The sequence below is a fragment of the Microvirga subterranea genome (genome assembly GCF_003350535.1).
GTDB classification, from domain to species: domain Bacteria; phylum Pseudomonadota; class Alphaproteobacteria; order Rhizobiales; family Beijerinckiaceae; genus Microvirga; species Microvirga subterranea.
Map to the genome: position 1 here is coordinate 836213 of NZ_QQBB01000001.1, position 164671 is coordinate 1000883.

Consider the following 164671-nt stretch of genomic DNA (forward strand, 5'->3'; position numbering starts at 1 on the left):
GAACGGCAATCTCTCCAAGAAGATCACCGTCGACGTCAAAGGCGAGATGCTGGAGCTGAAGAACACCATCAACACCATGGTGGATCAGCTCAACTCCTTCGCATCCGAGGTGACCCGCGTCGCCAAGGAGGTGGGAACGGAAGGCAAGCTCGGGGGTCAGGCTCGCGTGGAAGGAGTGTCGGGCCTGTGGCGCGACCTGACCGACAACGTGAACCAGCTCGCCGCGAACCTGACCAACCAGGTTCGCGCGATCGCCGAGGTGGCGACCGCGGTGACCCGCGGCGACCTGACCCGGTCGATCACGGCCGAGGCCCTGGGCGAGCTCGCGGCGCTCAAGGACAACATCAACGAGATGATCCGCAATCTGCGCGACACGACGCAGAAGAATGCGGAGCAGGACTGGCTCAAGACCAACCTCGCCAAGTTCACCCGCATGCTCCAGGGCGAGCGGGACCTGGGCATGGTGTCGAACCTCATCCTGTCGGAGATCGCCCCGCTGGTGAACGCGCAGCGCGGCGTGTTCTACACGGTCAATGGCGAAGGCGGCGAACCTGCCCTGGAGCTGACGGCATCCTATGCCTTCACCGAGCGCAAGAGCCTCGCCAACCGGTTCCGGCTGCGCGAGGGCCTCGTCGGGCAGGTGGCCTACGAGAAGAAGCGCATTCTCCTGACCCAGGTGCCTGGCGACTACATTCCGATCAGCTCGGCCCTCGGCGAGGCGCCGCCGCTCAACGTCATCGTCCTGCCGGTCCTGTTCGAGCAGGAGGTGAAGGCGGTGATCGAGCTCGCCTCCTTCAGCCGCTTCAGCGAGACGCACCAGTCCTTCCTCGACCAGCTCACCGAGTCGATCGGCATCGTGCTCAACACGATCGCGGCCAACATGCGCACGGAAGGCCTCCTCAAGCAGTCGCAGCTCCTCACCACCGAGCTGCAGAGCCAGCAGGAGGAGCTGAAGAAGACCAACGACCGCCTCGAGCAGCAGGCCGCGACCCTGCGCCAGTCCGAGGAGCTGCTGCGCCAGCAGCAGGATGCCCTGCGCCAGACCAACGAGGAGCTGGAGGAGAAGGCACGCCTTCTCGAGATCCAGAAGAAGGAGGTCGAGACCAAGAACCTCGAGGTCTCGCACGCCAAGTCGGCCCTGGAGGACAAGGCCGAGCAGCTCTCGCTGACCTCGCGCTACAAGTCCCAGTTCCTGGCCAACATGAGCCACGAGCTGCGCACGCCGCTCAACAGCCTCCTGATCCTGTCCAAGCTGCTGACGGAAAACCCGGACGGCAACCTCACGGAGAAGCAGCGGGAGTTCGCCAAGACCATCCATGCCGCCGGCTCGGATCTCCTGGCCCTCATCAACGACATTCTCGACCTGTCGAAGATCGAGTCCGGGACGGTCAGCCTCGAGCTTACCAACGTGGGCTTCCAGGAGCTTGCCGACAACATGGAGCGCACCTTCCGGCAGGTGGCGATCGAGCATGACATCGACTTCAACATCGTCCTCGATCCCAAGCTGCCCGCAACGGTCCGCACGGATTCGAAGCGGCTGCAGCAGGTCCTGCGCAACCTCCTGTCGAATGCCTTCAAGTTCACGGAAGAGGGCAGCGTCACGCTGAAGGTCGGCTCGGCCGAGGGTTCGCCCCTGCGGTCCGGGAGCGACTGGATCTCCCTGTCGGTCACGGATACGGGCATCGGCATTCCCGAGGACAAGCAGCGCATCATCTTCGAGGCGTTCCAGCAGGCGGACGGAACCACGAGCCGCCGCTACGGAGGAACGGGCCTCGGCCTTGCCATCAGCCGCGAGATCGCGCGCCTCCTCGGCGGCGAGATCGTCCTGACGAGCGAGCCCGGCAAGGGATCGACCTTCACGTTGTTCATGCCGCTCCAGGCGCCGGTCGGGACCGATGTCGAGACCCGCGCCGGCAGCCTGGACGGCGGGTTCAACCGGCCGGCGATGCCGAGCGCCCTTGCGTCCTTCTCCGACGACCGTCATGCCATCACGCAGGGCGATCACGTGGTGCTCATCATCGAGGACGACGCGATGTTCGCATCCGTCCTCCTGGAGCTTGCGCGCGAGCAGGGCATCAAGGGCCTGATCGCCAACGACGGCGCCACCGCGCTCGCCTTGGCCCACCGCTACAAGCCGCATGCGATCACCCTCGATATCGGCCTGCCCGACATGGACGGATGGGCGCTGCTCGACCTGCTCAAGCACGATCCGCGCACGCGTCACGTGCCGATCCACGTGATCTCCGTGGACGATCAGAAGAAGCGCGGCCTGCGCGCAGGCGCCTTCGGGTTCCTCGAAAAGCCCGTGGACCGGGACGCCCTCATGAAGGCGCTCGCCCGCACCCGGGACTTCATCGACCGGCCCGTGAAGAACCTGCTCCTGGTCGAGGACGATTCCAACCAGCGCATGAGCATGGTGGAGCTGCTGAAGGACGGGGACGTGGAGGTCACGGACATCGGCACCGCCAAGGCGGCGCTCGAGGCCGTCGAGGCGAGGCGGTTCGACTGCGCCATCATCGATCTCGGGTTGCCCGACATGCCGGGGGCCGAGCTGATCGAGCGCATCCGGAGCATCCGGGAGAGCGACGAGCTTCCGGTCATCGTCTACACGGGAATGGAACTCTCGAGGGCGGAGGAGAGCCGTCTCGAGAGCATCGCCTCGACGATCATCGTCAAGGGAACGGGGGCTCCCGAGAAGCTCTTGAGCGAGACCACCCTGTTCCTCCACAAGGCGATCGCGAATGGAGGAGACGGTGACGAGCCGCAGCCTATCAAGCTCGAGCGTCCGAGCGAAGTGTCGCTTCAGGGACGCAAGGTGCTTATTGTCGATGACGACGTACGCAATATCTTCTCCCTCACGAGCGCGTTGGAGCAGCATGGGATGAACGTCGTCTTCGCCGAGAACGGCCGCGAAGGCATCGACATGCTGAAGAACACGCCCGATGTGGACGTCATGCTGGTCGATATCATGATGCCGGAGATGGACGGGTTCGAGACGATGCGCGAAATCCGGAAGCTGCCGGAATACAAGAGCCTGCCGCTCATCGCCGTGACCGCCAAGGCCATGAAGGGCGACCGCGAGAAGTGCCTGGAGGCGGGAGCGACGGACTACGTGTCCAAGCCCGTCGACATGGACCAGCTCCTGGCCGTCCTGCGGATCCAGCTTTCGGGCAGCACCTACACATCCGGCAGGCCCGGGGCTGCGATGGATGGGCTTCGTCTATGACGATATCTTTCGGCCAAGACGACCCGACGCCCTGGGCTGAGGGCAAGCCTTCCTATGCGGTCCCCCGGCCCGTCACGGCCAAGATCCTCGTGGTCGACGACGATCCGCGCAATCTGCTGGCCGTCCGGGAGATGCTGCAGGCGCCCGAGGTCGAGATCGTCACCGCCGAGTCCGGCAAGGATGCGCTCCGGCACGTCCTGAAGGACGACTTCGCGGTGATCCTGCTCGACGTGCAGATGCCGGGCATCGACGGCTACGAGGTCGCCGGGATGATCCGGTCGCGCGCCCGCTCTTCGCGGGTGCCGATCCTGTTCCTGACGGCCTTCAACAAGGACGACCTGCACATCTTCCGCGGCTACAGCGCCGGCGCCGTCGACTATGTGTTCAAGCCCATCGAGCCGCTGATCCTGAAGTCGAAGGTCGACATCTTCGTGGATCTCCACCGCAAGACGGAGGAGATCCGCCGGCAGGCCGAGGAAGAGCGCCGTCTCCTGCTGGAGAACCTCCAAGTGCGCAGCGAGAAGCTCAAGACCGAGCAGATGCTGCGGCGCCGGGAGGAGCACCAGTCGATCGTGCTCAAATCCCTGCCGATCGCCCTGTTTACGGCCTCCCTCCAGGAGGACCACCGGCGGCTGCATTTCACCAACGACAGCATCACGGCGATCACGGGCTTCGACAAGCAGGCCTTTCTGGAGCGCGAGGACTTCTGGTCCTCGCACGTCCACGAGGATGACCGGGAGCGCGTCCTCGGGCAGCTGCGCGACCTGAAGGACCTGGGCTCCGTCTCTCTGGAGTACCGCTGGCGTTGCGCCGACGGCAGCGACCGGCACTTTCTGGACCACACGGTGGTGATCCGCGACGACGAGGACAAGCCGCGCGAGATCTTCGGGATGTGGTTCGACATCACCGAGCGCAAGCAGCTGGAGCAGGACCTGCTCCACGCCAGCAAGCTCGAAGCCGTCGGCCGCCTCACCGGCGGCATCGCGCACGACTTCAACAACATGCTGAGCGTCGTGATCGGCAATCTCGACCTGCTCCAGAAGTCGCTGAAGGGCAACGAGCGCGCCCAGAAGCGGGTGAAGATGGCTCTGGAGGGCGCGCAGCGCTGCGCGGACCTGACCCATCGCCTGCTCGCCTTCTCGCGTCGCCAGCCGCTTCAGGCCACGACGATCGACGTGGGTGCGGTCATGTCGGGGCTCCTGGAGCTGATGCACCGGACGCTTGGCGAGAACATCCGCATCGAGCTGACCGGCCTCGACGAGATCTGGCCGATCCATGTGGACCGGGCCCAGCTCGAGGCGGCCCTGCTCAATCTCGCGGTGAATGCGCGCGACGCCATGCCCAACGGCGGCGAGCTGAAGATCCATCTTGAGAACAGGACGGTCGACGGGCCGGTGCAGACCGGCGACTACGTGGTGATTTCCGTGGCCGATACCGGCATCGGCATGCCGCCGCACGTTCTCGAGCGCGTCTTCGAGCCGTTCTTCACCACCAAGGAGAGCGGCAAGGGAACGGGCCTCGGCCTCAGCATGGTGTACGGCTTCGTGCAGCAGTCGAACGGCCAGATCGAGGTCGACAGCACGCCGAACGAGGGCACGACCATCCGCCTGTTCTTCCCGCGCTCGCAGAACGAGGTCACGACGGGGCGCAGCGACATCCAGCCGGACGACATGGAGGCGTTCGGCAAGGGCGAGGCCGTCCTCGTGGTCGAGGACAACTCCGACGTGCGGCAGGTCGCGGTCTCGACCCTCAAGTCGCTCGGTTTCACCGTGACCGAAACCGAGACGGCGGATGCGGCCGCGGACCTCCTCAAGAACAGCTGCGACTTCAAGCTCGTGCTCAGCGACGTCCGCATGCCCGGCAAGCTGAACGGCGCCGATCTCGCCGGGCTGATCCGGAAGAAATACCCGGATGTCCGGGTGCTCCTGACCACCGGCTATGTGGAGGACGCGGAGCTGATCGAGGAGATCGATCTCCTCTACAAGCCCTACCGTGCCGCCGACCTGGCCCACAAGATACAGTCCATGGCGCCTCACGCCGCGCCTGCGTCCCCCTGACCGGGGCGCAGGTCTCTCCGTCCTGCCCACGGAGGCGGGCTTACTTTCCCGGCCCCACCGGTATAGGAACGCCGGGACTTACGGTGGATCAGGACGACGTGCACGAGACAGGTTCCTTTGGCGTTTATGGCAGCCCGCCGGCCGAGTTGGCGGCCGTTCCGGAGGGCGCGATCCAGTTCTCCCCTCTCGTTCCAGGGGCCTCGGCCCTGGAGGCGCAGGGGGAGGCGACTCTTTCCGGCATGGTGCTCCTGGCGCCGCCCGGAACCATCGAACGCCGCTATACGGTGGCGCTTGCCCTGAAGGCGCTCGCGCCTGGCGGAGCCCTGACCGTCCTGGCTCCCAAGGACAAGGGCGGGTCGCGACTGCGCAAGGAGCTGGCGGCCTTCGGCTGCTCGGTTTCGGAGGACGCGCGGCGGCACTACCGCATCTGCACCTGCGCGCGGCCCGAGGCTCCCACGGGGATCGAGACCGCCCTCGACGAGGGCCGGCCGCGCTTCGTCCAGGAGTTCGGGCTCTGGACGCAGCCGGGCGTGTTCAGCTGGAACCGGATCGACCCCGGCAGCGCGCTCCTCGCCCGGCATCTTCCGGGTCTTTCGGGACGCGGCGCGGATCTCGGCTGCGGCATCGGCTTTCTGGCGATCGGCATCCTGGCGTCATCGAAGGTCGAGCACCTGACCCTGGTGGATGTCGACGGGCGTGCGGTCGAGATGGCCCGGCGCAATATCGAGGACCGGCGCGCGAGCGTCCTGTGGGCCGATGTGCGGAGCCTGGATGTCGCGCAGCTCGGGCGTCTCGATTTCGTGGTCATGAACCCGCCCTTCCATGACGGCGGCGCCGAGGACCAGAGCCTCGGACAAGGCTTCATCCGCAAGGCCGCGGAGGCGCTGCGCCCGGGCGGCCTGTGCTGGCTCGTGGCCAACCGGCACCTGCCTTACGAGGCCGTGCTGAAAGCGGCTTTCAAGCGGGTCGCGCTCAAGGCGGAAGCGGAGGGCTACAAGATCTACGAGGCCCAGAAATGAGCAAAGGCTCCCAGACCCTGAGGCTCGACAGGCTCCTGTCCAATCTCGGCTACGGCTCGCGCCGCGAGGTGCAGCAGATGGCCTGGGGCGGCCTCATCACCCTCGACGGCGCCGCGATCGAGGATGCGGACGAGCGCATCAAGGTGACGCCGGACCTGCCGCAGCGGATGCGCGTGAACGGCAAGCCCCTCGACCCGCCGCCGGGCCTGACGCTGATGCTGCACAAGCCGCTTGGCACGACGTGCTCGCACAAGGAGGCCGGGCCCCTCGTGTACGATCTGCTGCCGCAGCGCTGGCGGCGGCGCGACCCTGCGATCTCGACCATCGGCCGCCTCGACAAGGAAACCTCCGGCCTGCTGCTCATGACCGACGATGGCACGCTTCTGCACCGGATCATCTCGCCGCGCGCCAACGTGTCGAAGCGCTACCACGTCACCCTGGCGCGCCCCTTGCGCGGCGACGAGGCCGAGATCTTCGCATCGGGCACGCTGATGCTGGAGGGCGAGGACAAGCCGCTCCTGCCGGTCGGGATGGAGGCGCTGTCGAGCACGAGCGCCTACGTCACGCTGACGGAAGGACGCTACCACCAGGTCCGCCGCATGTTCGCGGCGGTGGGCAACCACGTCGAGGCGCTGCACCGCGACCGGGTCGGGAATCTGGCATTGCCCGAGGATCTCGAGCCTGGGCAATACCGCATCATGAACGAGGCCGACATCGCCCTCGTCCTGCCGCCGAAATAGGAGGCCGCACTTGCCTCAGGCCACCATCCACTCGTGCGCCGGGTCGTTGTGGAACTTCCAGATCCGCTTCGGTCCCGCCATCACGTTGAGGTAGTAGAGCTCGTAGCCGTGCGGCGCGCCGACCGGGTGATACCCTTTCGGCACCAGCACCACGTCGCCGTCGCTCGCGGCCAGCGTCTCGTCGAGGGAGCGGTCGTCCGTGTAGACCCGCTGCAGCGCGAAGCCCGAAGGCGGGTTCAGGCGGTGGTAGTAGGTTTCTTCCAGCAGCGACTCGTTCGGCAGAGCATCCCGGTCGTGCTTGTGCGGCGGATAGCTCGACCAGTGGCCCGAGGGCGTGATGACCTCGACCACCAGCAGGCTCTCGGCCGGTTCCGTCTCGGGCAGAATGTTGCGCACGTGGCGCGTGTTCGTGCCCTTGCCGCGCGTCTCCTGTCCCACCTGGTCCGGACGGATCACCCGCGCCGGCAGCTTGCCTTCCGCCGGCGCCGTGCAGACGGCGATCTCGCAGTCCGTCTCCGCATGGAGCGACCAGTTCGACCGCGCCGGCGCATAGAGCGACCACGGGTCGGGCTCGAACGGGGAGGAGCGCCCGCCGATCACGCCGAAATCCTCAGCCCCCGCCGCCACGCGGGCCTTGCCGGACAGTATGACGATGCAGGCCTCGCGGCCGCCCGTCTCCTGGCGCAGGCTCCGGCCGGCTTCGAGCCGGTAGACCTCGAAGCCCACATAGGTCCATCCGGCGGAGGCCGGCGTGATGGAATGGATGCGGCCATCGGCATTCGGGTTCGACGGCTTGACGAGGAGTTTCGACATCGGCGGCTCTCCTTATCGCAGTCCGGCTTCCTTCAGGAAGCGGGTGAGGTTGGCATAGCCCATCTTGGCATAAGTGAGCGGATGAGCCTTCTTGGGATCCTGCTCGGCCTCGATCACCACCCAGCCGCTGTAGCCCGGCAGTTCCTTGAACACGGAGACGAAATCCACCATGCCGTCGCCCGGCACGGTGTAGACGCCCTCGATGACGGAATCGAGGAAGCTCCAGCCTTCGGCCTTCGACTTCTCCATTACGTCCTTTCGCACGTCCTTGGTGTGCACGTGGCTGATGCGGTTGCGGTAGCGGCGCGCGAGATCCGCCGGGTCCGCGCCGCCCCAGGTGGCGTGGCCCGTGTCGAGCAGCAGATGCGCGGGTTCGCCCGTGGCGTTCATGAAGGCGTCGATGTCGGCCTCCGACTCCACGATGGTGCCCATGTGGTGGTGATAGACGAGGCGCACGCCCTCCTTGAGGGTCTGCTCGGCGACCTGCGTGACGCGGCGGCCGTATTCGGCCCAGTCGCCGCTCTTCATCACCGGGCGCTGCGACAGCGGCTTCGAGCGGTCGCCGTGGATGGCGTTCGAGGTCTCGGCGAAGACGAGCACGTTGGAGCCCATCGCCTTGAGCAGGTCGAGATGCGGACGCAGCGCCTTCATTTCGGCCTCGGCATCGCGCTTCAGCAGCTCGGCCGAGTACCAGCCCGACACGCAGGCCATCCCGAAGGGCGCGAGCGCCTTTTTGAGGGCCTCCGGCTCGCGCGGGAACTTGTTGCCCAGCTCCATGCCCTCGAAACCGGCCTCCTTGGCCTCGGCGAGGCAGACCTCCAGCGGCGTCTCGCCGCCGAGTTCCGGCATGTCGTCGTTGGACCAGCCGATGGGATTGGCCCCGATGCGGATCGTCATGTTCTCGTCTCTCTTCCTTGGTCAGTCGCCGACACGCTGTGACGCGATGGCATTTTCATAGTTCTTGCGGGCCGTGTTCACTTCGGTCCGTGTGGACACTTCCGGCACCGCCACATCCCACCAATGGCCGCCCGCGTCGGTCGACGCCAGCGGATCCGTGTCGATGACGATCACGGTGCTGCGCTGGGCGGACCGCGCCTTCCTCAGCGCGTCCTCCAGCTCGCCGATGCCCTTCACCTTCACGGCCTCGGCCCCGAGGCTCGCCGCATGGGCCGCGAAGTCGATGTCCGGCAGGGTCACGTGGTTGGTGTGCTGCAGGAGGTTGTTGAAGCTCTCGCCGCCGGTCGCGCGCTGCAGGCGGTTGATGCAGCCGAAGCCCCGGTTGTCGAGGAGCACCACGGTCAGCTTCTGGCCGAGCATCACCGAGGTGGCGAGCTCGGAGTTCATCATGAGGTACGAGCCGTCTCCCACCATCACGATGACCTCGCGGGAGGGATCGGCCATCTTCACGCCGACGCCACCGGCGATCTCGTAGCCCATGCAGGAATAGCCGTATTCCATGTGGTAGCCGAGGGCCGCGCTCGCCTTCCAGTGCTTGTGCAGCTCGCCCGGCAGGCCGCCCGCGGCGCAGACCACCACGTCGGTGGGCGAGGCGGTGCGCTGCACTGCCCCGATCACCTGCGCGTCGGACGGGAGTTCCGCATTGGTCGGGTCCGTATAGCGGGCGGCGGTGTCGAACCAGCGCGCCTTCTCGTCGCGGGCCTTCGCGGTCCAGCCCTCCGGCGCCTTCCAGCCTTCGAGCGCCCGGCTCAGTTCCTCCAGTCCGACACGTGCATCGGCCACCAGCGGCTGCGCATTGTGCTTCGCGGCGTCGAAGCCCTGGACGTTCAGGCCGACGATGCGCCTGTTCGGGTCCTTGAACAGGGCCCAGGAGCCGGTGGTGAAATCCTGAAGCCGGGTACCGACTGCGATCACCACGTCGGCTTCTTCCGCGAGCGCATTCGCGGCGCCCGTGCCGGTGACGCCGACGGAGCCGAGGCAGGCCGCGTGGTCGTGGGCTAGGCTCGACTTGCCGGCCTGCGTCTCGCCGACCGCGATGCCGTGCTTCTCGGCGAAGGCCGCAAGGGCCTTCTCGGCACCCGAGTAGAGCACGCCGCCTCCCGCAACGATGAAGGGCTTCTTGGCCTTGCGGATGAGGTCGGCCGCGGCCGCAAGCTCGTTTTCGTCGGGCCGGATGCGGCGGGTCGTCCAGACCTTCTCGGCAAAGAAGCTCTCCGGGTAGTCATAGGCCTCGGCCTGCGTATCCTGGCAGAGCGCCAGGGTGACGGGGCCGCAATCGGCCGGATCCGTCAGTACGCTCATGGCGCGCTGGAGCGCCGGGATGATCTGCTCGGGACGGGAGATGCGGTCGAAATAGCGGGAGACCGGCCTGAAACAGTCGTTCGCCGACACGGTGCCGTCGGAGAAGCTCTCGATCTGCTGCAGCACCGGGTCGGGAATGCGGTTGGCGAAGACGTCGCCCGGCAGGAGCAGGACCGGCAGGCGGTTGACGTGGGCGACGGCGGCGGCCGTCACCATGTTGGTGGCGCCGGGGCCGATCGAAGTGGTGCAGGCCATCATGCGCCGCCGGCGCGAGGCCTTGGCGAAGGCGACCGCCGCGTGGGCCATGCCCTGCTCGTTGTGCGCCCGGTAGGTCGGCAGCCGGTCGCGCACCCCGTGTAGCGCCTCGCCCATGCCGGCCACGTTGCCGTGGCCGAAGATGGCCCAGACGCCGCCAAAGAGCGGGAGGACCTGCCCGTCGATCTCGGTTTTCTGCGCGGCCAGGAAGCGGGCGACCGCCTGGGCCATGGTGAGACGGATCGTGCTCATGCGTGCTCCATTCGAAGGGCGGCGTCGGCATGGGGCGGACGCAGCTTTTTGAGAGGTTCCGGCAGGCATTCCAGCATCCAGGCAGCGAGCGCCGCGCGGTGCCGGTGCAGCACGAGGCCCGCCGCGATGATGCCGATGCCGATGAAGGACAGAACGAACGGGAACAGGAAGGAATCGTTGAAGACCCGGATCGCTAGGTCGCCGAGATAGATCGAGACGCCGAGCGCGCCGAACAGCGCGAAGGCGCGCCGCACCAGGAAGACCGAGAGCAGGACGAGCGCCACGTTGATGAGGCAGTAGAAGGCTTTGGCCAACGCGCTGTCGCTGTGCGAGAGCGTAAGCGCGCCCCAGAACGCCATGAGGCCTGCAAGGTACAGCCAGAAGGCGACGTCCCGGTCCTCGTTGCGGCGGATGTCGACGAACCAGGCGACGCCGATCATCACGAGGCCGAAGACCATCGAGACGGCGCGCCGCGCGGCCCAGTTCTCGGACCAGCTCATCTCGCGCCCGTGCAGCAGCCAGGGCGTCAGGTCCATGGACATGAACCAGAGCGCGAGCGACACCACCGCGACGATGAACGGGACAGGATAGAATCGCAGGGCGATCAGGCCGACCGCGACGGTGGCGATCTCCATCGGCAGCCAGCTGCTCTTCACCCACACGAAGAAGTCCCGGTAGCGGCCCGGATCGCCGCCGTCGCCCCACAGGCCGAACTCCTCCTGGATGCCGTAGACCGCGAGCGGCACCATGGCGACCGCGACCGCGATCATCAGGCCGCCGGGCGTGCGCAGGGAGCCGTCGTTCCAGAGGCGGCGCCCGGCCATGAGGAAGAGAGCGCCGTAGATGAGCGCCGTGATGGTGAGCGCCTTGCCGCCCAGGGCCTCGAAGGCCAGGGTCGAGAACAGGCCCATGGCGCTCATGACGATGAGCGTGCCCGCATACCAGAGGAGGTGGACGAGATCGAATCGGACCTTCTCCGACTTAGGCATCGTCGGGGCTGTCGCCGTCGAGGCCTTCCGGGCCCTCAGGACCGCCAGAAGGCCGTCGAGCTGGTCTGGCGTGAGCGCGACGGCGCCCCCGGCTGCTTTGATGTCATCCTCGGTGAAGGACATGGCGACCTCGCTGCTCGATCAGGCAGCCTTCGCACGTCCGGCCACGCGCTGCCAAGCGTCGACGAGACGCTGGAAGCGTGAGGCCATGTCGCCGATGGCCGCCTCGTCCGAGATCTCGCCCTTCAGCCAGCGGCGCGCCGCGTCGTTGAAGATGGTGCGGCCGACTGCGAAGCCCTTCACCTGGGGCTCGCTGGCGGCGGCCGCGAAGGCGGCCTCCAGCTCGTCCTCCGGCGCTTCGAGCCCGAGCAGGACGATGCCGCGGCAATAGGGGTCGTTGCGGGTGATGACCTCCCCGATGGCGCGCCAGGCCGCGGTGTCGCGCTGGGGTTCGAGCTTCCACCAGTCCGGCTTGATGCCGAGGTCGTAGAGGCGCTGCAGCACGGCCGGGATCGTGTCGGGCTTCAGCGGGCCGTTCTTGCCGGCGATGATCTCGACCAGGAGCTCGCGGCTGATGCGGCGCGCGGCGTCGTGGAGGCGCAGCAGCTCGCGCTCCTGGCGCTCCTTCAGGTCGGCCGGATCGTCCGGATGGTAGAAGCAGAGGCACTTGATCGTGTGTCCGACCGGCCATTCGATGAGCTGGGCTCCCAGGCTGCCGCCGTTCTCGAAATCAAGCGGGCGCGAACCCGGCAACTCCACCGGGCGGCCGATCCAGAACGGGTGGTCGGCGGCGCGGAACAGGGCCTCGCGGCCATAGGTGCCGTCGATCAGCATGCCGAAGCCAGGCCGCCCGTCCGCCACCCGGGCCGTCGCCTGGACGGCCAGCACCTTGAACTCGGGAATGCGGTCGACCGAGGCGCCGACCTCCTTCGCCATGGTCTCGAGCTGCATGCGATGGTCGATGGCGAGCGCCATGAGGGTGTCGGGGGTGGGACGGCGGGTGGTCGCCCAATGGACGTGGTTGATGTCCTGGTCGAAGCGCAGGGCCTTGTGGAGGCTGCCATGCTTCAGGAAGTATTGCAGCTCCGTGAAGGTCGGGATCTCAGGCGAGCAGAGGAGCCGCGAGACCGCGAAGGCGCCGCTCGCATTGGCATAGGCGCAGCAGGTCTCCAGCGCCTCGTCCTTCAGCCAGCCGCGCAGGAAGCCGGACATGAACGCGTCGCCGGCGCCGAGCACGTTGTAGACCTCGACCGGGAAGCCCGGCCCCTTCACGCCGTCGTCGAGGGAGGCCGGGATCTCGCCCGGGAACACCACGCAGCCCATGGGGCCGCGCTTGCACACGATGGTGGCCGTCGAGACGGCGCGGATCGCCTGGATAGCCGCGAGCGTGTCCTCGGAGCCGCCGGCGATGTGAAGCTCCTCCTCGGTGCCTACGATGAGGTCGCAGTCGGCCAGGATCGGCTTCAGGTGCTCGGTCACCGCATCGGAGCGGACATAGCGCGAGTCGCCGGCCCCGTGGCCGAGGAGGCCCCAGAGGTTCGGGCGATAGTCCACGTCGAACACGACTTTCCGGCCGTTCGCCTTGGCGATGCGGATGGCCTTGCGCTGCGCGGCTGCGGTGTTCTCGCGGGAAAAATGCGTGCCGGTGACCACGATCGCGCCGGCCGACGCGATGAAGGCCTCGTCGATGTCGTCCTCGCAGAGCGCCATGTCGGCGCAGTTGTCCCGGTAGAAGATCAGCGGGAAGGAATCCTCGTCGCGCACGCCGAGGATTACCAGGGCGGTGAGGCGCTGCGGATCGGTCACGATGCCGTCCGTCGCCACGCCCTCGCGCTCCATCTGCTCGCGGATGAACCGGCCCATGGCCTCGTCGCCGACGCGGGTCACGAGGCCGGACTTCAGCCCGAGCCGCGCGGTTCCGATCGCGATGTTCGACGGACAGCCGCCGACGGCCTTGGAGAAGGAAGCCATGTCCTCGAGGCGCCCGCCGACCTGCTGGCCGTAGAGGTCGACCGAGGCGCGGCCGATGGTGATGACATCCAGGGTCGGCTTCATGCTATCCCTCCCGCTCCCGAAGACGGTTCTTCAACCGTGTTCTGGCCATTTTGCGGCTCTTGCAGCTATGGAATGTTTATTCTATTAGCAGTTTGAGCTGGAACATCAATTCCAAATTTGCCTATGAGCCGGCAAAAGATCCCGGGGGAAACATGATCAGGATTGCCGTATTGGGAGCAGGCCGCATCGGCCGCATTCACGGACGCAACGCCGCCGACCACGCCGACGCCCGGCTCGTGGCCGTGGCCGATCCGCATGCGCCCTCCGCCCAGGAGCTGGCCGCCGCGACGGGTGCGGATGTCGCCTCCCTCGACTCCATCGTCGAGCGGTCGGACGTCGATGCCATCCTGGTCTGCACACCGACCACGACCCACGCGGATCTCATCGAGCGCGGCGCGCGCGCCGGCAAGGCGGTGTTCTGCGAGAAGCCGGTCGATCTCTCCAGCGCCCGGATCCAGACCTGCCTGGCCAATGTCGAGAAGGCCGGCACGCCGCTCATGATCGGCTTCAACCGCCGCTTTGACCCGAACTTCGCGAGCCTGCGCCGCCGCCTGGCGGACGGCGAGGTCGGCGAGGTCGAGATCGTCACGATTCTGTCGCGCGATCCCGGCCCGCCGCCGGTGAGCTACATCGCCACCTCGGGCGGGCTTTTCCGCGACATGATGATCCACGACCTCGACATGGCACGCTTCCTGCTCCTCGGCGACGAGCCGGTGGAGGTGCACGCGGTCGGCTCGTCCCTGGTCGATCCGGCCATCGGGCAGGCGGGCGACGTGGACACGGCGGCCGTCATGCTCAAGACCGCCAAGGGCCGTATCGTCCAGATCTCCAACTCCCGCAGGGCCACCTACGGCTACGACCAGCGCATCGAGGTCCACGGCTCGAAGGGCATGATCCGCGCCGGCAACATCCACCGCACCACCGTCGAGGTGGCGACGGGCGCAGGCATCACGGCCGACCCGGTCCAGGACTTCTTCCTGGAGCGCTATGCCGACGCCTACCGGGCCGAGCTCGACGCCTTCCTGAAGGCCGTGAAGGCCGGCACCGCCTGCGACCCGACCGGCTACGACGGCCTCATGGCCCAGCGCCTCGCCGATGCGGCGACGGAATCGGCGCAGTCGGGCAAGCCCGTGAAGCTCTAAGGTTTGGTCACACAGGCAATATGGAGGCCGGGCATGTCCCGGCCTTTTTGTTGCGGCTCAGGCCTCCGCCCGTCGCTCGGCGGTACCGACGGCGAGCGCCATGGCGAGCGCGAAGGAGGCCGACAGGGACCGGAAGGCGCCGAAATCGGCCTCGGCCACCTCGAGCCACACATCCGCGCTCGTGACCAGGGGGCTGAAGGCCGAGTCGGTGATCGCCACCACGGGAATGTTCTTGCGCGCCGCCGCCGCGGCAAGATCCGCCGTCACGGGCGAGTAGGGCGTGAAGCTGATGGCGAGCACCGCGTCCCGCTCCGTGGCGGTCGCGAGCTGCTCCGGCCCGAGTTGGGCGATGTGGTCGATCAGGATCGCCCGCACCCCGAGCTTGCCGAACGCGTAGGCGAAATAGGCCGAGACCGGGAAGACCCGGCGGGCGCCCAAGAGATAGATCGTGTCGGCTTTCGCCAGCGTCTCGATGGCACGGGAGAACTCCTCCGGGCGCACCGACTCGCGCATGCGGTCGAGGGAGATCGCCGCCGCATCCGTGAAGCCTTCGAGCAGGGAGGCCGAATGGACGTGCGCTCCCTCCGAATCGCGCAGCACCCGCAGGCGCTCCCGGTAGTCGGGAAAGCGCTCGCGCAGGCGGTCGCGGAAGATCTGCTGCAGGTGGGAGAAGCCGTCATAGCCGAGGCTCTTGGCGAAGCGCACCAGGGTGGAGGGCTGGACGCCCGCATGCTCGGCGATACCGGCCACGGTCCCGAACGCCACTTCCTCGGGGTGGTCCAGCGCGAAGGCCGCGAGTTGCTTCAGCCGCTTGGGCATCGTGTCGCGGCGGGCGAGCAGGAGAGCCCTCAGGCTCTCGAAATCCTCCGGGATCGCATCCGTGACTGATGCTGAACGCTCCTCCATCGCCCGTCGGTTCTCCCCTTGCCGCACCTGACCTGACGGGAACTTGACACCGATCCCCAAGAAATGGAATAAAAATTCTAAAGATAACCACAAAACGCTCGATCATTCCGTTTTCGAGTGGTCGGGCCGGCAGAGGAAACGCCTTGGGACAAAGGATTCGCGGCCCGAATCACCTTGCCTCCTTCTCTGCCGAACTCCATCGCGCGGCCCCTTCGGCCGCAGCGTTCGTCGCAGCCGGGCGTCCGGGGCGATGCTCGAGTGCAGACAAACTGGGAGGAAACAGATGAAGTCGCTCGTAACACGTCTGGCTGCCGCGGCAGCCCTCACCCTGGCAGCCGTGGCTCCGGCCGCCGCGCAGCAGAATACCCGCATCATCGTGGTCAGCCACGGCCAGGCCAACGACCCGTTCTGGTCGGTGGTGAAGAACGGCGTGGCGGCAGGCGGCCAGGACATGAAGGTCCAGGTCGACTACCGGGCGCCCGAAACCTTCGACATGGTCGCCATGGGCCAGCTCATCGACGCGGCCGTCAACCAGAAGCCGGCCGGCCTGATCGTGTCGATTCCCGACGCCTCGGCGCTCGGCCCGTCGATCCAGAAGGCGGTGGCCGCCGGCATCCCGGTGATCTCCATGAACTCCGGCTCCGACGTGTCGAAGAAGCTCGGCGCGCTGCTCCATGTCGGGCAGGACGAGGTCGAGGCCGGGCGCATCGCCGGCGCCAAGCTCAAGGAGATGGGCGGCAAGGTCGGCCTGTGCGTGAACCAGGAGGTCGGCAACGTATCGCTCGACCTGCGCTGCAAGGGCTTCACGGAAGGGTTCGGCGGCAAGGTGACGGTCCTGCCGGTCACGAACGACCCGGCGGATGTGCGCGCCAAGGTGAAGGCGGCGGTCGCGGCCGATACCGCCATCGACACGATCCTGGCGCTCGGCGCCGGCACGGCGGGCGAGCCCTCGGTCGCGGCCGTGAAGGATGCCGGCAAGACGGGTGCGATCAAGGTCGCCACCTTCGACATGTCGGCCGGCTTCCTCAAGTCGGTGGCGAGCGGCGAGGCAGTGTTCGCCATCGACCAGCAGCAGTTCCTGCAGGGCTACCTCCCCGTGGTGTTCCTGGCCAACTACGCCAAGTACGGGCTCATGCCCGGCGGCGACGTCGCTTCGGGCCCGAACCTGGTCACGAAAGAAAAGGCCGCCCAGGTGATCGACCTGTCCGCCAAGGGCATTCGCTGATCGTTGCCGGAGCCCGCGGCCGACCGGGTCGCGGGCTCCTCTATTTTCCAGGCATTCATGAGGGAAGGCTCCCATGGCGGACACGACCCAGCCGACCGCAGATCTGTCTCCGGCGCCAGCCGTCAAGAAGATTCAGGACGAGCGTCTGCGCGAGGTCTCCTTCCTGACCAAGATCATGCGGCGCCCCGAGCTCGGCGCCCTGGCCGGGCTGGTCCTGGTCGCGATCTTCTTCTTCTCCACCGCCGACGCCTCGATGTTCACGCTGGCGGGCATCATGAACATCCTGTCGCCCGCCTCGCAGCTCGGCATCCTCGCCATCGCGGCGGCCCTGCTGATGATCGGCGGCGAGTTCGATCTCTCCATCGGCTCCATGGTGGCCTTCACGGGCCTCGTCTTCGGCGCGTTCATCACGCTGAGCGGCTGGCCGCTGCTGCTCGCCATTGCCGGAACCCTCGCGGTGGCGGCGGTGCTCGGCGGCCTGAACGGCCAGATGGTGATCCGCACGCGGCTCCCCTCGTTCATCGTCACGCTCGCGTTCCTCTTCATCCTGCGCGGGCTCTCCCTCGTCGGACTGAAGTGGGCGACCGGCGGATCGACCCAGATGCGCGGCATCGGCGACCAGGCGGGCGAAGGCATCGTCCGCGAGCTCTTCTCGGGCGTCGCCTTCGAGGGCGTGTTCTCGTGGCTTGCGGCGCACGACGTCATCGCCAAGTTCCCGAACGGCCAGCCGACCGTGACGGGGGTCCCGGTCTCCATCGTCTGGTTCGTCGGCTTCGCGCTCCTTGCCACCTGGCTTCTCCTGCGCACCCGCGCCGGCAACTGGATTTTTGCTGCGGGCGGCGACGCCAACGCGGCGCGCAACTCCGGCGTGCCGGTCGACCGGGTGAAGACCGCGCTCTTCATGCTCACCGCCTGCGCGGCAGCCCTGGTAGCGGTCCTCACGGTGCTCGATGCCGGCTCGACCGACGCGCGGCGCGGCTTCCAGAAGGAGTTCGAGGCCATCATCGCGGCGGTCATCGGCGGCTGCCTGCTCACCGGCGGCTACGGCTCCGCCATCGGGGCGTTCTTCGGCGCCATCATCTTCGGCATGGTGTCGATCGGCCTCACCTACACGCGCTTCGACTCGGACTGGTTCCAGGTGTTCCTCGGCGCCATGCTGCTGCTCGCGGTGCTGTTCAACAACTTCATCCGCCGCAAGGTGACGGGGGAGCGCTGACATGGACACGGCATCGAATGCTCCTCTCATTGACATCCGCAACGTCGTGAAGCATTTCGGCTCGGTGATCGCCCTCTCCGGCGTGTCGCTGACCGTCAACCGCGGCGAGGTGATGTGCCTGCTCGGCGACAACGGCGCCGGCAAGTCGACCTTGATCAAGACCCTGTCGGGCGTTCACCGCCCGACCAGCGGCGAGTTCCTGGTCGACGGGCGGAACGTGACTTTCTTAAGCCCGCGCGACGCGCTGGATGCCGGTATCGCGACGGTCTACCAGGACCTCGCCATGATCCCGCTCATGTCGGTGACGCGCAACTTCTTCATGGGGCGCGAGCCCGTGAAGGGCGTATGGCCGTTCCGTTTCGTGGATTTCGACCATTGCGACGCGGTCACCCGCGAGGAGATGCACAAGATAGGCATCGACGTGCGCGATCCGCACCAGGCGGTCGGCACGCTCTCGGGCGGCGAGCGGCAATGCGTGGCCATCGCGCGCGCGGTCTATTTCGGCGCCAAGGTGCTGATCCTCGACGAGCCGACCTCGGCGCTGGGCGTCGCCCAGACCTCGATGGTGCTGAAATACATCCACCAGGTCCGCCAGAAGGGCCTCGGCGTCATCTTCATTACCCACAACGTGCGCCACGCCTATGCGGTCGGCGACCGCTTCACCGTGCTCAACCGCGGCAAGACGCTCGGCACGTACAAAAAATCCGAGATCGAGATCGAGGCGTTGCAGAACCTCATGGCCGGCGGCAAGGAATTGCAGGCGGTGTCCGAGGAGCTGGGCGGGATGGTCTAAGGGGAAAGCAGGACATGACACCTCTCGGCGTCGGCCTCATCGGCACGGGCTACATGGGCAAGTGCCATGCGCTGGCCTGGAACTCCGTCGCGCCGGTCTTCGGCGACGTGGAGCGTCCGCGTCTCGCGGTGCTGGCGGAGGCCTCGCAGGAGCTGGCGGAGAAAAAGGCGCGGGAGCTCGGCTTCGAGCAGGCGACGGGGGACTGGCGCTCCCTCGTGACGGATCCGGCGGTCGACGTGGTGTCGATCACGACGCCGAACGCCTTCCATCCCGACATGGCGATTGCGGCCCTGGAGGCCGGTAAGCACGTCTGGTGCGAGAAGCCGATGGCCACGAAGCTTACTGACGCGGAGCGGATGCTCGCCGCCGCCCGGGCTTCCGGCAAGGTCGCGGCTTTGGGCTACAACTACATCCAGAACCCGGTCGTCCGCCTGATCCGTCGCCTCCTCGACGAGGGGCGGATCGGCGAGGTCAATCATGTCCGCCTCGAGATGGACGAGGACTTCATGGCCGACCCGGAGGAGCTGTTCTACTGGAAGAGCGAGGCGACCTCCGGACACGGCGCGCTCGACGATTTCGGCGTCCACGCCTTGAGCCTGGTCTGGACGCTCTTCGGCGGCGTCAGGCGCGTCTGCAGCCACATGGCGAAGCCCTACGCGGACCGTCCGCTGCGTGAAGGCGGGCGTCGCGCTGTCGAGACCTACGACATCGCCACCACGCTGATCGAGCTGGAGAATGGCGCGTCGGGCGTGATCGCCTTGAACCGCTCCGCCTGGGGTCGCAAGGGCCGCATCTTCGTGCAACTCTTCGGCTCCAAGGGCACCGTCGTGTACGACCAGGAGCGCATGAACGAGGTGCAGCTCTACACGACGGACGGTCCGAAGGAGATTCAGGGCTTCCGCACCATTCTCACGGCGCCGCACCACCCACCCTATGACAAGTTCATCCCGGCCCCAGGCCACGGCCTAGGCTTCAACGAGCTGAAGATCATCGAGTGCCGCCAGCTCATCGGACGCATCCGGGGCGAGGCCGCAACGCTGATCGAGTTCGAGGACGGCATCCGCATCGAGCGCACGGTCGACGCCATCGCGCGCAGCGCCCATGCAGGGCAGTGGGTGGACGTGGCGACGGATCAGGGGAAACGGGCGGCTTAGGAGCCCACCCTCGTCATTCCGACACGATGATGTTTATAGGTTCCGGGCTCCGCTTTGCGGCCCCGGAATGACAGCGTGGTTTTACGCCGCGTGCTGCTTCAGCACCTCGAGGAACGCCTCTGCGTAGCGGTCGAGCTTGGCCTGGCCGACACCATGGATCTCGCCGAAGGCGCGGATCGTGGTGGGCCGTTTCGCGGCCATGTCGAACAGGCTGCGGTCCGAGAAGATCACGTAGGCGGGCACGCCCTCCTCCTTGGCGAGGCGGGTGCGCAGGACCTTGAGGTCGAGCAGCAGCGGATCGTCGCCCGGCACGACGGATTCCGCCTCCATCCGCGAGCGGCGGCGGCGGCGCTCGCTCGGCTTCATCAGCACGTCGGAGCGCAGCTCGATCCGCTCCTGGCCTTTGAGGACCGCCACTCCCTTGTCGGTGATGGTCCAGCGCCCGTATTCGGCGAGTTCCAGGCCGACCAGCCCCGCCGCATAGATCTGCCGCAGGAGGGAGCGCCATTCGGTCTTGGAGCGGTCGCTGCCGACCCCGAAGGTCTTGAGCTTGTCGTGGCCGAAGCGGCCGATCGAATCGGTGCGCTCGCCGACCAGGATGCTGATGAGATGCTCCGTGCCGAAGCGCTCGCCGGTGCGCACGATGGCCGAGAGGAGCTTTTGGGCCTCGATGGTGCCGTCGAACGACATGACGCCGTCGATGCACAGGTCGCAGTTGCCGCAGGGCTCCGTCGTCTCGCCGAAATAGGCCAGCAGGGTCTGGCGGCGGCAGCGCGGCGCCTCGCAGAGCGCCACCAGCGCATTGAGCCGCTGGCGCTCGACCCGCTTCTGCTCGTCGGGCGCGTCGCTGTCCTCGATCTGCATGCGGCGCAGGCGCATGTCGTCGAGGCCGTAGAGGGTGAGCGTGTCGGCGGGCGCCCCGTCGCGGCCGGCGCGGCCGATCTCCTGGTAATAGGCCTCGATGGATTTCGGCAGGGCCGCATGGGCCACGAAGCGTACGTCCGGCTTGTCGATCCCCATGCCGAAGGCCACCGTCGCCACCATCACGACCCCGTCCTCCTGCAGGAAGATGTCCTGGTTCTTGGCCCGGTCTCCCTGCGGCATGCCCGCATGGTAGGGCAGCGCCCGGTAACCGGCCTGGTTCAGGGAGTCCGACAGCTTTTCCGTCGCGTCGCGCGACGAGCAGTAGACGATGCCGCTCTCGTGCCGGTGCTTGTCGAGGAACGAGAAGAGCTGGCGTCTCGAATGCTCCTTGGCCTGCATGGCGAGGCGCAGATTCGGCCGGTCGAAGCCGTGAATGAAGATGCGCGGCTCGCTCTCGAAGAGCCGGTGCATGATGTCGCCGCGCGTCGCCACGTCGGCGGTGGCCGTGAGCGCGATGGTCTGCACGCCGCCGAGGCGTCGGCGAACCTCGCCGAGGAGCGCGTATTCGGGCCGGAAATCGTGTCCCCATTGCGAGACGCAATGCGCCTCGTCGATGGCGAGCAGGTTCACGCCCGCCCGCGCGAGCCATTCGGTCGCGCCCGTGTTGGCGAGGCGTTCCGGCGAGGCGTAGAGCAGGCGCATGCGCCCGTCGCGGATCGAATCGGTGACGCGCCGGTTCTCGGCCTGATCGTTGGCGGAGTTGAGGCTCCCGGCCTCGACGCCGAAATGGCGCAGGGCCTCCACCTGGTCGCGCATGAGGGCGATGAGCGGCGAGACCACGACGGTCAGCCCGTTCCGCACGAGCGTCGGCAGCTGGTAGCACAGGGACTTGCCGGCGCCGGTCGGCATGACGGCGAGCACGTCCTCCCCGGCCAGGACGGCGCGCACGATCTCCTCCTGTCCCTCGCGGAAGGAGGAGAAGCCGAAGACGTCGTGGAGAATCTGGAGCGGGTTGGTCACGGCTGCCGTGTGGCCGACGCGGGACTCCGCGTCAATGCGGCATCGGGAATCCCGAGATAGGACAGCACGCCTCTGGCGGCCGCGACCCCGGTCGCGAAGGTCGCCTGGAGCAGGTACCCGCCGGTCGGCGCCTCCCAGTCCAGCATCTCGCCGGCCACGAAGGTCCCGGGCAGGCGGCGCAGCATCAGGTGCTCGTCGGTTTCGTCGAACGCGATGCCGCCGGCGCTGGAAATGGCGCGCTCGAGGGATTTCACGCCCGTGAGGGTGAGGGGAGCGGCCTTGATGAGGCGGGCGAGGTCGCCCGCATCCGCGGGCAGCGCGGCGGATGATTCGCGCAACAGGGCGATGCCGACCGGCGACAGCCCGGCCGCCTTGCGCAGGAAGGTGGAGGCCGACTGCCCTTTTCGCGGCGCGTCGAGCCGCTTCGCCAGAGCCTCCGCCGAAAGGTCCGGGCGCAGATCGACGAGGAGGGTTGCCCGGCCGTCGCGTTCGATGGCGTCGCGGAGGCGGGCCGACAGGGCATAGACCGCGCCACCCTCGATGCCGTCCGTCGTGACGACGGCCTCGCCGCGGACGGTCATGCCATCGAAGGTCAGGGCGATTCGCTTGAGGGGCTCGCCCGCGAATCGGGCGCGCATCACGTCCGACCAGGGGACCACGAAGCCCATGTTGCTCGGCCGCAAAGGAGAGACGCCGATTCCGCGTCCTGCGAGAGCCGCCGTCCAGGTCCCGTCGGAGCCGAGCCGCGGCCAGCTCGCGCCGCCGAGGGCCAGCACCGTCGCGTCCGGCTTCTCCTGAACCGTCTTCCCGTCCGGACCGCTGAAGACCAGGTAGCCCTCCTCGTCCCAGCCCTGCCAGCGGTGCCGGAGCCGGAATGTCACGCCAAGCTGCCCGAGCCGGGCGAGCCAGGCCCGCAGGAGGGGAGAGGCCTTGAAGGCCTTCGGAAACACCCGCCCGCTCGACCCCACGAAGGTCTCCTGGCCGAGGCCTTCGCACCAGGCGCGCAGGTCCTCGGGCCGGAAGGCCTTGAGAGCGGGCAGGAGCTGCGGCCGGGCCTCCGCATAGCGCTGTGTGAAGCGCTCGAAATCCTCGCTGTGGGTGAGATTGAGCCCACCCCGGCCGGCCATGAGGAACTTGCGTCCGAGCGAGGGCATCTGGTCATAGACCGTGACGGTGATGCCGGCCTGCCCGAGGACCTCCGCCGCCATCAGCCCGGCAGGGCCGCCGCCGATGACGGCGACGCGGGGAGGGGAGGAGGGCAGGGACATGCGATCAGCTGACGCGGAAGACAGGAGGGTTCTGGACCCTCGGCCGGCGGCGTGGCATGCAGCGGCTTCGGGCGGACATGGGTCTTGCACATGACTGCCACGGAGGTTTTTTTCAAGGGGAGCGGCGATGAACGCCGCCTCAAGGGGAAATCGATGAAGAAGGCCATCTCCTTCTGCGTCCTGGCCGGCCTGGCGCTGGCTGGATGCGCCGGCGACATCGCCCTCACCGAGAACCACAAGGTTCTTTCGACCTCGACCAGCGACGCCGCGCAAGCGGCGGCCCTGATCTCGGCCTACCGCACCTCCCGGGGCTTGAGCCCCGTGACGGTCGATTCGCGCCTGAACGAGGCGGCAGCGTACCAGGCCCGGGTCGTGGCGGCGGCCGGCAAGCTCAGCCACGGCAGCTTCAGCAGCCGCATGGACAAGTTCGGCATCGCCGGCTACGCGGCCGAGAACCTGTCCGCGGGCTCCTCGTCGGTCGATGGTGCCGTCAACCGCTGGAAGGCCTCGCCCGGCCACAACGAGAACCTGCTCATGCCGCAGGCCCGCCGGATCGGCCTTGCGCGCGCCGACGCCCAGGGCGGCTACGGACGGTACTGGGCGCTCGTCCTCGGCCAGTAAGGGCCCACGGCACAAAGGAGAAGGCTGCGCGTTACCGAGGAGGTTCCTCTCTTCGCGCACTCCATGACCCATCAACAAATGCTCGCCTTCGCCATCGTCGCCGGGATGATGGCGCTCTTCGTGTGGGGCCGGTTCCGCTACGACGTCGTGGCGGCCCTGTCGCTCCTCGTCGCCGTGGTGGTCGGCATCGTGCCGGCCGACAAGGCGTTCTCCGGCTTCAGCGACGACATCGTCATCATCGTGGCGAGCGCGCTCCTCGTGAGCGCCGCCGTCTCCAAGTCTGGGGTGCTCGAAGCGGGCCTGAACCGGATCGCCCCTTACCTGCGCACCACCCAGATCCAGATCGTGGTGCTCGTCGGCGTGGTGACGGTGCTGTCCTCGTTCGTGAAGAACATCGGGGCGCTCGCGATGATGATCCCGGTGGCGTTCCAGATCGCGCGGCGCACCAACACCTCGCCGTCCGCATTCCTCATGCCGATGGCCTTCGGGTCGCTGCTCGGCGGCATCGTGACCCTCGTGGGCACCTCGCCCAACATCATCGTGTCACGGGTGCGGGGCGAGCTGCTCGGCGAGCCCTTCGGGATGTTCGACTTTACACCGGTCGGCGCCGGCATCGCGCTCGCGGGCGTCGTGTTCCTGGCTTTCGGCTACCGGCTCCTGCCTCAGGGCCGCAAGGGGGCGGCATCCCTCGACGAGGCTCTCAACATCAAGAACTACGTGACCGAGGCCCGCGTGACGCCGGAATCTGAGATCGCCGGGCAGACGGTGGCGGACCTGCGCCGCATGGCCAACGACGAGGTGAAGGTCGCGGCGATCATCCGCAACGAGACCCGCAGCTCCAGCCCCCTGCCGGACGCCACGATCCGCGAGAACGACCTGCTCATGCTCGAAGGCGAGCCGGACGCCCTGGAAAGCGCGGTGGCGCGGGCCGGCCTGAAGCTCTCCCGCGAGCACCGCCAGCCCGAGATGGACGAGGCGACGGACGAGATCGGCGTGATCGAGGCGGTGATCGGGCCCAATTCCGTCCTGACGGGCATCTCGGCCGAGCGCATCGCCCTGTTCGAGCGCTTTCACGTCAACCTGATCGCGGTCAGCCGCAGTGGGCAGCGCTTCACGGAGCGCCTGCGCACGATCAATCTTCGCCCCGGCGACGTGATCGTGCTCCAGGGCAACCTGAAGAAGCTGCCGGATACCCTCAAGGAACTCGGCTGCCTGCCGCTCGCAGAGCGCGACATCCGCCTGGGGAGCGCGCGGCGCAGCCTCCTGCCCATCGCCATCCTGGCCGCCGCCATGGTGCTCGTGGCCTTCAACATCCTGCCCGTCGCCATCGCGTTCTTCGGGGCGGGGGTTCTGCTGGTGCTGTTCGGCTCGCTGAATCTGCGCGAGGCCTACGAGACCATCGACTGGCCGATCATCGTGATGCTCGGGGCGCTGATCCCCGTCAGCGAGGCGATCCGCACCACCGGCGGCACGGACCTGATCGCCGGGTGGCTCTCGTCGGCCGCCAACATGCTGCCGCCGACCGGCGCGCTCGTGCTCATCATGGTGGCCGCCATGGCGGTGACGCCGTTCCTCAACAATGCCGCCACCGTACTCGTGATGGCGCCTATCGCGGCGAGCTTCGCGACGCAGCTCGGCTTCAGGCCTGACCCTTTCCTGATGGCGGTGGCCATCGGCGCGGCCTGCGACTTCCTCACCCCCATCGGACACCAGTGCAACACCCTGGTGATGGGGCCGGGCGGATACCGGTTCGGCGATTACTGGCGGCTCGGCCTGCCGCTCTCGATCATCGTCGTCGTGGTCGGCATCCCGCTCATCATGGTGTTCTGGCCGCTCCGGTGAGGAACGGACCGGTGGCGCCTCCGTTGACCCCTCGAGTCCCATAACAGGAGTGATGTCATGACCCGAGGCCCCGGCCCGTACGATCCGCAGCCGAGTCCCCCGAGCCCGCCCTCCAATCCGGTTCCTCCCGGCCACACGCCGACGGAGGTTCCGGTCCGCGAGCCCACCGAGATCCCGGCGACCGATCCGGACCGTGCCCCGGACACGCCCCTGACGCCGCCGCAGCCCGGCGGCCAGCCCGGGCCGATCGCCTGATGTCAGAAACGGAAAAAGCCCGGGACCCCGGGCTTTTTTATGCTTGAACGCGCCGCAGGACTAACGCAGGGCGGCGGTGAGCAGCAGGGTCGTGCCGACCGCCGAGGACGCGACGGCGACGAGCATCGCCCAGCAATGGAGCCGGTCGCGCTCCTCCTGGTTCAGGAGGGGGCGGATCCGCGATTCCGAGCGCCCGAAGATGAAGCTGTGGTTGCGCGCGGGCCTCGGCGGTGTCGGCATGATGCAGAAGCCGGCCTTTCCGGTGGACCGGTACCGCTCCTCGCGGGAGGGGCCGGTCAGGTACGAGCGGTCGTCGGAGGGATGCGGGCCCATGGCGGTCACGGCGTCTTGTGAAAATGTCATGGAGCCAGACTGGAACCGAAGCCGTGAACGCGGAGTAAAACCGCGCCGGAAGCCGGTTTTGTCGTAAATCAATCCTTTCAGAAGTGGCCTGCGAGCCGGAAGACCCGTTGCGCCGCAAGGGCTTGAGGGCTCTCCCGGCGGCTTTGGCGTGCGGCACAGAAAACGGGTCGAAGCCGCGGGTCGACTGTGCCATAGGGTTTCCAGGGCTCGGGACCACGCGCAATGACATCGACTATCCACAAGACAATGACGGCCTCCGACTGGGCGCTGCTCACCATCCTGTCCGTCGTCTGGGGCGGATCGTTCCTGTTCATCGGCGTCGCCGTGAAGGAGCTGCCGCCCCTCACGATCGTCGCCCTCAGGGTGGCCATGGGGGCGCTGGCCCTGAGGCTGATCCTCGTCGTCATGGGCGTGCCGATGCCGCGGGAGCGCGAGGCCTGGGTCGCGTTTCTCGGGATGGGGATCCTCAACAACGTGATCCCCTTCACGCTCATCGTCTGGGGGCAGAAGCACATCGCCAGCGGTCTCGCGTCGATCCTGAACGCCACGACGCCGCTCTTCACCGTGATCGTCGCGCATTACCTGACGGCGGACGAACGCCTGACCCGGCAGCGATTCGCCGGCGTGGTCGTCGGGTTCCTGGGCGTCGCCGTGATGATCGGCGGGGCCGCCCTCCAGTCCTGGAACCTCGCCGTCCCGGCCCAGCTCGCCGTGCTGGCGGCCGCGGTGTCCTATGCGTTCTCGGGGGTCTACGGCCGGCGGTTCAAGGCTATGGGCATTCCGCCGCTCGCCACCGCGGCCGGCCAGGTCACGGCCTCGAGCGCCGTCCTCCTGCCGCTCGCCCTCCTGGTCGACCACCCGTGGGCGCTGCCGCTGCCGAGCACGGGTACGGTCGCGTCCATGCTCGGGCTGGCGCTGCTCTCGACCGCCTTCGCCTACACCCTGTTCTTCCGCCTGCTCGGGCGGGCCGGGGCCACGAATGTCGGCCTCGTGACCTTCCTGATCCCGGTCAGCGCCATCCTGCTCGGCGTGCTGGTGCTGGGAGAGACCCTCGAGCCCCGGCACATGGCCGGCATGGCGCTGATCGGCGCGGGCCTGATCCTGATCGACGGGCGCCTCGTGGCGCGGATCGCCCGGGCGTTCAGTTCGCGGAAGCCGGCGCTGCGCGGAAGCGATTGAACATCATGTCGGGCGCGCTGGTGTTGTGGCGGGACGGGATCAGCCGGCCCATCCACACATCCGTGGCCCTGGCCTTGCCGAAGCCCATGATCGGCTCCTCGCGCCAGGCGCGGGCGTTCTCCTCCCGGGCGGCGATGCGGGCCACGTCGGCGTTGAATTCGGTCACGTACATGGAGCGCAGGGCCGCGAAGGGCTTGCCCGCGATGGCCCGGTCGAAGGCGACCTCCAGGTTCAGGCGCTCCTCCGTGAGATCCTTCACGGCCACCGTGGCCTTGCCGCCCGCCGTGAAGGCCAGCGTGAAGGTCATGGAAGCGGGGTCGAACGCGACCTCCTTCAGGTCCACGATCGGCCTCTGCTCCATGGTCACCGGGCCGACCAGGAACGAGGAGCCGTAGGCGCTCCAGCCCAGATGGGCCGGCGGCAGGGGCTTGATCCGCCAGTAGCCGTCGGCGGGGTAGAGAACGAGCACCTCGTCCTCGCGGCCCTGCCGGCGCTTCAGGATCTGCATCATGTGGATGTTCTTCTCCGCCCGGTCGCCGATCCGCACCGTCACGTCGCTCGGGCGCCAGAAATGGGTGTAGGAGAGGCCCGTCACCCGCAGCTCGGGGCTCTCGTAGAGATTGCTCATGGTCGGGTGGGGATGGTTCGAGGTCTCGGCCGAGATGTCCTCGCAGGCGGTCCAGTCCGGCTCCCAGCTGTCCTGGCGCATGTGGCCCACATAGACCGGGTGGGCGGCCTCGATCCGGAAGGTGCGGACCTCGGGCGAGGCGAAATTAATGGAGACGTTGTCCTTTTCGGCGCAGAGCACGGGTTCGCTCGTGTTCGTCACGTCGACCGCCAGGCCGTCGAGGGTGGCGGCGGCGGCGCCGGTGGCGAGGGTGAGGGCGGCGAGGAGAGCCAGGCGGGGCAGGAGCATGCGGACCATCGTGCGTTCGACCGGGAGGAGGCCTGGGCGGGAGCCGGCCGCCGGTACAGATACTCTCCAAGCGTCACCGGGTCGAGCGCCCAGGCGGCGCCCTGCGGCCGCCTGTTGATGAAGCATGGCAGGCATCCCATCTCTGTCATTAGGGTTCGTCCCCTGCCTGTGATAAGGTGCCGGACGTCCGCAAGCTTGACGTGAGGCGCGGAGCGCCTCTGCACGGAACCGATTTCCTGAAAAGAGACGGGTTCGCCTGAGTTCGATTGATGATGCGCCTTGTTCTGAGCCTGTCCGACGATCCCGCCACCACCTCGGTCGAGCGGGCCGTCATGGAGTTCCGCAGCGCCCGCCCGGTCGTGATCGACGGAGCGGAGGCGAGCGCGCTCGTGGTCGGCATCGAGGATCTGGATGAGGCCATGGCGGCCCAGCTCGAAGCGGTCGCCGGCGGCCACGCCCATCTCGTCCTGCCGCCGGCCCGGCTGCGCCGCCTCGGCCTCGAGCGGGACAAGCCCGCAATCGTCGCCCTCCCGGCGGTCGACCGGAAGCGGATCGAGACCCTGGCCCTCAAGGTCGACGGCCGCATCGACGCGCCCGTCCGGCCCGCCGATTCCCTCGACGAGGAGGCGCTGGAGCTCGCCCGCCTATCCCTGGTCCTTCCTGCGGTGGTCGTGGTCCCGCTCGCCTCCGGCATCGAGATCGATCCGTCGCTGACGCGGGTCTCGGGCGCCGCGATCCGGGACTACCGTCGCGCCAAGGCCCGCGACCTGAAGATCGTCAGCCGCGCCCCGGTGCCCCTGGAAGGCGCCCCGAACAGCGAGTTCGTGGTCTTCCGCGGCGGCGAGGGCCTGCGCGACCAGGTGGCCGTGATCGTCGGCAATCCCGACCTGTCGAAGCCCGTGACCGTGCGGCTGCATTCCGCCTGCCTGACGGGCGATCTCTTCGGCAGCCTCAAATGCGATTGCGGCGACCAGCTGCGCCGGACCGTGAGCTTCATGGCCAAGAACGAGGGCGGCATCCTGCTCTATCTCGACCAGGAGGGCCGCGGGAACGGCATCGCCAACAAGATCCGGGCCTACAAGCTCCAGGCGCAGGGCTACGACACCTACGACGCCGACGAGGTTCTGGGATTCGATGCGGACCAGCGCGGCTTCGACTTCGCGGCCGGCATGCTGCGCCAGCTCGGAGTGACGGCGGTGCGGGTCATGACCAACAACCCGGAAAAGCTCGCCGCCCTTCGCAAGGCCGGTCTCGACGTGATCTCCGACCACCGGGTGCTCGGACGCCCGACGCCGGAGAACGTCAGCTACCTGGCCTCCAAGCGCGACCGGGCCGGCCACTTCATCGACATCGAAGGCCTGCTGGCCTCGTCCATGAAAGACTAGCGGAAAAGAGACGCTCAGCCGTTCGAGACTTCGTGCGTCTTAAGTCCAGTATTGCCGCGCTCTTCGACAGATCTAGTTTCCTCGGAGCGGCCCGACCGGTTCGGCCTGACCGCGCCAGGGCTGGCCTCGGCCGGCGAGTTCAGGGGAAACGCTCATGTGGAGTCAGGTCTACAATCCGTTCGGGAGCGCCGTGCTCTCGACCATCGTGGCCGCCTTGCCGATCGTCTGCCTGCTGGGGCTCATCGCCTTCGCCAGGATGCAGGCCCATCTTGCGGCCATCATCACGCTCGTCCTGTCGCTGGTCATCGCCATCTTCGCCTTCGGGATGCCGGGCGGCATGGCGCTCGAAGCCGCGGGCCTCGGGGCCCTCACCGGCCTCTTTCCCATCGGCTGGATCATCATCAACGTCATCTTCCTCTACCGGCTGACGGTCGAGAACGGCTCGTTCAAGGTCCTGCAGGATTCCATCGCCGGGATCACGGCCGACCGGCGCCTGCAGCTCCTGCTCGTCGCCTTCGCGTTCGGGGCCTTCTTCGAGGGAGCGGCAGGCTTCGGCACCCCCGTCGCCGTCACGGGCGCCATCCTGATCGGCCTCGGCTTCTCGCCGCTCGCCGCCTCCGGCCTGTCGCTCATCGCCAACACGGCGCCCGTGGCCTACGGGGCGCTGGGCACGCCGATCGTGACCCTCGGGGCCGTGACCAACCTCGACCCGATCGCGCTCGGCGCCATGGCCGGGCGGCAGCTGCCGTTCTTCTCCCTCATCGTGCCGTTCTGGCTCATCTGGGCCTTCGCGGGCTTCCGCGGCATGGCGCAGATCTGGCCGGCCGTTCTGGTCTGCGGCGTGGCCTTCGCGGTCCCGCAGTTCCTGGTCTCGAACTTTCACGGGCCCTGGCTCGTGGACGTGGTCGCCTCGCTGGTGTCCATGGGCTGCCTGGTGGCCTTCCTGAGGGTCTGGCGTCCGGCCGAGATCTGGACCAGCCCGGCGCTGCGCAACCATCCCGAATCGGCCGGCGCCGTCGGACGTCCCGCCTCCCTCGGCGCGGCCTCGACGGCCGAGACGATCGGGCACCACCACAGCCCGGGCGAGCTCTTCCGCGCGTGGCTGCCCTGGATCATCCTGTGCGCCTTCGTGTTCGTGTGGGGCACGCAGACCTTCAAGGACATCGTCAACCCGCTGTTCTTCCCAAAATGGACCTTCGAGGGCCTGCACAACATGGTGCAGAAGGTACCGCCGGTGGTGCCGAAGCCTACGCCCGAGGCCGCGGTCTACGGCTTCAACATCCTCACCATGACGGGCACCGGCATCCTGCTCGCGGCCATCGTGTCGGGACTGGCGATGAAGTACTCGCCCCTGCGGCTGATCCGAGCCTATGGCGAGACCCTGTGGGTGGTGCGCTATTCCCTCATCACCATCGCGGCCATGCTCGCGCTGGGCACGCTCACCCGCTATTCGGGCGTCGACGCCACCCTCGGCCTCGCCTTCGCGCAGACGGGCTTCCTCTACCCGTTCTTCGCGGCCCTTCTCGGCTGGCTCGGCGTCGCCCTGACCGGGTCGGACACGGCCTCGAACGTGCTCTTCGGCAACCTGCAGAAGATCACCGCGGGGCAGCTCGGCCTGTCCGAGATCCTCATGGCGGCCTCGAACTCGACCGGCGGCGTGATGGGCAAGATGATCGACGCGCAGTCCATCGTGGTCGCCTCGACGGCCACGAACTGGTTCGGGCACGAGGGCGAGATCCTGCGCTTCGTGTTCTGGCATTCGATCGCGCTCGCGGCGCTCGTCGGCGGCCTGGTGATGCTCCAGGCCTACGTCTACCCGTTCACCGCGATGGTGGTGCACTGACCGACGGGTAGAGGGACGAAGAGTTCGTCGCCGCCGGAGAGGATCCGGCGGCGACGTCTTTTCAAGGTTCAGCGGGCCGGCATGCCGGATTCGATGATCTTCGCCCAGAGCGACACGCCGTAGGGCGCCGCCTCGTCGTTGAAGTCGTAGGCCGGGTGGTGGACGCCCGCCGTGTCGCCGTTGCCGACGAAGATGTAGGCGCCCGGGCGCTGCTCCAGCATGTAGGAAAAGTCCTCGGCGCCCATGAGCGGCGCGACGGTCGTGTCGACCCCGCTCTCGCCCGCGACCGCCTTCGCGACCTCGGTCATGAAGGTGGTCTTGGCCGGGTCGTTCATGGTGACCGGGTAGCCGCGGCTGTAATCCACCTCGGCCGTCGCCCCGAAGGCGGTGCAGACGCTTTCCGTGATGGCCCGGATGCGCGTCTCCGCCAGGTCGCGGACCTCCGGCGACAGGGTGCGCACCGTGCCGAGCAGCGTCACTTTCTGCGGGATCACGTTGAAGGTGTCGCCCGCCTTCACGGAGCAGACCGACACGACGACGGAGTCGAGCGGGTCGGCGTTGCGGGACGCGACCGTCTGCAGGGCCGTGATCACGTGAGCCGACACCACGACCGGGTCGATGCAGTCGTGCGGACGGGCTGCATGGCCGCCCTTGCCCTCGATGACGATGGAGAAGCGGTCGGCCGCCGCCATCATCGGGCCGGGCCGGATCGCGAAATGGCCGACCGGGATGCCCGGCATGTTGTGCATGCCGTAGACCTCCTGTACGCCGAAGCGCTCCATCAGGCCGTCCTTCACCATGGCGTCGCCGCCGCCGCCGCCTTCCTCGGCCGGCTGGAAGATCATGATCGCGGTGCCGTCGAAGTTGCGGGTCTCGGCGAGGTACTTGGCGGCGCCGAGCAGCATGGCGGTGTGGCCGTCATGGCCGCAAGCATGCATCTTGCCCGGGACCTTGGACTTGTAGGGAACGTCGGTCGCCTCCTCGATCGGCAGGGCGTCCATGTCGGCCCGCAGGCCGATCACGCGGCCCGAATTGTTCGTCCGACCCCTGATGACGCCCACGACGCCGGTCTGGCCCAGTCCGGTCACCACCTCGTCGCAGCCGAACTCCTTCAGCTTCTCGGCCACGATGCCGGCCGTCCGGTGGACGTCGAAGAGGATCTCGGGGTTCTCGTGGAAGTCTCGGCGCCAGGTGGCGATCTCGTCGGCGAGATCGGCAACACGATTGATGATCGGCATAAGAAACCTTCGGGTGTTGATGGTCGGCAGCGGTTGAAAGCATCGGACCCGGAAGTGGACTTGCGCTTCCGGGACCCAGCCGATGCCCCGGTCTTTCAGCGGCGCATCGTCAGGTGCGGAAAGCCGGATCCGCCTGTCACGGACGTGGACCTCCGGTTCCGCACGATGCGCTAGCGAAGCAGACCGGGTGCCGCTCCGTCAACCTCAAGAAGGAGGGCGGGGGCCGGAGCCGGAAGCCGGCTCAGCGAATCGACCGGAAGACGGCCTTCGGGCGCTTGGTGCGGAACTGCCCCCGCTCGATCGTCACGAAGATCAGCACCACGACGATCAGCAGCGTGAACCACCAGACCTGCGCGGTGCTGATTCCCAGGCACCCGAGCGCGAAGGCGGTGGCGAAGGCCGCCATGATCCCGGGTCCCAGCATCGGGCGGTGTCCGCCCGCTCCGAGAACCGACCGGTAGAGCATGAACGCCCCGGAGGCGGCGCCCACGATTCCGAGCTCGTACCAGACCTCGAACAGGATGCCGAAGGGCGCGGCCGGGGGAACCAGGCCGCTGATGCGGCCGCGAAGGGAGGTCTCGAGCCCGTGGCCGGTGATCAGCCGGACGGGATCGTGAAGGATCACGGCGCGCCATGCCTCGAAGCCCGCCACCAGCGGGGCCTTCGGGCCGAGGACGCTTTCGGCCAGGGGCTTCAGGACGAACGGGATGGCGGGCGCCAGGAGCAGGAGCCCGGCGATCGCGAGGGCCGTAAGCCGCGAGCCGGCGGCGGGGCTGAGCGCCGTCAGGGCGAAGACCAGCCCCCCGGCGGCGAGGCCCTGGAGCGCCAGGGCGTCGTTGGCGAAGAGAGTGCCCAGGGCTACGATCAGGGCGAGGACGACCGCCTCGAGATTGCGCCCGCGGGAATGCAGCCAGGTGACCGCCGGCCAGAGCATCAGCACCAGCACGATCATGCCGCGCTCCAGGCTCAGCTCCTCCTCGATCGAGCCGCCGGTTCCCTTGAGGGCCATGGTCGTGCCGATCAGGGCCGCGAGGCCGACGCCCACCGGGAGGATGTAGAGGTTGGCCGACCGCATCCGGTCCGGGAGCGCGAGATATCCAGCCAATCCCATCACGGCCATGGCGGTGATGTTCAGAAGGCGCTCCGAGGCTTCCGTAAGGTAGGGCGTCCACACCAGGGACAGGGCGATCCAGAGCACCAGGACGCTGCCGGCCACGCCGCCGGGCGACGCCAGGATGGCGCTAAGCCGCTGCCCCACATTCCTGGCCCCGCCGTCGAGCACGGCGGCGATCACCAGGAGGGCAACCGCCACGGGCGCAAGCGCCACCACGGCGCGGCGGGCGAACAGGGCGCTCATCGGGATCGCGAAGAACAGGATCGCGAAACCGACGCGCCGCAGGACGGCCGCGGCATCGGCGGAGGGATTGGCCAGGGCGGACGTGGAGCGGACCATGTAGGAGGGGCAATCCTGGGTTGAATGCGCTTGAACCTGGAGAGTAATGGACCGCCGGGCTAAAAGCTGTAGGTGTCTTGCAACACTCCCCGTCCCTTCGCGACTGCGAAAAGCCGGCCCGAACGAGGATCCTGTCCTGCCCGACGCTCCAAAGCACCTCCTCCTGGTCGGTGGCGGACACGCCCATGTGATCGTCCTGGAGGCCTTCGCGCGCCGGCCCGAGCCCGGATTGCGCCTCACCCTCGTGGCGAAGGACCGGTTCTCCCCCTATTCGGGCATGCTGCCGGGCCATTTGGCGGGCCTCTACGGCCGAGAGGAAATGCACATCGACCTGGAGCGGCTGGCCCGGCGATGCGGCGCGGCGCTGATCGAGGGCGAGGCGTCGAGGATTGAGCCCGACGCAAGGCAGGTCTGCCTCGGGAGCGGAGAGGTCCTGGCCTACGACGTTCTGTCGATCGACATCGGCATCGTTCCGGACCTGACCGGGATCGAAGGGGCCGACGAGCATGCCCTGGCGGTCAAGCCCATCGGCGACCTGCTGCCGAAATGGGACCGGCTCCTGGCGGATGCCGAGCGTGGGCAAGGGCCGCGCCGGCTCGCCATCGTCGGAGGCGGCATTGCGGGAATCTGCCTGGCCTTCGCGGCCGCTTCCCGGCTGCGTCACACGGGAGCCTCGATCACGCTGATCGGCGCCGGACCGTCGCCCGAAATCAATGCCGGCATGGCGCGCCGCGTCGGGCACGCCCTGAAGCGCCACGGAATCGCGCTGCTGTCGGGCGAGCCCGTGGTCGCAATCCACCGGCACGGCGTCACTCTTGCCAACGGCGACAGCGTCGCGGCGGACGCGGTTCTGGTCTCGACCCATGCGGCCCCGCCGCGCGTGCTGCATGAGGCGGCCCTGGAAAAGGACGGGCGCGGGTTCCTGGCCATCGGGCCGACCCTTCAGGTCCTCGGCTGGGGAAATGTCTTCGCCGCGGGCGATTGCGCCACGATGGAGGCCCATCCCCGGCCCAAGGCGGGCGTCTTCGCGGTGCGCCAGGGGCCTGTGCTCGCCCGCAACCTGCGGCGGGCGCTGCGGGGCGAGCCGCTGGAGGCCTACGTCCCGCAGCGCGACCACCTGATCCTGATCGGCACCGGCGACGGCAGCGCCATCGGCGGCCGCGGCCGATGGCTTTCCTTCGAGGGACGCTGGGCGTGGCGGCTGAAGGACTGGCTCGACCGCCGCTTCATGCGCCGGTTCCGGTGATCAGGTTTTGGTCTGCCCGCGGATGAAGTTGATGATGCCGGAGAAATCGTCGCCCTCGTGTCCGGCCGCCGCGAAGAGCGAATAGAGCTGCGCGGCCTCAGCGCCGAGCGGCGTGGTCGCGCCGGACGAGAGCGCCGCTTCCTGGGCGAGGCGCAGGTCCTTGAGCATCAGGGCGGCCGCGAAGCCTGGCTTGTAGCCGTTGTTGGCCGGGGAGGCCGGCACCGGGCCGGGCACCGGGCAGTAGGTGGTGAGCGACCAGCACTGGCCGGAGGCCGTGGAGGCCACGTCGAACAGGGCTTGATGGGAGAGCCCGAGCTTCTCGGCGAGCACGAAGGCCTCCGCCACGCCGATCATCGAGATGCCGAGGATCATGTTGTTGCAGATCTTCGCCGCCTGGCCGGCGCCCGCATCGCCGCAATGGACAACCTTCTTGCCCATCTGCGACAGGATCGGCTCGGCGCGGGCGAAGGCCTCCGGCGCGCCGCCGGCCATGAAGGTCAGGGTCGCGGCCTTGGCGCCGCCGACGCCGCCCGAGACCGGCGCGTCGAGGGATTGCAGGTTGCCGCCCTGCTCCTGGGCAAGGGAATGGGCCCTGCGGGCGCTGTCCACGTCGATGGTAGAGCAGTCGATCAGGAGCGTGCCGGGCTTTACGGCAGACACGATGCCGGTCCAGACCGACAGCACGTGCTTGCCGGCCGGCAGCATGGTGATGACGACGTCCGCGTCGCGCACGGCCTCGCCCGCGGAGCCCGCGATGCTGGCGCCGTCCGCCCGCGCCTGGTCGCAGGAGGCGGGCGAGAGGTCGAAGCCGACGACCTGGTGGCCGGCCTTGACGAGGTTCGCCGCCATGGGGCCGCCCATGTGGCCGAGGCCGATGAACGCGATGGTGGTCATGGGTTAATCCTCCCGGTCCGTATGTTTTGACGATGTGAGCAGCCAGGCCGCGCCGGCCGCCATGATACATGCGCTGCCGGCATGCAGCAGCAGGTGCCCCGGCGAGTCGAACCCGCGTTCCATCCCGACGATGATCACGTCGCCGACCGGGATGAGAACCGTAATGGCCAGGATCGCGCCGACGGCGCGCGCCGTCGAGAGGCGCGACAGGGCGAAGAGGTAGAAGCCGAGCGCGAGGTCGCGCAGGCCGATGGCCGACACGTAGGACAGCTCCGCATCCTCGGACGGGCGGATGCCGAACAGGGCGGCGCCCGCCCGCGGCAGGAACACGAAGAGGATCCCGAGCAGGACGAAGACGCCCGAGAGCGCGAGGACGAGCCAGGTGCGCGGCTCGCTCACGTCCATTCCACGCCTCTCGCCCGCCTGCGTCATGACCGCCGCGCCGCCACGAGCGCCCCGAGGAGCGCGAAGCCGTAGAACCACAGCATCAGCGATCCGAACACCTTGTCGAGCCCCGGGTTCAGGTCCGGGAAGAACACCGCGAAATGCGAGCCGACCGCCGCCATGGCGAGCATGCCCGGAACGGCCGCGAGCGCCACCGCGCTGACGGCGGCCTTGCCGGGCGCGCGCAGCACGCGGGGGGTCATGAGCCCGAAGAGCAGGCCGAGGGCCGCGCCGCCCGCGAAGTTGAGCTGGAACGGCCGCCGGCCTTCCAGGAAGAACAGGTGGCCGGCGAACGCGAAGAGCGCGAAGATCGCGGCCGCGAGGCTAAAACCCAGGCCGAGCGACCGCAGGATCATCGGTTGCCTCGTCCGACGAGGCTGCGCGCCACGATCAGGCGCATGACCTCGTTGGTGCCTTCCAGGATCTGGTGGACGCGGAGGTCCCGCACGATCTTCTCGATTCCGTAATCGGCCAGATAGCCGTAGCCGCCGTGGAGCTGGAGCGCCTCGTTGGCGATCTCGAAGCCCCGGTCCGTTGCGACGCGCTTCGCCATGGCGCAGAGCTTGGTGGCTTCGAGGTCCTTGGCGTCGAGCGCGGATGCAGCGCGCCACAGAAAGGTGCGGGCCGCCTCCAGTTCGGTCGCCATGTCGGCGAGGCGGAACTGGATCGCCTGGAAGTCCGAGATGCGCTTGCCGAAGGCCCTGCGGTCGGCCGTGTAGGCGAGCGCCTTGTCGAGGGCGGCTTGAGCGCCGCCGAGCGAACAGGCGCCGATGTTGAGCCGTCCGCCGTCGAGGCCCGACATCGCGATCTTGAAGCCCATGCCCTCGTCCGAGAGCCGGTTGGCGACGGGCACGCGCACGTCCTCGAAGATCACGGCGGCGGTCGGCTGGGCGTTCCAGCCCATCTTCTTCTCCTGCGCCCCGAACGAGACGCCCGGCCTATCCTTCTCGATCACCAGGGTCGAGATGCCGGACGGCCCTTCCTCGCCCGTGCGCACCATGGTCACGTAGATATCCGAGGTGCCGGCGCCCGAGATGAACTGCTTCACGCCGTTGACCACGTAATGGTCGCCGTCGCGCACGGCCTTGGTCTTGAGCGCCGCCGCGTCCGAGCCGGAGCCCGGCTCCGTCAGGCAGTAGCTGCCGATCAGGTCCATGGTGCAAAGACCCGGCAGGAAGCGGCTCCGCTGCTCCTCCGACCCGTAGCGGTCGATCATCCAGGCGACCATGTTGTGGATGGACAGATACGCGGAGATCGCCGGGCAACCGGTGGCGAGCGCCTCGAAGATCAGCGCCGCATCGAGGCGCGTCATGCCCGATCCGCCGACATCGTCGCGGGTGTAGATCGCCGCCATGCCGAGGGAAGCGGCCTCGCGCATCACGTCGACGGGAAAATGCTTCTTCTCGTCCCATTCGAGCGCGTGGGGAGCGAGGTTGTCCGCCGCGAAGGCGAGAGCCATGTCGCGGACGGCGATTTGGTCTTCGGTGAGGGAGAACTGCTTCATGGGGGTCCGGCACGGTTAGAGGGATGGCCGCCTACGCATCGTTCGATCAGCAAGGAAGAACGCGAACATGTCCTTCCTCACCATAAGATAGAAGCCATTTATCACGTGTCACCAGAACGAGTCCCTCGGCCCGAGCCGTGGCGGCAATAATCCGGTCGGCCGGATCCGTCGGTGGCGTGCCTGGCAGAAACGCCGATGCGATCAGCGTCCGCGGAGGCATCGGCGCCAAACGCATGCCGGGGAGCGCAAGCGCTGCGTCGAACCACGCGTCGGGCGCCATGCTCAGCGCGATCCTGCCCTTGCGTACCAGCGTTCCGATCTCCCAGGCCGTGATAGGCGAGATCAGGATCTCGTCATTCTGCGCAGCCTCGTCGACCGCTTGGCGGCAAGGTTGCGAGACGTCCTCTCCGTTGGCGATCCAGAGCACGGCGCAGGTGTCGAGGAGAAGCGCCGCCACTCAGAGGATCCCGCGTTCCGCGGCCCACGCTTCGCCGGTCGGGGAGGTGATGTCGAACCCGACGTTGATGCGCACCGTCCCCTTCAGTCCCCCGAAAGGAGATTTCGGCGGCTTGGACGTCTCAGATGAGCGTCCACTTTCGTCGGCGCTGACCTTGCGAAAGACAAGCTCTTCCTTTTCCAGGTCGACCTGCTCCGTCCGCCATCCGGCGCTCAGCCAAGCTTGGGTCATGACGTGGTTCTGAGCGTTGTTCGACCACAGCGCCCGGTGCCGGCGCGAAGAAGGCGGAAGATGGAACCCGAGAATGCGCTCGATCTCCCTGAAGCTGGTACGCCATACCGGCGTCGGCAGCCGCGCGAGATGATCCTTCAAAGGCTCGTACTTGGACACCATAGCCTCCCGACCGGGTTAGTAACTATAGTTATACATAGTTACTAACCCGTCAAGGAGAGTTACTTCATCGTCGGAATGGAGAATTCCGCGCCTTCCTTGATGCCGGACGGCCAGCGGGACGTGACCGTCTTGGTCTTGGTGTAGAACCGGACCGCGTCGGGACCATGCTGGTTCAGGTCGCCGAAGCCGGAGGCCTTCCAGCCGCCGAAGGTGTAGTAGGCGAGCGGCACCGGGATCGGCACGTTGATGCCGACCATGCCGACATTCACCTGGGAGGCGAAGTCGCGGGCGGCGTCGCCGTCGCGGGTGTAGATCGCGACGCCGTTGCCGTATTCGTGCTCGGAGGGCAGGCGCAGAGCGTCGTTGTAGTCCTTGGCGCGCACCACCGAGAGGACGGGACCGAAGATCTCCTCCTTGTAGATGCGCATGGTGGGCTGCACCTCGTCGAAGAGGCAGCCGCCCATGTAGAAGCCGTTCTCGTAGCCCTGCATCTTGAAGTTACGGCCGTCCACCACGAGCTTCGCGCCCTCCTGGACGCCGAGGTCGACGTAGCCGCGCACCTTGTCGAGATGCGCCTTGGTGACGAGCGGGCCGTAATCGGCCGAGAGGTCGGTGGAGGGGCCGACCTTCAAGCTCTCGACTCGTGGGACCAGCTTGTCCATGAGGGCGTCGGCCGTGGCCTTGCCGACCGGCACCGCGACGGAGACCGCCATGCAGCGCTCGCCGGCCGAGCCGTAGCCGGCGCCGATGAGCGCGTCGACCGCCTGGTCCATGTCCGCGTCGGGCATGATGATCATGTGGTTCTTGGCGCCGCCGAAGCAGTGCGCGCGCTTTCCGTGTGCGGTGGCGCGGGAATAGACGTACTGGGCGATCGGCGAGGAGCCCACGAAGCCGACGGCCTTCACGTCCGGATCGTCGAGGATCGCGTCCACCACTTCCTTGTCGCCGTTGACGACGTTGAGGATGCCCGCCGGCAGGCCCGCCTCGATCATCAGCTCGGCGAGGCGCATCGGCACGCCGGGATCACGCTCGGAAGGCTTGAGGATGAAGGCGTTGCCGCAGGCGATGGCGGGGGCGAACTTCCACATGGGGATCATGGCCGGGAAGTTGAACGGCGTGATGCCGGCAACGACCCCGAGCGGCTGGCGGATCGAGTACATGTCGATGCCGGGGCCTGCGCCTTCCGTGAACTCGCCTTTGAGGAGATGCGGGATGCCGCAGGCGAACTCGACCACCTCGACGCCGCGCTGGATGTCGCCCTTGGCGTCCGGAATGGTCTTGCCGTGCTCGCGGGCGAGGAGCTCGGCGAGCGAATCCATCTCCTTGGCGATGAGTTCGAGGAACTTCATCATCACGCGGGCGCGGCGCTGCGGGTTCGTGGCGGCCCATGCGGGCTGGGCAGCCTTGGCGTTCTCCACCGCCTCGCGCAGCTCGCCCTTGGAGGCGAGCGCGACCTTGGCGATGACCTCGCCGGTCATCGGCTGGAACACGTCGGCCGTGCGGCCCGACTTGCCGGGGACCTGCTTGCCGCCGATGAAATGTCCGATCTCGCGCATGGCGTCTTTCCTCCTCAAGGGGTGTTCTGATGCGGCCTGTTCTATCATTGTCGAAAACGCACGGCTATGGGTGAAACTGAAGCCGCATTGTGCGAAAATGCCAATACGGTCTTTGGGGATCTTCAACGCGTGAACGCATTCGACTGGGACGACCTGCGCTTTTTCCTGGCGGTGGCCCGCGCCGGCCGCCTCACGGTCGCGGCCCGTCGCCTCGAGGCGGATCATACCACGGTTTCGCGCCGCATCTCGGCTCTCGAACAGGCCCTTCAGACCAAGCTCTTCGAGCGCGGGCCGCAGGGCTATGCCCTCACCGAGGCGGGCGAGCGGCTCCTCGGCCTGGCGGAGAGCATGGAGAGCCAGGCGCTCGCGGTGGCGAGCGAGGTGGGAGGCTCCGACCTCGCGCTCTCCGGCACGGTCCGGATCGGCGCGCCGGACGGGTTCGGGACCTACTTTCTCGCGCCCGAACTCGGGGCGCTCGCCGAGCGGCACCCGGACCTCACGCTCCAGATCGTCGCCCTGCCTCGCACCTTCTCGCTGTCGAAGCGCGAGGCCGACATCGCCATCACCCTGGAGCAGCCGACGGAGGGGCGGCTGGTCTCGCGCAAGCTCACGGACTACCGGCTGAGGCTCTACGCTTCGATGGCCTATCTCGACCGCCACGGGCCGATCGGGGAGCCCGCGGACCTCGCCGGCAAGACCCTCGTCACTTACGTGCCCGATCTCGTCTACAGCCCCGTGCTCGACTATTTCACCGGCCTCGAGAAATACACCTCCCGCCGCTACGAATGCGCCAGCGTGGTCGCCCAGGTCGAGGCCGTGCGGGCGGGCATCGGGGTCGGGGTGCTGCACGACTACGCCATCCGGCAATTCCCGGAGCTTCGGGTCGTGACGCCGTCCCTGTCCTTCACGCGCACCTACTGGCTCGTGATGCACGCGGAGGTGCGAAGCCTCCGCCGCGTCGAGGAGGTGCATTCCTTCATCCTGAGCCGCGTGAAGGCGAAGCGTGGCCTTTTTCTGTAACGCCGGCGTGGTCTTCACCTCGCCCAAGAGAGGCGCTAAGGCTCTTTCCAGCCATTCACGGAGTTTTCCATGCCCTCCAAGCTCGACCAGTTGCGCGCCATGACGGTCGTGGTCGCCGATACCGGCGATCTCGACGCCGTGCGCCGCCTGAAGCCCCAGGACTGCACCACCAACCCGACGCTGCTGCTCAAGGCCGTCGAAGCCCCGGCCTATGCCCATCTCCTCGACGAGGCCCTGACCTGGGGCCGCGCTCAGGGCGGATCGCGCGAGGGCGTCGTGGCGGCGATCTGCGACCGGCTCGCGGTGGCCTTCGGGGCGGAACTCGCCGGCATCGTGCCGGGCCGGGTCTCGACCGAGGTCGACGCGGACCTGTCCTTCGACACGCAGGCGACCGTCGCGAAGGCGCGGGCGATCATCAAGGCCTACGAGGAGCGCGGCGTCGGGCGCGACCGCATCCTGATCAAGATCGCCTCCACCTGGGAGGGCATCCGCGCGGCGGAGGTCCTCCAGAAGGAGGGCATCGACTGCAACCTGACGCTTCTCTTCAGCCAAGCCCAGGCCCAGGCCTGCGCGGAAGCCGGCGTGTTCCTCATCTCGCCCTTCGTTGGACGCATCCTCGACTGGCACGTGAAGGCGGGCGGCGGTCCCTACACGGGCGAGACCGATCCGGGCGTGCTGTCCGTGCGCAGCATCTACGCGTCCTACAAGGCGCAAGGGATCAAGACCGTCGTGATGGGCGCCTCCTTCCGCAACGTTGGCGAGATCGAGGCGCTGGCCGGCTGCGACCGGCTCACCATCTCGCCCGCGCTCCTCGACGAGCTCGCCAAGGCTGAGGGCGAGCTGCCGCGCAAGCTGTCGGCCGACGCCGTCGCGAAGGTTCCGGCGCCGCCGCGCATGGACGAGAAGACCTTCCGCTTCGCCCTCAACGAGGACGCGATGGCGACCGAGAAGCTCGCCGAGGGCATCCGCCAGTTCGTGAAGGATCTGCGCAGCCTGCGCACCCTCGTGGCCCAGCGACTGGAGAGCAAGGAGGCGGCCTAAATCCGCCTCCCTGCCGTGACATCGGAGAAGCCGGCTCAGCGATTGTCGTGCCGGCTTCGCACCGCCAGAAGCCCCATGCGCGTGATGCGGTAGGGACCTCCGTTCGAGGACGCGATCAGGCCCTTCTGCCGAAGCGCCTTGAACAGGTCGAGCGTGCAGAGGGACATGAGCCATCCCTCGCGGGTGAGGCATTCGATTTCGGAAATGCGGCCGTTCTCGTCCCTGTAGTGACGAATGAGACCGCCCTGCGCGAGCACGTGCAGCACGCGCTGGCCATTGCGTGAAACGTTCACGGGAAAAACCCAAAGCTTTGTGATGTGTCGAAGAGAAGCGCGCACGCGCGCGCATTCGGCCGATCGATCAGCCGATGCCCGCCTTCAGGTGGCGGGCCCTACCGGGTCTCGGTCTCTCCGCGCATAAAAGCTCCAGGTGGAAACGGCCCCGTTATAGGGGCCGTTTCGTCAGGACGTCAATGATCAGCGGCTCGCCAGCGCCTTCTCGCGGATCTGCGAGAGCGACATGGCGGGCGTGATCGCCTCCGGGTCGAGCAGGCAGTGCAGGATCGCGGGTTTGCCGGAGGTGAGCGCGCGCTCCAGCGCCGGCGCGAACTCCTCCGTGCGCTCCACCCGCTCGCCGTAGCCGCCGAAGGCCTTGGCATAGGCGGCGAAGTCCGGGTTCTTCAGCATCGTGGCCGAGACGCGGCCGGGATATTCGCGCTCCTGGTGCATGCGGATCGTGCCGTACATGCCGTTGTCGAGCAGGATCACCAGAATGGGCAGGTCGTACTGCACGGCGGTGGCGAATTCCTGCCCGTTCATGAGGAAGTCGCCGTCGCCCGCGAACACCACCACGGGCGCCTCCGGACGGATGCGCTTGGCGCCGACCGCCGCCGGCACGCCGTAACCCATGGACCCGGAGGTCGGGGCGAGCTGCGTGCCGTAGTGCCGGAAGGGCCAGAAGCGGTGCACCCAGGTGGCGAAGTTGCCGGCACCGTTGCAGAAGATCGTGTCCGTGGGAAGCGTCTCGCGCAGATGCGCCATCACCTCGCCCATCTGGAACGCGCCCGCATGGCGGATCGCCGTCGGGTCGCTCCAGGCGAGATAGGATTCGTGCGCGGCCTTGGTGCCGTCGCTCCAGGGAAGCGACGCCGGCGGGTGAACGCCCTCCAACGCCGCCGTGAAGGCGACCGGCGAGGCGTTGATGGCAAGGTGCGGCGCGTAGACCCGTCCAAGCTCGCTCGGGTCGGGATGCACGTGCACCAGCTTCTGCCGGACGTTCGGAATGTCGAGCAGGGTGTAGCCCTGGCTCGGGATCTCGGACAGGCGCCCGCCGACCATGAGGATGAGGTCCGCGTCTTTGATGCGCGCGAGAAGCTTCGGGTTCACCCCGAGGCCGAGGTCGCCGATATAGGACGGGTGATCGGCCGGAAACAGCATCTGGCGCCGGAACGTGCAGGCGACCGGCAGCTCGAAGCGCTCGGCGAAGCGCACGAAGCGCTGCACGGCGGTCTCGGACCAGCGGCTGCCGCCCAGCAGCACGACCGGGCGCTCGGCCCCGTGCAGGAGCTTCTGCAGCTCGGCCATCTGGTTCAGGCCGGGATGGGTCTCGACCGTCTGGTAGCGCGGCGCATCGGCCACATCCGCCATCTCGGTCAGCACGTCCTCGGGCAGGGCGATGACGACCGGACCCGGTCGGCCGGACGTCGCGACGTGGAAGGCGCGGGAGACGATTTCGGGGAAGCGCGCCGGATCGTCCACCTCCGTGGCCCATTTGGCGAGCGGCCCGAAGGCGGCGCGGTAGTCGAGCTCCTGGAAGGCCTCGCGCTCGCGCATGCCGCGCTCGATCTGGCCGACGAACAGGATCATCGGGGTCGAGTCCTGCTTGGCGATGTGGATGCCGGGCGAGGCGTTGGTGGCGCCGGGGCCGCGGGTCACGAAGCAGATGCCGGGGCGGCCGGTGAGCTTGCCGTAGGCCTCCGCCATCATGGCCGCGCCGCCTTCCTGGCGGCAGACCGTGACCTTGATGTCCGCGTCGTGGAGCGCATCGAGCGCCGCCAGATAGCTCTCGCCCGGAACGCAGAAGATGTGATCGACCCCGTGCAGGGTCAGTTGATCGACAAGGATCTGGCCGCCGGTGCGGGAGGGCGCTGTCATGGAAGGCTCGCGATGCTGGACGTTGGTAAGAGAAGGGCGGAGAACCCTTCGGTGCTCCGCCCTGGCGTTTAGGTGTTTGCCGATCAGGCGTCGACGTCGAACTTGACGCCCTGGGCGAGCGGAAGCGTCTTGCCGTAGTTGATCGTGTTGGTGGCGCGGCGCATGTAGGCCTTCCAGGAATCCGAGCCCGCCTCGCGGCCGCCGCCCGTCTCCTTCTCGCCGCCGAACGCGCCGCCGATCTCGGCGCCCGAGGGGCCGATGTTCACGTTGGCGATGCCGCAATCCGAGCCCGCCACCGAGATGAAGCTCTCGGCCTCGCGCATGTCGAGGGTGAAGATCGACGAGGACAGGCCGGCGCCGACCGCGTTGTGCTGCTCGAGCACCTGGTCGAAGTCGGTATAGCGCATCACGTAGAGGATCGGCGCGAAGGTCTCGCGCAGCACCGGGCCGGTCTGCTCCGGCATCTCCACCAGGGCCGGGCGGGCGTAGTAGCCCTCGGCGCAGGCGCCGTCCGTGTAGCGGCCGCCGCCATGGACGATGCCGCCGGCGGCGCGCGCCTCGTCGAGCGCCCGCTCCATGCCGTCGAAAGCGGACTTGTCGATCAGCGGGCCGACGAGCACGCCCTCGGCGCGCGGATCGCCGATCTTCACGCCCGAATAGACCTTCTTCAGGCGCGGCACGAGCTGGTCGTAGACGCTGTCATGCACGAAGAGGCGGCGCAGCGTGGTGCAGCGCTGGCCCGCCGTGCCCATGGCGGCGAACGCGATGCCGCGCAGCGCCAGGTCGAGGTCGGCGGAAGGCGCCACGATGGCGGCGTTGTTGCCGCCGAGCTCGAGGATCGCGCGGGCGAAGCGCGCCGCGAGCTTCGGGCCGACCTGCCGGCCCATGGCGGTCGAGCCGGTGGCGGAGAGAACCGGCACGCGGTGGTCCTCGACCAGGATCTCGCCGATCTCGCGGCCGCCGAGCAGCACCTCGGACAGGCCTTCCGGCACGCCGCCGAAGCGCTTGGCGGCGCGCTCGACGATGGCCTGGGTGGCGAGCGCCGTCAGCAGGGTCTTCTCGGAGGGCTTCCACACCACGGAGTCGCCGCACACGAAGGCGAGCGCCGCGTTCCAGGACCACACGGCCACCGGGAAGTTGAAGGCCGAGATCACGCCGCAGACGCCGAGCGGATGCCAGGTCTCCATCATGCGGTGGTCGGCGCGCTCGGTCGCGATGGTGAGGCCGTAGAGCTGGCGGGAGAGGCCGACCGCGAAGTCGCAGATGTCGATCATCTCCTGCACCTCGCCGAGGCCCTCGGAGGTGACCTTGCCGGCTTCGAGCGTCACGAGGCGGCCGAGATCGTCCTTGGCGGCGCGCAGCTCCTCGCCGATCAGGCGCACGAACTCGCCGCGCTTGGGCGCCGGCAGCTTGCGCCAGGCCTTGAAGGCGGCGTCGGCCCGGCCGATGGCGGCCTTGGCCTCCTCCGGGGTGGTCTCGCGGATGTGCACGATGGTCTCGCCGGTGATCGGCGAGGTGGCCGGACGGCCGGCCGGGGCGAAGACCTGGTCGGGAACGCCCAGGCGGGACAGGATGGCGCGCGCTTCCTCCGCGACGGTCGCGGGTGCGGCGGGAACGGACTTGAGGGCGGCTTGATCGCGGGCGGACATGTCAATCTCCCATCGGGATGCGGGTTCGGGCTCTCATTTCTCGAGCCCGCCACCCTCGCGTGTCGTTGAACGGAACGGACGGTGGCCTTCTTGCCACCGTCTTAAGGCATGTCCATGAAATATGGGAACTGCTTTTCCCGAATAGGATCATGCAAAATCGGAACGATGCCCGACGGGCTCCCGCTTCCGGCGAAGCGGGAGCCTAGTCCGAAACGTCATGCGACGGCGACGAGCTTCTTCGCTGCGGTGCCGTCCTCGCCTTCCAGGAGCTCGCCCGCGTAGACGCGGCCGAAGCGGTTGGCCAGGAACGTGTCGAGGTCGATCTCCTCCTGGCGGACGAAGCCCTTCTTCGGCAGCTTGCCCGCGACCAGCAGGTCGAGCATGGCGCAGATGCCGGCCGCGGTGGTCACCTGGATGGCGGTGCGCTGGACGCCGGCAACCTTCTGGCCGTAGACCTTGCGGGCATAGGTTTCCTGCACGTGCCGTCCGCCGCGCTCGCCCGTCACGGTCACGAACACGATGACCATGTCCTGCATGGTGGCCGGCACGGCGTTCTCCAGGATGTCCTTCAGGACCTCGCGGCGGTTGCGCAGCTGGAGGTCGTTGAGCAGAACGCGCATGAGGGCGCAGTGGCCCGGATAGCGGATCGTCTTGTAGTTCAGGCTCCGGACCTGGCCTTCGAGGGTCTCGCACAGGGTACCGAGGCCGCCCGAGGTGTTGAAGGCCTCGTAGCGGGTGCCGTCGAGGGAGAACTCCTCGAGCTCCTCCATGGCCGGCACCTCACGCAGCTTGCCGTCGACGACGGCCTCGCAGCGCTCGATGTACTCGTTGATGACGCCGTCCGTGCTCCAGGTGAGGTTGTAGGAGAGGGCGTTCGACGGGTACTGCGGCAGGGCGCCGACGCGCAGGCGCACGGTGTCGAGCTTGTCGAACCGGCGGGCGATGTCGTGGGCGACGATCGAGATGAAGCCCGGCGCGAGGCCGCATTGCGGGATGAAGGCCGTGGCGGCGCCCTCGGCCAGCTCCTTCACCATCTTGGTGGTGGCGACGTCCTCGGTCAGGTCGAAATAGTGCACGTTGGCGAGGCGCGCGGCCTGGGCCACGTGGCCGGTCAGGTGGTAGGGCGCGGCGCTCAGCACGGCGTCATGGCCCTTGAGGGCGTTCTGGAGCGCGACCGCATCGTTGAAGTCGAGCTGAACCGTCTTGATCCCGTCCCGCGCCACGGCCGAAAGAGCCTCGGCCGAGCCGTCAGCCACCGTCACGGCGTAGTCGCCGGTCTCGTGAAGCATGTCGGCGATGGTGGAGCCGATCTTGCCGGCGCCGATGACGAGAATCGAATGCATATGGATCTCCCTGTTGATGAGGAGAGAAAAAGGCAGGCGCGTGCAGAACGCCATAGACAGGTTGACGGAAAGCCCATTAGGTTTCGGCGAAATGCCGTGCTGACTGGTCATAGTGATGCTCGACCCCACCGACCGTGCCCTTGTTACGCTCCTGCGAGAGAATGCCCGCATCGGCCACGCGGAAGCCGCCCGGCGCCTGAACCTGTCGCGGACGACCGTCCAGGCCCGGGTCGAGAGTCTGGAGCGGCGGGGCGTCATCGTCGGCTACACCGTTCGCCTCGCCGAGGAGGTCAGCCGCCGCATGGTGCGCGCGCACGTCACCATCGTGGTGGCCCCCAAGGCGTCGGGCGGGGTGGCGTCGGCGCTCCAGCGCATGCCAGAATTGCGCGCGCTTCACTCCGTCGCGGGTGTATTCGATCTGCTGGCGGTGGTAGAGGCCGAGGACGTTCCCTCCCTCGACGCCGCCATCGACCGGATCGGCGCGCTCGAAGGCGTGGAGCGCACCCAGTCCTCCATCATCCTCTCAACGAAGTTCGAACGATGACGTCCACAGCTTCCCTCCAGGCCGATGTCGTGATCGTCGGCGGCGCCGTCATGGGCTCGTCGACGGCCTATCACCTTTTGTCCCATCCGGGCTTCAAGGGGCGGGTCATCGTGGTCGAGAAGGACCCGACCTACCAGCTCTCCGCCTCGGCGCTCTCGGCCGCCTCCATCCGGCAGCAATATTCCAGCGCCGTGAACATCCGCATCTCCCTTTATGGAATCCAGTTCCTGCGCAACATCGGCGAGCACCTCGCGGTCGACGGGGAGCGGCCGGCCATCGACCTGAAGGAGGGCGGCTATCTCTACTGCGCGACGGAGGCCGGCGCGCCGGTGTTGAGGGAGAACCAGGCGCTCCAGGCGGCGGAGGGCGCCGACATCCTGCTCCTCGACCCGCCGGCCCTGAAGGAGCGCTTCCCCTGGCTCAACGTGGAGGACCTCGCGGTCGGCACCTGGGGCCGGTCCGGCGAGGGCTGGTTCGACGGCTGGGGCCTGCTCCAGGCCTTCCGCAAGAAGGCGCGCTCGCTCGGGGCCGAATACGTGAAGGGCGAGGTGGCGGAGGTCGAGCGGGACGGGTCCAAGATCGTGGCCGTGCGCCTCAAGGACGGCACCCGCATCGCCTGCGGGACGCTCGTGAACTGCGCCGGGTCCGGCGGGCGGGCGCTCGCGGCAAAAGCGGGGCTCGAGATCCCGGTCCAGGCGAAGCGCCGCTACGTCTTCACCTTCAGCTGCCGCGGGCCGGTCGACAACTGCCCGCTCCTCATCGACACCTCCGGGGCCTACGTGCGCCCGGAAGGGGAGGGCAACTTCATCTGCGGCGCCTCGCCGGAGGCCGACATCGATCCCGACTGGCACGACGAGGATCCGGCAAGCCAGGAGATCGACCACGCGTTCTTCGAGGAGTTCATCTGGCCGTCGCTCGCCCATCGGGTTCCGGCTTTCGAGGCGATCAGGCCCGGCCGCGCCTGGTCGGGGCCCTACGACATGTGCCTCCTCGACCACAACGCCATCATCGGTCCCGCGGGCGGGATCGAGAACTTCCTTCTCTGCAACGGCTTCTCCGGCCATGGCCTTCAGCAGGCGCCCGCCATCGGCCGCGGCCTCTCCGAGCTGATCGTGGACGGAGGCTACCGGACCCTCGACCTGTCGGAGCTCGGCTACGAGCGTGTCGTCGCCAACCGGCCGCTCATCGAACGCAACGTGATCTGAGGCTTCAGGCTGATTCCACGTCAGTGGAATCGGCTCTTCTTCTTCGGCATGCCGCATTTTCTGTCGGCGAACCGGTTCAGCTTCGCCGGAAAATGCTCTGGGCTTCAATCCCTGCCGTAGATCCGGACCCGGCTGCCCTGGTTGAGGTGGCGCTGGAAGGGGCCGGATCGCGGCGCCGGCGGCGCCGACGCTGCATTCAGCTCGTTGACGCCGGGGCGGTCGGCTCGCTCCGTGTCGCGGCGGTCGCCGGTGGCCGTCGTGTTCCCGGCTCCGAGGTCGGCGGTTCCGAGCTCGTCGGTGGCGTTCGTCAGGGTGCCCATCCCGGGGAGAGCATCGGCGTTCGTCATGCCGGCCGTGGCGCCGGCGGTCAGCCCGGCGCCGAGCGGCGCGCCGGCATCGGCTCCGGAGGATCGATCCCCGACGGCCTCCCGCGTCTCGCTGTCGAGATCGAGCGGGTTGAACATCTCGAGGACCCGCACGGCCTCGTCGAGCCTGTCCCGGTCGACGCGCGCGGCGATGAGCGCGCAACCCTGTCGCAATTTCCTCTCGAACAGGTGCAGGTCGGATTGCGGCAGGTCCAGGCCGCCGATCTCGGCGCGGGCATCGTCGGAGGGAGTCAGGCTGCGGAACCCCGAGATCGAGGAGACCTCGCGGGCCTCCGAGAAGCCGATCGCGGTGATGTGAGACTGCGCGATGCCCATCTCCATGAGGGCCTGAAGGGCCTGATGAGCCTGGGAGTGATCCTGGAACAGGGCCGTGACGATGCGGGGCATGGGAACGCTTTCCGTTTGGGTATACCCATTCAACGAATGGTCGCTCCGGCCTGTTCCCCGGCGGACGTTAAGCCTGCTGAAGGAAAGGGCTTCCATTTTGGAGCCGGCTATGCTTGTCATGATTTTGTCATGGAAATGTCATCCGGCCTTTACGGAGGGGTGATGAACGACAAGAACATCCCTAGTGGGATGACTATGGGAGAGATCGGTTATGAAGAATAAGTCCTTCCTCGCCGCCCTGGCCGTCGGCCTTGCGACGAGCACGTCCGCGTTCGCGCAGACGGAAATTCAGTGGTGGCACGCCATGACGGGCGCCAACAACGACGTCGTGAACCGGCTGGCCGAGGAGTTCAACGCCTCCCAGAAGGATTACAAGGTCGTCGTGAGCTACAAGGGCCAGTATGCCGACACCCTGAACGCCGGCATCGCCGCGTTCCGCGCGGGCAACGCCCCCCACATCCTCCAAGTCTTCGAAGTTGGCACGGCCACCATGATGGGCGCCCGCGGCGCCATCAAGCCCGTCCACGAGATGATGAAGGAAGCCGGCGAGAAGTTCGACCCGCAGGCCTACCTGCCGGCGATCACCGGCTACTACTCGACGGCCAAGGGCGAGATGCTCTCGTTCCCGTTCAACTCCTCCTCGATGGTCATGTGGATCAACAAGGACGAACTGAAGAAGGCCGGCGTCAACGAGATCCCGAAGACCTGGCCTCAGGTGTTCGACGCCGCCAAGAAGCTGAAGGCCGCCGGCCACAACACCTGCGGCTTCTCGAACGCCTGGGCGAGCTGGGCGAACGTCGAGCAGTTCTCGGCCTGGCACAACGTGCCGATGGCCACGAAGGCCAATGGCCTCGACGGCTTCGACACGGAGATGAAGTTCAATTCTCCGCTGCACGTGAAGCACCTGCAGAACCTCATCGACCTGCAGAAGGACAAGACCTACGACTATTCGGGCCGCGACAGCCGCTCCGAGGGCCGCTTCACCTCGGGTGAATGCGCGATCTTCCTGACCTCGTCGGGCTTCTACGGCAACGTGAAGGCGAACGCCAAGTTCGACTACACCTCGGTGCCGATGCCGTACTATCCGGACGTTCAGGGCGCTCCCCAGAACTCCATCATCGGCGGCGCCTCGCTCTGGGTCATGGGCGGCAAGTCGGCCGACGAGTACAAGGGCGTCGCCAAGTTCTTCACGTTCCTGTCCGACACGGATCGCCAGGCCAAGCTCCACCAGGAGTCGGGCTACCTGCCGATCACCAAGGCAGCCTACGAGAAGACCAAGGCGTCCGGCTTCTACGAGAAGAACCCGGTTCTCCAGACCCCTCTGATCGAGCTCACCAACAAGGAGCCGACCGAGAACTCCCGCGGCCTGCGCTTCGGCAACATGGTGCAGATCCGCGACGTGATCTCGGAGGAGATCGAGTCCGCCCTCGCAGGCCAGAAGCCCGCCAAGGACGCGCTTGACGCCGCCGTGAACCGCAGCAATCAGATCCTGCGTCAGTTCGAGCGCTCCGTCAGCCGCTAAAACCTGCTAAGCACACGCGTCATCCCGGGCGGTCTCCGACCGCCCGGGATGATCTTATCACGAGCCTGCGGAACGGCGTCGCCGCTCCGGGCCGGCCTGTCCTAGGGTGACCTGAACGCGATGGAAAAACGCGCCCTCTTCTCAAGCAAGATCCTGCCGTATGCGCTGCTCCTGCCGCAGCTCGCGATCACGATCATTTTCTTTTACTGGCCAGCCTCCCAGGCCGTTTGGCAATCCTTCCTCATGGAGGACGCCTTCGGGCTCACCAGCGAGTTCGTCGGGTTCGAGAACTACCGCGCCCTGTTCGCGCAGCCCGAATATTACCGGGCGATGGTGACGACGGCGGTCTTCTCCACGGCCGTCGCGCTCCTGTCCCTGTCCTGCGCCCTCCTGCTCGCCACCCAGGCCGACAAGCAGCTGCGGTTCGCCCACGGCTACAAGACGCTCCTGATCTGGCCCTATGCGGTGGCCCCGGCCATCGCGGGCGTGCTGTGGATCTTCATGTTCCATCCGACGCTCGGCACCCTGGCCCGTCCCATCAAGGGGCTGGGCATCGACTGGAACCCGATGCTCAACGCCAACCATGCCATGATCCTGCTGGTGCTCTCCGCCACCTGGAAGCAGATCAGCTACAACTTCCTGTTCTTCCTCGCGGGGCTGCAGTCGATTCCCAAGAGCGTGATCGAGGCCGCCGCCATCGACGGCTCGGGCCCGGTGCGGCGCTTCTGGACGATCATCTTCCCGCTGCTCTCGCCCACCACCTTCTTCCTCATCGTGGTCAACATCGTCTACGTGTTCTTCGACACGTTCGGCATCATCGACGCGGTGACGGGCGGCGGACCGGCCGGGCAGACCACGACCCTCGTCTACAAGGTCTACGCGGACGGCCGCCTCGGCGGCGATCTCGGCGGCTCGGCCGCCCAGTCGGTGATCCTCATGGTCATCGTGATCGCGCTCACCGCCATCCAGTTCAAATACGTCGAGCGCAAGGTGCAGTACTGATGGTCGAGAACCGCCCCTACAGAAACTTCCTGGCCTATCTGGTGCTGACGATCGGCATTGTGATCGTCGCCTTCCCGGTCTACCTGGCGATCCTCGCCTCGACCTTCGACGCCGGCACCATCGCCAACGGCAACATGCCCCTGCTGCCCGGCGACCAGGCGGTCACGAACTACACCCGGACCATCTTCGAAGGCGCGTCGCGCACCTCGCGCGAGCCCGTCGGCGGCATGATGCTGAACTCCTTCATCATGGCCATGGGCATCGCGGTCGGGAAGATCCTGATCTCGATCCTGTCCGCCTTCGCGGTGGTGTATTTCAACTTCCCGTTCCGCAAGACGGCGTTCTGGGTGATCTTCATCACCCTGATGCTGCCGGTCGAAGTGCGCATCTATCCGACCTACAAGATCGTGGCGGATCTCGGCCTCCTCGACACCTATACGGGCCTCGTCCTGCCGCTGATCGCGTCGGCGACCGGCACGCTGCTCTTCCGCCAGTTCTTCATGACGATCCCGGACGAGCTCCTGGAGGCCTCGAAGATCGATGGCGCGGGCGCGTTCCGGTTCTTCAAGGACACGCTCATCCCGCTGTCGATCACCACCATCGCGGCCCTGTTCGTGATCCAGTTCATCTACGGCTGGAACCAGTATCTCTGGCCGCTCCTGATCACCACCAAGAGCTCGATGCAGACCATTGTGATCGGCATCAAGAAGATGATCACCACGCAGGACGCCCTGACGGAGTGGCAGATCGCCATGACGACGGCCGTGCTCGCCATGATCCCGCCGGTGCTGGTGGTGATCTTCATGCAGCGGCTCTTCGTGAAGGGGCTCGTCGAAACCGAGAAGTGATGCGCAGATCCTGCGCATCGTCCACCCCGCAGCGGGTGGGCACGTCATGATTGAAGAACATCCCGCCTGGCGCCTTGAGCGGCCGGGCCGAAGCGAAGGGTTGAAGACTATGGCAGGCGTTACGCTCGATACGGTGCGGAAGGTCTATACGGGCAATGTCGAGGCCGTGAAGGGCGTGTCCCTCGGCATCAAGGACGGTTCGTTCTGCGTGCTCGTCGGACCGTCGGGCTGCGGAAAATCCACGCTGCTGCGCATGATCGCTGGTCTCGAGACCATCTCGGGCGGCGCCGTGAAGATCGGCGACCGGGTCGTGAACGAGGTCGAGCCCGCCGACCGCGACATCGCGATGGTGTTCCAGAACTACGCGCTCTATCCGCACATGAGCGTCTACGACAACATGGCCTACGGTCTGAAGAACCGCGGCACGCCCAAGGACGAGATCGAGAAGCGCGTGAAGGAGGCGGCCCGCATCCTGGCGATCGAGCCGTTCCTCGCCCGCAAGCCGCGCCAGCTCTCCGGCGGCCAGCGCCAGCGCGTGGCCATGGGGCGCGCCATCGTGCGCAAGCCGCAGGTCTTCCTGTTCGACGAGCCCCTCTCGAACCTCGACGCCAAGCTGCGTGTGCAGATGCGCGTCGAGATCAAGCGCCTCCAGCGGGCGCTCGGCGTGACGTCGATCTACGTGACGCACGACCAGGTCGAGGCCATGACGCTCTCCGACCAGCTCGTGGTGATGTCGGGCGGCCAGATCGAGCAGGTCGGCACCCCGGCGGAGGTCTATCGCCGTCCCGAGACCCGGTTCGTGGCGACCTTCATCGGCTCCCCGCCCATGAACATCCTCCCCGGTAAGGTCGAGGGCCCCGGCCGCGTCTCCGTCGGCGGCCAGACCATTTCCGTCACCGACATGCGCGACGGGCTCGCCCCGGGCTCGGCCATCGAGGTCGGCCTGCGTCCGGAGGACGTCCAGGCGGGCGCCGCCGGCAGCAGCAGCCTGACGATGGACGTGGATTTCGTCGAGGAGCTCGGCGCGACCCAGCTGTTCCACGGCAAGGTCGCCGGCACGGAGTTCGTGGTCCAGGCCTCGACCGGCCAGATCCCGGCCGACAGCCGCACCCTGACGCTCTCCATCGATCCGACCAACGTCCACCTCTTCGACCCGCAGACGACGAAGCGCCTCGGCCGCGCGTAAGCACTGCGGCAGCTCCTCCGCGTCCTATGGGCATTCAGGCCGGCGCGTCGGAGCCGGGCTCGGAACCCAGTACCGCTGACAGTCAAAGGAAAAGGCGCTGCAAGCATCGCAGCGCCTTTTCGCTTGCGTAGGGTTGACAGGTTCCAGGCTCCGCTGCCCGGCCCCGACTGACGAGCAGAGACGATGTTCCTCATTTGTTCTTGACTGCCGCGTCAAGCTTGGCTATATCGTTGCCGTTCGCTCTCGCGAGGGACGCGCCCGAGGCGTCGGTCGAGGAGAGCGGATGCGGCTGTGATCGTCGGCGGCTTCGCACCCCGCGGGCGGCACGGCTCCGAGCGGGAGACGAGGCAGGCGGGTCTGTTCGGGCAGGGCCGTCTTCATCCTCTCCTCAGCCTCGCCCGCGCCGCAGGCCTGACACGCCGGCGGAGCTGCGCGAACGAGCGCCCTAAGGTGCATGGGGACTGCTGTGGGGTCCCGGATCATGCGCCGGAGCGCGAGGCCGGAGCCGGGACAAGCCGCGCGCGGGATGCGGTTGCGCTTCCCGTCCGGGCGGCTCCCGCCCCGAACTCTTCGCGCTCCGCTTCGGACCGCGAGGCCCAACGCGTCCCGCGCTTCCCTCGTCTCAACGAGAGTGCCAGGACCAGACGAACAGCCCTTCGCGCCCGAAACGGCGTGGAGCCCATCACCCGTGGGCGCCCGTCGCGGCGCGGCGGTTGCGCCCCGCACGAAGCCCCATTATCCCTTGAGCGACAGCGAGGAACAGCGATGACGGTCAAGCTCGACGGGGAAAGTCTCGGTATCCAGGACGTGGTGCGCGTGGCGCGCCCGAACGCTCACGGCCGGTTCGCGGAGGCCATGCTGGCGCCGGAGGCGCGCGAGCGCATCGCCGCCACGCGGGCCTATATCGACAAGACCTGGATGCATGACGACGCGCCGCTCATGTATGCCTTCAACACCGGCGTCGGCCTGTTCAAGGACCAGCGCGTCCTCATCGCCGACATGGCAGCCTACCAGAGCAAGACGGTCTATGCCCACGCCACCGGTATCGGTGAGCCGTTCGCCGAGGACGTGACGCGCGCCATGATGCTGCTGCGCGCCAACGCCTTCGCGTCGAACTATTCCGGGCCGCGCGTCGAGCTGGTCGAACGGCTGATCAATTTCCTCAATGCAGGCCTGCATCCGGTCATCCCACAGAAGGGGTCGGTCGGCGCCTCCGGCGATCTTGCGCCGCTCGCCCACATGGCCGGCGCGGTCTGCGGCTTCGCCGAGGCCCACATGGTCTACGAGGGCCGCCTGATGCCCGCGCGCGAAGCGATCGCGAAGGCAGGCTTCAGCCCCGATTTCGAGCTCGGCGCCAAGGACGCCTCCGCCCTGATCAACGGCTCGACCACGTCGCTGGCCCTCGGCTCCCTCGCCACCTTCGACGCGCGCCGCCTGCTCAAACACGCCGACATCGCCATGTGCCTGTCGCTCGAGGCCATGCGCGGCGAGCTTGCGGCCTTCGATCCGCGCGTTCACCGGGCGCGTCCGCATCCCGGACAGGCCAAGGTCGCGCGCAACCTCCTGCGGATTCTCGACGGTACGAAGCGCTGCTCGCAAGCCGCGCGCGACGTGGTGTTTCCGGACGAGCCGCGCCAGCCCGGCACGCCCGCGAGCCCGCGCGTGCAGGACGTGTATTCCCTGCGCTGCACGCCGCAGGTTCACGGACCGGCCGTCGAGGCGATCGAATACGTGGAGCGCATCATCGGCACGGAGATGAATTCCGCCACCGACAACCCGCTCATCTTCGACGACGGCAACGGCGGCTACGTGTCGATCTCCGGCGGTCACTTCCACGGGCAGTACGTGGCGCAGGCCATGGACGTGCTCGCCATCGCCATGGCGGATCTCGGCTCCATCTCGGAGCGGCGCTTGGCTCGCCTCATCGATCCGACCATGTCCTACGGGCTGCCGCGCAACCTGCTCGCCGGCAAGCGCGGGCTCAACACGGGCTTCGCCACCGTGCAGTGCTCCATGTCGGCGCTGGTGATGGAAAACCGCGGGCTCGCCACGCCGGGCTCCGTCGATTCGATTCCGGGCAAGTCAAACGCGGAGGACCACGTGTCCAACTCCACCTGGTGCGGCCGCAAGGCGCGCACGATCGTGGAGAACGTGGAGCAGATCGTGGCGGGCGAATTGCTGATGGCCGCGCAGGCTCTCACGCTCGTGGATCCGGTCGCGAAGGACTACCCGCTCGGCAAGGGCTCGCAGGCCGCCATCGAGGCCATCCGCGCGGTCATTCCACCGGCCCTTGACGGCGACCGCTGGTACGCCACGGAAATGCGCCAAGCGCTCGATCTCGTGCGCTCCGGCGCCGTGGTCGAGGCGGTGGAGAGCGCCGTCGGCGCGCTGGAGTGACGACAAAGAAAAAGGCCCGGACAAGCCGGGCCTTAGCTGTCATCGGAGCCGATCAGCGGCAGCGGCGCACGTTGCGCACGACGACGGAGCCGTTCGGGCGGTAGACGCGTTCGGTCACCATGCGGCAGCGGTTGTTCCAGCCTGTCGGCCTCACGCCGCAGCGGCGCTCGGTGCGGTACACCACGCGGCCGTTCGGGCGCACGGTGCGGACACGACGGGTCACGCAGGCGACGTCCTCCACGAGGGACGGAGCTGCGATCGGGCCGCCGTTGAAACGGGCCTGTGCTTCCGGAGCGGCGAAGAAGCCTGCACCAAGGGCGAGGGCGAATGCGGGGAGGACGATGGCGCGCATGATCCATTCCTTCGTTATTGTAACAGGACAAACGACAACGACGAGGCTATGCCTTGGTTCCTGCTGCTGAGACCAAAATCATGCCCGCTTCCGTCATCATCAGGCCCGTTCAAGCCGAAGATTGTGTCGAATTGGTTAACTCGAACCTCGCGAGCATCGCGCTGCACGAGCCGTGGGTCTATCCGTGCCGCGACGAAGTCGGCTTCCATGCCTATCTCAAGAATTGCGGCACCGAGCGCGCGGTCGGCCTCGTGGCGCGCGAGAGAAGCAGCGGGCGCATCGCCGGCATCGTGAACATCAGCGAGATCGTGCGCGGGTTTTTCCAGAGCGCCTATCTCGGCTATTACGGCGCCGTCGGCATGAGCGGCCGCGGGCTGATGAGCGAAGCGGTCGCGCTTGCCGTAACGCATGCCTTCAAGGACCTCGGCCTCCACCGTCTCGAAGCCAACATCCAGCCCGGCAACACACCGTCCCGCGCGCTCGTGGAGCGTCTCGGATTTCGTCAGGAAGGATATTCGCCGCGTTATCTCAAGATCGGCGGGGAATGGCGGGACCACGAGCGCTGGGCGATCCTCAGCGAGGACTGGCCGGCGCGGAGTTAGCAGGCCTTCAACTTTTTCTGAAGAAAATACCGGCTGCGGCCTGTCGGGAAATCGGCCAGCTCGCCGAAGCGCGCATAGCCGAGCCGCTCGTAGAGAAACAGCGCATCGGGGTTGAGCGTATCGAGCCATGCGGAATGGCAGCCGCGGCGCAGCGCCTCCTCCTCGGCCATGGCGATGATGCGGCGCGCGATGCCTTGTCCGCGCAGGTGCTCGGGCACGAAGATCAGCTCGATCGTCAGCCATTCCAAGCCGGTGCGGCCCCAGAGCCCGCCGATGATGGCCCCGTCCGCGTCGTCGCGAATGACGACCGCGACATTCTCCACCTGGAGGCCAGGGAAGAGCACGGTGCTGTTGAAGTCGCGCAGGCCGTCGAGAATGTCCGCCCGGATTCCGGGATCCGGGCTGGTGACGAGAGCAAGGCTGTGGGTCATGCGACGATCGTCTTCACCGTTTCAAGCAAGGCGCGCGCGGCCGCATCGGCATCCTCGACCGTGATCGACTCCGCCGGATTGTGGCTGATGCCGCCCTTGCAGCGCACGAAGAGCATCGCGACGGGACACAACGCCGCCATCGCGACCGCGTCGTGTCCCGCGCCGGAGGCCAGGTGCAGCGGTTCGACCCCGATGCTGCCGATCGCCTGCTCGAGGCGCAGCATCAGGTCCTTGTCCATCGGCGTCGCGGGCGAGTCCATGAACGGCTCGATCGTGAAGCCGACACCGCGGCGCTGCGCGGCCGCTTCGCATTCGCTGAGGATGTCCTGCACCATCGCATGCCGCACCGCATCGTCGGGCGAGCGCGCGTCGAGGGTGAAATCCACCCGTGCCGGAATGACGTTGATGGCGCCCGGCTGCACCTGCGCGACGCCCACCGTCGCGACCGTGTCGCTGCGCTTCGCGCCGGCGCGCTCGACGATGCCGATCATCTCGGCCACCGCCGCAAGCGCATCCCGGCGCATGCTCATCGGCACGGTGCCCGCATGGCCCGCTTCGCCCGTCACGACGGCGCGGGCGCGGGTGATGCCGTTGATGGCCGACACGATTCCGACCGGCAGGTCCTTCGCCTCCAGCAGCGGACCTTGCTCGATGTGGACTTCGAGATAGCCGCGGTAGCGCGCCGGATTGCGCGCGATGCCGGCGATGCCCTCAGGGCTGCCGCCGAATCGCGTCAGCGCCTCGCGCAATGTCACGCCGTCCTGGTCGCGTCCGTCGAGCCAGGCCGGGTCGTACCGGCCCGAGAGCGCATAAGACGTCGAGAGATTGGTCGGGAAGCGCGCGTTCTCCTCGTCCCCGAAAGCCAGAACCTCGATCGGGCAGGCGGGCACGACGCCCTCGGCCCGTAGGGCCTCGACCACGACGATGCCGAGCACGACGCCGAGTGTGCCGTCGAAGCGTCCGGCATCCACGACCGTGTCGATGTGGGACCCGATGACGAGCGCGGGGGCGTCGGGATCGGCGCCCTCCAGGCGCCCGACGACCGAACCGAGCGGATCGATGTGGCTGTCGAGCCCGGCCTCGCGCATGAACCGGAGCGTCGTCTCGGCGGCCTCGCGATGGGCCGCGGAGAGATAGAGGCGGGTGAGGCGTCCGGGCTCGTCGCTGTGTTTGCCGAGAGCGTCGAGCAGCGCCATCGCGCGCCGGCCGAGGGAAAGATCTGAGGGCATGGTCATGCCCCGAACATTTTCAGGAAGCGGCCCGTTCCGCAAGGGGGAGACGGGCCGCTCCGGGACCGATCAGGCCGCGACGCCGAGCTTCTTCTGAAGGCTCGTGGAGGAGGTCGTGTATTGGAACAGGAGCTTCTTCTCCGGATACACGTAGCGGTGCACTTTCTGGGCCGCGAGCGCGCCCTCGTGGAAGCCCGAGAGGATGAGCTTGAGCTTGCCCGGATAGGTGTTGATGTCGCCGATGGCGAAGATGCCCGGAACGTTGGTCTCGAATTTCTCGGTGTCGACGGGAATCAGGTTCTCGTGCAGGTTCAGGCCCCACTCGGCGATGGGCCCGAGCTTCATGGTCAGGCCAAAGAACGGCAGCATCACGTCGCAATCGACCTCGAAGGTAGAGCCGTCGTCCTTGCGGATCACCGCGCCTTCGAGCACCGGCGCCTCGCCCTTGAGGGAGGCGACCTGGCCGAGATGCAGGTCCATGTCGCCGGAGGCCACGAGGGAGCGCATCTTCTCGACCGTGTGCGGCGCGGCCCGGAAGGCGTCGCGGCGGTGGAGCAGCGTCAGACGCTTGGCGATGGGCTGCAGGTTCACGGTCCAGTCGAGGGCGGAATCGCCGCCGCCGACGATCAGAACCTTCTTGTCGCGGAACATCTGCATGTGGCGCACGGCGTAGAACACGCCCGTGCCCTCATAGGCCTCGATGTTCTCGATCGGCGGCTTCTTGGGCTGGAACGAGCCGCCGCCCGCCGCGATGATGAGCGACTTGCAGATGAAGGTGGTCTCGTTCTCGGAGGTCTTCACCCGGAAGCGCGGAGCCTCGGGCGTGCCGATCGATTCGACGCTTTCCACCATCTCGTTCAGGTGGAAGGTCGGGTGGAACGGCTCGATCTGCGCCATCAGATTGTCGACGAGGCCCTGGCCCGTCACCATCGGGAAGCCCGGAATGTCGTAGATCGGCTTCTCGGGGTAGAGCTCGGCGCACTGGCCGCCGACCTTCGGCAGGATGTCGACCACGTGACATTTGATGTCGAGGAGGCCCAGCTCGAAGACGGCGAACAGGCCCACGGGTCCTGCTCCGATGATGACGACGTCGGTCTCGATATTGTCGGTCATGAACTGGCTCCTTCGCAGGGTCCCGAAAAGCACGGTCTCCGGCGTTTGGCAATGCGGCAGGCTTGACGAATCAGGTCCCCGTCGGGGCGAGGGTGACCTCCAGGCCGTCGAGCTCGGGGGTCCAGAGGATCTGGCAGGAGAGGCGGGAGTTCGGCTGTGTCACCACCGTGTCGAGCTGGTCCTCCTCCTCCTCGGTGGCCGGATAGAGCTTGGGGATCCATTCCTCGGCCACGAAGACATGGCAGGTGGCGCATTCGCAGGCCCCGCCGCACAGGCCCTCGATGGGCAGGCCCCAATCCCGGATGATCTCCATGACCCGCCAGCCCTCGATGGCCTCGAGGGTGTGGCGCTGGCCTTCGCGATCGGTCACATGGATGACGCCCATGAAGCGGGACTTCCCCTAAAAGCGCTTGAATGCTGGAGAACGGCGCAGGACGCGCCGGACCGGGTGCATATCGGTCGTTTGGCCCGATCCGTCAATGTCTTGGGCTCCGCTTGGGCGATTTGCCCTAAACCCCCAGGGTCTCGGCCCGCAGGGCCGCATCGGCCATCAGGGCCTGCATGGAGCCCTGGAAGCGGATCTCGCCCCGCTCGATCACGCAGGCGCGGTCGCTGATCCCCGCCGCGAAGGCCCAGTTCTGCTCAGACAGGAGCACGGCGACCCCCTCCGCCTTCATGGCCCGGACCGCCTCGGCCATCATCTGGACGATGACGGGGGCGATCCCCTCCGACGGCTCGTCGAGCAGGATCGCCTCCGGATTGCCCATGAGGGTGCGGGCGATGGAGAGCATCTGCTGCTCGCCGCCCGACATCTGGTTGCCGCGCCGCCCCTGCATCTCGGCGAGGTTCGGGAACAGCCGGAAGAGCCGCTCCGGTGTCCAGGGGGAGAGGCCCGCCCGCGCCTCGCGGCGCCCGACCTCCAGGTTTTCCTCGACCGTGAGATCCGTGAAGATGCGCCGGTCCTCGGGCACATAGCCGAGCCCCAATCGGGCGATGCGGTAGGTGGGCAGGCCGACAATGGATCGGCCCTTGAAGGCGAGCCGCTCGGCCGAGGCCGGCACGAGCCCCATGATCGCCTTGAGGGTCGTGGTCTTGCCGGCCCCGTTGCGGCCCACCAGGGCCATCACCTCGCCGGGATGGAGCTCGAACGAGAGACCGAACAGGACCCGCGCCCGGCCATAGGCGGCCGACAGGTTGCGAACCTCGAGCAGGGGAGCGCTCATGCGGGGCTCCTTGCCGCCGGCGGATCGAGCGCATGCTCGTCGCCGAGATAGGCCTGCCGGACACGGGCATCCTGGCGGATCGCGTCGGGCGCGCCTGCGGCGATGATCTCGCCGCGCAGAAGCACCAGCACCCGGTCCGCATGGCCGAAGACCACGTCCATGTCGTGCTCGGTGAACAGCACGCCGATGGATCGCGAGGCGGCGATCGAAGCGGTGAGGTCCATGAGGGCGGCGCGCTCCCGCGGCGCCATGCCGGCGGTGGGCTCGTCCATGAGAAGGAGCTTCGGCTGGCCTGCGAGCGCGATGGCGAGCTCGACGCGCTTCACGTCGCCATAGGCGAGCGCCGAGCAGGCGCGGTCGGCCGCATCCTGCATGCCCACGAGGCCAAGGAGCGCCAGGGCCTCGTCGCGATGCCGGACCCGGACGGGTCCCGACAGCTCCTGGGTCTCCCTCCGGCCGCTGATGAGCGCCATCTGGACGTTCTCGGCCACCGTCATGGACAGGAAGGTCTGGGCCACCTGGAAGGTGCGGCCGACGCCTTGGCGGAAGCGCCTCTGGGGCGAGGCCGACGTGATGTCCCGGCCGTCGAGGAGCACCTGGCCCCGGTCGGGCCGGAGCTGCCCGCCGATCATGTTGAAGACGGTCGACTTGCCGGCGCCGTTCGGGCCGATCAGGGCGAGCATCTCGCCGCGCTCCAGGGTGAAGCCGACGTCGCGCGCCGCCACCACGGCGCCGAAGGATTTTCCGAGATTGCGGACCGCCAGCAGGCTCATGCGCGTGCCTCCCGCCATGCCGCGACCGTGCCGACGAGGCCGCGCGGGAAGATCAGCACCATGGCGATGATGCTCAGGCCTAGGATCAGGCGCCAGTGGGAGGTCAGCGGCATGACCTGGTCGCGCAGGGCGTGGAGCACGCCCGCCCCGACGAGCGGCCCGGTGATGGTCTGGATGCCCCCGAGGAGCAGCATGGTGAGCGCGTCGACCGAGGTCGGGATGCCGAGCAGACTCGGATCGACCGAGCCGCGGGAGAAGGCATAGATCCCGCCCGCGAGGCCGGCGGTCGCTCCGGACAGGATGAAAGCGCGCCAGCGCAGCCGGCGCACGTTGAGGCCGATGGCCTCGGCGCGTGCTTCCGAATCGCGGGCGGCGCGAAGCGCATAGCCGAAGGGCGCGTCGATCACGATGCGCACGAGCAGGATGGCGAGCGCGGTCAGTCCCAGCGCCAGCAGGTAATAGCGCGTCTGGCCGCCGGCCCAGTCGGAGGGCCAGACGCCGACGATGCCGTTGTCGCCTCCCGTGACGTCGACCCACTGGAAGGCCACCGCATAGATGATCTGCGCGGCCGCGAGCGTCATCATGGCGAGATAGATGCCGGAGAGGCGCACCACGAAGGCGCCGATTAACGCGGCGCCGAACGCCGCCAGCACGATGGCGAGGGGCAGCGCCGCCTCCATCGGGGCCGACAGCAATTTGACGCCGAGCGCCGCCCCGTAGGCTCCGAGGCCGAAGAAGGCCGCATGACCGAAGCTGACGATGCCGCCGACCCCGATGAGAAGCTGCAGGCTGAAGGCGAAGAGGGCAAAGATCAGGATCTCGGTCGCGACCTTCAGGAGGTAGGGATCGGCCACAAGGGGCAGGCAGGCCAGAAGCACCAGCACGACCAGCGCAGCGACCTTGTGCCAGGGCTGCGGCGTCCGGCTCGCGATGCCGACCGCATGGGTGCCGCCGACGATCTCGGGCCGCCCGAAGAACCCGTTCGGCCGGATCGCCAGCACGACGGCCATCAGGAGGAAGACGACCACGAGGGTCCCCTTCGGGAAGACCAGAATGCCGAAGGCCTGCAGCTGGCCGATGATGAGCGCCGCCAGGAAGGCGCCGGGCACGCTGCCCATGCCGCCGACCACGGTGACGACGAAGCTCTCGGCGATGACCGACAGGTCCATGCCCGTGTTGGCGGCGACGCGGGGGATCTGGAGAGCGCCGCCCAGCCCTGCCAGGAAGGCCCCGAGAAACAGCGTCCCGGTGAAGAGCACGGCCTGGTTCACGCCGAGCGACGCGACCATCTCCCGATCCTGCGTGGCGGCACGCACCAGCACGCCGAACCGGGTCTTGCGCAGCAGAAGCCAGACGAGCCCGAGAACGAGGGGCCCGGCGGCGATGAGGACGAGTTCATAGGACGGAAAACGGCGGCCGAGAATCTCGACGGGCGCGCGCAATCCCGGCGCGCGCGGGCCGAGGATGTCCTGCGGGCCGAAGACCTGCACCACCGCATCCTGGATCACCAGCACCACCCCGAAGGTAGCGAGCAGCTGGAACAGCTCGGGCGCACCGTAGATGCGCCGCAGCAGCAGGACCTCGATGAGAACGCCGATGAGGCCGACCACGAAGGCGGAGGCCAGGATGCCGGCCCAGAAGGTCACCGGGCCGAAATAGAACTGAAGCAGCCACGGCACCAGGGTGGCGGCCGTGTAGGCGCCGATCATGTAGAGCGAGCCGTGCGCGAAGTTCACGATCCGGGTGACGCCGAAGACGAGCGTCAGGCCGCAGGCGGTGATGAAGAGCGACGAGGCGCTGGCGAGCCCGTTAAGGGCCTGGATGACGATGAACGAAGGGTCCATGGCTCGTCAGCCTCCCAACGCGGGAAGCGAGGGGCGGGCCGGTCGCTCCAAGGCCTTAGTCCTTCCGTACGGCTTTGACCTCGGCTTCGGTCGGCATGAACGAGGTGCCGTCGAAATATTTCCAGTCGGTCATGCCGCCGGTCGCGCCCTTCAGCGCCAGCTTGCCGACCCAGGCGCCCATGGTCGCCTGATGGTCGATGCCGCGCATGGAGACGGGACCGATGACGGTGTCGAACTTCGCGTCCGTCAGCGCTTTGATGAGGGCATCAGTATCCGTGGAGCCGGCGCGCTCGATCGTGTCGCGGATCATGTAGAGCACCATGTAGCCGAGGAGCGAGCCGAGGCGCGGCGTGTCTTTGAACTTGGCCCGGTAGGCGTCGACGAAGGCCTTGTGCTTGGGATCGGTGATCTCGTCCCAGGGATAGCCGGTCACGATCCAGCCCTCGGGCACCTCGTCCTTCAGGGGCAGGAGCCATTCGGGCTCGCCGGTGAGCAGCGACAGGACCGTCTTGTCCTCGAACAGGCCGCGGGTGTTGCCCTCGCGGACGAACTGGGTGAGGTCGGGACCGAAGAGCACGTTGAAGATGCCGTCGGGCTTGGCCTGCTCCAGGGCCGAGACGGTCGCGCCGGCCTCGATCTTGCCGAGCGCCGGATACTGCTCGGCCACGACCTCCGCGCCCGGCACCCGCTCCTTGATGAGGCGCTTGAACACCTCCGCGGCCGACTGGCCGTATTCGTAGTTCGGCGCCACGATGGCCCAGCGCTTGGCGCCGGAGGCCTTGGCCTGATCCACCAGCATGCCGACCTGCATGGTGTTGTTGGGGCGGATGCGGAAGGTGTAGCGGTTGCCCTGCGCCATGGTGATGGCATCGGTCAGGGGCTCGGCGGCGATGTAGACGATCTTCTTCTGGTTGGCGAAATCCGCCATGGCCACGCCCACATTCGACAGGAACGAGCCGAAGAGCAGAACCGCGCCCTCACGGGTCACCAGCTCCTCGGCCACGCGGGTGGCGTCACCCGTGGTGGCGCCGTCCTCGCGGGAGACGATCTCGATCTTGCGGCCGAGAACCCCGCCCTTGGCATTGATCTCGTCGAGGGCCAGCTGCCAGCCGTTGCGGTAGGGCACGGTGAAGGCCGCCTGCCTGGCATAGGAGTTCAGCTCGCCGATCTTGATCGGGGCATTGCCGGCCGGCTGCGCATGAACCGATGGTGTTCCGAGTGCGAGCGCTGCTCCAAAAGCCAGCCAGCAGATCGTCGAAATTTTCGCCATCACCCATACCCTTCGTGGGAACCCTGCCAGGATTTAGGGCCAATCCTGACCCGAAGGAAGCCTTAATGCTCAGCCGGTCCGGATTTCCCGCCTTGCCGCCTTCGGGAGGGGGTGCCAAAGTGCATGCCTCCCTTCCTCAACGACCGAAATCCCATGCTGCTCGATGCCGATCCCGCCCGCGCCTTCATGCCTTATCCGGCCGTCATCGTTCCGCATCGCGAGGGAGGGCCGCTGTCGGGACTGACCTTCGCGGCCAAGGACCTGTTCGATGTGGCCGGCTACCCGACCAGCAGCGGCTCGCCCCACATGCTCGCCATGTCGGGCATCAAGACCAGGACGGCGCCGACCGTGCAGAAGCTGCTCGACGCCGGCGCGCGCCTCGTGGGCAAGACGATCACGGACGAGCTCGCCTTCTCGATGAGCGGCAAGAACGCCCATTTCGGCACGCCGGTGAACGGCGGCGCACCCAACCGCATTCCGGGCGGCTCCTCCTCGGGCTCCGCGTCGGCGGTCTCCAACGGGTTGTGCGATTTCGCGCTCGGCACGGATACGGGCGGCTCCGTGCGCGCGCCCGCCAGCCATTGCGGGCTGTTCGGCATCCGTCCGACCCATGGGCGCGTGAGCCTCGAGGGCTGCCACGATCTCGCCCCGTCCTTCGACACCTGCGGCTACTTCACCCGCGAAGGCGCCACCTTCCTGCGCGTCGGCGAGGTCCTGCTCGGGCCGGATAAGACGCCGCTTCCGGATCGTCCTCGAACCCTCCTGGCGAAGGATGCCTTCGGGCTTCTCGACCGGGCGGTGTTGGAATCCCTCGCGCCGGCTGTCCGCCAGGTCGAGGCTATCCTGGGCCGGGCGGAGGAGCGCAAGGTGGCCGAGGACGGGTTCACGGCTCTCTACTGGGCCATGCGCTACATCCAGAGCCGCGAGGCCTGGACGGTCGACGGGCCGATGATCGAGCGCTACCGGCCGCCGCTGGGGCCCGGCGTCGCCGATCGATTCGAGTTCTCCCGGCAGGTGACGGATCAGCAGGTGACCGAGGCGCTCGCGATCCGCAGCGTCTTCCGGGAGCGGTTCAGCACCCTGCTGGGACGCGACGGCGTGCTGATCCTGCCGTCCATGCCGGACGTGGCGCCGCTGCTCACGGACAGCGAGGAGGCGCTCAACGACTACCGCAACAATGCCTTGAGGATGCTCTGCCTCTCGGTCCTGTCGGGTCTGCCGCAGGTCTCGATCCCGCTCGCCTCCCGCCTCGGCGCACCGTTCGGGCTGTCCCTGATGGGGCCTGCCGGTTCGGACCTGAGCCTCGTGGCGCTCGCGGCACGGATCGCCGAGCAGGGCAGGGCCGGTTGAACCGGCACCGTCCCGCGGAGTTACCGCAGGGCGAGACCAGTGAGGGGAGCATCGATGGGGAGCCGCGCATGACCAGTCCGGTCGTTCATCCGAACACGCCGCACGTCGCGGTTCCCAGCGCCTGCATGGTGGGCGAGGGGGCCCTGTGGGACCACCGCACCGGCACGGTGTTCTGGGTCGACATCAAGAACCCGGGCATCTGGCGCTATCACCCGCAGACGCAGCAGCATTCGCGCCTCGACGCGCCGGAGCGGGTCGGCTTCGTAGCCCTGACCCCGGATCCAGACATGGTGGTCGCAGGCTTCAAGTCGGGCCTCGTGCGCCTCGACCTGCGCGACGGCTCCTCCGAGCCCATCGTGTCGCCCGAGCTCGACAACCCGGCCAACCGCATCAACGACGGGCATGTGGGGCCCGACGGGGCGCTCTATTTCGGCACCATGCACGACGACGAGGAGCACCCGACCGGCTCCTTCTGGCGCTGGGACGGGAAGGAGCTGATCCAGTTCCACGAGGGCTTCATCGTCACCAACGGGCCGGCGATCAGCCCGGACGGGCGCACGCTCTACGCCACCGACACGATCGGCGGCACGATCTATGCGCTCGACCTGGACCAGGGCCGCCTCGGCGAGGCGCGCCGCTTCATCCAGTTCGACAAGGGCTGGGGCCACCCGGACGGGATGGCGGTGGATGCCGAGGGACATCTGTGGGTGTGCCATTGGGGCGGATCCCGCATCACGCGTTTCGGCCCTGACGGCTCCATCGAGCGGATCGTGCCCGTGCCGACCGCGCAGGTAACGAAATGCACCTTCGGCGGCCCGGATCTCACGACGCTCTACATCACGACGGCGGCGATCGGTCATGACCCCCACATCGATCCGATGGCGGGCCACCTCTTCGTCGTCGACGCCGGCATACGGGGCATCAGGGCCAACATCTTCGAGGGCTAGGTCATGACCATCGGGCGTTTCGGTTCGGTCGACGGCAACGACGTTCTGGAGGCGACGCTCACGGGACCCGGCGGGATGGAGATGCGCGTCCTGACCTGGGGAGCGGTGGTCCGGGACCTCGTGGTGCCGTCGGCGAACGGCCCGCAGCGGGTCGTGCTCGGGCTCAATTCCATCGAGGACTACATCGCCCACTCGCCGTATTTCGGCGCCATCGTCGGGCGCTACGCCAACCGGATCGACCATGCGCGCTTCACCCTCGACGGCGAGACCTTCAGGCTCGACGCCAACGAGGGCAGGAACCAGCTCCATGGCGGCTCCCGCGGCTTCGGAACCCGGCTGTGGACCATCGTCGACCGGCAGCCGTCCAGCGTCACGCTTGCTCTCGTGTCCGAGGACGGGGACATGGGCTATCCGGGGCGTCTGATCGCCACCTGCACCTATTCCCTGGAAGAGCCCTCCACGGTGCGGATCGTGCTCGAGGCGACCTGCGACCGGCCGACGCCCGTCAATCTCACCACCCACGGCTACTTCAACCTGGACGGCGGTCCGGACATCTCCTCGCATCACCTGATGATCCGGGCCGACTACATCACTCCCACGGCGCCGGATCTCATTCCGACCGGGGAAATCAGGCGCGTCGAGAACACGGATTACGACTTCACCACCCTTCGGCCGATCGGCGCCGCCCAACTGATGCAGCACCGTACGACCTACGACATCAACTACGTCCTGAAGGAGGGGGACGACGAGTTGACGCACGCGGCCACCCTCGCGTCCCGCAGGAGCGGCCTCGCGATGGAGCTCTGGACGACGGAGCCCGGGGTCCAATTCTATGACGGACACCTGCTGAACGTGCCCGTGCCGGGCTTAGGCGGCGCCCATTACGGCCCCCATGCGGGCCTCTGCCTGGAGCCGCAGCGCTTTCCCGACGGCCCCAATAAGGCCCATTTTCCCGCGTGTATCTTGGAACCTGGAACCGTGTCCCGGCAGGTGAGCGAGCTGCGATTCACGCGTTCCTGAGGAACCTGCGCCCAGCTGGGCCGTTGATGAAGTGGCGTTGCGTCTCGTTAAAAACCAAACAAGAACAGGGAGACCGCCATGCCGGTGCTCGATGCCAAAGCCCTGAAGACCGACCCCGAAGGGGCGGCTTTCCTGCTGAGCGTCCTGCGCCGCAGTCCCGCTCCCATGACGAAGCCTGCGCCCAGGCCGAACGCCATGCAGGCACGCCCCGGCAAGCCCGCCGAGGGGCCCGTGCCGGCGAGCCCCTCGACCGTGTCCGTCTAGATCGTCCTTAGGCCGCCGGCGTCGCCGACAGGCCCCTCTTGGCAAGCAGCGCCTCGGGCGTCGGCAGGCGGCCGCGGAAGGCCGTGTAGGCCTCGGCCGGATCGCGCAGGTTGCCGGCCGAATAGATGAACCGCTTCAGCTTGTCGGCGGTCGTCCGGTCGAAGGCGTCGCCCGTCTCCTCGAAGGCGTTGAAGGCGTCCGCGTCGAGCACCTCGGACCAGAGATAGCTGTAATAGCCCGACGAATAGCCGTCGCCCGAGAATACGTGCGTGAAGTGCGGCGTGCGGTGCCGCATGATGATCTCGCGCGGCATGCCGATCTTTTTCAGGGATTCCTTCTCGAACGCGGCAGCGTCGAGATCCTTCGGATCGGTCAGGCGGTGGAGGTCGATGTCCACGAAGGCGGAGGCCAGGTACTCGACCGTCGCGAAGCCCTGGTTGAAGTTGCGCGCCGCCATGAGGCGCTGGAGAAGCTCCTCCGGAATCGGCTCGCCGGTCCGGTAGTGGGTCGCGTAGCGGCGCAGGATGTCCGGCTGCGACAGCCAGTGCTCGTAGAGCTGGGACGGCAGCTCCACGAAATCGGTCGAGACGCTCGTGCCCGCGAGCAGCGGATAGGTCACGTTCGAGAGCAGCCCGTGCAGCGCGTGACCGAATTCATGGAAGAGCGTGCGGGCATCGTCGAAGCTCAGGAGCGAGGGTTCGCCCGGTCCGCCCTTCGCGAAGTTCATCACGTTGACGATGATCGGGCGCACGTCGCCCGTGAGCCTTTCCTGCGAGCGGAACGCGCTCATCCAGGCGCCGCTGCGCTTCGAGCTGCGCGCGAAGTAATCGCCGATGAAGATGCCGACGAAAGCCCCGTCGGAGCCGGTCACGCGCCAGGCCCGGATGTCCGGGTGGTAGCGCGGGAAGTCCTTGATCTCCTCGAAGCTCAGGCCGAAGAGCCGGTGCGCCGTGTCGAAGGCCGCATCGATGATCCGGTCGAGCTGGAAGTACGGCTTGATCGTCGCCTCATCCAGGTTGTGCTGCCGGTTTCGGACCTGCTCCGCGTAGTAGCGCCAGTCCCACGGCTCGATCTCGATGTTGTCGCCCTGCGCCTGGGCCTGCGCCTGCAGGTCGTCGCGCTCTTCCTGGGCCCTCCGGCGCGCCGGCGTCCAGACCTCGTTGAGGAGGTCAAGGACGGCCTCCGGCGTCTTGGCCATCGTGTCGGCGAGCTTGAACTCCGCGAAGGTCTCGTAGCCCAGGAGCTTCGCCCGTTCGGCCCGAAGCGCCACCATCTCGGCAATGAGGGCCTTGTTGTCGGTCGCGCCGCCCGCGTCGCCGCGCGCCGCCCAGGCCTTGAAGGCCTGCTCGCGCAGGTCGCGACGGCTCGAGAACTGGAGGAACGGCTCGATGCTGGAGCGCGACAGCGTGATGACGTGCTTGCCGTTCAGGCCCGCATCCTCGGCGGCCTGCGCGGCCGCCTCGACCAGGAAGGGCGGAAGGCCGGCGAGATCGGCTTCGCCGTCGAGGACGAGCCGGTAGGATTTCTCGTCGGCCAGGACGTTCTGCGAGAACTGGGTGCCCAGCGACGCCAGCCGTTCGGTGATCGCCGCGAGGCGCTTCTTCTCCTCGGGCCCGAGGCGTGCGCCCGCACGCACGAAGATCGTGTGGTAGCGGTCGAGCACCCGCGCCTGCTCGGCATCGAGGCCGAGCGTCTCGCGCCGACGGTGGAGTTCGTCGACGCGCCGGAACAGCGTCTCGTTCATGAAGATGCTGTTGCGGTGCTTGGCGAGCACCGGGGCCATCTCACGCTCGATGGCCTGGATGGCGTCGTTCGTATGGGATCCCGAGAGGTTGAAGAACACGCCGCCGACCCGCTTCAGGGCCTGCCCGCTGCGCTCCATCGCCTCGACCGTGTTGGCGAAGGTCGGTGCGTCCGTTGCGTCCGCGATGGCCGCGATCTCCGCCTGCTGCTCGGCAAGCGCCGTGTCGAAGGCCGGACGGAAATGGTCGGGCGCGATGCTCTCGAACGGAGGGAGCCCATGAGGGCCCGTCCAGGGACGAAGGAGAGGGTTGTCCGCGGGGGTCGAAGCAGGTGCCGTCATGGTCTCTCGGTGTCCTCACTCGTTCGGGCGATCATTCTTAGCGGCCTCATCCGTTCATCGGAAGAGCCGTCGAGCCGTCGGCCTGGCCGGAGCCGAGGTGGCGCTGAAGGAAGGCGAGCGAGCGCCGGGTGGCATCCCGCTCGGCCTCGCCGCGGAACCCGTGGGCCTGCTCCGGATAGATCTTCACCTCGTGCGGCACGTTCTGCTGCCGCAGAAGCGCTTCGATCGCATAGGCGTTCGAAACGGGAACGATCGGGTCCATGCCGCCGTGCAGCACCAGAGTCGGCGGAAGCCGCGCGTCCTTCGCAATCGCGCCCTGGGGAAGCGGACCGAAGTAGTTCACCAGCGCCCTGATGCGTGGCTCCGCGCTCGACACGGCTAATCCTAAAGCCGCGCCGAGCGAGATGCCGACGATGCCGATGCGCTTCGGATCGGCCCCGTCATGGCCTGACGCCCACGCGAGCGCGTCGTGGACCGTCTCCATCCAGGGCTGGAAGTTCTGGAACAGGGTGCTGAAGGAGGCGCGCCTCTCGCCGGTCCGGTCGAGGTAGTGGACGAGGTGGACCTGATAGCCCGCCCTCGCGACGCTTCGGGCCCCCTCGCGGTACTGCCCATGGCCGCCCAGCCCGTCGGCCCCGTGCAGCATGAGCACGGCCGGGCGGGGTGCGGAGCCGCCCTCCTGGAAAGTCTCGACGGCAATGGCCCTGCCGCCGCTCCTGAAGCTCTGGCGCTGTTCCATGAGAGGCATAAGGCTCGGCTTTCCTTCCTGGGCGTGGATGGAGGGGGAGGCGGCGAGAGCCGCCCCGATGAGGAGGTTTCGTCTGGAAATCGACATGGGCGGAATGCGGATGAGACTGCTGAAAACCTTAAGATGGGGGCGGGCTCACGTTCTCCGAGACGGCAAAAGGTCCCAGGAATCGGCTTCTCCTTACGGCCAAGGATCGATCCGCGGCCTTTGACGTTGTCGTGGAGGCCGACCGGAGTCCCGCGGCCGGAGAGACATGTTCATGCCCGTTGCCCCGACGCCCGTGCCGCCCCCAGAGACCGAGGTCCAGCCCCCGGGCGTCCCAGGCATCAGCGGCTTGATGACCCTGGCGGTCGGGGTGGTGGTCCTGGCCGCCCTGTATATCGGCCAGGACGTGTTCCTGCCCGTCGTGCTCGCCATCCTGCTGGCCTTCGTGCTCGCGCCCTTCGTGGAGCTCCTGAGGCGCTGGCGTCTCGGGAGGGTGCCGTCGGTCATCATCGCGGTTCTCGTCACCCTCGGGATCATCGGAGGCCTGGGGACCGTAATCGGCTACCAGCTCGCTGGGCTGGCCACCGATCTGCCCCGCTACCAGACCACCATCCGCGAGAAGGTCGGCTCGCTCCGCTCAGGAACCATCGGCCATCTGCCGTCCCTGTGGAAGCAGTTCAACACCGCCGTGAAGGAGGAGCCGAAGGAGAATCCCGAAACGCCGCCTCCGGCTCAGGCTCCGTCGTCGGCTGCTCCAGCGCCGGCGCCCGTTCCCGAACCCGGCCCGCTCCCGGTCGAGGTGCACGAGCGCGAACCGACGCCGCTCGAGATCGCACGCAACATCGCGGTGCCTCTGCTCCACCCGCTGGCGACCACCGGCATCGTCTTCGTGGTCCTGATCTTCATCCTCCTGCAGCGGGAGGACCTGCGCGACCGCATGATCCGGCTGTTCGGCTCGACCGACCTGCACCGCACCACGGCCGCCATGGACGACGCGGCGCGGCGGCTCAGCCGCTACTTCCTCACCCAGCTGGCGCTCAATTCGGGCTTCGGCGTCTTCATCGGCGTCGGGCTGTGGCTGATCGGCGTGCCGAGCCCGGTCCTGTGGGGCGTCTTCACGGCCCTGATGCGGTTCGTGCCCTATATCGGCTCGTTCCTGGCGGCGGCCTTCCCGATCATGCTCGCCGCCGCCGTCGATCCCGGCTGGTCGATGGTCCTCATGACCATCGCGCTCTTCCTGATCAGCGAGCCACTGATGGGACACGTGGTCGAGCCCCTCGTCTATGGCCAGAGCACCGGCCTCTCGCCGTTCTCGGTCGTGATCTCAGCCATCTTCTGGACCTGGCTCTGGGGGCCTGTGGGCCTTCTCATCGCCACGCCGCTGACCCTCTGCCTCGTGGTGCTCGGCCGGCACGTGGAACGGCTCGAGTTCCTGGACGTGCTGCTGGGCGACCGGCCGGCGCTCACGCCCGCCGAGAACCTCTACCAGCGCATGCTGGCGGGCGATCCCGACGAGGCGCTCGAATCCGCGGAGCTCCTGCTCAAGGAGCGCTCGCTCACCTCCTATTACGACGAGGTCGCCCTCAGGGGCCTTCAGCTCGCCGCCAACGACGCGAACCGGGGCGTGCTCACGGGCCATCAGCTCGAGCAGGTGAAGACCGTGGCGCAGGCCCTGGTGCACGACCTCTCGGCCCATGACGACGTCGAACCGGAGCCGAAGGAGACCGAAGCCGAGCCCGTGGCGTCACCCGAGAACGCCAAGCCCGACATCAAGGAGCCTGCGGTCGAGCCGAAGCCGCGGGAGGACTTGATCCCGGATTCCTGGGCGGCCCCCGGCGCGGTCCTGTGCATCGCCGGACGCGGGCTCCTCGACGATGCCGCCGCCGACATGCTGGCTCAGCTCCTGGGCAAGCACGGGCTCGGCACCCGCACCGTTCCGCACGCCGAGGTGTCGCGGACGGCGATCGCCAACCTCGACGCGACGGGCGTGCAGATGGTGTGCGTCTGCTATCTCGAGATCGGCGGCACCCCGGCGCATCTGCGCTTCCTCCTGAGGCGGCTGCGCAAGCAGGTTCCGAACGTGCCGATCCTGGTGGGCCTGTGGCCCTCCGACGACAAGGTGCTGCAGGACGAGGCGCTTCGCGGCACGATCGGCGCGGACTACTACGTCGTGTCCCTGCGCGAAGGCGTGAGATGCTGCCTCAAGGTCGCGACCAGCGCAGAGGAGAGGTCGGACGCGGTCCGCTCGGCCAAGGCCAACCAGCAGGCCGACAAGAGCATGGCGTCCGGCGAGCGTCTGCCTCTGCCGGCTTGAATGAAAAAAGAGCCGGCTCCGACAGCGTGAAACCGGCTCTCTTCCGATTTTCGGACCGCGATATGCGGAATGCGCGGCCCGATGCTCAGGCGGCGGTTTCCTTGAGGAAGTTCTCGGCGTAGTGGCAGGCCACATACCGGCCGTCGAGCAGCCGCGGCTGCGGACGCTCGACCTTGCAGCGCTCCGTCACGTAGGGGCAGCGCGTCGAGAACACGCACCCTTTCGGCGGGTTGAGCGGCGAGGGCAGCTCGCCCTTCAGCACGATGCGCTTGCGCTTCACGCCGGAGATGCCGGGCGTCGAGGACAGGAGCGCCTGCGTGTAGGGATGCAGCGGACGCGCATAGATGCGCTCCTTCGGCCCCTGCTCGACCGCATGTCCGAGATACATCACGAGCACGTCGTGGGCGATGTGACGGACCACGCCGAGGTCGTGCGAGATGAACAGATAGGCGAGCCCCATCTCGGATTGCAGGTCCTGCAGGAGGTTGAGCACCTGCGCCTGGATCGACACGTCGAGGGCCGAGACCGGCTCGTCCGCCACCACGAGCTTGGGCGACAGCATCAGGGCGCGCGCGATGGCGATGCGCTGGCGCTGGCCGCCGGAGAACATGTGCGGGTAGCGGTTGTAGTACTCCGGCCGCAGGCCCACCTTCGCCATCATGGCCCTGGCCCGCTCGGTCCGCTCGGACGAGGACAGGTCGGTGTTGATGGCGAGCGGCTCCTCGAGGATCGTCCCGACCTTCTTGCGCGGATTGAGGGAGCCGTAGGGGTTCTGGAAGACGAGCTGCACCATGCGGCGCAGATCCGTCTTCCGGTTCGACGGCGGATTGACGGCGTCGACGCCGTCGAGGGTCAGGGACCCTTCCGTCGGCTTCTCGATCAGCGTCACCATGCGGGCGAGCGTGGACTTGCCGCAGCCGGATTCGCCGACCACCGCGAGGGTCTTTCCCGGCTCGACCGAGAACGACACGCCGCCCACGGCCTGCAGGCGGCCAGGCTCCTTGAACAGCCCGCGCTTCACCTCGTAGACGCGCTTCAGGCCCTTGGCTTCAACGATGGGGGCGCTCACGATGCGGCCTCCGCTCCGACAGGATGATCAGCTTGGATTTCGGCGTTCCGGTTCGGGTCGCCGAGCGGGTAGTGGCAGCGGATCTTTCCGCCGGCCCAGGGCCGCAGCTCTGGCCGCACGTTGCGCGAATGCTCGGTCGCATAGGCGCAGCGCGGGCTGAACAGGCAGCCCTTCGGGCGGTCGTAGAGGCCCGGCACGACGCCTGGGATGGTGGCGAGGCGCGTGCTGCCCTCGCTGCGTTCCGGCAGGGCGGCGAGCAGCGCCGCCGTATAGGGATGCTGCGGCGAGGCGAAGAGGTCGCCGGCGGAGCGCTCCTCCATGATCTGCCCGGCATACATCACCATGACCCGCCGTGCCGTCTCGGCCACGACGCCCATGTTGTGGGTGATCATGACGAGCGCCATGTTGCGCTCCTTCTGGAGCGTCATCAGCAGGTCGAGGATCTGGGCCTGGATCGTCACGTCGAGCGCGGTGGTCGGCTCGTCGGCGATGAGGAGCTTCGGGTTGCAGGCGATCGCCATGGCGATCATCACGCGCTGGTTCATGCCGCCCGAAAGCTGGTGCGGGAAAGCCGAGAGGCGGCTTTCCGCGGACGGGATGCCGACCTGCTCCAGGAGCTCGATCGACCGGCGGCGCGCGGCCTTGCGGTCCATGCCCTCATGCAGGCGCAGGGTTTCGGCGAGCTGGAAGCCGATCGTGAACGAGGGGTTGAGGCTCGTCGTCGGCTCCTGGAAGATCATCGCGACGTCCTTGCCGGTGAGCTGGCGCCGCTCCTTCTCCGACATGGTCAGCAGGTCCCGTCCGTTGAAGGCGAGTCGGTCGGCCTTTACGCGTCCCGGAAACGGGATCAGGCCCATGACGGCGAGCATGGTGACGCTCTTGCCGGAGCCGGACTCGCCGACGACGCCGAGAACCTCGCCCTCGTCGAGGGAAAGACTCACGCCGTCGACGGCGCGCATGATGCCGCCCTGGGTCGGAAATTCGACCGAGAGGTTTTCAATTTCGAGAAGGGCCATGGTTTTAGCGCTTCAGTTTGGGATCGAGGGCGTCGCGCAGACCATCCCCGAGGAGATTGAAGGCAAGCACCGTGACGAGGATCGCCAGACCCGGGAAGGTCACGACCCACCAGGCACGGAGCACGAACTCACGGGCGTCGGCCAGCATGGTGCCCCATTCGGGCGACGGCGGCTGCGCGCCGAGGCCGAGGAACCCGAGCGCCGCCGCGTCCAGGATGGCGGTCGAGATGCCGAGCGAGGCCTGCACGATGAGAGGCGCCGTGCAGTTGGGCAGCACCTCCTTGAACATCAGCCGCGTCGTGCCGGCGCCGCTGACGCGGGCCGCCATCACGTAGTCCTTGGACGTCTCGGTGATCACGGCGGCGCGCGCAAGGCGCACGTAATGCGGCAAAATCACCAGGGCGACCGCCAACATGGAGTTCATCAGGCCGGGGCCGAGCACCGCGACGATCACGATGGCGAGCAGCAGGCTCGGCAGCGTCAGGATGATGTCCATCAGGCGCATGATGAAGATCTCGGTCAGGCCGCGGAAGAAGCCCGCCACGAGACCGAGGACCGTGCCGACCACGATCGAGATCGTCACCACCATGATGCCGATGAGCAGCGACAGACGCGCGCCGTAGATCAGGCGCGAGAGGATGTCGCGGCCGATCGGATCGGTGCCGAGCGGATAGGCGAGCGATCCGCCCTCCTGCCAGAACGGCGGCTTCAGGGCGATCGACGTGTCGGTGACGTAGGGCGAGTGCGGCGCCAGCACGTCGGCCAGCAGCGCCACCAGCACCACCGCGATGATGATGACGAGACCCGCCACGGCGCCGTGATTGGCGCTGAAATAGCCCCAGAACTCGCGCAAGGGGTGGGGAGGGGTGGCCGTCGGCGCGGCGACGGCGGGAGCTTCCATGGTTTCAGCGGTCATCGGTTGTGCCTGATGCGCGGATTGATGAGGCCATAGGTGAGGTCGACGAGCAGGTTCACGCCCATGACGACGACGCCGAGGAGGAGCGCGCCGCCCTGGAGGACGGGATAGTCGCGCCGGAAGATGGCGTCGATGAGCCATTTGCCGACACCGGGCCAGGAAAAGATCGTCTCGGTCAGGATCGCGCCGGTGAACAGCACGCCGATCTGGAGGCCGATGACGGTGACGACGGGGATCAGGGCGTTGCGCAGGGCATGCAGCGCGACGACCCGGAACCGGGAGAGGCCCTTGGCCTTGGCGGTGCGGATGTAGTCCTCGCCCAGGACCTCGAGCATCGCCGAGCGGGTCATGCGGGCGATGACGGCGAGCGGCACGGTGCCGAGCACGATCGTGGGCAGGATCAGGTGCTTGACGGCCGACCAGAAGGCGCCTTCCTCGTCCGACAGCAGGGTGTCGATCAGCAGGAATCCGGTGACCGGCTCGATGTAGTAGAGCACGTCGATGCGGCCCGAGACGGGGGTCAGGTCGAGCTGCACCGAGAAGACCAGGATGAGGATCAGGCCCCACCAGAAGATGGGCATGGAATAGCCCGTGAGGGATATGCCCATCACCCCATGGTCGAAGATGGAATTTCGTCGGATGGCCGCGAGGATCCCGGCCGGAAGCCCGATCAGGAGGGCGAACAGGATCGCGCACAGCGCCAGCTCGATGGTGGCCGGGAACAGCGCGCTGAACTCGCTCAGGACCGGCTCCTGCGTGATCATGGACTTGCCGAGATCGCCCTGCAGCACGCGGCCGAGATAGATGCCGTATTGAACGAGGACCGGCTTGTCGAAGCCGTATTCCTTGCGCAGCTGCTCGTGGCGGGCGGGATCGATGCCGCGCTCGCCCGCGAGGGTTTCGATCGGGTCGCCTGGGACGAGCCGGATGAGGAAGAAGGCGAGCAGCGTGATCCCGATGAAGGTCGGGATGACGAGGCTGACGCGGGTGAGGATGAAGCGGAGCATCGGTTCAATGTAAAAAGGCGGAGCGGCGCCAAGGCCGCTCCGCCACGGGTTGGGTGTTGAGGCTTACTTGCCCTTGAGGTCCACGCCGTAGAAGGTGTGGCGGCCGAACGGCGAGAGCTTGAAGTCCACGACTTCCTTGCGGACCGGCTTCAGCTGAACCGCGTGAGCCACGGTGAACCAGGGAGCCTGCTCCTTGAAGATCACCTGAGCCTGCTCGTAGAGCTTCGTGCGCTCGGCCTGGTCGGTCGTGACCTTCGCCTTCGTCACGAGATCGTCGAAGGGCTTGTAGCACCACTTGGCGATGTTCGAGCCCGAGGCCGACTGCGCCGAGGCGCAACCGAGCAGGGTGTGCAGGAAGTTGTCCGGGTCGCCGTTGTCGCCCGTCCAGCCCAGCTGCGCCATCTGGTGCTCGCCGGCCTGGGCCCGCTTGCGGTACTCGCCCCACTCGAAGCTCTTGATCTCGGCCTTCACGCCGATCTTGGCGAGGTCGGCCTGCATGAGCTCGGCGATGCGACGCGCATTCGGGTTGTAGGGACGCTGGACCGGCATGGCCCAGAGGTCGGTCTCGAGGCCGTTCGGATAACCGGCTTCCGCAAGAAGCTTCTTGGCGGCGTCCGGGTTGTACTCGTCTTCCTTCACGGAGTCGTTGTACGACCACATGGACGGCGGGATCGGGTTCTTGGCCGGGACGCCGCTGCCGAGGAACACCGCGTCGACGATGGCCTTCTTGTTCATGGCCATGTTGAAGGCCTTGCGGACGCGCACGTCGTCGAAGGGCTTCTTGGTGGTCTGGTAGGCGAGGTAGCCGATGTTCAGGCCGGGCTGCTCGAGGATCTGGACGTTCGTGTCCTTCTTCATCGCCTCGAGGTCAGCCGGGTTCGGATACGGCATGACGTGGCATTCGCCCTTCTGGAGCTTCGCCCAGCGCACGGAGGCGTCCGGGGTGATCGAGAACACCAGGTCGTCGAGCTTCGCCTTGCCGGCCCAGTACTCGGGGAAGGCCTTGTAGCGGATGATGGCGTCCTTCTGGTACTGGACCAGGGAGAACGGGCCCGTGCCGATCGGCTCTTGGTCGATCTTCTCGGGGGTGCCGGCCTTGAGCATCGCGTCGGCGTATTCCTTGGACTGCACGCTCGCCCACATCATGGCGAGGTTCGCCAGGAACGGCGCTTCGGGCTGGTTCAGTGTCACGCGGACGGTGGAGTCGTCGACCTTCTCGACCGACTTCAGGAGCTTGGGCATGCCCATGTCGCTGAAGTAGGAGTGGTTCGGGCTGGTGACCTTGAAGTACGGATTGTCTTCCTTCCACTGACGCTCGAACATGAACACGATGTCGTCGGCGTTCATGTTGCGGGTGGGCTTGAAGTTCTTGTTGGAGTGCCACTTCACGTTCTTGCGGAGGTGGAAGGTGTAGACCGTGCCGTCAGCGGAGACGTCCCACTTCTCGGCGAGGCTCGGGTTCACCTTGGTGCCGCCGCGCTCGAACTCGACGATGCGGTTGTAGATCTGCTCGCTGGCGTCGAACGACGTGCCGGTGGTGTTGACGCCGGGGTAGAAGTTCTCCGGGCTGCCCTCGGAGCAGTAGACGAGGGTTTTGGCCGCCAGCGGGGCCGCTGCCAGGAAAGCCGGAACGCAGATGGCTGCGAAAAGGGCTGATTTCTTCATCGATAGGTCCTCTGAGACGGCTACTCGTGGCCGTTCTGTGACGGAGTTAAGGTGCGAAGCCTCAATAATGTCAATCTGTCCCGACGACGATCCGAAAGTTTTCGAAAAAATATACCATTTCATGCTTACCGCGCAGGACGCGGCCGCCGCCCGGCGCATAACTTTTCCGCGATTATGGCTGCGGTGCGAAAAAGGGCAGGCGTCCCGAGGAGCGTCAGGACGCTTCCCTATCGGCAAGAGAAATTTCTTGCAACCGAGCAGGCCGCCTCTCTGACCCTACGGCGCTTCGGCGCTCCCGACCGCTACCGGGGCGCGTCCGCTGAATCGGCCCTGCGCGCAGCCTCGGCCACCTTGGCGCCGAGATCGGCCCGGGTGAAAGGCTTGTGCAGAACGGGGTAGTCCTCGGGCATCCGCTCCGGATCCGCGTATCCCGTCACGAGAAGGATGCCGACCTCCGGATGCAGCTTTCTCGCCTTCACGGCGAGCTCGAGGCCGGTCATGCCCGGCATCGCGAAGTCCGCGATGAGGAGATCGAGCTGTTCGTCCGTCTTCAAAATTTCGAGAGCGGAGGCGCCGTCGGCGGCTTCGACCACGCGATGGCCCATCTCGTTCAGATAGGCGGCCGTGACGGTCCGGACTTCCGCGTCGTCGTCGACGAGCAGGACGCGCATCTTTTCGGAGGGCATGTCCGACGAGACTTTTCGGTCCGGGGTGGAGGACTCGTCCGTCGCCGTCCTGGACAGATAGAGTTCGACCGTCGTGCCCACGCCGACCGTGCTGTTGATGGTGACGGTTCCGCCCGATTGCTGCGCGAGCCCGTAGACCATGGACAGGCCGAGCCCGGTCCCCTTGCCGACTTCCTTCGTGGTGAAGAAGGGCTCGAGCACCCGGCTCAGGATCTCCGGCGACATGCCGGCGCCCGTATCCGCGACCGAGATCACCACGTAATCGCCGCGGCCCAGATCCGTAACCTGACCCTCCTCGACGGTTTCGTTGCGGGTCGAGAGGGTCAGCACGCCGTTCTCGGCCATGGCGTCGCGGGCATTGATGCACAGGTTGAGGATCGCCAGCTCGAGCTGGTCCGGATCGACCATCGCCATCCATAGCCGCTCCGCCAGTTCGCGCTCGATGCGGATGAAGCCGCCGAGGGTGCGGGTCAGCAGGTCGTTCATGTCCCGGATGACCTGATTGACGTCGACGGCCTGGAGCCTGAGGTCCCTTTGCCGGCTGAAGCTCAGGAGGCGCTGCGTGAGCGACGCGCCGCGCTCTGCCGCATAAGTTGCGTTCTGCAGGAGCCGCGTCAGGCGCGGATCGTCCGGCGCCCGGCGGGAGGCGAGGTCGAGGCTTCCCAGAACGGCCATCAGCAGGTTGTTGAAGTCATGCGCGACGCCGCCGGCCAGCGTTCCGAGCGCCTGCATCTTGTCGGCCTGGCGCAGGCGCATCTCCATCACCTTGCGCTCGGTGATGTCGCGCTCGATCGTCGCGACGTTCGTCACCGCGCCCGATTCGTCGAGAATGGGGATGTGGTTCACGAGGAACCATTGCGTCGCACCGTCCGCGGAGCGGCGTTCCTCGGTGCTCTCGCACGGCCTGCGCTCGGCGATGGCCTGACGCACCGATTGCTCGATCAGGGCGGCGCGGTCGGAGGCGACGAACTCGCTCTCCTTTCGGCCGAGGCACGCATCGGGCGCGACGTTGAGGCTCCTGGCCTTGCTGGCATTCAGGCGTACGAACCGGCCGTCCGGATCCTTGAACGAGATCTGGTCCCCCATGCTTTCCATCAGGCCGCGCAGGAGGGCGCGCTCCGTCTCCAGCTCACGCGAGAGGGTGTGCCGCTCATAAGCCGAGGCGACCATGCTGGAGAGGGCGGCCGGATCCCAGGGCTTCGGAACGTAGGCCATGATCCGGCCCTTGTTCACGGCGCCGATCACCGCCTTCATGTCGGCGTAGCCCGTCAGGAGGATCGCCTCCGCGTCGCTGTGGCGGCGCGCCTTCGCCAGGAACTCGTCTCCGGCCATTTCGGGCATGCGCTGATCGGAGATGATGATCGCGATGTCCGGCTCTTTCGCAATGATGTCCAGCGCCTTCAGGGGCGAGGTGGTCGAAAGGACGCGATAATCGTTCTCGAACAGGTCCTCGAGCGCGACGAGGATATCCGGCTCGTCGTCGACGACGAGGATCGTCCCGGTCCTTCCATGGAACTCGCTCGACAAGGTCATCCGATATTCTGCCTAGGGATTGTAATGGTGAAGCTCGTGCCTCCCGAAGGGCTGGAATCCACGGTGATCGTCCCCTTGTGGGCTTGGACTACGCTATAGGCAATGGCGAGCCCAAGTCCAGTTCCGGCACCGACCGGCTTGGTCGTGAAGAACGGCTCGAAGATGCGCTCGCGCAGCTCCGAAGGGATTCCAGGCCCCGTGTCGCTGATCCTGATGGTATAGGTTGTCTCGTCGCTGGATGTTTCAATGTCGATGGCGCCGGTTCCGCTGATGGCGTCCGCCGCATTGCCGATGATGTTCATCACCACTTGGTTCAGCAGGGCCGGCGAGCAGTAGAGGTCCGGCACCGCCTCGTAGCGCCGCCGCACGTCGATCCGGGTGCCGAGCTTGTGGCCCAGGAGAGCCACGACGGTTTCGATGGAATCCCTGACGTTGACCGTCTGGAAGTCGCCCTCGTCCAGCCGCGAGAAGCGCCGGAGGTTCAGGACCAGTTCCTGGATGCGTCCCAGGCCCAGCTTCATGGCCCCGACCCGCTCGATGCATTTGGCGACCGGCCGCTCGAGGCCCGCATCCGGCGGAAGTTTCGCGGCCACGTCGTTGAGCAACCTCTCGACCGTGCCCTGATGGGCCAGGATGAACGCGAGCGGATTGTTGATCTCGTGCGCGATGCCCGCGACGAGTTCGCCGAGGGAGGCCATCTTGGCGGCCTGGACGAGCTTAGACTGCGTGTCCTTCAGGCGGCGGTTCGCCTCTTCCAGCTCCTGGTTCGCTTTGGCGAGGGCCTCCGCCGAGGCGGCCTCCGCCCTGGCGCGCTCGAAGGCGAGCTCCCGCTCCCGGAGCTCGGCCTCGATGCGCCAGTTCTCGTCCTGCAGCAGCTTGCGCCGCACGAGGGCGCGGACGCGGATCCGCATGACGTCGGCGTCCGCCGTGGTCGGCACGATGTCGTCCGCCCCGGCCGCGAAGGCCTTGGCCAGCACGTCTCCCCCATCCTCGTTGCCGAGGCCCACGATCGAAAAGCCGGAGACCTCCATGCCCGGCAGGGGGGCGAGGCCGCGGTAGGAGTTGAGCTGCCGGCAGAGCTCCAGCCCGTCGAAGCGCGGGCTGAGGATGTTGACGAGAACGCAGTCCCAGGCCGTGTCCGGCGACCCGATCAGGCTGATCGCCTCCGCGGGCTCGGCCGCGAGCGAGACCGCATAGCCTTCCCGCGAAAGCAGGTCGTGCAGGTAGGTCCGGCGGGTCTGGCTGTCGTCGACGACCAGGATGCAGGCCCGGCGGAAGGTGCTGAAGCTCGGGGCCTCGTGGCCCTCCGTGGTCTCCCCGACAGGGGTCGACCGCCGGCGCAGCAGCGCCCTGATCCGCAGGATGATGAGCTCCCGCTCGGCGGATTTGGAAATGTACGCGTCGGCGCCACTCTCCAGGCCCTGCCGCTCGACGGCCCGCTCCCGCGCCTCCGTCAGCATGATGACCGGGATGGCCCGGGTGCGCACGTTCAGGCGCATCTGGCGGGTCAGCTCGTCGCCGTTCATGCCCGGGAGGTGGAAATCCGCGATGACGAGGTCCGGCAGCCTCTCGTTCAGGCTGTCCAGGGCGGCTTCGGCGGTCGCGCGCCAGGTGACCTCGAATCCGTTTGTCTCCAGCATGTGCCGAAGCTGAAGGGCCTGGGTCTCGGAATCCTCGACCAGGAGGATGTCGGCGGTGGGCGCGCCGCCGGGACCGACGCTCATTCGCCGTCTCCCCGCGTCAGGCGCAGGAGCCGGGGTGCTATCAGGTCGAGAGGCAGGCTGAGGCGCACGCCTCCCAGCCGCACGGCGGCGGCCGGCATGCCGTAGACGACCGCGGTGCTTTCGTCTTCGGCGACGGTGTAACCCCCGGCCTGACGCAGTTCGACCAGTCCTTGCGCCCCGTCCTCGCCCATGCCCGTCAGGATCACGCCGACGCCGCGCGAACCGGCCGACCTGGCCATGGACTGGAACAGGAGGGTGGCGGACGGCCTCTGGCTCGCCAGCGGCGGAGCGGCGCTGATCTGGAGCGTCCCGACCGGAGACAGCAGGAGATGGCGGTCGCCGGGCGCCACGTAGACCCGCCCGGCGACGGGGATCTCCTGGTCGCGGGCGACCCGGACATCGAGAGGCATGAGTCCGTTGAGCCAGGAGGCGAAGCCCTCCATGAAGGGCGCGCCCATGTGCTGCACGAGCAGGATCGGAAGCGGAAATTCGGCCGGAAGCCCGCCGAGGATTTTCGCCAGGGCAGGGGGGCCGCCGGTCGAGGCGGCGATTCCGAGGATCGTCGGGCGCGAGGGGCTGCGATCGAGCTCGGGCCGCGACGCCGGAACCGAGGTCGAGGCGGCCTGCGGACGCCACGCGAAGGAGCGCTGCCGGACCACGGGGACCTGGCTCATGATGTAGAGCTGGGTGCAGATCGTCTCGGCGATGCCGTCGAAGCCGGCGCTCGTCAGGCCGACGGGCTTCTCCACGACCGTCAGGGCGCCGGCCCTGAGCGCGTTCATCGAAATCTTGAGGGATTCGTCCTCGATGCTGCCGGCGATCACCACGATCGGCGTCGGATGTTCCGACATGATCCGGCGCGTCGCCTCAAGGCCGTCCATGCCGGGCAGGCGGATGTCCATCGAGATGACGTCGGGCTGCACGCGCCCGATCTCCTGCAGGGCCTCCTCGGCGGATCCGACCGCCGCCGCCACCACGAGACGCGGGTCGCGCGCGATGATGTGGACGAGGAGTTGGCGGACCACGAGGGAGTCCTCGACCACCATCACCCGAACGGGTACCTGCGGGGATGTGCTCATAGCAGCTGCCCGATGGTTGCCAGCAGTTCGCGCTGGTCGAACTTCTGCTTGGTGATGTAGGCGCTGGCCCCGAGATCGAGGCCGCGGCGCACGTCCTCCGGATCGGCCCGCGACGTCATGAGGATGACCGGGGTGGACGCGATCCGCGGATCGGTCTTGACCGCCTGAAGGAGTCCGAAGCCGTCCATGCGCGGCATTTCCACGTCGGCGATCACGAGATCCACCATCGCTTCGCCGGATCTCAGCACGTTGAGGGCGTCGATGCCGTCGACGCTGAGCAGCACGCGATAGCCCTGAGCCTCGAGAATGCTCTTTTCGAGGGTTCTGGTGGTGATGGAATCGTCCACCACGAGAATGGTCGTCGCTCCCCGCTGGTCCGTTGCTGCGGGAGCCAGCCCAAGGCCGCCTGCCGCGAGATGGCTCTCGTTCTTCACCCAGTGCTCGATGAGGAGGTCCGGGCTGAGCACGAGGGCCGGCATCTCGTCCTCGAGCAGGACGGTGCCGGAGACCATGTCGCCCAGCCCGACGGCGTCGACGTCGCTGACCAGCATCGCGCGGACGTCGTGGAAGGCATTGACGGCGAGGGCGCAGTGGCGCGCGCCATGTCGGACGAGAACGGCTTTCACGTTGCCGGCCTCGATGGGGATCTGGGCATGGGGGGATCCTGTCAGGGCTGCGATGGCGATAACAGGAACAACAACGTCTTCCCCCCCGATCTCGATCCGCACGGTGGGGCGCCCCTCCACACTTTCGAGCGCGGCGGCCGGCAGGCGGAGAAGCCGGGCGACCGCATGGGACGGCAGGCCGTACATGCGGTCCTCGGCCTCGACCAACAGCAGGGACTGGCGGGCGGCCGTGAAGGGCACGTTCAGGAGGATCTCGGTGCCCCAGGGAAACCGCGGGCGCATGAGGACCGATCCGTGCAGCCTGCGGGCGGCTTCTGCCACGACCGACAGGCCGATTCCCCGGCCGGACAGGCGGTCGACCTCTCCGGCGGTCGAGAACCCGGGCACGAAGACGAGCGACAGCAGCTGATCCATCATGGGCGCCATGGCGCCCTCGGCGCGCGGCGCCAGAAGACCGCGCTCGACGGCGACCCGCTCGATCCGCGCGAGATCCGGTCCCCGGCCGTCGTCGCGGACGCTGACGACGAGGCGCCCGCCGCGCGATGCCAGCTCGAGGACGATCTCGCCGCGTTCGGGCTTGCCCTTCGCGGACCGTTCCGCGGCGGGCTCCACCCCATGGCTCAGCGCATTGCGCAGGAGGTGCATGACCGGGTCCTTCAGGGCCTGCAGCACCTGGCGATCGACCTGGAGGTCGAGGCCGATGGTGCGCACGTGCACATCGCGGCCTTCCTCCCGTGCGATCTCGCGCACCATGTGGCCGAAGCCCCCGAAGACGGTCTCGGCCGCGATGAGCGAAACCCGCTCGACATCGTCGCGCAGCCGGCGCGCAGCCTGGTCGATGGACCATGCGGACTGCGTGCGGTTCCTGGCGAGGGCGGAGAGACGCCGGAACAGCGCCTTGAGGTCCTGGTCGAAGTCGCGCAGGCGCGGCACGGCCGTGTTCACGGACGGTCTCAGGCCGTCGGCCTTCCCACGTCCGGCGGTCGACGAGAGGATCTGGCCCTGGAGCGTGTCCCAGCTGCGTCGGAGGCCGCGGACGTCGATCTCGATCCGCCGGAGCGCCTCGTTCAGGGACTCGCCGGCCTGAAGTTCGGCAAGGAGCTGGTACATGGAGCCGGAGAGCTGCTCCATCTGCTCGGATGCGACGCGCAGATATGTTCCAGAGCCCGATTCGGCGGGCGCCGCAGCTTCGGTCTTGGCCGTCCGTGCGGGGCCGCTCTCGGCTTGCGAAGGCGCAGGAGGGCTTGCAGGAGCGACAGGAGGCGTCGGCGGCTTCCGCTCCTGAGCGGCGGTCCCTGTCGCGGGAGCGCCGGGCGGCGACAGCGCCTCGGCGACGAGATCCTCGATGGTGTCGAGGTTCGCCATGGCTTCGGCGGTCGTGGCGTCGTCGAGGGACTGCTGGCCGTCGAGCACGCGGGCGAAGAGCGCCTCCAGCCGGTGCGCTACCTCCTCGACGGCCGGAAGGTCCACCGCCCGCGCGGCGCCCTTGAGGCTGTGGGCACGGCGGAACACGTCCGCCATGTCGATCGTGCTCCGGTCCGCGTTGTCGAGGGCGGCCCGGATCGCCTGGAGGTGCTCCCGGTGCTCGATCTCGAAGGCGGCCTGCAGTTGCTTGCGGATGTCGGTCACGATGCGCGGTTCCCCGATCCTGTGCGGATCACACCCGGTAGCGCTCGACGAGGCCGAGGAGCTGCTGGGAAAGATCGGACAGGTTCGCGGCCGCCATGTCGAGCTGGCGGGTGCCCGCGGCCGTCTGCTGGCTGGCCTGACGGATGTTCTGGAGCGCGCCCATCACCTGCTCGATTCCGAGCTGCTGCTGGTTCGTCGAGGCGACGATCTGCTGGAAGGTCTGGACGCTCTCCTGCACGCGGCTCGAGATCTCCGTGATGGTCTGCGTGGTCGTGTCCGTGCGCTCCTTGCCGGCGGCGACGCGCTTCACGGCTTCCTCCGTCAGCATGACGGAGGCGTTGATGCCGCGCTGGATGTCGCCGAGGATCGACCGCACCTGGTTGGTCGCGTCCTTGGCCTGGTCGGCGAGGATCTTCATCTCCGAGGCCACGACCGCGAAGCTGCGGCCGTTCTCGCCGGCGGCGGCCGCCTCGATGGCGGCATTGAGCGCCAGGAGGTGGGTGCGCTCGGAGATGTCGTTCACCGACGCGATGATCTCGCCTACGGCCTGCGTCTTCTCGCTCAGGGCCACGATGTTCTCGGCGACCGTCTCCGCCTGCTCGCGGATGGCGTCCATGGCGCGGGCCGTCTCCTCGACGGCCTGGAGTCCGGAAAGGCTGGTCTGGGCGGTGGCCTGGGCGGAGGCGATGACCTCCTGGGCCCGCTTGCCGATCTGCGCGCCCGCATGGGTGATCTCGTCCACGGTGGCGGCCGTCTCCTGCACCGCCGCGAGCTGCTCCTCGACGCTGGCTGCCTGCTCCTGGGTCGAGGCGCGGATCTCGGCCGCCGCCGCGTTGAGGTTTTCCGTGGCCTCGCGGCTCTGGCGGGCCAGTTGCCTCAGGCCGTCGACCATGCTGTTGAGGGTGCCTCCGAGCCGGCCGATCTCGTCCTTGCCGACCGTGGCGGTCTGGCCCGCGAGATCGCCGCGTCCGACACGCTCCACGAATTCCATGAAGGCGCCCAGCGGATTGGCGATGGAGGATCGCAGCGCGTAGGTGATCAGGATGCTGAGGAGGGCCACGCCCGCGAGGGCGATCATGATCGACACCCGGCTCTGCTCGTAGACCTCGCCCACGCGGCGCTGGCCGACATTGATGACGTCGTTGAGGACGCCGCGGGTATCGTCGAGCGCCTTGTTCCAGGCGCTCCGAGCCGTGCCCAGGGCGCTCTGGGCCGCAAGAACGCCCGGAACATCGTTGTTCTGCATCGCCGCGAACTGACGTTCCGTCGCCGCCCTGATCTGGCGCAGCTCACCGCCGGCGGCTGCCAGGAAATCGGCCGTGCGGCGCCAGGCTTCGGCTCTTTCGCCGCTGACGGACCGGGACGCGTAGCCGCTGGTCGCCGAGATGGCCTGGGCCAGGGCGGAGTCGGCCGCGGCCGCCAGACGCCCCCACTCTGTCACCTGCTGCTCGAACGAGCTCTGCTGCTGACCCAGCGAGCGCAGGAGGAAGCGCGACACGGCCTCCTCCCGAGCCGCCCGCATCCGGTTCTGCTGCTCGCCGAGCATCTCGACCTGACGCATCGTCTGCAGGTCCCGCGAGACGATCGTCTCGGTGGTCTGGCGGACGTCTTCGAGCTGCCCGATGGTGTAGAGGCCGAGCCCGACCATCAGGGCAACAATGACGGCGAAGCCAAGAAGGATGCGGTTTGCGATCGAGACCGTCACGTTAGACTCCGGATGCGGGGGAAGGGGTCAGGAAGGGACGAAGGAGGCGGTCGATGTCGAGCAGAGATAGGACTCGATCCTGATCCGCAAAGCCGAGCTCCGACTTCGCGTAGCCGACCACCGCCTCCATGCGGAATTCTCGGGCGTCCTCGGCCGTCAGAGGAAGCACATCCTCGACTCCGAGGGCGCGGTCGACGCGCAGAGCGACGCGCGGCTGCTCCCGCCGCAACAGGACCACATGCTGGTTCTCGGCCTCGACGTCGGACGCGGCGGAGGCCTGACCGACCGCGGCGCCGAGGTCGACGACGCTGACGAGGTGCCCGCTGCGACCGAGAACCCCAACGAGCCCTGCGGGCCCCCCGGGAACCGGCATCGGGATACGGAAGGCAAGAACCTCGGCGACCCCCTCGAGCGGAAGGCCGTAATATTCGGGGCCGACGCTGCAGACCAGGACCCGTACGGTCGCGGCCGCCTCTTCCGCTTTGCCCGACCGGCGGGCGAGGCGCTCGGTTCTTTCATCGAGGAGGTGACGCGCCCGCTCCTCGGCGGACATGATCGTGGACCGGGTGATCTGCCTGAGCTTGCGCCGGCGGGACATCGTCACGCCCTCCGCCCGGCAGGATCGGCGGCCTGGAGATGGACGCGCACGAGCTGGCGCAGATCGCCGGCCGTCAGGCCGTCGCCTTCCGGAAGCGGATGGCCGTCCGGCATCGTGCCGGCGATGCGGGCCGCGTTCGCCAAGGTGCGGCGTCCGGGGGCGGAGCGCCCATCGGCCAGGAGCAGCAGTCCAAGGTGGTAATGAGCCATGGCGAAGCTCTTATCCAGATAAAGGCAGCGACGGAAGGCCTTCTCTGCTTCGGGCGGGCGTCCGAGGGCCTGCGAAATCAGTCCGTGGTAAAAGTGGAGGGCGGCGTTCAGGGGCTCCTGGCGCAGCGCCTCCAGGCAGATGGCGTCGGCTCCCGTGAGGTCTCCGGCATCGGCCCTGCGGCGGACGTCCGCGAGCAGCGAGGGCCACGCGCCGGATGGCCTTGCCGGCGGTCTGGCGGGCGTGACGGGGGACGATGGGGCGGGCTTCTGCTCCGAGCGGTCCTTGACCGTCGAGGGTCGAGCCTGGGGCGGCAGCTTCGGCTGCCAAGCCGGCGCCTCCTGCACCGCCGCGGCTTCGATCGGGATGGGCGCAGGCTGCGCCACGCCTTCACGTCGGCGATAGGCGACGGTGCCGGGGAGGTTCACCGCCTGCATGATCGCCGAGAAGGACGGGTTCGGCTCCGCGTGTCCCAGCAGCATCCATGCGTCGTCGAGAAGGCAGTCGCGCAGCGCGCCCACGACTCGGTTGACCGTGTCCGGGTGGAAATAGATGAGGACGTTGCGGCACAGGATCAGGTCGAATTCCGTGAACTGGAGCGGCGAGCTGCCGTCGAGGAGGCTCAGCAGATTGTGCTTTTCGAAGCGCACGAGGGAGCGGAATTCGGGCCGGAGCTGCCATTGCTCCCGTTCGACGGGAAGAAAATACTGCGCACGCTCCTCCTGCGGAAGCGAACGCAGCGCCCATTGGCCGAATTGCGCCCTGCGCGCCGTCTCCAGAAAGCTCTCGTTGATGTCCGTGCCGATGATGCCGAGGCGCCAGTTCGGGAGGTCCTCGCCGAGCAGCTGGCGCACCAGGATGGCGAGCGAGTAGGGCTCGGCCCCGGTGGCGCAGCCGGCGCTCCAGATCCTCAGGCGGCGCTCGGGGCGTTTGCGCTCGATGATCTCGGGCAGGATCGTCCCCCGCAGGGCGGCGAACTGTTCCGCGTAGCGAAAGAAGAAGGTCTCGCCGATGGTGATCTCGGCCTCGAGGCGCGCCCATTCGACGGGCCCGGTGCCGGGAGCGTTGAGAAGATCGATGAACTGAGCCGCGTTGCGGGCGCCGGTGGCCTTGAGACGCCGGCGCACGCGCTCCCAGAGCAGGTCGTCCTTGTCCTGGTAGTAGAAATGCCCGGTGCGCTCGATGATGAGGCTTTTCAGCCTGGGAAAGTCAGCATCGAGGGGAAGGGTCGGGGCGGCACGCGCGGCCATCAGGCCGGAACCGTCCACTCGTTGAGGCGGGTCTGGGCCTGCCGTCCCAGTTCGGCGAGCGCCTGCTTCTCCTCGGCGAAGAGGATCCGCTCCAGGGACAGGAGGTGGACGAGACGGCCGCCGTGCTCGATCTCCGCCTCCACGCACCCGTTGAGCGAATTCTCCGGCCGGACTGGGGAGAGCTGCGCCTCATGCCGGTCGACCACGTCGAGAACGCGGTCCACCAGCAGGGCTGCCGGGCCCGCGGGCGACAGGCCGTCGAGCAGGATCAGGTGCCGGTAGAGGCCCGCCTCGCGGGATTCGGCCTCGCGTTCGACGCCGAAGAGCACGTCGAGACGGATGACCGGAACAGCCGTTCCCCCCAGGTTGAAGAAGCCTGCGACCGGCCGCGGAAGAGCCGGCGGCCGCGAGAGGTGGGGCAGGGGAAGCAGTTCCCGGACATGGCTCCGGCGCAGGGCGCAGGCGATCCCGCTCACATCGAAGACTATGATCTGCAGGCTCGCCATGGCTCTCGTCTTGAAGGGTCATCGGGAGGGGCGCAAGCCCGCGACCGACTATATTGGGCGTGAAGCAGGCTCCTGCAATATCCGCAAGAGGGCTCGATCGGGAGCGGCGGGACGCCATGCGCCCGGGAGGCCGGGCCCTCGGCGACATGATTAACCAACCATTGATGAACATGGTTGACGAGGGTTAACGGACCGGCGATGAACGGATGGCCGTCCCTGAGAGCGGCAAGAGCCGCCGGACCGTGCCGGCGGCCCGTTCCCCTTATTTCATCGAGGAAACGATCTCCGCGAGGGCGTCGACCACGATCCGGGTAATGGCATGCCCCTTCTCGGCCGATGCGAGGCTCGGATCGCCCACGACGCCGCTGCCGCCGGAGATCTCCTTCATGGTCCGGAAGAGGGCTCCCCGTCCGCCGCGCAGCAGATCGTTGTTGGCCCAGTCGTGGGTCATCACGTGGCTGGGACCGGGAACGAGGTCGCGCCGGACGGTTCCCTCGTCGATGAGCATCATGAGCGAGGTCTCGAACTCGCAGGCATGACCGACGCTGCCGAACCCGCCCTCCTGCACCTTCAGGAGCGCGTCGGTGGCGATGCGCCACCAGGTCAGCATGGCCACGCGGCAGTCCCGGTGCCGCGCGCCGAAGGATTCCAGGATCACCTGGCCGATGGCCTGGTTGCCGCCATGGCTGTTGAACAGGATGATGTTGCGAAAGCCGTGGGCCGCCACCGCATTCAGGATGTCCGTCACATAGGCGAGCAGCGTCGCATGCTGCACCGTCAGCGTGCCCGGAAAATCCATGTGATGCTCGGACGTGCAGACCACGACCGGCGGCAGGATCAGCACCTGGTCCGAATGCCGGGCGTCCAGTTCGGCCAGGAAGTGGCCGCCGATCCGCGCATCGGTGTCCAGAGGCAGGTGTGGACCGTGCTGCTCGATGGCCGCGATGTTGAGGATGACCGGAATGGAGCGGTCGAGGGCGCCGATCTCCCGGCTCGTGAGCTTTTCCCACCTCATGGCTTCACCGCCCAGAGCTCGATTTCCACCACGAAGTCCCTCAGGAGCTTCGTCTCGACGGCCGTCCTGACCGGAAGGGGCTGGGGCATCATCTCGGCATAGACCTCGTTGAAGGCGGGCCAGTCGTTCAGGTCGGTCATGTAGACGTTGACCTTGAACACGTCCGCGAGGCTGCAGCCGGCATTGCGCAGCTGCGCGGCGCAGTTCTCGATCGTCACGCGCGCCTGGGTGCGGATGTCGGAGCCGATTGTCCTGCCGTCGGGCCCGACCGCCGCCTGACCGGAGATGACCACGATCTTGCCGGGCGTGACTTCGAGCACCGGGGAATACGGGCCATTGCCGGGAGCCTGCGTGGCCGGCGGAGCGTATTTCGCAGGCGCCTGCGGAGTGCTGCTCCCCATCGGGTTCGGCAGGTAGCCCAGAAAGCCCGCGATGCGCCAGCGCCCCTCCACCCGGCGGCAGAAATACTGCGTCTGCCAGCGAAGTGTGACGGTGCCGCCGTCATTCAGCGGGATCGTTCCGTCGAACTTCTTTCGCGCAAGGGCGAAGTCTCCCATGATCTCGATGTCGCGAAGGTTCGTGAGGGCGAAGATCGCGCGCCGCAGATCGGCATCCTCGATTCGGCCCTTCAGCTCCTTCGATCCGGCGAGCCAGGATTCGCGATAGCGTGCAATGTCCGCGTAGGTGACGCGCCAGCTGTCCGGATTGTCGGAGAAGCGGGCATCGATGCCGAAGAAGATGTCAGGGGCGAAATCCCGGAAATGCGCATCCCAGTCGCCGGCCACGAAGGCCTCGATGTCGCGACGGACGAGCATTTCCCAGATCGCATGCCGCGCCTCGTCGGCGGAGGGAAACGGATTGGTGTCTGGCATGGCGGCTCCTTAACGGATCGTGCGCTCGGAAACCTTGAACCGGCGGATGGCCTCCTCGTCGAGCTCGATTCCGAGGCCGGGTCCTTCCGGAAGGCGCACGTGCGGGGGCTCGATGACGAGGGGCGTCTTGAGCAGGTCGTGCGAGCGGATCATGCGGCCGAAGATGTCGCTTGGCCAGACGCAGCTCGCGGCGGCCGCGGATTGATGCACGTACATGGCCTCCAGGATGCCGAGGTCGACCTCGGACCCGTGCCAGCAGGGCAGGCCCGCCATCGTAGCGAGGTCCGCCAGGGCCTTGAACTTCGCGAGACCGCCGTTGAAGTTGAACCCGTCGACGGCCCCGTGCGCGATGGCGTTGACGGCCTCGTAGGGACGCTGGCCCTGGAAGACGTATGGCAGCGACACGTGAAGGGCGATCGGGATCGACGAGAACTGCCGCAGATTCGCGTAGTCCTGGATCATCCAGCGCTGAATCGGATCTTCCAGCAGCAGGACGTTGCCGACCTCCTCGAGCCCGCGGATGATTGGCCGGGCGTTTCCGGAGTTCTCCCAGCGCTGATTGGGATCGAAGATCACCTTCATGCCGGGGGCGTATTCCTTGATCTTCTCGCACCAGGCGACGACGTCGTCCTCGAGGTCGCACTTGAACTTGATGCAGTCGAAGCCCTGCCGGTGATACTGCTGCACCCAGGGGCCGATCTCCTCCACGGTGCGATGGCTCGACCAGGCGCTGATCTTCACATGATTGCGGACGGCGCCGCCGAGCAGGCGGTGCAGCGGCACGCCGAGGGACTTGGCGTAGGCGTCCCAGATGGCGCATTCGAAGCCGTCATATTCCCGGCACAGGGCGATGGGCAGATCCTGGAGCGGCATGTCGGCGATGCTCTGGCCGAGCAGCAGATTGGAGACGCCCTCGATGATGGACCAGTTGTGGTCCCGGTAGAATTCCGAAATGCCGACCGTGCCGTCCTTCAGGGTCATGCGCATGATGAGCTTCGGCAACTCGTCGAACTGCACCGACCAGGCCTGCTTGCCGCCCACGGGCAGCATATGGAGCGGCTTGTTCAGGCTCTCCGAATTGATCACGCCCGGGTGGGTCGGAACGATCACCTCTTCGAAATCGAGGCGGACGATGGTCTTGTCGCTGGAATCCATGGCTTCACCGATCGGCTGTCTGCCAGGAGACTAGGAGCATGAATGTAGTTTAACAACGCATTTTCTGCCAATTTTGCGGTTTTCATCACGCGTCATATCCATCAAGCTACATTTCTCGGAGCATCTGAAGGAGCAGGGTGATCATGAGCCAGACCATCGTCGTGACTGGAGGCGCGGGAGATATCGGGCAGGCGCTCTGCCGCCGGTTCCTGGGCGACGGTCACCGGGTCGCAATGCTGGACCGCAGCGGCGAAGCGTTGAGCCGGGCCGTCGCGGCGCTAGGCTCGCCGGACCAGCTTCTGGGCATCGAGGCGGACGTCACCTCACTGGCGTCCGTGCAAAGCGCCGTCGGGAGGATCGAGAAGCGGTTCGGCGGCATCGGAGTCCTGGTCAACAATGCAGGCGGCGTGGTCAGCCCGACTCTGGGCACGACGCAGGAGGCCGATTGGCTGGCCGATATCGACCTCAACCTCAACGGCGCCTGGCGCTGCGTGCGGGCCGTGCAGGACGGGATGATCGCGCGGGGGCGCGGCACGATCCTCAACATCTCGTCCGTCAACGGCTCCGGGATCTACGGCTACCCCGCCTACAGCGCCGCCAAGGCGGGCCTGAACCAGATGACCCGGTTCCTCGCCGTGGAGCTCGGCCGGCATGGCATCCGCGCCAACGCGATCGCGCCCGGCAGCGTCAAGACCCAGGCCTGGAAGGAGCGCGTCGAAAAGAACCCCGAAATCTTCGAGCGGCTGAAGCGCTGGTATCCGCTGAGCGACATCTGCGTACCGGACGACATCGCCGGGGTCGCCGCCTTCCTGATCGGGCCGGACGCGCGCATGATCACGGGCGCAGTCCTGCCGGTGGACGGGGGCCTATCGGTCGGTTCCACCACCATGGCGCGGGAGTTCTGCGGGGCCGACTTCTAGGAAGCGGGCGGTGTCCAGCTCGGAGGCGCGAACGCCGGAGCAGCGTCGCGCCGGAAGGCGATGCGGACGAGGTCTTTCGTCCAGACCGCCATCGGCAGGTCGGCGGCTTCCGTCTCGGACACAAAGCGCAGGGCCGTCGCCTCCTCGCCGTCCGCCCGAGCCGTGCCGCCGATGACCCGCGCCTCGAACACCATCGTGGTGTAGGAGACCACATCCCCGTTGGGATAGGTCACCCGGTATTGCGGGCCGCCGAACGCTCCGACGAGCCTCGTCAGCTCCACATGGAGGCCCGTTTCCTCCCAGCATTCGCGGACCGCCGCGTCGGCCGGGGATTCGTCCGGATCGATGGCGCCGCCGATCGTCATCCACAGGCCGGTGCCGCCCTCCTGGGCCAGGAGAAGACGCTCCTGTTGATCGAGGACCAGGACCGTGACGGCCGGCATCATGACGAGGTCGGTGCCGATCTTGGCCCGCAGATTGCGGAGATAGGTGGAAATGGGCATGCGCGATCTCTGAAAATGTGTCGGTCAGTCGCCGATCGGCTGTGCGTCAGTGTGGCCGTGCAGGGCGAGCAGGGTCGTCCTGATGCGGTGCAGCTTCCGGGCGGAAACGGGCTTCGTCAGGGCGCCCACAAGGGCCGACAAGCAGTCGATGACGAGAAGCTGCCCGTAGCGGGTCCGGTTCGGAAAGTTGAAATGCACTTCGTCGCCAGGCACGTCCAGGGGCAGCAGGATCGTGGCCCGGGCCGCGAGCGGGCTCCCTGGCATGGTGACGGCGATGACGGCAGCGCCCCGGCCCGCCGCGATCTCCGCGGCATGGACGAGCGAGGCCGGCTTGCCCGTGACGGAAAAGACCACGAAGGCGTCACCCTTGTCGGCGATGGCGGCCAGCATGCTCTGCTTGTAAGGGTCGGCCGCGGCCGTGACGGCGAGCCCGAAACGGAAAAGGCGGTTTTCCATCTCCTGGGCCATGATGGCGGAGCTGCCGCCGACGCCCAGGCACACGACCTTTCCGGCCTCCGCCATCGCCGAGGCCGCCGCAGCCAGGGCTCTCTCGTCCAGACTCGCGAAGGAGGTCGCAAGCGCATCGATCCCCGATTGGTAGACCCTCTGCGCGGTCGTCTCGGCGTCGCCGGACTGCACCTTGCGCTCGGCCTCGAAGTACATCCGCCCGACCGCGAAATCCTGGGCGAGCCGCAGCTTGAAGTCGCTGAAGCCGTCGCAGCCGACCCGACGCGCGAAGCGCATCACGGTCGGTTCGCTGACCTGAGCCTGGGCCGCGAAGGCCTTGATGCTGATCCGGGTCGTCCCCTCGATGTCCTGCAGAACCACGTCGGCGACGCGCCGCTCCGCCTTCTTCAGGCTTGGGGCGATCTGCTCGATGGATTCGATCAGGCTGGTGGGACGGTTCATGGTCGTTCTCTCCGCCCGAGGCGGCGTCTAGAATCGAACCCCGAGATAGGTCCGGTCGTCCGCCCAGGTCGAGCCGATCGATCCTTTGGGTGAGGAATAGAGCACGATCTTCGACGGGTCCTCGCGCTCGACCTCCGCGAAAGCCTTCTCCCAGGCGGTCACTCCGAACCCGTCCCCTGGCTTGAAGTAGCCGTCCGAGTAGATCTCGATGGTGTCGATCTCGTTCTTCGGAAGGCGCTCGATCCGGATCAGATCCTCAGGGATCTCGAAGCCGTCCAGGCACGGATAGCCGAGACAGGTCGAGGCATCGTTCTGATAGCCGCCCTGTGCATTGACGATGCCGCCCTGCACGAGGTTCTCGATATCCGCGCGGGGCACATGGGGCAGGGCCGCCGCATTGGCGGCAATCGCCCGCTCCTCGATCCGCAACAGGTCCTCGGCCGTCATCAGCTCGGACAGGCCGTCGAGCGGCTGGCGCGTGCCGTGCCATGTGATGCGGCGGGACAGCTGCTCGCGCGTCACAGGGTCCTGAGTTCTCACGCCGATCACCGGCCAGGCCTCCCGGCGAAGGGCCGAGGTGATCAGGTCCAGGTCCTTCTCCATCTGGAGGATGCGCCCTCCGTTGATCCGGACGCCGCTGTCGCCCACGAGGACGATGTCGATCGTCTCATCCTGGACGAGCACCAGCGCAAGGGCGGCGGAGAGACGGATGTTCTTGTCGCGTCGGGCGGTTTCGGCGATGCCATGGTCCTCATAGGCCTGTGCCAGGCACCGGGTCAGGGTCTGAACGATCGACAGCCCGTCCTGCGGCGCGTCGGGCGCGCTGAGTAGATGCTCGAGCGCGCCCTTGACGGTGACGGCCGCGTACTGGCCGGAGAGCATCCCGTCATAACGGGTGCCGTGCCGGTCGGTGACCCCGTCGATCACCGCATAGGCCTTGCCCGGAAGGATGACGAGGCGGTCCTCGTTGGCGTCGGGCTTGGACGGATCCTTCGCCTCGGAGAATGCCTCTATCCACATGATGGTAGTGCTCTTAACTTCGGCTCAGCGGTTCTGCAGCGCCGTCTTCCACTTGGCGATCCAGTCGTTGCGGTTCTGGGCCACCTTCTTGATGTCGTAGTCGACGAGCTTCACTTCGCTGATCGGCTTCAGGCCCGCGCCGGTGACGTCCTTGCGGACGGAGCGGCGGCCGATCTCGGAAACGAGCTGCTCCTGGACGGGCTTGGACAGAAGCCAATCGATGAACGCCTTGCCGTTCTCCGCATGGGGTGCGCCCTTGATGAGAGCCACGCCGTCCGCCACCGTCGAGGATCCGTCCTCCGGATAGACGATCGCGATGTTGCCGCCGCCCTTGACGTAGTCGAGGGCGTTGTCCTCGAGGGTCAGGCCGACGAGCGCCTCGCCGTCGTTGACGTAGCGCGGAACCGCGCCGGAGGAATCGGACAGATTCACGTTGGCGAGAATCTTGTTGTAGACGTCCCAGCCCTTGTCGCCATGACCGATGAGAACGGTCGCCAGCTGCTGGAACGATGATCCCGAGGTGTCGGCGCGGGCGGAGGAGATCTTGCCCTTCCACTTGGCGTCGCCCAGCTCGGCCCAGGTCTTCGGGTACTCGTTGGGCTTCAGCTCCTGCTTGTTCACCGCCATCACGAGCAGGATGCCCGTATAGGGGATCCATTCCGGGCTGACCTTGTAGGTCGGCAGGATCGCGGCATCCTCCTTCGGCGTGTAGGTCGCCAGCAGGTCCTTGTTGTCCTCGAGCTGCTCGCCGCCGATGCTCCAGATCACGTCGGCCTTGGGCGAGGAGGATTCCGCCTTGACGCGCTTGATGATGTCGCCCGAGCCGGCCTTCACCACGTCGACCTTGATCCCCGTTTCCTTCTCGAACTTGGGAACCAGGGCATCGACGATCGACGCCTTGTGGGCCGTATAGACCACGACCGACTTGTCCTGCGCCATGGCGGCGACGCTCAGCGACGCGAGCAGCACGCCCGCCGTCAGACCCACTTTCAGCATTCTCATCCTCCCCGGATTTGCTAGCAAAGCTACGGCATGTTGCTGAAGCCTATATGTTTTGTAAAGTCGTGGCCGTATAAGACGTAGTTATGCAACGAAGGAGATGGGGCGTGGCGGGGTTGAAGATCCATGGGCTGGCCAAGAGCTACCGGGACGTGAGGGTGCTCGAGAACATCGATCTCGATATCGCGTCAGGCGAGTTCTTTACCCTGCTCGGCCCCAGCGGCTGCGGAAAGACGACCCTCCTGAGGACGATTGCCGGCTTCCAGCATCAGGATCGCGGCGAAATCATCGTCAACGGCGAGCGGATCGACCACAAGCCGGCCCACAAGCGGGATATCGGCATGGTGTTCCAGGATTACGCCGTCTTCCCGCATCTCACCGTGGCCGAGAACGTCGCCTTCGGGCTGAAGGCGCGATCCCTCCCGAAGGCGGAGATCGAATCCAGGGTGGCCGAGAGCCTCGCCATGGTTCGCCTCGACGGATACCAGAACCGCCTGCCCGCCGAGATGTCGGGCGGTCAGCAGCAGCGCATCGGCCTCGCCCGCGCCATGGCGATCCGGCCGACCCTTCTCCTGATGGACGAGCCCCTGTCCAACCTCGATGCGAAGCTGAGAATCGAGCTGCGCGAGGACATCCGCGACATCCAGCGGCGTCTCGGCATCACGACGATCTACGTCACGCACGACCAGGAGGAGGCGCTTGCGGTCTCGGACCGGATCTGCGTCATGAACAAGGGCAATGTCGAGCAGATCGGCACGCCCTTCGAAATCTACCGCAAGCCCCAGCGCCGCTTCGCGGCAGCCTTCGTCGGCACGATGAACTTCCTGCCAGGCCGGATGCAGGGCGGGCAGCTGACGGTCGGCAGCCATTCCGTGCCTTTCCCTCACGGCGTGGGAACCGGCTCGGTGGAAGTGGCCATCCGGCCCGAGAACGTTCTGTTGACGGGGGCGAGTGCCGATGGTGAGGCGATCGCCCTGAGGGGTGAGGTCCGCAAGGTCACCTTCCTGGGGCGCGAGGCGCATTACACGCTCTCGACGGAGGCAGGCGAAATCGTCGCCCAGGTGGCCGATCCGGACCGCGATTTCATCGAGATGGAGGGCAGGCCCGTCGAGGTGCGGCTTCCGTTGCAGAAGGTCGTCCTGTTCCAGTCGAACGGGGACGTGCTGAGCGCGGGGCGTCCATGATGAGACGGCGTTTCCGCTACGACCTCTGGACCTTCGTCCTGATCGCCGCCTGGGTCATCCTGCTCATCCTGCTGATCTGGCCTTTGTCCTCCATTCTCCGGGCGAGCCTGCTCGACAACGAGACCGGAGCCTTCTCGTTCGTCCACTATTTCCAGATCTTCACCACCAGGGTCTATCAGCGGGCCATCGGCAACACCCTGATCGCCGGGTTCGGCGGCATGGCCGGGGCGCTCGTCCTCGGTGTGACGCTCGCCTTCGTGACGACCCGGTTCCACATCTACGGCCGAGCGCTGATCCAGACGCTGGCGGTCGTCGCCCTCGTGTCGCCGCCCTTCATCGGCGCCTATGCGTGGATCGTCCTGTTCGGCGCCAGCGGCGTGGTACGCAAGGGGCTGGCCTCCATCGGCATCTCGATCCCGCCCCTCTACGGGATGCTGGGCGTGATCCTGGTGTTCGCCTTCAAGTTCTTCCCGCACGTGTTCCTCATCACGTCCGGGGCGCTTTCGGCCATCAACCGGTCAGTGGAGGAGGCGGCGGAAAGCCTCGGCGTCTCGCCTGCGCGGCGGCTGTTCACGGTCACGTTCCCGCTGATCCTGCCGGCGATCTCGGCGAGCGCGCTCCTGACCTTCGTCCTCTCGATCGCGGATTTCGGCACGCCGCGCATCATCGGGCGCGACTTCAACGTTCTGGCCACGGAGGCCTTCAATCTCTACGGCGGCGAGGTCGGCGGCAATCCCGGCATGGCGTCCGCGCTCAGCATCGTGCTGATCATCCTGTCGATGATCATCGTGTTCGGCCAGCGCTGGGTGCTGCGCAAGAACGTCTATCACAGCAACCTGATCAAGAAGCCGGAGCGCCAGCATGTCGGCGGGGTCAAGTCCGTCGGCCTGCACGTGCTGGCCTACGCGATCGTGCTGATCGGCGCTCTGCCGGCCATCATCGTGGTGCTGTTCTCGTTCCGGCGCACCAGCGGCCCCGTGTTCCAGCCCGGCTTGAGCCTGCAGAGCTACGAGAAGGTGATCTCGACGGTGTCCGATCCGATCTGGAATACCCTGCTGTTCTCGACCGTCGCGGTCGTCGCCATCGTGATCACCGGAACCCTGATCGGCTATCTGATCTCGCGGCGGCCGAACATCGCCACGGGAGCGCTCGACGCGACCCTCATGATTCCTTACGTGGTCCCGGGCATCGTGATGGGCATCGCCTTCATCACGCGGTTCAACGATCCGCCGCTCGCGCTCACGGGAACCGGCCTCATCATCATCATGGCGGTCTTCATTCGGCGCCTGCCGTATTCGGCCCGTTCGGTGGCTGCGGCCCTGAAGCAGGTCGGGCCGAACCTGGAGGATGCGGCGGTGAGCCTGGGCTATTCCCCCGGAAAGGCCTTCATGAAGGTGACGGTGCCGCTGATCGTGCCGGGCATCCTCGCGGGCGCTCTCATGAGCTTCGTGACGGCCATGAACGAGCTCTCGTCCTCCCTCGTCCTCTATGTCGGCAGCACGATCACCATGCCGGTGCGCATCTATCTCTCGGTCATGGACGGAGAATATGGAACGGCCTCCGCCCTCTCCACGATCCTGCTCGTCATGACGGTGGTCGCGGTCTACGCCGCCTTCCATCTGTCGGGACGTAAGGAGAGCGCGCTGCTGTAGCGCCGGGCCCCGGATCCTGCCGAAAGGGGCGCGCCGCGGTCATCCCGCAGCGTGCCCCTTTTGCCATTCCGGCTTGACCTGCGGGCCAGGGCGCCTAAAAGCATGATCTGCAACTCCCTTGCAGTTGCCGACGCCGCATCGCGGCGCCTTTCCCCCATGCGTGCCCCGTTTCCTGCGCCCCTGCCGGACGCAGTTCCTTTCTCAATCCCGGTTCTCGACGCCGGGGCCACGGAAGTTTTCGTCCCATGAGATCCGTCTTCCTGCGCAATGCGGTCGTCCTCGGCATGCTGTCCGCCGTCGGACCCTTCGCCATCGACATGTACCTGCCGGCCTTCCCGGCCATCGCCCGGGAATTGCAGGTAGATGTCAGCGCCATCCAGATGAGCCTGATGAGCTTCTTCGTGGCCGTGGCTCTCTGTCAGGTCATCTACGGCCCGATCTCGGACCGGGTCGGCCGCAAGCCGCCGCTCTATGTCGGCCTGAGCCTGTTCATCCTGGGAGCCATCGGATGCAGCTTCGCCCAGAGCCCGGAGGCGCTGATCGCCTTCCGGTTCCTGCAAGGCGTCGGGGCCTGCGCCAGCATGGTCATCCCGCGGGCGATCATCCGCGACCTTCACACGGGCGCCGAGGCCGCACGGCTCATGGCGACCACGATGCTCGTCTTCAGCGTCTCGCCCATCCTGGCGCCCCTGGCCGGCAGTGCGCTGGCCGAATTCTTCAGCTGGCGCATCATCTTCTGGGCCATCGCGGCCATCGGGCTCGGCGGCCTCCTGGTGGTCGCGTTCCTGCTGCCGGAGACACGATCGGCGCAGCATGGCGCCGGCGCTAAACCCCGTGTCCTGGCGACCTACAAGAGCCTTCTCAAGGACCGTCACTTCCTCGGGCTCGTGTTCATCGGCGGCCTGGGGCAGGCGAGCTTCTTCTCCTATCTGGCGGGGTCCTCCGTCGTGTTCATCGAGCATTTCGGCCTGTCGCCGTCGGGCTACAGCATGGTCTTCGCCTCGAACGCCATCGCGTTCATCGGCAGCGCCCAGTTCAACAGCACCCTCATGCGCCGCTTCGGGGCGGAGCGGGTGGTCCGCACCGCCCTCGTGGGGTTTGCGAGCCTCACCATGCTCCTGTTCCTGCTGACGCTGGCAGGCGTGGACAATCCCTTCGTGCTCTGGGGGCTGCTCTTCGTGTCCTTCGGCTGCCTCGGCTTCGTGATCCCCTCGACGGCCGTCCTGGCGCTCGAGAACCATGGGCCCGTCGCCGGGACCGCGTCCTCCCTCATGGGGACGCTGCAGCTCAGCACCGGCGCGCTCATGATCGTCCTCGTCAGCGCGTTCTTCGACGGGACCAGCCTGTCCATGGTCAGCGCCATCATGGCCTGCGGCCTCACGGCGTTCGCCTTGAGCCGGATGACCCTGCGCCCGGCGCGGGTCTATCCTTGAGCCGTCCTGTCCAGGATCCAGTCGCGGAAGGAGCGCACGAGGGCGGCCTCCGCCTTGGGTTCGGGATAGACCAGGTAATAGGACCCGCTGCTCAGGAGCTTCTGGGGGAAGAGGATTTCGAGCCGACCCGACGCGAGCTCGTCCGCGATCAGGAAGTGCGGGATGAGAGCCGCGCCCAGCCCTGCCGCGGCCGCCTGCGCCACCATGGCGAACTGCTCGAAGCGCGGCCCCCGCAGCGGATTGCCGAGATCCACGTTCGCGACCGCGAACCACTCGGCCCAGGCGGTCGGGCGGGTGCTCTGCTGGAGCAGCGTGACCCGGGTCAGGTCCTGCGGCGAGCGGATGTTCTCCCTCTCGCGATAGGCCGGGCTGCAGACGGGCACCGCCTCCTCGTTCATGAGGTGCTCGCAGACGGCGCCCGGCCAGTGGGGCTGCCCGAAATGGATGGCCGCGTCGAAGGGTTCCGTCGCGAAGTCGAAGGGGACGAGGCGGACCCCGAAGTTCACCGTCACGTCCGGATGCTGGGCGAAGAATTCAGGCATGCGCGGGATGAGCCAGCGGGTGCCGAAGGTCGGCAGGACTGCAAGGTTGAGGACCCCGCGGGTTCCGGACAGGGCGATGGCCTGATGGGTGGCGTCCGAGAGCTCCGCCAGCGTGCTCCGCACGTTGGCCGCATACATGCGCCCGACATCGGTCAGCACCACGCGCTGGCGCGACCGGCGGAACAGGGATACACCCAGCGAGTCCTCAAGATGCTGGATCTGGCGCGACACGGCGCTCTGGGTCAGATTCAGCTCCTCGGCAGCCCGGGACACGCTGCCATGGCGTGCAGTCGCCTCGAAGGCGAGGAGATTGCCGACATTGGGAAGAAAGCCACGGCGGAGCAAAGTTCATTCCGTTTTCGAATAACCTGCTTCGAAGATGTCGCTTTACTTGACGGCTGTCCAGGGTGATTTTGCCGCCCAAATTCAACAGGTTCGGCCGGCCTCTCCGGCAACCGGAAGCGACGTACGAGAAGGAATTTCATCATGGCTGGCGCTCAGGATCTCGCAAGACTCCAGTGGGACGATCCGCTGCTCCTCGACGACCTCCTCACCGACGACGAGCGCATGATCCGGGACACGGCCCGGGCCTACGCCCAGGACAAGCTCCTGCCGCGGGTCATCGACGCGTATCGCGAGGAGCGGACCGACCGCGAGATCTTCAACGAGATGGGCGAGCTCGGCCTGCTCGGCGTCACGCTGCCTGAGGATTACGGCTGCGCCGGCGCATCCTACGTGGCCTACGGCCTCGTGGCGCGCGAGGTCGAGCGGGTGGATTCCGGCTACCGCTCCATGATGAGCGTCCAGTCCTCCCTCGTCATGTATCCGATCTATGCCTACGGCTCCGAGGAGCAGCGCCGGAAGTACCTGCCCAAGCTCGCCTCGGGCGAGTTCGTGGGCTGCTTCGGCCTGACCGAGCCGGATGCCGGCTCCGATCCGGGCGGCATGAAGACCCGCGCCGAGAAGATCGACGGCGGTTACCGCCTGACCGGCACCAAGATGTGGATCTCGAACTCGCCCATCGCCGACGTGTTCGTGGTCTGGGCGAAGTCGGCCGCCCATGACAACCAGATCCGCGGCTTCGTGCTCGAGAAGGGCATGAAGGGCCTCTCGGCTCCCAAGATCGGCGGCAAGCTCTCGCTCCGCGCCTCCATCACGGGCGAGATCGTCATGGACGGCGTCGAGGTCGGCGAGGATGCGCTCCTGCCGAACGTGTCGGGCCTCAAAGGACCGTTCGGGTGCCTGAACCGGGCGCGCTACGGCATCTCCTGGGGCGCGATGGGCGCCGCCGAGGATTGCTGGCACCGGGCGCGCCAGTACACCCTCGATCGCAAGCAGTTCGGCAAGCCGCTCGCCGGCACGCAGCTGGTCCAGAAGAAGCTCGCCGACATGATGACCGAGATCACGCTGGGGCTCCATGCCTCCCTGCGGGTCGGCCGCCTCTTCGACGAGGGCCGTCTTGCGCCGGAGATGATCTCCCTGGTCAAGCGCAACAATTGCGGCAAGGCGCTGGAGATCGCCCGCACGGCTCGCGACATGCACGGCGGCAACGGCATCCAGGAGGAATACCACGTGATGCGCCACGCGCAGAACCTGGAGACGGTGAACACCTATGAGGGCACGCACGACGTCCATGCCCTCATCCTGGGCCGCGCCCAGACGGGTCTGCAGGCGTTCTTCTAAGCAGGACGGACCAAGGTCATGACGAAGCCGCTGGAGGGCCTCAAGGTCCTGGAACTCGCCCGGATCCTCGCCGGCCCCTGGGTCGGCCAACTCCTGGCGGATCTCGGCGCCGACGTGGTGAAGGTGGAACGGCCGGGCGCGGGCGACGATACCCGCGGCTGGGGCCCGCCCTTCATCGAAGGCGCCGACGGCGGCGACCTCTCGGCGGCCTACTTCCACTCCTGCAACCGCGGCAAGCGTTCGATCGCGGTCGACTTCGAGACAACGGAAGGGCAGGACCTCGTGCGCAAGCTCGCGGCCCATGCCGACGTGGTGATCGAGAACTTCAAGGTCGGCGGCCTCAGGAAGTACGGCCTGGACTACGAGAGCCTGAAGGCGGTCAATCCCCGGCTCGTCTACTGCTCGATCACCGGCTTCGGCCAGAACGGCCCCTATGCGGCCCGTGCCGGCTACGACTTCATGATCCAGGGCATGGGCGGGATCATGGACCTCACCGGCGATCCGGATGGTGAGCCGCAGAAGATCGGCGTCGCCTATGTGGATATCTTCACCGGCGTCTATTCCGTGGTCGGGATCCTGGCCGCTCTCCGCCGCCGGGACGTGACCGGGGAGGGGGCTCACCTCGACATGGCGCTCCTCGACGTGCAGACGAGCGTCCTCGCCAATCAGGCCATGAACTATCTCGCGTCCGGCAAGGCGCCCCGGCGCATGGGCAATGCCCATCCCAACATCGTGCCCTATCAGGTCTTCCCGGTTTCGGACGGTCACGTCATCGTGGCGGTCGGCAATGACGGGCAGTTCGCCCGCTTCGTCGCCGTGCTCGGGCAGCCGGAGCTTGCGCAGGACGAGCGCTTCCGGACCAATGCGGGGCGGGTGCGCCACCGGCCGGACCTGGTGCCCGTTCTGACGGGCCTCACCCTAAAGATGACCCGCGACGGGCTTCTGTCCGCTCTCGAGGCCCAGGGGGTTCCGGCGGGGCCGATCAACACGGTCGCCGACGTGTTCGACGACCCTCAGGTCGTCGCGCGCGGCATGAAGATCGATCTTCCTTCCTCGGCGGCGAAGGGCGGGGCGATCCCGTCGGTGCGTTCGCCCATCATGATCAATGGCGAGCCCATGGCGGCAGGCAAGCCGTCGCCGCGCCTCGGGGAGCACACTGAGGAAGTTTTGAGCGATCCGTCCTGGATCGCCTAAAGAGGCCGGATTGCCTATTCGGCGATCCCCTTGCTCACGAGCCGCTCGATCGCCTTCACGATCCGCTCGCGGTCGCCCTCGGAGAAGGGGCTGAGATCGTGCATCTCGAGATTGCTCAATCCCTCCACGGCGAGCCAGCCCAGCAGGGCCGCATCCAGATCGTCCGAATTCGCCTTCAGGTTGTCGAGCGTCTCCTTGATGACGTGACGGACCGGGTCCAGGAGACGCGGGTTCTCCGCAGAGGCCGCCAGCATCCCGTTGGCGACGTCCTTCATGGCGCTCCCCCGCATCTTCAGCAGCGCCGCGATGCACAGCCGCGCCTCCAGGTTGCGGCACGGCTCCGTTTGCCTTCGAAGCGCCTCCTTTTCCGTGGAGACTTCGTCGACGATGCGCTGGATCATCCCCTGCAGCAGCGCTTCCTTGTTGGGAAAATTGTAGAGAAGACCACCCTTGCTGAGGCCTGCCCGCTCCGCAACCGCCTCCAGCGTCAAACGCCCAGACCCGATCTCGCTGACCAGTTCAGCCGCCGCATCGAGAATTTTTTCTCTTGAACTCTTGCGGCCTCGGGCGCAAACGAACATTTCAACCTCTTGTACTAAACCGTCCAGACGGTATATAAATGGTTCCCGTGCCTTGGCGTCAAGGGTAAGTTGCGCTAAAGGCCCAGCCTCCTCAAACAGATAGCGGTTCGGTCCTGCCGAACTCGGAATGTCGGAAAAAGCCCATGAAACGGCGCATCGTAGTCTCTCTTGTGTTCATTCTCGCGGTTGGACTCTGCGCCGGGTTGATCTGGTTCAACTTCTTCCGCGACAAGATGATCCAGAACTTCTTCGCCAACATGCAGCAGCCGGCGCAGGTCGTGTCGGCCGCGAAGGTCGAGGCGAAGACCTGGACCCCCGGCGTCAGTGCCATCGGCACGGCGCGGGCGGCGAATGGGGTGGAACTGGCGTTCGAGACCGCCGGCATCGTCAAGGAAATCAGGTTCAAGGCCAACCAGAGCATCAAGGCCGGCGAGGTGCTCGTGCAGCTCGACGACACCGTTGAGCGCGCGGACATCCAGGACGTCCAGGCCAACGTGAAGACAGCGGAAAGCAACTTTGATCGTGCGAAGACGCTGTCGTCTCGCGGCTATGGCACGGAAGCCAACTTCGATCAGGCGAGCGCCTTGCTGGCAGCCGCCCGCTCCCGCCTTGCCCGCCTCCAGGCGACCATCGAGCAGAAAGCCCTCAAGGCGCCGTTCTCGGGCGTGATCGGCATCTCGCGGGTCGATATCGGTCAGTACCTCCAGCCCGGTACGGTCATTGCGAGCTTCCAGGACTTGGCGTCCATGAAGGTCGACTTCACCGTTCCGGAGCAGGCCGCGAGCAAGATCAAGCTGGGGCAGGAGGTGCGTGTCGGCATGATGGAGGGCGATCTCCCCTTCACCGGCAAGGTCACCGGCAAGGACCCGCGCGTCGACCCGAAGACCCGGCTCGTCTCGGTCCAGGCCCTTATCGAGGATAACAAGGACGGGGCCATTCTGCCCGGTCAGTTCCTGCACGTGGAAGCGGTTCTGCCGCCGGAGCCCAACGTCATCACCGTGCCGCAGACGGCCGTCATCACCAGCCTCTACGGCGACTACGTCTATACGATCGAGCAGCAAGAGAAGGCAGGCCAGCAGGTCCAGGTGGTCAAGCAGGTCTTCGTGAAGACCGGCCGCCGCCGTGGGGGCTCCCTCGAGGTCCTGTCGGGAATCGAGCCCGGTCAGCAGGTGGTCGCCTCGGGGCAGAACAAGCTCCAGGCGGGTGCGACCGTCAAGATCGACAACAGCATCGACGTGACGAAGTTCGATACGACGAAGCTCGCGAACGGGCAGTAGGCATCAAGCCATGAGTTTCACTGAACTTTTCATCCGCCGCCCCGTCTTGTCGATGGTGGTGAGCCTCCTGATCCTGCTGCTCGGCGCGCAGGGACTGATGAGCCTTCAGGTGCGTCAGTATCCTGAGGTCGAGGAGACCACGATCACCATCACGACCACCTATACGGGCGCCAGCGCCGACCTGATGCAGGGCTTCATCAGCACGCCCATCGCCAAGTCGGTCGCCAGTGCCGAGGGCGTGGACTACGTCACGTCGCAGAGCCGCCTCGGTCTCAGCACGGTCTCCGTGCGCATGCGACTGAACACGGATCCCAATGCGGCCTTAACCGAAGTGACGTCCAAGGTCCAGCAGGTGCGCGCGCAGCTGCCGACCGACGCCGAGGATCCCGTGATCGTGAAGGGCACGGGCCAGACCTTCGCCCTCATGTACATCACCTTCGCCAGCACGGAGATGAATCCGGAGCAGGTCTCCGAATTCCTGACCCGCGTCGTGCAGCCGCGCTTCGCCACGCTCGAGGGCGTCGGCAACGCCGAGATCCTCGGCGGACGCGACTTCTCCATGCGCGTCTGGATCGACCCGGTTCGGCTTGCCGCCCGTGGCGTCACTGCCGGCGACGTCGTTACGGCAATCCGGGCGAGCAACTTCCTGGCCGCCCCCGGCAAGACGCAGAACGAGTACGTGGCCTACGCGCTCGAGATGCAGACCACGTTCCAGACCCCGGAGACGTTCGCGACCCTGCCGATCCGCTCCAATGGCGATCAGGTCGTGCGCCTGCGCGACGTGGCCGACGTGGCGCTCGGGCCGAAGAGCACCGACACCAAGGTGAGCTTCAACGGCAAGGAAGGCACCTTCATCGGCATCACGCCGACGCCTTCCGCCAACCCGCTTACGGTCGCCGAGGAGGTGACGAAGGCGATCGACGCCATCCGGCCGACCCTGCCGAAGGGCATGACGGTCGAGATCGTCTACGACGCGTCGAACTTCATCTCGGCCTCGATCGAGGAGGTGTTCAAGACCATCGGCGAAGCGGCGCTCATCGTGATCGTCGTCATCCTGCTCTTCCTGGGCTCCTTCCGCTCGGTGCTGATCCCGATCGTGACGATTCCGCTGTCGCTGGTCGGCGTCTGCTTCGTGCTCTATGCGCTGGGCTACTCGATCAACCTGCTCACGCTGCTCGCGATGGTGCTCGCCATCGGCCTCGTGGTCGACGACGCGATCGTGGTGCTGGAGAACATCCACCGCCACATCGAAGAGGGCCTGAAGCCGGTCGACGCAGCCATCGTCGGCATGAAGGAGATCTTCCTGCCGATCGTGTCGATGACGATCACGCTCGCGGCCGTGTATGCTCCGATCGGCTTCACGCAGGGCCTCACCGGCGCGCTGTTCAGGGAGTTCGCCTTCACGCTCGCCGGATCGGTCATCATTTCGGGCATCATCGCCGTGACGCTGTCGCCCATGATGTCGTCGAAGCTCCTGAAGCCGCACGGCCATGGCGGGCAGACCGGCTTCGCCGGCTTTGTGGACCGCACCTTCACGCGCGTCGAGAACTGGTATTCGAGGCGCCTGAAGGGTTCGCTCGACTACCGGCCGGTGACGCTCCTCATCGTCGTCGCGCTGCTCGGCACCACGGGATTCCTGTTCACGAAGACACCGTTCGAGCTTGCGCCTGAGGAGGATCAGGGTGCCTATCTCGGCCTCGTGCAGGTTCCGCAATACGCGACGCCGGACTACACCCAGGCCTTCTCGACCCAGTTCACCAACGCGGCCGAGACGATCCCCGAGATCGACGACAGCTTTCTGATCATCGGCATCGACGGCGGCGGCAGCGGCTTCGTGGGCTTCAAGCTCAAGGAATGGAGCGAGCGTACGAAGAAGGGCGCGCAGACCAAGCAGGAGATCCAGAACCTCCTGAACCAGAATGCGGGCGTGCAGGCCTTCGTGTTCGCGCCGCCTTCGCTGCCGGGTGCCGGGGGCGGTCTGCCGATCCAGTACGCCCTGCGCACGATCGGCGATCCGTCGCAGGCCTACGAGGTCGCGGAGCAGGTCAAACAGCGGGCCATGAAGTCCGGCAAGTTCATCGTGGTGCAGAACTCGATGAGCTACCAGACCCCGCGGGCGAAGATCATCATCGATCGCGACCGTGCGGCGGCTCTCGGCGTACCGGTCAGCGAGATCGGCAACACCCTCGGGGCTCTCGTGGGCGGTGCGCCAATCTCCAAGTTCGACCGCGACAACCGCAGCTACGACGTCATCAGCCAGGTGCGCCAGACGGACCGCCTGAACCCTGAGCGCCTCGGCGAGTATTATGTGCGCGCTGCGGACGGGTCCATGGTTCCGATCTCCGCCCTGGTGAAGATCGAGACGAACGCGGCGCCCGCCTCGATCGAGCAGTTCAACCAGCTGAACTCGGCGACGCTTTCCGCGCTGCCGCTTCCGGGCGTGACCACCTCGGAAGGCCTGCAGGTCCTGCGCTCGATCGCCAAGGAGGTCATGCCGCAGGGCTTCTATGAGGACTTCGCCGGGCAGTCCCGCCTGGAGATCCAGGAGGGCAGCTCGATCCTGCTCGCCTTCGGGCTCGCCATCATCGTGATCTATCTGGTGCTGGCGGCGCAGTTCGAGAGCTTCCGCGACCCGTTCATCATCATGATGTCGGTTCCGCTCTCGATGTTCGGCGCGATGATCTTCCTCAACCTCGGCCTGGCGACCCTCAACATCTATACGGAGGTCGGCCTGATCACCCTGGTGGGACTGATCACGAAGCACGGCATCCTGATGGTCGAGTTCGCCAACGACCTGAAGGAGAAGCATGGGATCAGCCGGCGTCAGGCGATCGAGGAGGCCGCCAAGGTGCGCCTGCGTCCGATCCTGATGACCACGGCCGCCATGGTGCTCGGCGTGGCGCCGCTGCTCTACGCCAGCGGAGCCGGTGCGGCTGCCCGCTTCTCCATGGGTCTGGTGATCGCCTCCGGCATGTCGATCGGAACGATCTTTACCCTGTTCGTCGTTCCGATGTTCTACACCTTCATCTCCCGTGAGACGAAGAAGGCGGAGCATGCGGACGAGATGCAGCACGTCCACCACCGGCCACTCGCTGCGGAATAAAGAAAAAGGCCGGGCAATTTGCCCGGCCTTTTCATTCGTGGACATGGTCCAAAAGGGCGGCGCCTTGCGAAGCGGCCGCCCTTTTCTCTTAGCGGGCAATCTCGCCCTCGACTTCGACGAACGGCGACAGGTTCTTGAAACCGGCCTGTTCGGCGGCTTTCTTCACGGCCTCGGCCACCTCGGTCGAATGAACCTCGACGGTCTCGCCGGTCTTGGTGCAGACGAACATCACCTTCATGGCGTTCACGTCAGGCTGGCCGTGGGAGACGATATAGGAGTTCTGCGTCGCGAGACGGTGTACGAGACCGGCATCACGCAGGAAGTCCAGCGCCCGGTAGATCGTGACTGGCGCGAGGCGCTTCTTGTCACTGCTCAGGCGGTCCACGAGGTCGTAGGCACCGACCGGTCCCCCGCTCTGGACGAGTTCGCGGTAGACGCGCTCGCGGATGGGTGTCAGCCGCAGATTGTTCTCGCGGCACAAATCGTCGGCGCGACGGAGGAGGTTCTCCTCTTCCTCTTTTTTGAGGGCTCGGGCGCTCATGTACCTGGCTCCTGTTATTACGAATCCTACATGTTCATATAGGTAAAGCTTGGCTTGCACAATGTGGTATCGTTGCAATTTCTACTTGCAATTCTGCACAATCAAGAGGACACATGCCCACGGTCCCGGCAAGCTTAGGGATAACTCGGCGGCCTCTAAGTTACGTATCGGAAACAACTTTTCGAAGCCGCGCTAACACGTCACTTCGCGCAACTTTCGCAAAGACCGCGCACTTCGACGGTCACTTTCTTCGGCAAAAAAGCGTTGGATTCGCTCCAGTGGGTCAGGCGCTCACTGATTTGTGAGTCCATGAACTCTTTCACGGACCCGCATTCCTCGCAGATCGCAAAGGCTGCCATGTCGTGGTGGTGAGGGTGCCGGCAGGTCACATAGGCATTCAGGCTCTCGAGCCGATGGGCCAGACCCTTCTCGATCAGCTTGTCGAGGGAGCGATAGACAGTCGGAGGCGTGACGGCGCCCTTTGCCCGCATCCGATCGAGAACCTCGTAGGCCGAGAGCGGGTTCTGCGCAGCCGTGAGGATCCGATAAACGCGCTTCTGCGTCTCGTTCAACTCGTCCAAGGCGTGGGCGTGATGCGTCGAGGCCATCGGAAATCCACCTGCTACGATCCATATATAGGCTCTCATCCGGGATTGTTGAATGAGAGCCTAGAGCAGCCTTGGTGACCGAGTGTCGCCTTGCTTGCAAGGGCCCGCATGCCTCGTTCGTGGTTAGACATCCACCCAGGCAGCCTTGCGTGCGGAAGACCGGACCGCCGCGTCGATGAATCTGACGCCTCTGACCCCGTGATCCACCGTCGGGGCTTGAAGCGACAGCGGATCAGGGTCGCGGCCCTCCAGCCGCGCAGCGATCTGCTCCGCCACATCGGTGTAGATCTGCGCGAAACCCTCGAGATAGCCCTCGGGATGACCGCCCGGAATGCGCGAGGCTGCCCGCGAGATGTCGCTGGCGCCGGCGCCGTTCCGGCGGATGAGGCGCGGCGGCTCGCCGAGCGGAGAGAACACGAGAAGGTTCGGGTTCTCCTGGTTCCATTCGAGCCCGCCCTTCTCGCCATAGACGCGGATGCGAAGGCCGTTCTCCTGGCCCGTGGCCACCTGGCTGCACCAGAGCTGGCCGCGGGCGCCGGAGGCGAAGCGCAGCATCATGTGGGCATTGTCGTCCAGCCGGCGGCCCTCCACGAAGGTATGGAGCTCGGCCGCGAGGGTCGTGACCTCATCGCCGACGATGAATTCGGCCAGGTTGAAGGCGTGGGTGCCGATGTCGCCGACCGACCCAGCCGGGCCGGACCGGGCCGGATCCGTGCGCCACTCGGCCTGCTTGTTGCCGGTCTCTTCCGTCCGGGTGGCGAGCCAATCCTGCGCGTACTCCACCTGCACCACGCGGATGGCCCCGAGATCCCCGTTCTGCACCATGGCGCGCGCCTGCCGCACCAGCGGATAGCCGGTGTAGTTGTGCGTCACGGCGAAAATCACCCCTGACTCCCGAGCCAGCTTCGCGAGCTGATCGGCCTCGCGCCGCGTCGTCGTCAGGGGCTTGTCGCAGATCACATGGATGCCTGCCTTGAGGAAGGCACGTGCGGCTGCCGCGTGAGCGTGGTTCGGCGTCACGATCGAGACGGCGTCAATGCCGTCCTTCAGGCGCTTCTCGCGCCGGGCCATCTCGTTGAAGTCGCCATAGATGCGGTCAGGCTTCAGGAGGAGATCCTCTCCGGAGAGCCGCGCACGCTCCGGGTCGGACGAGAGCGCACCGGCGACGAGTTCCCAGCGGTCGTCCAGGCGGGCGGCGATCCGATGGACGGCGCCGATGAAGGCTCCGCGCCCGCCACCGACCATGCCGAGACGCAGCCGGCGGCTGAGCTTCTGATCCTGTGAGGCCGTGATGGTCATGCGTGTTCTCCGCTCAGCCGCGCGTGGTGTCGATGCCCAGCAGCCGCCGGTTGGCGGCCTCGTCCGTCCCGCCAGCGGCGAAATCGTCGAAGGCCTTTTCGGTCACGCGGATGATGTGATTGCGGATGAATTCGGCGCCTTCCCGCGCACCGTCCTCCGGATGCTTGAGGGCGCATTCCCACTCGAGCACGGCCCAGGAATCATAATCGTACTGGGCCAGCTTGGAGAAAATGGCGTTGAAGTCCACCTGTCCGTCGCCGAGAGAGCGGAAGCGCCCGGCGCGATTGATCCAGCTCTCGTAACCTCCATAGACGCCCACCCGTCCGGTCGGGTTGAACTCCGCGTCCTTGGCATGGAACGCCTTGATGCGCTCGTGATAGAGATCGATGAAGGCCACGTAATCGAGCTGCTGCAGCAGGAAGTGGCTTGGGTCGTAGTTGATGCACGCGCGGGCGTGGCCGCCGACCGCGTCGACGAAGCGCTCGAACGTTGCGCCATCGTGGATATCCTCGCCGGGATGGATCTCGTAGGCTACGTCGCAACCCGCTTCCTCGTAAGCATCGAGAATGGGGCGCCAACGCCGCCCGAGCTCCTCGAACGCCGTCTCGATCAGGCCGGCCGGGCGCTGCGGCCAGGGGTACACGAACGGCCAAGCGAGGGCGCCGGAGAAGGTCACGCTGGCGCTCAGGCCGAGGCGCTGCGAGGCCTTCGCCGCCATGAGCATCTGGTTCACGGCCCATTCCTGGCGGGCCTTGGGGTTGCCTCGCACCTCGGGAGCCGCGAAGCCGTCGAAGGCTTCGTCATAGGCCGGGTGAACCGCCACGAGCTGGCCCTGCAGATGGGTCGACAGTTCGGTGATGTCGAGGCCGTGGCTCGCAACGATCCCCTGGACTTCGTCGCAATAGGCCTCGGACTCGGCGGCTTTCTTGAGGTCGAAGAGACGGGCATCCCAGGTCGGAATCTGCACCCCCTGGTAGCCGAGCGCCGCCGCCCATCGGCAGATGGAGTCGAGCGAGTTGAACGGAGCTTCGTCGCCTGCGAACTGCGCAAGGAAGAGGCCGGGACCCTTCATGGTTTTCATGGGTAAACTCCCAGAGGTGAGATGGGGACAAGGGAAAGCCGCGACGAAAGGCGGCTTGCCGTTGTCCCCGCCCTTTCATGGTGGAAAGGGCGGGATACCGGCCGGTCAGAACGGCGAGTCGGGGTAGTAGAAGTTCTTGGCGTTGTCCTTCGTGATCAGTTCCGCGTTGATCACGTAGGTGCCGCGCATGGGCGCGTTGGCGAAGAACTGGCCGGCCGTGACGAACATCGCGGTCGAGATCATCGCCGGCGGATAGGAGACGTCCGCCGGGATCATCTTGTCGCCATCCATGACGCGCTTGACCATGTCCTTCATGCCGGCGCCGCCGAGGACGAACTTGATATCTTCGCGCTTGCCCTGGCGGATCGCTTCCATGATGCCGAGCGCCATGTCGTCGTCGGAGGCCCAGACCGCGTCGATCTTCGGATGCTTCGCGAGGAAGTCCTGCATCACCCGGAAGGCGTCGTCCCGGTTCCAGTTGGCGTATTGCTTGTCGATGACCTTGACGCCCGACCCTTCGAGCGCCTTCTCGAAGTTGGTGACCCGCTCCTCGTCGATCACGGTCGGAATGCCGCGGAAGACCACGACGTTGCCCTGCTTCAGGTTGTCCTTGAAGTATTTGCCCGCGACGCGGCCGAACTCCGGATTGTTGCCGGCCACATAGATGTCCTGGATCGACGGATCCTTGAGGCCGCGATCGACGACGGTGATGAAGGTGCCGCGCTTCTTGACCTCGTTCACCGGGTTGGTGAGCTCGTCGGAATTGAAGGGCAGGACCACGAGGGCGTCGATCTTCTGGGCCGTCAGGTCGTCCAGGGCGTTGGCTTGGGATGCGCCGTCGGGCGAGGTCTTCACGACCACCTTGAGACCCGGATAGGTCTTTTCGAGCTGCTTGGCCGTTTCCTGCGCGTGGTAGACCACGCCGCCCGTCCAGCCATGGGTCGCGGCCGGAATCGACACGCCGATCGTCACGTTCTTCTGCTGTGCCAGCGCGCCGGTCGTCAGGCCTGCGAAGAGGCCTGCCGCCGCCGCCAGTTTCAGTGCCGTTCCTCTCATGTTTTCCTCCCTGAGGGTTGGCTTGAGCCCATCTTGTTTCCGGTGGGCCCGCACCGGTTTCATCGCCCGCGCTGAAGTGAGCGCTGCACGAGCATGGCGATAATGATGATGGCACCCTGAACCGCGCCGACGAGAAACTCGGAGACGAAGTTCGACAGCACCATGATGTTCGCAACGAGTTCCAGGATGATGGCGCCGACCACGGTCCCCCAGACGCGGCCGAGGCCGCCTCTGAGCGCCGTGCCGCCGATCACGACGGCCGTGATGGCCTGAAGCTCCCACAGAAGGCCCGTCGTCGGCGTGGCGGAGCCGAGGCGCGGCACATAGACCAGGATGGCGATGCCGACGCAGATGCCCTGGATGATGTAGGTCAGCGTCCGCACCCGCCAGATCGGCACGCCCGAATAGCGCGCAACGTCCTCGTTGGACCCGATGGCGATCACGTGGCGTCCGAAGGACGTCTTGTAGAGGATCAGCGCCCCCACGGCCGCCACCGCCAGGAAGGCGAGGATCGGCACGGGAACGCCTGCGACGTCGCCGAAATAGACCGGGCGGTAAAGCTCGCGCAGCTCCGAATTGCGCAGGGTAATGGTGCCGCCGGCCGCGAGCCAGATCACGAGGGAGCGGAAGATGCCCATCGTGCCGAGGGTCACGATGAAGGGCTCGATCCGCCCGAACGTGACGATGAGGCCGTTGGCAAGACCGCAGGCGGCACCCAGCCCGACCGCGGCCAGCATGCCGAGCGCGAGCGTGCCGTATCCCGGGTTGCCGAGGCCGTTGAGCGTGAGGATCATGATCCCGGCCACGAGGGCGGCCATCGATCCGACGGAGAGATCAAGGCCGCCGCCCGCGATCACGAAGGTGGCGCCGACCGCGATGATGGCGATGAAAGCGGACCGGGTGACCACGTTGAGCAGGTTCGACGCGGTCAGAAAGTCCGGATTGATCAGCGCGCCCGCGATCACCAGGACGATGAGGGCGATGAAGGGCGACAGCGCCCGCATGTCGAAGTTGAAGCGGCGCTTCTCTGCACTGCTGCGGAGCACGGTTTCGGTCATGCCTGGCCTGCGGCGATTTCTGCCGCCCTTTCTTCGTGAACGCCTGTTGCGAGATAGACGATTGCGTCTTCCGAGAGATCGGTCTGCGCGACCTCGCCGGCGATGCGCCCGTTGCGCATCACGACGACCCGGTGGCAGAGGCCGATCAATTCCTGCATCTCCGACGAGATGACGATTACGGACCGTCCCTGCTCTGCGAGCGACGCGATGAAGCGGTAGATCTGTTCCTTGGTGCCGATGTCGACGCCCCGGGTCGGCTCGTCGATGACGACGACCTGCGGATCCGCCAGCATCATCTTGGCGAGAAGCAGCTTCTGCTGATTGCCTCCGGAGAGCTGGCCGGCCAGGAGGTCGCGCCGCCGGGTGCGGATGTCGAAGTCCTTGATGGCGGTATCGAGCGCCCTCTCTTCGGCCGGAACGTCGATGAACGGTCCCCGGCCGAATTTCTCCAGAGCCGCAAGGGTGAGGTTGACGCGCAGGTCTTGGCGGAGGAGGAGGCCCTTGCCCTTCCGGTCCTCCGACAGATAGACGACGCCCGCCGCCATGGCCTCGCGCGCATCGTTGAACCGCACGTTCCTGCCATTCAGGGCGATGCTCCCCTCGCTCGGACGCAGGCCCACGAGGCTCTCGAACAGCTCCGTGCGCCCGGCGCCGATGAGGCCGCCGAAGCCGAGGATCTCGCCGCGCCTCAGGCTGAAGGAGACATCCTCCACGTAACCGGGCACCGACATGGTGCGCACGGAGAGGATGTCCTGGTCGGAGGCCGTCGCGGGCTTTTCGGGATAGAGCTTGGACATGTCGCGCCCCACCATGAGGCGCGCCATCTCAAGGGGCTCGAGACCGTCGATGTCCCGGGTGGCGATGAAGCGGCCGTCCCGCAGAACCGTGACCCGGTCGGCGATTGCCTTCACCTCGTTGAGACGGTGAGAAATGTACAGGATCGCCGCTCCATGAGCACGGAGCCGGCGGATGATCTGGAAGAGGCTCTCGGCCTCGACCGGGGTCAGGACGGCTGTCGGCTCGTCGAAGGCGACCACCTTGTGCGGGACGAGGAGCGCTCGGGCGATCTGGACCAGCTGCCGGTCCGCAATGGAGAGCCGGCGCACCTCGCGGTCCGGGTCGATGGCGGTGCCGAGATCCTTCAGGATCGCCCGCGTCCGGTCGCGCATGGCCCGATCGTCCACGAGACCGAAGCGGCGGATCTCCCGTCCGAGGAAGAGATTCTGCGAGACCGTCAGGTCTTCGGCGAGAAGGATCTCCTGATGGACGAGGACGATGCCCCGGCTCTCGGCCTCGACCGGGCCCGAGAACGCGATCGGCTGATCGTCGAGGTAGAGGCTCCCCTTCGTCGGCTGCAGGTGGCCGGAGAGAATGCGCATGAGGGTCGACTTGCCGGCGCCGTTCTCGCCGATCACCGCGTGGACCTCGCCCGGCCTCAGGTCGAGCGAGATGCCGCTCAGAACCTCGACGGGTCCGAAGGATTTCGAGACATTCTCTGCGCGAAGAACAGAAGACATGGACTGCTCCGGACCGTCGTCAACGGCTTGATCGCCTTCGGTCGCCCGAAAGCGGGTCATCGGCGCGCATGCGCCCGATGCGGATCAGCTGTCAGCCATGTAAGCCGGCATTCGTTTCCTCCGTCGATGGTCTGAGCCCTCTTTCGGGGCCTTCGGGCAACCAGGGCTGAACAAAGTTGACAATGCCCTGATGTAATCGATTACATTTACTTTACCGAAATGGCGGCCTCTGTCAAACAGGGCCGCCTCAGGGGAAAGTTCATGGACGAGATCGGGCGCAAGGGAAGGCCTGGAGCCAGCAGCACGCCGCTCCGCGCCGCGCGGATCCAGGACGTGGCGCGCCTTGCAGACGTCTCAACCGCCACCGTCAGCCGTGCTCTTGCGACGCCGGACCGGGTTTCGCCCGAGGCTCGCGCCCGTGTGCTCGAGGCCATCGCCCAGACGGGGTATGTCCCCAATCCGGCCGCACGCACCTTGCGCTCGCAGAAGACCTTCATGGTGCTGGTCGTCCTTCCGGACCTGGCGAACACGTTCTTCTCGAAGATCCTGCGCGGCATCGAGGAGACGCTTTTCGATGCCGGTTACGGCATGATCATCAGCGATCTCGACGGCTCTCCGGAGAAGGAGGCCCATTTCGCGGCCTACACGGCGGCCGGCCGGGTGGACGGAGCGATCCTGCTCAACGGGCACTTGTTCGGCCAGAGCCGCGACGGCAAGGGTACACCAGCCAAGATCAACATTCCTCTGGTTGCTCTCTGCGAGGCGATTCCGAATGCCGGAATCCCTCAGATCGAGATCGACAACCGCGCGGCGGCGCGCCAGATGACGCGCTATCTCGCATCACTCGGACACGCCCGCATCGCCTATGTGAGCGGGCCTGCCGAGAACGTGCTGGAGCACGAGCGCTTCCAAGGCTATCGCGACGGACTCCTTGCTGCCGGTCTGTCGTTCGACCCTGAACTGGTTCTCTCAGGCGACTTCACGCTCGAGTCGGGCGTCAGGGCGGGTCAGGAGCTCGTCGCCAGGGCGGAGCGGCCGACTGCGGTCTTCTGCACCAGTGACGAAATGGCGATCGGGGCCGTGCGGACGCTGCGGTCGGCCGGGCTGCGCGTTCCCGAGGATATCTCGGTCGCAGGCTTCGACGACATCGAGTTCGCCGCTGCCGCGCAGCCGGCACTGACGACGATCCATCAGCCGAGGCGCGAGCTCGGCCAAGCCGCCGCCACTGTGCTGATCGACCTGCTGCAGGGGCGCGAGACGGAAAAACGCATCCGCCTCAAGACGGAACTCGTGGTGCGGGACAGCGTCGCCCCGCCACGCGCTTGATCGTCCGTCGGCCTCAGGCCGCCCGTCCGGCCGCCATGCCCGTCGGCGAGGCTGGCTGGCGACCTGCTCTCACCCGTCGACGCTGCAGCCACGCGATTGCCCCAACCAGCGCAAAGGCCGGCAGGAACACCCAGATCGTGGAGGGGCGGCCCGGCGCGGGCTGAAGGACGCCGACGATCTGGAAGCCCGGCTCGAGACCGATGCGCTTGGCATAGGAGCCGAAGGCGACGTTGCTGATCGTGACCTGGTTTCCGAGGCCTGCGACCGTCAGGCCTGCTGCGCGCAGGCGCTCCTGAGGCGTCGGCTTCGGCTCACCGAGGTTCAGGCTGACGGTCTTGCGAACGTCGTCCCCCTCGATCGTCATTCCCTCGACCACGAAGGCGATGCGCCGGTCGGCCGGCGCCTGGGCGACCTGATTGAGCAGCTCGCTTGCCGGCAGCTCCACGGTGGCAGGGTGAATCTGGTTCAGCCACCAGTCGGGACGGAAGAGCGCGAAGCAGACGAGGAGCAGGACGGCGCTCTCCCAAAGCCGGCTGCGGGTCACGAAGTAGTTCATGGTCGCGGCCGAGAAGATGAGGATCGCAGCCATGTTGACGACTATAACCAAGATCGTATCCGCCCAGCTCTCCACGCCGATCAGCAGCATCGCCGGATTGAAGATGAAGACGAAGGGGAGGATGGCCGTGCGCAGGGAGTAGAGTGCGCCTTGGAAACCCGTCGCGATGGGATCTTCCCGCGAGATCGCCGCCGCCGCAAAGGCTGCAAGTCCGACCGGTGGCGTGATGTCCGCCATGATGCCGAAATAGAACACGAAGAGGTGAACGGCAATCAGGGGGATCGCCAGTCCGGCCTGTGCGCCGAGCTCGACCACCACGGGTGCCATGAGGGTCGCGACCAGGATGTAGTTCGCGGTGGTGGGGATGCCCATTCCGAGCACGAGGCTGATGAGGGCGATCAGGCACAGCATGATGATCACGTTGCCGCCCGAGATGAACTCGACGAACTCGGTCATCATGAGGCCAAGGCCCGTCAGCGTCACGGTGCCGACCACGATGCCGGCCGTCGCCGTCGCGATCGCGATGCCGATCATGTTGCGGGCGCCGAGCGCCAGACCGTCGAGAAGATCGGCCATGGCGGCGCTCGCTGCTGCCGGGATGGACTCGTTCCGGAACAGGGCGAGAAGAGGACGCCGCGTGGCGACGATCCCGATGATCGCCACCGTGGCCCAGAAAGCGGAGAGGCCCGGCGACATTTCCTCCACCATCAGGCACCAGAGCAGGACCACGAGCGGGATCAGGAAGTCGAGACCCGTGCGCGTCACTTCCCAGGCACGCGGAAGGGTGATGATCGGCGTGTTCGGATCGTCCAGCTCGAGGTCGGGAAAGCGGGCCGCGTAGGCGACGGACGCCACGTAGATGACCAAGGCAGCTGCAGACAGCATCCAGGGAGCGCTCGCCCCGAAGGCCGCTTGGGCGCCGAGGACGCCGTAATAGAGAAGGCAGAGCACCACGATGGAGCCGCTGAGCCCGAGGCCGGTGCGCAGCAGCCGAACCTTCGCCGGCATCGCCTCCCGCGGGATGGGCCTCGCACCGATTTTCAAGGCCTCGAGATGCACGATGTAGAGCAGGGCCAGGTAGGATGCGATGGCCGGCAGGAAGGCATGCGTCACGATCTGGGAATAGGGGATGCCGACGTATTCCACCATCAGGAAGGCGGCCGCGCCCATCACGGGCGGCATGATCTGACCGTTGATGGACGACGCGGCCTCGATGGCGCCGGCTTTCACGCCGGACAGGCCGGTCCGCTTCATGAGGGGAATCGTGAAGATGCCGCCGGACACGACATTGGATACGGAAGAGCCGGAGACGACACCGTTGAGGGCAGATGAAACGACTGCGACTTTGGCCGGGCCGCCGCGCAGGTGCCCCAGCAACGCGATGGAGATCTGCATCATCCAGTTGCCGGCTCCCGCCTTCTCCAGCAGCGTGCCGAACAGGACGAAGAGGAATACGAAGCTCGTCGAAACGCCGAGCGCGATGCCGAAGACGCCTTCCGTCGTCAGCCATTGATGCTGGAGGAACTTCGAGATCGAGGCGCCCTTGTGCTGCAGCACGTCCGGCATGTAAGGCCCGGCGAAGGTATAGGTGACGAAGACGAGAGCGACGATCACCATCGGCAGGCCGAGTGCGCGACGGGTGGCCTCCAGCAGCAGCAGAATGCCAATGCCTGCCGTAACGAGATCCAGCGTAATCGGCTGCCCCGGACGGGTCGCGAGCTCGCGGTAGAACAGGAACAGGTAGGCGCCCGCGAAGGCGCCGATCAGGGCGAGGGCCCAGTCCGCGACCGGCACGTATCTCCGGGGCGACGACTTGAAGGCCGGATAGGCCATGAAGGCGAGGAAGAGCCCGAGGCCGAGATGGATCGCGCGCGCCTCCGTGTCGTTCAGGATTCCGAAGCCCAGGGTGAAGGGCAGGGGGGATGCATACCAGATCTGAAACAGCGACCAGGCGATCGCCACCGCGGTGATGACGGTCGCGGTGATACCGGTCGGCTTGCGGCCTCCCGTGTCGGCCTCCGCCACCAGCTGTTCCAGCTCCGCGGACGGAGCGAGCGTCGGCTTTTCGGTTGTCGACATGGTGATCCCCTCATCCCAAACAAGGCAGGGGTGGCCTTCGCCACCCCCTTAGGCGATATGGCCGTGAGCAGGCCGGCTTACTTCAGCCAGCCCTTTTCCTTGTAGTACTTGGCGGCGCCGGGATGGAGCGGAGCCGACAGGCCGTCCTTGACCATCTTGGCCGGGTCGAGGTTGGCGAAGGCCGGGTGAAGCGACTTGAACTCGTTGAAGTTCTCGAAGACCGCCTTGGTGACCTGATAGACCGTCTCTTCCGGCACCTTGGCCGAGGTCACCATCGTGGCGAGCACGCCATAGGTCTCCGTCGGCTGCGGGTTGTTGGCATAGAGCCCGCCCGGGATCGTCGCCTTGGCATAGTAAGGCTTGTCCGCCAGGAGCTTATCGACGGCCGGGCCTGTGATCGACACGAGCTTGGCGCCGCAGGTCGTGGTCGGGTCCTGGATGTTCGCGGACGGGTGCCCGACGCCGTAGAAGAACGCGTCGATCTTGTTGTCGCACAGGGCAGGGCCGTGCTCGTCGGCCTTCAGCTCGGAGGCGAGCGAGAAATCGGAGAGCTTCCAGCCGACAGCCCCGAGCAGCTCCTCCATGGATGCGCGGGTGCCGGAGCCGGGATTGCCCACGTTCATGCGCTTGCCCTTGAGATCCTCGAACTTGGCGGCATTCGCCTCCTTGCGGGCCAAAACCGTAAAGGGCTCGGGGTGAACCGAGAACACGGAGCGCAGATCCTCGAAGGCTCCGCCATCCTTGAAGGCGCCGAGGCCCTTGAGGGAATTGTACTGCACGTCGGACTGCGTCAGGCCGAAATCGAGCTCGCCGGCCTTGATGGTGTTGACGTTGTAGGCCGAGCCGCCGGTGGACTCCACGGAGCAGCGGATGCCGTGGGTCTTGCGGTCCTTGTTGACCAAACGGCAGACGGCGCCGCCGACGGCGTAGTAGACGCCGGTCACGCCACCAGTGCCGATGGTCGCGAACTTCTGCTGCGCCTGGGCCGGCACGGCTGCAAGCATCAGGGCCGATGCGGCCGCGCCGACCAGGGTTTTCGTCAAAACGTGCATTCTCGTTGTCCCTCTTTGTTATGTTCGCCCAACAACCGGCCTGCGCCGGACGTTCAGGCTGCCTTCAACTCGATGCCTGCGAGTGCCGCGTCCACGGCATCCCCCAGGCGTTCCACGATAGCATCGACGATCGGTTCGTCGACGATGAACGGCGGAGCGAGCAGGACATGGTCGCCGCGTGCTCCGTCGATCGTTCCGCCCATAGGATAGACCATGAGGCCGCGCGCCATCGCCTCGCGCTTGATGCGCGCGTGAAGCTTCTGTTTAGGATCAAACGTCGCCTTGGTCGAGCGGTCCTCGACCAGCTCGACCGCCATGAAGAGGCCCCGGCCGCGGATATCCCCAACATGAGGATGGTTGCCGAACCGCTCTCCGAGGCGGCGCGTGAGGTGCGCGCCCATCCGGCGGACATTGGCGAGCAGATCGTCCCGCCGGATGACCTCCTGGACCGCGAGGCCGGCCGCACAGGCCATGGGATGGCCGAGATAGGTGTGGCCGTGCTGGAAGAAGCCAGAGCCGTTCGCGAAAGCGTCGAAGATCCGACGGCCGAGCAGAACGGCCCCGATCGGCTGATAACCTCCGCCGAGACCCTTGGCGATGGTCATGAGATCCGGCGCGACCCCGTCCTGCTCGCAGGCGTGGAGAGTGCCGGTGCGACCCATGCCGCACATGACCTCGTCCAGGATGAGGAGGATGCCGTAGCGGTCGCAGATCGCACGAACGCGCTTGAGATAGTCGGCCACCGGCGGAACGGCGCCCGCGGTCGCACCCACGACGGTCTCGGCCACGAAGGCCATGACGCTGTCCGGCCCGAGTTCCAGGATCTTGTCTTCGAGGGCCTGGGCGGCGCGAGCCGCGTAATCCGCGTCGCTTTCGCCCTTCTGCTGAAACCGGTAGGCGAAGCACGGATCGATATGGTGCGTCTCGACCAGAAGCGGGCGAAACTGGGTGCGCCGCCACTCGTTGCCACCGGTCGCGAGGGCTCCGAGCGTGTTGCCATGATAGCTCTGGCGCCGGGCGATGATGTTGCGTCGCTCCGGCTGGCCGATCTCCACGAAATACTGCCGCGCCATCTTGAGCGCGGCCTCGACGGCCTCCGAGCCGCCGGACACGAAGTAGACGTGGGACATGCCTTCGGGAGCATCCTCGATCAGCCGGTCGGCGAGGGCCTCTGCCGGCTCGGTGGTGAAGAAACTCGTATGGGCGTATGCGAGCTTGTCCGCCTGTGCGTGGAGGGCCGCCACGATGTCGGGATGGCCGTGGCCGAGGCAGGACACGGCGGCGCCTCCGGACGCGTCGATGTAGGAGCGGCCCTCCGAGTCGAAGAGCTCGACGCCTTTCCCGCCGACCGCCACCGGAAGGGTCGTACGGATCTGGCGATGGAGGATGCGGCTCATGATGATCTCCTGCCGTCTTGCGGCGTCCAATGAATGTTGAAGGCGGTAAGCTGGTCTTCCGTGCGCCTGAGCGCTTCCAGCGAGGCCTCTCCGCCACGCCCGGCGACGAGCGCCGCCAGGATCTCGCCGGCCACGAAAGCGGGCGTCATGGCATGGAAGAAGGAAGGGCCTCCGGTCGGAACCAGAACGGCAACCCGGGCAACCTGCGCGAGCGGAGATACGGCGCTGTCGGTGACGGCAACGATCGGCACGTGCTTCCCGTGCGCATACTGAGCGATTTCAACCGTCGCACGGGTATAGGGAGCAACGCTGACGGCGAGGAGCGCATCCTGTTCGGTCGCGGCCCGGATCGGGTCCGCTCCGACGCCTGCGGGCGAGTCCAGAAGGGTTGCCCTCTCGCCCAACAGGGAGAGGACATAGGCCATGTGCCAAGCCACGGTGTGGGAGGAGCGCAACCCTGCACAGAAGATCCGTCGCGCCGCAGCCAGGAGTTCCGCCGCCTGCACCAGCCGTTCAAGGGAGGCAGGCTCGCCGAGCCGGGCGATCTGCAGGCTCAAAGAGGCGATCATATCGGCTGCCAAAGCTCGTTCGCCACGGGCTTTCTGACTGGCAACCTGGTAGCCGGCCTTACCGGAAAAGCTGAGACCGCCCTCGCGGATGGCCTGGGCGTAAAGCTCGCGAACCGCATCATAGCCGTCGAAGCCGAGCCGTTTCGCGAGCCGGGTCATGGTCGCCGGCTGCACGCCAGCCTGCCGCGCCTGCTCGCGCATGGACAGCAACGCCACATCGCCCGGACTTTCAAGAATATAGCGAGCGGCCGTCTGGAGCTGCGCCGGCATCTCCGGAAAAGCGTCGATAATCTTCTCGTTTAGAGGGCCCGTCTCCATGGCGTTATCATAGAAGCGGCTTGCAAGACTCGCAACACGTGTTTGATAATCGAATCAAATGAAACAAATGAATCTTTAGCGAGGAACCCATGCACGAGCCAGCAGACGGAATGAGAAGTTCTCCGGTCGTGATTGCCGTTGCACCTAATGGCGGGCGGCGAACCAAGGCCGATCATCCGTCTCTGCCGATGGGGCCGGATGAACTCGCCCGGACGGCGGCACAATGCCTCGAGGCTGGAGCAGCGATGATTCATGTCCACGTGCGCGACCGCGAGGGGCGTCATCTTCTCGACGCCGAAGCCTATGCGTGCGCCTCCACGGCCATCCGGCAAGCCGTGGGAGACCGGCTCGTCATCCAGATCACCAGCGAAGCCTTAGGCGTCTACAGGCCCGAGGAGCAGATGGCGGTGGTGCGTCAGGCCCGTCCCGAGGCGGTATCCCTCGCCTTGCGGGAGTTGGCGCCCCAGGAGGCGGATGAGCCGGCCTTCGCCGAGTTCATGCAGTGGATCGGCAAGGAGGGGGTCGCGCCGCAGATCATCCTTTATGCGCCGGAAGAGGCGGTTCGGCTTGCCGAGTTGCAGAGGCGCGGAATCGTGCCGTTCGAGAATATTCCCGTCCTTTATGTGCTGGGGCGCTACACCGTCTCGCAGACCTCCCGGCCCGCTGACCTGCTCCCCTTCATCGCGCCGGACATGCCCGTCTACAGCGACTGGATGACCTGCGCGTTCGGTCGGTATGAAACGGCCTGCGTGACGGCTGCCGCCCTTCTCGGCGGTCATGTCCGGGTCGGCTTCGAGAACAATCTCGATCTGCCGGATGGAACGAGAGCGCCGTCCAATGCCGCCTTGGTCGATCGGGTTGCCCAGACGCTCGGAGTGTGTGGCGCGCCCCTCGCCGACGCGGCTGCCCTGCGGAAGGAATGGTCCCTCGGATGAGGAGCGGCGTCGGCAATGAGGCTTCGCCGCCGATCCTTTGCCGACTGTGACGCTCAGGAGCCGGGCGCCCGCTTCCTGCCGGGAGAGGCAGGAGACGCATTAGTCCATGGTAGTGGGTGCCCCCCGGCCGTCAGCCCTTGTCGATCCCCCTCTGCCGATACAGAATGCGCGCAACGAAGCTCAGGAATGAGCCGCCGGACCGGAAAACCGGCCGGTTGCGCAGATCAACTGCGTGCCAGAGGAAACACAGGCGCGTCGCAGGCTGCCGAGGCATGCGAGGCTCGAGGAGGTGACGTCGGTGACGACGGCTGCAAGCTCGCGCGACGATACGTTCCCGAAGCTGCTCGCGCGCAATGCGCTCGTGCGCCCGAACCGGACTGCATTCCGCCACAAGGATTTCGGGGTCTGGCAGTCATGGACCTGGGCCGAAGTGCACGAGGTTGTCCGGGCCTATGCCTCCGGATTGCAGTCCCTGGGCCTCAAGCGTGGCGGAAAGATCGCCATCATCGGCCACAACCGTCCTCATCTTTACTGGACCATGATCGCCGCGCAGTGGATCGGCGCTATTCCGGTGCCGGTCTATGCGGATTCGGTGGCGGACGAGATGGCTTATGTGCTGGCCCATGCGGAGGTGACGCATGCGGCCGTGCAGGATCAGGAGCAGGTCGACAAGCTGCTCTCCGTGGCCGAGCGCATGCCGCAGCTCGGACGGATCCTGTATGACGAGGACCGGGGTCTGAGAGATTACGACCACAGCCGGCTGCATTCCATTCGATCGGTCGTAGAGGAAGGGCGGGCTCGACTCGCCGACGGCGCGGAGCGGGAGAAGCTTGAGGCCGAGAAGCAGGCGGGCAATGGAGCCGACCTTGCGATCATTCTCTACACCTCGGGCACGACCGGTCGCCCGAAGGGAGTGATGCTGACCTTCGAAAGCGTCATCGCGGCTGCCGAGATCGGCTGCGACTTCGACAAACTCGACGAGACCGACGAGATCATCGCCTACCTTCCGATCGCCTGGGTCGGCGACCACATCTTCTCCTATGCGCAGGCGATCCTGGCAGGGCTTTGCGTCAACTGCCCCGAGAATCCCGAGACCATTGCCGAGGACAGGCGCGAGATCGGCGCGACTTACGTGTTTGCCCCTCCCCGGATCTTCGAGAGCATGCTGACCTTGACCATGGTCCGGATGGAAGATGCGGGAGCCCTGAAACGGCGCATGTTCAAGTTCTTCATCGACCATGCCAACAAGGTCGGCGAGAGGATCCTGAACCGGCAGGCCGGCGTGGGCGCCTGGGACCGGCTCCTCTGGCACGTGGGAAACGTCCTGGTTTACGCCCCGCTGCGCAACCGCTTCGGCATGACGCGCGTGAAAGTGGGCTACACGGCCGGCGAGGCGATCGGGCCGGAGATCTTCCGGTTCTACCGCTCGATCGGCGTGAACCTGAAGCAACTCTACGGCCAGACCGAGGCATCGGTCTACATCACCATGCAGCCCAACGGAGAGATCCGCGCCGATACGGTCGGCCGGCCGGCCCCGCGGGTGGAGATTCGCATCGACGAGAACGGTGAGGTACTCTATCGCTCGCCCGGCGTGTTCGTCGGCTACTACAAGGATGAGGACAAGACGGCCGAAACGAAGACGCCGGACGGCTTCGTCCGCTCAGGCGATGCGGGCTTCTTCGACGAGACCGGACACCTCAAGATCATCGACCGCGCCAAGGATGTGGGCAAGATGCGGGACGGCTCGCTCTTCCCGCCGAAATACATCGAGAACAAGCTGAAATTCTACCCGAACATCAAGGAAGCCGTGTGCTTCGGCGACGGGCGCGACTTCGTCGGCTGCTTCATCAACATCGATCTCGTGGCCGTCAGCAATTGGGCGGAGCGCAACGGCGTGACCTATGCGTCCTACCAGGAGTTGGCGGGGCACCCTCTCGTCTACGAGATGATCGAGAAGCATGTGGACGAGGTCAATCGCTCCCTCGCGTCCGAGCCGCGCATGGGCGGCGCCCAGATTAAGCGCTTCCTGATCCTGCACAAGGAACTCGACGCAGATGACGGCGAGCTGACGCGTACCCAGAAGGTGCGCCGCGGCTTCATCGCGGAGCGCTACGACCCGCTGATCCAGGCACTCTACAACGGCTCGACGGAGGCGGACATCTCGACGGAAGTGACGTTCGAGGACGGTCGCAAGGGCGTCATCGCGGCGCGCGTGAAGGTGAGGGACATGAAGCTCTATCCTGTGAAGCAGGCCGCTCCCCTGCCGGAGGCCGCGGAATGAGGGCGCCGGACAATCCCGTCGCCGCCAAGGGAGACGTTCTGCTCGCGGTCGACAACGTGTCACTCGGGTTCGGCGGCGTGAAGGCGCTGTCCGACGTCTCCTTCGACATTCGCCGCGGCGAGATCCGTGCGATCATCGGCCCGAACGGGGCCGGCAAGACCTCGATGCTCAACTGCATAAACGGATTCTACTACCCGACCGAAGGCCGCATCACCTTCAAGGGCGTGAAGCGGCCCAAGATGCGGCCCTATGAGGCCGCCCGGGGCGGGATTGCCCGCACGTTCCAGAACGTCGCCCTCTTCAAGAGCATGTCGACCCTCGACAACATCATGGCGGGACGCTCGCTCAAGATGAAATCGAACTTCTTCTGGCAGCTCTTCCGCCATGGGCCGGCCATGAAGGAGGAGGTCGAGCATCGCCGGGTCGTCGAGGAGATCATCGATTTCCTCGAGATCCAGCACATCCGCAAGATTCCGGTCGGGCGACTTCCCTACGGCCTGCAGAAGCGGGTCGAGCTCGGGCGGGCGCTGGCCATGGAACCGGACCTTCTGCTCCTCGACGAGCCCATGGCCGGGATGAACCTGGAGGAGAAGGAGGACATGTCCCGCTTCATCCTCGAGGTGAACCAGCAGTTCGGCACCACGATCGCGCTGATCGAGCACGACATGGGCGTGGTGATGGATTTGTCGGATCGGGTCGTGGTTCTGGAATACGGCCGCAAGATCGCCGACGGCACTCCGGACGTGGTCAAGAGCGACCAGCGGGTGATCGACGCCTATCTCGGCGTGGCGCATTAAAGAGGGATCGATGGACATTCTTTACAAGGTCTTCATCGAACCGTTCGTCTTCATGGGCGAGGCGCCCGACCTTTTGCTCCAGACCCTGTGGGAGGGGCTCGTCTCCGGCGTGCTCTACGCCCTGATCGCCTTAGGCTTCGTCCTCATCTTCAAGGCCTCAGGGGTCTTCAACTTCGCTCAAGGCATCATGGTGGTGTTCTCGGCCCTGATCCTGGTGGGTCTCTACGAGAAGGGCGTGCCGGCCTTCCTTGCCTTGATCCTGGCAATCGGCGCGATGCTGCTCCTGGCGGTGGCCGTCGAGCGGGTGGTGCTGCGCCCCCTGGTCAACCAGCCGGACATCATCCTCTTCATGGCGACGTTCGGCCTGACCTACTTCCTGATTGGCCTCGGCGAGCTGATCTTCGGCGGCAATCCCAAGGAGATGATCACGGGGCCTCTGTTCCTGCCCCAGGGCACGACGGAGCTGGAGATGTTCGGCGGCCTCGTCCGTTTCCAGCATCTCGACATCGCGGCCGCCGTCATCGCGTCGATCATGATCGGCCTCCTTGCGGTCTTCTTCTCGAAGACGCGCATCGGCCGGGCGCTCCGGGCCGTCGCCGACAGTCACAAAGCGGCGCTCTCGGTAGGCATCTCCCTCAACCAGATCTGGGTCATTGTCTGGTTCGCGGCGGGCATCGTGGCGCTCGTCGCCGGCATCATGTGGGGCGCGCGCTCCGGCGTGTCCTTCTCTCTCCAGATCATCGCCCTGAAAGCGCTTCCGGTTCTCATCCTGGGAGGGTTCACTTCCATTCCCGGCGCCATCATCGGCGGCCTCATCATCGGGGTGGGGGAGAAGCTCGGCGAGTTCTACTGGGGTCCGCTCGTCGGCGGCGGCATCGAGACCTGGCTCGCCTACGTCATTGCGCTCCTGTTCCTGCTGTACCGGCCGCAAGGGCTGTTCGGCGAAAAGATCATCGAACGGATTTGAGGGAGATCCCGCTTGTTCTATCGCGAGGCCGGCCAGTTCAAGTCCACCTATCCCGCCGACATGGCGATCTTTCCCCTGCGCGAGGACAGGATCGGCATCGCCGTCATCATCCTGGCAGCCTATTCCCTGGCCTTCCTCGGCAACGCCTTCCTGCTCCAGGCGGTGATGATCCCGTTCCTGGTCTTTTCGCTGGCGGCGATCGGGCTCAACATTCTGACGGGCTATGCGGGTCTGCTCTCACTCGGCACCGGCGCCTTCATGGGAGTGGGAGCCTATGCCTGCTACAAGCTGATGACGGCGTTCCCCGATGTGAACGTCATCGTCTGGATTTTCGTGTCGGGGTTCTTCTCGGCCGCCATCGGGGCGCTGTTCGGATTGCCGTCCCTGCGGATCAAGGGGTTTTACCTCGCCGTCGCGACGCTTGCGGCGCAGTTCTTCCTGCAATGGTGCTTCATCCGCATTCCGTGGCTCGTGAACTACAACGTCTCGGGCGCCCTCGACGCGCCGCTGCGGACCCTCTTCGGAATTCCGGTCCTCGGCGCGACCGCCACCCCGCAGACCCGCTACCTCGTGGTCCTGACCATCGTGATCCTCCTGACCTGGGTCGCCTCAAATCTCGTCCACGGCCGTATCGGCCGGGCCTGGATCGCCATCCGGGACATGGATCTGGCCGCCGAGCTGATGGGCATCCGTCCGCTGCAGACGAAGCTCCTCGCCTTCGCGGTCTCGTCCTATTACTGCGGCGTTGCGGGCGCGCTTCTGGTCTTCCTCTGGTACGGCGGCGCTGAATACGACGTGTTCAACATCAACCAGTCGTTCTTCATCCTCTTCATGGTGATCATCGGCGGGTTGGGCAGCCTGATCGGCTCGTTCTTCGGCGCAGCCCTCATCTTCATCCTGCCGATCGTGCTCGGCATCGTCCTGCCGGCGATGCTCTCGCCCTTCGGACTGTCGGTCGGGGCGGACGTCATCGAGCACCTGCGCTTCATGATCGTCGGCGCGCTCATCATCTTTTTCCTGATCGTCGAACCGCACGGCCTCGCGCGGCTTTGGCAGATCGGCAAGCAGAAGCTCCTGGTCTGGCCGTTCCCTTACTGACGGCCGATCCACGCAAGGAGACGGGAACTCGACAATCCGGCTCAGCCGGACAACAACGGGAGGAAACGAAACCATGTCGTTTCGCAAATTGAGCCTTGGATTAGCCGTCGCCACCATGATCGGGGGCACCGTCCTGCCCGCAGCGGCGCAGGATTCGATCTACGTTCCACTTTTCACCTATCGGACGGGACCCTTCGCCGGATCCGGCACCCACATCGCCGACGGCATGCACGACTATCTTGAGATGCTGAACCAGCGCGATGGCGGCATCGGCGGCGTGAAGCTCGTGCTTGAGGAGTGCGAGACCGGCTACGACACCAAGAAGGGCGTCGAGTGCTACGAATCGGTGAAGGGCAAGAACCCGGTCATCGTGAACCCGTGGTCGACCGGCATCACCCTGCCGCTGATTCCACGCGCCTCCGTCGACAAGATCCCGATCCTGTCCATGGCCTATGGTCTCTCGGCTTCGGCCCGCGGCGACATCTTCCCCTGGGTCTTCAACCCGCCGGCTACTTACTGGGACGGTCTGTCGATGATCGTCAAGTACATCGGCGAGAAGGAGGGTGGCCTCGACAAGCTGAAGGGCAAGAAGATCGGCTTCCTGCACCTCGACGCCAGCTTCGGCAAGGAGCCGATCCCGCTGTTGCAGGAACTCTCGAAGGAGCTCGGATTCGAGGTGGCGCTGTATCCCGTCGCTGCACAGGACATGCAGAACCAGTCCTCGCAATGGCTCAGCGCCCGCCGCGACCGGCCCGACTACATGATCATGTGGGGCTGGGGCTCGATGAACGGCGCCGCTGTGAAGGAGGCCGTGCGTTCCGGCTATCCCATGGACAAGTTCTATTCGGTCTGGTGGCCGGGTGAGGACGACGCCCGTGCCGGAGGCGCCGGCGCCAAGGGCTTCAAGATGCTGAACTGGCATGCGGTGGGCACGAACTTCCCCGCGCTTCAGGACATCCAGAAGCACGTGGTCGACAAGGGCCTGTCCAAGGCGCAGAAGGACAAGGTCGGCGAACTTCTCTACAATCGTGGCGTCTATAACTCTCTCCTCATCGCGGAAGGCATCGCTACCGCCCAGAAGCTCACGGGCAAGAAGGCGGTGACCGGCGAGGACGTTCGTCGCGGCATGGAGAACATCAAGCTCGATCCGGCTCGTCTGAAGGAGCTGGGGCTCGAAGGCTTCACCGATCAGCTCGTCCTGTCGTGCTCCGACCATAACGGCCATCGCCCGGCCTTCATGCAAGAATGGGACGGAACGAAGTGGGTGAAGATCTCCAACCCGATCGAGCCGATGACCGACCGGGTGAAGAGCCAGCTCGACGCCGCCGCCAAGGACTATGCCGAGAAGAACGCCGGCTGGCCCAAGCGCACGGAAGCCTGCGACAAGGCAAGCTGATGCCGCTCCGGGGCTCCGGCGTTTGGAGCTCCGACCAGCACGTGCGGGCAGGATCCGTCCTGCCCGCCGCCCGATGGATTGAAGGGACAAGCCCATGAGCAGCGCCGTTCAGATGCCCGCTTCGGAGCAGCCGGAGACCGCGGACATCGTGCTGTCGGTGAACAACATCGAGGTGATCTACGATCACGTCATCCTCGTGCTCAAAGGGGTGTCTCTCGCCGTCCAGCGTGGAGGGATCGTGGCCCTGCTCGGAGCGAACGGCGCCGGCAAGACCACCACGCTCAAGGCCATTTCCAACCTGCTGCGCGCCGAGCGCGGCGAAGTCACCAAGGGCACGATCGAGTTCAACGGTGAGCGGGTCGACCGCCTCTCCCCGAACGAGCTGGTGCGCCGGGGTTGCATTCAGGTGCTCGAGGGGCGTCATTGCTTCGGCCACCTGACGATCGAGGAGAACCTTCTCACCGGCGCCTTCACAAGGCGCGACGGCAACGCCGCCATCCGCCGCGACCTCGAGGCGATCTACGCGTACTTCCCCCGCCTGAAGCAGCGGCGGAGCTCCATGGCAGGATATACCTCCGGCGGCGAGCAGCAGATGTGCGCCATCGGCAGGGCCATGATGTCCCGCCCCAGCATGATCCTGCTCGACGAGCCGTCCATGGGACTGGCGCCTCAGATCGTCGAGGAGATCTTCGAGATTGTCCGGCAGCTGAACGCGTCCGAGGGCGTGTCCTTCCTGCTGGCCGAGCAGAACACCAATATGGCGCTGAAATACGCCACCTACGGCTATATCCTGGAAACCGGCCGCGTGGTCATGGACGGTCCGGCGCAGATGCTGCGTGAGAACGAGGACGTGAAGGAGTTCTACCTTGGCGTTTCCGAAGGCGACCGGAAGTCGTTCCGCAACGTGAAAAGCTACAAGCGCCGCAAGCGCTGGCTTGCGTGATTCATTCCTCGCCCACGCGAATCCATTTGGAGGCAGCTGCCTTGACCGACGCCTATGATGCGCTCGAAACCCGTGATCCTGCCGAACGGGAGGCCGATCTGTTTCGCCGCCTGCCGGAGATCCTGAGCCGGGCCGCGATCGCGCCCGGGTATGCAGACCGGCTGCGTGAGTACGATCTGTCTCGCGTCACCAGCCGCGAGGCGCTCGCGGCTCTGCCCGTGCTCCGCAAATCGGAATTGCCGGCCCTTCAAAAGACCGGATTGCCCTTCGGAGGCCTCGTCCCCCATGGGGCGGGGACGTTCGGACGTCTTTTCACCTCCCCCGGGCCGATCTTCGAACCGGAAGCCGTGACATCCGATCCTTGGCGCTCGGCCCGAGGCCTCTTCGCAGCGGGCTTTCGCAAGGAAGACATCGTCCTCAACACGTTCAGCTATCACCTCACTCCCGGCGGCTTCATCATGGATGCCGGGGCACGGGCGCTCGGCTGCGCCGTCATCCCGGCAGGACCGGGCAACACGGAGCAGCAACTGGAGCTGATCGAAGCCTATCGCCCGGTCGCCTATTGCGGCACGCCGGATTTTCTCAAGATCATTCTTGATGGGGCCGCGTCCACTGGACGGGACGTGTCGTCGATCAAGCGGGCGCTCGTCTCCGGAGCAGCCTTTCCAAAGACCCTTCAGGACGAGTTCGCCAGCCGCGATATCGAGGCCTTTCAGGCCTATGCCACGGCCGATCTCGGGTTCATCGCCTATGAGACGTCCGCGCGCGCCGGCCTCGTGGTCAATGAGGACATCATCGTCGAGATTGTGCGTCCCGGAACCGGCGATCCCGTTCCGCCCGGTGAGGTCGGCGAGATCGTGGTGACGAGCCTTGATCCTCATCATCCCTGGATCCGCCTGGCCCTGGGCGACCTGACGGCGGCGCTGCCGGGCATCAGTCCATGTGGTCGGACCAACCTGCGGATCAAGGGCTGGATGGGCCGGGCCGATCAGGCCACTAAGGTGAAAGGGATGTTCGTGCGCCCCGAACAGGTCGCGGAGATCGGGCGGCGCCATCCTGAACTCGGGCGCCTGCGTCTTGTTGTGACCCGCGAAGGGGAGGCCGATCTCATGACGCTTTCAGCCGAGACTGATGCGGCAAGCGATAGGCTCGCCGATCAGGTGGCCGCTTCGCTGCACGCGGTCACGAAGCTGAAGGGGCGTGTGCTCCTGGTGTCGCCCGGACAGCTGCCGAACGATGGGAAGGTCGTGGCCGACGAGAGGCGATACGACTAAGCCAAGCTTCGCCTAATAGGCTTCGTCCATCAGACGCGACAAGGCTCTCGGGCTCGGGCGCACGAGGACGTCCATCCGCCGTCCGTCGGGAAACTCGATGGTCCTCAGGCTCATGACCTCGAGGCCTGAGTTGACCCCGTCCCGAAGCCGTGCGGAGCGGGCGCCGTCACGGTCGAACCGTTCGGCCTCCCGGATCCGCGAGGCGGGTGCCGTTTTCGTGCGGCTGGAGGCAACTGCCTTCCGTTTCACGGATGCATCAGACCTGTCCGCCACCGCGGACCTTGCCGAAGTCCGGCGTGTTTTGCTGCTGTCCACCGTCTTTCGGGGTGAGGGGCGCTCGGTTGCGGCGGATTGGTTCGTCGCCGGTGTGGATTGTGGAGCGCTTGCGCTCTCCGTGCGAGGCTCCGGTGCCCCTGTGGGAGGTGTCTTCCGTTCAGGCTGGGAGGCGTGGTCTGGAGGCGTCGGAGATGGTGCCGAAGGCTGCGGAGCCGTTTTCGCTGTTGCGCCGACGTCGGCCGGTGGGTCGACCCACGGCCGTCCGGTTTGGGCCCAGGCGACGGTCGCACCCGTCAGTACCGTCAGGAGCGAGGCCGCTCCCATCAAATGCTTCAATGCGCCCGTCATGACGTCCTCCGCGCTTATACCTTGAAAGAACGCTCAGGGTCTCGGCTCAGGTTCCATCTCTGTAGCCAGGACGGCGTTCGCGGAAGGGGGGCTTGGCGACATGTAACCTGCGGGACAACGGGGTTCATTCCAAGCTTCGCGGCCGACGGAAAGATCCCGAAAGGGCCTGAAAGGCATGGACTCTCCGGAACAGCAGAGGCTCACGCCGGTTCATAAGGGAGCATCGGGATCTCACACGGTACCAGCTGGGACCGGCACGAGAATGTGATGGAGACGCATTTGGCCAGCCGTTCTGACGTTCCGCCCACTCATACCGTCAAGCCGATCGAACCGCCTCCGGCGTCCGATCGGCCCACCTCGGCGATGCTGAAGGGCGACATCGACAGTGGCCGGACCGGAGACAAGAATCCCGTTTTCGATCCGGGCCTCTCGCCGCTCGGGACGGATGATGAAGCGGCTGGCACACCTCCCAGTCCATTCCGGATCATGCTGGCCCGCTACTCCGAGAACTTAGGTCGCTGGGCGCAAGGAAGCCGGCAGGCCGGAGCGGCCCATCACAAGTGGGACGGGTTTCCTGTCGTGTTCGTCGGCTCGATCGGAATCATCGCACTCGTCCTCATCATCGGGATCTGGAGTGTCCGCGGAGGATAGCTTGGCGTGATCCTCGCTTCTGTCACGCGAGCAGCTTCCTCTCGCAAATCGACCGCAGCACGGATCAATATTTCAGCTGCGCAATCGAGAACGCCGCGCAACCAACGCGCGATTTCACCAACGTAGTAATCCGTGATGCGCGTGGCGGTTCTCCGCGCGCAGCCGAACCAAGGCATTCGCATCACGTTGATGTTAAGTCGCGGGCAACTGTTTGGTCTTATGATGACAGCGGCTGGACTTGTGCTTGAGGTTGGCATGCTCAAATGAGACAGGAGACAGCCTTCGAACCCTCGGCCTCCGCAACTTGGCCTGTTGGCGCCAGCCAGACCGCCATGCTGTTGCACCACTCCGAGCGGACGAAGATGTCCCTTGGTCCTCCGGCGACCTGGACACCGACGCTGCGGGTGCTCGTCGATCTCATCCTTGCCTCCCACCTTCCCATGGCGATCCTCTGGGGGGCAAACCTCGTCCTGATCTACAACGATGCCTATGCGCCGATCCTTGTCGATGAGCACCCCCGCATCTTGGGGCGACCGGCGCGCGAGCGGGAGCGCGAGGCGCTTCATATCAGCGACTCCACGGTCGACAGGGTGCTGAAGGGAGAAACCGTCTCCTTCACCGATCAGCTGATCCGCATTTCGCATCGTGGCGGCACCGTCGATGCCTGCTTCACGTTTTGCTACAGCCCAGTCAGAGATGAAACGGGGCGCATTGCCGGTCTGCTCGCGACCGCGGTCGAAACCATGGATCGGGAGAAGGCCGAGGCCGTCCTTCGGGAGAGTGAGGAGCGGTATCGTCAGCTCTCGGAGGCCCTGCCGCAGATCGTGTGGTCGAGTGATGCGGCGGGAAATGTCGATTTCTTCAATTCACGCTGGTTCGCCTATACCGGATTGCGCGACGAGGAGGGCTATTCCGCCGGGTGGGAGCGTGCCATTCATCCTGAGGATCGCGCCCGGGTGCTGAAGCTTTGGGGAGAAGCCCGCCGGTCCGGCAAGTCCTGCGAGATTGAGTATCGGCTGCGCCGAGCGGACGGTGTCTATCGCTGGCACCTCGACCGAGCGGTGCCTGTACAGGACAGCCGCGGGCAAGTCGTGCGCTGGTTCGGCACCTTCACCGATATCGATGATCGTAAACATGCAGAAGAGGCTTTGCGAGAAAGCGAGGAGCGGTTCCGTCAGTTCGCGGAAAACTCCTCTGCGGTCCTTTGGGTCCTCGATGTCGAAAGCATGACGCTTGAATACCTGAGCCCCTCCTTTCAACAGGTCTGGGGAGAGCCGCTCGATGTGGTGCCGCGCGACTTCTCGCATTGGATCCAATCCGTTCACCCGAACGACCGCGACGATGTCGTGGCCGCCCTGGCACGGGTGCGCCAGGAAGGCGAGGTGATCGTCAAAGAGTATCGCGTCATACGCCCCGACGGCACCGTGCGCTGGATCCAGAACACGGGCTTTCCGATCCTCGACGAGCATGGCACCGTGAAGAGAGTGGCCGGAATTGCTCAGGATGTCACGAGGCATAATGGGTCGATGGTGTACGTCGTCGACGGCGATCCGGTTGCGCGTCGCAGCCGCTCCCTGCTCTTCCAGGGAGCAGGATACCAGGTGAAGACTTTCTCTTCTGCGGAAGCCTTTCTTGAGGTCGCTCCGGTCCTCGTTCCCGGTTGCGTCATTCTCGACGTCAAAAGCCCCAACATGAGCGGTTTGATCCTCCCCAGGGAGCTGAAGGCGCGCAGGATCGGTTTGCCGGTCGTGGTGATCGGCGAGGCCCAGGGAGATGTATCGTTCGGCGTTCAGGCAATGAAGGCGGGAGCCGTCGACTTCCTCGACGTGCCACATGATGCCAGGCAACTCCTCGATGCAGTTGCGTCCGCGCTGGCAGGCATCCGTGACATCGCGGAACGAGATCAGGCCGCCGAACTCGCCAAGGCCCGGATCGCCGCCTTGTCCTCTCGCGAGCGCGAGGTGCTGGAGAGGTTGCTCGCCGGAGGCACGAACAAGACCATCGCGCGGGGCCTCGACATCAGCCCCCGCACGGTCGAGGCTCACCGCGCACGCATCATGGAGCGCCTTGGCGCGCAGAGCCTCCCTGAACTCGTTCAGATCGCGATGGCGGCTGGCCTGACACAAGGGATGCGTCCCTCCTCCAATGAAGGAGAGCGCTGAACCGTCCGGGCAACGTTCAGGTCCGCAAGGACGCAACGACTGCCCGTTCTTCCGCGTTGACCTGAGGCCAGAGTTCCCATTCTCTCGCAATGTCTCTCTTCCGGACTCGGTCAGCAGATGGTGTCCTCATGCAGCCGGCGATCGATCAAAACACACTGGAAAGTCTCATCGCTCTCGGACGCCAGAAGGGCAGCCTGACAAATCGGGATCTTGAGGCCGCGCTGCCTACCGGAGCCATGAGCGTCGAGGACATCGCGCTGGTGGTGTTGCAGCTCGAGGAGGCCGGCGTTCCGATCGACCTCGATGAGGACCTGTTGTCGCGAAGCCAGGGAGCAGTGGCGTCAAGGCCGCTCCAGAGCGCCGAGATCCTGCCCTTTCCGAAGCGCTCGGACGACCCTCCCAAGGCGCACCCGATGCAGGAGCTCTCTGCTGCCCTATCGCCAGCGCCGCAGACGCCTTCTGTCGCCGCAATTCCGAGCCGTCGTGCTCACTGGGCCGTGATCGGGAGCATTCTGATCGTTGTGCTGATCGCTCTTGCCATCCTGATTCTGAGGAATTGACAGCCGCGCGGAAGGTAGACGTCACGCCAAGATTTCAAGGGTTGATCCGTCCGACCACCTCGAAGCCGCCTGCAGAGGGGCGAAGGACCAGCACTTCGCCTTCGGCCGGGAAGATGGTCGTCAGGGCAGTGATGTTGACCTGATGCGTCACCAGCGCCAGGACGCCGGGTCCCTTCCAGTCACTCACCAGTTTGCCCACTTCACGGGTCTGTGCATCGTTCCTGCTCTGCTGGGAGAAGAAGGAATCAAGGGGTGGGTAGGGCTCGACCCGGTCACCGAATGCCAGCCTCGCGGTATCGAGGGCGCGGCACCAGCGGCTCGCGAGCACGCGCTCGACTCGGACACCTTGCGCCTCGAAGCGCTCACCGAGTTCTTGAGCTTGCTTCCGGCCTGCCGGAGAAAGATTTCTCTGGGACGAACAATCGTCCAATCGGAAACCGGCCGGATCGCCGGTGCCCGGCGCCCGCGCATGACGCAGGAGCGCCACCGTGCCGCCGTTTCGCAGAGCCTGCCATGCGGCATCGGATGCGATGCCCGGCTGAGCCCACCCCGTCATCATGGCCATGGTCAGGAAAAGAAGAAGACGCATGCAGGTCCCAAGGCTGATCAAATCGTCGACCAACCGAAGATAGGGCGCGCCGCGAACGTGTCTGCGGGGCGTCGGGACCTCTCAACTTTCCTCGGCGCGAGGTGCCGTGGCCGCAGCGCGGGCCATATCCACGAGGGCGCGGCGCATCGCCGGATTCTCGATCTTGAGAAAGGCACGTGCAAGCTCGATACCTTCCTTGCTGGTCAGCAGATCCTGAATTCCATACGGAGCGGCATCCGGCGTATCGCCGACGCTGCTTCGCTGCTCGAAGAAGAATGAGACCGGTACGCTCAGGGCGTCAGCAATGGCCTGAAGGCGAGCGGCACCGACGCGATTGGTGCCCTTTTCGTACTTCTGGATCTGCTGGAAAGTGATGCCGAGTATATCGCCCAGCTTCTCCTGGCTCATGCCGATGGCGGTGCGCTGCAAGCGAATGCGCGTTCCGATGAGCTTGTCGACAGGGCCCGTGGATTTTGTGACCATCTACTCATACTCCCCGTGAATTCGGTACGATCAAGAGTCGAGTTTGTCTACTGTCGGAACCGAGCGAGCACCCGAGCTCGTAGTTCTACTAGGCGACGGATCGGATGGTCCCGATTGAACTAGCGCGCCTCTTGGAACGACGTCGATCTCTTGGATGAAGACCAACGACATCGGCGTTGATATCCGCCGATGTCCAACGCGCGCTTCGAAAGACTGAACGGTGCAGGGTTTTCAGGGAACAACCCGAACCGCGCCCTTGGCCGCACTGGTCGTCAAGGCCGCGTAGGCCCGCAGGGCGGTTGAAACCTTGCGCTGACGCTCGGTTGCGGGCTTCCAGGCCTTGCTGCCGCGAGCCTCCATCGCGGCGCGGCGCTGAGCCAGATCCTCTTCCGGGACGGCAAGCCGGATCGTGCGGTTCGGGATGTCGATCTCGATGCGGTCGCCCTCTTCGACAAGGCCGATGATGCCGCCTTCGGCCGCCTCGGGCGAGACATGCCCGATCGAGAGGCCGGAGGTGCCGCCAGAGAAGCGTCCGTCCGTGATGAGAGCGCAGGCCTTGCCGAGGCCCTTCGACTTCAGGTAGCTCGTGGGATAGAGCATCTCCTGCATGCCGGGGCCGCCGCGCGGTCCTTCGTAGCGGATCACAACCACATCGCCCGCCTTCACGGCTCCGCCGAGGATCCCCTGCACGGCGGCATCCTGGCTTTCGAAAACCCGGGCCGGTCCGCTGAACACGAGAATGCTCTCGTCCACGCCCGCGGTCTTCACGATGCAGCCGTCCGCCGCGAGGTTGCCGGTCAGAACGGCAAGGCCGCCATCCTTGGAGAATGCATGCGTGGCGCTCCGAATGACGCCCTTCTGCCGATCGAGGTCGAGTTCCTCGTACCGGCGCTCCTGGCTGAAGGGCACGGTCGTGGGAACGCCGCCTGGAGCGGCTTGATAGAAATTCCGCACGGTTTCGCTGCCGGTGCGCTTCACGTCCCAGCGGTCGAGCGCGTCTCCGAGGCTCGTGGCATGGACGCTGCCGGCATCCCGGTGAAGGAGCCCCGCCCGGTCGAGCTCGCCGAGAATGCCCATGATGCCGCCCGCCCGATGCACATCCTCGATGTGCACGTCCGGCACGGCCGGCGCGACCTTGCACAGCACCGGCACGCGGCGCGAGAGCCGGTCGATGTCCTCCATGGTGAAGTCGATCTCGGCCTCATGAGCCGCCGCCAGCAGGTGCAGCACCGTGTTGGTGGAGCCACCCATGGCGATGTCGAGGGTCATGGCGTTTTCGAAGGCTTGGAACGTGGCGATGTTCCGCGGCAGCACCGAGGCATCGTCCTGTTCGTAGTAGCGCCGGACCAGATCGACGATCAGATGGCCGGCCTCGACGAAGAGGCGCTTGCGGTCCGCGTGGGTCGCCAGAACCGTGCCGTTGCCGGGAAGCGCGAGCCCCAGCGCCTCTGTCAGGCAGTTCATGGAATTGGCCGTGAACATGCCAGAGCAGGAGCCGCAGGTGGGACACGCTGAACGCTCGATGACCTTGACTTCTTCGTCGGTGACGGTGTCGTCCGCGGCCGCCACCATGGCGTCGACGAGATCGAGCTTCTTCAGCTTGCCGCGGAAATTGATCTTGCCGGCCTCCATCGGGCCGCCGGACACGAACACGACCGGGATGTTGAGGCGCAGAGAGGCCATCAGCATGCCGGGGGTGATCTTGTCGCAGTTCGAGATGCAGACGAGCCCGTCCACGCAATGGGCATTGGCCATGTACTCGACGGAGTCCGCGATGATCTCGCGGGAGGGCAGGCTGTAGAGCATGCCGTCATGGCCCATGGCGATCCCGTCGTCGACCGCGATGGTATTGAATTCCTTGGCGACTCCGCCCGCCTTCTCGATCTCCCGGGCGACGAGCTGGCCCAGATCCTTCAGGTGCACGTGTCCGGGCACGAATTGGGTGAAGGAGTTGACGACGGCGATGATCGGCTTGCCGAAATCCTCGTCCTTCATGCCCGTCGCCCGCCAGAGCCCTCGGGCGCCTGCCATGTTGCGGCCATGGGTCGAGGTGCGGGAGCGATACTGGGGCATGGGACAAAAAACCTGCTGAAGCGTGAGGGTGCAACATGCCTACACCGGCCGGGCAGGCGCTTTCAAGCACAGGATTGACGCGCTTCAGGGAGGACCCACCTCAGGAAGACGGAGCTTCCTCGGAGGCTTACGGGCTGATTTGGATGCTTCCTGCATCCTTCGTCGAGGGAGCGGCAGGCGCGTTCTGCCGCGCGCCTGCCGCCGGACCGGTCAGGAGTCGGAGTCGTCGGGCTCGGTCACGTCCACCAGGAACATGATCATGGGGCCCTCGTCTTCTTCGCCCTCTTCCTCATCCTCTTCGAAATCCGCCTCTTCGAACTCCTCGATCTCGGCCTCGGAGGCCGGACGGACGCTGAGCGTGGCAAATCCGTCCCAGAGGGGAGCGCCTTCGCTCTCGAGAGCCTTCAGATCCTCCTTGAACTCCTCGCTCATGAAGAGTTCGCGAGCCTCGTCCGCTTCGGCATTCGTTACGGCAATGGGCTTGTCGCTGATGGTCAATGTGAACATGGCTCAACCTTTCGGGGGATAAGAGACTTTAGATTGACGCTTGGGGTGCGCTTTCAAGGGCCGCCCGCGAGGCTTCCGCCAGCTCCCTAGCCGCCAGAGCATCGCCGGTCGCCGCGAAGGCTGCGGTGTTGTCGAAGATGCACCACGTCTCGGCGCCGTTGGCCACCTCATTCGCGAGCCTGGAGGCAATACCCACAAGACTTTCTGCATCGTAGGGCGAGTAATAGATCCTCGGTGACCCGTGCAGCCGGAAATAGGCCAGGCCTCTCCAGCCACCCGGCTCCGCTGCGCCCGGGACCGGCGCGGGATCGGCGACCACGCGCGCGATCCGCAATCGGTCGAGCAATGCATCGACGTCCGGCGTGAACCAGGTCGCGTGGCGGGGCTCACAGACGATGTCGCCCGCAACCCGCTCCCGCAACTGCTCGAGGAACGTATCCGCCACGCCATGCAGGAATGCCAGACTTGGAGGGAGCTGAACCAGCAAGGGGCCAACCTTGCGGCCGAGCCCGTCGACGTCCGCCAGGAAGCGGTCCAACTCCCCGCCGCATTCCTTCAGCCGTCGCTCGTGAGTGATCGCTTTTGGAATCTTGACGGCGAACTGGAAGCCCTCCGGCACCGATGCCGCCCAGCGCTCGTAGGTCGCTTTGCGGTGGGGGCGGTAGAACGACGAGTTGATCTCGACGGCATTGAAGACCGCACCGTAGCGTTCCAGGTGTGAACCGGCAGCCGGGAAGGAGGCGGCATTCGCCTTCGGGATGCTCCATCCCGCAGTGCCGATTCTGATCGAGGCAGGAAGACCCGTCACATCAGCGGGAGGCGAAATCCTGCTCCGTCGGCAGCCGGCCCTCCGGCGTATGCTCGTCGACCGCGCGGGGCAGGTCCCGGGACAGTCGGGCGAGGATCTCCTCCCGCGACAGTCCGGTCTGCTGCGTCAGGCTCGCAAGAACATCCGGTCCGATTGCCTGTTCGAGCTGCTGAGGAGCGACCTCCTTGTTGGGACCACGCCCGACCCAGGAATCGGCGACGTCGCCCTGTCCGCTCTGGCGGAACTGCTCCACCAGCTCGCCAAGCCCGCCGCTCAGCAGTCCGCCCGCGCCTGCTCCTCCGAGATTGCCGAGCAGGCCTCCGAGGCCCCCCAAGCTGCCTTGCTGGCCGGTCGTTCCAGGCATGCCCGTTCCGCCTCCGCCCTGGCCGCGGAGCAACTCCGCGAGCTTGTCCCGATTCTGGTAGCCGGCAACGGCAAGAAGCCCCAAGAGGGCAGTCATGGAGGGAAATCCGCGGCTCATATCGATGCTCCTGGTTTGCCACATGAACCGCCATCGCGCCGAAACGGTTCCGAACGGCCCGCGCGGCCTGTCCTTATGCGCTGCCCGGGATCTGACCCCGCGGCATGGACTTGTCCGCGCCTGACCTCCGGCCGCCCATCGGACGGCGACAGGTTCCAGGAGGAATACCGACGTGCTTATGGAGCGTCTGGAGCAGCCGGTGTGAATCTGTCATTTCTTCATTCCATCGGACGCAACATCAGCCATCGGCGAAACCGGAGCATCGTGCCATGTTGGACATCAATCTTCTCATCGACCACCGTGACGTCGCTGCCACCGGCGGCGCCACGTTCGAGCGCCGGGACCCGATTACGGGTGAGGTCGCCAGTCGGGCTTCGGCGGCCACGCCGGCCGATGCCCGGTCGGCTGCGGATGCGGCAGCCGCGGCCTTCCCGGCCTGGTCGAAGCTCGGTCCCAATGCCAGGCGGGCCGTCCTGCTGAAGGCGGCCGATCTCCTGGAAGGGCGGGCCGGGGAGTTCGTGAACCTCATGGCAGCGGAAATCGGCGCCACGGCGGGATGGGCACAGTTCAACGTGAAGCTGGCCGCCGGCATGCTGCGCGAGGCTGCCTCCCTGACGACGCAGATCACGGGCGAGATCATTCCCTCGGACAAGCCGGGCTGCGTCGCCATGGCCGTGCGGCAGCCGGCAGGCGTCGTGCTCGGCATCGCGCCATGGAATGCCCCGGTGATCCTCGGCGTGCGTGCCATCGCGACGCCGCTTGCCTGCGGCAACACGGTCGTGCTGAAGGCCTCCGAGATCTGCCCCGGCACCCACCGCCTCATCGGCAGCGTCCTGCAGGAGGCTGGACTGCCGGCGGGCGCGATCAACGTCGTCACCAATGCGCCCGAGAACGCCCCAGAGGTGATCGAGGCCCTCATCGCCCATCCGGCCGTGCGTCGGATCAACTTCACGGGCTCGACCAGGGTCGGGCGCCTCATCGCCGAAACGGCGGCGCGCAACCTCAAGCCCGTGCTTCTGGAACTCGGCGGCAAGGCGTCCCTGGTGGTTCTCGACGATGCGGACCTCGATGCGGCCGTTGCGGCGGCGGCCTTCGGGGCCTTCATGAACCAGGGGCAGATCTGCATGTCGACCGAGCGGATCGTCGTCGACAATGCCGTTGCGGACGACTTCGTGGCGAAGCTCGCCGCAAAGGCCGAATCCCTCCAGGCCGGCAATCCGCGGCATGGCAATTTCGCTCTCGGATCCCTGGTCGGCGTCGAGGCGGCCGAACGGATCGGCGGCCTTGTGAACGATGCGGTGTCGAAGGGGGCCAAGCTCGTCGCCGGCGGCAAGGTTGACGGCACGGTCATGTCGGCGACGGTGCTGGATCACGTGACGCCGGCGATGCGCCTCTACGGCGAGGAATCCTTCGGCCCGGTCGTCTGCGTCCTACGCACCTCCGGGGTGGAGGAGGCCGTCCGGATCGCGAATGATACGGAATATGGATTGTCGGCCGCCGTGTTCGGCCGCGACGTGACCCGCGCGCTCGATGTCGCCAACCGGATCGAGTCGGGCATCTGCCATATCAACGGGCCGACCGTGCACGACGAGGCCCAGATGCCCTTCGGCGGCGTGAAGGCGAGCGGCTACGGCCGGTTCGGTGGAAAGGCCGGGATCAACGAGTTCACAGAACTCCGTTGGATCACGATCGAAACCGGCCCGCAGCATTATCCCATCTAAAGCATCGATCCCGAAAGCGGACTTGCACTTTCGGGATCGATCCGATGCATTCTCGTCAGGTCCGGGACGGCGCATCCTGTTCGCCGAGGCCACGTGAGGGCGGCGGGTGCGCCGTCCTCCGGAGGGGCTGAACCTCAGACGGGATTCATCCGCTCCAACGTCCCGTCTCGGAGCACGAACTGGTGCCACAGGGCAATCATGGCATGGAGGCCGGACAGGAGCAGGATCAGCGTGCCTCCCGTCTCGTGAATTTCCGCGATCATGCCCGGGGAGCCCTGAACGGGGGCCGCGATGGCCGGCAGCGATATGCCGAAGAAGGACACCGGCACCCCCATCCGCGATGCGGCATACCAGCCGGTGATCGGGAGGCCGATCATGAACGCGTAAAGCACGGCGTGGCCCGCCTGCGTCAGCAGGTTGAGCCAAGGGCCCTGAGGATTCTCGACGCGAGGGGCGCCGCCGAGCCCGCGGGCGATCAGCCGAGGGACGACCAGCATCAGAACTGCGAGGCCGATCCCGAAATGCAGGAGAGGCGGGTTGAGACGGACCTGCCGTCCACCTTCGGACGTGAACCATGCCGCCAGGATCAGGAGGGCCGTGAGCCAGTGAATGGCGATCAAAACTCTGGAATACCGCCTCATGAACGGCCATCCTTCCGTTGATGGATCTGTCAGCAATACGCCGAGACTTTTCGGTCACAATAAGTCCGACTGTGGGAGATGGATTTGCGCTGCATCAAATCGAGGGAGCGAAGCTGAGCAGATGGGCGCGAGGATCGGGGAAACCCGGCAAGACCTTCTCGTTTAGCTCTTCCCTCTCGGGCCCAAAACATCATCGACCGGCTTGGCGCTTCCATTCAGGGCGCACCCGGAGCAGATGTCGTCCTCCGCATGTCCGAGCCGGGAGACCGCCCCGCGAGGCAACTGGCGTCACATCACGATGGGCTGCTCCAGCTGGACGATGTGCTTGTTGCCCTCTCCGTCCAGAATCGAGAGACTCTCGATGCCCGTCCGACCTTCCTGAACATGCAGTTCGACGGGCGCACGGATCAGATGGTCGAGACCCTCAAGGGCGATTTCGAGCACGCGATCCTTCGGGTCGTAGGCGACTCCGAGGAGCCTGATGCCCTCGGCCTGGATCTGGCTGCCGAGCTTGAGGGACGTGATCCTTACGTCCGCCCGCCTTTCGGTGATGGTCTTCGAGACTTCATCGAGATAGCGGCGCCAATCGGCCGGATCGATCATTTTCGTGGACATGCTTCAGGCCTTCCATTGATGCCGAGGGATAGGCATTGCTCTCAAGACGCCGGATACCCGACGGTTTGAGCCAGGATGACGCGCTGTTCGGGGCGAAGCCCCATTTTGAGTGCCAGGGCCCGGCGATCGAGGAGCCCGCGCGCGACCGTCGCGAGACCGGCGGATGCGCAGAACAGATAAACGTTCTGAGCGATGAACCCTGTGTCGAGGGCCGAGTAGAACCGCCGTTCGTTGCGATCCGACGATCCCTGCATCCGAGCCAGATCCGCCACATAGACCAGGTTGACGGGAGCCGGTTCCACGAAGTCCTGCAGTCCCGTCAGGGAGCGAACGTCCTCCCGCAGGATCCACTCGAGGTGGGAATGGTGGGGGCTGAAGAGGAACAGGCCGCGGGCCAGCGCGACATAGATGTCGATCTCCTGCCAGTTGCGCGCCGACGGAGCGGTTCGGTGGCCGTCCCGCCGATTGATGCCGCAGGCAGCCCAGAGCAGGTCGGACAAGAGCAGGAGGTCGAGCGGCTGAGGAGAAAACTCACGGGACGATCTGCGGGCGCCGAGTGCCTCCAAGAGCGGACGACCGCCGGATCGGGTGGGGAGCGGCAGACCGATCGGTTCACCGATGGCAGCCGGAGGCTGGTCAAGACTTGCCATGAGGCACCCTTGCGCGGGGCAGCGGCGAATTGTCGACGCTCCACGATGCGCCCGTCGATCCGGCCCGCATTGACTAATGTCAGAGATCCGCGGCGGTCCAGCATCAGTCGCTATTGTCCATCGCCCGCATCGAAGGTCTCACCGGATATCACGGCAGAATTGACACAACGCAAGGCGGGCCTCTCGGAGCGGTGCTCGCGTGCAAAATGCGAGGATACCGCGATGCGCAAGGATTTCACCCTCCCGGACCTGCAGAGCAAGCTCGACCTTTTGGAGAGCGGCGGGCAGTTCCAAGTTTTACGCGTCGACATCGAGCGCCTGTTCGGGATGAACGACGTGGCTCGGGCCCGGCTCTTGCTCTTTGCGCAGGGGCATGGCTGCCTGGCGATCGAAACCGACACCGGAGTGACGTTCCGCAGGGACGCTGAAGTCCGGGCAACGAGCCTCGGATCGAGCTGAGGTCAATGCCGCCTGTCGGAAGGTCGCTTATCCTCCCGTAACTCGGGACCCTGGTTCGAGGGGCGATGACAGACTTCTTCCACGGCGTGGAGAAGCCGCTCGATATGGAACGGCTTTTCCAGGTGCGCGCCGCCCTCCAGGTCCTTCGGCACGACGGACGTGACATAGCCGGTCGTATAGATGAACGGCACGTGGCGCCGGCGGAGGGTCCGGGCCACTTCGAAGCCGCTTTCGCCGCGCAGGTTGATATCCAGGACCGCGCAGGTGAGGCGTTCGCTTGCCGCCAGCGGCAATGCCTTGTCGAGGCTCGGAACAGGGCCGACCACATCGGCTCCGCAGCTCTCGAGCGCCCGACAGATGTCGTCGGCGATGTAGTATTCGTCCTCGACCAGGAGCACCCGACAGCCTGTCAGGTCGGGCTTCTCGCTTTTATGATGTCCGCTCGATCCCATGATCCTTGCCTCCCGGCTCGGGTTGATCCGCGTTCCGCTTGAAATCCTGGACCACCGTTTTTCCGTTGAATGGCAGTTCGATGGTGCAGCGGATGCCATCCGGCATGAAATCGAGCGCTGTTCCCGCATCGAGCTCATAGGGGAGGGTGCGCTGAATGAGCTCCGTTCCGAAGCCCTTCCGGCGCGGGGTGCTGTCGGCGGCGTGAACGCCGTTCTCACGCCATTCCAGAACGAGCTTCCGGTCTCCGTCGCCGCCGTCGATCCGCCAGGTCACGTCGATGTGTCCGCCGCTCTCGGAGAGTGCGCCGTACTTGACCGCGTTGGTTGCGAGCTCATGCACGGCGAGCCCCAGCGTCTCCGCAACCTCGGCCCTGAGACGCACGGGCGGCCCGTCGACCTGTGCCTTTTCATCATCGCGCACGGTATGGGCCAGCAGTTCCTCCCTCACGAGCTCCTCGAGCTCGACCCCGTTATCGGCTGCACGGGTCGCCATGGTCTGGGTGCGGGCGAAGGAATCGATCCGCCCCTCCAGATGCATGGCATAGTCCTCGACGGATTCGCTGTTGGCGGCGGTGCGCCGTGCGATCGAGCGCACCACGGCCAGGGTGTTGCGGACACGGTGCTGCAGTTCGGCCAGAAGGAGCTTGGTGTGCTTCTCGCTTTCGCGCAGAGCCTCTTCGGCGCGGACGCGCTCCGTCAGGTCGATCGTGACGGCGATCCCGCCGATCACGTTGCCGCTCGCGTCCCGATAGGCGCTGACGCTGTTGCGGACCCACACGACCCCGCCATCCGGGCGCGTGTGGCGCTTCTCGATGACGAACGGCTCGCCGCCCGCCAGCGCCTGCTCCAGCTGAGGCTTGTTGCGGGCCCAATCCCCCGGATGGGTCAATTCCCCGACCGTCCGGCCGAGGAGCTGCTCCCTGGAGCGCCCCACGATGCCGCAGTAGCGATCGTTGACGTAGATCACCTTCATGTCCCGGTCGGTCATCGCGATGCCGACCTCCGCCTGCTCCGCCATGGCGCGGAAGCGCTCCTCACTCTCGCGCAACGCCTGTTGAGCCCGGGTGAGCGGAGTGACGTTCATGAAGGTGACGACCGCGCCGCCGATATAATTGTCGATGCTTCTGTACGGCAGCACCCGCACCATGTAGCGCGTGCCATTCGCGTGATCCTCGATTTCCCGGTCAGCGCTTCCGAGGGTCCGGACGACGCGCCGCACGTCCTCCTGCAATTCGTCATAGGTGACCCGCGACTTGATGTGGGTGATCGGCCGTCCGATGTCGGTCTCGACCAGATGGAAAATCTCGGTGACGGCGGGGGTGTAATTCATGACCCGCATGTCATTGTCGAGGAAGATCGTCGCGATCTGGGTGCTTTCGAGCAGGTTCTTCAGGTCGCTGTTGGCACGGCCCAGCTCCTGAACCCGATGCGCAAGCTCGCCGTTGACGGTCGTCAGCTCCTCATTGACGGACTGGAGCTCTTCCTTCGAGGTCTCGAGCTCCTCGTTGGCGGATTGCAGCTCCTCGTTCAGGGACTGGTATTCCTCGTTCGAGGACTTCAGCTCTTCGTTGGTGCTCTCGAGCTCCTCGATGGTCGCCTGGAGCCGTTCTCTCGTGACGCGCAGCTCGGTTTCGAGGCGCTGGACGTGCTCGTCGCGCAGGAAGGTGTTCCCCGTCTTCCCGTCGGCTTCATGCTCGGGGAGAGCGCCTCCCTCCTTGAAGAGCACGACGAAGCCCAGCGGAGCATTCGGCTGGTCCCGCACGGGTTCGATGATGATGTCGACGGCGAGGCGCTTTCCGTTCGACCCCATCACCAATCCGTCGATCTGGACCGTCCGGTTTTCCTCCGCGGCCTTCGTCAGGGCAGCGCGCAGATCCAGGCGCAGGTCGGCATGAATGAGGTTGAGGAGGTTCAGGGTCGCCGCACCCCCGGCCGGCTCGATGTAGCGGCCCGTCCTGCCCGAGAAATGCACGACGTCGAATTCCTCGTCGATCAACACATAGGCTGGGGCATAGCGCTCTGCGATGGTTTCCGCCTTGCGGGCCATGCCGGCCTCGATCCGGCGGGGACGCAGGGGCGGAGTCCCGTCGGCCGGCCTGCGGTCAACCGCCGTGAACGGGAACTCGGGAAGAACCCGGGCCGTAGTCTCGAGCCGTTGGAAGATGCGGAAGCCGCGGTCGATCGGTGCGAAGAGCTTGGTGTGCCGGGAGATGTTCTCGGAATTCCCCAGGAACAGGTAGCCGCCCGGCCGCAGGGCGAAGTGGAAGAGGGGAATCATCCGGTCCTGGAGATCGGCATTCAGGTAAATCAGGAGATTGCGGCACGAGATCATGTCGAGCCGGGAGAACGGCGCATCCTTGATCACGCTGTGCTGCGAGAAGATGCACATCTCCCGCAGCTCTTTGACCACGCAGTAGGTGTTGCCCTCCTTGACGAACCATCGGGCCAGCCGTTCCGGCGAGACATCCTTCGTGATGGCCTCCGTGTAGCGCCCGACCCGGGCCGAGGCGAGGGCGCGGCCGTCGATGTCGGTCGCGAAGATCTGGACGTGCGGCACGGAATCGAGCTTCGCCATGTGCTCGCGCAGCAGGATGCCGATGGAATAGGCCTCCTCGCCCGTGGAGCAGCCGAGGACCCATATCCGCAAGTTGTCGTTGCGGGTTTTGCCTTCGAACAGGTGGGGAATGACCTGGCTTTCGAGGAGCTCGAACTCCCGCCGGTCCCGGAAAAACTGGGTCACTCCGATCAGCAGGTCGTTGAAGAGGTTCTGCGGCTCGTCGGCGTGCGTCCGCAGCACCTCGATGTAATCGTCGATGGTGGCGGCCTGCATGACCTGCTTGCGGCGCTGGACACGGCGGAGGAAGGTGTTCGGCTTGTAACCATGGAAGTCATGGCCGGTCTTGTTGCGCAGGACGGTCGCGATTGTTGCGAGCGCATGCGAGATCTCGGCCGTCTCGGCCTCACCGCTGGAGGCTTCACGGTAGCGTGCCAGGTGCTTTGCATAAAGCGCGACGCGCTGCGCCAACTGCTCCGCCGGCAGAACGAAGTCGGCAAGGGCGGACGGGTTGTGGTTGGCCGCCAGACCTTCCGCAGAGACGCCGCCGGTCTCCTCCGCGAGCGTCAGCCCTCCGGCTTCCTTGATGGCCGTGACGCCCAGCGTTCCGTTGCCGTTCGTGCCGGCGAAGATGATGCCGATCGTCTTTTCCTGGTTCTTGGCAGCCGAAACGAAGAAGCTGTCGATCGTCCCGCGTTCGCCGGGCGCCTCCTTGGCCGGGGAGCTCCGGAAGTGGCCGTCCTCCAGAGACAGGATCGTATTGGGGGCGGACCAGTAGATCCGGCCCGGCTCGACCTTCGCCCCGTCCGAGGCCGGTGTCAGCTCACGCCCGTGCGTTGCCAGGACCTGCCTGAAGCGCTCGTCGTCGAGCGACTCCCGGTGCTGAAAGACGAGAACGACCGTCATGGTCCGGTCGGGCTGCAGTTCGGCGAGGAAACGCTCCACCGGGCTCGTATTCGAGCCCGAGGCTCCGATCGCAACGATCAAGTTCCCGATACCCTCTGCCGATCCGCCGTCCCGAGCAGCCTCGGACGGGGGTTTCTTGTTGCTCTTCTTGTCGTCGGCCAATGTGAAAATCCCTGCTCACGAGGGGGTTTGCCATACTAACGCGAATTGCACCATCGCCAAGCTAGAGCAGTGCGAACCCTAGCCGTCGGGGGCCTGCCCGTCCTCGTCGAAGCGTGGGTCCGTGGACGCGATCGACTGCAACACGGCCCGGCGAAGGACGTCCGCATAAAGCCGGTATTCGAGGGCGCGCGCCTCGTACATATCCGCCACGGCCTTGCGGCCGCTCTTCCGCCCGTCCTTGGCCATGCGGGAGACCAGCTCGGCTCGCTCCTCGATGATCCGCAGGGCGATCCGCAGCGCCTCGTCGATCGTGTTCTCCTGCTCCTTGGCGACGACTTCGGCCGTCAACGCATGGCCGACCTGACAGCGGAAGCGGAGCGGCTTCGCATCCCGAACGGTGGAGAGGACGCCGCTGCAGGACGGGCAGGTGAGGGCGGAAGGATCCGCGAATTTCGTCAAAATTTCGCTGTCGACCCGTTCGCCGGCCGCGATGTCCACCTCGAGGCGGATCTCGGGCGGGATCGGGACGCCGGGCCCGGGCGCCTCGCGGGCAAGGTCGGACAGCACGTCGCCGATTCGAGCGCTGGGGATCGTGAGGTCGACCGTGACCGCCTCCAGGGCACTCCGGGGCATCTCGTCCGCAATCGTATCGGCCGGATCCTGGACGATGGCGACGCCGCCGCAGCGCTTGACCGCCTCCAGCCCCGAGGCGCCGTCATTGAGGAGGCCGCTCAGCACCACGCCGATCACCCGAGAGCCGTAGGCGGCTGCGGCCGAGCGGAACAGGGGGTCGATGGCAGGCCGGGCCATGTTTTCGCGCGGTCCGCGGCCGAGCTTGATTCGACCCTCCGTCAGAATGAGATGGTGATCGGGGACGGCCAGATAGACGTTGCCGGGCTTGATTTCCATGCCGTCCACGGCCGGATGAACGGGCAGCGGGCCCGCAGCCGCCGCCACCGTCGCGAGAATGCCCGTACTCCGGGCAGGAATGTGCAGCACGATGAATACGGCGGCAGGAAGATCGGCCGGGAGCGAGCCCAGGATCGTCTTGAGAGGGGAGGTTGCTCCCGAAGACCCGCCTATGACGATGATGTCGCGATTGCTCATGAGACTCTTTCGGTCAGGTCTCGCCGGAGTGTGAACCCAAGGGGGGGGGAAGTGTTCCTCCCAGGGCCGGGGGTTGGCCCCAGACCAAGGCGTGGCAGGAACCCGAACGTCACCACGGCGTCGGCTCTCTGAGACCTGAGATATTGTTCACCGCTGCTCCGAGGACTGCCATGATGGACCCAGAGATGGAAAGACAGCATCTTGCCGAGGCGGAACGGGATATTGCCGAAGGCGAGCGGCGGATCACCAACCAGCTCTGCCTGATCGAGCAGATGCGTCGGGACGGCCACGACGTCACCGAGGCCGAGAAATTGCTCGATCTCCTCCGAAAGACCCTGGATGCTTGGTATGGACACCGAGACGCCATCCTGCAGAATTTGGAACGCCGCCCATAATGGGAGATGGTGGTCGGGGCGGCGCTGCGGCACGACGCGTGAGCCGGATCGATTGCCTGGACCCGTCCTCGGCCCGACTGGCCGCCGCTGGAGGCAGCGGGACTGGAAGCGCCTATGAGGAGCGATGCCTTGCACGGACAGGTTCAGCCGCACCCGCTGCTCCGGAAGCTCGAGAGCATTGCCGATCTGTCCGACGAGGAGAGGCAGGCCATTCTGGCCCTGCCGATGAATGTCAGGGTGTTCGAGGCGAAATCCGACATCGTGCGGGACGCGGACCGCCCCTCTGACTGCGCTCTCGTCCTCGACGGCTTCGTGTGCCGGTACAAGATCCTGCCGGACGGCAGGCGGCAGATCATGGGGTTCTACATTCCGGGCGACATCCCGGACCTGCAGAGCCTCCACCTTCAGGTCATGGATCACAGCGTCGGCACCCTGGTCAGGAGCAGCATCGCCACGATCCCGCACCAGAATCTCAGGGAACTCATGCGGCACCACCCCGGCTTGGCGGAGATTTTCTGGCGGGACTCCCTGATCGATGCCGCCATGTTTCGCGAGTGGATGATCGGCATGGGCCGCCGGACCGCGTTTCAGCGCACCGCCCATCTCCTGTGCGAGCTTCACGTGCGTCTGCGGGCCGTCGGCCTTGCCGGGGCGGACGGCTACGAGCTCCCGGTCACCCAGAACGAACTCGGCGACGCCCTAGGCCTGTCGACCGTCCATGTGAACCGTGTCCTCCAGGATCTGCGGAGCGAGGGGCTGATCGTTCTGAGAGGCGGATCCTTGAGCATTCCGGACTGGGAGGCCCTCAAGATCACGGCCGAGTTCGATTCCGCCTATTTGCACCTGAAGGCGCTAGCACGCGACGTGGGCTGACGGAGCAGCAGAGGGTGATCGTTCGCGAGAAGGGCGACGGCTGGGAAATGGCGGAGAGGGGGTCCGTCATACCACGGTTCCGTGATGTTCGTTGGCGTTCGCAAGATTGTTGATTTGTAAGCTATTTTAACCATTCGTGGGCTGGTGCAGTTCGCCGAAATCCGCCACAATCCGGCATCGTTGTTGGGGCCGATGTTGGGGCCTACTGAGATACGAGCATGGCGCGAACCACCAGCAGGCTTTCCGCACGAGCCGTAGCGACCCTCAAGAAGCCAGGTAGACACGCCGATGGCGGTGGCCTCTACCTTGCGATCTCCTCAGACGGGTCACGGCGTCGATGGGTGTTTCTGTTTCGCTGGAAAGAACCCGGCCAAGCTGGTGCTGGCAGGCTCAGGGAAATGGGCCTTGGCAGCGCCAATACCGTCTCAGCTTGGCGCGAGCCCGCGAACTGGCTGCCGAGGCCCGGGTTCACCTAGCGGAAGGACGTAACCCACTAACAGTTCGCGCTGTTGAGAAGGTGATCCCGACATTTGGGGAAATGGCCGATGAGGTCGTGACAGCCCTTGAGACCGGATGGCGCAACCCCAAGCACCGGGATCAATGGCGAATGACCCTTACCACCTACTGCGAGCCCATGCGATCCGTGTCCGTCGATGCAGTCACCACAGAACATGTGCTCGATATCCTAAAACCGCTCTGGAACAAGGTCCCCGAGACCGCTTCCCGCCTGAGAGGCCGGATTGAGAAGGTGCTCGATGCAGCAAAGGCTAAAGGCTACCGAACAGGTGAAAACCCCGCTCGCTGGCGCGGGCATCTCGATCATCTTCTCCCGAAACGGCAAAAGCTCACCCGTGGGCATCATAAGGCGCTGCCATATAACGATGTCCCAGCTCTTATAGCTCGCCTGCGCCAGACCAGCTCGGTGAGTGCGCTCTGTTTGGAGTTCACAATCCTAACGGCGGCGCGCAGTGGTGAGGCAATGGGTGCCTGCTGGGAGGAGTTTGATCTGGAGAGGGGTGTCTGGACCGATCCCAAGGAGCGGATGAAGGCTGGCCGCGAGCATCGGGTGCCGCTTTCCCATCGTGCCAAGCAGATCCTCGGGATAATGGCCGAGATCCGGACAGGCGATCTCGTGTTTCCTGGTCAGAAACGAGATCGCCCATTGTCCACCATGGCTCTGGAGATGGTCCTGCGGCGGATGAAGGCGGACGTGACGGTTCATGGCTTCCGCTCGGCATTCCGCGACTGGGCGGCCGAGCAAACCAGCGTACCTCGTGAAGTGGCGGAGGCAGCATTAGCGCACGTGCTCGAGAACAAGGTCGAGGCAGCGTACCGCAGGTCGGATCTGTTTGAGAAGCGTCGAGGCCTGATGGAGCAGTGGGCTCAGCATTGTGAGGAAGGGTGCTAGTCCCGCTGCCGGTATCCGCATTAGCAGGATGACTATGGAGAAAAGACGTTGGAGCCTTGTCGTTACGAGCTGACACCGGAGATTTCGAGGGCGCTCATTTCGGTCCTAAACACTAAGAAAGCCAAGGTTTTTCATGAGGAGGAGCGCCAGCGAAACTTCCTCATGATGGTCGAATTTATCCTTAGCGAGGTCGAGCGAACCGCAGGGGTATACCCGGATCAAAAAGCGCTCACTCTGCGCCAGATGCAGTCACAATTGAGAAGACTTCGGCGCACTCTCAACCGATTGAGCCCTGATGACAGCAAGGGGCTATCTATCAACTTTTGGAACGTAGCCGAGCGACAGCGGAGGAACCATCCCAGAGCGATCTAGAAGACGGCAGAGTCTCCTCGGTTCCGGGCACTCGGAAAAAAGAAGCTTCGATTGCGGATGGACAAGGAAGGGCTCCGCGAGGCTTCACTCGGTAAAGCCGAAAAGGCCGTGATAGGCGGTATCTCTGGCTGGGGGCACTTCCACCCCGATGAGATGCTGTCGATGCTGGATGAAGCCGTCGATGATCTCATCGCGATGCGGGCTCTCAGCCCCGCCAACCGCCAGTTTCCCGGACAGACGAGGAAGGGTAGGGCCTTAGTTCGCGGGTTGGTACGCCCTTTCCATGCCGCTTTTGGTGAACTCCCGGCGGCCGCGCCGGAAGGCGTCTTCGGGTCAGTTGTGAATGAGCTCCTTACGAAGCTTGGTGAACCGACAGTAGGCCAAGATGCCCTCTACACAATCATAAGTGAGCAAATCTCGGGGTTTAAGGGTATGAAAAGTTCAAAACCCCTTTAGACCGATCCGTCCAAACTTGGTTGTCTCCGAACGTCACTGCCCGCCGATGGGCGCAGACAAGTGGAGGTAATCATGAAGCTCGCTACGCCAACTGATCTGGAGCCGCTTGTGGTTCCGATCAACGAAGGCCGCCGTCTCGCCGGAAACATCGGCCGCACGAAGTTCTATGAACTCATCAACGATGGGAAAGTGAGGACGGTCACAATCGGCCGCCGTCGCCTCGTATTCGTAGCTTCCATTCGCGAGTTGCTGGAGGGCAGCCGAGTCCTGCCCGATCAGCTTTGACGACATTTCCCGATAAACTTACCGATCAACTTCCCTTTGACGTGTGTGATGTGTGGCCTCGCGGCAGACGCGACCCCGGACCCACGTCAAAGGAAACCCCGCCACGAGTGGCACCTCGCGCGGGGCATGAGCTTCAAGGAATGTGGTTATGTTAATCATCGATCGTACGAAGCACAAGTGCGTCTCGTGTCCGCTGAATGCCTCCGAGCGCTCTCTTGCCGATTACGTGCGCGATCCGATCACTGCATCGGAGCCTCACTTCAATAACCCGCGCCTAATTTCAAAAAGTTACGATCAACGCCAACGCCGCTCTTTCTGCCACAGCTCAGACTATGTCGAAGGCATCTGGGCATCTTGCCGGAATGTACCAGGCTTCATCGTAGCGGAACTTGAGCGCAAGGGTATTAACCGAAAGACGCTCAGGAAGGTGCCCATCCGCCGTGCAAATATTGTGTGGTGCGGCGCCAATCAGTTCGAGTTCGGGGCGAAGGGTCGTTCGCCCTGGATTCACGAGAACGAGCAGGTCTTTGTCATCCTAGTCCGTGATACCTTCGGCCATGCCGTGGACATCGTGGCCTGGGATCCCGAGACGAATCATCTCGGTACCTGGCTTGGCGTCGCCTACGCTCTGGGACAGGCTTCTGTGCTCACTGGACACCTGTCTGTCGGACTGCCTGTCCATCGCACACCCTTGAACTATCTACGTGCCGCCGGCAAAGGCATCGTCATCCTCAACGCCAGCACGGCTCGCAGCTACTTGATTGATGCGGGCCCACTGATCGCCGAGGATGCAAAGCACCGTCGCGAGCTGACTACAGCGCTCGCGCAGCCCCTTCCACGCATTGTCGTCGCGCCCGCGACTTCGAAGGAGGGCTAAATGAACGCGCCAGTCACATCATTCACGACCGTAGCGAATCTTGCGACAAGGACATCGGACTATGCCCTTGTCGCGCCAGCGGGCTTCGCCATGGATAACAAGGGTCTTTGGCACAGCAAGAGCGAGGGCAATCAAGCGGAAAAAATCGCCGATCCCTTCGTGGTACGCGGCCTCGCACGCGACCCGAAAGGGCATGGCTGGGGCATCGTTCTAGAGTGGAAGGACCACGATCGTATCTCTCGTCGGTGGATTATCTCTCAAGCAAATCTGATTGGTGGGGGGGCGGACGTATTCCGCCCTCTCGTTCATGCGGTCCTGCGGATCTCGCCCAAAGCCCCCCACATCAGACTGCTGAAGGAGTTCTTCCTCGGGCTCACCTGCAATATGCGCGTGCGTCTGGTGAAGCAGGCCGGCTGGTACGGCCGTGCCTTCGTTCTACCCACGATCACAATCGGCAATACCGACGGCGAGCAGGTCATGTTCGACGGTAGCGCAGAAGCGGCCCGCTATGGCTCCGAAGGCTCGCTGGAGGATTGGAACAGTACCGTAGCAGCCATGTGTGCAGGCAACACCCGTGCGGTCTTTGCCTGCTCTGTTGCTTTCGCCGGCCCGCTCAATGACCTGCTGCAGGAGGAGGGTGGTGGGTTCCACTTCGTAGGCTCCTCCAGCGTCGGCAAGACCACGCTGCTCACGGCAGCGGGAAGTGCTTTCGGTGGCGGCGGCCGGATGGGCTATGCTCATTCTTGGCATGCTACGGAGAACGGCCTCGAAAGCATTGCCCGGGCTCATTCCGGCACTCTTCTGGTGCTGGATGAGATGGGGCAGGCGGATAACCGTTCGATCGGCAACACCGTCTATATGCTGATCAACGGCTCTGGCCGAGCACGCGCGACCCGCAACGCGGAGCTGAAGGGCCAGGCAAGCTGGCGCATCATGCTGTTGTCTTCAGGTGAGGTCACTCTGGCGAACAAGATTGCCGAGGGCGGACGTCACCCCCGGGCTGGTCAGCTCGCACGCATGGTGGATGTTCCCGCGGATGCGGGCCAGGGCTACGGTGCATACGAGGACACCAAGGGCATGGATCCGGCAGTGTTCTCGGAGGAGCTCAAGAACGCGGCCTTGCGCACCTATGGCACGGCAGGCCCCGCATTCATCCAGGGGCTAGCTGGTGATCCGACAGCAGTCGAACGAGCGGCTCGTATTCGGATCCGGGAAATCACCCGCAGGCTTCTTGACGGCATTGCGCCCTCAGACGGGCAAGCTCACCGTGTCGCAGCCCGCTTTGCACTGGTAGCCGTAGCGGGCGAACTTGCTCAGGAAATCCTCGACCTGCCATGGGCTGAAGGTGCAGCAGAGCACGCTGCTCTTGTGTGCTTCAATGCCTGGCGTGAAGCTCGTGGTGGGGAAGGACCGGGCGAGCTTGTGGCTGCGATGGAGGCACTCCGTGCCACCATCCAGAGCCATGGCGAGAGCCGGTTCCGCAACCTCGAGCCGATCGCTTCGACAGATCCCTCAGTCCCCATGCAGCATGGCGCAATCTATGACCTGCTGGGCTACCGCTTTACGCATAATGGCGAGCTGATGTGGGGATTCACGGCCACTGGCTGGAAGAAGGTGGTCGGCAGTGTCGGCCAACCTTCCACGGTCGCGAAGCTGCTGGCGGAGAATGGCGTTCTCGTCACCAGCGCTGATCCGGCCTGCCGGCTGTCCAAGCGCATCGACGGCCGCCCTCAGAACCTAATCGCTGTGAAGGCGAGTGCTCTCGAGGATTAGGAGACATAATGGCACCGAACATTCTGAGGCTCCGCGCCTACTTAGACCGGATAACGACCAGCATCTCGGCAGAGAAATGCTGTGACGCTTGTGACGCTGTGATGCCAGGCAGCACAAGCACTTACCCGTCACGCGGTGTTGATGCGTTTGTGACGCCAGCGTCAGCTTCTGAGTATTCGCACGTTGCGGATGGGCAGACTGAGGACGGGGCAACTGTTGCCGATGTCCTTGATGAGCGCACGGCGATGGCTTTGGAAGGCGGGGTTTCTCCCGCCTTCGCCCGTCTGTTTGCTGCCCTGCAGGTTGTTCGTCCTGCCAGTGTGGACGAGATCCAGTGGCGCCAAGCCATCGACGATGTAGGTATATTCCTTGACACCTGGGGCAGTGCGGCCGAGCGCATGGGCTGGACGGCTCACGATGTCATAGGCCCGCAGTTCACGCCCGCGTCATTGGCGTGGCTCCTCAATGGCGCTTCTGTCATCAGCCTCACGCCAACACATGCCCGTCTCTCTGACGGACGCACCTTCGCCCGCCCCAGTGATGGGAGGACCTAAATGTGACATCGCTCAACAGAAAAGGCGGATGGCCTCGTCTGCTGCTTTAGTGGAGCGTCAAACCGGATGCTTCCCGCAGGAGGCATAAGCGGCTTTCGTACCCGTTGCATTGCGGATCGAAATGTATGGTTTGCCAGGAAATTTAGGATTGGAGGCCGAAGAAATGGCAAGATCGGGTGGCGGGCGTCCGATTGTCGAAAACACTATCACTCTTGATGTCCGGCATCTCGCACGCGCCGGCCTTGCAGCAGGCCCTCCGCAGTCCGGCAATCTGCAGTGGACCTGGGCGAATAGCAAACAACCAGCCTGCTATGCCCCATACCAAGCCGCCTTCAGAGGGGACACTGGTACCCTGCACTTGGTCAGCATCACGGTCTTCGACCCCTTCGGGCAGCCTATGCAGATCGAAGGACAGACCATTCACTTGGCGGCGACCTCTCCACCCTTCGGTGGCCGCCGGTGGTGGTTTATTTGCCCTTCAACAGCACGGCGGGTGATGAAGTTGCATCTGCCATATGGCGCGCGGGTTTTCGCGTCGCGGCAGGCTTACCGGTTGGGCTATGCTGTGCAGCGGGAGAGCGCTCTTAATCAAGCCCGCCGGAGGACCCGCAAGGCACGAGCGCGGATCGGCGGGAGCCCGAACCTGACAGAGAGGCTGCCCTGGAAGCCGAAGTGGATGCGCTGGACAACCTATTGGCGGCATGTTGACGCCTGCCAGAAAGCGGAAAGCCAGATGCTGACGTATCTCATTACAGACACAGAGAAGATGTTGGGGCGGCCTCTCACACCTTGAACCAACGGAAGGCTCGTTAGCCCGTTCGAAATCCTTCAGTCGATAGCCGGAGGAGAGATGACTCAGGTACCGGTTTCAGGACTGTCACAGACATCACATCCCATGGAGCAAGCTAACTCGTTGCGAACATTGAAGTCACAGCGTCACAAACGTCACATGCAAAACGGGCTCCGCACGCATCATATAGATAGGGCATGAGGTACGAGTGTACGGATTGTCCAGCGGGCCTTTGGTCTCTTTCTCAGCCCATTGCGAACCTTTATATCGCCGCGCTGCGGGCCGAGTTTGACCCTGAACGGACCTTCAGCGTATGCAAACTTCACAGTGCGAGCTACCGTCCCAACTGCTTGCTTAAGCTGAACACGTGTGCATAGCTACATCAGGTCGGGGCAAATCCGTGTTTCTCACACAGCTCATCGAACCTATGCAGAGCATCTATGGACGCGGAGCGAGTTCCTATGGTGGCGTCTTCTGATCGTGAAGACCAGCTGAAACGCGACCGCGCAACGCGCAACTTCGTGACAGCAGAAGACGTAGCCCGCCTTGCTGGCGTCTCTCGGTCTGCTGTGTCCCGCACGTTCACGCCGGGAGCCAGCGTCTCAGCCGATGTCAGGCATCGGGTTCAGGAGGCGGCCAGAACCCTGGGATATCGGGTCAACCGCTTGGCTCGAAGCCTGATCAGCGACCAGTCTAATCTCGTCGGTGTCGTCGGCGCCAACCTGTCCATGCCGTTCATGGCGCGCCAGCTCGATGAATTGAGCCGTGCCCTCCTCAAGCGGGGCCTCCAGTGCCTGCTCCTGAACGCCGCCGAGGCGGAACAGGGGGTCGCGCCGCTGATCGAGCTGATCCTTGAGTTCCGGGTCAGGGCCATCGTGGTAATGTCGGGCTCGCCGCCCTCGTCCATCATCGACGAATGCATGGCCAACGGCGTACGGGTGATCCTGGTCAACCGGCAGGACACGGACACCGAGGCGGATACGATCATCAGCGATGATCTCGGAGGGGCTCGCATCGCGGCCGAACGGCTTCTCCAGGCCGGCTGCAGACGCATCGGAGTCGTCGGCAGCGGGGCTCGCACGCCGACCCAGATCCGCCGACGCGTCGCCTTCACGGACTGCATCGAAGAAGCCGGAATCAAGCCTGCCGTCTGGGCCTCGGGCGAGACCGCCTACGAGACCGGCATGGCGGCCGCCAAAGGCCTGCTGGGCTCCCATGACCTCGACGGTGTCTTCTGCGTCACCGATCTCCTGGCGCTCGGTTTCCTGGATGGCGCACACGGAACGGGGCGCCGCATTCCCGAAGATCTATCCGTCATCGGCTTCGACGATATTCCGCAGTCGGCCTGGGCTCCCTACCGCCTGACCACCGTACGGCAGTCGATGAGCGATTTGACTGGGTCCGTGCTGGCGACCATTGAGCGGGAGATGCACGGGAAGGCAATATCCCTCGTGCATGAGGTCCTTCCGGTCGAGCTCGTCGAACGGGCGACCGTCCGCTCCTCCACCTGATCCGATTGTCAATTGTCTTGTCCAGAATGGCTCTTGCAAGCTTTGCACACGTGTGCAAAGCTCCCATGACTTCATCTTCTCAGATCGTCGCGTGGCCCATTCTGGCCGCTCACGGACAGGAGTGAGGGGCGTGAACTGACTGCCCTCCGGCCATGCCGGACGAGAGCATCCAAACGTCAGCCGCAGGTGGGAAACGCTTTTGAGCCGGCATCCGGCTCGGAAAGGACATGACGGAATGACAAGTTCGGCGGCGCCAGCTCAGACCTCATCGAAGGGATCTTCCGCACGAGCCGTCCTGGGTCATCTCCGGCACTTCTTCACCCAGCCCGAACGCCTCCTGGGCATCCTACTCGCCGTCATGCTAGGGGCGCTGGTTCTCGTGCCGCTGTTCGAGCTGATCCGGGAGACCCTCACCGTACAGCCCTATGACCGCGCCTATCTGCCGAAGGCGCAACCGGGTGAGTTCACGCTCTTTCACTACGAGCGTGTCTTCGCCGGCCGCCTCTCCTGGGCAATCTTCTACAAGCCCTTCTTCAACTCTTTGGTCACGGCCTTCGCCGCCACCGCCATCTGCCTCACCCTAGGTGCGGGCCTCGCTTGGCTGATCGTGCGGACGAACATTCCATTCCGGAATTTTCTGCACACACTTGTAATGATCCCGTACATGCTCCCGTCCTGGGTGATGGCGCTGGC

At 66.1% G+C, this 164671-nt stretch carries 144 protein-coding genes and 3 pseudogenes; 64 read left to right on the top strand and 83 right to left on the bottom strand.

The annotated features are described in order from the left end of the window. From DES45_RS25575 to DES45_RS03990, 4 genes are all read left to right on the top strand, one after another. The coding region (locus tag DES45_RS25575) for a response regulator (RefSeq protein WP_245429728.1) at positions 1-3226 on the top strand (3226 nt) is incomplete at its 5' end. Beyond that, a complete protein-coding gene (locus DES45_RS03980) occupies positions 3223-5283 on the top strand; it encodes a response regulator (RefSeq protein ID WP_114768643.1) in 2061 nt (686 codons plus the stop codon). The genes DES45_RS25575 and DES45_RS03980, both read left to right, overlap by 4 nt. 83 nt (positions 5284-5366) lie before the next feature. Next, positions 5367-6302, top strand: coding sequence for a class I SAM-dependent methyltransferase (locus DES45_RS03985; RefSeq protein ID WP_245429729.1), 936 nt, complete (start codon positions 5367-5369; stop codon positions 6300-6302). Further along, the gene (locus DES45_RS03990; RefSeq protein WP_114768644.1) at positions 6299-7042 is read left to right on the top strand and encodes a pseudouridine synthase; all 744 of its coding nucleotides are present in this window, start codon (positions 6299-6301) and stop codon (positions 7040-7042) included. Before DES45_RS03985 ends, DES45_RS03990 begins: the two co-directional genes overlap by 4 nt. A gap of 15 nt (positions 7043-7057) precedes the next feature. On the opposite strand, the gene iolB is transcribed toward DES45_RS03990, so the two are convergent. The 5 genes from iolB to DES45_RS04015 are packed head-to-tail and all read right to left on the bottom strand — an operon-like array spanning position 7058 to position 13665. After that, positions 7058-7855 (bottom strand): 5-deoxy-glucuronate isomerase, encoded by a 798-nt coding sequence (gene iolB / locus DES45_RS03995; RefSeq protein WP_114768645.1) that lies wholly within the window; start codon positions 7853-7855, stop codon positions 7058-7060. A 12-nt stretch (positions 7856-7867) separates the two neighbouring features. Then, the gene (gene iolE / locus DES45_RS04000; RefSeq protein ID WP_114768646.1) at positions 7868-8752 is read right to left on the bottom strand and encodes a myo-inosose-2 dehydratase; all 885 of its coding nucleotides are present in this window, start codon (positions 8750-8752) and stop codon (positions 7868-7870) included. 21 nt (positions 8753-8773) lie between these two features. Continuing rightward, positions 8774-10621, bottom strand: a complete 1848-nt coding sequence (gene iolD, locus DES45_RS04005) for a 3D-(3,5/4)-trihydroxycyclohexane-1,2-dione acylhydrolase (decyclizing) (RefSeq protein WP_114768647.1) — start codon at positions 10619-10621, stop codon at positions 8774-8776. Further along, positions 10618-11733 carry a hypothetical protein gene (locus tag DES45_RS04010; protein WP_114768648.1) on the bottom strand — a complete coding sequence of 372 codons (1116 nt, stop codon included), beginning with the start codon at positions 11731-11733 and terminating at the stop codon, positions 10618-10620. Before DES45_RS04010 ends, iolD begins: the two co-directional genes overlap by 4 nt. Positions 11734-11751: 18 nt before the next feature. Beyond that, positions 11752-13665, bottom strand: a complete 1914-nt coding sequence (locus DES45_RS04015) for a bifunctional 5-dehydro-2-deoxygluconokinase/5-dehydro-2-deoxyphosphogluconate aldolase (RefSeq protein ID WP_114768649.1) — start codon at positions 13663-13665, stop codon at positions 11752-11754. A 152-nt stretch (positions 13666-13817) separates the two neighbouring features. Here DES45_RS04015 and iolG point away from each other — a divergent pair, with 152 nt between their 5' ends. After that, the gene (gene iolG, locus DES45_RS04020; RefSeq protein ID WP_114768650.1) at positions 13818-14807 is read left to right on the top strand and encodes an inositol 2-dehydrogenase; all 990 of its coding nucleotides are present in this window, start codon (positions 13818-13820) and stop codon (positions 14805-14807) included. 57 nt (positions 14808-14864) lie between these two features. Here iolG and DES45_RS04025 read toward each other — a convergent pair whose 3' ends face one another. Next, complete coding sequence (locus tag DES45_RS04025; protein ID WP_114768651.1) at positions 14865-15713, bottom strand: MurR/RpiR family transcriptional regulator; 849 nt, start codon at positions 15711-15713, stop codon at positions 14865-14867. A 283-nt stretch (positions 15714-15996) separates the two neighbouring features. Here DES45_RS04025 and DES45_RS04030 point away from each other — a divergent pair, with 283 nt between their 5' ends. From DES45_RS04030 to DES45_RS04045, 4 genes are all read left to right on the top strand, one after another. After that, complete coding sequence (locus DES45_RS04030) at positions 15997-16938, top strand: sugar ABC transporter substrate-binding protein (RefSeq protein WP_114768652.1); 942 nt, start codon at positions 15997-15999, stop codon at positions 16936-16938. Positions 16939-17011: 73 nt separating this feature from the next. After that, complete coding sequence (locus DES45_RS04035; RefSeq protein WP_245429730.1) at positions 17012-18154, top strand: ABC transporter permease; 1143 nt, start codon at positions 17012-17014, stop codon at positions 18152-18154. A 1-nt stretch (position 18155) separates the two neighbouring features. Then, positions 18156-18947 (top strand): ATP-binding cassette domain-containing protein, encoded by a 792-nt coding sequence (locus tag DES45_RS04040; protein WP_114768653.1) that lies wholly within the window; start codon positions 18156-18158, stop codon positions 18945-18947. Between the two features lie 14 nt (positions 18948-18961). Beyond that, positions 18962-20101, top strand: coding sequence for a Gfo/Idh/MocA family protein (locus DES45_RS04045; RefSeq protein ID WP_114768654.1), 1140 nt, complete (start codon positions 18962-18964; stop codon positions 20099-20101). A gap of 81 nt (positions 20102-20182) precedes the next feature. Here DES45_RS04045 and recQ read toward each other — a convergent pair whose 3' ends face one another. Together recQ and DES45_RS04055 are read right to left on the bottom strand one after the other, a co-directional pair. Continuing rightward, positions 20183-21985 carry a DNA helicase RecQ gene (recQ, locus tag DES45_RS04050; protein ID WP_114768655.1) on the bottom strand — a complete coding sequence of 601 codons (1803 nt, stop codon included), beginning with the start codon at positions 21983-21985 and terminating at the stop codon, positions 20183-20185. Beyond that, a complete protein-coding gene (locus DES45_RS04055; RefSeq protein WP_114768656.1) occupies positions 21982-23253 on the bottom strand; it encodes a BaiN/RdsA family NAD(P)/FAD-dependent oxidoreductase in 1272 nt (423 codons plus the stop codon). The genes recQ and DES45_RS04055 overlap by 4 nt, the downstream gene beginning before the upstream one ends. Before the next feature lie 153 nt (positions 23254-23406). On the opposite strand from DES45_RS04055, the gene DES45_RS04060 reads away from it, so the two are divergent. The 3 genes from DES45_RS04060 to DES45_RS04070 all read left to right on the top strand — a co-directional run bounded on the left by DES45_RS04060 (position 23407) and on the right by DES45_RS04070 (position 25971). Continuing rightward, entirely contained in the window at positions 23407-23874 is a 468-nt protein-coding gene (locus DES45_RS04060; RefSeq protein ID WP_114768842.1) for a CAP domain-containing protein, read from the top strand. A 63-nt stretch (positions 23875-23937) separates the two neighbouring features. Then, the gene (locus DES45_RS04065) at positions 23938-25716 is read left to right on the top strand and encodes an SLC13 family permease (protein ID WP_114768657.1); all 1779 of its coding nucleotides are present in this window, start codon (positions 23938-23940) and stop codon (positions 25714-25716) included. Positions 25717-25773: 57 nt separating this feature from the next. Further along, positions 25774-25971, top strand: a complete 198-nt coding sequence (locus DES45_RS04070; RefSeq protein ID WP_114768658.1) for a hypothetical protein — start codon at positions 25774-25776, stop codon at positions 25969-25971. 60 nt (positions 25972-26031) lie between these two features. On the opposite strand, the gene DES45_RS04075 is transcribed toward DES45_RS04070, so the two are convergent. Further along, the gene (locus tag DES45_RS04075; protein WP_147282342.1) at positions 26032-26334 is read right to left on the bottom strand and encodes a hypothetical protein; all 303 of its coding nucleotides are present in this window, start codon (positions 26332-26334) and stop codon (positions 26032-26034) included. Between the two features lie 222 nt (positions 26335-26556). Between DES45_RS04075 and DES45_RS04080 the strand changes: the two genes are divergently transcribed. After that, positions 26557-27513 (top strand): DMT family transporter, encoded by a 957-nt coding sequence (locus tag DES45_RS04080; RefSeq protein ID WP_114768660.1) that lies wholly within the window; start codon positions 26557-26559, stop codon positions 27511-27513. On the opposite strand, the gene DES45_RS04085 is transcribed toward DES45_RS04080, so the two are convergent. Continuing rightward, complete coding sequence (locus DES45_RS04085) at positions 27476-28429, bottom strand: hypothetical protein (protein ID WP_245429731.1); 954 nt, start codon at positions 28427-28429, stop codon at positions 27476-27478. The two genes, DES45_RS04080 and DES45_RS04085, sit on opposite strands and share 38 nt — an antisense overlap. Positions 28430-28701: 272 nt before the next feature. On the opposite strand from DES45_RS04085, the gene ribA reads away from it, so the two are divergent. Then, a complete protein-coding gene (gene ribA / locus DES45_RS04090) occupies positions 28702-29814 on the top strand; it encodes a GTP cyclohydrolase II RibA (protein WP_114768843.1) in 1113 nt (370 codons plus the stop codon). A gap of 154 nt (positions 29815-29968) precedes the next feature. Further along, positions 29969-31657, top strand: coding sequence for an L-lactate permease (locus DES45_RS04095; protein WP_114768662.1), 1689 nt, complete (start codon positions 29969-29971; stop codon positions 31655-31657). A 68-nt stretch (positions 31658-31725) separates the two neighbouring features. Here the strand turns inward: DES45_RS04095 and DES45_RS04100 are convergent, their stop codons facing one another. Together DES45_RS04100 and DES45_RS04105 are read right to left on the bottom strand one after the other, a co-directional pair. Beyond that, the gene (locus DES45_RS04100; RefSeq protein ID WP_114768663.1) at positions 31726-32895 is read right to left on the bottom strand and encodes a M20 aminoacylase family protein; all 1170 of its coding nucleotides are present in this window, start codon (positions 32893-32895) and stop codon (positions 31726-31728) included. Positions 32896-33136: 241 nt separating this feature from the next. Then, positions 33137-34348, bottom strand: coding sequence for a peptide ABC transporter permease (locus DES45_RS04105; protein ID WP_114768664.1), 1212 nt, complete (start codon positions 34346-34348; stop codon positions 33137-33139). A 46-nt stretch (positions 34349-34394) separates the two neighbouring features. Here DES45_RS04105 and DES45_RS04110 point away from each other — a divergent pair, with 46 nt between their 5' ends. Then, positions 34395-35594 carry an FAD-dependent oxidoreductase gene (locus tag DES45_RS04110; RefSeq protein WP_114768665.1) on the top strand — a complete coding sequence of 400 codons (1200 nt, stop codon included), beginning with the start codon at positions 34395-34397 and terminating at the stop codon, positions 35592-35594. Here the strand turns inward: DES45_RS04110 and mmsB are convergent, their stop codons facing one another. From mmsB to DES45_RS04145, 7 genes are read right to left on the bottom strand one after another with little or no spacing between them, the layout of a single operon-like run. Next, the gene (gene mmsB / locus DES45_RS04115; RefSeq protein ID WP_114768666.1) at positions 35595-36488 is read right to left on the bottom strand and encodes a 3-hydroxyisobutyrate dehydrogenase; all 894 of its coding nucleotides are present in this window, start codon (positions 36486-36488) and stop codon (positions 35595-35597) included. 3 nt (positions 36489-36491) lie between these two features. Next, on the bottom strand, positions 36492-36893 hold the full coding sequence (locus DES45_RS04120) for a DUF4267 domain-containing protein (RefSeq protein ID WP_173949845.1): 402 nt from the start codon (positions 36891-36893) through the stop codon (positions 36492-36494). A gap of 23 nt (positions 36894-36916) precedes the next feature. Next, positions 36917-37288 (bottom strand): DUF5367 family protein, encoded by a 372-nt coding sequence (locus DES45_RS04125; RefSeq protein ID WP_114768668.1) that lies wholly within the window; start codon positions 37286-37288, stop codon positions 36917-36919. Beyond that, positions 37285-38436, bottom strand: a complete 1152-nt coding sequence (locus DES45_RS04130; RefSeq protein WP_114768669.1) for an isobutyryl-CoA dehydrogenase — start codon at positions 38434-38436, stop codon at positions 37285-37287. The genes DES45_RS04125 and DES45_RS04130 overlap by 4 nt, the downstream gene beginning before the upstream one ends. Positions 38437-38482: 46 nt before the next feature. Next, on the bottom strand, positions 38483-38893 hold the full coding sequence (locus DES45_RS04135; protein ID WP_114768670.1) for a type II toxin-antitoxin system VapC family toxin: 411 nt from the start codon (positions 38891-38893) through the stop codon (positions 38483-38485). Further along, the gene (locus DES45_RS04140; protein ID WP_114768671.1) at positions 38894-39286 is read right to left on the bottom strand and encodes a DUF7662 domain-containing protein; all 393 of its coding nucleotides are present in this window, start codon (positions 39284-39286) and stop codon (positions 38894-38896) included. It abuts the gene before it with no gap. A 59-nt stretch (positions 39287-39345) separates the two neighbouring features. Further along, positions 39346-40842 carry a CoA-acylating methylmalonate-semialdehyde dehydrogenase gene (locus DES45_RS04145; protein WP_114768672.1) on the bottom strand — a complete coding sequence of 499 codons (1497 nt, stop codon included), beginning with the start codon at positions 40840-40842 and terminating at the stop codon, positions 39346-39348. Between the two features lie 129 nt (positions 40843-40971). Here DES45_RS04145 and DES45_RS04150 point away from each other — a divergent pair, with 129 nt between their 5' ends. Next, positions 40972-41862 (top strand): LysR family transcriptional regulator, encoded by an 891-nt coding sequence (locus tag DES45_RS04150; protein WP_245429733.1) that lies wholly within the window; start codon positions 40972-40974, stop codon positions 41860-41862. Positions 41863-41931: 69 nt separating this feature from the next. Then, a complete protein-coding gene (tal, locus tag DES45_RS04155; protein ID WP_114768674.1) occupies positions 41932-42903 on the top strand; it encodes a transaldolase in 972 nt (323 codons plus the stop codon). Between the two features lie 35 nt (positions 42904-42938). Here the strand turns inward: tal and DES45_RS04160 are convergent, their stop codons facing one another. The 4 genes from DES45_RS04160 to DES45_RS04175 all read right to left on the bottom strand — a co-directional run bounded on the left by DES45_RS04160 (position 42939) and on the right by DES45_RS04175 (position 48048). After that, positions 42939-43196, bottom strand: coding sequence for a YjhX family toxin (locus tag DES45_RS04160; protein ID WP_114768675.1), 258 nt, complete (start codon positions 43194-43196; stop codon positions 42939-42941). 183 nt (positions 43197-43379) lie between these two features. After that, positions 43380-45056, bottom strand: coding sequence for a thiamine pyrophosphate-binding protein (locus DES45_RS04165; RefSeq protein WP_114768676.1), 1677 nt, complete (start codon positions 45054-45056; stop codon positions 43380-43382). A gap of 83 nt (positions 45057-45139) precedes the next feature. Beyond that, the gene (gene amaB, locus DES45_RS04170; protein WP_114768677.1) at positions 45140-46705 is read right to left on the bottom strand and encodes an L-piperidine-6-carboxylate dehydrogenase; all 1566 of its coding nucleotides are present in this window, start codon (positions 46703-46705) and stop codon (positions 45140-45142) included. Between the two features lie 215 nt (positions 46706-46920). After that, complete coding sequence (locus DES45_RS04175; RefSeq protein ID WP_114768844.1) at positions 46921-48048, bottom strand: saccharopine dehydrogenase family protein; 1128 nt, start codon at positions 48046-48048, stop codon at positions 46921-46923. A 115-nt stretch (positions 48049-48163) separates the two neighbouring features. Here DES45_RS04175 and DES45_RS04180 point away from each other — a divergent pair, with 115 nt between their 5' ends. Then, a complete protein-coding gene (locus DES45_RS04180; protein WP_114768678.1) occupies positions 48164-48592 on the top strand; it encodes an Lrp/AsnC family transcriptional regulator in 429 nt (142 codons plus the stop codon). After that, positions 48589-49797: an NAD(P)/FAD-dependent oxidoreductase gene (locus tag DES45_RS04185; RefSeq protein WP_114768679.1), complete on the top strand. Its 1209-nt coding sequence runs from the start codon at positions 48589-48591 to the stop codon at positions 49795-49797. Before DES45_RS04180 ends, DES45_RS04185 begins: the two co-directional genes overlap by 4 nt. Before the next feature lie 104 nt (positions 49798-49901). On the opposite strand, the gene DES45_RS04190 is transcribed toward DES45_RS04185, so the two are convergent. Next, complete coding sequence (locus DES45_RS04190; RefSeq protein WP_114768680.1) at positions 49902-50570, bottom strand: hypothetical protein; 669 nt, start codon at positions 50568-50570, stop codon at positions 49902-49904. A gap of 211 nt (positions 50571-50781) precedes the next feature. On the opposite strand from DES45_RS04190, the gene ugpB reads away from it, so the two are divergent. The 5 genes from ugpB (at position 50782) to DES45_RS04215 (ending at position 57525) form a co-directional block, all read left to right on the top strand. Further along, positions 50782-52092, top strand: a complete 1311-nt coding sequence (gene ugpB, locus DES45_RS04195) for a sn-glycerol-3-phosphate ABC transporter substrate-binding protein UgpB (protein WP_114768681.1) — start codon at positions 50782-50784, stop codon at positions 52090-52092. Positions 52093-52212: 120 nt separating this feature from the next. Next, a complete protein-coding gene (gene ugpA / locus DES45_RS04200) occupies positions 52213-53094 on the top strand; it encodes a sn-glycerol-3-phosphate ABC transporter permease UgpA (protein ID WP_114768682.1) in 882 nt (293 codons plus the stop codon). After that, a complete protein-coding gene (gene ugpE / locus DES45_RS04205) occupies positions 53094-53942 on the top strand; it encodes a sn-glycerol-3-phosphate ABC transporter permease UgpE (RefSeq protein ID WP_114768683.1) in 849 nt (282 codons plus the stop codon). The genes ugpA and ugpE overlap by 1 nt, the downstream gene beginning before the upstream one ends. 109 nt (positions 53943-54051) lie before the next feature. Beyond that, positions 54052-55128, top strand: a complete 1077-nt coding sequence (locus tag DES45_RS04210; protein ID WP_114768684.1) for a sn-glycerol-3-phosphate import ATP-binding protein UgpC — start codon at positions 54052-54054, stop codon at positions 55126-55128. A gap of 765 nt (positions 55129-55893) precedes the next feature. After that, positions 55894-57525: an HAL/PAL/TAL family ammonia-lyase gene (locus tag DES45_RS04215; protein ID WP_114768685.1), complete on the top strand. Its 1632-nt coding sequence runs from the start codon at positions 55894-55896 to the stop codon at positions 57523-57525. A gap of 52 nt (positions 57526-57577) precedes the next feature. On the opposite strand, the gene DES45_RS04220 is transcribed toward DES45_RS04215, so the two are convergent. After that, entirely contained in the window at positions 57578-57877 is a 300-nt protein-coding gene (locus DES45_RS04220; RefSeq protein ID WP_114768686.1) for a hypothetical protein, read from the bottom strand. Positions 57878-57957: 80 nt separating this feature from the next. Here DES45_RS04220 and DES45_RS04225 point away from each other — a divergent pair, with 80 nt between their 5' ends. Then, a complete protein-coding gene (locus DES45_RS04225; RefSeq protein ID WP_114768687.1) occupies positions 57958-58479 on the top strand; it encodes a GNAT family N-acetyltransferase in 522 nt (173 codons plus the stop codon). Here DES45_RS04225 and DES45_RS04230 read toward each other — a convergent pair. The 8 genes from DES45_RS04230 to DES45_RS04265 all read right to left on the bottom strand — a co-directional run bounded on the left by DES45_RS04230 (position 58476) and on the right by DES45_RS04265 (position 66362). Next, positions 58476-58910, bottom strand: a complete 435-nt coding sequence (locus DES45_RS04230; protein ID WP_114768688.1) for a GNAT family N-acetyltransferase — start codon at positions 58908-58910, stop codon at positions 58476-58478. The genes DES45_RS04225 and DES45_RS04230 overlap by 4 nt on opposite strands. Next, positions 58907-60145, bottom strand: a complete 1239-nt coding sequence (locus tag DES45_RS04235) for an allantoate amidohydrolase (protein ID WP_114768689.1) — start codon at positions 60143-60145, stop codon at positions 58907-58909. Before DES45_RS04235 ends, DES45_RS04230 begins: the two co-directional genes overlap by 4 nt. Before the next feature lie 63 nt (positions 60146-60208). Further along, on the bottom strand, positions 60209-61252 hold the full coding sequence (locus DES45_RS04240) for an NAD(P)/FAD-dependent oxidoreductase (protein ID WP_114768690.1): 1044 nt from the start codon (positions 61250-61252) through the stop codon (positions 60209-60211). A gap of 70 nt (positions 61253-61322) precedes the next feature. Continuing rightward, positions 61323-61637, bottom strand: a complete 315-nt coding sequence (locus tag DES45_RS04245) for a 2Fe-2S iron-sulfur cluster-binding protein (protein ID WP_114768691.1) — start codon at positions 61635-61637, stop codon at positions 61323-61325. Positions 61638-61761: 124 nt separating this feature from the next. Beyond that, positions 61762-62475, bottom strand: coding sequence for an ABC transporter ATP-binding protein (locus tag DES45_RS04250; RefSeq protein WP_114768692.1), 714 nt, complete (start codon positions 62473-62475; stop codon positions 61762-61764). After that, positions 62472-63248, bottom strand: a complete 777-nt coding sequence (locus DES45_RS04255) for an ABC transporter ATP-binding protein (RefSeq protein ID WP_114768693.1) — start codon at positions 63246-63248, stop codon at positions 62472-62474. The genes DES45_RS04250 and DES45_RS04255 overlap by 4 nt, the downstream gene beginning before the upstream one ends. Continuing rightward, entirely contained in the window at positions 63245-65092 is a 1848-nt protein-coding gene (locus tag DES45_RS04260; RefSeq protein WP_114768694.1) for an ABC transporter permease, read from the bottom strand. Before DES45_RS04260 ends, DES45_RS04255 begins: the two co-directional genes overlap by 4 nt. A 55-nt stretch (positions 65093-65147) precedes the next feature. Further along, on the bottom strand, positions 65148-66362 hold the full coding sequence (locus DES45_RS04265) for an ABC transporter substrate-binding protein (RefSeq protein ID WP_114768695.1): 1215 nt from the start codon (positions 66360-66362) through the stop codon (positions 65148-65150). A gap of 123 nt (positions 66363-66485) precedes the next feature. Between DES45_RS04265 and DES45_RS04270 the strand changes: the two genes are divergently transcribed. The 4 genes from DES45_RS04270 to DES45_RS04285 all read left to right on the top strand — a co-directional run bounded on the left by DES45_RS04270 (position 66486) and on the right by DES45_RS04285 (position 69943). Beyond that, positions 66486-67712, top strand: coding sequence for an amidase (locus DES45_RS04270; RefSeq protein WP_245429734.1), 1227 nt, complete (start codon positions 66486-66488; stop codon positions 67710-67712). Positions 67713-67780: 68 nt separating this feature from the next. Continuing rightward, complete coding sequence (locus tag DES45_RS04275) at positions 67781-68659, top strand: SMP-30/gluconolactonase/LRE family protein (RefSeq protein ID WP_114768696.1); 879 nt, start codon at positions 67781-67783, stop codon at positions 68657-68659. Between the two features lie 3 nt (positions 68660-68662). Continuing rightward, on the top strand, positions 68663-69679 hold the full coding sequence (locus tag DES45_RS04280; protein ID WP_114768697.1) for an aldose epimerase family protein: 1017 nt from the start codon (positions 68663-68665) through the stop codon (positions 69677-69679). 78 nt (positions 69680-69757) lie between these two features. Then, entirely contained in the window at positions 69758-69943 is a 186-nt protein-coding gene (locus tag DES45_RS04285) for a hypothetical protein (protein WP_114768698.1), read from the top strand. A 7-nt stretch (positions 69944-69950) separates the two neighbouring features. Here the strand turns inward: DES45_RS04285 and DES45_RS04290 are convergent, their stop codons facing one another. Together DES45_RS04290 and DES45_RS04295 are read right to left on the bottom strand one after the other, a co-directional pair. Continuing rightward, positions 69951-72026, bottom strand: a complete 2076-nt coding sequence (locus DES45_RS04290; protein ID WP_114768699.1) for a M3 family metallopeptidase — start codon at positions 72024-72026, stop codon at positions 69951-69953. Positions 72027-72072: 46 nt separating this feature from the next. Next, positions 72073-72861 (bottom strand): dienelactone hydrolase family protein, encoded by a 789-nt coding sequence (locus DES45_RS04295; RefSeq protein WP_245429736.1) that lies wholly within the window; start codon positions 72859-72861, stop codon positions 72073-72075. A gap of 172 nt (positions 72862-73033) precedes the next feature. Here DES45_RS04295 and DES45_RS04300 point away from each other — a divergent pair, with 172 nt between their 5' ends. Continuing rightward, positions 73034-75073 carry an AI-2E family transporter gene (locus DES45_RS04300; RefSeq protein ID WP_114768847.1) on the top strand — a complete coding sequence of 680 codons (2040 nt, stop codon included), beginning with the start codon at positions 73034-73036 and terminating at the stop codon, positions 75071-75073. Between the two features lie 85 nt (positions 75074-75158). Here DES45_RS04300 and DES45_RS04305 read toward each other — a convergent pair whose 3' ends face one another. The 17 genes and pseudogenes from DES45_RS04305 to DES45_RS04380 all read right to left on the bottom strand — a co-directional run bounded on the left by DES45_RS04305 (position 75159) and on the right by DES45_RS04380 (position 95331). Beyond that, positions 75159-76142, bottom strand: coding sequence for a peptide ABC transporter ATP-binding protein (locus DES45_RS04305; RefSeq protein WP_114768700.1), 984 nt, complete (start codon positions 76140-76142; stop codon positions 75159-75161). Continuing rightward, the gene (locus DES45_RS04310) at positions 76139-77158 is read right to left on the bottom strand and encodes an ABC transporter ATP-binding protein (protein WP_114768701.1); all 1020 of its coding nucleotides are present in this window, start codon (positions 77156-77158) and stop codon (positions 76139-76141) included. The genes DES45_RS04305 and DES45_RS04310 overlap by 4 nt, the downstream gene beginning before the upstream one ends. Before the next feature lie 4 nt (positions 77159-77162). Continuing rightward, the gene (locus DES45_RS04315) at positions 77163-78074 is read right to left on the bottom strand and encodes an ABC transporter permease subunit (RefSeq protein ID WP_114768702.1); all 912 of its coding nucleotides are present in this window, start codon (positions 78072-78074) and stop codon (positions 77163-77165) included. After that, complete coding sequence (locus DES45_RS04320) at positions 78071-79081, bottom strand: ABC transporter permease subunit (RefSeq protein WP_114768703.1); 1011 nt, start codon at positions 79079-79081, stop codon at positions 78071-78073. The genes DES45_RS04315 and DES45_RS04320 overlap by 4 nt, the downstream gene beginning before the upstream one ends. 63 nt (positions 79082-79144) lie before the next feature. Further along, entirely contained in the window at positions 79145-80746 is a 1602-nt protein-coding gene (locus DES45_RS04325; protein ID WP_114768704.1) for an ABC transporter substrate-binding protein, read from the bottom strand. Between the two features lie 302 nt (positions 80747-81048). Continuing rightward, positions 81049-82965, bottom strand: coding sequence for a response regulator (locus DES45_RS04330; protein WP_114768705.1), 1917 nt, complete (start codon positions 82963-82965; stop codon positions 81049-81051). Further along, entirely contained in the window at positions 82962-84689 is a 1728-nt protein-coding gene (locus DES45_RS04335) for a response regulator (RefSeq protein WP_114768706.1), read from the bottom strand. The genes DES45_RS04330 and DES45_RS04335 overlap by 4 nt, the downstream gene beginning before the upstream one ends. After that, positions 84686-85768 (bottom strand): chemotaxis-specific protein-glutamate methyltransferase CheB, encoded by a 1083-nt coding sequence (gene cheB, locus DES45_RS04340; protein WP_114768707.1) that lies wholly within the window; start codon positions 85766-85768, stop codon positions 84686-84688. The genes DES45_RS04335 and cheB overlap by 4 nt, the downstream gene beginning before the upstream one ends. Continuing rightward, positions 85765-88023: a hybrid sensor histidine kinase/response regulator gene (locus DES45_RS04345; RefSeq protein WP_114768708.1), complete on the bottom strand. Its 2259-nt coding sequence runs from the start codon at positions 88021-88023 to the stop codon at positions 85765-85767. Before DES45_RS04345 ends, cheB begins: the two co-directional genes overlap by 4 nt. A gap of 28 nt (positions 88024-88051) precedes the next feature. Then, complete coding sequence (locus DES45_RS04350; protein ID WP_245429738.1) at positions 88052-89728, bottom strand: methyl-accepting chemotaxis protein; 1677 nt, start codon at positions 89726-89728, stop codon at positions 88052-88054. Position 89729: 1 nt separating this feature from the next. Further along, positions 89730-90326, bottom strand: coding sequence for a chemotaxis protein CheW (locus DES45_RS04355; RefSeq protein WP_114768709.1), 597 nt, complete (start codon positions 90324-90326; stop codon positions 89730-89732). A gap of 2 nt (positions 90327-90328) precedes the next feature. Then, positions 90329-91783, bottom strand: a complete 1455-nt coding sequence (locus DES45_RS04360; RefSeq protein ID WP_114768849.1) for a CheR family methyltransferase — start codon at positions 91781-91783, stop codon at positions 90329-90331. Then, the gene (locus tag DES45_RS04365) at positions 91783-92289 is read right to left on the bottom strand and encodes a chemotaxis protein CheW (protein ID WP_114768710.1); all 507 of its coding nucleotides are present in this window, start codon (positions 92287-92289) and stop codon (positions 91783-91785) included. The genes DES45_RS04360 and DES45_RS04365 overlap by 1 nt, the downstream gene beginning before the upstream one ends. Before the next feature lie 262 nt (positions 92290-92551). Beyond that, positions 92552-93304, bottom strand: coding sequence for a creatininase family protein (locus DES45_RS04370; protein ID WP_114768711.1), 753 nt, complete (start codon positions 93302-93304; stop codon positions 92552-92554). Beyond that, positions 93301-93705 carry a RidA family protein gene (locus DES45_RS26285; RefSeq protein ID WP_245429755.1) on the bottom strand — a complete coding sequence of 135 codons (405 nt, stop codon included), beginning with the start codon at positions 93703-93705 and terminating at the stop codon, positions 93301-93303. Before DES45_RS26285 ends, DES45_RS04370 begins: the two co-directional genes overlap by 4 nt. Then, positions 93694-94176 (bottom strand): annotated as a pseudogene (locus DES45_RS26290) (Cif family virulence factor); the annotation flags it as partial. The pseudogene DES45_RS26290 and the gene DES45_RS26285, both read right to left, overlap by 12 nt. Positions 94177-94185: 9 nt before the next feature. Then, positions 94186-95331 (bottom strand): mandelate racemase/muconate lactonizing enzyme family protein, encoded by a 1146-nt coding sequence (locus DES45_RS04380; RefSeq protein WP_114768713.1) that lies wholly within the window; start codon positions 95329-95331, stop codon positions 94186-94188. A gap of 143 nt (positions 95332-95474) precedes the next feature. On the opposite strand from DES45_RS04380, the gene DES45_RS04385 reads away from it, so the two are divergent. Further along, complete coding sequence (locus DES45_RS04385) at positions 95475-96251, top strand: SDR family oxidoreductase (RefSeq protein WP_114768714.1); 777 nt, start codon at positions 95475-95477, stop codon at positions 96249-96251. Here DES45_RS04385 and DES45_RS04390 read toward each other — a convergent pair. Genes DES45_RS04390 through DES45_RS04405 form a run of 4 tightly spaced genes read right to left on the bottom strand, consistent with a single transcriptional unit; the run spans position 96248 to position 99679 of the window. Further along, positions 96248-96754, bottom strand: a complete 507-nt coding sequence (locus DES45_RS04390) for an NUDIX domain-containing protein (protein ID WP_114768715.1) — start codon at positions 96752-96754, stop codon at positions 96248-96250. The two genes, DES45_RS04385 and DES45_RS04390, sit on opposite strands and share 4 nt — an antisense overlap. 24 nt (positions 96755-96778) lie before the next feature. After that, positions 96779-97663, bottom strand: coding sequence for a MurR/RpiR family transcriptional regulator (locus tag DES45_RS04395; protein ID WP_114768716.1), 885 nt, complete (start codon positions 97661-97663; stop codon positions 96779-96781). Between the two features lie 27 nt (positions 97664-97690). Then, positions 97691-98683, bottom strand: coding sequence for a hypothetical protein (locus DES45_RS04400; RefSeq protein WP_114768717.1), 993 nt, complete (start codon positions 98681-98683; stop codon positions 97691-97693). A 24-nt stretch (positions 98684-98707) separates the two neighbouring features. After that, on the bottom strand, positions 98708-99679 hold the full coding sequence (locus tag DES45_RS04405) for an extracellular solute-binding protein (RefSeq protein ID WP_170151374.1): 972 nt from the start codon (positions 99677-99679) through the stop codon (positions 98708-98710). 110 nt (positions 99680-99789) lie between these two features. On the opposite strand from DES45_RS04405, the gene DES45_RS04410 reads away from it, so the two are divergent. The 3 genes from DES45_RS04410 (at position 99790) to DES45_RS04420 (ending at position 103951) form a co-directional block, all read left to right on the top strand. Further along, entirely contained in the window at positions 99790-100866 is a 1077-nt protein-coding gene (locus DES45_RS04410) for an ABC transporter ATP-binding protein (protein ID WP_170151375.1), read from the top strand. Continuing rightward, positions 100863-102518, top strand: coding sequence for an ABC transporter permease (locus tag DES45_RS04415; protein WP_114768719.1), 1656 nt, complete (start codon positions 100863-100865; stop codon positions 102516-102518). Before DES45_RS04410 ends, DES45_RS04415 begins: the two co-directional genes overlap by 4 nt. A gap of 245 nt (positions 102519-102763) precedes the next feature. Then, positions 102764-103951: a multidrug effflux MFS transporter gene (locus tag DES45_RS04420; protein ID WP_114768720.1), complete on the top strand. Its 1188-nt coding sequence runs from the start codon at positions 102764-102766 to the stop codon at positions 103949-103951. On the opposite strand, the gene DES45_RS04425 is transcribed toward DES45_RS04420, so the two are convergent. Continuing rightward, positions 103942-104838: a LysR family transcriptional regulator gene (locus DES45_RS04425; protein ID WP_114768721.1), complete on the bottom strand. Its 897-nt coding sequence runs from the start codon at positions 104836-104838 to the stop codon at positions 103942-103944. The genes DES45_RS04420 and DES45_RS04425 overlap by 10 nt on opposite strands. A gap of 141 nt (positions 104839-104979) precedes the next feature. On the opposite strand from DES45_RS04425, the gene DES45_RS04430 reads away from it, so the two are divergent. Both DES45_RS04430 and DES45_RS04435 read left to right on the top strand, forming a co-directional pair. After that, complete coding sequence (locus DES45_RS04430; RefSeq protein ID WP_114768722.1) at positions 104980-106176, top strand: acyl-CoA dehydrogenase; 1197 nt, start codon at positions 104980-104982, stop codon at positions 106174-106176. Positions 106177-106194: 18 nt separating this feature from the next. Further along, positions 106195-107370, top strand: a complete 1176-nt coding sequence (locus tag DES45_RS04435) for a CaiB/BaiF CoA transferase family protein (RefSeq protein WP_114768723.1) — start codon at positions 106195-106197, stop codon at positions 107368-107370. Between the two features lie 14 nt (positions 107371-107384). Here DES45_RS04435 and DES45_RS04440 read toward each other — a convergent pair whose 3' ends face one another. Further along, on the bottom strand, positions 107385-107951 hold the full coding sequence (locus tag DES45_RS04440) for a TetR/AcrR family transcriptional regulator (RefSeq protein WP_114768724.1): 567 nt from the start codon (positions 107949-107951) through the stop codon (positions 107385-107387). 143 nt (positions 107952-108094) lie between these two features. Here DES45_RS04440 and DES45_RS04445 point away from each other — a divergent pair, with 143 nt between their 5' ends. Together DES45_RS04445 and DES45_RS04450 are read left to right on the top strand one after the other, a co-directional pair. Beyond that, positions 108095-109228 (top strand): efflux RND transporter periplasmic adaptor subunit, encoded by a 1134-nt coding sequence (locus tag DES45_RS04445; RefSeq protein WP_114768725.1) that lies wholly within the window; start codon positions 108095-108097, stop codon positions 109226-109228. 10 nt (positions 109229-109238) lie between these two features. Further along, a complete protein-coding gene (locus DES45_RS04450) occupies positions 109239-112331 on the top strand; it encodes an efflux RND transporter permease subunit (protein WP_114768726.1) in 3093 nt (1030 codons plus the stop codon). A gap of 88 nt (positions 112332-112419) precedes the next feature. Here DES45_RS04450 and DES45_RS04455 read toward each other — a convergent pair whose 3' ends face one another. The 8 genes and pseudogenes from DES45_RS04455 to DES45_RS26300 all read right to left on the bottom strand — a co-directional run. Continuing rightward, positions 112420-112872, bottom strand: coding sequence for a Fur family transcriptional regulator (locus tag DES45_RS04455; RefSeq protein ID WP_114768727.1), 453 nt, complete (start codon positions 112870-112872; stop codon positions 112420-112422). A gap of 200 nt (positions 112873-113072) precedes the next feature. Continuing rightward, positions 113073-113480 (bottom strand): Fur family transcriptional regulator, encoded by a 408-nt coding sequence (locus tag DES45_RS04460; protein ID WP_114768728.1) that lies wholly within the window; start codon positions 113478-113480, stop codon positions 113073-113075. A gap of 123 nt (positions 113481-113603) precedes the next feature. Next, positions 113604-114779, bottom strand: coding sequence for a Gfo/Idh/MocA family protein (locus DES45_RS04465; protein WP_114768729.1), 1176 nt, complete (start codon positions 114777-114779; stop codon positions 113604-113606). A gap of 13 nt (positions 114780-114792) precedes the next feature. Then, positions 114793-115860, bottom strand: a complete 1068-nt coding sequence (locus DES45_RS04470; protein ID WP_114768730.1) for a sugar phosphate isomerase/epimerase family protein — start codon at positions 115858-115860, stop codon at positions 114793-114795. 105 nt (positions 115861-115965) lie between these two features. Beyond that, a complete protein-coding gene (locus DES45_RS04475; protein WP_114768731.1) occupies positions 115966-116916 on the bottom strand; it encodes a substrate-binding domain-containing protein in 951 nt (316 codons plus the stop codon). A gap of 59 nt (positions 116917-116975) precedes the next feature. Then, complete coding sequence (locus DES45_RS04480; protein ID WP_114768732.1) at positions 116976-117974, bottom strand: ABC transporter permease; 999 nt, start codon at positions 117972-117974, stop codon at positions 116976-116978. Continuing rightward, positions 117971-118798, bottom strand: coding sequence for an ATP-binding cassette domain-containing protein (locus tag DES45_RS26295; protein WP_425374256.1), 828 nt, complete (start codon positions 118796-118798; stop codon positions 117971-117973). Before DES45_RS26295 ends, DES45_RS04480 begins: the two co-directional genes overlap by 4 nt. Before the next feature lie 198 nt (positions 118799-118996). Beyond that, a pseudogene (locus tag DES45_RS26300) lies at positions 118997-119422 on the bottom strand (ATP-binding cassette domain-containing protein); the annotation flags it as partial. A 330-nt stretch (positions 119423-119752) separates the two neighbouring features. Between DES45_RS26300 and DES45_RS04490 the strand changes: the two are divergent. Next, on the top strand, positions 119753-120817 hold the full coding sequence (locus DES45_RS04490; protein ID WP_170151376.1) for a LacI family DNA-binding transcriptional regulator: 1065 nt from the start codon (positions 119753-119755) through the stop codon (positions 120815-120817). A gap of 13 nt (positions 120818-120830) precedes the next feature. Here DES45_RS04490 and DES45_RS04495 read toward each other — a convergent pair whose 3' ends face one another. The 4 genes from DES45_RS04495 to DES45_RS04510 all read right to left on the bottom strand — a co-directional run bounded on the left by DES45_RS04495 (position 120831) and on the right by DES45_RS04510 (position 126788). Further along, entirely contained in the window at positions 120831-123359 is a 2529-nt protein-coding gene (locus tag DES45_RS04495) for a TRAP transporter permease (RefSeq protein WP_425374257.1), read from the bottom strand. 170 nt (positions 123360-123529) lie between these two features. Then, complete coding sequence (locus DES45_RS04500) at positions 123530-124504, bottom strand: TAXI family TRAP transporter solute-binding subunit (RefSeq protein ID WP_114768735.1); 975 nt, start codon at positions 124502-124504, stop codon at positions 123530-123532. A gap of 53 nt (positions 124505-124557) precedes the next feature. After that, positions 124558-125901: an aspartate aminotransferase family protein gene (locus DES45_RS04505; protein WP_114768736.1), complete on the bottom strand. Its 1344-nt coding sequence runs from the start codon at positions 125899-125901 to the stop codon at positions 124558-124560. Then, positions 125898-126788, bottom strand: a complete 891-nt coding sequence (locus DES45_RS04510; protein WP_114768737.1) for a MurR/RpiR family transcriptional regulator — start codon at positions 126786-126788, stop codon at positions 125898-125900. The genes DES45_RS04505 and DES45_RS04510 overlap by 4 nt, the downstream gene beginning before the upstream one ends. 110 nt (positions 126789-126898) lie before the next feature. Between DES45_RS04510 and DES45_RS04515 the strand changes: the two genes are divergently transcribed. The 8 genes from DES45_RS04515 (at position 126899) to DES45_RS04550 (ending at position 136479) form a co-directional block, all read left to right on the top strand. Next, a complete protein-coding gene (locus tag DES45_RS04515) occupies positions 126899-127723 on the top strand; it encodes a beta-keto acid cleavage family enzyme (protein ID WP_114768738.1) in 825 nt (274 codons plus the stop codon). 298 nt (positions 127724-128021) lie between these two features. Next, on the top strand, positions 128022-130004 hold the full coding sequence (locus DES45_RS04520) for an AMP-dependent synthetase/ligase (protein ID WP_173949212.1): 1983 nt from the start codon (positions 128022-128024) through the stop codon (positions 130002-130004). Beyond that, on the top strand, positions 130001-130801 hold the full coding sequence (locus DES45_RS04525; RefSeq protein WP_114768739.1) for an ABC transporter ATP-binding protein: 801 nt from the start codon (positions 130001-130003) through the stop codon (positions 130799-130801). The genes DES45_RS04520 and DES45_RS04525 overlap by 4 nt, the downstream gene beginning before the upstream one ends. Positions 130802-130811: 10 nt before the next feature. Next, positions 130812-131768, top strand: coding sequence for a branched-chain amino acid ABC transporter permease (locus DES45_RS04530; RefSeq protein ID WP_173949211.1), 957 nt, complete (start codon positions 130812-130814; stop codon positions 131766-131768). Between the two features lie 12 nt (positions 131769-131780). Continuing rightward, complete coding sequence (locus DES45_RS04535) at positions 131781-132866, top strand: branched-chain amino acid ABC transporter permease (protein WP_114768740.1); 1086 nt, start codon at positions 131781-131783, stop codon at positions 132864-132866. Between the two features lie 73 nt (positions 132867-132939). Next, positions 132940-134262, top strand: a complete 1323-nt coding sequence (locus DES45_RS04540) for an ABC transporter substrate-binding protein (protein ID WP_114768741.1) — start codon at positions 132940-132942, stop codon at positions 134260-134262. A gap of 94 nt (positions 134263-134356) precedes the next feature. After that, positions 134357-135205, top strand: coding sequence for an ABC transporter ATP-binding protein (locus DES45_RS04545; protein WP_114768742.1), 849 nt, complete (start codon positions 134357-134359; stop codon positions 135203-135205). 41 nt (positions 135206-135246) lie between these two features. Continuing rightward, the gene (locus DES45_RS04550; RefSeq protein ID WP_114768743.1) at positions 135247-136479 is read left to right on the top strand and encodes a phenylacetate--CoA ligase family protein; all 1233 of its coding nucleotides are present in this window, start codon (positions 135247-135249) and stop codon (positions 136477-136479) included. Positions 136480-136491: 12 nt separating this feature from the next. On the opposite strand, the gene DES45_RS04555 is transcribed toward DES45_RS04550, so the two are convergent. Next, positions 136492-136728 (bottom strand): hypothetical protein, encoded by a 237-nt coding sequence (locus DES45_RS04555; RefSeq protein ID WP_114768744.1) that lies wholly within the window; start codon positions 136726-136728, stop codon positions 136492-136494. Positions 136729-137382: 654 nt separating this feature from the next. Between DES45_RS04555 and DES45_RS04560 the strand changes: the two genes are divergently transcribed. From DES45_RS04560 to DES45_RS04570, 3 genes are all read left to right on the top strand, one after another. After that, positions 137383-137754: a hypothetical protein gene (locus DES45_RS04560; protein ID WP_245429739.1), complete on the top strand. Its 372-nt coding sequence runs from the start codon at positions 137383-137385 to the stop codon at positions 137752-137754. 404 nt (positions 137755-138158) lie between these two features. After that, positions 138159-139916: a PAS domain-containing protein gene (locus DES45_RS04565; RefSeq protein ID WP_170151377.1), complete on the top strand. Its 1758-nt coding sequence runs from the start codon at positions 138159-138161 to the stop codon at positions 139914-139916. Positions 139917-140044: 128 nt separating this feature from the next. Continuing rightward, positions 140045-140476: an RNA polymerase sigma factor region1.1 domain-containing protein gene (locus DES45_RS04570; RefSeq protein ID WP_170151378.1), complete on the top strand. Its 432-nt coding sequence runs from the start codon at positions 140045-140047 to the stop codon at positions 140474-140476. Between the two features lie 34 nt (positions 140477-140510). On the opposite strand, the gene DES45_RS04575 is transcribed toward DES45_RS04570, so the two are convergent. The 6 genes from DES45_RS04575 to DES45_RS04600 form a co-directional block, all read right to left on the bottom strand. Beyond that, the gene (locus DES45_RS04575) at positions 140511-141065 is read right to left on the bottom strand and encodes a histidine phosphatase family protein (protein WP_114768748.1); all 555 of its coding nucleotides are present in this window, start codon (positions 141063-141065) and stop codon (positions 140511-140513) included. Between the two features lie 81 nt (positions 141066-141146). Then, complete coding sequence (locus tag DES45_RS04580) at positions 141147-141548, bottom strand: helix-turn-helix domain-containing protein (RefSeq protein ID WP_114768749.1); 402 nt, start codon at positions 141546-141548, stop codon at positions 141147-141149. Between the two features lie 231 nt (positions 141549-141779). Beyond that, positions 141780-143621: a dihydroxy-acid dehydratase gene (gene ilvD, locus DES45_RS04585; RefSeq protein WP_114768750.1), complete on the bottom strand. Its 1842-nt coding sequence runs from the start codon at positions 143619-143621 to the stop codon at positions 141780-141782. A gap of 210 nt (positions 143622-143831) precedes the next feature. After that, entirely contained in the window at positions 143832-144128 is a 297-nt protein-coding gene (locus DES45_RS04590) for a hypothetical protein (RefSeq protein WP_114768751.1), read from the bottom strand. A 28-nt stretch (positions 144129-144156) separates the two neighbouring features. Further along, positions 144157-144936: a DUF72 domain-containing protein gene (locus DES45_RS04595; protein ID WP_114768752.1), complete on the bottom strand. Its 780-nt coding sequence runs from the start codon at positions 144934-144936 to the stop codon at positions 144157-144159. 1 nt (position 144937) lies between these two features. Further along, positions 144938-145417: a YidB family protein gene (locus DES45_RS04600; protein WP_114768753.1), complete on the bottom strand. Its 480-nt coding sequence runs from the start codon at positions 145415-145417 to the stop codon at positions 144938-144940. Between the two features lie 272 nt (positions 145418-145689). On the opposite strand from DES45_RS04600, the gene DES45_RS04605 reads away from it, so the two are divergent. Then, positions 145690-147138: an aldehyde dehydrogenase gene (locus DES45_RS04605; RefSeq protein WP_210210183.1), complete on the top strand. Its 1449-nt coding sequence runs from the start codon at positions 145690-145692 to the stop codon at positions 147136-147138. 134 nt (positions 147139-147272) lie between these two features. Here the strand turns inward: DES45_RS04605 and DES45_RS04610 are convergent, their stop codons facing one another. From DES45_RS04610 to DES45_RS04620, 3 genes are all read right to left on the bottom strand, one after another. After that, complete coding sequence (locus DES45_RS04610) at positions 147273-147779, bottom strand: cytochrome b (protein ID WP_114768755.1); 507 nt, start codon at positions 147777-147779, stop codon at positions 147273-147275. Between the two features lie 288 nt (positions 147780-148067). Continuing rightward, entirely contained in the window at positions 148068-148394 is a 327-nt protein-coding gene (locus DES45_RS04615; protein WP_114768756.1) for a DUF5335 family protein, read from the bottom strand. Positions 148395-148435: 41 nt separating this feature from the next. Then, positions 148436-149044: a SagB/ThcOx family dehydrogenase gene (locus DES45_RS04620; protein ID WP_114768757.1), complete on the bottom strand. Its 609-nt coding sequence runs from the start codon at positions 149042-149044 to the stop codon at positions 148436-148438. A gap of 222 nt (positions 149045-149266) precedes the next feature. On the opposite strand from DES45_RS04620, the gene DES45_RS04625 reads away from it, so the two are divergent. Continuing rightward, positions 149267-149503 (top strand): hypothetical protein, encoded by a 237-nt coding sequence (locus tag DES45_RS04625; protein ID WP_114768758.1) that lies wholly within the window; start codon positions 149267-149269, stop codon positions 149501-149503. 2 nt (positions 149504-149505) lie between these two features. Here the strand turns inward: DES45_RS04625 and DES45_RS04630 are convergent, their stop codons facing one another. The 3 genes from DES45_RS04630 to DES45_RS04640 all read right to left on the bottom strand — a co-directional run bounded on the left by DES45_RS04630 (position 149506) and on the right by DES45_RS04640 (position 154684). Beyond that, positions 149506-149901, bottom strand: coding sequence for a response regulator (locus DES45_RS04630; protein WP_170151379.1), 396 nt, complete (start codon positions 149899-149901; stop codon positions 149506-149508). A 31-nt stretch (positions 149902-149932) separates the two neighbouring features. Then, on the bottom strand, positions 149933-153505 hold the full coding sequence (locus DES45_RS04635; protein ID WP_425374258.1) for a CheR family methyltransferase: 3573 nt from the start codon (positions 153503-153505) through the stop codon (positions 149933-149935). Between the two features lie 150 nt (positions 153506-153655). After that, complete coding sequence (locus DES45_RS04640; protein ID WP_114768761.1) at positions 153656-154684, bottom strand: chemotaxis protein CheB; 1029 nt, start codon at positions 154682-154684, stop codon at positions 153656-153658. A gap of 170 nt (positions 154685-154854) precedes the next feature. Between DES45_RS04640 and DES45_RS04645 the strand changes: the two genes are divergently transcribed. The 11 genes and pseudogenes from DES45_RS04645 to DES45_RS04700 form a co-directional block, all read left to right on the top strand. Continuing rightward, the gene (locus tag DES45_RS04645) at positions 154855-155079 is read left to right on the top strand and encodes a hypothetical protein (RefSeq protein WP_114768762.1); all 225 of its coding nucleotides are present in this window, start codon (positions 154855-154857) and stop codon (positions 155077-155079) included. 129 nt (positions 155080-155208) lie between these two features. Next, complete coding sequence (locus DES45_RS04650) at positions 155209-155952, top strand: Crp/Fnr family transcriptional regulator (protein ID WP_245429741.1); 744 nt, start codon at positions 155209-155211, stop codon at positions 155950-155952. 218 nt (positions 155953-156170) lie between these two features. After that, the gene (locus tag DES45_RS26195) at positions 156171-156428 is read left to right on the top strand and encodes an Arm DNA-binding domain-containing protein (protein ID WP_342633500.1); all 258 of its coding nucleotides are present in this window, start codon (positions 156171-156173) and stop codon (positions 156426-156428) included. A gap of 62 nt (positions 156429-156490) precedes the next feature. After that, positions 156491-157360, top strand: coding sequence for a tyrosine-type recombinase/integrase (locus DES45_RS04655; RefSeq protein WP_425374252.1), 870 nt, complete (start codon positions 156491-156493; stop codon positions 157358-157360). 429 nt (positions 157361-157789) lie between these two features. Next, a complete protein-coding gene (locus DES45_RS04665; RefSeq protein ID WP_114768765.1) occupies positions 157790-158188 on the top strand; it encodes a hypothetical protein in 399 nt (132 codons plus the stop codon). 72 nt (positions 158189-158260) lie between these two features. Next, the gene (locus tag DES45_RS04670) at positions 158261-158473 is read left to right on the top strand and encodes a MerR family transcriptional regulator (protein ID WP_210210176.1); all 213 of its coding nucleotides are present in this window, start codon (positions 158261-158263) and stop codon (positions 158471-158473) included. A gap of 148 nt (positions 158474-158621) precedes the next feature. Further along, positions 158622-159350, top strand: coding sequence for a hypothetical protein (locus DES45_RS24720; protein ID WP_147282343.1), 729 nt, complete (start codon positions 158622-158624; stop codon positions 159348-159350). Continuing rightward, positions 159351-161123 (top strand): DUF927 domain-containing protein, encoded by a 1773-nt coding sequence (locus tag DES45_RS04680; protein WP_114768767.1) that lies wholly within the window; start codon positions 159351-159353, stop codon positions 161121-161123. It abuts the gene before it with no gap. 8 nt (positions 161124-161131) lie between these two features. Further along, entirely contained in the window at positions 161132-161677 is a 546-nt protein-coding gene (locus tag DES45_RS04685) for a hypothetical protein (protein WP_114768768.1), read from the top strand. 1251 nt (positions 161678-162928) lie between these two features. Next, positions 162929-163978 carry a LacI family DNA-binding transcriptional regulator gene (locus DES45_RS04695; protein WP_245429742.1) on the top strand — a complete coding sequence of 350 codons (1050 nt, stop codon included), beginning with the start codon at positions 162929-162931 and terminating at the stop codon, positions 163976-163978. Between the two features lie 235 nt (positions 163979-164213). Continuing rightward, positions 164214-164671, top strand: a pseudogene (locus DES45_RS04700) (iron ABC transporter permease); the annotation flags it as partial.

Coding starts and splice junctions, on each gene's coding strand:
- DES45_RS03980 (WP_114768643.1), top strand. CDS start 3,223: ATGACGATATCTTTCGGCCAAGACGACCCGACGCCCTGGGCTGAGGGC.
- DES45_RS03990 (WP_114768644.1), top strand. CDS start 6,299: ATGAGCAAAGGCTCCCAGACCCTGAGGCTCGACAGGCTCCTGTCCAAT.
- iolB (WP_114768645.1), bottom strand. CDS start 7,855: ATGTCGAAACTCCTCGTCAAGCCGTCGAACCCGAATGCCGATGGCCGC.
- iolE (WP_114768646.1), bottom strand. CDS start 8,752: ATGACGATCCGCATCGGGGCCAATCCCATCGGCTGGTCCAACGACGAC.
- iolD (WP_114768647.1), bottom strand. CDS start 10,621: ATGAGCACGATCCGTCTCACCATGGCCCAGGCGGTCGCCCGCTTCCTG.
- DES45_RS04010 (WP_114768648.1), bottom strand. CDS start 11,733: ATGTCCTTCACCGAGGATGACATCAAAGCAGCCGGGGGCGCCGTCGCG.
- DES45_RS04015 (WP_114768649.1), bottom strand. CDS start 13,665: ATGAAGCCGACCCTGGATGTCATCACCATCGGCCGCGCCTCGGTCGAC.
- iolG (WP_114768650.1), top strand. CDS start 13,818: ATGATCAGGATTGCCGTATTGGGAGCAGGCCGCATCGGCCGCATTCAC.
- DES45_RS04025 (WP_114768651.1), bottom strand. CDS start 15,713: ATGGAGGAGCGTTCAGCATCAGTCACGGATGCGATCCCGGAGGATTTC.
- DES45_RS04030 (WP_114768652.1), top strand. CDS start 15,997: ATGAAGTCGCTCGTAACACGTCTGGCTGCCGCGGCAGCCCTCACCCTG.
- DES45_RS04035 (WP_245429730.1), top strand. CDS start 17,012: ATGGCGGACACGACCCAGCCGACCGCAGATCTGTCTCCGGCGCCAGCC.
- DES45_RS04040 (WP_114768653.1), top strand. CDS start 18,156: ATGGACACGGCATCGAATGCTCCTCTCATTGACATCCGCAACGTCGTG.
- DES45_RS04045 (WP_114768654.1), top strand. CDS start 18,962: ATGACACCTCTCGGCGTCGGCCTCATCGGCACGGGCTACATGGGCAAG.
- DES45_RS04055 (WP_114768656.1), bottom strand. CDS start 23,253: ATGTCCCTGCCCTCCTCCCCTCCCCGCGTCGCCGTCATCGGCGGCGGC.
- DES45_RS04060 (WP_114768842.1), top strand. CDS start 23,407: ATGAAGAAGGCCATCTCCTTCTGCGTCCTGGCCGGCCTGGCGCTGGCT.
- DES45_RS04065 (WP_114768657.1), top strand. CDS start 23,938: ATGACCCATCAACAAATGCTCGCCTTCGCCATCGTCGCCGGGATGATG.
- DES45_RS04070 (WP_114768658.1), top strand. CDS start 25,774: ATGACCCGAGGCCCCGGCCCGTACGATCCGCAGCCGAGTCCCCCGAGC.
- DES45_RS04075 (WP_147282342.1), bottom strand. CDS start 26,334: ATGACATTTTCACAAGACGCCGTGACCGCCATGGGCCCGCATCCCTCC.
- DES45_RS04080 (WP_114768660.1), top strand. CDS start 26,557: ATGACATCGACTATCCACAAGACAATGACGGCCTCCGACTGGGCGCTG.
- DES45_RS04085 (WP_245429731.1), bottom strand. CDS start 28,429: ATGCTCCTGCCCCGCCTGGCTCTCCTCGCCGCCCTCACCCTCGCCACC.
- ribA (WP_114768843.1), top strand. CDS start 28,702: ATGCGCCTTGTTCTGAGCCTGTCCGACGATCCCGCCACCACCTCGGTC.
- DES45_RS04095 (WP_114768662.1), top strand. CDS start 29,969: ATGTGGAGTCAGGTCTACAATCCGTTCGGGAGCGCCGTGCTCTCGACC.
- DES45_RS04100 (WP_114768663.1), bottom strand. CDS start 32,895: ATGCCGATCATCAATCGTGTTGCCGATCTCGCCGACGAGATCGCCACC.
- DES45_RS04105 (WP_114768664.1), bottom strand. CDS start 34,348: ATGGTCCGCTCCACGTCCGCCCTGGCCAATCCCTCCGCCGATGCCGCG.
- DES45_RS04110 (WP_114768665.1), top strand. CDS start 34,395: ATGGACCGCCGGGCTAAAAGCTGTAGGTGTCTTGCAACACTCCCCGTC.
- mmsB (WP_114768666.1), bottom strand. CDS start 36,488: ATGACCACCATCGCGTTCATCGGCCTCGGCCACATGGGCGGCCCCATG.
- DES45_RS04120 (WP_173949845.1), bottom strand. CDS start 36,893: ATGGACGTGAGCGAGCCGCGCACCTGGCTCGTCCTCGCGCTCTCGGGC.
- DES45_RS04125 (WP_114768668.1), bottom strand. CDS start 37,288: ATGATCCTGCGGTCGCTCGGCCTGGGTTTTAGCCTCGCGGCCGCGATC.
- DES45_RS04130 (WP_114768669.1), bottom strand. CDS start 38,436: ATGAAGCAGTTCTCCCTCACCGAAGACCAAATCGCCGTCCGCGACATG.
- DES45_RS04140 (WP_114768671.1), bottom strand. CDS start 39,286: ATGGTGTCCAAGTACGAGCCTTTGAAGGATCATCTCGCGCGGCTGCCG.
- DES45_RS04145 (WP_114768672.1), bottom strand. CDS start 40,842: ATGCGCGAGATCGGACATTTCATCGGCGGCAAGCAGGTCCCCGGCAAG.
- tal (WP_114768674.1), top strand. CDS start 41,932: ATGCCCTCCAAGCTCGACCAGTTGCGCGCCATGACGGTCGTGGTCGCC.
- DES45_RS04165 (WP_114768676.1), bottom strand. CDS start 45,056: ATGACAGCGCCCTCCCGCACCGGCGGCCAGATCCTTGTCGATCAACTG.
- amaB (WP_114768677.1), bottom strand. CDS start 46,705: ATGTCCGCCCGCGATCAAGCCGCCCTCAAGTCCGTTCCCGCCGCACCC.
- DES45_RS04175 (WP_114768844.1), bottom strand. CDS start 48,048: ATGCATTCGATTCTCGTCATCGGCGCCGGCAAGATCGGCTCCACCATC.
- DES45_RS04180 (WP_114768678.1), top strand. CDS start 48,164: ATGCTCGACCCCACCGACCGTGCCCTTGTTACGCTCCTGCGAGAGAAT.
- DES45_RS04185 (WP_114768679.1), top strand. CDS start 48,589: ATGACGTCCACAGCTTCCCTCCAGGCCGATGTCGTGATCGTCGGCGGC.
- DES45_RS04190 (WP_114768680.1), bottom strand. CDS start 50,570: ATGCCCCGCATCGTCACGGCCCTGTTCCAGGATCACTCCCAGGCTCAT.
- ugpB (WP_114768681.1), top strand. CDS start 50,782: ATGAAGAATAAGTCCTTCCTCGCCGCCCTGGCCGTCGGCCTTGCGACG.
- ugpA (WP_114768682.1), top strand. CDS start 52,213: ATGGAAAAACGCGCCCTCTTCTCAAGCAAGATCCTGCCGTATGCGCTG.
- ugpE (WP_114768683.1), top strand. CDS start 53,094: ATGGTCGAGAACCGCCCCTACAGAAACTTCCTGGCCTATCTGGTGCTG.
- DES45_RS04210 (WP_114768684.1), top strand. CDS start 54,052: ATGGCAGGCGTTACGCTCGATACGGTGCGGAAGGTCTATACGGGCAAT.
- DES45_RS04215 (WP_114768685.1), top strand. CDS start 55,894: ATGACGGTCAAGCTCGACGGGGAAAGTCTCGGTATCCAGGACGTGGTG.
- DES45_RS04220 (WP_114768686.1), bottom strand. CDS start 57,877: ATGCGCGCCATCGTCCTCCCCGCATTCGCCCTCGCCCTTGGTGCAGGC.
- DES45_RS04225 (WP_114768687.1), top strand. CDS start 57,958: ATGCCCGCTTCCGTCATCATCAGGCCCGTTCAAGCCGAAGATTGTGTC.
- DES45_RS04230 (WP_114768688.1), bottom strand. CDS start 58,910: ATGACCCACAGCCTTGCTCTCGTCACCAGCCCGGATCCCGGAATCCGG.
- DES45_RS04235 (WP_114768689.1), bottom strand. CDS start 60,145: ATGACCATGCCCTCAGATCTTTCCCTCGGCCGGCGCGCGATGGCGCTG.
- DES45_RS04240 (WP_114768690.1), bottom strand. CDS start 61,252: ATGACCGACAATATCGAGACCGACGTCGTCATCATCGGAGCAGGACCC.
- DES45_RS04245 (WP_114768691.1), bottom strand. CDS start 61,637: ATGGGCGTCATCCATGTGACCGATCGCGAAGGCCAGCGCCACACCCTC.
- DES45_RS04250 (WP_114768692.1), bottom strand. CDS start 62,475: ATGAGCGCTCCCCTGCTCGAGGTTCGCAACCTGTCGGCCGCCTATGGC.
- DES45_RS04255 (WP_114768693.1), bottom strand. CDS start 63,248: ATGAGCCTGCTGGCGGTCCGCAATCTCGGAAAATCCTTCGGCGCCGTG.
- DES45_RS04260 (WP_114768694.1), bottom strand. CDS start 65,092: ATGGACCCTTCGTTCATCGTCATCCAGGCCCTTAACGGGCTCGCCAGC.
- DES45_RS04265 (WP_114768695.1), bottom strand. CDS start 66,362: ATGGCGAAAATTTCGACGATCTGCTGGCTGGCTTTTGGAGCAGCGCTC.
- DES45_RS04270 (WP_245429734.1), top strand. CDS start 66,486: ATGCCTCCCTTCCTCAACGACCGAAATCCCATGCTGCTCGATGCCGAT.
- DES45_RS04275 (WP_114768696.1), top strand. CDS start 67,781: ATGACCAGTCCGGTCGTTCATCCGAACACGCCGCACGTCGCGGTTCCC.
- DES45_RS04280 (WP_114768697.1), top strand. CDS start 68,663: ATGACCATCGGGCGTTTCGGTTCGGTCGACGGCAACGACGTTCTGGAG.
- DES45_RS04285 (WP_114768698.1), top strand. CDS start 69,758: ATGCCGGTGCTCGATGCCAAAGCCCTGAAGACCGACCCCGAAGGGGCG.
- DES45_RS04290 (WP_114768699.1), bottom strand. CDS start 72,026: ATGACGGCACCTGCTTCGACCCCCGCGGACAACCCTCTCCTTCGTCCC.
- DES45_RS04295 (WP_245429736.1), bottom strand. CDS start 72,861: ATGTCGATTTCCAGACGAAACCTCCTCATCGGGGCGGCTCTCGCCGCC.
- DES45_RS04300 (WP_114768847.1), top strand. CDS start 73,034: ATGCCCGTTGCCCCGACGCCCGTGCCGCCCCCAGAGACCGAGGTCCAG.
- DES45_RS04310 (WP_114768701.1), bottom strand. CDS start 77,158: ATGGCCCTTCTCGAAATTGAAAACCTCTCGGTCGAATTTCCGACCCAG.
- DES45_RS04315 (WP_114768702.1), bottom strand. CDS start 78,074: ATGACCGCTGAAACCATGGAAGCTCCCGCCGTCGCCGCGCCGACGGCC.
- DES45_RS04320 (WP_114768703.1), bottom strand. CDS start 79,081: ATGCTCCGCTTCATCCTCACCCGCGTCAGCCTCGTCATCCCGACCTTC.
- DES45_RS04325 (WP_114768704.1), bottom strand. CDS start 80,746: ATGAAGAAATCAGCCCTTTTCGCAGCCATCTGCGTTCCGGCTTTCCTG.
- DES45_RS04330 (WP_114768705.1), bottom strand. CDS start 82,965: ATGACCTTGTCGAGCGAGTTCCATGGAAGGACCGGGACGATCCTCGTC.
- DES45_RS04335 (WP_114768706.1), bottom strand. CDS start 84,689: ATGAGCGTCGGTCCCGGCGGCGCGCCCACCGCCGACATCCTCCTGGTC.
- cheB (WP_114768707.1), bottom strand. CDS start 85,768: ATGAGCACATCCCCGCAGGTACCCGTTCGGGTGATGGTGGTCGAGGAC.
- DES45_RS04355 (WP_114768709.1), bottom strand. CDS start 90,326: ATGTCCCGCCGGCGCAAGCTCAGGCAGATCACCCGGTCCACGATCATG.
- DES45_RS04360 (WP_114768849.1), bottom strand. CDS start 91,783: ATGGCCGCGCGTGCCGCCCCGACCCTTCCCCTCGATGCTGACTTTCCC.
- DES45_RS04365 (WP_114768710.1), bottom strand. CDS start 92,289: ATGGCGAGCCTGCAGATCATAGTCTTCGATGTGAGCGGGATCGCCTGC.
- DES45_RS04370 (WP_114768711.1), bottom strand. CDS start 93,304: ATGAGGTGGGAAAAGCTCACGAGCCGGGAGATCGGCGCCCTCGACCGC.
- DES45_RS26285 (WP_245429755.1), bottom strand. CDS start 93,705: ATGGGGAGCAGCACTCCGCAGGCGCCTGCGAAATACGCTCCGCCGGCC.
- DES45_RS04380 (WP_114768713.1), bottom strand. CDS start 95,331: ATGGATTCCAGCGACAAGACCATCGTCCGCCTCGATTTCGAAGAGGTG.
- DES45_RS04385 (WP_114768714.1), top strand. CDS start 95,475: ATGAGCCAGACCATCGTCGTGACTGGAGGCGCGGGAGATATCGGGCAG.
- DES45_RS04390 (WP_114768715.1), bottom strand. CDS start 96,754: ATGCCCATTTCCACCTATCTCCGCAATCTGCGGGCCAAGATCGGCACC.
- DES45_RS04395 (WP_114768716.1), bottom strand. CDS start 97,663: ATGAACCGTCCCACCAGCCTGATCGAATCCATCGAGCAGATCGCCCCA.
- DES45_RS04400 (WP_114768717.1), bottom strand. CDS start 98,683: ATGTGGATAGAGGCATTCTCCGAGGCGAAGGATCCGTCCAAGCCCGAC.
- DES45_RS04405 (WP_170151374.1), bottom strand. CDS start 99,679: ATGCTGAAAGTGGGTCTGACGGCGGGCGTGCTGCTCGCGTCGCTGAGC.
- DES45_RS04415 (WP_114768719.1), top strand. CDS start 100,863: ATGATGAGACGGCGTTTCCGCTACGACCTCTGGACCTTCGTCCTGATC.
- DES45_RS04420 (WP_114768720.1), top strand. CDS start 102,764: ATGAGATCCGTCTTCCTGCGCAATGCGGTCGTCCTCGGCATGCTGTCC.
- DES45_RS04430 (WP_114768722.1), top strand. CDS start 104,980: ATGGCTGGCGCTCAGGATCTCGCAAGACTCCAGTGGGACGATCCGCTG.
- DES45_RS04435 (WP_114768723.1), top strand. CDS start 106,195: ATGACGAAGCCGCTGGAGGGCCTCAAGGTCCTGGAACTCGCCCGGATC.
- DES45_RS04440 (WP_114768724.1), bottom strand. CDS start 107,951: ATGTTCGTTTGCGCCCGAGGCCGCAAGAGTTCAAGAGAAAAAATTCTC.
- DES45_RS04445 (WP_114768725.1), top strand. CDS start 108,095: ATGAAACGGCGCATCGTAGTCTCTCTTGTGTTCATTCTCGCGGTTGGA.
- DES45_RS04450 (WP_114768726.1), top strand. CDS start 109,239: ATGAGTTTCACTGAACTTTTCATCCGCCGCCCCGTCTTGTCGATGGTG.
- DES45_RS04455 (WP_114768727.1), bottom strand. CDS start 112,872: ATGAGCGCCCGAGCCCTCAAAAAAGAGGAAGAGGAGAACCTCCTCCGT.
- DES45_RS04460 (WP_114768728.1), bottom strand. CDS start 113,480: ATGGCCTCGACGCATCACGCCCACGCCTTGGACGAGTTGAACGAGACG.
- DES45_RS04465 (WP_114768729.1), bottom strand. CDS start 114,779: ATGACCATCACGGCCTCACAGGATCAGAAGCTCAGCCGCCGGCTGCGT.
- DES45_RS04470 (WP_114768730.1), bottom strand. CDS start 115,860: ATGAAAACCATGAAGGGTCCCGGCCTCTTCCTTGCGCAGTTCGCAGGC.
- DES45_RS04475 (WP_114768731.1), bottom strand. CDS start 116,916: ATGAGAGGAACGGCACTGAAACTGGCGGCGGCGGCAGGCCTCTTCGCA.
- DES45_RS04480 (WP_114768732.1), bottom strand. CDS start 117,974: ATGACCGAAACCGTGCTCCGCAGCAGTGCAGAGAAGCGCCGCTTCAAC.
- DES45_RS26295 (WP_425374256.1), bottom strand. CDS start 118,798: ATGGCGCGCCTCATGGTGGGGCGCGACATGTCCAAGCTCTATCCCGAA.
- DES45_RS04490 (WP_170151376.1), top strand. CDS start 119,753: ATGGACGAGATCGGGCGCAAGGGAAGGCCTGGAGCCAGCAGCACGCCG.
- DES45_RS04500 (WP_114768735.1), bottom strand. CDS start 124,504: ATGCACGTTTTGACGAAAACCCTGGTCGGCGCGGCCGCATCGGCCCTG.
- DES45_RS04505 (WP_114768736.1), bottom strand. CDS start 125,901: ATGAGCCGCATCCTCCATCGCCAGATCCGTACGACCCTTCCGGTGGCG.
- DES45_RS04510 (WP_114768737.1), bottom strand. CDS start 126,788: ATGGAGACGGGCCCTCTAAACGAGAAGATTATCGACGCTTTTCCGGAG.
- DES45_RS04515 (WP_114768738.1), top strand. CDS start 126,899: ATGAGAAGTTCTCCGGTCGTGATTGCCGTTGCACCTAATGGCGGGCGG.
- DES45_RS04525 (WP_114768739.1), top strand. CDS start 130,001: ATGAGGGCGCCGGACAATCCCGTCGCCGCCAAGGGAGACGTTCTGCTC.
- DES45_RS04530 (WP_173949211.1), top strand. CDS start 130,812: ATGGACATTCTTTACAAGGTCTTCATCGAACCGTTCGTCTTCATGGGC.
- DES45_RS04540 (WP_114768741.1), top strand. CDS start 132,940: ATGTCGTTTCGCAAATTGAGCCTTGGATTAGCCGTCGCCACCATGATC.
- DES45_RS04545 (WP_114768742.1), top strand. CDS start 134,357: ATGAGCAGCGCCGTTCAGATGCCCGCTTCGGAGCAGCCGGAGACCGCG.
- DES45_RS04570 (WP_170151378.1), top strand. CDS start 140,045: ATGCAGCCGGCGATCGATCAAAACACACTGGAAAGTCTCATCGCTCTC.
- DES45_RS04575 (WP_114768748.1), bottom strand. CDS start 141,065: ATGCGTCTTCTTCTTTTCCTGACCATGGCCATGATGACGGGGTGGGCT.
- DES45_RS04580 (WP_114768749.1), bottom strand. CDS start 141,548: ATGGTCACAAAATCCACGGGCCCTGTCGACAAGCTCATCGGAACGCGC.
- ilvD (WP_114768750.1), bottom strand. CDS start 143,621: ATGCCCCAGTATCGCTCCCGCACCTCGACCCATGGCCGCAACATGGCA.
- DES45_RS04590 (WP_114768751.1), bottom strand. CDS start 144,128: ATGTTCACATTGACCATCAGCGACAAGCCCATTGCCGTAACGAATGCC.
- DES45_RS04600 (WP_114768753.1), bottom strand. CDS start 145,417: ATGAGCCGCGGATTTCCCTCCATGACTGCCCTCTTGGGGCTTCTTGCC.
- DES45_RS04610 (WP_114768755.1), bottom strand. CDS start 147,779: ATGAGGCGGTATTCCAGAGTTTTGATCGCCATTCACTGGCTCACGGCC.
- DES45_RS04615 (WP_114768756.1), bottom strand. CDS start 148,394: ATGTCCACGAAAATGATCGATCCGGCCGATTGGCGCCGCTATCTCGAT.
- DES45_RS04620 (WP_114768757.1), bottom strand. CDS start 149,044: ATGGCAAGTCTTGACCAGCCTCCGGCTGCCATCGGTGAACCGATCGGT.
- DES45_RS04625 (WP_114768758.1), top strand. CDS start 149,267: ATGCGCAAGGATTTCACCCTCCCGGACCTGCAGAGCAAGCTCGACCTT.
- DES45_RS04640 (WP_114768761.1), bottom strand. CDS start 154,684: ATGAGCAATCGCGACATCATCGTCATAGGCGGGTCTTCGGGAGCAACC.
- DES45_RS04645 (WP_114768762.1), top strand. CDS start 154,855: ATGATGGACCCAGAGATGGAAAGACAGCATCTTGCCGAGGCGGAACGG.
- DES45_RS26195 (WP_342633500.1), top strand. CDS start 156,171: ATGGCGCGAACCACCAGCAGGCTTTCCGCACGAGCCGTAGCGACCCTC.
- DES45_RS04655 (WP_425374252.1), top strand. CDS start 156,491: ATGGCCGATGAGGTCGTGACAGCCCTTGAGACCGGATGGCGCAACCCC.
- DES45_RS04665 (WP_114768765.1), top strand. CDS start 157,790: ATGGACAAGGAAGGGCTCCGCGAGGCTTCACTCGGTAAAGCCGAAAAG.
- DES45_RS04670 (WP_210210176.1), top strand. CDS start 158,261: ATGAAGCTCGCTACGCCAACTGATCTGGAGCCGCTTGTGGTTCCGATC.
- DES45_RS24720 (WP_147282343.1), top strand. CDS start 158,622: ATGTTAATCATCGATCGTACGAAGCACAAGTGCGTCTCGTGTCCGCTG.
- DES45_RS04680 (WP_114768767.1), top strand. CDS start 159,351: ATGAACGCGCCAGTCACATCATTCACGACCGTAGCGAATCTTGCGACA.
- DES45_RS04685 (WP_114768768.1), top strand. CDS start 161,132: ATGGCACCGAACATTCTGAGGCTCCGCGCCTACTTAGACCGGATAACG.
- DES45_RS04695 (WP_245429742.1), top strand. CDS start 162,929: ATGGTGGCGTCTTCTGATCGTGAAGACCAGCTGAAACGCGACCGCGCA.